This is a genomic window from Pseudomonas sp. AM4(2022) (genome assembly GCF_036346515.1).
In the GTDB taxonomy this organism is placed as follows: domain Bacteria; phylum Pseudomonadota; class Gammaproteobacteria; order Pseudomonadales; family Pseudomonadaceae; genus Aquipseudomonas; species Aquipseudomonas paracarnis.
The window spans coordinates 57013-283407 of record NZ_JAOTNW010000002.1; the positions used below are offsets into that span (position 1 = coordinate 57013).

At 60.5% G+C, this 226395-nt stretch carries 209 protein-coding genes, 1 other RNA gene and 3 pseudogenes (2 of these 213 cut by a window edge); 94 read left to right on the forward strand and 119 right to left on the reverse strand.

Going from position 1 to position 226395, the window contains the following annotated elements:
• Positions 1-497, reverse strand: the 5' portion of a protein-coding gene (locus ODQ19_RS02570; protein ID WP_034128983.1) for a fumarylacetoacetate hydrolase family protein. It extends 169 nt beyond the left edge of the window; 497 of the gene's 666 nt are visible here — the first part of the coding sequence; its start codon is at positions 495-497; the stop codon falls past the left edge of the window.
• 22 nt (positions 498-519) lie between these two features.
• A complete protein-coding gene (locus ODQ19_RS02575; protein ID WP_005792341.1) occupies positions 520-1914 on the reverse strand; it encodes an FAD-binding oxidoreductase in 1395 nt (464 codons plus the stop codon).
• A gap of 205 nt (positions 1915-2119) precedes the next feature.
• On the opposite strand from ODQ19_RS02575, the gene serA reads away from it, so the two are divergent.
• Positions 2120-3349, forward strand: coding sequence for a phosphoglycerate dehydrogenase (gene serA / locus ODQ19_RS02580; protein ID WP_003195214.1), 1230 nt, complete (start codon positions 2120-2122; stop codon positions 3347-3349).
• Positions 3350-3486: 137 nt separating this feature from the next.
• Here the strand turns inward: serA and ODQ19_RS02585 are convergent, their stop codons facing one another.
• Positions 3487-3927, reverse strand: coding sequence for a DUF4399 domain-containing protein (locus ODQ19_RS02585; protein WP_116666658.1), 441 nt, complete (start codon positions 3925-3927; stop codon positions 3487-3489).
• Positions 3928-4061: 134 nt separating this feature from the next.
• On the opposite strand from ODQ19_RS02585, the gene ODQ19_RS02590 reads away from it, so the two are divergent.
• Positions 4062-4535: a transporter substrate-binding domain-containing protein gene (locus ODQ19_RS02590; protein WP_330209271.1), complete on the forward strand. Its 474-nt coding sequence runs from the start codon at positions 4062-4064 to the stop codon at positions 4533-4535.
• A gap of 108 nt (positions 4536-4643) precedes the next feature.
• Here ODQ19_RS02590 and ODQ19_RS02595 read toward each other — a convergent pair whose 3' ends face one another.
• Entirely contained in the window at positions 4644-5126 is a 483-nt protein-coding gene (locus tag ODQ19_RS02595) for a DUF523 domain-containing protein (RefSeq protein WP_330209272.1), read from the reverse strand.
• Between the two features lie 2 nt (positions 5127-5128).
• The gene (locus ODQ19_RS02600; protein WP_003195222.1) at positions 5129-5761 is read right to left on the reverse strand and encodes a 2OG-Fe(II) oxygenase; all 633 of its coding nucleotides are present in this window, start codon (positions 5759-5761) and stop codon (positions 5129-5131) included.
• Positions 5762-5892: 131 nt separating this feature from the next.
• Here ODQ19_RS02600 and ODQ19_RS02605 point away from each other — a divergent pair, with 131 nt between their 5' ends.
• Complete coding sequence (locus tag ODQ19_RS02605) at positions 5893-6645, forward strand: DUF2059 domain-containing protein (RefSeq protein WP_003195224.1); 753 nt, start codon at positions 5893-5895, stop codon at positions 6643-6645.
• An 86-nt stretch (positions 6646-6731) separates the two neighbouring features.
• On the opposite strand, the gene ODQ19_RS02610 is transcribed toward ODQ19_RS02605, so the two are convergent.
• Positions 6732-7673 (reverse strand): alpha/beta hydrolase, encoded by a 942-nt coding sequence (locus ODQ19_RS02610; RefSeq protein WP_330209273.1) that lies wholly within the window; start codon positions 7671-7673, stop codon positions 6732-6734.
• 98 nt (positions 7674-7771) lie between these two features.
• Here ODQ19_RS02610 and ODQ19_RS02615 point away from each other — a divergent pair, with 98 nt between their 5' ends.
• Together ODQ19_RS02615 and ODQ19_RS02620 are read left to right on the forward strand one after the other, a co-directional pair.
• A complete protein-coding gene (locus ODQ19_RS02615; RefSeq protein WP_330209274.1) occupies positions 7772-8347 on the forward strand; it encodes a DUF6436 domain-containing protein in 576 nt (191 codons plus the stop codon).
• Between the two features lie 26 nt (positions 8348-8373).
• Positions 8374-10728, forward strand: a complete 2355-nt coding sequence (locus ODQ19_RS02620; RefSeq protein ID WP_330209275.1) for a penicillin acylase family protein — start codon at positions 8374-8376, stop codon at positions 10726-10728.
• A 119-nt stretch (positions 10729-10847) separates the two neighbouring features.
• Here ODQ19_RS02620 and ODQ19_RS02625 read toward each other — a convergent pair whose 3' ends face one another.
• Positions 10848-11813 carry a GlxA family transcriptional regulator gene (locus tag ODQ19_RS02625; RefSeq protein WP_330209276.1) on the reverse strand — a complete coding sequence of 322 codons (966 nt, stop codon included), beginning with the start codon at positions 11811-11813 and terminating at the stop codon, positions 10848-10850.
• Between the two features lie 266 nt (positions 11814-12079).
• Here ODQ19_RS02625 and ODQ19_RS02630 point away from each other — a divergent pair, with 266 nt between their 5' ends.
• Entirely contained in the window at positions 12080-12721 is a 642-nt protein-coding gene (locus ODQ19_RS02630; protein WP_116666649.1) for an HD domain-containing protein, read from the forward strand.
• Positions 12722-12849: 128 nt separating this feature from the next.
• Here the strand turns inward: ODQ19_RS02630 and ODQ19_RS02640 are convergent, their stop codons facing one another.
• From ODQ19_RS02640 to ODQ19_RS02670, 7 genes are all read right to left on the reverse strand, one after another.
• Entirely contained in the window at positions 12850-13734 is an 885-nt protein-coding gene (locus ODQ19_RS02640) for an ABC transporter permease subunit (RefSeq protein WP_003195236.1), read from the reverse strand.
• Positions 13731-14651, reverse strand: coding sequence for an ABC transporter permease subunit (locus tag ODQ19_RS02645; protein ID WP_003195238.1), 921 nt, complete (start codon positions 14649-14651; stop codon positions 13731-13733). Before ODQ19_RS02645 ends, ODQ19_RS02640 begins: the two co-directional genes overlap by 4 nt.
• The gene (locus ODQ19_RS02650; protein WP_003195240.1) at positions 14648-15790 is read right to left on the reverse strand and encodes an ABC transporter ATP-binding protein; all 1143 of its coding nucleotides are present in this window, start codon (positions 15788-15790) and stop codon (positions 14648-14650) included. The genes ODQ19_RS02645 and ODQ19_RS02650 overlap by 4 nt, the downstream gene beginning before the upstream one ends.
• 66 nt (positions 15791-15856) lie before the next feature.
• Positions 15857-16951, reverse strand: coding sequence for a polyamine ABC transporter substrate-binding protein (locus tag ODQ19_RS02655; RefSeq protein ID WP_032894637.1), 1095 nt, complete (start codon positions 16949-16951; stop codon positions 15857-15859).
• Positions 16952-17192: 241 nt separating this feature from the next.
• Entirely contained in the window at positions 17193-18287 is a 1095-nt protein-coding gene (locus ODQ19_RS02660; RefSeq protein WP_116666660.1) for a polyamine ABC transporter substrate-binding protein, read from the reverse strand.
• A 183-nt stretch (positions 18288-18470) separates the two neighbouring features.
• Positions 18471-19835, reverse strand: coding sequence for an aspartate aminotransferase family protein (locus tag ODQ19_RS02665; protein WP_014720386.1), 1365 nt, complete (start codon positions 19833-19835; stop codon positions 18471-18473).
• A 58-nt stretch (positions 19836-19893) separates the two neighbouring features.
• Positions 19894-21252 carry a glutamine synthetase family protein gene (locus tag ODQ19_RS02670; protein WP_003195249.1) on the reverse strand — a complete coding sequence of 453 codons (1359 nt, stop codon included), beginning with the start codon at positions 21250-21252 and terminating at the stop codon, positions 19894-19896.
• Positions 21253-21849: 597 nt separating this feature from the next.
• Here ODQ19_RS02670 and ODQ19_RS02675 point away from each other — a divergent pair.
• Complete coding sequence (locus ODQ19_RS02675; RefSeq protein ID WP_003195252.1) at positions 21850-23226, forward strand: glutamine synthetase family protein; 1377 nt, start codon at positions 21850-21852, stop codon at positions 23224-23226.
• A gap of 229 nt (positions 23227-23455) precedes the next feature.
• Complete coding sequence (locus tag ODQ19_RS02680; protein ID WP_073451845.1) at positions 23456-24085, forward strand: TetR/AcrR family transcriptional regulator; 630 nt, start codon at positions 23456-23458, stop codon at positions 24083-24085.
• A 120-nt stretch (positions 24086-24205) separates the two neighbouring features.
• Here ODQ19_RS02680 and ODQ19_RS02685 read toward each other — a convergent pair whose 3' ends face one another.
• The 8 genes from ODQ19_RS02685 to ODQ19_RS02720 all read right to left on the reverse strand — a co-directional run bounded on the left by ODQ19_RS02685 (position 24206) and on the right by ODQ19_RS02720 (position 31449).
• Entirely contained in the window at positions 24206-24421 is a 216-nt protein-coding gene (locus tag ODQ19_RS02685) for a TOBE domain-containing protein (protein ID WP_003176783.1), read from the reverse strand.
• Between the two features lie 19 nt (positions 24422-24440).
• On the reverse strand, positions 24441-25247 hold the full coding sequence (ssuB, locus tag ODQ19_RS02690; RefSeq protein ID WP_192002070.1) for an aliphatic sulfonates ABC transporter ATP-binding protein: 807 nt from the start codon (positions 25245-25247) through the stop codon (positions 24441-24443).
• Entirely contained in the window at positions 25244-26029 is a 786-nt protein-coding gene (gene ssuC, locus ODQ19_RS02695; RefSeq protein ID WP_330209277.1) for an aliphatic sulfonate ABC transporter permease SsuC, read from the reverse strand. Before ssuC ends, ssuB begins: the two co-directional genes overlap by 4 nt.
• 9 nt (positions 26030-26038) lie before the next feature.
• Positions 26039-27187: an FMNH2-dependent alkanesulfonate monooxygenase gene (ssuD, locus tag ODQ19_RS02700; protein WP_116666642.1), complete on the reverse strand. Its 1149-nt coding sequence runs from the start codon at positions 27185-27187 to the stop codon at positions 26039-26041.
• 26 nt (positions 27188-27213) lie between these two features.
• On the reverse strand, positions 27214-28182 hold the full coding sequence (locus ODQ19_RS02705) for a sulfonate ABC transporter substrate-binding protein (RefSeq protein WP_116666641.1): 969 nt from the start codon (positions 28180-28182) through the stop codon (positions 27214-27216).
• A 97-nt stretch (positions 28183-28279) separates the two neighbouring features.
• Positions 28280-28873, reverse strand: a complete 594-nt coding sequence (ssuE, locus tag ODQ19_RS02710; RefSeq protein WP_014720392.1) for an NADPH-dependent FMN reductase — start codon at positions 28871-28873, stop codon at positions 28280-28282.
• Between the two features lie 318 nt (positions 28874-29191).
• Entirely contained in the window at positions 29192-29830 is a 639-nt protein-coding gene (locus tag ODQ19_RS02715) for a peroxiredoxin (RefSeq protein ID WP_116666640.1), read from the reverse strand.
• Between the two features lie 275 nt (positions 29831-30105).
• Positions 30106-31449: an OprD family porin gene (locus ODQ19_RS02720; RefSeq protein WP_014720393.1), complete on the reverse strand. Its 1344-nt coding sequence runs from the start codon at positions 31447-31449 to the stop codon at positions 30106-30108.
• 370 nt (positions 31450-31819) lie between these two features.
• On the opposite strand from ODQ19_RS02720, the gene tauA reads away from it, so the two are divergent.
• Positions 31820-32806: a taurine ABC transporter substrate-binding protein gene (gene tauA / locus ODQ19_RS02725; RefSeq protein ID WP_330209278.1), complete on the forward strand. Its 987-nt coding sequence runs from the start codon at positions 31820-31822 to the stop codon at positions 32804-32806.
• Between the two features lie 133 nt (positions 32807-32939).
• Here tauA and argA read toward each other — a convergent pair whose 3' ends face one another.
• Together argA and argE are read right to left on the reverse strand one after the other, a co-directional pair.
• Positions 32940-34238: an amino-acid N-acetyltransferase gene (gene argA, locus ODQ19_RS02730; RefSeq protein WP_116666638.1), complete on the reverse strand. Its 1299-nt coding sequence runs from the start codon at positions 34236-34238 to the stop codon at positions 32940-32942.
• A gap of 133 nt (positions 34239-34371) precedes the next feature.
• Positions 34372-35520, reverse strand: a complete 1149-nt coding sequence (argE, locus tag ODQ19_RS02735) for an acetylornithine deacetylase (RefSeq protein WP_116666637.1) — start codon at positions 35518-35520, stop codon at positions 34372-34374.
• 158 nt (positions 35521-35678) lie between these two features.
• Between argE and ODQ19_RS02740 the strand changes: the two genes are divergently transcribed.
• Positions 35679-37046, forward strand: coding sequence for a CYTH domain-containing protein (locus tag ODQ19_RS02740; protein ID WP_330209279.1), 1368 nt, complete (start codon positions 35679-35681; stop codon positions 37044-37046).
• 128 nt (positions 37047-37174) lie between these two features.
• Here the strand turns inward: ODQ19_RS02740 and ODQ19_RS02750 are convergent, their stop codons facing one another.
• The gene (locus ODQ19_RS02750) at positions 37175-37645 is read right to left on the reverse strand and encodes an Lrp/AsnC family transcriptional regulator (protein WP_003195279.1); all 471 of its coding nucleotides are present in this window, start codon (positions 37643-37645) and stop codon (positions 37175-37177) included.
• A 127-nt stretch (positions 37646-37772) separates the two neighbouring features.
• Between ODQ19_RS02750 and ODQ19_RS02755 the strand changes: the two genes are divergently transcribed.
• The 6 genes from ODQ19_RS02755 to ODQ19_RS02780 all read left to right on the forward strand — a co-directional run bounded on the left by ODQ19_RS02755 (position 37773) and on the right by ODQ19_RS02780 (position 43030).
• Positions 37773-38111, forward strand: coding sequence for a hypothetical protein (locus ODQ19_RS02755; RefSeq protein ID WP_116666635.1), 339 nt, complete (start codon positions 37773-37775; stop codon positions 38109-38111).
• A gap of 82 nt (positions 38112-38193) precedes the next feature.
• Positions 38194-39888, forward strand: coding sequence for a GspE/PulE family protein (locus ODQ19_RS02760; RefSeq protein WP_330209280.1), 1695 nt, complete (start codon positions 38194-38196; stop codon positions 39886-39888).
• Positions 39889-39964: 76 nt separating this feature from the next.
• Positions 39965-40885: an SPFH domain-containing protein gene (locus tag ODQ19_RS02765; protein ID WP_003195285.1), complete on the forward strand. Its 921-nt coding sequence runs from the start codon at positions 39965-39967 to the stop codon at positions 40883-40885.
• Positions 40886-40895: 10 nt separating this feature from the next.
• A complete protein-coding gene (locus ODQ19_RS02770) occupies positions 40896-41342 on the forward strand; it encodes an NfeD family protein (RefSeq protein ID WP_330209281.1) in 447 nt (148 codons plus the stop codon).
• A gap of 68 nt (positions 41343-41410) precedes the next feature.
• Positions 41411-41725, forward strand: coding sequence for a DUF2388 domain-containing protein (locus ODQ19_RS02775; protein ID WP_003176799.1), 315 nt, complete (start codon positions 41411-41413; stop codon positions 41723-41725).
• A 162-nt stretch (positions 41726-41887) separates the two neighbouring features.
• Positions 41888-43030, forward strand: coding sequence for a DegT/DnrJ/EryC1/StrS family aminotransferase (locus ODQ19_RS02780; protein ID WP_116666631.1), 1143 nt, complete (start codon positions 41888-41890; stop codon positions 43028-43030).
• A 130-nt stretch (positions 43031-43160) separates the two neighbouring features.
• Here the strand turns inward: ODQ19_RS02780 and gcvH are convergent, their stop codons facing one another.
• The 9 genes from gcvH to ODQ19_RS02825 form a co-directional block, all read right to left on the reverse strand.
• On the reverse strand, positions 43161-43544 hold the full coding sequence (gene gcvH / locus ODQ19_RS02785; RefSeq protein WP_330209282.1) for a glycine cleavage system protein GcvH: 384 nt from the start codon (positions 43542-43544) through the stop codon (positions 43161-43163).
• A gap of 52 nt (positions 43545-43596) precedes the next feature.
• Positions 43597-44679, reverse strand: a complete 1083-nt coding sequence (gene gcvT / locus ODQ19_RS02790) for a glycine cleavage system aminomethyltransferase GcvT (protein ID WP_116666629.1) — start codon at positions 44677-44679, stop codon at positions 43597-43599.
• A gap of 156 nt (positions 44680-44835) precedes the next feature.
• Positions 44836-46452 carry an ABC transporter permease gene (locus ODQ19_RS02795; protein WP_116666628.1) on the reverse strand — a complete coding sequence of 539 codons (1617 nt, stop codon included), beginning with the start codon at positions 46450-46452 and terminating at the stop codon, positions 44836-44838.
• A gap of 150 nt (positions 46453-46602) precedes the next feature.
• Positions 46603-47607 carry an extracellular solute-binding protein gene (locus ODQ19_RS02800; protein ID WP_330209283.1) on the reverse strand — a complete coding sequence of 335 codons (1005 nt, stop codon included), beginning with the start codon at positions 47605-47607 and terminating at the stop codon, positions 46603-46605.
• Between the two features lie 220 nt (positions 47608-47827).
• Entirely contained in the window at positions 47828-49045 is a 1218-nt protein-coding gene (locus tag ODQ19_RS02805) for a 2-octaprenyl-3-methyl-6-methoxy-1,4-benzoquinol hydroxylase (protein ID WP_165861624.1), read from the reverse strand.
• 8 nt (positions 49046-49053) lie between these two features.
• Positions 49054-49539, reverse strand: coding sequence for a DUF4442 domain-containing protein (locus tag ODQ19_RS02810; RefSeq protein ID WP_116666625.1), 486 nt, complete (start codon positions 49537-49539; stop codon positions 49054-49056).
• A complete protein-coding gene (ubiH, locus tag ODQ19_RS02815) occupies positions 49532-50719 on the reverse strand; it encodes a 2-octaprenyl-6-methoxyphenyl hydroxylase (RefSeq protein ID WP_089041506.1) in 1188 nt (395 codons plus the stop codon). The genes ODQ19_RS02810 and ubiH overlap by 8 nt, the downstream gene beginning before the upstream one ends.
• A complete protein-coding gene (gene pepP, locus ODQ19_RS02820; RefSeq protein WP_330209284.1) occupies positions 50716-52038 on the reverse strand; it encodes a Xaa-Pro aminopeptidase in 1323 nt (440 codons plus the stop codon). The genes ubiH and pepP overlap by 4 nt, the downstream gene beginning before the upstream one ends.
• A gap of 20 nt (positions 52039-52058) precedes the next feature.
• Positions 52059-52616: a YecA/YgfB family protein gene (locus ODQ19_RS02825; RefSeq protein ID WP_056783168.1), complete on the reverse strand. Its 558-nt coding sequence runs from the start codon at positions 52614-52616 to the stop codon at positions 52059-52061.
• 138 nt (positions 52617-52754) lie between these two features.
• On the opposite strand from ODQ19_RS02825, the gene ODQ19_RS02830 reads away from it, so the two are divergent.
• The 4 genes from ODQ19_RS02830 to ODQ19_RS02845 all read left to right on the forward strand — a co-directional run bounded on the left by ODQ19_RS02830 (position 52755) and on the right by ODQ19_RS02845 (position 54177).
• Positions 52755-52964 carry a TIGR02449 family protein gene (locus tag ODQ19_RS02830; protein WP_003177365.1) on the forward strand — a complete coding sequence of 70 codons (210 nt, stop codon included), beginning with the start codon at positions 52755-52757 and terminating at the stop codon, positions 52962-52964.
• Positions 52961-53278 (forward strand): cell division protein ZapA, encoded by a 318-nt coding sequence (locus tag ODQ19_RS02835; RefSeq protein ID WP_014720410.1) that lies wholly within the window; start codon positions 52961-52963, stop codon positions 53276-53278. The genes ODQ19_RS02830 and ODQ19_RS02835 overlap by 4 nt, the downstream gene beginning before the upstream one ends.
• A gap of 30 nt (positions 53279-53308) precedes the next feature.
• A non-coding RNA gene (ssrS, locus tag ODQ19_RS02840) (6S RNA) lies at positions 53309-53487 on the forward strand.
• Positions 53488-53544: 57 nt separating this feature from the next.
• On the forward strand, positions 53545-54177 hold the full coding sequence (locus tag ODQ19_RS02845) for a 5-formyltetrahydrofolate cyclo-ligase (protein WP_330209285.1): 633 nt from the start codon (positions 53545-53547) through the stop codon (positions 54175-54177).
• Between the two features lie 9 nt (positions 54178-54186).
• On the opposite strand, the gene ODQ19_RS02850 is transcribed toward ODQ19_RS02845, so the two are convergent.
• Positions 54187-54336 (reverse strand): hypothetical protein, encoded by a 150-nt coding sequence (locus ODQ19_RS02850; RefSeq protein WP_165861623.1) that lies wholly within the window; start codon positions 54334-54336, stop codon positions 54187-54189.
• A 195-nt stretch (positions 54337-54531) separates the two neighbouring features.
• On the opposite strand from ODQ19_RS02850, the gene ODQ19_RS02855 reads away from it, so the two are divergent.
• Positions 54532-54981 carry an EVE domain-containing protein gene (locus ODQ19_RS02855; protein WP_330209286.1) on the forward strand — a complete coding sequence of 150 codons (450 nt, stop codon included), beginning with the start codon at positions 54532-54534 and terminating at the stop codon, positions 54979-54981.
• A 114-nt stretch (positions 54982-55095) separates the two neighbouring features.
• Here the strand turns inward: ODQ19_RS02855 and ODQ19_RS02860 are convergent, their stop codons facing one another.
• Positions 55096-55503: a flagellar basal body-associated protein FliL gene (locus tag ODQ19_RS02860; RefSeq protein ID WP_330209287.1), complete on the reverse strand. Its 408-nt coding sequence runs from the start codon at positions 55501-55503 to the stop codon at positions 55096-55098.
• A gap of 150 nt (positions 55504-55653) precedes the next feature.
• Here ODQ19_RS02860 and ODQ19_RS02865 point away from each other — a divergent pair, with 150 nt between their 5' ends.
• Both ODQ19_RS02865 and glpT read left to right on the forward strand, forming a co-directional pair.
• Positions 55654-56631 (forward strand): NADPH:quinone oxidoreductase family protein, encoded by a 978-nt coding sequence (locus ODQ19_RS02865; protein WP_116666618.1) that lies wholly within the window; start codon positions 55654-55656, stop codon positions 56629-56631.
• Between the two features lie 291 nt (positions 56632-56922).
• Complete coding sequence (gene glpT, locus ODQ19_RS02870; protein ID WP_014720415.1) at positions 56923-58260, forward strand: glycerol-3-phosphate transporter; 1338 nt, start codon at positions 56923-56925, stop codon at positions 58258-58260.
• On the opposite strand, the gene ODQ19_RS02875 is transcribed toward glpT, so the two are convergent.
• Positions 58257-58910 carry a gamma-glutamylcyclotransferase gene (locus ODQ19_RS02875; protein ID WP_014720416.1) on the reverse strand — a complete coding sequence of 218 codons (654 nt, stop codon included), beginning with the start codon at positions 58908-58910 and terminating at the stop codon, positions 58257-58259. The two genes, glpT and ODQ19_RS02875, sit on opposite strands and share 4 nt — an antisense overlap.
• A 27-nt stretch (positions 58911-58937) precedes the next feature.
• Positions 58938-61325: a TonB-dependent receptor plug domain-containing protein gene (locus ODQ19_RS02880; RefSeq protein ID WP_330209288.1), complete on the reverse strand. Its 2388-nt coding sequence runs from the start codon at positions 61323-61325 to the stop codon at positions 58938-58940.
• A gap of 326 nt (positions 61326-61651) precedes the next feature.
• Here ODQ19_RS02880 and ODQ19_RS02885 point away from each other — a divergent pair, with 326 nt between their 5' ends.
• A complete protein-coding gene (locus ODQ19_RS02885; RefSeq protein ID WP_330209289.1) occupies positions 61652-62134 on the forward strand; it encodes a sn-glycerol-3-phosphate transporter in 483 nt (160 codons plus the stop codon).
• 141 nt (positions 62135-62275) lie between these two features.
• Here ODQ19_RS02885 and ODQ19_RS02890 read toward each other — a convergent pair whose 3' ends face one another.
• From ODQ19_RS02890 to ODQ19_RS02915, 6 genes are all read right to left on the reverse strand, one after another.
• Positions 62276-63244, reverse strand: coding sequence for a CDP-6-deoxy-delta-3,4-glucoseen reductase (locus ODQ19_RS02890; RefSeq protein ID WP_005792404.1), 969 nt, complete (start codon positions 63242-63244; stop codon positions 62276-62278).
• Positions 63244-64710, reverse strand: coding sequence for a 4-hydroxy-3-polyprenylbenzoate decarboxylase (gene ubiD / locus ODQ19_RS02895; RefSeq protein WP_003195329.1), 1467 nt, complete (start codon positions 64708-64710; stop codon positions 63244-63246). Before ubiD ends, ODQ19_RS02890 begins: the two co-directional genes overlap by 1 nt.
• A gap of 59 nt (positions 64711-64769) precedes the next feature.
• Complete coding sequence (locus tag ODQ19_RS02900; RefSeq protein WP_330209290.1) at positions 64770-66752, reverse strand: acyltransferase family protein; 1983 nt, start codon at positions 66750-66752, stop codon at positions 64770-64772.
• 156 nt (positions 66753-66908) lie between these two features.
• Entirely contained in the window at positions 66909-68168 is a 1260-nt protein-coding gene (rho, locus tag ODQ19_RS02905) for a transcription termination factor Rho (protein ID WP_003176825.1), read from the reverse strand.
• Positions 68169-68403: 235 nt separating this feature from the next.
• Positions 68404-68733, reverse strand: a complete 330-nt coding sequence (gene trxA, locus ODQ19_RS02910; RefSeq protein ID WP_003195333.1) for a thioredoxin TrxA — start codon at positions 68731-68733, stop codon at positions 68404-68406.
• Positions 68734-68852: 119 nt separating this feature from the next.
• On the reverse strand, positions 68853-69548 hold the full coding sequence (locus tag ODQ19_RS02915; protein ID WP_330209291.1) for a FadR/GntR family transcriptional regulator: 696 nt from the start codon (positions 69546-69548) through the stop codon (positions 68853-68855).
• A 256-nt stretch (positions 69549-69804) separates the two neighbouring features.
• On the opposite strand from ODQ19_RS02915, the gene ODQ19_RS02920 reads away from it, so the two are divergent.
• Genes ODQ19_RS02920 through ODQ19_RS02935 form a run of 4 tightly spaced genes read left to right on the forward strand, consistent with a single transcriptional unit; the run spans position 69805 to position 72644 of the window.
• A complete protein-coding gene (locus tag ODQ19_RS02920; RefSeq protein ID WP_116666612.1) occupies positions 69805-70590 on the forward strand; it encodes a transporter substrate-binding domain-containing protein in 786 nt (261 codons plus the stop codon).
• Positions 70591-70604: 14 nt separating this feature from the next.
• Positions 70605-71273, forward strand: a complete 669-nt coding sequence (locus tag ODQ19_RS02925; protein ID WP_028618408.1) for an amino acid ABC transporter permease — start codon at positions 70605-70607, stop codon at positions 71271-71273.
• Complete coding sequence (locus ODQ19_RS02930; RefSeq protein WP_330209292.1) at positions 71270-71920, forward strand: amino acid ABC transporter permease; 651 nt, start codon at positions 71270-71272, stop codon at positions 71918-71920. Before ODQ19_RS02925 ends, ODQ19_RS02930 begins: the two co-directional genes overlap by 4 nt.
• A complete protein-coding gene (locus ODQ19_RS02935) occupies positions 71907-72644 on the forward strand; it encodes an amino acid ABC transporter ATP-binding protein (protein ID WP_330209293.1) in 738 nt (245 codons plus the stop codon). Before ODQ19_RS02930 ends, ODQ19_RS02935 begins: the two co-directional genes overlap by 14 nt.
• On the opposite strand, the gene ODQ19_RS02940 is transcribed toward ODQ19_RS02935, so the two are convergent.
• From ODQ19_RS02940 to ODQ19_RS02955, 4 genes are all read right to left on the reverse strand, one after another.
• Positions 72616-73149 carry a hypothetical protein gene (locus ODQ19_RS02940; protein ID WP_330209294.1) on the reverse strand — a complete coding sequence of 178 codons (534 nt, stop codon included), beginning with the start codon at positions 73147-73149 and terminating at the stop codon, positions 72616-72618. The two genes, ODQ19_RS02935 and ODQ19_RS02940, sit on opposite strands and share 29 nt — an antisense overlap.
• Entirely contained in the window at positions 73139-75613 is a 2475-nt protein-coding gene (locus tag ODQ19_RS02945) for a fimbria/pilus outer membrane usher protein (RefSeq protein WP_442962721.1), read from the reverse strand. Before ODQ19_RS02945 ends, ODQ19_RS02940 begins: the two co-directional genes overlap by 11 nt.
• A gap of 34 nt (positions 75614-75647) precedes the next feature.
• Positions 75648-76364 carry a fimbria/pilus chaperone family protein gene (locus tag ODQ19_RS02950; RefSeq protein ID WP_116666607.1) on the reverse strand — a complete coding sequence of 239 codons (717 nt, stop codon included), beginning with the start codon at positions 76362-76364 and terminating at the stop codon, positions 75648-75650.
• Positions 76365-76457: 93 nt separating this feature from the next.
• On the reverse strand, positions 76458-77120 hold the full coding sequence (locus ODQ19_RS02955) for a DUF1120 domain-containing protein (protein ID WP_330209296.1): 663 nt from the start codon (positions 77118-77120) through the stop codon (positions 76458-76460).
• Between the two features lie 448 nt (positions 77121-77568).
• Between ODQ19_RS02955 and ppx the strand changes: the two genes are divergently transcribed.
• The gene (gene ppx, locus ODQ19_RS02960) at positions 77569-79071 is read left to right on the forward strand and encodes an exopolyphosphatase (protein ID WP_330209297.1); all 1503 of its coding nucleotides are present in this window, start codon (positions 77569-77571) and stop codon (positions 79069-79071) included.
• A 126-nt stretch (positions 79072-79197) separates the two neighbouring features.
• On the opposite strand, the gene ppk1 is transcribed toward ppx, so the two are convergent.
• Together ppk1 and hemB are read right to left on the reverse strand one after the other, a co-directional pair.
• Positions 79198-81420: a polyphosphate kinase 1 gene (gene ppk1 / locus ODQ19_RS02965; protein WP_330209298.1), complete on the reverse strand. Its 2223-nt coding sequence runs from the start codon at positions 81418-81420 to the stop codon at positions 79198-79200.
• A gap of 18 nt (positions 81421-81438) precedes the next feature.
• Positions 81439-82452 (reverse strand): porphobilinogen synthase, encoded by a 1014-nt coding sequence (gene hemB, locus ODQ19_RS02970; protein ID WP_330209299.1) that lies wholly within the window; start codon positions 82450-82452, stop codon positions 81439-81441.
• Between the two features lie 208 nt (positions 82453-82660).
• Here hemB and ODQ19_RS02975 point away from each other — a divergent pair, with 208 nt between their 5' ends.
• Positions 82661-83296 carry a DedA family protein gene (locus ODQ19_RS02975; protein WP_032894585.1) on the forward strand — a complete coding sequence of 212 codons (636 nt, stop codon included), beginning with the start codon at positions 82661-82663 and terminating at the stop codon, positions 83294-83296.
• Here the strand turns inward: ODQ19_RS02975 and ODQ19_RS02980 are convergent.
• The gene (locus ODQ19_RS02980) at positions 83277-84512 is read right to left on the reverse strand and encodes a sterol desaturase family protein (RefSeq protein WP_330209300.1); all 1236 of its coding nucleotides are present in this window, start codon (positions 84510-84512) and stop codon (positions 83277-83279) included. The genes ODQ19_RS02975 and ODQ19_RS02980 overlap by 20 nt on opposite strands.
• 115 nt (positions 84513-84627) lie before the next feature.
• On the opposite strand from ODQ19_RS02980, the gene elbB reads away from it, so the two are divergent.
• A complete protein-coding gene (elbB, locus tag ODQ19_RS02985) occupies positions 84628-85293 on the forward strand; it encodes an isoprenoid biosynthesis glyoxalase ElbB (RefSeq protein WP_330209301.1) in 666 nt (221 codons plus the stop codon).
• A gap of 146 nt (positions 85294-85439) precedes the next feature.
• Here elbB and ODQ19_RS02990 read toward each other — a convergent pair whose 3' ends face one another.
• The 5 genes from ODQ19_RS02990 to ODQ19_RS03010 all read right to left on the reverse strand — a co-directional run bounded on the left by ODQ19_RS02990 (position 85440) and on the right by ODQ19_RS03010 (position 91271).
• Positions 85440-85895, reverse strand: a complete 456-nt coding sequence (locus tag ODQ19_RS02990) for a YaiI/YqxD family protein (protein ID WP_116666599.1) — start codon at positions 85893-85895, stop codon at positions 85440-85442.
• Position 85896: 1 nt separating this feature from the next.
• A complete protein-coding gene (locus ODQ19_RS02995) occupies positions 85897-87792 on the reverse strand; it encodes an FTR1 family protein (protein WP_330209302.1) in 1896 nt (631 codons plus the stop codon).
• A 200-nt stretch (positions 87793-87992) separates the two neighbouring features.
• Complete coding sequence (locus tag ODQ19_RS03000) at positions 87993-88625, reverse strand: LysE family transporter (RefSeq protein WP_330209303.1); 633 nt, start codon at positions 88623-88625, stop codon at positions 87993-87995.
• A gap of 169 nt (positions 88626-88794) precedes the next feature.
• Positions 88795-89361: a mechanosensitive ion channel family protein gene (locus ODQ19_RS03005; protein WP_003195372.1), complete on the reverse strand. Its 567-nt coding sequence runs from the start codon at positions 89359-89361 to the stop codon at positions 88795-88797.
• A complete protein-coding gene (locus ODQ19_RS03010) occupies positions 89361-91271 on the reverse strand; it encodes an ATP-binding cassette domain-containing protein (protein ID WP_330209304.1) in 1911 nt (636 codons plus the stop codon). Before ODQ19_RS03010 ends, ODQ19_RS03005 begins: the two co-directional genes overlap by 1 nt.
• Positions 91272-91321: 50 nt before the next feature.
• On the opposite strand from ODQ19_RS03010, the gene ODQ19_RS03015 reads away from it, so the two are divergent.
• Entirely contained in the window at positions 91322-91786 is a 465-nt protein-coding gene (locus ODQ19_RS03015; RefSeq protein WP_330209305.1) for a TIGR02444 family protein, read from the forward strand.
• A gap of 209 nt (positions 91787-91995) precedes the next feature.
• On the opposite strand, the pseudogene ODQ19_RS03020 reads toward ODQ19_RS03015, so the two are convergent.
• Positions 91996-92985 (reverse strand): annotated as a pseudogene (locus ODQ19_RS03020) (AlgP family protein); the annotation flags it as partial.
• Positions 92986-93177: 192 nt separating this feature from the next.
• Here ODQ19_RS03020 and ODQ19_RS03025 point away from each other — a divergent pair.
• On the forward strand, positions 93178-93855 hold the full coding sequence (locus ODQ19_RS03025; RefSeq protein WP_330209307.1) for an FKBP-type peptidyl-prolyl cis-trans isomerase: 678 nt from the start codon (positions 93178-93180) through the stop codon (positions 93853-93855).
• A 53-nt stretch (positions 93856-93908) separates the two neighbouring features.
• Here the strand turns inward: ODQ19_RS03025 and ODQ19_RS03030 are convergent, their stop codons facing one another.
• From ODQ19_RS03030 to ODQ19_RS03060, 7 genes are all read right to left on the reverse strand, one after another.
• Positions 93909-94367, reverse strand: a complete 459-nt coding sequence (locus tag ODQ19_RS03030) for an Rsd/AlgQ family anti-sigma factor (protein WP_034129039.1) — start codon at positions 94365-94367, stop codon at positions 93909-93911.
• Between the two features lie 209 nt (positions 94368-94576).
• Entirely contained in the window at positions 94577-95098 is a 522-nt protein-coding gene (locus ODQ19_RS03035) for a disulfide bond formation protein B (protein WP_116666592.1), read from the reverse strand.
• 236 nt (positions 95099-95334) lie between these two features.
• Positions 95335-96576 carry a heme biosynthesis protein HemY gene (locus ODQ19_RS03040; RefSeq protein WP_330209308.1) on the reverse strand — a complete coding sequence of 414 codons (1242 nt, stop codon included), beginning with the start codon at positions 96574-96576 and terminating at the stop codon, positions 95335-95337.
• A gap of 5 nt (positions 96577-96581) precedes the next feature.
• The gene (locus tag ODQ19_RS03045; RefSeq protein WP_330209309.1) at positions 96582-97697 is read right to left on the reverse strand and encodes a uroporphyrinogen-III C-methyltransferase; all 1116 of its coding nucleotides are present in this window, start codon (positions 97695-97697) and stop codon (positions 96582-96584) included.
• A gap of 18 nt (positions 97698-97715) precedes the next feature.
• Positions 97716-98474 carry a uroporphyrinogen-III synthase gene (locus ODQ19_RS03050; protein WP_330209310.1) on the reverse strand — a complete coding sequence of 253 codons (759 nt, stop codon included), beginning with the start codon at positions 98472-98474 and terminating at the stop codon, positions 97716-97718.
• Complete coding sequence (gene hemC, locus ODQ19_RS03055) at positions 98471-99412, reverse strand: hydroxymethylbilane synthase (protein WP_330209311.1); 942 nt, start codon at positions 99410-99412, stop codon at positions 98471-98473. The genes ODQ19_RS03050 and hemC overlap by 4 nt, the downstream gene beginning before the upstream one ends.
• A gap of 138 nt (positions 99413-99550) precedes the next feature.
• The gene (locus ODQ19_RS03060; protein ID WP_116666589.1) at positions 99551-100297 is read right to left on the reverse strand and encodes a LytR/AlgR family response regulator transcription factor; all 747 of its coding nucleotides are present in this window, start codon (positions 100295-100297) and stop codon (positions 99551-99553) included.
• A 501-nt stretch (positions 100298-100798) separates the two neighbouring features.
• Between ODQ19_RS03060 and argH the strand changes: the two genes are divergently transcribed.
• Positions 100799-102193 carry an argininosuccinate lyase gene (gene argH, locus ODQ19_RS03065; protein WP_020302866.1) on the forward strand — a complete coding sequence of 465 codons (1395 nt, stop codon included), beginning with the start codon at positions 100799-100801 and terminating at the stop codon, positions 102191-102193.
• Between the two features lie 96 nt (positions 102194-102289).
• On the opposite strand, the gene ODQ19_RS03070 is transcribed toward argH, so the two are convergent.
• Entirely contained in the window at positions 102290-102949 is a 660-nt protein-coding gene (locus tag ODQ19_RS03070) for a glutathione S-transferase family protein (RefSeq protein ID WP_330209312.1), read from the reverse strand.
• 125 nt (positions 102950-103074) lie between these two features.
• Here ODQ19_RS03070 and ODQ19_RS03075 point away from each other — a divergent pair, with 125 nt between their 5' ends.
• The 3 genes from ODQ19_RS03075 (at position 103075) to ODQ19_RS03085 (ending at position 106717) form a co-directional block, all read left to right on the forward strand.
• Positions 103075-103359 (forward strand): hypothetical protein, encoded by a 285-nt coding sequence (locus ODQ19_RS03075; RefSeq protein WP_014720450.1) that lies wholly within the window; start codon positions 103075-103077, stop codon positions 103357-103359.
• Between the two features lie 95 nt (positions 103360-103454).
• A complete protein-coding gene (locus tag ODQ19_RS03080) occupies positions 103455-103709 on the forward strand; it encodes a TIGR02647 family protein (RefSeq protein ID WP_014720451.1) in 255 nt (84 codons plus the stop codon).
• A 167-nt stretch (positions 103710-103876) separates the two neighbouring features.
• Complete coding sequence (locus ODQ19_RS03085) at positions 103877-106717, forward strand: class I adenylate cyclase (protein WP_330209433.1); 2841 nt, start codon at positions 103877-103879, stop codon at positions 106715-106717.
• On the opposite strand, the gene rnk is transcribed toward ODQ19_RS03085, so the two are convergent.
• From rnk to cyaY, 3 genes are all read right to left on the reverse strand, one after another.
• Entirely contained in the window at positions 106714-107127 is a 414-nt protein-coding gene (gene rnk / locus ODQ19_RS03090) for a nucleoside diphosphate kinase regulator (RefSeq protein WP_116666588.1), read from the reverse strand. The genes ODQ19_RS03085 and rnk overlap by 4 nt on opposite strands.
• A 131-nt stretch (positions 107128-107258) precedes the next feature.
• Complete coding sequence (locus tag ODQ19_RS03095; RefSeq protein WP_032897694.1) at positions 107259-107477, reverse strand: DUF1289 domain-containing protein; 219 nt, start codon at positions 107475-107477, stop codon at positions 107259-107261.
• Between the two features lie 2 nt (positions 107478-107479).
• The gene (gene cyaY / locus ODQ19_RS03100) at positions 107480-107812 is read right to left on the reverse strand and encodes an iron donor protein CyaY (RefSeq protein ID WP_017526850.1); all 333 of its coding nucleotides are present in this window, start codon (positions 107810-107812) and stop codon (positions 107480-107482) included.
• Positions 107813-108050: 238 nt separating this feature from the next.
• On the opposite strand from cyaY, the gene lptM reads away from it, so the two are divergent.
• From lptM to ODQ19_RS03130, 6 genes are read left to right on the forward strand one after another with little or no spacing between them, the layout of a single operon-like run.
• Positions 108051-108218 (forward strand): LPS translocon maturation chaperone LptM, encoded by a 168-nt coding sequence (gene lptM / locus ODQ19_RS03105; protein ID WP_003195417.1) that lies wholly within the window; start codon positions 108051-108053, stop codon positions 108216-108218.
• A gap of 14 nt (positions 108219-108232) precedes the next feature.
• On the forward strand, positions 108233-109480 hold the full coding sequence (lysA, locus tag ODQ19_RS03110) for a diaminopimelate decarboxylase (RefSeq protein ID WP_330209313.1): 1248 nt from the start codon (positions 108233-108235) through the stop codon (positions 109478-109480).
• Positions 109481-109483: 3 nt separating this feature from the next.
• On the forward strand, positions 109484-110314 hold the full coding sequence (gene dapF, locus ODQ19_RS03115; protein ID WP_330209314.1) for a diaminopimelate epimerase: 831 nt from the start codon (positions 109484-109486) through the stop codon (positions 110312-110314).
• 13 nt (positions 110315-110327) lie between these two features.
• The gene (locus ODQ19_RS03120) at positions 110328-111044 is read left to right on the forward strand and encodes a DUF484 family protein (protein ID WP_014720458.1); all 717 of its coding nucleotides are present in this window, start codon (positions 110328-110330) and stop codon (positions 111042-111044) included.
• A gap of 2 nt (positions 111045-111046) precedes the next feature.
• Positions 111047-111946, forward strand: a complete 900-nt coding sequence (gene xerC / locus ODQ19_RS03125; RefSeq protein WP_116666585.1) for a tyrosine recombinase XerC — start codon at positions 111047-111049, stop codon at positions 111944-111946.
• Positions 111943-112638, forward strand: coding sequence for an HAD family hydrolase (locus tag ODQ19_RS03130; protein ID WP_330209315.1), 696 nt, complete (start codon positions 111943-111945; stop codon positions 112636-112638). The genes xerC and ODQ19_RS03130 overlap by 4 nt, the downstream gene beginning before the upstream one ends.
• A 196-nt stretch (positions 112639-112834) precedes the next feature.
• On the opposite strand, the gene sutA is transcribed toward ODQ19_RS03130, so the two are convergent.
• The 4 genes from sutA to glnK all read right to left on the reverse strand — a co-directional run bounded on the left by sutA (position 112835) and on the right by glnK (position 115615).
• Positions 112835-113167 carry a transcriptional regulator SutA gene (gene sutA / locus ODQ19_RS03135; protein WP_330209316.1) on the reverse strand — a complete coding sequence of 111 codons (333 nt, stop codon included), beginning with the start codon at positions 113165-113167 and terminating at the stop codon, positions 112835-112837.
• A gap of 102 nt (positions 113168-113269) precedes the next feature.
• Positions 113270-113695 (reverse strand): secondary thiamine-phosphate synthase enzyme YjbQ, encoded by a 426-nt coding sequence (locus ODQ19_RS03140; protein ID WP_330209317.1) that lies wholly within the window; start codon positions 113693-113695, stop codon positions 113270-113272.
• Positions 113696-113904: 209 nt separating this feature from the next.
• Entirely contained in the window at positions 113905-115242 is a 1338-nt protein-coding gene (locus ODQ19_RS03145) for an ammonium transporter (RefSeq protein ID WP_020302863.1), read from the reverse strand.
• 34 nt (positions 115243-115276) lie between these two features.
• Positions 115277-115615, reverse strand: coding sequence for a P-II family nitrogen regulator (gene glnK, locus ODQ19_RS03150; RefSeq protein ID WP_002555808.1), 339 nt, complete (start codon positions 115613-115615; stop codon positions 115277-115279).
• Positions 115616-116038: 423 nt separating this feature from the next.
• On the opposite strand from glnK, the gene ODQ19_RS03155 reads away from it, so the two are divergent.
• Entirely contained in the window at positions 116039-116302 is a 264-nt protein-coding gene (locus ODQ19_RS03155) for an accessory factor UbiK family protein (protein WP_116668561.1), read from the forward strand.
• A gap of 155 nt (positions 116303-116457) precedes the next feature.
• Positions 116458-117954: a YifB family Mg chelatase-like AAA ATPase gene (locus ODQ19_RS03160; protein ID WP_116668560.1), complete on the forward strand. Its 1497-nt coding sequence runs from the start codon at positions 116458-116460 to the stop codon at positions 117952-117954.
• 6 nt (positions 117955-117960) lie between these two features.
• Here the strand turns inward: ODQ19_RS03160 and ODQ19_RS03165 are convergent, their stop codons facing one another.
• Entirely contained in the window at positions 117961-118536 is a 576-nt protein-coding gene (locus tag ODQ19_RS03165; RefSeq protein WP_330209318.1) for a TetR/AcrR family transcriptional regulator, read from the reverse strand.
• Between the two features lie 112 nt (positions 118537-118648).
• Between ODQ19_RS03165 and ODQ19_RS03170 the strand changes: the two genes are divergently transcribed.
• Positions 118649-119563: an ABC transporter six-transmembrane domain-containing protein gene (locus ODQ19_RS03170; RefSeq protein WP_178088137.1), complete on the forward strand. Its 915-nt coding sequence runs from the start codon at positions 118649-118651 to the stop codon at positions 119561-119563.
• A gap of 3 nt (positions 119564-119566) precedes the next feature.
• On the opposite strand, the gene ODQ19_RS28135 is transcribed toward ODQ19_RS03170, so the two are convergent.
• The 3 genes and pseudogenes from ODQ19_RS28135 to ODQ19_RS03180 form a co-directional block, all read right to left on the reverse strand.
• A complete protein-coding gene (locus ODQ19_RS28135) occupies positions 119567-120427 on the reverse strand; it encodes a methyl-accepting chemotaxis protein (protein ID WP_442962722.1) in 861 nt (286 codons plus the stop codon).
• Between the two features lie 42 nt (positions 120428-120469).
• Positions 120470-121543, reverse strand: a pseudogene (locus ODQ19_RS28140) (Cache 3/Cache 2 fusion domain-containing protein); the annotation flags it as partial.
• Between the two features lie 175 nt (positions 121544-121718).
• Positions 121719-122639 (reverse strand): LysR substrate-binding domain-containing protein, encoded by a 921-nt coding sequence (locus ODQ19_RS03180; protein WP_014720465.1) that lies wholly within the window; start codon positions 122637-122639, stop codon positions 121719-121721.
• 152 nt (positions 122640-122791) lie between these two features.
• Between ODQ19_RS03180 and ODQ19_RS03185 the strand changes: the two genes are divergently transcribed.
• On the forward strand, positions 122792-124195 hold the full coding sequence (locus tag ODQ19_RS03185) for a NorM family multidrug efflux MATE transporter (protein ID WP_034134054.1): 1404 nt from the start codon (positions 122792-122794) through the stop codon (positions 124193-124195).
• A gap of 126 nt (positions 124196-124321) precedes the next feature.
• On the opposite strand, the gene ODQ19_RS03190 is transcribed toward ODQ19_RS03185, so the two are convergent.
• A complete protein-coding gene (locus tag ODQ19_RS03190) occupies positions 124322-125986 on the reverse strand; it encodes a putative bifunctional diguanylate cyclase/phosphodiesterase (RefSeq protein ID WP_116668557.1) in 1665 nt (554 codons plus the stop codon).
• 266 nt (positions 125987-126252) lie between these two features.
• Between ODQ19_RS03190 and rep the strand changes: the two genes are divergently transcribed.
• Complete coding sequence (gene rep, locus ODQ19_RS03195) at positions 126253-128262, forward strand: DNA helicase Rep (RefSeq protein ID WP_003195444.1); 2010 nt, start codon at positions 126253-126255, stop codon at positions 128260-128262.
• Between the two features lie 58 nt (positions 128263-128320).
• Complete coding sequence (locus ODQ19_RS03200) at positions 128321-128893, forward strand: xanthine phosphoribosyltransferase (RefSeq protein ID WP_003195447.1); 573 nt, start codon at positions 128321-128323, stop codon at positions 128891-128893.
• A gap of 132 nt (positions 128894-129025) precedes the next feature.
• Here ODQ19_RS03200 and ODQ19_RS03205 read toward each other — a convergent pair whose 3' ends face one another.
• The 6 genes from ODQ19_RS03205 to dadA form a co-directional block, all read right to left on the reverse strand.
• Positions 129026-130948: an acetyl-CoA hydrolase/transferase C-terminal domain-containing protein gene (locus tag ODQ19_RS03205; protein WP_330209320.1), complete on the reverse strand. Its 1923-nt coding sequence runs from the start codon at positions 130946-130948 to the stop codon at positions 129026-129028.
• A gap of 138 nt (positions 130949-131086) precedes the next feature.
• The gene (locus tag ODQ19_RS03210) at positions 131087-131497 is read right to left on the reverse strand and encodes a c-type cytochrome (protein ID WP_034129081.1); all 411 of its coding nucleotides are present in this window, start codon (positions 131495-131497) and stop codon (positions 131087-131089) included.
• Positions 131498-131679: 182 nt separating this feature from the next.
• Positions 131680-132228, reverse strand: coding sequence for a cupin domain-containing protein (locus ODQ19_RS03215; RefSeq protein WP_014720470.1), 549 nt, complete (start codon positions 132226-132228; stop codon positions 131680-131682).
• 116 nt (positions 132229-132344) lie between these two features.
• The gene (alr, locus tag ODQ19_RS03220) at positions 132345-133418 is read right to left on the reverse strand and encodes an alanine racemase (protein ID WP_020302859.1); all 1074 of its coding nucleotides are present in this window, start codon (positions 133416-133418) and stop codon (positions 132345-132347) included.
• Positions 133419-133497: 79 nt separating this feature from the next.
• Complete coding sequence (locus ODQ19_RS03225) at positions 133498-133851, reverse strand: RidA family protein (RefSeq protein WP_014720472.1); 354 nt, start codon at positions 133849-133851, stop codon at positions 133498-133500.
• On the reverse strand, positions 133823-135124 hold the full coding sequence (gene dadA / locus ODQ19_RS03230; RefSeq protein ID WP_116668554.1) for a D-amino acid dehydrogenase: 1302 nt from the start codon (positions 135122-135124) through the stop codon (positions 133823-133825). Before dadA ends, ODQ19_RS03225 begins: the two co-directional genes overlap by 29 nt.
• Before the next feature lie 156 nt (positions 135125-135280).
• Between dadA and ODQ19_RS03235 the strand changes: the two genes are divergently transcribed.
• Complete coding sequence (locus ODQ19_RS03235) at positions 135281-135769, forward strand: Lrp/AsnC ligand binding domain-containing protein (RefSeq protein ID WP_003176896.1); 489 nt, start codon at positions 135281-135283, stop codon at positions 135767-135769.
• Positions 135770-135901: 132 nt separating this feature from the next.
• Here the strand turns inward: ODQ19_RS03235 and ODQ19_RS03240 are convergent, their stop codons facing one another.
• Complete coding sequence (locus ODQ19_RS03240) at positions 135902-136255, reverse strand: YkgJ family cysteine cluster protein (RefSeq protein WP_003195461.1); 354 nt, start codon at positions 136253-136255, stop codon at positions 135902-135904.
• A gap of 115 nt (positions 136256-136370) precedes the next feature.
• On the opposite strand from ODQ19_RS03240, the gene ODQ19_RS03245 reads away from it, so the two are divergent.
• The gene (locus ODQ19_RS03245) at positions 136371-137663 is read left to right on the forward strand and encodes an NAD(P)/FAD-dependent oxidoreductase (RefSeq protein ID WP_330209321.1); all 1293 of its coding nucleotides are present in this window, start codon (positions 136371-136373) and stop codon (positions 137661-137663) included.
• Here ODQ19_RS03245 and ODQ19_RS03250 read toward each other — a convergent pair whose 3' ends face one another.
• On the reverse strand, positions 137664-137888 hold the full coding sequence (locus ODQ19_RS03250; RefSeq protein WP_330209434.1) for a DUF1127 domain-containing protein: 225 nt from the start codon (positions 137886-137888) through the stop codon (positions 137664-137666). It lies immediately after the preceding gene.
• A 166-nt stretch (positions 137889-138054) separates the two neighbouring features.
• On the opposite strand from ODQ19_RS03250, the gene ODQ19_RS03255 reads away from it, so the two are divergent.
• Positions 138055-139479, forward strand: coding sequence for an aminotransferase-like domain-containing protein (locus tag ODQ19_RS03255; RefSeq protein WP_116668551.1), 1425 nt, complete (start codon positions 138055-138057; stop codon positions 139477-139479).
• A 61-nt stretch (positions 139480-139540) separates the two neighbouring features.
• Complete coding sequence (locus tag ODQ19_RS03260; RefSeq protein ID WP_330209322.1) at positions 139541-141109, forward strand: phospholipase D family protein; 1569 nt, start codon at positions 139541-139543, stop codon at positions 141107-141109.
• Between the two features lie 124 nt (positions 141110-141233).
• Here the strand turns inward: ODQ19_RS03260 and ODQ19_RS03265 are convergent, their stop codons facing one another.
• On the reverse strand, positions 141234-142376 hold the full coding sequence (locus ODQ19_RS03265) for an MFS transporter (protein ID WP_116668549.1): 1143 nt from the start codon (positions 142374-142376) through the stop codon (positions 141234-141236).
• A gap of 157 nt (positions 142377-142533) precedes the next feature.
• A complete protein-coding gene (locus ODQ19_RS03270) occupies positions 142534-144027 on the reverse strand; it encodes an aldehyde dehydrogenase (protein WP_330209323.1) in 1494 nt (497 codons plus the stop codon).
• A 230-nt stretch (positions 144028-144257) separates the two neighbouring features.
• Here ODQ19_RS03270 and ODQ19_RS03275 point away from each other — a divergent pair, with 230 nt between their 5' ends.
• The gene (locus ODQ19_RS03275) at positions 144258-144620 is read left to right on the forward strand and encodes a cupin domain-containing protein (protein WP_330209324.1); all 363 of its coding nucleotides are present in this window, start codon (positions 144258-144260) and stop codon (positions 144618-144620) included.
• 129 nt (positions 144621-144749) lie between these two features.
• On the opposite strand, the gene rpmG is transcribed toward ODQ19_RS03275, so the two are convergent.
• Complete coding sequence (rpmG, locus tag ODQ19_RS03280) at positions 144750-144905, reverse strand: 50S ribosomal protein L33 (protein ID WP_003176906.1); 156 nt, start codon at positions 144903-144905, stop codon at positions 144750-144752.
• Positions 144906-144916: 11 nt separating this feature from the next.
• Positions 144917-145150: a 50S ribosomal protein L28 gene (gene rpmB, locus ODQ19_RS03285; RefSeq protein WP_003176907.1), complete on the reverse strand. Its 234-nt coding sequence runs from the start codon at positions 145148-145150 to the stop codon at positions 144917-144919.
• Between the two features lie 457 nt (positions 145151-145607).
• Between rpmB and ODQ19_RS03290 the strand changes: the two genes are divergently transcribed.
• Positions 145608-147200 (forward strand): ABC transporter substrate-binding protein, encoded by a 1593-nt coding sequence (locus ODQ19_RS03290; RefSeq protein ID WP_003195476.1) that lies wholly within the window; start codon positions 145608-145610, stop codon positions 147198-147200.
• Positions 147201-147328: 128 nt separating this feature from the next.
• On the opposite strand, the gene radC is transcribed toward ODQ19_RS03290, so the two are convergent.
• Entirely contained in the window at positions 147329-148003 is a 675-nt protein-coding gene (gene radC, locus ODQ19_RS03300) for a RadC family protein (RefSeq protein WP_116668546.1), read from the reverse strand.
• A 142-nt stretch (positions 148004-148145) separates the two neighbouring features.
• Here radC and coaBC point away from each other — a divergent pair, with 142 nt between their 5' ends.
• The 4 genes and pseudogenes from coaBC to argB all read left to right on the forward strand — a co-directional run bounded on the left by coaBC (position 148146) and on the right by argB (position 152402).
• Complete coding sequence (gene coaBC / locus ODQ19_RS03305; RefSeq protein ID WP_003195481.1) at positions 148146-149354, forward strand: bifunctional phosphopantothenoylcysteine decarboxylase/phosphopantothenate--cysteine ligase CoaBC; 1209 nt, start codon at positions 148146-148148, stop codon at positions 149352-149354.
• A 5-nt stretch (positions 149355-149359) separates the two neighbouring features.
• Complete coding sequence (gene dut, locus ODQ19_RS03310) at positions 149360-149815, forward strand: dUTP diphosphatase (RefSeq protein ID WP_116668567.1); 456 nt, start codon at positions 149360-149362, stop codon at positions 149813-149815.
• Positions 149816-150069: 254 nt separating this feature from the next.
• A pseudogene (locus ODQ19_RS03315) lies at positions 150070-151476 on the forward strand (phosphomannomutase/phosphoglucomutase); the annotation flags it as partial.
• 20 nt (positions 151477-151496) lie between these two features.
• Complete coding sequence (gene argB, locus ODQ19_RS03320; RefSeq protein WP_032894535.1) at positions 151497-152402, forward strand: acetylglutamate kinase; 906 nt, start codon at positions 151497-151499, stop codon at positions 152400-152402.
• Positions 152403-152556: 154 nt separating this feature from the next.
• Here argB and pyrE read toward each other — a convergent pair whose 3' ends face one another.
• Positions 152557-153204 carry an orotate phosphoribosyltransferase gene (gene pyrE / locus ODQ19_RS03325; RefSeq protein WP_017735762.1) on the reverse strand — a complete coding sequence of 216 codons (648 nt, stop codon included), beginning with the start codon at positions 153202-153204 and terminating at the stop codon, positions 152557-152559.
• 82 nt (positions 153205-153286) lie between these two features.
• On the opposite strand from pyrE, the gene ODQ19_RS03330 reads away from it, so the two are divergent.
• Positions 153287-154066 carry an exodeoxyribonuclease III gene (locus ODQ19_RS03330; protein WP_003195493.1) on the forward strand — a complete coding sequence of 260 codons (780 nt, stop codon included), beginning with the start codon at positions 153287-153289 and terminating at the stop codon, positions 154064-154066.
• Between the two features lie 59 nt (positions 154067-154125).
• On the opposite strand, the gene ODQ19_RS03335 is transcribed toward ODQ19_RS03330, so the two are convergent.
• Both ODQ19_RS03335 and rph read right to left on the reverse strand, forming a co-directional pair.
• Positions 154126-154494 carry a DUF4870 domain-containing protein gene (locus tag ODQ19_RS03335; RefSeq protein ID WP_003195495.1) on the reverse strand — a complete coding sequence of 123 codons (369 nt, stop codon included), beginning with the start codon at positions 154492-154494 and terminating at the stop codon, positions 154126-154128.
• A gap of 22 nt (positions 154495-154516) precedes the next feature.
• A complete protein-coding gene (gene rph / locus ODQ19_RS03340) occupies positions 154517-155239 on the reverse strand; it encodes a ribonuclease PH (RefSeq protein ID WP_330209325.1) in 723 nt (240 codons plus the stop codon).
• 287 nt (positions 155240-155526) lie between these two features.
• Between rph and ODQ19_RS03345 the strand changes: the two genes are divergently transcribed.
• The 6 genes from ODQ19_RS03345 to ODQ19_RS03370 all read left to right on the forward strand — a co-directional run bounded on the left by ODQ19_RS03345 (position 155527) and on the right by ODQ19_RS03370 (position 160820).
• Complete coding sequence (locus ODQ19_RS03345; RefSeq protein ID WP_330209326.1) at positions 155527-156390, forward strand: YicC/YloC family endoribonuclease; 864 nt, start codon at positions 155527-155529, stop codon at positions 156388-156390.
• A 10-nt stretch (positions 156391-156400) separates the two neighbouring features.
• Complete coding sequence (gene gmk / locus ODQ19_RS03350; protein WP_330209327.1) at positions 156401-157021, forward strand: guanylate kinase; 621 nt, start codon at positions 156401-156403, stop codon at positions 157019-157021.
• 167 nt (positions 157022-157188) lie between these two features.
• On the forward strand, positions 157189-157452 hold the full coding sequence (gene rpoZ, locus ODQ19_RS03355) for a DNA-directed RNA polymerase subunit omega (protein WP_003195508.1): 264 nt from the start codon (positions 157189-157191) through the stop codon (positions 157450-157452).
• Positions 157453-157512: 60 nt separating this feature from the next.
• The gene (spoT, locus tag ODQ19_RS03360) at positions 157513-159618 is read left to right on the forward strand and encodes a bifunctional GTP diphosphokinase/guanosine-3',5'-bis pyrophosphate 3'-pyrophosphohydrolase (protein WP_003195510.1); all 2106 of its coding nucleotides are present in this window, start codon (positions 157513-157515) and stop codon (positions 159616-159618) included.
• A 24-nt stretch (positions 159619-159642) separates the two neighbouring features.
• On the forward strand, positions 159643-160023 hold the full coding sequence (locus ODQ19_RS03365; RefSeq protein WP_003176922.1) for a RidA family protein: 381 nt from the start codon (positions 159643-159645) through the stop codon (positions 160021-160023).
• 56 nt (positions 160024-160079) lie between these two features.
• Positions 160080-160820 carry a hypothetical protein gene (locus tag ODQ19_RS03370; RefSeq protein ID WP_330209328.1) on the forward strand — a complete coding sequence of 247 codons (741 nt, stop codon included), beginning with the start codon at positions 160080-160082 and terminating at the stop codon, positions 160818-160820.
• Positions 160821-160985: 165 nt separating this feature from the next.
• Here ODQ19_RS03370 and ODQ19_RS03375 read toward each other — a convergent pair whose 3' ends face one another.
• On the reverse strand, positions 160986-161837 hold the full coding sequence (locus ODQ19_RS03375; RefSeq protein ID WP_330209329.1) for an SDR family oxidoreductase: 852 nt from the start codon (positions 161835-161837) through the stop codon (positions 160986-160988).
• A gap of 187 nt (positions 161838-162024) precedes the next feature.
• Here ODQ19_RS03375 and exbB point away from each other — a divergent pair, with 187 nt between their 5' ends.
• From exbB to ODQ19_RS03405, 6 genes are all read left to right on the forward strand, one after another.
• Positions 162025-163008 (forward strand): tonB-system energizer ExbB, encoded by a 984-nt coding sequence (gene exbB / locus ODQ19_RS03380; RefSeq protein ID WP_330209330.1) that lies wholly within the window; start codon positions 162025-162027, stop codon positions 163006-163008.
• A 6-nt stretch (positions 163009-163014) separates the two neighbouring features.
• On the forward strand, positions 163015-163440 hold the full coding sequence (exbD, locus tag ODQ19_RS03385) for a TonB system transport protein ExbD (protein WP_003195519.1): 426 nt from the start codon (positions 163015-163017) through the stop codon (positions 163438-163440).
• Positions 163437-164183 (forward strand): energy transducer TonB family protein, encoded by a 747-nt coding sequence (locus ODQ19_RS03390; protein ID WP_003195521.1) that lies wholly within the window; start codon positions 163437-163439, stop codon positions 164181-164183. Before exbD ends, ODQ19_RS03390 begins: the two co-directional genes overlap by 4 nt.
• A gap of 156 nt (positions 164184-164339) precedes the next feature.
• Entirely contained in the window at positions 164340-165260 is a 921-nt protein-coding gene (locus ODQ19_RS03395) for a hydrogen peroxide-inducible genes activator (protein WP_003195523.1), read from the forward strand.
• 8 nt (positions 165261-165268) lie between these two features.
• On the forward strand, positions 165269-167344 hold the full coding sequence (recG, locus tag ODQ19_RS03400) for an ATP-dependent DNA helicase RecG (RefSeq protein WP_003195525.1): 2076 nt from the start codon (positions 165269-165271) through the stop codon (positions 167342-167344).
• Between the two features lie 212 nt (positions 167345-167556).
• A complete protein-coding gene (locus ODQ19_RS03405) occupies positions 167557-168957 on the forward strand; it encodes an aminoacyl-tRNA deacylase and HDOD domain-containing protein (RefSeq protein WP_330209331.1) in 1401 nt (466 codons plus the stop codon).
• Between the two features lie 227 nt (positions 168958-169184).
• On the opposite strand, the gene ODQ19_RS03415 is transcribed toward ODQ19_RS03405, so the two are convergent.
• From ODQ19_RS03415 to tagH, 13 genes are all read right to left on the reverse strand, one after another.
• On the reverse strand, positions 169185-169559 hold the full coding sequence (locus ODQ19_RS03415; RefSeq protein WP_003195530.1) for a hypothetical protein: 375 nt from the start codon (positions 169557-169559) through the stop codon (positions 169185-169187).
• A gap of 124 nt (positions 169560-169683) precedes the next feature.
• Positions 169684-170607 carry a type VI secretion system-associated lipoprotein TagQ gene (tagQ, locus tag ODQ19_RS03420; protein WP_330209332.1) on the reverse strand — a complete coding sequence of 308 codons (924 nt, stop codon included), beginning with the start codon at positions 170605-170607 and terminating at the stop codon, positions 169684-169686.
• Between the two features lie 84 nt (positions 170608-170691).
• Positions 170692-172404 (reverse strand): formylglycine-generating enzyme family protein, encoded by a 1713-nt coding sequence (locus ODQ19_RS03425; protein ID WP_330209333.1) that lies wholly within the window; start codon positions 172402-172404, stop codon positions 170692-170694.
• A complete protein-coding gene (locus tag ODQ19_RS03430; protein WP_330209334.1) occupies positions 172397-173581 on the reverse strand; it encodes an FtsX-like permease family protein in 1185 nt (394 codons plus the stop codon). Before ODQ19_RS03430 ends, ODQ19_RS03425 begins: the two co-directional genes overlap by 8 nt.
• A complete protein-coding gene (locus tag ODQ19_RS03435) occupies positions 173581-174285 on the reverse strand; it encodes an ABC transporter ATP-binding protein (RefSeq protein ID WP_330209335.1) in 705 nt (234 codons plus the stop codon). Before ODQ19_RS03435 ends, ODQ19_RS03430 begins: the two co-directional genes overlap by 1 nt.
• On the reverse strand, positions 174285-177263 hold the full coding sequence (locus ODQ19_RS03440; protein ID WP_330209336.1) for a serine/threonine-protein kinase: 2979 nt from the start codon (positions 177261-177263) through the stop codon (positions 174285-174287). Before ODQ19_RS03440 ends, ODQ19_RS03435 begins: the two co-directional genes overlap by 1 nt.
• Positions 177260-177979 carry a PP2C family protein-serine/threonine phosphatase gene (locus tag ODQ19_RS03445; RefSeq protein ID WP_003195541.1) on the reverse strand — a complete coding sequence of 240 codons (720 nt, stop codon included), beginning with the start codon at positions 177977-177979 and terminating at the stop codon, positions 177260-177262. Before ODQ19_RS03445 ends, ODQ19_RS03440 begins: the two co-directional genes overlap by 4 nt.
• Positions 177980-178633 (reverse strand): type VI secretion system-associated protein TagF, encoded by a 654-nt coding sequence (gene tagF, locus ODQ19_RS03450; protein ID WP_330209337.1) that lies wholly within the window; start codon positions 178631-178633, stop codon positions 177980-177982. It abuts the gene before it with no gap.
• Entirely contained in the window at positions 178630-182130 is a 3501-nt protein-coding gene (gene tssM / locus ODQ19_RS03455) for a type VI secretion system membrane subunit TssM (protein WP_034129106.1), read from the reverse strand. Before tssM ends, tagF begins: the two co-directional genes overlap by 4 nt.
• The gene (locus ODQ19_RS03460) at positions 182127-183416 is read right to left on the reverse strand and encodes a DotU family type VI secretion system protein (protein WP_330209338.1); all 1290 of its coding nucleotides are present in this window, start codon (positions 183414-183416) and stop codon (positions 182127-182129) included. The genes tssM and ODQ19_RS03460 overlap by 4 nt, the downstream gene beginning before the upstream one ends.
• Before the next feature lie 6 nt (positions 183417-183422).
• Entirely contained in the window at positions 183423-184757 is a 1335-nt protein-coding gene (gene tssK / locus ODQ19_RS03465) for a type VI secretion system baseplate subunit TssK (protein ID WP_330209339.1), read from the reverse strand.
• A gap of 18 nt (positions 184758-184775) precedes the next feature.
• Positions 184776-185285 carry a type VI secretion system lipoprotein TssJ gene (tssJ, locus tag ODQ19_RS03470; RefSeq protein WP_116668529.1) on the reverse strand — a complete coding sequence of 170 codons (510 nt, stop codon included), beginning with the start codon at positions 185283-185285 and terminating at the stop codon, positions 184776-184778.
• A 57-nt stretch (positions 185286-185342) separates the two neighbouring features.
• Positions 185343-186671 (reverse strand): type VI secretion system-associated FHA domain protein TagH, encoded by a 1329-nt coding sequence (gene tagH / locus ODQ19_RS03475; protein ID WP_330209340.1) that lies wholly within the window; start codon positions 186669-186671, stop codon positions 185343-185345.
• A 393-nt stretch (positions 186672-187064) separates the two neighbouring features.
• Between tagH and tssA the strand changes: the two genes are divergently transcribed.
• The 17 genes from tssA (at position 187065) to ODQ19_RS03560 (ending at position 211621) form a co-directional block, all read left to right on the forward strand.
• Positions 187065-188081 (forward strand): type VI secretion system protein TssA, encoded by a 1017-nt coding sequence (gene tssA, locus ODQ19_RS03480; RefSeq protein WP_330209341.1) that lies wholly within the window; start codon positions 187065-187067, stop codon positions 188079-188081.
• A gap of 54 nt (positions 188082-188135) precedes the next feature.
• Complete coding sequence (tssB, locus tag ODQ19_RS03485; protein ID WP_003195557.1) at positions 188136-188642, forward strand: type VI secretion system contractile sheath small subunit; 507 nt, start codon at positions 188136-188138, stop codon at positions 188640-188642.
• A 2-nt stretch (positions 188643-188644) separates the two neighbouring features.
• A complete protein-coding gene (gene tssC / locus ODQ19_RS03490; RefSeq protein WP_003195559.1) occupies positions 188645-190141 on the forward strand; it encodes a type VI secretion system contractile sheath large subunit in 1497 nt (498 codons plus the stop codon).
• A 155-nt stretch (positions 190142-190296) separates the two neighbouring features.
• Complete coding sequence (locus tag ODQ19_RS03495) at positions 190297-190785, forward strand: Hcp family type VI secretion system effector (protein WP_003195562.1); 489 nt, start codon at positions 190297-190299, stop codon at positions 190783-190785.
• A 72-nt stretch (positions 190786-190857) separates the two neighbouring features.
• Positions 190858-191373: a type VI secretion system baseplate subunit TssE gene (gene tssE / locus ODQ19_RS03500; protein WP_116668565.1), complete on the forward strand. Its 516-nt coding sequence runs from the start codon at positions 190858-190860 to the stop codon at positions 191371-191373.
• Positions 191370-193229, forward strand: a complete 1860-nt coding sequence (gene tssF, locus ODQ19_RS03505) for a type VI secretion system baseplate subunit TssF (protein WP_330209342.1) — start codon at positions 191370-191372, stop codon at positions 193227-193229. Before tssE ends, tssF begins: the two co-directional genes overlap by 4 nt.
• Entirely contained in the window at positions 193193-194236 is a 1044-nt protein-coding gene (tssG, locus tag ODQ19_RS03510; RefSeq protein ID WP_057975244.1) for a type VI secretion system baseplate subunit TssG, read from the forward strand. The genes tssF and tssG overlap by 37 nt, the downstream gene beginning before the upstream one ends.
• Positions 194229-196889, forward strand: a complete 2661-nt coding sequence (tssH, locus tag ODQ19_RS03515; protein WP_330209343.1) for a type VI secretion system ATPase TssH — start codon at positions 194229-194231, stop codon at positions 196887-196889. The genes tssG and tssH overlap by 8 nt, the downstream gene beginning before the upstream one ends.
• A gap of 159 nt (positions 196890-197048) precedes the next feature.
• Positions 197049-198995 carry a type VI secretion system Vgr family protein gene (locus ODQ19_RS03520; RefSeq protein WP_330209344.1) on the forward strand — a complete coding sequence of 649 codons (1947 nt, stop codon included), beginning with the start codon at positions 197049-197051 and terminating at the stop codon, positions 198993-198995.
• Positions 198996-199009: 14 nt separating this feature from the next.
• Entirely contained in the window at positions 199010-199444 is a 435-nt protein-coding gene (locus ODQ19_RS03525) for a DcrB-related protein (protein ID WP_032878688.1), read from the forward strand.
• Positions 199445-199458: 14 nt separating this feature from the next.
• A complete protein-coding gene (locus ODQ19_RS03530) occupies positions 199459-203823 on the forward strand; it encodes an RHS repeat-associated core domain-containing protein (RefSeq protein WP_330209345.1) in 4365 nt (1454 codons plus the stop codon).
• 1 nt (position 203824) lies between these two features.
• Positions 203825-204208, forward strand: coding sequence for a hypothetical protein (locus ODQ19_RS03535; RefSeq protein WP_137205442.1), 384 nt, complete (start codon positions 203825-203827; stop codon positions 204206-204208).
• Positions 204209-204235: 27 nt separating this feature from the next.
• Positions 204236-204955, forward strand: a complete 720-nt coding sequence (locus tag ODQ19_RS03540) for a hypothetical protein (protein WP_032900937.1) — start codon at positions 204236-204238, stop codon at positions 204953-204955.
• Positions 204956-204986: 31 nt separating this feature from the next.
• Positions 204987-209288 (forward strand): RHS repeat-associated core domain-containing protein, encoded by a 4302-nt coding sequence (locus ODQ19_RS03545; protein WP_330209346.1) that lies wholly within the window; start codon positions 204987-204989, stop codon positions 209286-209288.
• Between the two features lie 2 nt (positions 209289-209290).
• Positions 209291-209875, forward strand: coding sequence for an SMI1/KNR4 family protein (locus ODQ19_RS03550; protein ID WP_330209347.1), 585 nt, complete (start codon positions 209291-209293; stop codon positions 209873-209875).
• Positions 209876-210125: 250 nt separating this feature from the next.
• The gene (locus ODQ19_RS03555) at positions 210126-210713 is read left to right on the forward strand and encodes a hypothetical protein (protein WP_330209348.1); all 588 of its coding nucleotides are present in this window, start codon (positions 210126-210128) and stop codon (positions 210711-210713) included.
• Between the two features lie 146 nt (positions 210714-210859).
• Positions 210860-211621, forward strand: a complete 762-nt coding sequence (locus ODQ19_RS03560; RefSeq protein WP_330209349.1) for a pentapeptide repeat-containing protein — start codon at positions 210860-210862, stop codon at positions 211619-211621.
• 141 nt (positions 211622-211762) lie between these two features.
• Here the strand turns inward: ODQ19_RS03560 and ODQ19_RS03565 are convergent, their stop codons facing one another.
• From ODQ19_RS03565 to ODQ19_RS03580, 4 genes are all read right to left on the reverse strand, one after another.
• A complete protein-coding gene (locus ODQ19_RS03565; RefSeq protein WP_330209350.1) occupies positions 211763-212725 on the reverse strand; it encodes a type III secretion effector protein in 963 nt (320 codons plus the stop codon).
• Between the two features lie 275 nt (positions 212726-213000).
• Positions 213001-213276: an HU family DNA-binding protein gene (locus ODQ19_RS03570; protein ID WP_003195589.1), complete on the reverse strand. Its 276-nt coding sequence runs from the start codon at positions 213274-213276 to the stop codon at positions 213001-213003.
• Positions 213277-213466: 190 nt separating this feature from the next.
• Positions 213467-214615: an NAD(P)/FAD-dependent oxidoreductase gene (locus tag ODQ19_RS03575; RefSeq protein ID WP_116668515.1), complete on the reverse strand. Its 1149-nt coding sequence runs from the start codon at positions 214613-214615 to the stop codon at positions 213467-213469.
• A gap of 36 nt (positions 214616-214651) precedes the next feature.
• Entirely contained in the window at positions 214652-214819 is a 168-nt protein-coding gene (locus tag ODQ19_RS03580; protein WP_014720509.1) for a rubredoxin, read from the reverse strand.
• A 195-nt stretch (positions 214820-215014) separates the two neighbouring features.
• On the opposite strand from ODQ19_RS03580, the gene ODQ19_RS03585 reads away from it, so the two are divergent.
• Positions 215015-215578 carry a chorismate--pyruvate lyase family protein gene (locus ODQ19_RS03585; RefSeq protein ID WP_330209351.1) on the forward strand — a complete coding sequence of 188 codons (564 nt, stop codon included), beginning with the start codon at positions 215015-215017 and terminating at the stop codon, positions 215576-215578.
• Positions 215578-216468, forward strand: a complete 891-nt coding sequence (ubiA, locus tag ODQ19_RS03590; RefSeq protein WP_169912812.1) for a 4-hydroxybenzoate octaprenyltransferase — start codon at positions 215578-215580, stop codon at positions 216466-216468. The genes ODQ19_RS03585 and ubiA overlap by 1 nt, the downstream gene beginning before the upstream one ends.
• Before the next feature lie 120 nt (positions 216469-216588).
• Here the strand turns inward: ubiA and ODQ19_RS03595 are convergent, their stop codons facing one another.
• Complete coding sequence (locus ODQ19_RS03595) at positions 216589-216966, reverse strand: COG4315 family predicted lipoprotein (protein WP_330209352.1); 378 nt, start codon at positions 216964-216966, stop codon at positions 216589-216591.
• 152 nt (positions 216967-217118) lie between these two features.
• Between ODQ19_RS03595 and phoB the strand changes: the two genes are divergently transcribed.
• The 3 genes from phoB to ODQ19_RS03610 all read left to right on the forward strand — a co-directional run bounded on the left by phoB (position 217119) and on the right by ODQ19_RS03610 (position 220788).
• Complete coding sequence (phoB, locus tag ODQ19_RS03600; protein ID WP_003195617.1) at positions 217119-217808, forward strand: phosphate regulon transcriptional regulator PhoB; 690 nt, start codon at positions 217119-217121, stop codon at positions 217806-217808.
• A 95-nt stretch (positions 217809-217903) separates the two neighbouring features.
• Entirely contained in the window at positions 217904-219190 is a 1287-nt protein-coding gene (gene phoR, locus ODQ19_RS03605) for a phosphate regulon sensor histidine kinase PhoR (protein ID WP_330209435.1), read from the forward strand.
• Between the two features lie 257 nt (positions 219191-219447).
• Positions 219448-220788: a hemolysin family protein gene (locus tag ODQ19_RS03610; protein WP_003195620.1), complete on the forward strand. Its 1341-nt coding sequence runs from the start codon at positions 219448-219450 to the stop codon at positions 220786-220788.
• A gap of 62 nt (positions 220789-220850) precedes the next feature.
• On the opposite strand, the gene ODQ19_RS03615 is transcribed toward ODQ19_RS03610, so the two are convergent.
• The 7 genes from ODQ19_RS03615 to ODQ19_RS03645 all read right to left on the reverse strand — a co-directional run.
• On the reverse strand, positions 220851-221150 hold the full coding sequence (locus tag ODQ19_RS03615) for a helix-turn-helix domain-containing protein (protein WP_116668510.1): 300 nt from the start codon (positions 221148-221150) through the stop codon (positions 220851-220853).
• Positions 221151-221154: 4 nt separating this feature from the next.
• Positions 221155-221478 carry a type II toxin-antitoxin system RelE/ParE family toxin gene (locus ODQ19_RS03620; protein WP_330209353.1) on the reverse strand — a complete coding sequence of 108 codons (324 nt, stop codon included), beginning with the start codon at positions 221476-221478 and terminating at the stop codon, positions 221155-221157.
• Positions 221479-221664: 186 nt separating this feature from the next.
• Positions 221665-222564, reverse strand: coding sequence for a response regulator (locus ODQ19_RS03625; protein ID WP_116668509.1), 900 nt, complete (start codon positions 222562-222564; stop codon positions 221665-221667).
• 168 nt (positions 222565-222732) lie between these two features.
• Positions 222733-223494, reverse strand: a complete 762-nt coding sequence (phoU, locus tag ODQ19_RS03630; protein ID WP_003195624.1) for a phosphate signaling complex protein PhoU — start codon at positions 223492-223494, stop codon at positions 222733-222735.
• Between the two features lie 70 nt (positions 223495-223564).
• Entirely contained in the window at positions 223565-224398 is an 834-nt protein-coding gene (pstB, locus tag ODQ19_RS03635) for a phosphate ABC transporter ATP-binding protein PstB (protein ID WP_003195626.1), read from the reverse strand.
• Between the two features lie 137 nt (positions 224399-224535).
• Positions 224536-226206, reverse strand: coding sequence for a phosphate ABC transporter permease PstA (gene pstA / locus ODQ19_RS03640; protein ID WP_034129126.1), 1671 nt, complete (start codon positions 226204-226206; stop codon positions 224536-224538).
• A gap of 15 nt (positions 226207-226221) precedes the next feature.
• Positions 226222-226395: the 3' portion of an ABC transporter permease subunit gene (locus ODQ19_RS03645; RefSeq protein WP_330209436.1), read on the reverse strand. 1860 nt of this gene lie beyond the right edge of the window; 174 of the gene's 2034 nt are visible here — the last part of the coding sequence; its start codon lies off the right edge, out of view; the stop codon is at positions 226222-226224.

A 226395-nucleotide genomic window follows, 5' to 3' on the forward strand; every position in this document is an offset into this window, starting at 1 on the left:
ATCTGCGCGCTGTTGCCGTCCTGGCGCACTTCGCCGTTGATGCTCAGGCGAATGCCGATATCGGTCACGTCTGCAAAGGTACTGCTGACCACGAAGGGGGCAATCACCGCCGCGCCATCGAACGACTTGGCGATTTCCCACGGCAGGCCCTTGGCTTTGAGCTCGGCCTGTTTGTCGCGCAGGGTCAGGTCCAGGGCCGGGGCGAAGCCGGAGATGGCGTCCAGCACTTCTTCCCGGCTCGGCTTGGCGGACAAAGGCTTGCCGATCAACACGGCGATTTCCGCTTCGTAGTGCACCGAGCCACGCTCGGTCGGAATGGCAAAGCCGCCTTCCAACGGCACCACGCAGCTGCCCGGCTTGATGAACAGTAACGGCTCGGTGGGCACCGGGTTGTCCAGTTCCTTGGCGTGTTCGGCGTAGTTACGCCCGATGCACACCACTTTACCCACCGGGAAGTGGATGTTGGTGCCGTCGACATACTTGTGCTGGTAGCTCATGGAACGACTCCTTCAGGTGCGATTAAACAGCGAAGATCTTGCCGGGGTTCATGATCCCGTTAGGGTCGAACACCGCTTTGACGGCCTTCATGTATTCGATTTCAACCGGTGAACGGCTGTACGTCAGGTAATCGCGCTTGGTCATGCCCACGCCGTGCTCGGCGGAAATCGAGCCGTTGTACTTGGCGACGGTCTCGAATACCCACTTGTTCACGGTGGCGCACTTGGCAAAGAACTCGTCTTTGCTCAGGTTTTCCGGCTTGAGGATGTTCAGGTGCAGGTTGCCGTCACCGATATGGCCGAACCAGACAATTTCGAAGTCCGGGTAGTGTTCGCCGACAATCGCGTCAATTTCGCTCAGGAACGCCGGCACTTTCGAGACGGTCACCGAGATGTCGTTCTTGTACGGCGTCCAGTGGGAAATGGTTTCGGAGATGTACTCGCGCAGTTTCCACAGGTTGTGCAGCTGGGTTTCGCTCTGGCTCATCACGCCATCCAGCACCCAGCCCTGCTCCACGCAATGTTCGAACGTTTCCAGGGCGTGGTTGGCGACTTCTTCGGTGGTGGCTTCGAATTCCAGCAGAGCGTAGAACGGGCACTCGGTTTCGAACGGCGCCGGCACGTCGCCACGACCAAGGACTTTGGCCAGGGCCTTGTCGGAGAAGAATTCGAAGGCGGTCAGGTCCAGCTTGCTCTGGAAGGCATGCAGCACCGGCATGATCGAGTCGAAATCAGTCGTGCCGAGCACCATTGCCGTGAGGTTCTTTGGCGCACGGTCCAGGCGCATGGTGGCTTCGACCACAAAGCCCAGGGTGCCCTCGGCGCCGATAAACAGCTGGCGCATGTCGTAGCCGGTGGCGTTCTTGATCAGGTCGCGGTTCAGCTCCAGCACATCGCCTTTGCCGGTGACGACCTTCATGCCGGCCACCCAGTTGCGGGTCATACCGTAGCGAATTACTTTGATCCCGCCGGCATTGGTGCCGATATTGCCGCCAATCTGGCTGGAACCGGACGAGGCGAAGTCCACCGGATAATACAGGCCGTTTTCTTCAGCGACGTTCTGCAGTTGCTTGGTGACCACACCCGGCTGGCACACGGCGGTGCGGTCGGTGAGGTTCACGTCGAGGATCTGGTTCATATAGTCGAACGACACCACCACTTCGCCATTGGCGGCAACGGCAGCAGCCGACAGACCGGTGCGCCCGCCCGATGGCACCAGCGCCACCTTGTGCTCATTGGCCCAACGCACGATGGCCTGTACCTGCTCGGTGGTCTTGGGGAACACGATGGCGCTAGGTGCGGGTGCGAAGTGCTTGGTCCAATCCTTGCCGTAAGCCTCCAGGGAGTCGGCGTCGGTCAGCACTTTGCCGGGCTCAACCAGGGTCTTTAGCTCATCAATCAGGGCAGGATGGGTCATCGACAGAACTCTCGAACAATTCATGGTCATCCTGAGAACGCTTCACGTCGCAGGAATAGGTGTTTAGCGGGGTGCGTATGCTAGCATACCGCCCCCGCAGGACAGACCCAAAGGGCGTTTCTGCGGTGACGGCTTTCCTGCCGTCCGGGTCAGCTTGCGCTGCTCGACTCCCTGCCAATTTTCTCCGGGATACAGGTTTACGCAGATGAGCAAGACTTCTCTCGATAAGAGCAAGATCAAGTTCCTTCTTCTGGAAGGCGTCCACCCATCGGCTGTCGACGTTCTGAAAGCCGCCGGGTACACCAGCATTGAGTACATCACCAGTTCTCTGCCGGAAGCCCAGCTCAAGGAAAAGATCGCCGACGCGCACTTTATCGGCATTCGCTCCCGCACTCAGCTGACCGAAGAGATCTTCGACCACGCCAAGAAACTCGTGGCTGTCGGCTGTTTCTGCATCGGCACCAACCAGGTCGACCTCAATGCAGCGCGCGAGCGCGGCATCGCGGTGTTCAACGCACCGTACTCCAACACCCGTTCCGTTGCGGAGCTGGTGCTGGCCGAGGCCATCCTGCTGCTGCGCGGTATCCCTGAGAAGAACGCTTCCTGCCACCGTGGCGGCTGGATCAAGAGCGCGGCCAACTCCTTCGAAATCCGCGGCAAGAAGCTGGGCATCGTCGGCTACGGCTCGATCGGCACGCAACTGTCGGTGTTGGCTGAAGGCCTGGGCATGCAGGTGTTCTTCTACGACACCCTGACCAAGCTGCCGTTGGGCAACGCCACCCAAGTGGCCAGCCTGACCGAGCTGCTGGGCATGTCCGACATCGTCACCCTGCACGTTCCGGAAACGGCCGAGACTCAGTGGATGATCGGTGAGAAGGAAATCCGCGCGATCAAGAAAGGCGGGATCCTGATCAACGCCGCTCGCGGCACCGTGGTCGAGCTGGATGCCCTGGCCGACGCGATCAAGGACAAGCACCTGATCGGCGCTGCCATCGACGTGTTCCCGGTGGAGCCACGCTCCAACGATGACATCTTCGAAAGCCCGCTACGTGGCCTGGACAACGTGATCCTGACCCCGCACATCGGCGGTTCCACCGCTGAAGCCCAAGCCAACATCGGCCTGGAAGTCTCGGAAAAACTGGTCAAGTACAGCGACAACGGTACCTCGGTATCGTCGGTCAACTTCCCGGAAGTGGCCCTGCCGGCTCACCCGGGCAAGCACCGTCTGCTGCACATCCACCAGAACATCCCTGGCGTGATGATGGAGATCAACAAGGTCTTCGCGGAAAACGGCATCAACATCTCCGGTCAGTTCCTGCAGACCAACGAGAAGGTCGGCTACGTGGTGATCGACGTCGACGCCGAGTACTCGGACCTGGCGCAAGAGAAGCTGCAGCACATCAACGGCACTATTCGTAGCCGCGTGCTTTTCTAGTAGGCGCGAGCTTGCTCGCGAAGAACGTCAACGATGACGCGTTTAACCTGTTTAAACGCGGCGCCCTTGGGATTTTCGCGAGCAAGCTCGCTCCTACAAATAAAAAACGGGAGCCCCGCAAAGGGCTCCCGTTTTTTTTATTTGACGTTAACGGTGATCACTTTCGATGCAACAGTGGGTTCGAACTGGCGATGCACGTTGTCGCCGGCCACCAATTGCAGGGTGTGCTTGCCTGGCGTCAGGGTCAGCTCGGTTTCGGTCTGCGCTTTGCCGAAGTGAATCGAGGTAGGCGTGGCCGGGATCGCCTCATTGGCGTTGAGCGACTCCACCTTCTGGTCTACCAACAGGTGGTGGTGCCCGGCGTTAGGCACTTGCTTGTCGATCGGTTCCAGGTCCAGCTTCTTGACGCCGAATTTGACGGTGAAGGTTTTATCAACGGTGGCGCCATCTTTCGGCGAGACGATGAACACTTCGGCACCTGCAGGTGCAGGCGTACGAGGAAGGTCTGCGGCGCTGGCCAACATCGAGGTACCCAGCAAAAGGCTGGCAATCGTTGCACGGGACAAAAGGGCTTTCATTCGCTTCTCCAGTTTTTCGGTGAAATCTGTAGGGTTATGACAACTTCGCGATAAATTGCGGTCCAAGGCACCCGACACCATAGCAAAACGATGCTCAACGGCGCCTCGCCTGTACGAATTCTTTAGGAGTGACCATGCGCTTTTCGCCTGGCCTGTTGCTGTTGCTTCCTCTTCTGAGCCCCTTGGCTCATGCCGAACTGATTGACGACGTCAACGATCGCGGTGAACTGCGCATCGCACTGGAAGCCAACACCCCGCCGTACAATTTCAAAGAGGGCGACAAACTCGCCGGCTTTGAAGTGGAGCTGGGTGAACTGCTGGCCAAGGAAATGGAGGTGCGCTCCTCGTTTATCACCACCGATAACGCGGACCTGCTTTCCGGTGTGGAAACCGGCAAGTACGACGTGGCCATTAACCATATGGCTATGACTGCCGAGCTTGAGGATCGTTTCGATTTCAGTGAGCCTTATCACCAGAAGCCGGAATTGGCGATCCCGTTCCAGAAGGGCAACCCGGCGTTCAAGACCAGTTTGAACGGGGCATTGAAGCGGGTGAAAGACGATGGCCGGTTGAAGGCGCTGTCGAAAAAGTGGTTTGAAGCGCAGTAAATGTGGGAGCTGGCTTGCCTGCGATAGCGGTGTATCAGCACCTTATGTGTAACTGACAGACCGCTATCGCAGGCAAGCCAGCTCCCACATTTGATCTGTTTAAGCTTCTTAAAGCTGCGTGAGGGCCACCTCCGCCTCTGGCAACTGCAACTCACTGAACACCTGCACACCATGGCGCTTGAGCAACGCCGCGGTGACGCCTTCGCCACTGACCTTCACCCCACTGAAGGTGCCGTCATAGGTCAACAGGTTGCCGCAGGACGGGCTGTTGGCCTTGAGAATGGCGATGCGGATGTGGTGGCGTTGCACCAACGCCAAGGCTTGGCGGGCGCCGTCGAGGAAGGCGCCGCTGAAGTCTTCGCCCTCGGCGGTCAGTACCTGGGCACGGCCTTCCCACACGTCGATGCCCTGCCCGCCGGGGATCTCGGCCGACGGCCGCGGTGTGGGCAAGCCGCCCGCCACTTCCGGGCAGATCGCAACCACGCGGCCTTCAGCTTGCCACACCGCCAGTTGGTCGAATGGGCCGCTGGCCCCGCCGTCATAGCGCACCTTGTGCCCGAGCAGGCAGCGGCTGACCAGAATCTTTTCCATGCTCAAAACGGCTCGTTACCCCGCCGGCGAAACCAGCCCGTCAGGGACAGGCGTTCACGCGTAGCGGGCAGGACTTCGTGGGGCACCTCGCCCGACAGGAATACCACCAGGCAGCCCCCGGTGGGCACCACGTCGTATTCGACCCCGCCCTTGAGGTACATGCGCAGTTGGCCGCCATGCTCGGGCAGCCAGGCGTCGTTCAAGTAGATCACCGCCGAGACCATGCGCCGGTCGTCGTCGCGAAAACGGTCTACATGCTTGAGGTAAAACGCGCCAGGCGGGTACATCGCGAAGTGGCTTTCGAAATCTTCCAGGCCCAGGAACAGGCTGCGATTCATCGCCAGGCGCAGGCCGTCCATCACGCCCATGTAGGTGTCGCAGATAGGCGCGTCCCCCTCCTCCAGCCACTGGATATGGTCACCGCGAATGCCTTCGCGAATCTCCTGGGCCGGCCCACGCCCTACCGCTGCGGGCGCCAGTTCACCTTGCGCCGCACGTTTACGGCACTCAGCCGCCAGCTCCAGGGTCAGAGCCTGGGGCAGGAAGCCATTTTGCTGCGACCAGCCTTTTTCGGCCAGGTCGTCGACGATGCGTTGCAGCAGCGGGTGATCGAGGGGTATTTGCATGGCGCGCATAGTATCCATACGCCTGAAAATCCGACAGCGCCGTTGAGCGTCCGAATACACTTTAGTCAGGTGACTGATAGGACTTCTCGACAAATCCTACGCCCGACACGGACAATAGTGGCCGACTGACAGGAGTCCTTATGCGTCGTTTGTTTTTTTCTGTGTTGATGTTCTGCGTTTTGCCCGCCTGGGCAGACGGCCATGACCAGTTGTACAAGGTCGCCGGCTGGGCCGAACAACGTGCGCACTTCAATGACGCCCTCAGTGCCGCCCAGCAGCGCTACCGCAATAGCCTGCCGCCGGTGGTGTACCAGGCGCTGGTGGACAACAGCAATAAACGCTTTGCCGCCCAGGCCATGGACCAGCGTGCCGAGGCGCAATTGCGCAAGCACTTGCCCGACCCGAAACCTGCCCTGGCGTTTTTCCAGTCGCCCCTGGGCCGCAAGATCGTCGCCGCCGAGTTGCTGGCCACGCGCCGCGACCAACTGGCAAAAAACGCCCAGGGCCTGCCCAAACTCGAAGCCGATGCCACCCGCAGCCTGATCATCGGCCACCTGGCCCAGGCCCTGCCCGCCCGCGAGGCCGGTGCCGAGGTCAGCCTGGCGATTGCGGGTGTAGCGGCCGACAGCTTGAGCCAGATGATCCCTGGCTTGCTTGGCGGTGGCCAGGCTCAAGGCATGTTGAATGGGCAGCGCGAGCGGTTGATGCAGCAGATCGACAAGGATTTGAACAATACCTTGCTGTATGTCTATCGGGATTTGTCCGACCCTGAGCTGGAAGAGTTCGCCACCTTTGCCGAGTCGCCGGAGGGTAAGGCGTATTACCAGGCTGCCCTGGCGGCCATTCGCGCAGGGCTGGCTGTCGGCCAAAGCACCTCAAGCCTGACGCAGTAAACCCTGTGGGAGCTGGCTTGCCTGCGATTGCGATCTGTCAGTTACACCGCTATCGCAGGCAAGCCAGCTCCCACATTTGGACCGCGTTATTTCAGGTGATCCGTGAGGAAGTTAAAATATGCTTCGCGAATCTGCGGAATTTCATTGGCCAAGTGATGCCGACCCTGCTTGAGCATCAACACCTCAGGCCGGTCGAACTTACCCCGCAACACCTGCAAATTGTGCTGCCAGTCCACCGTCATATCTTCCTCACCCTGCACGATCACCGGGCGCCGGGGGCTGCGGGGTGCGGCTTCGATGTGTTTGATCCAGCGCGCCAGCGACCCCACCCAGGCGGTAGGCAGTTGGCGAGGCTGTAGCGGGTCGGCTTCCAGGAACGGCTTGAACGCAGGGTCGTTGGAGTTATCGCTGAAACGCCGGGCGATGCCTTTGACGAAGGGGCGCAGCAGGTAATAGCTGACCTGCGACCAACCCCAGGCACGCGGCCGCACCAACGGCGACAGCAGGAAGGTCTTGCCCTGGGCCGGGCTTTGGGCGCCGTGGTTGAGCAGGTGGTCCACCACGATGGCGCCGCCGGTGCTTTGCCCGAACAGGTGCCAGGGTTGCGGCAATTGCAGCGCCTTGGCCTCGACGAACAACGCCTGCACCACGCTCTGGTACACCGCAAAGTCATCGATGCTGGCGCGCACGCCGCTGGACAAGCCATGGCCCGGCAGGTCGCAGGCGATCACCACGAAGCCCTGGTCCAACGCCCAATCCACCACATGGCGATACAGCCCCATGTGATCGTAGAAACCGTGGAACAGGAACATCGTCGCCACCGGCGCTGGCGGCCACCAGACCTGGGCCACCACCTCAAATCCCTCCACCTGCAAGCGCCCCAGGCGGCTCACCGCCGGCACCTGGCGTGCGGCCAGGTCGAGCCCGTAGAAACGCTGGTAAACCCTCGCCTCGGCTGACAGCGGCTGCGCATCCACCAGGGGGCGCAAGCTTTCGCGCAGATGATCAGGGTCAAAGGTGACGGGCATAAAGGCTTCCAGACTTGCGGTGGAGATGAATATCGAGCTGCGATATTCATCTGTCAGGACAAGCATGGCAAGCTACGCGACCTGCGAGGATACATCCAATGCGACCGCCCTACCGTAACGCCCTGTTCGCCAGCCTGATCCTGGTTATCTGCGCCGGGGTGCTGTGGGCGGCCTATGACTGGTTCCAGGGCCGCTACCTGCGCGCCTTCAGCGAACACACCGCGGTATTTTCCGGCGATGTGCTGCAACTGCCCGCCGCCCTCAGTGGCCCTGGCCCGATTCGCCTGGTGCACTTCTGGGACCCGGCCTGCCCGTGCAATGTCGGTAACCAGCAACACCTGGGCGAGTTGATCGAGCAGTACGCGCCCCAAGGGGTGGAGTTCTATGCCCTGCAAAAACCCGGCAGCCACGGCCAGTTACCCGAGAACCTGCGCCACCTGAAAGTCCTCGATGCCCTGCCCGGCGCGGACCAGATCCCCGCCAGCCCGGCCGTGGGCATTTGGGATCGCACCGGCAAGCTGGCGTATTTCGGCCCCTACAGCGAAGGCCTGACGTGCAACGCCAGCAACAGTTTTATCGAGCCGATCCTCAAGGCCCTTGGAACCGGACGCGAAGTGAATGCCACTCACACCCTCGCGGTAGGCTGCTATTGTTCGTGGCCTAAGGATCTGTAGTCCGTCCACTTTGGTAAGGAATGTTCATGAAGCGCGTCCTGCAGGTTTTTGCGGTGCTGATTGTGCTGGTCGCCCTGGGCGCCGGTTGGTACGTCTACAGCAAACAACCCACGCGCCAGGGCACGGTGACGCTGGCGCACCTGCAAGGTTCGGTCACGGTGCGCTACGACGACCGTGGCGTACCGCATATCCGTGCCGAAAACGAAGCCGACCTGTACCGCGCCCTGGGCTATGTGCATGCCCAGGACCGGCTGTTCCAGATGGAGATCATGCGGCGCCTGGCCCGTGGCGAACTGGCCGAGGTACTCGGGCCCAAGCTGCTGGAGACCGATAAGCTGTTTCGCAGCCTGCGCATCCGCGAGCGTGCCCTGAGCTATGTAGAGCATATGGACCCTGGCTCAGCCTCGACCAAGGCCCTGCAAGCCTACCTGGACGGGGTCAACCAGTATCAGGACAGCCACGCCAGCCCCATGGAGTTCGATGTACTGGGCATCACCAAGCGCCCGTTTACCGCCGAAGACAGCATCAGCGTCGCCGGGTACATGGCCTACAGCTTTGCCGCAGCCTTTCGCACCGAGCCGGTGCTGACCTATGTGCGCGACCGGCTGGGCAGCGACTACTTGAACGTCTTCGATCTCGACTGGCAACCCAAGGGCGCCCTCAACCTGGCGACCAGCGATTGGCAGACCCTTGGCGCCATCGCCGCCCTGAGCGAACAGGCCCTGGCCGACAACGGCCTGCCGCAGTTCGAAGGCAGCAATGCCTGGGCCGTCAGCGGCAGCCACACTCAAAGTGGCAAGCCGTTGCTGGCGGGTGACCCGCATATCCGCTTCTCGGTGCCTTCGGTGTGGTACGAGGCGCAGCTGTCGGCACCAGGCTTTGAGTTGTACGGCTACCACAACGCGCTGGTACCGGTGGCGTTCCTGGGGCACAACCTGGACTTCGGCTGGAGCCTGACCATGTTCCAGAACGACGACCTCGACCTGGTCGCCGAGAAGGTCAACCCGGACAACCCCAACCAGGTCTGGTACCACGACCAATGGGTGGACATGAGCAGCAGCGAGCAGCAGATCCAGGTCAAGGGCCAGGCGCCGGTGACCCTCACCCTGCGCCGCTCGCCCCACGGCCCGATCATCAACGACGTGCTCGGTGAGAACGCCGGCAGCACACCGATTGCCATGTGGTGGGCGTTCCTGGACAGTGAAAACCCGATCCTGGAGGGTTTCTACCAGCTCAACCGTGCCGACACCCTGGCCAAGGCTCGTGCCGCGGCCGCCAAGGTCTCGGCGCCGGGCCTGAACATCGTGTGGGCCAATGCCAAGGGCGATATAGGCTGGTGGGCAGCGGCGCAATTGCCGATCCGCCCGGCTGGCGTCAACCCGGCGTTCATCCTCGACGGCAGTACCGCCCAGGCCGACAAGCTGGGTTTCTACCCTTTCAGTGCCAACCCCCAGGAAGAAAACCCGCCGCGCGGCTACGTGGTGTCCGCCAATGCCCAGCCGGCATCGCCCACCGGCATGCCAATTCCCGGTTATTACAACCTGGCTGACCGTGGCCAGCAGTTGAACGCGCAGTTGAGCGACACAAGCGTGAAGTGGGATGTGACCAACAGCCAGGCCCTGCAACTGGGTACCACCACCGCCTATGGCCCGCGCCTGCTGGCGCCGCTGTTGCCGGTGCTGCGCGAGGTGGTCAAGGACCCGGCGCAACTCAAACTGGTGGAACAGCTTGCCAGCTGGAAAGGTGACTACCCGCTGGACTCCACCAGTGCCACGCTGTTCAACCAGTTGCTGTTCAACCTCAGCGACGCGACCTTTCACCCCAAACTCGGCGATGCCTTGTTCAAGACCCTGCTCGGCACCCGCGTGATCGACGCCGCATTGCCACGCCTGGCCGCATCGGCAGACTCACCCTGGTGGAACGGCAATCGGGCCGACACCGTCAAGCTCGTCTGGGACAATAGCCTGGCCCACCTCAAGGCTACGTTCGGCGATGACCCGGCGCAGTGGCAGTGGGGCAAGGCGCACACCCTGACCCACGGCCACCCGCTGGGCCTGCAAAAACCGCTGGATAAAATCTTCAACGTCGGCCCGTTCCCGGCACCGGGCAGCCACGAAGTGCCGAACAACCAGACCGCCCCGATTGGCCCGGCACCTTGGCCGGTGACCTACGGCCCGTCGACACGGCGCCTGATCGACTTCGCCGACCCGACCCACGCCCTCACCATCAACCCGGTGGGGCAAAGCGGTGTGCCCTTTGATACGCACTATGGCGACCAGGCGCAGAGCTATATCGAGGGCGGGTACGAGCAGGCGCACTTCAGTGATGAGGAGGTGACGGCCAATACCCGCGGTACCTTGAAACTGCTGCCCGCCCGATGATCGTTCCCACGCTCCGCGTGGGAATGCAGCCATGGACGCTCCGCGTCCGCCCTCAGAAGCGGGACGCAGAGCGTCCCAAGAGGCGTTACCACGCAGAGCGTGGGAACGATCACGCACGCTCAAACCGGCGCCGCAAAGTTAAGCCTGAACTGTTGCGGCGTGACGCCCAGCCGGCGGTTGAACACACTGCGCATGTGCTGGGCGTCGCGAAAGCCGCATTGATAGGCCACGGTTTTAAGCGGTGCGTGGCTGCTTTCAAGCATCACCCGCGCCGCATCCACGCGCGCCCTCTCGACAAATTCCGCTGGCGTAATCCGCGCTTCACGGGCAAACACCCGGGAGAAATTGCGCGCACTCATATTGGCCGCCTTGGCCAGGTCGGCAATGGTCAAGTCTCCCGTCAGGTTGGCCAGCACGTACAGCTGCACCAGCGCCACCGCCGAGGTGGTTTCGGCATGGGGCGTGAGGAACGGGCTGAACTGCGATTGCCCGCCCGAGCGCTGGGTGAACACCACCAGGCGCTTGGCCACGCTCAGGGCCACTTCCGGACCGTGATCCTGGGCCAGCAAGTACAACGACAGGTCGATACCTGCCGTGACCCCGGCGGAGGTGTAGAGCTTGCCGTCCTGCACATAGAGGCGGTCGGCTTCGACCTGGGCCGAGGGGCACAGGCGCGCCAGGCTGGCGGCATCGTTCCAATGGGTAGTGACGGTCTTGCCGTCCAGCAGACCTGCACGGGCCAGCATGAAGGCGCCATTGCAGATCGAGCCAAAGCGCTGCGCCTTCGCGGCGGCCGCGCGCAGCCAGGCGTCAAACTCGGGGCCAAAGTCTTCGAAGGGTAACTGCGGGCCACCGGCGACCAGCAACAGGTCGTAGGGTTGCCGGGCTTCGCTGTAGTGCTTGTGGGCCTGCAATGACAAACCGTTGGAGGCCGCCATGACGCCGTGGCCGAAGCCGAGCACTTCCAGCCGATAGTGATCCTCGGGCGCCAGGAAGCTATTGGCCTCGCAGAACACATCCATCGGCCCGGTCACGTCCAGCGACTGGACACCGGGGAAGATCAGGATGGCGACGGTTTTGCCCATGGTCACAAACACCTCTCTCACTGAATGAGCGCAAATCCCCTGTGGGAGCGGGCTTGCTCGCGAAAGCGGTGGTCCAGCCGACACATGCATCAACTGACAGGCCACTTTCGCGAGCAAGCCCGCTCCCACATTTGATCTCCTTAGGCCTGAAAGGGCTACTCCACTTGGCGCGATGTGGCGGCACATTGGCCGGGATCGCCCCCCTGTGGCGATAGCCGCTTCAGGGTCATGGGACCAGACTGGAATCTTTCCAGAGGAGATCCACCATGAGCACCACCATAGCCGGTATCCAGATCCCTGACAGCGCCTTGGCCAGGGCCACCACCGAATACATCCGCGACGTCGAATCGGACCTGCTCTACCACCATTCGCGCCGGGTCTTCCTGTTCGGCGCCTTGAGCGGTGAGCGCAAGCAATTGGCCTACAACCCGGAGTTGCTCTACGTCGGCGCGATGTTCCATGACCTGGGCCTGGTGGAAGGCCACCGCAGTGACGACGAGCGTTTCGAAGTGGACGGCGCCAACGCCGCCGCTGCGTTCCTCAAACCTTATGGGTTAAGCGATGACGATATCGAACAAGTGTGGTTGTCCATCGCCCTGCACACCACGCCGGGCGTGCCGAAACACCTGCGCCCCACCGTAGCGCTGGTGACCGCCGGTGTGGAGATGGACGTGCTGGGCATGGACTACACCGCGTTCAGCAGCGCGCATCGCGAAGCGGTGGTGCACGCGCATCCACGGGGTGAAGGGTTCAAGGAGTGCATTATCTGCGCGTTCGCCGACGGCTTGCGCCATCGCCCGCAGACCACGTTTGGCAACGTGAAGACCGATGTGCTGGTGGACCAGGAGCCGGGGTTCAAACCGATGAATTTTGTGCAGGTGATCCGCACGTCGCCGTGGGCTGCCTAGCTAAGCCCCACTGTAGGAGCGAGCTTGCTCGCGAAGAACGTTAATGATGACGCTGGGTACCTGACACCCAGCGGCGCTCTCAGGTTTTTCGCGAGCAAGCTCGCTCCTACAGTGGATCGCGTCGGCAGTTAGACCGGCGCTGGCGCCCGGCGCTTGTCCGGCTGCTGCCAGCCATCCGCCGCGGCTTCTTCAATCGCTTGCTGAATAGCCTTCTTGCGATGCTCTTCGGCCCGACGGCTGAAGAACCACACCAGGAAGGTCACCAGCGAAACCGCCAACAGAATCAGGCTCGCCACGGCGTTGATCTCGGGTTTAACCCCCAGACGCACCGCCGAGAACACTTCCATCGGCAAGGTGGTGGAACCGGGGCCCGACACGAAGCTGGCCAGTACCAGGTCGTCCAGCGATAGCGCGAACGACATCATGCCGCCCGCCGCCAGCGACGGCGCAATCATTGGGATGGTGATCAGGAAGAACACCTTCCACGGCCGTGCGCCCAGGTCCATCGCCGCTTCTTCGATCGACAGGTCCAGCTCACGCAAGCGCGCCGACACCACCACCGCCACATACGCCGCACAGAAGGTGGTGTGGGCGATCCAGATGGTGACGATGCCACGTTCCTGGGGCCAGCCGATCATCTGCGCCATGGCCACGAACAGCAGCAACAACGACAGACCGGTGATCACTTCGGGCATCACCAACGGTGCCGTCACCAGGCCACCGAACAGCGTGCGGCCCTTGAACTGGCTGATGCGCGTCAGCACGAAGGCCGCCAGGGTACCCAACGCTACCGCCGCCACCGCCGTGTAGCAGGCGATTTCCAGGGAGCGGGCCACCGAGCCCATCAACTGGGTGTTGTCCAACAGGCCCACGTACCACTTGATCGACCAACCGCCCCACACTGTCACCAGCTTGGATTCGTTGAACGAGTAGATCACCAGGATCAACATTGGCAGGTAGATGAACAACAAGCCTGCGACCAGCATGAAGCTGGAGAAACGAAAGCGCTTCATATCTTGCCCTCCAGCTCTTTGGCTTGGCTGCGGTTGAACAGGATGATCGGCACGATCAGGATCGCCAGCATCACCACCGCCAGGGCAGACGCCACCGGCCAGTCACGGTTGTTGAAGAACTCTTGCCACAACACCTTACCGATCATCAGGGTTTCCGGGCCGCCGAGCAGTTCAGGAATCACGAACTCGCCCACCACCGGGATAAACACCAGCATGCAACCGGCGATGATGCCGTTCTTGGACAGCGGCACGGTGATTTTCCAGAAGCTGTTGAAGGTGCTCGACCCCAGGTCGGAGGCGGCTTCCAGCAGGCTCTGGTCGTGCTTCACCAGGTTGGCGTACAGCGGCAGGATCATGAACGGCAGGTACGAATAGACCACGCCGATGTACACCGCGATGTTGGTGTTGAGGATCTGCAGCGGCTCGTTGATCAAGCCCATGGACATCAGGAAGCCATTGAGCAGGCCGTTGTTGCTGAGGATGCCCATCCACGCATATACCCGGATCAGGATCGCGGTCCAGGTGGGCATCATGATCAGCAGCACCAGCACGGTCTGCATCTCTTTGCGCGCGGTGGCGATGGCGTAGGCCATCGGGTAGCCGATCAGCAGGCACAGCAGCGTGCTGAAAAACGCCATCTTCAGCGAGCCCAGGTAGGCGGCGATGTACAACTCGTCGCCCGCCAGCAAGCTGTAGTTGGCCAGGTTCAGCACCACCTCCAGCTTTTGCTCAACGTAGGTATAGATCTCGGTATAGGGCGGGATCGCCACATCGGCTTCGGCAAAGCTGATTTTCAGCACGATGAAAAACGGCAGTGCGAAAAACAGGAACAGCCAGAGGAAGGGAATCCCGATGACCACCTGCTTGCCATTGGGCACGATGCGATCCAAGCGCCGCTTGAATTTCTTCATGTTCATGAGCGAAGTACCACGCCGCTGTCGTCTTCCCACCACACATACACCTGGTCACCCCAGGTTGGGCGCTGGCCACGGCGTTCGGCGTTGGCGACGAAGGACTGCACCAGCTTGCCGCTCGGCAGCTCCACGTAGAACACCGAGTGGCCGCCCAGGTAAGCAATGTCGTGCACCTTGCCGCTGGACCAGTTGTGCTCGCAGGTTGGCATTTCGGTGGTCACCAGCAGCTTTTCCGGGCGGATGGCGTAGGTCACCGACTTGTCTTCCACCGAGGTGGCGATGCCGTAGCCCACGTAGATGTCGCGGTCCAGGTCCGGGCATTTGAGCACCGCGTGGCCTTCGGCGTCGTCCACCACCTGGGTGTCGAAGATGTTGACGTTGCCAATGAACTCGCACACCAGGCGGCTGGTAGGGGTTTCGTAGATGTCGATCGGGCTGCCGATCTGGGCGATCCAGCCCAGGTGCATGATCGCGATGCGTTCGGCCATGGTCATGGCCTCTTCCTGGTCGTGGGTCACCATCACGCAGGTCACCCCAACGCGCTCGATGATTTCCACCAACTCCAGTTGCATCTGCGAGCGCAGCTTCTTGTCCAGTGCGCCCATCGGCTCATCGAGCAGCAGCAGTTTCGGGCGCTTGGCCAAGGAGCGGGCCAAGGCCACGCGCTGGCGCTGGCCGCCGGACAATTGGTGCGGCTTGCGCTTGGCATATTGGCTCATCTGTACCAGCTTGAGCATCTCGGCCACGCGTGCGTCGACTTCAGCCTTGGGGATCTTGTCCTGTTGCAGGCCGAAGGCGATGTTCTGCGCCACGGTCATGTGCGGGAACAAGGCGTAGGACTGGAACATCATGTTGATCGGCCGCTCGTAGGGCGGCATGTCGGTGATGTCCACACCGTCGAGGTAGATGCGACCTTCGGTTGGGCGCTCGAAACCTGCAAGCATGCGCAGCAAGGTGGATTTGCCCGAACCCGAACCGCCGAGCAAGGCGAAGATCTCGCCCTTCTTGATTTCCAGGGACACATCGTCCACGGCAATCGTCTCGTCGAACTTCTTCGTGACCCGGTCGATTTTGACCAGCACCTTTTTCGGTGTCTGGTCGCCCTCGAGGGCTTTCTTATAGGCGCCGGAGGCAACTGCCATTTACGAAACTCCCAAAAAAAACTGTGCAGCCGGCCCAATGCGGGCCAGCCTTGGATAGTTTGAGCCTTACTTGCCCGTCTTGACCTTGGTCCAGCTACGGGTCATTAAACGCTGCACTTTCGGGGGTAGCTCAAAGTTGACGAATGTCCGCTCGAGAACCGCCTGCGGTGGGTAAACCGCTGCGTCGGTGCGTATCGATTGCTCCATCAGTTTGTCCGCCCCTGGGTTAGGGTTGGCGTAACCGACTTGATCGCTGACCTGAGCGATCACCTCAGGCTGCAGCAAATAGTTGATGAAGGCGTGGGCTTCCTTGACGTTGCTGGCATCCTTGGGAATCGCCAGCACGTCGAACCACAGGTTGCCGCCTTCTTTGGGAATCGTGTAGGCGATGTTCACGCCTTTGCCCGCCTCCGCCGCACGGGCCTTGGCCTGGAACACATCGCCGGAGAAACCGGCCGCCACGCAGATGTTGCCGTTGGCCAGGTCCGAGATGTATTTGGAGGAATGGAAGTAGGTCACGTAGGGCCGCACCTTCAGCAGTTTTTCCTCGGCTTTCTTGTAGTCGGCCGGGTTGGTGCTGTTGGGGTCCAGGCCCATGTAGTTGAGTACTGCGGGCAGCATTTCATCGGCCGAGTCCATGAACGACACGCCGCAAGTGGCCAACTTCTTCATGTTTTCCGGTTCGAACAACACGGCCCAGGAGTCGATCTTGTCGACACCCAGCACTTCTTTGACCTTGTCGACGTTGTAGCCAATGCCGTTGGTGCCCCACAGGTACGGCACCGCGTACTGGTTGCCCGGGTCGTTCTTTTCCAGGCGCTTGAGCAGCACCGGGTCGAGGTTGGCGTAGTGAGTCAGCAACGACTTGTCGAGCTTCTGGAACGCCCCAGCCTTGATCTGCTTGCCCAGGAAATGGTTGGACGGCACCACGACGTCGTAGCCGGTACGCCCGGCGAGCAACTTGCCTTCCAGGGTTTCGTTGGAGTCAAACACGTCATACACGGGCTTGATACCGCTGGCCTTTTCGAAGTTGGCCAGGGTGTCGGGGCCGATGTAGTCCGACCAGTTATAAATATGCACCGTCGGTGCGGCCTGTACGCTGGCAGCCAGCGTGATACCTGCACCCACCAGCATGGCTTTGCGAAATAAAGAAATTGGCAAGTGGAGGTCCTCTTGAATAGTTGGGGCCTTGAAGTTGTTGCCCGGCAACAAAACCGGCGCGCAACTTACCTTCGATAAACCGATCCGGCAAAACTTTCTGTCATTTATTTTCTGTACGGTTGCCGCTGTTTGTAGGAGCGAGCTTGCTCGCGAAGAACTCACAGGCAACGCGGGCGACCAGAGGCGCTGCGTTATCGTTGACGATTTTCGCGAGCAAGCTCGCTCCTACAGGTTTCTGGCGTTATTTACCGGACTTGATCTTGGTCCAGCTACGGGTCATTTCACGCTGAGTTGCCGCCGGCATGTCGGCAATGGCGTAGAGCTTGGATTGCACTTCGGCCGACGGATAAATACCCGGGTCGCTGGTGATGTCTTTATCGACCAGAGCGGTGGCTTTCTCGTTACCGTTCGGGAAACGCACACTGTTGGTGATCGCGGCCATGACGTCTGGCTTGAGCAGGTAGTTCATGAATGCGTAGGCAGCGTCGACGTTTTCGGCATCCTTGGGAATGGCGACCATGTCGAAGAAGCTGCCAGCACCTTCCTTGGGAATGTCGTAGGCGATCTTGACCTTGCCACCGGCTTCAGCCGCGCGGGTTTTGGCCTGTTCGATGTCACCCGAGTAGCCCACAGCCACGCAGATGTTGCCGTTGGCCAGGTCGGAGATGTATTTGGACGAGTGGAAGTAGCCGATCGAAGGACGGATTTTCATGAACAGGTCTTCGGCCTGTTTCAGATCAGCCTTCTTCGTGGTGTCGGTCGGCAGGCCCAGGTAATGCAGCGCTACCGGCAGCATTTCGGTTGGCGAATCGAGGAAGCTCACGCCGCAGCTTTTCAGCTTGGCGATGTTTTCCGGCTTCATCAGTACGTCCCATGAGTCGATCTTGTCCACGCCCAGTGCGGCCTTGACCTTCTCCGGGTTGTAGCCGATGCCCATCGAGCCCCACATGTACGGGAAGGCGTGCTTGTTGTCCGGGTCGCTGACCGATACGGCCTTGAGCAGGGATTTGTTCAGGTTGCCGTAGTTGGACAGCTTGGACTTGTCCAGCTCCTGGTAGACACCGGCCTTGATCTGCTTGGCGAGGAAGCTGTTCGACGGTACGACGATGTCGTAGCCGGACTTGCCTGCCAGCAACTTGGCTTCCAGGGTCTCGTTGCTGTCAAAAACGTCGTACACCACTTTGATGCCCGACTCTTTTTCAAAGTTGGCAATGGTGTCCGGTGCAATGTAGTCGGACCAGTTGTAGACGTGCAGCACTTTACTGTCTGCCTGGGCCGCGCCCGCCATTGCGCCCATCAGGGACAAGGCGAGGAGGGTCTTGCCAGCGTTCTTCAAACCTAATGCCTTCATTTGGTGATGCTCCAATTTTTTCTTTTTTGGGCCACAAGCGTTGTATGTTTTACGGCCCAACCGAAGGGCAACAAAACAGGGCGACAGTCTGGCAAGTTCAGGGGCCGGCTTTCAACCAAAGCCCCTGCATTTGTAACTGCCCAGCGCACCGCGCACTGAGCCTAGCACTTAGCCCTGCAAGGCAGCCAAAGTCAGGTCCAGGCAGTGACGGGCCTTGGTTACCAGCTCGTCGATTTCAGCCTTGCTGATGACCAGTGGCGGCGAAATGATCATGGTGTCGCCCACGGCGCGCATGATCAGGCCATTTTCAAAGCAGAAGGTTCGGCAGATCATGCCGGCGCCTTTGCCTTCGTGACGCTTGCGCGTCGCCTTGTCCTGCACCAGCTCGATCGCACCGAGCATACCGACGCCGCGGACCTCACCCACCAGCGGATGATCGCCCAGTTCCCTCAGACGTTTCTGCAAATACGGTGCCGTTTCGTCGTGCACACGGTTAACGATTTTTTCATCGCGCAGGATGCGGATGTTCTCCAGCGCCACAGCCGCGGCCACCGGGTGACCGGAGTAGGTAAAGCCGTGGTTGAAATCGCCCCCTTCGTTGAGCACCGCCACCACTTCGTCGCGCACGATCAGGCCGCCCATGGGCACGTAGCCCGAGGTCAGGCCCTTGGCGATGGTCATCATGTGCGGCTTGAGGTCGTAGAAATCGCTACCGAACCACTCACCGGTACGGCCGAAACCGCAGATTACTTCGTCGGCGACAAACAGGATGTCGTACTTGGCGAGGATTTCCTTGATGCGCGGCCAGTACGTGGCCGGCGGCACAATTACGCCACCGGCGCCCTGGATCGGCTCGGCAATAAAGGCGCCGACGTTGTCCACGCCCAGCTCCAGGATTTTCTCTTCCAACTGGTTGGCGGCCCACACACCGAATTCCTCGGGGCTCATGTCGCCGCCTTCGCCAAACCAGTACGGCTGCGCGATGTGGGTAATGCCCGGGATCGGCAAGTCGCCCTGCTCGTGCATATAGGTCATGCCGCCCAGGCTGGCGCCGGCCACGGTAGAGCCGTGGTAGCCATTCTTGCGGGCAATGATGGTTTTCTTGTTGGGCTGGCCCTTGATCGCCCAGTAGTGGCGGACCATGCGCAACATGGTGTCGTTGCCTTCGGAGCCCGAGCCGGTGAAGAACACGTGGTTCATGCCAGCCGGCGCGACATCGGAAATGACCTTGGCCAACTCCAATACCGGCGGGTGTGCGGTCTGGAAGAACAGGTTGTAGTACGGCAGTTCTTTCATCTGCTTGGCGGCGGCATCGGCCAGTTCATCGCGACCGTAACCGATCGCCACGCACCACAGGCCGGCCATACCGTCGAGGATCTTGTTGCCTTCGCTGTCCCACAGGTAAACACCGTGGGCTTTGGTGATGATCCTTGGACCTTTCTCTTTCAATTGCTTGAAGTCGCTGAACGGCGCCAGGTGGTGATCATTGCTCAAGGCTTGCCATTCACGGGTTTGCGGGTTGTTGCTGGACATACCAATCTCCTAGACTTTTCAGTGAAGGGCGCACCGTTTGAAGCGTACGCCCGGCGCATCAGACGGCGAAGAGCAGGAATTCCCGCTCCCACGAACTGATCACGCGCTTGAAGTTTTCATGCTCGGCCCGCTTGACCGCGACGTAGCCTGTGATGAATTTTTGCCCCAGGTATTTCTCGATGGTCTTGCTGTTTTCCATGCGTTCCAGGGCGTCTTCGATGGTCAACGGCAGGCGCAGGTTGCGCCGCTCGTAACCACGGCCCACCACCGGCGCGCTCGGGTTATGGCCTTCGACCATGCCGATGTAGCCGCACAACAGGCTGGCGGCAATCGCCAGGTACGGGTTGGCGTCGGCGCCCGGCAGGCGGTTTTCCACGCGGCGGTTCTGCGGGCCGGCATCCGGTACGCGCAGGCCGACGGTGCGGTTTTCTTCGCCCCATTCCACGTTCACCGGCGCCGAGGTATCGGGCAGGAAGCGGCGGAACGAGTTCACGTTGGGGGCGAATAAAGGCAGCAATTCAGGGATGAACTTCTGCAGGCCGCCAATGTGGTTGAGGAACAGCTGGCTCATGGTCCCGTCTTCATTGGAGAAGACGTTCTTGCCGGTGGCAATGTCGATGATGCTCTGGTGCAGGTGCATCGCGCTGCCGGGCTCGCCGGTCATGGGCTTGGCCATGAAGGTGGCGGCCACGTCGTGCTTGAGCGCGGCTTCACGCATGGTGCGCTTGAACACCAGGATCTGGTCGGCCAAGGACAGGGCATCGCCGTGACGGAAGTTGATTTCCATCTGCGCGGTGCCGTCCTCGTGGATCAGGGTGTCGAGGTCCAGCTCCTGGAGTTCGCACCAGTCGTAGACGTCTTCGAACAGCGGGTCGAATTCGTTGGCCGCTTCTATAGAGAAGGACTGGCGACCGGTTTCCGGGCGGCCGGAGCGGCCAATCGGCGGTTGCAGCGGGAAGTCCGGGTCTTCGCAGCGCTTGGTCAGGTAGAACTCCATCTCCGGCGCCACGATGGGCTGCCAGCCGCGGTCGGAGTAGAGTTTGAGGACTTTCTTGAGCACGTTGCGCGGCGACAGCTCGATCGGGTTGCCTTGCTTGTCGTAGGTGTCGTGGATCACCTGGGCGGTCGGCTCGATGGCCCAGGGCACCAGGAATACCGCATTCTGGTCGGGGCGGCAGATCATGTCGATGTCGGCCGGGTCGAGCAATTCGTAATAGATGTCGTCTTCGACATAGTCGCCGGTCACGGTCTGCAACAGAACGCTCTCGGGCAGGCGCATGCCTTTTTCGGCAATGAACTTGTTGGTCGGCGAGATCTTGCCCCGGGTGATGCCGGTGAGGTCGCCAATCATGCATTCGACTTCTGTGATCTTGTGGTCTTTCAACCAATCGGTGAGCTGGTCGAGGTTGTTACTCATAAATGCCTCTGGGCTGGGTTTCCTGGCATCCATTAAAGGCCAGGCGTTGGTTGACGCAGCATCCGCGTCGTTTTTTCATTCAGGGTAGGAGCTTACCTGCCATTTGCCCATGGGTTGCATTCCTCACGCCAAAGTTGTGCGCAATTATGATCGGCACGGCGGATGAGGGTCGCTCAGTGGCGTAGGAGATGGCAAAAAGGAGATCGGCCGGGCCGTCAAGAATATTGGCCGGTGCCTGGGCATTCACGCGGGGCGAACGAGCTGCGGACAAAGCCTGGCTGGAGCAGGCAGAGACGCCGATTGGCGGCAGGTGAAACATGAAGCACCCCGGTATTATTGCTGTTATGGGTTTGAATCGAGCTTAGCCTTGTTCATTTTTTTACACAACACCCCCGTAAAAAATCCTACACGGCCCGCTCAAGCCTGCAGGTCCCAAGCCCCTAAAACCCAAAAAACCGCCCCAAAACCCCGCAAAAAAGGCTCCATGGCGCTTTTTTAGGGCAAAAAATGCCTCGCTTGACTTCGGCAGGCCGTTCGGGTTGACTGAAACCAGAAAAGATCAATGATTGATATTTTTAACAACAAAGGTGTTGCATCATGTCGGTACCCCCGCGTGCCGTTCAGCTTAACGAAGCGAACGCGTTCCTTAAGGATCATCCTGAGGTTCTGTACGTAGACCTTCTAATTGCGGATATGAATGGTGTGGTGCGCGGTAAGCGCATCGAACGCACCAGCCTCCACAAGGTTTACGAGAAGGGCATTAACCTGCCTGCCTCTTTATTTGCCCTGGATATCAACGGCTCTACGGTGGAAAGCACCGGCCTGGGCCTGGACATCGGTGATGCTGACCGAATCTGTTATCCAATCCCCGACACCCTGTGCAATGAACCCTGGCAAAAGCGCCCTACCGCGCAACTGCTGATGACCATGCACGAACTTGAAGGTGAACCTTTCTTCGCCGATCCGCGCGAAGTGCTCCGCCAAGTTGTTACCAAGTTTGACGACCTCGGTCTGACCATCTGCGCCGCCTTCGAGCTTGAGTTCTACCTGATCGACCAGGAGAACGTGAACGGCCGCCCGCAACCGCCCCGCTCGCCGATCTCCGGCAAACGCCCGCACTCGACACAGGTCTACCTGATCGACGACCTCGACGAATACGTCGACTGCCTCCAGGACATTCTGGAAGGTGCCAAGGAGCAAGGTATTCCGGCGGACGCCATCGTCAAGGAAAGCGCCCCGGCGCAGTTCGAAGTGAACCTGCACCACGTCGCCGACCCGATCAAGGCGTGCGATTACGCGGTATTGCTCAAGCGCCTGATCAAGAACATCGCCTACGACCATGAGATGGACACCACCTTCATGGCCAAGCCTTACCCAGGCCAGGCAGGCAACGGGCTGCACGTACACATCTCCATTCTGGACAAGGACGGCAAGAACATCTTTGCCAGCGAGGATCCCGAGCAGAACGCCGCATTGCGTCACGCGATCGGCGGTGTGCTGGAGACCCTACCCGCCCAAATGGCGTTCCTGTGCCCCAACGTCAACTCCTACCGTCGTTTCGGCGCACAGTTCTACGTGCCGAACTCGCCGTGCTGGGGCCTGGATAACCGCACCGTGGCGATTCGCGTACCCACCGGCTCGTCCGATGCCGTGCGTATCGAACACCGTGTGGCTGGCGCCGATGCCAACCCTTACCTGCTGATGGCCTCGGTACTGGCGGGCGTACACCACGGCCTGACCAACAAGATCGAGCCGAACGCTCCGGTGGAAGGCAACAGCTACGAGCAGAACGAACAAAGCCTGCCGAACAACCTGCGCGATGCCTTGCGCGAGTTGGACGACAGCGAGGTGATGGCCAAGTACATCGATCCTAAATACATCGATATCTTCGTCGCCTGTAAGGAAAGTGAGCTGGAGGAGTTTGAACACTCCATCTCCGACCTTGAGTACAACTGGTACCTGCATACCGTATAAGCGGTTGCTGCAATAAAAGAACGCCGCTGATTTTGGTCAGTGGCGTTTTTTTATGGGTTTCTACCGGTAGACCGAGTTGGCCTCTTCGCGAGCAAGCCCGCTCCCACAGGGGTCGGGTTTCAACTTTGGAATGCAGTTAAATGTGGGAGCGGGCTTGCTCGCGAAGGCGGCTTGGCAGACAACCAGGACTCCTGCTCATACAATGCCCGCTGCCTTGTAGGAGACATCCATGACCACCCGCCCCGCCGCCCCTCGCAAACCCCGCGCCCGCAGCCAGGCCCGGATCGACGCGATCCTTGAAGCCGCCCGCACCTTGCTGGCCGCCGAGGGTGTGGCGAGCTTGTCGATCTACAGCGTGGCCGAACGGGCACAGATTCCACCGTCATCGGTGTACCACTTTTTCGCCAGTGTGCCGGCGTTGCTGGAGGCGTTGACCGCTGACGTTCACGCAGCCTTTCGCGCTGCCATCCAGGCGCCCATCGAGCATGAATCGCTCAAGCATTGGCGCGACCTGTCCTACATCGTTGAACAACGCATGCTCAGCATCTACAGCAACGATGCCGCGGCGCGCCAGTTGATCCTGGCCCAGCACGGGTTGACCGAAGTGACCCAGGCCGATCGCCAGCATGATCTGGAATTGGGCGACTTGATGCTGGCGGTGTTCAATCGCCACTTTGAAGTGCCAACGCTGCCGAGCGATGTGGATGTGTTTGCCCTGGCATTGGAGTTGAGCGACCGCGTGTACGCGCGCTCGGTGCATCAGCATGGGCTGATTACGCCGCGCATGGCGGAGGAAGGGATGCGGGTGTTTGATGCGTATGTGGGGCTTTATTTGCCGGCCTATCTGCCCAAGCGCTGAATGCTGTGTCGTCTGGGCCGGCCTCATCGCAGGCAAACCAGCTCCCACATTTGAATGCGTTCACACATCAAAATGTGGGAGCTGGCTTGCTTGCGATAGCAGTCTCAAGGGCGACGCCAATCACAACTTGGCAATCGACACCTCAGTGGATTTCACAAAGGCAATCACTTCACTGCCGATCACCAGCTCCAACTCCTTGACCGAACGGGTGGTGATCACCGAGGTGACAATGCCGGACGCGGTCTGCACGTCAATTTCCGACAGCACGTCGCCGACCACGATTTCCTTGATGGTGCCTTTGAACTGGTTACGCACGTTGATGGCTTTAATAGTCATGGTGTTTTTCCTGTGTGAGTTATTGAGCCCAACGCAATTGCGTCGGCAGCGGTGAAACAGGTTCGGGTTCCGGTGGGGAACCGGGTAGCGACAGCACGCGGTTGAGCACTTCGGCTTCCAGCGCGGCCAGGCGGTGTGAGCCACGGGCTCGTGGGCGTGGCAGGTCAATGTTCAGGTCGAGGCCAATTTCGCCGTTTTCAATCAGAATCACGCGGTCGGCAATCGCCACGGCTTCGCTGACGTCGTGGGTCACCAGCAACACCGTGAAACCGTGCTTACGCCACAGGTTCTCGATCAGTTGCTGCATCTCGATGCGGGTCAGGGCATCCAGTGCGCCCAGCGGCTCATCGAGCAGCAACAGGCGCGGCTGATGGATCAACGCCCGGGCGAGCGCCACGCGTTGTTTCTGACCGCCGGACAACGCCGCCGGCCATTCGTTGGCGCGCTCGGCCAGGCCAACCGCTTCCAGCGCTTCCAGCGCTTTGGGGCGCCAGTCGCCCTTGAGGCCAAGGCCGACGTTATCGATGATCTTTTTCCAGGGCAGCAAGCGCGCTTCCTGGAACATCAACCGCGTATCTTCAATCGCTTCGTGCAGTGGCGCGGAGCCGGCCAGCAGCTCGCCGCCACTGGCTTTGTCCAGCCCCGCCAACAGGCGCAGCAAGGTACTTTTGCCGCAACCACTGCGGCCGACCACAGCCACGAACTGCCCCGCGGGAATATGCAGGTCAATCTCTTTGAGCACTTCGCGGGTACCAAAGGCCTTGCGCAATTTGCGCACCGCCAGCGGGATGCCCTTCAACAGACGCGGAGGTTGTTGAGCCGTCATGCTGCACCTCCTTTGACTTGATACGCCGGGTGCCAGCGCAGCCACACACGTTCCAACCCACGGGCTGCCAGGTCGGCCAGTTTGCCGAGGATGGCGTACATGACGATGGCCAGCACCACCACGTCGGTTTGCAGGAATTCACGGGCATTCATCGCCAGGTAACCGATGCCGGAACTGGCCGAGATGGTTTCCGCCACGATCAGCGTCAGCCACATGAAGCCCAGGGCAAAGCGCACCCCCACCAGGATCGATGGCAGCGCGCCCGGCAGGATCACTTGCCAGAACAGGCTGAAACCGGACAAGCCATAGCTGCGCGACATTTCCACCAGTGCCGGGTCGACATTGCGGATGCCGTGGTAAGTGTTCAGGTAGATCGGGAACAAGGTACCCAGGGCCACCAGGAAAATCTTCGCGGTCTCATCGATACCGAACCACAGGATCACCAGCGGAATCAGCGCCAGGTGCGGCACGTTGCGGATCATCTGCACGGAGCTGTCGAGCAAGCGTTCGCCCCACTTCGACAGCCCGGTGATAAAGCCCAGGGCCAGACCGATGCTGCCACCGATCACAAAGCCCAGGCCGGCGCGCCAGCCGCTGATGGCCAGGTGCGTCCAGATTTCGCCGCTGACCACCAGGTTAACCCCGGCTTCGATCACTGCACTCGGCGCTGGCAGAATGCGCGTCGACAACCAACCCGCCGACACCGACAACTGCCACACCGCCAGCAATAAGACCGGCAGCACCCAGGGCGCCACGCGATGGCTGATTTTTTCTAAGTCCATAACGGCGCCTCAGCTCTGTGACGCAGCTTTGGGAAGGATGTCGTTGGCAACCATCTCGCCAAACGGGCTGACGTAGCCGGCGCTTTTGGGCAGCTCGGGACGTTCGATATCCAGGTGCGGGAACAACAGCTCGGCGACCCGATACGACTCTTCCAGGTGTGGATAACCGGAGAAGATAAAGGTATCGATACCCAAGTCCGCGTACTCCTTGACCCGCGCCGCAACCGTTGGGCCATCGCCCACCAGCGCCGTCCCTGCGCCGCCACGTACCAGGCCGACGCCGGCCCACAGATTGGGGCTGACTTCCAGGTTGTCACGGCTACCGCCATGCAAGGCTGCCATGCGTTGCTGGCCCACCGAATCGAAACGCGCCAAGGACGCCTGGGCGCGGGCGATAGTCTCGTCGTCCAGGTGGGAGATCAGTTTGTCGGCGGCTTTCCAGGCTTCGTCGTTGGTTTCGCGCACGATCACGTGCAAGCGAATGCCAAAGCGCACCGTGCGTCCCAGCTTTGCAGCCTTGGCGCGCACCTGCGCGATCTTTTCCGCAACAGCTGCCGGCGGCTCGCCCCAGGTCAGCACCATCTCCACCTGTTCGGCCGCCAGGTCCTGGGCGGCTTCGGAGGAACCACCGAAATACAGTGGCGGGCGTGGCTGCTGAATCGGCGGGTAGAGCAATTTGGCGCCTTTGACGCTGATGTGCTCGCCGTCGTAGTCCACGGTCTCGCCTTCCAGCACACGGCGCCAGATACGGGTGAACTCCACCGACGCCTGGTAGCGCTCTTCATGGCTTAAGAACAATCCATCGCCGGCCAGTTCTTCCGGATCGCCGCCGGTGACCAGGTTGAACAGCGCACGGCCACCAGACAGGCGATCCAGGGTCGCGGCCTGACGCGCGGCCACGGTCGGGGAGATGATCCCAGGGCGCAGAGCAACCAGGAATTTCAAGCGCTGGGTCACGGGGATCAGCGAGGCGGCCACCAACCACGAGTCTTCGCAGGAGCGTCCCGTAGGGATCAACACCCCGCCGAAACCCAGGCGGTCGGCAGCCTGGGCCACCTGTTGCAGGTAACCGTGGTCGACAGCGCGGGCGCCTGCGGCGGTGCCAAGGTAATGACCGTCGCCGTGGGTGGGCAGGAACCAGAAAATATTGAGGCTCATGGAGTTGTCTCCTGAATGAAGTCGGATTACGGCGCTTTGGCAACCGCGGCGGGTGGCGTCCAGATCACGTCCTTGATGCTCAAGGGCTTGGGGATCAATTTGAGTTGGTAGAAGCTGTCGGCGATTTTCTGCTGGGCGGCGACCACTTCCGGGGTCAGGAACAGCGCGCCGTAGCCCTGGCGTTTCACCGACGTGAGGGTGATATCTGCCGGCAGGCCGAGCAGTGGGGCGACCTGCTCAGTCACTTCCTGCGGGTTGGCCTTGGACCATTCGCCTACCGCACGCACCTCTTCCACCAACGCCTTGATCACTTGCGGGTGTTGTTCGGCGTAGGGCTTGGTGGCCAAGTAGAACTGATGGTTGTCGGCAATCCCGGTGCCGTCTCGCAGGGTGCGCGCTTGCAGTTGCTTCTCGGCGGCGGCCTGGTACGGGTCCCAGATCACCCAGGCGTCCACGCTGCCGCGTTCGAACGCGGCACGGGCATCGGCGGGCGGCAGGAACACGGTCTTCACGTCGGTGTAGTTGAGGCCGGCGTCTTCCAAGGCACGCACCAGCAGGTAGTGCACGTTGGAGCCTTTGTTGAGCACGACCTTTTTACCCTTGAGTTCGGCCACCGATTTGATCGGCGAGTCCTTGGGCACCAGGATCGCTTCGCTGGTAGGCGCGGGTGGCTCGTAGGCGACATAGAGCAGATCGGCGCCAGCCGCCTGGGCGAACACCGGTGGGGTTTCGCCGGTAACGCCGAAATCGATGGAGCCGACGTTCAGGCCCTCGAGCAATTGCGGGCCACCGGGGAACTCGGTCCACTGCACCTGCACGCCTTGAGCGGCCAGGCGTTTTTCCAGGGTGCCCTTGGCCTTGAGCAGCACCAGGGTGCCGTACTTCTGATAACCGATCCGCAAGGTCTCGGCGGCTTGGGCTTGAACGATGGCGCCGAAGGACACAGCCGCAGCAAAGAGTGCGACCAGACCACGACGCAAGATGACAGTGCGCATGGCGCTCTCTCCAACTGTGCGATTAGGGTTTTGGCTGCACCTGCTTGGCCGTTGTCGGCTGAGTAAGGTGAGTGTTTCCAGGTTTCTGGGGTGAGGCTCAAATGCTCCAGCGAGCACTCAACAAACGTTCATTCAATACGTCAGGGTCCAGCGGTTTTGGCCGGCGCGCCATGGCGCTGTAGAGCTGCTCCAGGGCTTCGTGCAGACGCTGTTCGAGTACCGGCACCAACTGCGCCTGGACACTGCCCTCGCCATAGGCGATCTGGCTGTCTTCGGCAAAAATACCGTGGAGCAATTCCTGGGCCTTGAGGGCCGACAGCACAGGCTTCAGGGCGTAGTCCACCGCCAGCATGTGGGCGATGCTGCCGCCGGTCGCCATTGGCAACACCACCTTATGGGCCAGGGCGCGTTCTGGCAGCAGGTCCAATACGGTTTTCAACGCCCCGGAAAACGACGCCTTGTACACCGGCGTGGCGATCACCAGGCCGTCGGCATTGGCGACTTGTTGCAGCAGGTCAATGACCTTGGGGCTGTCGAAGCGTGCGTGCAGCAAGTCTTCAGCCGGGAAGTCCCGTACCTGGTAACTCACCACTTCCACGCCCTGCTGTTGCAGCCACTGACGGGTTTTATCCAGCAAGACCCCGGAGCGGGAACGCTGGCTGGGACTGCCTCCAAGTGTTACGACCAGCATGCAGGAGATTCCTTGAGCAAGTGTCGGCGGTTCGCTGTACGGCGATGGCGCCAAGATGGGATAGACCTTATCAGCAGATTTATATATCTATAAATCTTATTTATTCATTTGTTTATTCCATAAATACATAAGCGTTTAACCAATCGCCAGGCGAAAAAAAAGGCCGTCGAAACGGCCTGAAAACCCCTGCTGTGTGAGACGGTTTGCAACTTGATGCCTTTGCTGTTCATGAAGCCGCCATCGCGGGCAAGCCCGGCTCCCACAGGGGAATGCGGTCAACTGTGGGAGCCGGGCTGGCCCGCGATGGCGATATCCGCCTTAACGATTGGGTTGTGGGGTAAGGCGCAGGTACGGCTTCACCGCGCGATAGCCCTTGGGAAAGCGTTTCTTGATCTCTTCCTCGTCCTTGAGCGATGGCACGATCACTACCTCATCCCCATCCTGCCAGTTGGCCGGCGTCGCCACCTTGTGGTTGTCGGTCAGTTGCAGAGAGTCGATCACCCGCAGGATTTCATGGAAATTACGCCCGGTGCTGGCCGGGTAGGTGATGGTCAGGCGGACCTTCTTGTTCGGGTCGATCACGAACAAGGAGCGCACTGTGAGGGTATCGCTGGCATTCGGGTGGATCAGGTCGTAGAGGTCCGAGACCTTGCGGTCTGCATCGGCCAGGATCGGGAAGTTGACCACTGTGTTCTGGGTTTCGTTGATGTCGTCGATCCACTTGTGGTGCGAGTCCACCGGGTCTACCGACAAGGCGATGGCCTTGACCCCACGCTTGGCGAATTCGTCCTTGAGCTTGGCGGTGAAGCCCAGTTCGGTGGTGCACACCGGCGTAAAGTCCGCCGGGTGGGAAAACAACACACCCCAGCTGTCGCCCAGCCATTCATGGAAACGAATCTTGCCGGCGCTGGAATCCTGTTCGAAGTCGGGGGCGATGTCGCCCAGTCTTAGGCTCATGGGTGTGGCTCCTGGTGAGTGCTTATGGAGCCCACTGTGCATGGATTTTTGATGATTTAAAAAGAATAAATATCGATTTATCTAGACGATAAAAGAATATTAAAAATCAGTTCATTGGACTTGGGAACGGCCTGAGGCCAACATCGCTTTCAAGGTTCGAGAAGGCCTTGAGACGCTGCAAAAAAGAGGGATTCGGGAAGGGCTTGCGGGGGTTGAGCCCGACTTGAACAGCAAGACACCTTGCCCGGCATTGCGCCGGGCAAGGTTTTACAGTCTTACAACAGCGGGATCGAGTAGCTGACGATCAAGCGGTTTTCGTCCTGGTTACGCGCGTTGGCGATGTCGCTGCGCCACATAGCGTTTTTCCACGCCACGCCGACGTTCTTCAGCGGACCTTCCGGTACGACGTAGGCAACAGTGATGTCACGTTCCCACTCGGACTGGCCGGTGAACTCGGTACGGTTGCTGGCAACGGTGTCGATATGATCACCCTTGAGGTAAACCACACCCGCGGTCAGGCCAGGTACGCCGACTTTGGCGAAGTCGTAGGAGTAGCGAGCTTGCCAGGTACGCTCGCCGGCACGGGCGAACTTCTGGATCTGCATGTCGGTGGTGATGTAAGCCGACGAGCCGTCACCCTGGTTCAGCCAAGGGAAGTCGCTGCTGCCGTTGCTGACCTGGTAACCGCCACCGAAGGTGTGACCGGCTACCGAGTACAGGAACAGGCCGCTGTACAGGTTGTTGTCGACTTTGCCACGGCCGGAGTTCACGCCGCTGTAGTTGCCCGTCGAGAAGTAAGCGGACTGATTGCCGTTGTTACCGTCGTCGGAGCTGTTGAAGTAACGCAGGTCAGACTTCAGCACGCCAGGACCGATGGCCCAGTTGTGGGTCAGACCCAGGAAGTGTTGCTTGTAGAAATCTTCCAGGTTGCCGTAGTAGTACTGGGCAGTCAGATCCTTGGTGATCTTGTAGTCGCCACCGGCGTAGTAGAACTTGTTGCTCGAACGCCAGTTCACACCACGGCTGTTGGCGCCGGAGATGGACAGGCTTTCGTTGTTGCTGGAGTTACGGCCCTTGGCTTTTTCGATCTGGCCGGCAACCAGGGTCAGGTCCTTGATGTCGCTGGAGGTGATCTGGCCACCCTGGAAGGTCTGCGGCAGCATACGGCCATCGTTGGTAACGATGACCGGCAGCTTGGGCTGCAAGGTACCCAGCTTCAGTTCGGTCTGGGAGATCTTGGCCTTGGCGGTCAGGCCCAGGCTCGAGTAGTTATCAACGGCTTCGCCATTGGACTTGCTCGGGAAGATAGTGCCGCCGTACGAGCTGGCAGTCGCACCGTTGGTGCCGCCGCCGGAATCCAGGCGAACACCCAACAGGCCGATAGCGTCGAGACCGAAGCCAACAGTGCCTTGGGTGTAACCGGAGATGAAACGCAGATCGAAGCCTTGGCCCCATTCTTCGTTCTTGCTCGGGTTGGCCGTGCCTTCGCGGTTATCGGTGTTGATGTAGAAGTTACGCAGGCCCAGTGTGGCCTTGCTGTCTTCGATGAAACCGGCAGCGCCTGCTTGCTGGGCGATTGCGCCCAACGTTACAGCCACAGCCAAGGTGGACTTCTTCATGTACCGCTCCTCTCATTTCTAATTTTTGTATTTCTTTGGTCTCGGGTCTGACGCCCTCGATCCACAGATGCGCGATTAGCGCCAGATAGTGACCACCAAGTCAATCGTAACCTTGTGTGTCTACTACCTTCGTCTAATCGCAGTTGATTTGGTCCCTGCAGGGTAATGAGTTTTTCATACACCCAAAAAGAATTATTTCATTCTTTTTCATACGATCCAGGAATAAGACTTTCCGTAAAGCTGGCCGGTTAGGATAGACGCGCCGCTCCATAAGCTAATTCCTAAAGGGTATTTACTGGTGCTTTTTTAGATCGATTAGTGTGGCCGTACGGTTGCATACGTCACTCACGATCAAAAAGGCGACGCCATCATGGCCAAACGCACATCCTCCCGTCAATTTGTTACAGTTTTTGTATCGCTGTTACTTTCTTTTGGTGTCAACGCCGCCGACCTGACGGTGGGCTACCAGACCGGCATCGATCCCAGCAAGGCTCCCCAGGCCGACGGCCTCTACGAAAAAGCCATCGGCGAAAAAATCGCATGGCGCCGCTTCAACAGCGGGCCAGAGGTGGTCACGGCCATCGCTTCAGGTGATGTACAAATCGGCAACCTCGGTTCCAGCCCGCTCGCGGCGGCGGCGTCGCGCAACCTGCCGATTGTGGCGTTTATCGTATCGGCACAGATCAACGCTTCTGAAGCCCTGGTGGTGCGCAACGGCAGTGGCATCGACACACCCCAAGACTTGATCGGTAAAACCATCGCCACACCGTTCGTCTCCACCTCCCATTACAGCCTGCTCGGCGCGCTGAAACACTGGGGGCTGAACACCCAGCAAGTCAAAGTGGTGAACCTGCAACCGGCCGAAATCGCCGCCGCCTGGAAGCGTGGCGATATTGATGGGGCTTTCGTGTGGTCACCGGCCTTGGGCGAAATACGCAAGACCGGAAAAACCCTGACAGACGCGGCGCAGGTGGGCCAATGGGGCGCGCCGACGTTTGAGGTGTGGGTGGCGCGCAAGGATTTTGCGGAAAAACACCCTGACGTCGTGGCCAAGTTCGCCAAAGTCACCCTGGATGCCTTTGCCGACTATGCCGCCCATAAGGACAGCTGGACGGTGGATTCGGAGCCGGTGCAGAAAATCGCCAAATTGACAGGTTCAAATGCCGACGACATTCCGGAACTGTTGGCCGGTACGACGTTTCCGGATGCGCAGGCACAGCAAACCGCTGCGCTGCTCAAGGGCGGCACGGCGAAGGCGATTGGGGAGACGGCGAAGTTCTTGAAGGAACAGGGGAAGGTGGAGACGGTGCTGCCGAATTATTCGGCCTATGTGACCGACAAATTCATCCCAGAATAAAAACGCGGTCCAGTGTGGGAGCGGGCTTGCTCGCGAATGCGGTGGTTCAATCATTGATGTATTGACTGACACTGCGCTTTCGCGAGCAAGCCCGCTCCCACATTTTGATCTGCAGCATTCTTAAGGGCCGGGGTTACAGGGCCTTTTCGAAGATCTTGGAGTTGCGCTGATAGTTGTACAGCGACGCCCGCGCCGACGGCAGGCGGTCCACGCTGCTGGGTACAAAGCCGCGTTCGCGGAACCAATGGGCCGTGCGCGTGGTGAGCACGAACAAGGTCTTCAACCCCTGCGCTCGTGCCCGGGTCTGGATGCGTTCGAGCAACACATCGCCTCGCGCGCCGTGGCGGTACTCAGGGTTCACCGCCAAGCACGCCAGCTCGCCCGCATCCGAATCCGCGATCTGATAGAGCGCTGCGCAGGCGATGATCATGCCTTCGCGCTCGACCACGCTGAACTGTTCGATCTCACGCTCCAGCACTTCCCGCGAACGGCGCACCAGGATGCCCTGCTCTTCCAGCGGGCTGATCAGGTCCAGCAAGCCGCCGACGTCTTCAATCGCCGCTTCGCGCACCAGTTCGAATTGTTCCTGGGCCACCAGCGTACCGCCACCATCGCGGGTGAACAGTTCGGTGAGCAAGGCGCCATCTTCGGCGTAGCTGACGATATGGCTGCGCCCTACTCCACCCCGACAGGCTTCGGCAGCGGCATCGAGCAGTTCGGCTTGATAGTTGCTGCCCAGGCGTTGCAAGTGCGCAGGCACTTGTTGTGGTCGCAACTCACGCACCAGGTGGCCGTTCTCATCGATCAGACCGGGATCGGCGCCGAACAGCAGCAATTTGTCGGCGCCCAGGTCGATGGCGGCGCGGGTGGCGACGTCTTCGCAGGCCAGGTTGAAGATCTCGCCGGTGGGCGAATAACCCAGGGGCGAGAGCAGCACGATAGAGCGTTCATCCAGCAGGCGGTTGATGCCCTTGCGGTCGACCCGGCGCACTTCACCGGTGTGGTGGTAGTCCACGCCTTCAAGCACGCCGATTGGCCGTGCGGTGACCAGGTTGCCGCTGGCCACGCGCAGGCGCGAGCCCTGCATCGGCGATGACGCCATGTCCATGGACAAGCGCGCCTCGATGGCAATACGCAGATGGCCCACCGCGTCGATCACACACTCCAGCGTCGCGGCATCGGTGATGCGCAAGCCTTCGTGGTAAGCCGGGGTAAGGCCGCGTGCTTCAAGGCGGGTTTCGATTTGCGGGCGCGAGCCATGCACCAGCACCAGGCGCACACCCAGGCTGTGAAGCAGCACCAGGTCGTGGACGATATTGCCGAAGTTGGGGTGGTCCACACCATCGCCCGGCAGCATGACCACAAAAGTGCAGTCGCGGTGGGCGTTGATGTAGGGCGAAGCGTGACGAAGCCAGTTGACGTATTCGGGCATAACACCTGGGCCTGTAATAAAAAGCAGCCAAATAAAGGATCAATCGTGAAAGCGCACAGCGGCTGATGGTTATCGTCGGAACAGGCTTGGCGACACGCTCACTCTCCTTATGTACGAATGGGCAGGGGTTAATTTATGCAGGTTTCAGACAGTAGTGTTCGATCAGTTCCCGCAATAGACGCACTGTAGGCGTCAAGCGTGACATTTCAAGGTATTCGCCAGGCTGGTGGGCGCAGGCAATGTCGCCAGGGCCGAGCACCAGGGTTTCGCAACCAAGGCGCTGAAGATAAGGCGCTTCAGTGCCGAACGCTACTGCTTCGGCACGATGACCGGTCAAACGTTCCGCCACCCGCACCAACTCGGCGTCTTCGGGCTGCTCAAAGGGGGGCACTTCGGGGAACAACGGCGCGTAGTCGATCTTGACCTTATGCCGCTCGGCCAGGGGTTCGAGCTTCTGGCGGATCGCGGCGCGCAGTACCTCGGGGTCCATGCCCGGCAGGGGTCGCAGGTCGAACTCCAGCGAGCACTGGCCGCAGATGCGGTTGGGGTTGTCGCCGCCGTGAATGCAGCCGAAGTTCATCGTCGGTTGCGGCACGCTGAATTGCGCGTTGCGGTACTCGCGCTGCCAGGCCAGGCGCAGGCCGCGCAACTCGCCAATAGCGTCATGCATAGCTTCCAGGGCGCTGTGGCCCAGGCTTGGGTCCGACGAGTGGCCGCTGCGCCCGAGGATGTCGATGCGCTCCATCATCACGCCTTTGTGCAAGCGGATAGGCTTGAGCCCGGTCGGCTCGCCGATCACCGCCGCACGACCCAGCGGCCGCCCCGCCTCGGCCAGCGCACGGGCACCGGACATGGAGCTTTCCTCGTCACAGGTGGCAAGAATCAACAGCGGTTGCTTGAAGGGTTGGTCGAGCAGCGGCAACACCGCTTCGATGACCAGGGCGAAAAAACCCTTCATGTCACAGCTGCCCAGCCCTACCCAGCGGCCATCGACTTCCGTCAGCTTGAGCGGGTCGGTGTTCCACAGCGCCGCGTCATACGGCACGGTATCGCTATGCCCCGCCAACACCAAGCCACCGGGGCCGCTGCCAAAACTGGCCAAAAGGTTGAACTTGCCGGGGCTGACTTGTTGGATATCGATAGCAAAGCCCAGGTCGCCCAGCCAAGCCGCGAGCAGGTCGATCACCGGACGGTTGCTCTGGTCGAGAGACGCCTGGGTGCAGCTCACCGACGGCGCGGCGATCAAGGCGGCGAACTGCTCTTTCATGGACGGTAACGGCATGCGCGGTCTCCCAACTTCCCGGATGAACCTCACTATAGAGGCATCTGCGCAACACAATAAACCGTTGCGGCACGTTGCCGGGCTCAGTCCTGTACACTGCACGACCTTGGCAGCCACACTTTTCCCCGGCTGCGCTCCCGATCCTGGATTTTCCGGCCATGCAGAAAGAAACCGAAATCAAGCTACGCGTCAGCCGCGAAACACTCGTTGCGCTGCGTGAGCACCCGTTACTGAAAAAACGCAACAAAAGTGGCTGGGAACGCCGTGAGTTGATGAACCAGTACTTCGACACCCCCGAGCGTGACCTGGCCCAGGCCAAGGTTGCCCTGCGCCTGCGCAAGGACGGTGACGACATCATCCAGACCCTCAAGACCCGCGGCCAAAGCGTCGCCGGCTTGTCGGAACGCAACGAATACAACTGGGACCTGCCCAAAGCCAAGCTCGACGTGAAGAAACTCGATGGCGAGTGCTGGCCCGAGCAACTGTCCGAGCTGGACAAAAAGACCCTCAAGCCGATCTTCACCACCGACTTCGTGCGTGAACGCGCCGAAATCGCCTGGGGCCGTGGCAAGGCCAAGGTGGTGATCGAAGCCGCCCTGGACCTGGGCCATGTGGTGGTCGGTAAGCAGAAAGAAGAAATCTGCGAGCTGGAACTGGAACTGCGCGAAGGCGAACCGGCGGCCCTGCTGGAGTTGGCTGCCGAACTGGCCGCGACCCTGGCCCTGATGCCGTGCGACATCAGCAAGGCCGAGCGCGGCTATCGCCTGTATGACGCCAGCAGCTACTCCCTGAGCCTGCCGGCGCCACAGATCCATGCCGAAATGCCATTGGACGACGCCTTCGCCGCGATCCTGTGGCACCTGCTGGGCAGCAGCCAGCGCCTGGCTGAGCAATACCGCTTCAATGGCCACTGGCGCCTGCTGCAGGACTGGGTCGAGAACCTAGGTGAATTGCGCGCCCTGATCGGCAGCCTCGGCCAGGCCGCGCCACGCCAATCCACCAGCGAACTGCGCAGCGCCCTGGATGCGTTGCTGGAAGACTGGCGCCCGCTGGTCCAGGCCGGTGACGACGATGAAGACATTCGCAAAGCCGCGCCGGAACAGTTCATCGAAGAGCTGCAAGACGTGCGCTGGGGCCTGTTCTCACTCAACCTCTCGCGCTGGCTGCTGGCCCGCACCTGGACGGCCGAGCGTAACGTGCGCGGCAACCGCCAGGGCGCTGCGCAAATCACCAACTGGCTGCCACGCCTGTTGGCCGACGACGCCGTCGCCCTGCAACTGCAGCGCTACCAGCAACAGCCGGAAGACCTGGCCGAGCAACTGCCGCGCATCGAACGCATCCAGGCCTGGCTGCACCATGCGCGTCATGTGGTAGACATTCCTGAGCTGGACCGTTTGTACGGCGAGCTGAACAAGCTGGCACACCTGGCCAACCAGCCGATTACCGATGAATCGCTGGATGCGCGTATGCATCAGGCGATTGCGGTGTATCAGAATCGTGCCTGGAAGACCCTTCTGCGCCTGTAGGGCCAGTTACCCTGTAGGAGCGAGCTTGCTCGCGAAAAACCCGAGGGCGATGTGGGGAGCCAGGCTTCCCGCGTCATCGTTAACGATCTTCGCGAGCAAGCTCGCTCCTACAGTCAATGGCATGCCTGTCAGCGCAATACTGGCAGGCTGGTGGTGGACTTGATTTCCGACAGCGCCACAATCGAGTTGACCTCCTGGATGCCCGGCACCATCGACAACTTCTCGAAGAAAAACCGCTCGTACGCCTCGATATCCGAGGTGACGATACGCAGCAGAAAATCCACCGCCCCCATCAGCACATAGCACTCCAACACTTCCGGGAACCCGCGAATGGCCTCGGTGAACTCAGTGAAATTGGAGCGACCGTGGGCGTTGAGTTTGACCTCGGCGAAAATCTGCGTGTTGAGCCCGATTTTCTTGCGGTCCAGCAGGGTGACCTGGCCGCGGATCACACCCTCCTCCTTGAGCCGCTGAATACGCCGCCAGCACGGCGACTGCGACAGGCCGACCTGCTCGGCAATCTGTGCACTGGAGAGCGAAGCATCCTCTTGCAGCAGGGCCAGGATGCGGCGATCGTAGGCGTCCAACTCACTGTGCATAAACGTACCCACAAATAGGCTGATCTTGAATTGTATGAGTCTATTTAACGCAAAACAGGCTCATCTTAGATAAGAAATCTCCCGAGGCGAATGTAAAAATTTCTCCAGTCGAAATTGGAGAGCCAGCATGCATGCCGTTGAAACCGCCTACCCTGCCACCCGCGTCGATGCGTGGGCCGCCAATAGCAGCCACTGCCAGGCGCACTATTGCATCGTCGCCGAGGCTGAACCGGACGTGCTGTGCCGTGTGCTCAACTACTTCGCGCTGCAATTGCTCACACCCTGCCAGGTCAGCGTGAACCGGGAAGCCGACCTGCTGCGCATCGATATCGTGATGGCCGGCCTGAGCTGGCACCGCGCCCAGGTGATCGGTGAAAAGATTCGAAACCTGATCAGCGTCTGCACCCTGGAGCTGTGGTCGGCTGATTCCGAGCGGCCTCAAACGTTGGCGGCGATGGCCCAGTAAAAACCCGCAATACACCTGCCAGCAGGATCTTCAGCGGCTGACTAGCCTGGGATTACCCCCCAAGCCGCCCAGGAAAACCTGCATGTCTGTCGCCACTCACGATCACCCCTTGGAACTGCAGCAATTGTTGCCGGCGTTGGTCGAGCAAGGGTTGATCACGGCGCAGGCGGCGCAAAAGGTAGCGCCAGCGTCCGGCAGCCAGCATCCCTTGGAGTGCATCGCAGCCCAGGGCCCTTGTCTGGAGACATTGATTCAATGGCTGGCCCGGCAGGTCGGCCAGCCTTACCTGCACATCGACCCGTTGAAGATCGATGTGGCAGCCGTGGTGCCCTTGATGTCCCACGCCTTTGCCCAGCGCCACGGCATTCTTGCAGTCGCCGTGGATGCCCACAGCGTGACGGTCGCCAGTGCCCAACCCCATGTCACCACCTGGGAAGCCGGGCTGGCCCAGGTACTCAAACGCACGATCAAGCGCGTGGTTGCCAACCCTCAGGATATTCAGCGCTGTATCAACGAGTTTTACCGCTTGGCCAAGTCCGTCAGCGGTGCGGATCAAAAGATGACGGCGCCTGGCAATGTCGACTTGCTCAGCCTCGGCGCCAGCGACAAGGAGCCGGATGCCAACGACGCGCATATCGTCAACATCGTCGACTGGCTGCTGCAGTACGCCTTTGGCCAACGAGCCAGCGATATCCATATCGAGCCCTGCCGCGACCAGGGTCGGGTGCGCTTTCGCATTGATGGGCTGCTGCATGACGTCTATCAATTTCCCCCGCAGGTCACCATGGCCGTGGTCAGCCGCCTGAAAAGCCTGGGCCGAATGAACGTGGCCGAAAAACGCAAACCCCAGGATGGCCGCGTCAAGACCCGGAACCCTGCGGGTGTCGAAGTGGAGTTGCGGCTTTCGACCCTACCCACGGCATTCGGCGAAAAACTGGTGATGCGAATTTTCGACCCACAGGTGCTGCTCAAGGATTTTGACCAGTTGGGTTTGTCCAACGCCGACCAGCAACGCTGGCACGCCATGACGCAACGCACCCACGGCATCATCCTCGTCACCGGCCCGACCGGCTCAGGCAAGACCAGCACCCTCTACACCACCCTCAGGCAACTGGCGACCCGCGAGGTCAACCTGTGCACGGTGGAAGACCCGATTGAAATGGTCGAGCCGGCCTTCAACCAGATGCAGGTCCAGCACAACATCGACCTCACGTTCGCCAGCGGCATCCGCGCCCTGCTGCGCCAGGACCCGGACATCATCATGATCGGAGAAATCCGCGACCAGGAAACCGCAGAGATGGCTATCCAGGCCGCACTGACCGGGCACCTGGTGCTCTCGACCCTGCACACCAACGATGCACCCAGTGCCATCAGCCGCCTGCAGGAGCTGGGCATTGCTCACTATTTGATCAAGGCCACGCTCATAGGCGTGATGGCGCAGCGCCTGGTGCGGGTTCTGTGCAGCCACTGCAAGCGCCCGGTGGGCCAGGAGGACGCTGGCGGCTGCGAAGCCGTCGGCTGTGCGCAATGCCGTGACAGCGGTTATCGAGGCCGGGCCGGGCTGTATGAAATCATGCTCATGGACCCGGCACTCCAGGCGCTGGTCACTCCAGGCGCGGACGTACAAGCCTTGCGCCGTGGGGCACTGGCGCAGGGCATGAGCAGCCTGCGCATGGCCGGCATCGAGAAAGTGAAAGCCGGCCTGACCACGATGACGGAGGTATTGCGGGTCACGCCAGGGGATTCAGAAACAAATCCTTTGTTTGTTGGGCCATGAAACCGTCCTTATCCGTGACCAGACCGTTACAATCGGCCTAATGTCATTCACTGACACCTTCAGATAGGGAATCGCTATGCAGATCGGAACCGTACTGCTTCTTTTCGTGGGTTTGGCCATCGCCATCCTGTTCATGGGGTTTAAAGTGGTGCCCCAGGGTTACCAGTGGACCGTGGAGCGTTTCGGCCGCTACACCAACACCTTAAAACCCGGCCTGAATATCATCATCCCGGTCATGGACCGCATCGGTCGCAAGATCAACGTGATGGAAAGCGTGCTGGATATCCCGCCTCAAGAAGTCATCACCGCCGACAATGCCACCGTGCAGATCGATGCGGTGTGCTTCTTCCAGGTGGTCAACACCGCCCAGGCCGCCTATGAGGTCAACAACCTCGAACATGCTATCCGCAACCTGCTGCAGACCAATATCCGTACCGTACTCGGCTCCATGGAGCTGGACGCCATGCTGAGCCAGCGTGACGGCATCAACGAAAAACTCCTGCGCACCGTGGATGAAGCCACTGCGCCATGGGGCATCAAGATCACTCGTATCGAGATCAAGGACATCAGCCCGCCCGCCGACCTGATGGCCGCCATGTCCGGCCAAATGAAAGCCGAACGGATCAAGCGTGCACAGATCCTCGAAGCCGAAGGCCTGCGGGCGTCGGCGATCCTGACAGCGGAAGGCAAAAAGCAGGCACAAATCCTTGAAGCCGAAGGCAGCCGCCAGGCAGCGTTCCTGGAATCCGAGGCCCGCGAGCGCCAGGCCGAAGCCGAAGCGCGGGCGACACAAGTGGTGTCCGAAGCCATTGCGTCGGGCAACGTGCAGGCGGTGAACTACTTCGTCGCGCAAAAATACATCGACGCCCTGGGCAAGCTGGCGTCGGCCAACAACAGCAAGGTCATCCTGATGCCGCTGGAAGCCAGCCAGGTGATTGGCGCCGTGGGCGGTATCGGCGAAATCGTCAAGGCAACCTTCGGCAACCAGAAAGGCTGAGGCCAACACCATGTGGGACTTTTTGCTGCATTTGTCGTTCTGGGACTGGTTAGCACTGGGCACCGTGCTGTTGATTCTCGAGGTGTTCGGTGCCGGAGGCTACCTGCTCTGGATGGGCATCGCCGCCGCAGCCGTGGGCGTGATCAAGTTCCTGCTCCCTCCGCTGGGGCTGGAATGGCAACTGCTGCTGTTTGCGGTGTTGTCGATACTGACCGCCGTGTACTGGTGGAAACGCCAACGCAGCAGTGCCAAGGCCAGCGACCAACCGGGGTTGAACGAGCGCGGTTCAGAGTTGGTCGGGCGCACTTTCGTGGTGCATCAAGCCATTGTGGATGGCCGCGGCAAGGTCAAAGTCGGCGATGGCGTGTGGATGGTCACCGGTGCAGACGCGCCCGTGGGCGCTCAAGTCCGCGTGGTTGGGCAGGATGGGGTGATTTTAAAGGTTGAAACTGTTTAGTCAGTGATGGAACTGGATCGGCTTAACTACAATCAAAACGTACAGATAACCCACCGGAGTCACCCATCATGCGTCTCAAATATGCTGTCGCAACCCTCGCTGTGCTTTCTCTACCTGTCGGCTCAGCCATGGCCGATAGCTTCTGGCGTAATGTCATCTCGTCGGGCGCCACCACTGGCTCGACTTACCTGACGTTCAAGGACCACAAGCTGGTGGTCGCCGCCCAGGACGACGCAGGCAGCTTCGTCGCCAGCGACGGCGGCATTCGCGGCCCGTACCTGGAAGCGGCCATGCAGAAGGTCCGCGCCGATAACCCTGGCCTCCAAGCCACCGACATGGAATTGGCTAACGCCATCCTGGCGAAGAATGCGGTAACCGAGTAACAACTGCCCTCATAAAAAATGCCGCTTTCAAGCGGCATTTTTTTGCCTGCGGCATGACGAATCGTTCATGGATGACAGGCTATATTCAGTCTCAGCGTGCAACCATGCCCTACTGACTCGTCTATTTTTCATTGCCTACCTGAAACGGATGCCTTCTTCGTCATGAGCCAACAGCCCTTCCTGCCGTTTTCCAAACCGACCATTGATGAAGCCACCATTTCGGCGGTCGGCGATGTTCTGCGTTCTGGCTGGATCACCAGCGGGCCAAAGGTGCAGGCGTTCGAAGCACAGCTGTCGGAGTATTTTGGCGGCCGTCCGGTGCGCACCTTCAACTCGGGCACCTGCACCATGGAGATCGCCTTGCGCATCGCCGGAATCGGGCCTGGGGATGAAGTCATCACCACTCCAATCTCCTGGGTTGCCACGGCCAACGTGATTCTCGAAGTGGGCGCCACTCCCGTCTTCGCCGACATCGACCCGGTGACGCGCAATATCGACCTGGCCCAGGTGGAAGCCGCCATTACTCCGCGCACCAAGGCGATCATCCCGGTCTACCTGGCCGGCTTGCCCCTGGATATGCCGATGCTCTACGCGCTGGCCAACAAGTACAACCTACGCATCGTCGAAGATGCTGCCCAGGCCCTGGGTTCCAGCTGGGATGGAGAACGCATCGGCGCAACCGGCGACTTCGTGTCCTTCAGCTTCCAGGCGAACAAGAACATCACGTCGTCCGAAGGCGGCTGCCTGGTGTTGAATAATGCCGAGGAGGCCCGTCTGGCAGAGAAGTACCGCCTGCAGGGCGTCACCCGCAGCGGCTTCGATGGCCTGGATGTGGATGTGCTGGGTGGCAAGTTCAACATGACCGACATTGCCGCCGCCATCGGCCTGGGGCAATTTGCGCACATCGAGAAGATCACCGCCCATCGTCAGAACCTGGCACGGCACTACTTCAAATGCTTGGGCAGCGATTTCGAAGCGCAGTACGGCGCACAACTGCCGCCGGCCGACTTCGAAAACAGCAACTGGCACCTGTTCCAACTGGTGTTGCCGGAGCGCCAGGATGGCCTGCCGGCCCGTGCGACGTTCATGGAGCAGATGCAGGCCCACGGCGTGGGTATCGGCTATCACTACCCGCCTATCCACCTGCTGAGCCTGTATCGGGCACAGGGTTTCAAGGAAGGCATGTTCCCGGTGGCCGAACGTGTTGGGCGTTTGATCGTGTCATTGCCGATGTTCACGGCGATGACAGAGGCGGATGTGGAGCGGGCTGTAGCAGCGGTTAAAGCTGTATTGAAAAGAGACTGATCACAACAAATCAACTGTGGGAGCTGGCTTGCCTGCGATGCTGGCACCTCGGTGTATCGGTGATACCCGGGTGATCCAATCGCAGGCAAGCCAGCTCCCACATTGATTTGTATCGTTGCAACTATGGTGTTTATTCGCCGATGGCGGCTTTGTAGCCGTCGGCATCCAGCAGCTTGTCCAGCTCGGCCTTGTCGCTTGGCTTGAGCTTGAAGATCCAGGCGCCGTACGGGTCAGAGTTCAACAGCTCAGGACTGCCACTCAAGTCCTCGTTGACGGCAAGCACTTCGCCCGCAATCGGCGAGTAGATGTCCGAAGCGGCCTTGACCGACTCCACCACACCCGCCTGGTCTTGAGCGGCAAACACCTTGCCCACTTCGGTCAGCTCAACAAACACCACATCACCCAAAGCTTCCTGTGCATGGTCGGAGATCCCGACGGTCACGGTGCCGTCAGCTTCCAGACGTGCCCATTCGTGACTTTCGGCAAAACGCAGGTCGGCAGGGATATTGCTCATAGTCTGTGTCCTCAAGATGAAATGTCAGCGGCCTTTGGCCTGCCGGAATTGGTTAGATCAAGGTTTTGCCATGACGCACGAAGGTCGGCTTGACCACTCGAACCGGATACCACTTGCCGCGGATTTCCACTTCGGCCCGGTCGGCAGTCGCCGTCGGCACACGCGCCAGCGCAATGGATTTGCTTAGCGTAGGCGAGAAACTACCACTGGTGATCTCTCCTTCGCCAACATTGGCGATACGAACCACCTGGTGAGCACGCAGCACACCACGCTCTTCAAGGACGAGCCCGACCAGTTTGAACTGCACGCCGGCTGCTTTTTCTGCTTCCAGCGCAGCGCGGCCAATGAAGTTACGCTCGACAGGTTCCCAGGCGATGCTCCAGGCCATGTTGGCCGCCAGGGGCGAGACAGCCTGGTGAATATCCTGGCCATACAGGTTCATGCCGGCCTCCAGGCGCAAGGTGTCGCGCGCACCGAGACCGATGGGGGAAATGCCGGCGCCCACCAGATCATTGAAAAAACCTGGTGCCTGATCGGCCGGCAGCACGATTTCGAGGCCGTCTTCGCCGGTATAGCCGGTGCGGGCGATAAACCAGTCGCCGTCAGCCTGGCCTTCGAACGGTTTGAGCTGATGGATCAGGGCGCCACGGGACTGGGTCACCAGTTCGGCGATTTTATGCCGGGCGTGGGGGCCTTGGATGGCGAGCATGGCCAACTCTGACCGCTCATGCAGTTGCACTGAGTAGCTGCCCAGTTGTGCCTGCATCCAGGCCATGTCCTGATCGCGGGTGGCGGCGTTGACCACCAGGCGGTAACCGGTTTCGGTGCGGTAGACGATCATGTCGTCCACCACCCCGCCCTGCTCGTTGAGCATGGCGCTGTACAACGCTCGGCCACAGCCGTGCAGTCGGTCGACATCATTGGCCAGCAGGTACTGGAGCCATTCCTTGGCCTGGGGGCCGGTGACATCGACTACGGTCATATGAGATACATCGAAGACCCCGCAGTCGCGTCGCACCTGGTGGTGCTCTTCAACTTGCGAGCCGTAATGCAAAGGCATATCCCAACCGCCAAAATCGACCATTTTCGCGCCGAGGGCGAGATGCAGGTCATACAGAGGCGTACGCTGTCCCATGGGTTTCTCCTTCCGGGCTTGGCGAAGGCGCGCAGAGCTGCCACTTGCGCCGAACACCTTGTATTACAAGGCCCGCAGCCACATACAGCAGGTCGATCCGAAAGACGGAGCGCACCGAATGCCGCGCATTGTAGCCTCAAGCCGTAGGACTGGCACCTAACCGATTTGCCGAGCCGAGCGACGAATCAGCCCGATCACCGGCAACAAGCCAACCAGCACGAGGGTCAGCGCCGGCAAAGACGCCCGCGCCCATTCGCCTTCACTGGTCATTTCAAAGATGCGGACCGCCAGGGTGTCCCAGCCAAACGGGCGCATCAGCAAGGTGGCGGGCATTTCCTTGAGCACATCCACAAACACCAGCAGCGCTGCGCTCAACGTGCCCGGCAGCAACAATGGCAGATACACTTTGCAAAACAGTCGTGGGCCGCTCACCCCAAGGCTGCGTGCCGCTTCGGGCAATGACGGACGGATGCGCGCCAGGCTGTTTTCCAGCGGCCCGTAGGCCACCGCCAGGAACCGCACCAGGTACGCCAGCACCAATGCCGACAGGCTGCCCAGCAGCAAAGGCTTGCCCGCCCCGCCCAGCCAGCCGGAGAGCGGCACCACCAGCTCGCGGTCCAGGTAACTGAACGCCAACATGATCGACACCGCCAGCACCGAGCCTGGCAACGCATAACCAACATTGGCCAGGCTGATACCGGAGCGAATCGCCCGGGTCGGCGCCAGACGATTGGCAAAGGCCAGTATCAGCGCCACGCTGACCGTGATCAGGGCTGCGATCCCGCCCAGGTAAAGGGTATGCACGATCAGCCCGGTGTAACGCTCATCCAGGTCAAAGCGGCCACGCTGCCAGAACCACGCCACCAGCTGCAGCATCGGAATCACGAACGCACAGGCGAAGACCAGACTGCACCAGGCGCTGGCCGCCACGGCTTTGAGCCCGCGCAAGTGGTACAACGCCTTGCCCCGCGGGCGCTCATTGCTCGGTCGGCTGGCCCCGCGCGCGCGTCGCTCGCCATACAGCACCAACATCACTACCAGCAGCAACAGGCTGGCCAGTTGCGCGGCACTGGACAGACTGAAAAAGCCGTACCAGGTTTTATAGATAGCGGTGGTGAAGGTGTCGAAATTGAACACCGAGACCGCGCCAAAATCCGCCAGCGTCTCCATCAGCGCCAAGGCCACACCGGCACCAATCGCTGGCCGCGCCATTGGCAATGCCACGCGCCAGAACGCTTGCCATGGCGATTGCCCCAGCACCCGCGCCGCTTCCATCAAGCCTTTGCCCTGGGCCAGAAACGCGCTGCGTGCCAACAGATAGACATAGGGATAGAACACCAGCACCAACACGATGACCACGCCGCTGGTAGAGCGTACCCGCGGCAAGCGCAACCCGGTGCCGAACCACTCGCGCAGCAGGGTTTGCACCGGCCCGGCAAAATCCAGCAGGCCCACGAACACGAAGGCCAGCACATAGGCAGGGATTGCAAAGGGCAACATCAGTGCCCAATCGAGCCAGCGCCGCCCGGGGAACTCGCACAGGCTGGTCAGCCAGGCCAGGCTAACGCCCAGCAGCGTCACGCCCAGGCCGACACCGAGCACCAGGGTCAAGGTGTTGCCCAGCAAGCGGGGCATCTGAGTGTCCCAGAGGTGCGACCAGATCTGTGGGTCGATGCTTTGCCAGGACAGCAGCAGCACGCTCAGCGGCAACAGCACCAGGGCGGCGACGCTGAAAACCGGCAGGTACCAGCGACGTTGGGCGGGGTGGGCCAAGGAAAAGCTCTCAGAAAAATAAAAATGTTGAAGCGGCCACTAACCAATGTGGGAGCTGGCTTGCCTGCGATACAAGCACCTCGGTGTATCAGTGATACCGAAGTGATGCAATCGCGGGCAAGCCAGCTCCCACAGTTGAGCGGCGCAGCTTCAGTTCCAGCCAGCGCGATCCATCAGGCGGATCGCTTCGGCCTGGCGCTTGCCTGCCACTTCCACTGGCAGGGTATCGGCCACGAACTTGCCCCAGGTCGCCACTTCCGCCGATGGCGGTACCGCTGGGTTGGCCGGGAATTCCTGGTTGACGTCGGCGAAGATCTTCTGCGCCTCAGGCGTGGTCATCCACTCCACCAGCGCCTTGGCCGCTTCCGGGTGCGGTGCGTGCTGGGTCAGGCCGATGCCGGAGAGGTTCACATGCACGCCGCGATCGCCCTGGTTCGGCCAGAACAACTTCACCGCCAGGTTTGGCTTCTGCTTGTGCAGGCGACCGTAGTAATAGGTGTTGACGATACCCACGTCGCATTGCCCGGCGTTGATGGCCTCCAGCACGGCGATGTCATCAGAGAACACGTCGGTGGACAGGTTATTCACCCAACCCTTGATGATTTCTTCGGTCTTGGCCGCGCCATGGGTCTCGATCAACGTGGCGGTCAGCGACTGGTTGTAGACTTTTTTCGCCGTGCGCAGGCACAGGCGGCCTTCCCACTGCTTGTCGGCCAGGGCTTCGTAGGTCGTCAGGTCGCCCGGTTTTACCCGGTCGGTGGAATAGGCGATCGTTCGCGCACGCAGGCTCAAACCGGTCCAAGCGTGGGCCGATGAGCGATATTGCAGAGGAATGTTCTTGTCGATGACAGGAGAGGTGAACGGTTGCAGGATGCCCATCTGCTCGGCCTGCCAGAGGTTGCCGGCGTCAACGGTCAGCAACAGGTCGGCGGTAGCGTTCTCGCCCTCGGCCTTGATGCGTTGCATCAACGGGGCTTCCTTGTCGGTGATGAACTTGACCTGTACGCCGGTCTTTTTGGTGTAGGCATCGAATACGGGCTTGATCAGCTCGTCGATACGCGAGGAGTAGACCACGACTTCGTCGGCCGCCTGCACGGTGGTGCTGCCGATCAGGGTGAGTGCCAGGGCAGTCAGGAGGCGCTTGGGTGCCAACATGGGTGCGGTCTCTCATTTGCAAATGGAGGGCAAATGATAAGGACTCACATTTGGTAACGCTTGGTGGAGGCGTTACCAGATGTTGCAGGTGCTTTTATTCGCCTTTGTGGGAGCGGGCTTGCTCGCGAATGCAGTGGGTCAGTCAGTAGTTCTATCACTGACACGCCGCTTTCGCGAGCAAGCCCGCTCCCACACAAGCCCGAACGGACGCATTTCAGCGTCAGGGTTTGGCGAGTTCGGGGAGATCGCCAGTCAATCCCAGTGCCTGGCGCACAAACACGGCTTTGGCTTCGGGCATCTGGTCGACGATTTTCAAACCCGCATTACGCAACCAGCGCAGCGGCAGTTGATCGGCCTGGAACAAGCGCTCAAAGCCTTCCATCGCCGCCATCAGCGCCAGGTTATGGGGCATGCGGCGCCGCTCGTAACGGCTCAGCACTTTCACATCGGCCAGGCGCTCGCCCCGCTCGGTCGCTGCCAGCAGCACTTCGGCCAGCACGGCTGCATCGAGGAAGCCCAGGTTCACGCCCTGCCCCGCCAACGGGTGAATGACGTGGGCAGCGTCGCCGATCAATGCCAGGCCTTCGGCCACATAGCGTTTGGCATGGCGCTGGCGCAACGGTACGCACACACGCGGGTCGGCACTAACCACAGTGCCCAAGCGCCCCTCGAAGGCACGCTCCAGCTCACGGCAGAAGCCTTCATCATCCAGCGCCATCAAGCGCTCGGATTCAGCGGGCGTGGTCGACCAGACAATCGAACACCAGTCTTCCTGCCCATCGCGTACCAGCGGCAGGAACGCCAGCGGGCCGGTGTCGGTGAAGCGTTGCCACGCGGTGCGCTGGTGCGGCTGGCTGCTGCGCACGCTGGTGACGATGGCGTTATGCAGGTAATCCCATTCGCGGGTAGGTGTACCGGTCAGGCGGCGTACGGCGGAGTTGGCACCGTCGGCGGCCACCACCAGCGGCGCGCGCAGCTTGCGGCCGTCGGCCAGGGTCAGTAACCAGTCATCGCCGGAACGGCGCATCTGTTCCAGGCGCGCGCTGGCCAGCAGGCCGAGGTCGCAGTCATGCAGGCGATCGAGCAAGGCATCCTGCACCACGCGGTTCTCGACGATATGCCCAAGCACCTCGGCATGCACGCTGGCCGCCGAGAAGTGGATCTGCCCGGTGCCGCTGCCGTCCCATACCTGCATTTCGCCGTAGGGGCTGGCACGCCGCTCTACGACGCCGTCCCACACGCCCAGGCGCTCAAGAATCCGCTGGCTGGCCGCCGACAACGCGCTTACCCGCGGTTCAAACGCCGCAGCCGGTTCAAATGGCTTGACGCTCAACGGGCTGCCGTCGAGCAGCAGTACTTGCAAGCCACTGCCCTGCAACGCCAGCGCCAGGGCACTTCCGACCATTCCGGCCCCGACAATCAGCACATCTGCGCGCATGTCCATATTCAAGCCTGTCTCGCTGGCGGCTTGCGCCGCACATAAAGGGTTTTGTCGACCCGCGCCACCAGAGTGCCGGAGCCGTCATGAATCTCGACGTTGAGGTGGGGCAGATATTTCTCGCCACCTTCAGTCTGGCGCCGGATTTCATCGAGCAAAGCGTCGTCGATGGAGAATTCGGCATACACCGGGCCTTTGCCCGGCGAGATGAAGTCAATACTCGCAGCCTTGTCCCACACGATGTAGTCGCGGCCCAGGTTCTCCATCAACAGCAACATGTAGAACGGATCGACCATCGAATACAGGCTGCCGCCAAATTGCGTACCGACGTAATTGCGGTTGTACCAACCCAGACCCATGCGCACCTTGGCATGCCGAAAATCGGCACTCAATGCCTGCACCCGCACCCCGGCGCCGAGGTACGGCGGGTACAGAGTGAGGAACCAGCGCAACAGCCGTGCCTTGCCCACGCGCTGGGTTAGCCACTTACGCATCGGAACGCGTACCCAGGCCCATGGCCTGACGGGCGAACCAGCGTTTGGCCGGTGGTAACAGGTCGAGGCCGAGCAAGCCCATATTGCGGCCCAGCGCCACCAACGGTTGGGCACTGCCAAACAGGCGCGTGACCTGGTCGGAGAAGCCTACGGTGAGTTGCTGGTCCAGGCGCTGGCGCTCGCGATAGCCTTGCAAGGTCGCCAGGTCACCCGGCACAGCAGGCCCGGCCAACAAGGCTTCGGCCAAGGCATTGGCATCGCGCAGGGACAGGTTGAACCCCTGTCCGGCAATCGGGTGCAGGCTGTGGGCGGCATTGCCGAGGACCGCCAGGTGCGAGCGCACTTGCTCTTCGGCTTCCACCAGGGTCAACGGGTACAGGTGACGGGCCCCCACTTGCTTGAGGGTGCCCAGGCGATACCCGAATACACCCTGCAGTTCGCTCAGGAAGCTACGCTCGTCGAGGCTGGCCAGGCGCTGGGCGTCCATGCCGATGCGGGTCCAGACCAGCGCGCAACGGTTGTCCGGCAGCGGCAGCAAGGCCATGGGGCCTTCATCGGTAAAGCGCTCGAACGCCTCGCCATTGTGCGCTTCGCTCGGCGTGATGTTGGCGATCAGCGCACTCTGGTTGTAGGGCCGGGTTTTCACGCCAATGCCCAGTTGCTCACGCAAGCCGGAACGGCCGCCATCGGCCAGTACCGCAAGGTCGCATTCCAGCACGGTTTCATCGTTGAGGGTCAGGCGATAGCCATCGGGCAGCGGCTCCATGCGCGTGACTTCCGCCGGGCAACGCCAGCTCACCACGTCCTTGTCCAAGCCTTGCCAAAGGCATTGGCCGAGCCAGGCGTTTTCCACCACATAACCCAGGGCTGGCACGCCCTCCTCCATCGCGGACAAACGCGCGGTGGAGAAACGCCCACGGTCCGATACATGGATCTGCTTGATCGGCTCAGCGCGTCGGGAAATGGCTTGCCACAGGCCCAGCCGCTGGTAAATCTGGCGCGCGCCAAACGACAGCGCAGAAGAGCGCGCATCGTAGCTCGGCTGGTAGCTGTCGCCCGGTGCAAAGGGTTCGATCAGCACGATCTTCCAGCCCCGTGCCTTGGCCCCGGCTTGCAATGCCAGGGCCAGGCTGGCGCCCACCAGGCCACCGCCGATAATCGCCAGGTTGACCCGGCTCATCGGGCAGCCGCCATCAACGCTTCGATCTCGGCAACGGTCTTGGGCACGCCGCCGGTCAGGATTTCACAGCCTTGCTTGGTCACTACCACGTCGTCCTCGATGCGCACGCCAATGCCACGCCATTTCTTTGCCACAGTCTGGTTGTCCGGGGAAATATAGATACCCGGCTCCACGGTCAAGGCCATGCCCACTTCCAGCACGCGCCACTCACCGCCCACTTTGTACTCGCCCACATCATGCACATCCATGCCCAGCCAGTGGCCGGCACGGTGCATGTAGAAGGCGCGGTAGGCTTCGTTGGCGATCAACTCGTCAACGTCACCTTGCAACAACCCCAGCCTCACCAGGCCGGCGGTGATGACCTGCACGGTCGCCTCGTGGGCCTGGTTCCAATGTTTGTTCGGTGCGATCTGCTTGAAGGCGGCTTCCTGGGAGGCCAGCACAATCTCGTAGATCGCCTTCTGCTCGGGCGAAAACGTGCCGTTGACCGGCCAGGTACGGGTGATGTCGCTGGCGTAGCAATCGATCTCACACCCGGCGTCGATCAGCACCAGGTCGCCGTCCTTGAGCACTGCGTCATTCTGCTGGTAATGCAGGATGCAGCTGTTGCGCCCGGCGGCGACGATGGAGCCATAGGCCGGCATTTTCGCACCGCCCTTGCGAAACTCGTAATCCAGCTCGGCTTCCAGGCTGAACTCATGCAGGCCGGCACGGCTGGCCTGCATCGCCCGCACATGGGCCGCACAGGAAATTCGCGCCGCCTCGCGCATCACCCTCACTTCTGCCGCCGATTTATACAGGCGCATATCGTGGAGCAAATGATCCAGGGCAACGAATTCGTTCGGCGGCTGGGCGCCCAGGTGTGCTTTGGAACGGATCACGTTGATCCACTCCATCACATGCCGGTCGAACTCGGCATTGCTGCCCATGGCCGAGTACACGCGGTCGCGGCCTTCGATGAGGCCGGGCAGGATGTCGTCGATATCGGTAATGGGAAAGGCGTCATCCGCGCCAAAGTCGCGAATCGCGCCTTCGGTGCCGGCACGCAGGCCGTCCCACAATTCGCGCTCGGCATTGCGCTCGCGGCAGAACAGCACGTACTCGCCGTGCTGGCGACCGGGCATCAGCACGATCACCGCTTCGGGTTCGGGGAAACCGCTCAGGTACTGGAAATCGCTGTCCTGGCGGTAAACATGCTCGACATCGCGGTTGCGGATGGCCACGGCGGCGGCCGGCAGGATCGCGATGCTGTTGGGTTCCATCTGCGCCATGAGCGCCTTGCGACGCCGGGTGTATTCCGCTTTAGGGATATGGATCATGGGCAGATGGGTGTCCTTTCTCAGTGCAACGACGGCTTGGGAGCAGCGGGTTCAGCGGACTTGCGGGTCTCGGTGAACAGCAGCAGCGGCGCGACGCGCAGGTATTCCATGACTTCCATGTAGTCGCCTTCACCGTCTTCGGATTCTTCCAGGGCATCTTGCACCTGGGAGATGGCCGCCAGGTCCTGCAGCACTTCCTTGGCGTCGGTGCTCAGCTCCAGGCCGCCGGCATTCACGCCGAAACCGTGGAGGAAACCCTGGCACCATTGACCCAGCGCGGCAGCGCGGTCAGCCAGCGGGGCGTCGTCGGTGGGCAGCAGCAGGACCACGGTGACGTCATCACCGGTCAGTTCGCCCTTGACCATTTCTTGCAGGCCGATCAATGCGTTGCGCACATTGTCGGTGGGTTCGGTTTCCAGCAGCTCGGCCACATCGGCCAGCCAGTTGTCGGCATCAAAGCCGACACCGGTGCAACTGCGGCCCAACAGCACGCCGTGCAGTTCAGCAGGCGAGCATGGATGGCCGCTGGTGCTCAGCAGTTTGGAAAAAGCATCGTACGGGGAGTTCTGAATGGGCATGGTGAGCTAGGCGCCAGACGGCGCAATGTCTAGAATGGAGCGCTGTATCCTAGCACCGGCAGACGCACCAAGACTATCGAGGGCGTCAGATCGTTTATCCTGCAGTTGCCATTCATCAGACAAATCCAGTGGAACCCAATGGAAGACACCGACCTGCAAGCGCTGATGGCCAGACTCGAACTGCTAATTGATCGGGTCGAGCAACTTAAGAGTCAAAACGGACTCCTATTAGCTCAGGAAAAGACCTGGCGCGAGGAACGCGCTCACCTCATTGAAAAAAACGAAATCGCCCGGCGTAAGGTCGAATCGATGATTTCGCGCCTGAAGGCCCTGGAGCAAGACTCATGAGTTCAAGCAATAGCGTTACCGTGCAGATCCTCGACAAAGAATATTCGATCATCTGCCCCCAGGAAGAACGCAGCAACCTGGTGAGCGCTGCCCGCTACCTGGACGGCAAGATGCGCGAAATCCGCAGCAGCGGCAAAGTGATCGGCGCCGACCGCATCGCCGTGATGGCCGCGCTGAATATCACCCATGACCTGCTGCATAAGCAGGAGCGCCCTGACGTACAGGCCAGCGGCTCGACGCGCGAGCAGGTGCGTGACTTGCTCGACCGCGTGGATCTGGTGCTTTCCACCGATTCAGACACACCCAAGGGCTGATTGCCGAGCGGGTTTAAGGTATACTCGCCCCACTCCCTGGCGTGTTTGCCAGTCGGCGATGTCCCTGAGCCGATTCGCACTACCCTGGAAGTTGCACGTTGGGCTGGTGTGCATGTCCGCTAGACGGAAAGCCTTAAAGCCTACTGCTTCTTCCACCTTGAACTTTCGGGTTCAAGGGCTAAGTCGACAGCGGCTCTGTCGGGGAGCCTGAATTCCCAAACTCAATGCCAGTCCCCGGACTGGCATTGTTTTATGAGCCGAAAATCATGACCGAACCTGCGCCGCTTTCCCGTCCGCAACTTCGACGCATGTTGCGCAAGGCCCGCCGCGCCCTCACGCCAAGCGAGCAGCGCCAGGCCGCTCAGGGTCTGTACCGGCAACTGGCACAGCACCCGCTGTTTCGCCGGGCCAGACATATCTCTTTGTATCTGCCCACGGACGGTGAAATCGATCCGCGCCTGCTGCTGCGTGCGGCCCAGCGTCGAGGCAAAGCCACTTATCTGCCGGTGCTCAGCGCCTGGCCGCGCACCAAGATGGTGTTCCAGCGCGTACGCCCTGGGGATAAGTTGCTGCCAAACCGCTTTCGCATCCTTGAACCACGGGTAAATGCCCATCACCAACGCCAAGTCTGGGCGCTGGACTTGGTGTTGTTGCCGTTGGTGGGGTTCGATGATGTGGGTGGGCGCCTGGGCATGGGCGGCGGGTTCTACGACCGCAGCTTGGCCTATCTTGCCCGCCGCCAGAGCTGGCGCAAGCCAACACTGCTGGGGCTGGCCCATGAATGCCAGAAAGTCGAACGCCTGGCGCAGGCAAGCTGGGATGTGCCGTTGGCGGGGACGGTGACTGATAAGCAGTGGTATGTCGCACAAACGCCGCTGGAAACAGCGGCGCCTTGGTGAATGCTTGAGTTAACGCTTGAACGGTTGTGACTGCTGCTGAGCCAGTTCAACCGGTGCATCGGTCTTGTTCGACCACAGGCTCTGGGCATAACCGGTGGTCACGACGCCCAGACCAAACAAAATAACCAAAATCCATAGTAAATCCGGCTTACGTTGCATCGATTGCCCCCCTTTCAGGCACCTCGTACACGATGACAACAACGTTCCAAAGTAGTCCGTTGCAGCTGCTTCAAGCTTAAAAGCGCGCATTCTGCGGTAACGTGAACCAACACGCAAACCTTGACGCCAACCGACTGTCGGTTTGTCATGCAATTGCCCGACAACTTACCCAATGCCTTTTTCAGGAGCCCAACAATGGCCTACTGGCTGATGAAATCCGAGCCTGACGAATTGTCCATAAAGGACTTGGAAAAGCTCGGCGAAGCCCGCTGGGATGGGGTGCGCAACTATCAGGCGCGCAACTTTCTGCGCGCCATGGCGGTGGGCGATGAGTTTTTCTTCTACCACTCCAGTTGCCCGGAGCCTGGGATTGCCGGCATCGGCAAAATCATCCGGGCCGCCTATCCGGACCCTACTGCGCTGGAACCAGAAAGCCACTATTTCGACGCCAAGGCCACCCCGGAGAAAAACCCGTGGAGCGCGATCGATGTCGCCCCTGTGCAAACCTTCCCCAAGGTGCTGGGGCTCGGCTATCTAAAGCAGCAAACTGCACTGGCCGAAATGCCGCTGGTGCAAAAGGGCAGCCGGCTTTCAGTCATGGCAGTCACACCGGAGCAGTGGGCAGCGGTCATTCAGTTGCTTTAACTGGCACTGGTTTCTTGCGGTGCCTGTCAGGGCCTCTTCGCGGGCAAGCCCGCTCCCACAGGGGCTCGCATTCCAATGTGGGAGCGGGCTTGCCCGCGGTAGTCGCGCAGCGACTTACTGGATGATCAGGTTGTTGAACAGCAGGTCTTCTACCACCGGCTTGCCGGTTTCATCGTTCATCACTTGCTGCGTTTGCTTCAACGCCTCTTGGCGCAGCTTTTCCTTGCCCTCGACACTGCTCATGGTCTCGTTGCTCTGCTGGGTAAACAGCGCGACCAGTTGGTTGCGAATCAACGGGTCGTTGGCCTTGACCAACTTCGCCGCCTCATCACCGGTCACGCGCAGGGCGATGTCGGCCTTGTAGACCTTGAGCTTGGCCGTGCCATCCAGGCCGTAGTTGCCCACAAACGGCGGGGTCAGGCTGATATAGCTGACTTTCGGCGCCTCGCCTTCCTTGGCTTCTTCGGCCTGGACGGCCATCGGTAACGTCAGGGCCAGCATCAACAGGATCCACGCTTTCACAGTTCATTCCTCGAATTCGTTTGCCCGGTAGCATAACGCTAGCAAGGCTGAGCACAAGCTTATGGGGGCTTATCAGGCGTGGGTATGCTCGTTGACCCACGGGCGCACCCTCCTACACTTATCGGCCACGATGCCAAAAGGAATAGTCCGATGAAAGCTGTGCTGTGCAAAGCCTTCGGCCCCGCCGAAACCTTGGTGCTGGAAGAGATCGCCAGCCCCGCGATCAAGAAGAACGAAATCCTGTTGGACGTGCACGCGGCCGGGGTGAATTTCCCGGATACGCTGATCATCGAAGGCAAATACCAGTTCAAGCCGCCCTTTCCGTTCTCACCCGGTGGCGAAGCGGCAGGCGTGGTCAGTGAAGTGGGTGAGAAAGTCAGCCATCTGAAAGTCGGTGACCGTGTGATGGCGTTGACCGGCTGGGGCAGCTTTGCCGAGCAGGTCGCGGTGCCCGGCTATAACGTGCTGCCGATCCCGCCGAGCATGGACTTCAACACCGCCGCCGCCTTCAGCATGACCTACGGCACCTCCATGCACGCGCTGAAACAACGCGCCAACCTGCAACCTGGCGAGACCTTGCTGGTGCTTGGTGCGTCCGGCGGCGTGGGCCTGGCCGCCGTGGAGATCGGCAAGGCCATGGGCGCCCGGGTGATTGCCGCCGCCAGCAGCGCCGACAAGCTCGCAGTGGCCAAGGCGGCCGGCGCCGATGAGCTGATCAACTACAGCGAAGCCAGCCTCAAGGATGAGGTCAAGCGCCTGACCGATGGCAATGGCGCTGACGTGATTTACGACCCGGTGGGTGGCGACCTGTTTGACCAGGCCGTCCGCGCCATCGCCTGGAACGGCCGCCTGTTGGTGGTGGGGTTTGCCAGCGGGCGCATTCCCGAATTGCCGGTGAACCTGGCATTGCTCAAGGGCGCCGCCGTGGTCGGCGTGTTCTGGGGCTCGTTTGCCCAGCGCCAGCCGCAGGATAACGCAGCGAATTTCCAGCAGTTGTTCACCTGGTATGGCGAGGGCAAGCTCAAGCCATTGGTGTCGCAGGTGTATCCGCTGGAACAGGCTGCCCAAGCGATCAATGATCTGGGGCAGCGCAAGGCAGTGGGTAAAATAGTTGTCCAAACCCGATAACACACCTGAAATGCAATCCATGTGGGAGCTGGCTTGCCTGCGATAGCGGTGGGTCAGCTGCTACAGATGAACCTGAAAAACCGCCATCGCAGGCAAGCCAGCTCCCACAGTAGTTACTCAGTGGTCTTAGGACCTAATCACGACCATCACTTATCTATTAGCGACATGTTCGTAAAAGAACATGCACTTGCTCGCGTTTCCTGTGTTTGCGGATAAGAGGCGATGCTATTTTCGGTAACGAAACTGTAACATTCGCATCCGCAGTCAAAACAAGAAATTTGGAGCTCTTGAATGTTTGCTTTCTTTCGTCCTGCCGCACACCAGGCGCCCCTGCCTGAAGAAAAAATAGACAGTACCTACCGACGGCTGCGCTGGCAGATCTTCGCGGGTATTTTCTTTGGTTACGCTGGCTACTACCTGCTGCGTAAAAACTTCTCCCTGGCCATGCCCTACCTGATCGACGAGGGTTACACCCGCGGTGAACTGGGCCTGGCGATGTCGGCGATCGCAATCGCCTATGGTTTGTCCAAATTCCTGATGGGCTTGGTGTCCGACCGCTCCAACCCGCGCTACTTCCTGCCCTTCGGCCTGCTGGTTTCGGCAGGGGTGATGTTCATTTTCGGTTTCGCGCCTTGGGCAACGTCCAGCGTGACCATGATGTTCATTTTGCTGTTCATCAACGGCTGGGCCCAGGGCATGGGCTGGCCGCCGAGTGGGCGGACCATGGTGCACTGGTGGTCGCAGAAAGAACGCGGCGGCGTGGTGTCCGTGTGGAACGTGGCGCACAACGTCGGCGGCGGCCTGATCGGCCCGCTGTTCCTGCTGGGCATGGCATGGTTCAACGACTGGCATGCCGCGTTCTACGTGCCGGCCACCGTGGCCCTGGCGGTGGCGGCGTTTGCCTTCATCACCATGCGCGACACCCCGCAATCGGTGGGCCTGCCGCCTATCGAGCAGTACAAGAACGACTACCCGGAAGGTTACGACGCCAGCCACGAAGACGAATTCAGCGCCAAGGAAATCTTCGTCAAGTACGTGTTGCGCAACAAAATGCTCTGGTACATCGCCTTCGCCAACGTGTTTGTGTACCTGTTGCGCTACGGCGTACTGGACTGGGCGCCGACCTATTTGAAAGAAGCCAAACACTTCACGGTCGACAAGTCGTCCTGGGCGTATTTCTTCTACGAGTGGGCAGGCATCCCGGGCACGCTGCTGTGCGGCTGGATGTCGGACAAGATCTTCCGTGGCAATCGCGGCCTGACCGGCATCGTGTTCATGGCGCTGGTCACCGTGGCGACCCTGGTTTACTGGCTCAACCCGCCGGGCAACCCGATGATCGACATGATTGCGCTGTTCTCAATCGGCTTCCTGATCTACGGCCCGGTGATGCTGATCGGCCTGCAGGCACTGGAACTGGCTCCGAAGAAAGCCGCCGGCACCGCAGCGGGCTTCACCGGTTTGTTCGGTTACCTGGGCGGTTCGGTAGCGGCAAGTGCCGCCATGGGCTACACGGTTGACCATTTCGGCTGGGACGGCGGCTTTGTACTGCTGATCAGCGCCTGCGTACTGGCCATCGCGTTCCTGATCCCTACGCTGTGGCACACCAACAGTGTCAGCTCGGCGCGTTAACCGCCCAGGCAATCCTTGGCACAACGCTTGAGCCGCGCCTCCAGGTTTTTATCTGGCATGGCGTGGCTACGCAGGGCGTTCACGGTCTGCTCGACATAATCGCGAGTCGTGCCGTAACGCCCGCAAGCGCTTTGCAGTACATGATTAAGCACGATATCGGGCAAGTTGCCGGCATAGCTGGGCAAGTGCCGCTCCAGAACAAACCCCAACGCCTGCACGGTGCTGCCATCTTCCAATCGGCAACTGAGCCAGTGCGGCCGGTACGAGGGGTAAGGCATCTCGCGTTGCCACAGGGCATACAGCGAGGCCTCCAACTGATCTTCCGGCAAACGGTAGGCGAACCCGCTGCAGGAACCACCGCGATCCAGCCCGAACACCAAGCCCGGCAACTCCGGCGTCCCCCGATGCTCGTGTGACCACAAATACAGGCCACGGTGATAACCGTGAACCCGTGCACGCACCCGCTCGGTCGACGAGCATTCAGGGCGCCAGATCAGCGAACCATACGCAAACAGCCACACCGGCCCACCCTTGTGCCGAGCCATGGTGGCTTGCATCGAGCTCATCAATTGTTCGTGAGTGAGTTGCGGCCCCAGATCGAGCCGCGGAGGGTAAGCCAATTGCAGAAGATCGGTTTCAATGGCGGTCATGGCGAAAAGCGGTGCGCCTCCTGTGTGTTACCAGTTGTAAGCGACTTTACCGTAATAGAACGCGCCGCTGTAACCGTACGGCGAAAAAGTGCTGTAGGCGAGGTTGCCGCCGCTGCTGGCGAAGGCGTTAACCTTCTCCGGGTACTTATCGGTGACGTTGTCGCCGCCCAGAGTGAAGGTCCAGTTCTTCAACTTGTAATCCGCCGACAGGTCCAGCACCCAGGCGGCCTTGAAGGTCTGGTCGTTGACCTTGTCCGTCTGATAACTGGTGAACTCACCATAGCGCACCAGGTTAGTGTGCAGCGCCCAATTACCGAAGGTGAAGTCGTTGCCCAGGCTCAGCTTGTGCTGGGGCGTGGTATCGCCCAGCAAGCCGATACGCTCGCGGCGGTCCACTCGCACCAGGTTGGCCCCCAGGCTATCGAGAATCGCGGGGTTGGCTTTCACGTCGGTGACTTTGGTGTGGTTGTAGTTGTAGCCCACGGTACTGTTCCAGCGAATGCCGTTATCGAGCTGGTAGCGATAGTTGGCTACCAGATCGACGCCATCGGTGCTGGTGTCCGTGGCGTTGGTGAAGTACCGGGCCGTGGTGTAGTTGATATTGCCGACGCCATTGGCTTGCAGGTAAGCCACCGTGGCCGGGTTGAGATTGAGGTTAGACGACAGGCTGATGCGGTCGCGGATGTCGATGCGGTACACATCGAGCGTGACGGTCAGATCATCGGCCGGCTCCAGCACCAGGCCGAGGCTGTAGTTGCGCGACTTTTCGGCCTTGAGGTCTTCGGCACCCAGCAGGCGCGCGACCTGACTGTTGGCCGGGAAGGTGCCGGCTTCCTGGATGGTACTGCCGATCAACTGCGATGAGGTGTAGGCAAAATTCTGCTGGGCCAGGGACGGCGCACGGAAACCGTTGGAGATGCTGCCGCGCAAGGCCACCTGGGGGGTGAAGTCGTAGCGGGCCGACAGCGAGCCGCTGACGTTGGAGCCAAAGTCACTGTAATCCTCATGGCGCACGGCGGCCGAGGCGCTGAGTTTTTCGGTGAAGTTGGTTTCCAGGTCCAGGTACTGTGCCCAGTTATGCCGCGTGCTGGTGCCGGCATCGGCATCGCGGAAACCGCCCAGGCCGGAGCTGCCGGTCTGGTAATAGGACGCTGGCTCGCCCGCCTCGATTTCATAGCCCTGATGCAGGTATTCACCGCCGAACGCCACGGAGACCGGATACGGCAGAAAACCCACATCGAACTCACGGGACAGGTCCAGGCTGACTTGCTTCTGATCGTTGCTCAGGGTGCCGTTGTTGAATTTACGCGGCGTTGCCAGGCCCAGTGAGGTGTTGATGGTTTCAGTCCCCAGTTCGTACTGGTTCTTGCCGTAGTTGGCCGACAGGTCGTAATGCCAGTCGTAGGCCAGCAGGCCGCGCAAGCCCACCACCAGAGAAGTGTCTTCCAGGTTGCCTTTGATCAGTGGCAGGTAGCCGTTAGGGTTGAGCGCCTTGATGTTGTTGGACGCGTTGCTTGCCCGGTAGAAGGCTGCCGTTTCACCGCGCCGCTTGCTGTAGCCACCGAAGGTGTAGAACTCGGCGGCATCGTTGAAGGCATACTCCGAGTTGAACTGGAATTTGCCTTCATTGGTGGCTGGCTCACCTTGGCGGAACACACGCTGGCCGTAAGTAGTAGAGCCGATGCTGCCGGGGCGGTAGTCGTTGCCGGCGCGGTTGGTGTAATCGTTGTCGGCGCCTTCAGCAGACAGGTTGATAAAGCCATTGTCGCCCAATGCCAGGCCCGTATTACCGCTGACATTACGCTGGATGCCGTCACCCTTTTTGTACTCGCCAAACTTGCTGGAAACCGAGCCGCCATGGTCGGCGTGCTTGAGGATCACGTTGATCACCCCGGCGATCGCATCGGAGCCGTAACGGGCAGAAGCGCCGTCGCGCAGCACCTCGATATGGTCCACCGCCGACAGCGGAATGGCATTCAAGTCTGCCGGGGCCGAACCGCGCCCAACCGCACCGCCCAGGTTGACGAAGGCACTGGTATGGCGACGCTTGCCGTTGACCAGTACCAACACCTGGTCCGGCGACAAGCCGCGCAACTGCGCCGGACGCACGAGCTCGGCGCCGTCCACCAGGCTTGGTCGGGGGAAGTTGATCGACGGAATCAGCCGCGCTAATACGGCACCCAGCTCATCGGAGCCGGTGCTGCGCAGGGTTTCACCGGAGATTACGTCGATTGGCGACAGCGATGCACTGGCAGTGCGCTCTTGGGCGCGGGTGCCGGTGACGATTACGGTGTCGAGTTTAGGTGCATCAACCGCAGTAGTTTCGTCTGCCAGAACTGGATTGAATCCCACAACGGTCAGCAAATTTGCCGACAAAATCGCCGTGTATAGCGCGTGTTTCCTGTAGCTCCCCATACCGCTCCCCTTTGAATCAAAAATAGAACTGCAATGCGCGAAGTTCGTACGATCGATCCGGCTGGCGGGCGGTGGCGGTCAGTATCTGGTTATGGTCGGTGAAGTCGGTAGTCCGTTGCGATATAGCTTAAAGATATTCATGAAGCAGAATAAATACCTTAAAAGAATAAGCAAAAGCATAAGCACGCTCGCCCATTCGTCAGGATCCACGTGGCTAATCCCGGTACTTTCAGCCCCGGTTCAGCCTGGGCGCGTGCCAAGCCGTCAAACTGGCGCGCCTGTAACGACCCACTTAGCCGTTCATCAAATCGACTACCGAGGTCGCCATGAAAAAATTCCGAATGCCTGGCCTGTTATTGCTTGCCCAGGCCACCACTGCACTGGCTAGCGAAACGCCAACGGCGACTGACGACAAAGGCTTCTGGTACGCCCAGACCAGCGTCTACACCCGGCACTTTGCACCCGACCCGCAACACAACAACAAACAGGACCTGATCGGTCTGGAGCGCAATGAGGCGTCGGGCCTGGTGTATGGCGGGGTCACCTTTCGCAACTCGTTTCGCCAACGCTCGTACTATGCCTATGCGGGCAAGCGCTACGACATGGCCGACTACCCGGTGTATGCGAAGTTGACTGGTGGACTGATCCAGGGCTATCGCGGCGAGTATCGCGACAAGATCCCGTTGAATCGTTTTGGCGTAGCGCCAGTGATCATTCCGTCTGTGGGTACCCACTACGGACCGGTCGCGGCGGAGCTGGTGTTGCTGGGGTTCAATGCAGCAATGGTGACGACGGGGTTACGATTCTGAGCGAACACCACCCATGTGGGAGCGGGCTTGCTCGCGAATACGGTGGGTCAGCCAACTCATCCGGTGACTGGTACAACGCATTCGCGAGCAAGCCCGCTCCCACAGTTTGATGGATGTTTAACCGAGAGTTTTTTACTCCGCTCAGGGCCGTGGGGCGTAGGCAAACACGTCGGCGCGCATACGGTGCGCATCCATACCGGCGTCGACCAATGCATCCAGGGTGCCATAAATCATCGCCGGTGAGCCGCTGGCGTAGACATGTACCGTGTTGAGGTCGGCAATGTCTTCGCACACCACCTCATGCAGCAAACCGCAGCGCCCCTCCCAACCACACAGGTCGCTGACCACTTTGTGCAGGAACAGATTGGGCAATTGCAGCCACTGATCCCAGTGCTCGATCTGGTAGAAATCTTCCGGGCGCCGTACGCCCCAGTACAGGTGCACCGGGTGCTTGAAGCCCGAAGCGCGACAGTGCTCGATCAGACTGTGCATCTGCGCCATACCGGTACCGGCGGCCATCAACACCAGCGGCCCGTCTGGCAACTCGGCCAGGTGGGTGTCACCGAACGGCAGTTCCACACGGGCCATCTGGTTGCGCTGCAATTGTTCGATAAGGTTACGCGCACTGTCCTCGCGCACCAGCACATGCAGCTCCAACTCACGCCCGGCATGGGGTGCAGAAGCCAGGGAGAACGCCGACTTCTCGCCGTTCTCCCGTTCGAGCATCAAGTATTGCCCGGCGTGGTAACGCACCGCCTTACCGGCCGGAGCGCGCAGGCGCACACGCCAGACATCGCCACCGACTTCCACGCACTCGATCAATTGGCATGACAATTTGCGCAACGGCAACTCTCCCGGCGCCAGTACGCCATCCCACAACACAATGCAGTCTTCCAGCGGCTCGGCGATGCAAGTGTAGAACTCGCCATGGTCGCGCACTTCACCGGCCTGGCTTACCCGCCCCTCCACCAGCAACGCCGCACACACATGGCACACGCCATTGCGGCAGGCCTGGGGGCATTCGTACCCCAGGCGGCGTGCACCTTCGAGGATTCGTTCGCCAGGGACCAGCTCCAGTACAGCGCCGGAAGGTTGCAGGGTTACACGCATCAATCTATTCCCAATTCTTTCCAGATCGCATCGACACGCGCGGTGACGGCTTCATCCTTGACGATCACCCGGCCCCACTCGCGAGTGGTTTCACCCGGCCATTTGTGGGTGGCATCCAGGCCCATTTTCGAACCCAGGCCCGATACCGGCGAGGCAAAGTCGAGGTAGTCGATCGGCGTGTTATCGATCATCACGGTATCGCGCTTGGGGTCCATGCGCGTGGTGATGGCCCAGATCACGTCGTTCCAGTCCCGGGCATTGATGTCGTCGTCGGTGACAATAACGAACTTGGTGTACATGAACTGTCGCAAAAACGACCATACGCCGAGCATTACCCGCTTGGCATGCCCCGGATACGACTTCTTCATGGTCACGATGGCCATGCGGTACGAACAGCCCTCGGGCGGCAGGTAGAAGTCGGTGATTTCCGGGAATTGCTTTTGCAGGATCGGCACGAACACTTCGTTGAGCGCCACGCCGAGGATGGCGGGCTCATCGGGCGGACGACCCGTGTAGGTGCTGTGGTAGATCGGCTTGACCCGATGGGTGATGCGCTCGACGGTGAACACCGGGAAGCTGTCGACTTCGTTGTAGTAACCGGTGTGGTCGCCGTACGGGCCTTCATCGGCCATTTCACCTGGGTGAATCACGCCTTCAAGAATAATTTCGGCGGTGGCCGGCACTTGCAGGTCGTTACCGCGGCACTTCACCAGCTCCGTGCGATTACCGCGCAACAAGCCGGCGAAGGCGTACTCGGAGAGGCTGTCAGGTACGGGCGTGACTGCGCCGAGAATGGTCGCCGGGTCGGCACCCAGGGCCACGGACACCGGGAACGGCTTGCCGGGATGCTTTTCGCACCACTCACGGAAGTCGAGGGCTCCGCCACGGTGGCTGAGCCAGCGCATGATCACTTTGTTACGGCCAATGACTTGCTGACGGTAGATACCGAGGTTCTGGCGATCCTTGTTCGGGCCCTTGGTGACAGTCAGGCCCCAGGTGATCAACGGGCCAACGTCGCCAGGCCAGCAGGTTTGCACCGGAAGCATGGCCAGGTCGACATCATCGCCTTCAATGACCACTTCCTGGCACACCGCGTCCTTGACCACCTTGGGGGCCATGGCGATGATCTTGCGGAAGATCGGCAGTTTGGACCAGGCGTCCTTCAAGCCCTTGGGCGGCTCGGGCTCCTTGAGAAAGGCCAGCAGCTTGCCGATCTCGCGCAGTTCGCTGACAGACTCGGCGCCCATGCCAAAGGCCACGCGCTCGGGAGTGCCGAACAGGTTGCCCAGCACCGGGATATCAAAGCCGGTCGGGTTTTCGAACAACAGCGCCGGGCCCTTGTTGCGCAAGGTGCGGTCGCAAATCTCAGTCATTTCCAGCACCGGAGAAATCGGCATCTGGATACGTTTCAACTCTCCGCGCTGCTCAAGTTGCTGCACGAAATCCCGAAGATCCTTGAATTTCATTAACCATGCCACCCGTAAAATAGGCGTACATCCTACCTGCTCTGAGGGCGGCTGGCAGCTTAATTGGCCGTCAATCCGCGTGATTGCAACGAACTGAACAACGGCTCCAGGAAGGCTTCGATGTGTCGCGCGCCGACGTCTGAAAGATGGTTATCGTCGGTATACAGCGCGCGGCCATTGAGTTCGACCCGGCACAGCCCATCGGCGCCGCACAGTAATGGCGCGGGGTCCAGCACCGCGACACCGCTGTCGGCAGCCGCCAATTCATCAAACAAGTGCGTGATAAAAGCCTGGCGCTTCACATGCTCGGCCAAGGCCAGCCCTTCACCGTCCACGGGCCGGTTCATCATGGCCAGGCGGCTGAGACGGTAAGGCACGATGATTTCCTGCAGCGGCACTTCCTTGACCAGCCAGACCTTGTGGCCGGCAGCGCGCAAACCCTGGATGCGCTCGCGCAGGCCCTGGGCAAAGCGTTGTTCGGCGACGGCGCGCACATACTGGCCGGTGCCGGGGTCTTTGAGCGCATGCTCCTTGTCACCGGACATTTGCCCATACACATACAGGCTCCAGCGGGCGGCCAACACCACATCGCTGAATGTCTGCTCAGCCATGGCCTTCTCGACGCGACGGTTGAAATGCGCGCAGCGGGCAATATTCTCCAGGCCATCGAGGGGAATACAGCCGGCAAAACTGGCTTCGACCAGGCTGATATCGTGACGATCAGCGCCCTCTTTGAGTGCCGGTATCAGCGCGGTAGCGTGACTGTCACCCCATACCAACGCTGAAACCGATTGGTCTTTGGGGCCGAAATGGCAGAACAAGCGTTCATCGGGCGTATCTTTGTCGGCCATGCACGCCAGCAGGTCAGGGCTCCACTTCTTGGCCTGGGCAAAACGCAACGCCTGTTCGGACAAGCGCGAAGGCACGCCGTCAGCTTCGCGTATCGCAAGGCCAGTGAAGCCCAGCCCCAGAATGCCGACCATGGCTGACGCCAGAATCGCCTTACGCGAAGCCAGCAAACGTTTTTCCCGGAACGGCGTTTCCACGAAACGCCAGGACAGATAGCCCAGCACCAGCGAAAGCAGCATCAGCCCCGCCAGTTCCAGCGCGCTCAAGCCATCCACCGCGGCGTAGTTGGCGTACACGAATACCGGCCAGTGCCAGAGGTACCAGGAATAAGAGATCAGCCCGATACCCACCATGATCCGCGTGCCCAACAGGCGAGCGACCCAAGTCTGTTGCTGGCCGTTGGCCCAGATCAACCCGACCACACCCAGCACAGGCAACAACGCAGTCGCGCCTGGGAACGGCGTTTTCGCGTCGTAACCCAATACAGCGATGAGGATCAATGCCAGGGAAGCCAGGCTGATTCCTTGCGCCAAGGCCGGCGAGGCGCGCCATTCACGCTTGGGCTGCACCGCCAGCATCGCACCGGCCAGTAGCTCCCAGGCCCGCAGATGCAACAGGAAGAAAGCTTTCTGTGGCTCATGCTGAACCGCCCAGACGCTCATGCCAAACGACGCCAGCAGCACCGCGAACAATGCCAGGCGCCAGTGCTTCAAACGGCTGGAAAGCAAGGTCAGCAGCAATGGGAAGAAAATATAGAACTGCTCTTCTACCGCCAATGACCAGGTATGCAGCAAGGGCTTGATGTCCGATGAGGCATCGAAATAGCCGTGCTGGCGCGAGAACAACAGATTCGAGGTAAAGGTCACCTGATAATGCGCAGACCGCCCCAACTCTTCATAGTCCTTGGGCGCCAACAGAAACCAACCCACTGCCAGTGTCGCCGCGATCATCACAAACAGCGCGGGCAAGATACGCCGGGCGCGGCGAGCCCAGAAGTCGATGAAGCTGAAGCGTCCGGCTTGACGCTCACGCCAGATAATTGACGTAATCAGGAAGCCCGAGATGACGAAAAAGACGTCGACGCCAACAAAACCGCCAGTAATGCCAGGGACACCAAAGTGGAACAACACGACTGCAAGGACGGCGATGGCACGCAGGCCATCGATGTCTCTGCGGTAAGCAAGGGTGGTCATAAGAATGTGGTCAGTCTGCGACGAAAGGGATGAGCGAAGTCACGCGTCAATTTTTGTTACTTAACGGATACTTATGCCACAAAAATCGCAGAATCTCGACGCAAAAAAAATGGCGCCCCATTAAGGACGCCATTTTTTTGGACCTGAAACGCTGTATTACTTGCGTTTCATCGACAGGAAGAACTCGTCGTTGGTCTTGGTGGTTTTCAGCTTGTCGATCAGAAACTCGATGGCAGCGACTTCGTCCATCGGGTGCAACAGCTTGCGCAGGATCCACATACGCTGCAGTTCGTCGTCTGCCGTCAGCAACTCTTCGCGGCGGGTGCCGGAGCGGTTGATGTTGATCGCAGGGAACACACGCTTTTCAGCGATGCGACGGTCCAAAGGCAGTTCCATGTTGCCGGTACCCTTGAACTCTTCGTAGATCACTTCGTCCATCTTCGAGCCGGTTTCAACCAGCGCGGTGGCGATAATGGTCAGCGAGCCGCCTTCTTCGATGTTGCGCGCGGCGCCGAAGAAACGCTTCGGTTTCTCCAGGGCGTGGGCATCGACACCACCGGTCAGCACCTTGCCGGAGCTCGGGATCACAGTGTTGTAGGCACGGGCCAGACGGGTGATGGAGTCGAGCAGGATCACCACGTCTTTCTTGTGCTCGACCAGGCGCTTGGCCTTTTCGATCACCATTTCGGCAACCTGCACGTGGCGGGTTGGCGGCTCATCGAACGTCGAGGCAACCACTTCGCCGCGCACGGTGCGCTGCATCTCGGTCACTTCTTCCGGACGCTCATCGATCAACAGCACAATCAGATGAACTTCAGGGTTGTTACGCGCAATGTTCGCGGCGATGTTCTGCAGCATGATGGTCTTACCGGCTTTCGGCGGTGCGACGATCAGGCCACGCTGGCCTTTGCCGATCGGAGCGCAGAGGTCGATCACACGGCCGGTCAAGTCTTCGGTGGAGCCGTTACCGGCTTCCATCTTCATGCGCACGGTCGGGAACAGCGGGGTCAGGTTCTCGAAGAGAATCTTGTTTTTCGCGTTCTCGGGGCGATCGAAGTTGATCGTGTCGACCTTGAGCAGGGCGAAGTAACGCTCGCCTTCCTTCGGAGGGCGGATCTTGCCAACGATGGTGTCACCGGTGCGCAAGTTGAAGCGACGGATCTGGCTCGGCGAGACGTAGATATCATCTGGGCCGGCGAGATAGGACGCGTCTGCAGAGCGGAGGAAGCCGAAGCCGTCCTGGAGAATCTCCAGCACGCCATCACCGGAGATTTCCTCGCCGCTTTTCGCGTGCTTCTTGAGCAGGGAGAAAATCACGTCCTGCTTGCGCGAACGGGCCATATTTTCTATGCCCATTTCTTCGGCCAGTTGGAGCAGGTCGGTAATCGGCTTTTGCTTGAGTTCAGTCAGATTCATATAGGAATGACGTAATCATTTATGGAGGGGGGGAAATTAAGCTTTTGGCTTAATGAGGCCGCGCCGCAGAGAAGGCGACAGGATCGCGTACTAATCGAAAAGGAATGCGTCGGCGACGGCTTGCAGGGGGCAGTGGAGAAACCACTGCGGGGCCGAATGTACCACCTGGATTTCGGAGCGTCTAGCCCTGTTTCACGAAAAAGCCCCGCAATTTGCGGGGCTTTTTTGACGACGCTTAGATGCTCGCGTCGAGGAAAGCTTGCAGCTGGGACTTCGACAGCGCGCCCACTTTAGTCGCTTCGACGTTGCCGTTCTTGAACAGCATCAGGGTCGGGATACCACGCACACCATGCTTGGCCGGGGTCTCCTGGTTCTCGTCGATGTTCAGCTTGGCAATGGTCAGCTTGCCTGCATAGGTGGTTGCAATGTCGTCCAGGACCGGAGCGATCATTTTGCAAGGGCCGCACCATTCAGCCCAGTAGTCAACCAGCACCGGGCCGTCAGCCTTGAGGACTTCGGCTTCAAAGGTCGCGTCGGTGACGTGCTTGATAAGATCGCTGCTCATGGATGTCTCCGGATTGTAAGCAAAAAAAACGTTGCCCATCATAGCCGCCCTTCCCCTGTTCAGGAAGCCGCGTCTGATTGAGTCTTGCTATGAAGTTGAATGAGTGTGGATATGACTCGTCACGGCGTAGCGGGCGTCACGAACGCAATGCCCGTGCGCAACGCTGCATTACGTATATGTTCCTGCATGCTTTTCTGCGCCGCCGTACTGTTGCGGCGGGCCAGGGCGCGCAGGATTCTACGATGTTCCTGCCAGGTTTCCATGGCCCGTTCCGGCCGGATGAACGGTAGCTTCTGACTTTCCAGAAACACTTCGGCGCTGGCGCTGAGGATGCTCACCATGGCCTGGTTACCGCTGGCCAGCAGAATACGCTGGTGAAATTCGAAGTCCAGGCGGGCGGCCGCTTCGAAGTCGCCCGCCTTGAGCACTTTGCGCATGGCTTGGACGTTGTCTTGCAGGCTGTCCAGTGCATCAAGGGTCAGTGTCACTGCTGCCAACCCGGCCGCAAACCCCTCCAAGGCGTAGCGCAGCTGGAAGATATCCGGCGGCGTGGCCTGCGCCGCGAAGGGCCAGGCGAACCCCGGTGCCTCTTGCACGTCCTGCACGAACACGCCCTTGCCCGGCTGCACGCTGACCACGCCCAAGGCGCTAAGGGACGACAGCGCCTCACGCAACGACGCCCGGCTCACCCCCAATTGCAGAGCCAGGTCGCGCTGGGACGGTAACGCATCGCCCGGCCCGAAGCCTTGCTCCTTGATCAGTTTGCGGATGGCCTGCAAGGCCGCTTCCGGTACGGCTTGGGCAATGGAATTCATAAAAAGCTCAGGGTTCCCAATAGCGTGTGTGACCCGTTGTAAAACTATTCACGGCCGGCTGCAAGCCACGCCCCAAAGGGGCTCGCAGCTTTTTGCCGACGCTCGAAAAGAGTGCGAAAAACCTGACCACTGTTCAGACCAGTAAGACCACTGCACCTCAACAAACATCAGCCTTACAGACGATCCGAAGGGGGCTGGCATGGGCTGTGCACTGGGCAACCTCAGAAAATTCCTTCGCCTTTTTCGGAGAGTTGCCATGACCAAGCGCTACAGCGCCCTGCTCACTGCCCTGTTTGCCAGCCTGATGCTGAGCCAGGCACCCGCCCAGGCGAATGGTCTGGATGACATCGTCGCCCGTGGCACCCTGAAGGTTGCCGTCCCCCAGGACTTCCCGCCGTTTGGTTCGGTCGGCCCTGACATGCAACCCCGGGGCCTGGACATCGACACCGCCAAGCTGCTGGCCGACCAACTCAAGGTCAAGCTGGAACTGACGCCGGTGAACAGCACCAATCGCATCCCGTTCCTCACCACTGGCAAAGTCGACCTGGTTATTTCCAGCCTGGGCAAGAATCCCGAGCGGGCAAAGGTCATCGACTTCTCCAACGCCTACGCGCCGTTCTACCTTGCCGTGTTTGGGCCGCCTGATGCCGCCATCGCCAGCCTCGACGACCTCAAAGGCAAGACCATCAGCGTGACCCGTGGCGCCATCGAAGACATCGAGCTGACCGCGGTAGCGCCCAAAGAAGCCACGATCAAGCGTTTTGAAGACAACAACTCCACCATCGCTGCCTACCTGGCCGGCCAGGTCGACCTGATCGCCAGCGGCAACGTGGTCATGGTGGCCATCAGCGAACGCAACCCCAAACGCGTACCGGCGCTGAAGGTGAAGCTCAAGGACTCGCCGGTGTACGTGGGCGTGAACAAGAACGAGCCGGCGCTGCTGGAAAAGGTCAACCAGATCCTGGTGGCGGCCAAGGCGGACGGACGGCTGGAAAAGAACGCGATGCAGTGGCTCAAAGAACCGCTGCCTGCCGACCTCTGACGCGGAGCTCAAAGATGGCCTATCAATTCGACTTTGTGCCGGTGCTGGCCAATACCGACCTGCTCCTGCGTGGCGCGCTGTTCACCCTTGAGCTGACGGCCATTGGCGCCATCCTCGGCGTGGCCCTGGGCACTGTCGGCGCCGTGGTACGGGCGTGGAAGATCCAACCGTTTGCGTGGATCTTTGGGGTGTATGTCGAGTTGATCCGCAACACACCGTTCCTGGTGCAACTGTTCTTTATCTTCTTCGGCCTGCCGTCCCTCGGGTTGAAAATTACCGAGTGGCAAGCCGCCGTGCTGGCGATGGTGATCAACCTGGGGGCCTACTCCACCGAGATCATCCGTGCCGGCATCCAGGCCATCCCACGGGGGCAACTGGAGGCGGCCGCGGCACTGGCAATGACGCGCTTTGAAGCGTTTCGCCATGTGGTGCTGCTGCCGGCCCTGGGCAAGGTGTGGCCAGCCCTGAGCAGCCAGATCATCATCGTGATGCTCGGTTCGGCGGTGTGTTCGCAGATCGCGACTGAAGAATTGAGCTTTGCTGCCAACTTTATCCAGTCGCGTAATTTCCGGGCCTTTGAAACCTATGCCCTGACCACCCTGGTGTACCTGTGCATGGCGCTGATGATTCGCCAACTGCTCAACTGGATCGGCCGGCGGTTTGTGATGAGGAACAGTCGATGAGTGAGTTCACCTTCTGGGACATCGTGCGCAACCTGCTCACTGGCCTGCAGTGGACCCTGCTGCTGTCACTGGTAGCATTTGTGGGCGGTGGCCTGATCGGCCTGCTGCTGATGACGATGCGCGTCAGCCGCAAAGCTTTCCCACGCAATATTGCCCGCACCTATATCGAACTGTTCCAGGGCACGCCCTTGCTGATGCAGTTGTTCCTGGTGTTTTTCGGCGTTGCCCTGCTGGGCGTGGACATATCGCCCTGGCTGGCCGCGGCAATCGCATTGACCCTGTTCACCAGCGCTTATCTGGCCGAGATCTGGCGCGGTTGCGTGGACTCCATCGCCCATGGCCAATGGGAAGCCTCGGCCAGTCTGGCCCTGAACCCTTTTGAGCAACTGCGTTTTGTGATCCTGCCCCAAGCTCTGCGCATTGCCGTCGCGCCAACGGTGGGTTTCTCGGTGCAGGTGGTCAAAGGCACCGCCGTGACCTCGATCATCGGCTTCACCGAACTGACCAAGACGGGCGGCATGCTCGCCAACGCCACTTTTGAGCCCTTCATGGTCTACGGCCTGGTGGCCCTCGGTTACTTTTTGCTCTGTTACCCCTTGTCCCTCAGTGCGCGCTACCTGGAAAGGAGACTGCATGCCTCTGCTTAGAATTTCTGCCCTGCATAAGTATTACGGCGATCACCACGTACTCAAGGGCATCGACCTGACGGTGGACGAAGGCCAGGTGGTGGCGATCATCGGCCGCAGCGGCTCGGGCAAGTCCACCTTGCTGCGCACCCTCAACGGCCTGGAGTCGATCAATGACGGTGTGATCGAAGTCGATGGCGAATACCTTGATGCCGCCCGCGCCGACCTGCGCAGCCTGAGGCAGAAAGTCGGCATGGTGTTCCAGCAATTCAATCTGTTCCCGCACCTGAGCGTCGGCGAAAACGTGATGCTGGCACCGCAAGTGGTGCAAAAAGTGCCCAAGGCCAAAGCGGCACAGTTGGCCAGGCAAATGCTCGAACGCGTTGGGCTGGGCGAGAAGTTCGACGCCTTCCCCGATCGGCTGTCCGGTGGTCAGCAGCAACGAGTCGCCATTGCCCGCGCGCTGGCCATGTCACCCAAGGTGCTGTTGTGCGATGAGATTACCTCGGCCCTGGACCCGGAGTTGGTCAACGAGGTGCTCAGCGTGGTGCGTCAACTGGCCAAGGACGGTATGACCTTGATCATGGTGACGCACGAAATGCGCTTCGCCCGGGAAGTCGGCGACAAGCTGGTGTTCATGCACCAGGGCAAGGTGCATGAAGTCGGCGACCCGAAGGTGCTGTTCGCCAGTCCGCAAACCCCCGAGCTCGCCAACTTCATCGGCTCAGTGGAACAGCCGGACTGACCAGCTCGAAGCTGCCCTGCCCGTCCAGTACCGTCTGATTGCGTACCTGCAGGGCGGCTGGGGACAGGTCGGTGTCGATGTCGACCTGGGCAGTCAATTGCTTTCCAGCCGTTTGCGCCACCAGGACCTGGCCCGGTAACAACTGCCCGCTGGCACTCTCACCGGGCACGTGTGACAGCGCCCACCCAACGGCACGCCCGTCCACTTGGGCATGCCTGAGAGTCAGGCGAAAACGCCCCTCACGCCCAAAACGAAAGCCCTGGCCATCCGCTGCTCCGGTAAATCGTAATGCCATTGCCGAAGGCTCTGCGCAAAGTACGCTCAGGTGCACCGTGCGCGTACCCAGCACGACTGAGGGGCTTTCGTCCAATGCCTCCTGGCGAATAACGCCATAGTCGATACGCGGCTGGCTTATAGACAGCCGGCAGTTTTCAGCGCGCACGCCCTCAGCCAGCAATACGCCGCAGAGCAGTACGAACCCCATGCTTTTCAGCTTAGCGATCATGGCACACCGCCGATGTTGTCTCATAGAACTTGTCATTGTCGGGTTGAGTCTCGGCGGTAAGGCTTAGCAGGCAGGAGGAAGAGTCCGGCAATGAAACACGCAGGGTTTGCGAGTCGTTGAGGTCGTTCAGGAAAATCATGCCCTCACCCACCACACTGGTCAGGAAACGATTGTCCTTGCCGAACACCGAGGCGCCCTGAGGCAACGGCCGCCCTTGCTGATCGTGGACGGTGAGCAGCACACGGCGCACTTTGACCACATCGAATGCCACGGTATTGAAAGACCCCCGGCCGGCGGCGAGCACATGGGTACCGTTTTTCAGGTCAACACGCTTTGGCAGAGACTGAGTCTGCACTTCGATGCGACTGTTGGTGTACGCGGGCAAGCCAGGTATAACGGCCTGCCCGCTGAAATCGGTCCACACTGGGCCTTGCGGGGTGTCGATTCTTGCAGCGCCGATATCCCCTACCGAGGCAATACCAAACGTGTCCTGCACGGCATACGGCGAAAAGGTTACTCCGCCTCCGTGCGCCACCACGCCGCCTTGCAACTGCCCCGTGTAGTTGGTGCTCAGCGGATCGCGACTAATCCCCAGGCCGATCCGGGTATAACGAGGCATCAGATCCACCTGGCCACGTACCGATTGCTCGCGGGCACTGAGGTCGCGCTCGATACCCACCTCGTAATTCACATACTCATTGACCCGCTCACTCAACGCCGTACCGGCACGAGACTGATCCCCGCGACGACGGATATAGCTGTTCACGCGACGATCACCGCCCAGGGGCACGCTGACCTGCAGGCGCACGGACAACTCATTGTCCCGGGCCGTTTCGCGCCGGCTGCCGACACCGTTGGCGTCGCGGCGCGAATGAGTACCGCCCACCTGCGAGTCGGCGACCAACGCGACATCGACACGATTGAACGATTTATTCCATGACGCAAACACGTGCTCAGCCGTTTGCCCGTCGACTTGAGAACTGCGTGTATAGCCCAGGGAAAATGCGCCCAGCGTGGTGTCGACCCAGCTAACGCCCGCCGTGTACTGATTCTTGAAGCGCGAGTCCAGCACGTCGGCCTTGATCGGCCGGCCCGCTTCAAGTACCTCGCGATACCCTCGGGTCTGCGTGGTTGCGCTGAGGTTAAGATCTATATCGGCGTACACAGGACTGCTGACGGACACGCTGCTGCGTGACCCGGATACGGCATTACGACTATCCCGAGACACGTTATGGCGTGCGCCTACAGAAACCCGCTGGAAAAACACGCTGCTCAGGGTACCGCCTGCCGACCAGTATTCATCGGCGTTCAACAAGCCAAAGCCGGCCGAGGAGTCACGGCCCAGGCCCCACGTGCCGCTGGCCATGGCGACTACCGGCGACGGGGCTTCCTCATGCTCGTTCTCACGCACCTTGCCAAGGGAGAAATAATAGCCCGGTACCGCTGGCGCAGCCCCTGCGAAAGAGGCCGCCGGCACCACGAAACTGCGCCTGGCGCCCCGCACATCGATGACGCTGACCTCCAGGTCGCTGGTGCCGTTGAGCAACGACAAGCCCGTCAGCCGGAAGGGGCCTTCGGGCACCAGCGTGCTGTGAATCAACGCGCCTGACTGGCGCACTTCAATCCGCGACTGGCTCTGGGCCAACCCCTCTACCACCGCATTGTTGCTGCCCGCCGCTGCGCGCGATTGGCCATCGGGGGAAAACTGCACTCCAGACAGCTGGATGCCGCTGAACAGCGGGTTATTGCTGGAGAGCTGACCCACTTGAAAAGTCGATTGCAACGCGGCGATATCCCGCTGGGCATAGGCATAAAGGTGCTCGGTACGGGCCGTCCCATTGTCAGAGACATAGAATTGGCGACTGCGAACAATCCAATCACCCAGGTTGAAACCCGCCTCGGTATTGGCCGAAACGAACCGGCTGGGCCCACTGCTCGAATGGCTGTCAAAACCCTGCACGTCATAGTTGAACAGCGCCGCCGCGCCACCCCGGGCGAACTCCCCGGCCTCCCATTGCGGCTCACGCAGGGCCCCGGTCGGCACCACCAGCGCTACCTCATCGCTGCCGGGCCGCAGCCGCACCATCGTCGTCGGGAAAACCCCGAGGAAGTCGTGGCAGGCCTGATCCTTGGTGGCAGCTTCGCCAACGATGCCAGCGGGTTTCACCAACCCGGCTTTTTCCAGCAGTCCAGGGGTAAAACACAATTGTCCTTGCGAGTCGAACCTCGCATCCACAAGCCCGAGCGGGTTTCCGTTGACCCGCAACCCCACCACATGAACACCTTCGCGAAAACGCGCGGCTGTGCGGAAGTAATCAGAGACTTTCGGGTCAATGCCGTGCGTGGTCAATGCCGCAACGTCGAAGCCTTCGCCCAACTCCATAGCAGGAACAGCGCCAGGCAAGCTCCACAATGTCGCAACGCCCATGAGCAGCGAGGGTCGACGGGACCAAAACGAGGTCATTAATGGTTTACGCGACAGGTTTGTCATGGGTCGATCAACCTCTATCGGTATTGATCGAGGCCCGATAGCTGCCCGCCGAAAAGCCGTAGACCGTGGCTGGCTGCATCTCAACTGCAGTCATACCCTCCAATAGCCCTTCAACCGTCAATGCCAGCGTTTCACCTGGCAAAACGTATGCACGCGGCAAAGTAGCTGGGGTTCCTTGCGGAAGTATCTGCACCTGCGGCGCCAGGCGCACCACGTATGCACTGTCGTTGTGAACCATGAGACGCTCTCCCACACGCCTCCACTCCAGCAGTTCCCATGGAGAATGATGCTCAGGCAGGCCGCGTGGGTGCAGGATCAGCGGCAAACTCTGCCGAAGGGTGATACCAATGGTCGCAGCGCCAGCCGCACGCGCCTGGGGGATACCCTCGAAAGTCACGCGTTTCAACCGCTGGGTCTTCAATGGTTCCTTCAAGGTGCTGATGAAACGGACCAACTGGGTTTCACCCGCCTCTACTCGCGTAATAGGAGGTGTCACAATCAATAGCGGCTCCACATCCTCGGGCATGTTGTGCACGACGGAATGAAGCAGCGCGGGCGCCGCATCAGTATTTTTGATATTCATCGTGGCCTCCCCTTGTTCTTCGTAGAGCAAGACCACAGTTGTTTCCGGCAACATTCCATCCGCCGCCGCAATGGGGATAAAACACAGCCCCACACTTGCACAAAATACGAAAACACAATTTTTTACTGAAAGGCCATTCACTCAGTTTCCCCCAAACTTGAAGCTGACTATTTTGTAGCCAGAAAAAACAGCCGATAAGAAACGGACACTTTCTAACCAGCTGTATTTTATTTCTTAGAGTTCGATGTAGCTCAATTCAAGGGTTGCGCGCCCATCAAGGGTAATCTCACGGCCCAAGTCCAATTCCGTGCTTTTGTTAATAACCGGCCTCACCGCGATAGTGCCGATCAGTTGAGTAATGGAGGCCGGCGTGTTGGACGTGCTGCTGCGCCACGAATGCAGACTAGGCGATTGGGCGACTTTACCGTCACCGCTCTGCCAGGCACCTGACCCGACACGCATGATGGGATACAGGGTTGTGGTCGGCGACCGAAGGTTTTTGAGAGTGATCGCAAATCCACCGGTTTTACGACCGGATACAGCGCCCAAGCCATAGTTGTGTGCCTCGGTGTAGCCTGCTCCAAGCACATTGAGAATGCCCGGCACCTTACTGCCGGACTGCAGGTCAACAAACTTTAGCCCGAAACGGGCGGCCGTGGTTCCGCAACTGACGGTCAGGGGCGTGGTCTTTTCCGCCAGCGGAGTGAACGCTGTAGGAGACAGCTGCCCAGAAGGAATGTCGCCATAGTTGATAATACCGCCACCGGTCATACTGAGGTTGCACGCGGCGGGCTTGATGGTACCCCTGACGATCAATTCGGCACTGGTGGATGCATGGGCGTTGAGAGCGGCAGCGAGATAAGCAATACCAAGAGTCAAACCAACAATTTTTTTCATATTCAACCTGTCACTGAAATTTATCAGGCATGTTTATTTCGGCCTTGAAGATACAAGGCCATAAATAAATAACACCACGGCAAAATTGCCGAGTGACAGTCTGTCGCGCTGGCACTTCACTGAAGAATAAGACGACACTCCAATTATCGTGGGATCGATAAAAACAAACTGTGGGCCAAGCCTCTCCAAGCAGTAGTCTTAAACAAAAAAACAAGTAGAACATCGAAGCTTAGTTTGTAGGCGAAATCATAATCGGCGATAAAACAGTCCTAAGTTAGAAATCCCTATAGCCCTCACGTATACGCCAACAGAAGCCCGGAACGGCAACCTACCTTTCCGTCAGGGATTGCTTACAGACAACCTCAGAGAGCTTCCCGAAGCACAACGCGTTGGCGTCAGCGGTCGATCGTGGCACGATGGCAAGGTTATCGACCGAGATCCCCAAACCATGCCGCAATCCCAAGCCAAGAATCTGTCCTTGATCGCTGCCATCGACCTGGGCTCCAACAGCTTTCATATGGTCGTGGCCAAGGCCCAGAACGGTGAGATCCGCATCCTTGAGCGGCTCGGCGAGAAAGTGCAACTGGCCGCCGGGATCGACGACGAGCGCAAGCTCAATGAAGAATCCATGCAGCGCGGCCTCGATTGCCTCAAGCGTTTTGCGCAACTGATCAACGGCATGCCCACTGGCGCGGTACGTATCGTTGGCACCAACGCCTTGCGCGAGGCCCGCAACCGCAACGAATTCATCCATCGCGCCGAGGAAATCCTCGGGCATCCGGTGGAAGTCATCTCGGGACGTGAAGAGGCTCGCCTGATCTACCTCGGCGTGTCACACACTCTGGCCGATACGCCCGGCAAACGCCTGGTGGCGGACATTGGCGGCGGTAGCACCGAGTTCATCATCGGCCAGCGTTTCGAACCGCTGCTGCGTGAAAGCCTGCAGATGGGGTGCGTGAGTTTCACCCAGCGTTATTTCAAGGATGGCAAGATCACCCCGGCGCGCTATGCCCAGGCCTACACCGCAGCGCGTCTGGAAATCATGAGCATCGAACACGCCTTGCACCGCCTGACCTGGGATGAAGCCATCGGCTCGTCCGGCACCATCCGTGCCATCGGCCTGGCCTTGAAAGCCGGTGGCCATGGCACCGGCGAGGTGAACGCCGAGGGCTTGGCGTGGCTCAAGCGCAAGTTGTTCAAGCTGGGGGATGCAGAGAAAATCGACTTCGACGGCATCAAGCCCGACCGCCGCGCGATTTTCCCTGCGGGCCTGGCCATTCTCGAAGCCATCTTCGACGCCCTCGAACTGCAACGCATGGACCATTGTGACGGCGCCCTGCGCGAAGGCGTGCTCTACGACCTGCTGGGCCGGCACCACCACGAAGACGTGCGCGAGCGCACCCTCAGCTCGCTGATGGAGCGTTATCACGTTGACCTGGAACAAGCCGCACGCGTGGAGCGCAAAGCCTTGCACGCGTTCGACCAGGTGGCCGAGGACTGGGACCTGGAAGATGGAGTCTGGCGCGAGCTATTGGGCTGGGCAGCCAAGGTGCACGAAGTGGGCCTGGACATCGCCCACTACCATTACCACAAGCACGGCGCCTACCTGATCGAACACTCGGACCTGGCCGGTTTCTCCCGGGAAGACCAACAGATGCTCGCGCTGCTGGTGCGCGGCCATCGCCGTAATATTCCCAAGGACAAGTTTGCCGAATTCGGTAAAGACGGCATCAAGCTGATCCGCCTGTGCGCGCTACTGCGCTTTGCGATCCTGTTCCACCACATCCGTGGCACCCAGGAAATGCCGCAGGTCAAACTGCATGCCGATGGCGACAGCCTGGAAGTGATGTTCCCCAAAGGCTGGCTGGATGAAAACCAGCTGACCCAGGCTGACTTCGCCCAGGAAGCGGAATGGCTGACGCGGGTGGGGTTCAGCCTGAACCTGCGCTAAAGCACACTGCAAAACAAATGTGGGAGCGGGCTTGCCCGCGATGACGGCGTGTCAGCCGATGCATCTTTGGCTGACCTACCGCTATCGCGGGCAAGCCCGCCCCCACTTTTTGAACTGAGTTGGGTTTTAGTTCACCGCAAGAATCGGGCTACCCAACTTCTCCAGCAACGTCGCCTGCGCGCTGCGCGGGTTCTGGTTGCCGGTCGGGGTGTTGCGTACATAACGCCCGTCCGATTGCAGGCTCCAGCTGTGGGTGTTGTCGGTCAGGTAGCTTTCCAGTTCCTTCTTGACCCGCATGATCAGCTTCTTACCTTCCACCGGGAAGCAGGTCTCCACGCGCTTGTCGAGGTTGCGCTCCATCCAGTCGGCACTGGAGAGGAACATCTGCTCTTCGCCGCCGTTAAGGAAGTAGAACACACGGGTGTGCTCCAGGAAGCGGCCGATGATCGAGCGCACGTGGATGTTATGCGACACGCCCACAATGCCGGGGCGCAGGCAGCACATGCCACGCACCACCAGGTCGATGCGCACACCGGACTGGCTGGCCTTGTACAGCGCGCGGATGATCTTCGGATCGGTCAGCGAGTTGAACTTGGCGATGATGTGCGCCGGTTTGCCGTCGAGGGCAAACTGGGTCTCGCGGGCAATCATGTCGAGCATGCCCTTCTTGAGCGTGAATGGCGCGTGCAGCAGTTTCTTCATGCGCAGGGTCTTGCCCATGCCGATCAACTGGCTGAACAACTTGCCGACGTCTTCGCACAGCGCGTCGTCGGACGTCAGCAAGCTGTAGTCGGTGTAGAGCTTGGCGTTGCCGGCGTGATAGTTGCCGGTACCCAAGTGGGCGTAGCGCACGATCTCACCGGCTTCACGGCGCAGGATCAGCATCATCTTGGCGTGGGTCTTGAAGCCGACCACGCCGTAGATCACCACCGCACCGGCCGCTTGCAGACGGCTGGCCAGTTGCAGGTTGGACTCTTCGTCGAAACGCGCACGCAGCTCGATCACCGCGGTGACTTCCTTGCCGTTACGCGCCGCATCGACCAGCGCATCGACGATTTCCGAGTTGGCACCGCTGCGGTACAGGGTCTGGCGCACGGCCAGGACATGCGGGTCCTTGGCGGCCTGGCGCAACAGGTCGACCACCGGGGTGAACGACTCGAAGGGGTGCAGCAGCAGGATGTCCTGCTTACTCACCACGCTGAAGATGTTCTCGCTGTTTTGCAAAAGTTTCGGGATCTGCGGGGTGAACGGCTTGTATTGCAGCTCCGGGTGGCTGTCCAAGCCGGTGATGCTGAACAGGCGCGTCAGGTTCACAGGGCCGTTGACCTGGTACAGCTCGGATTCGGCCAGGTTGAACTGCTTGAGCAGGTAGTCCGACAGATGTTTCGGGCAGGTGTCCGCCACTTCCAGGCGCACCGCATCGCCATAGCGCCGTGAGAACAGTTCACCGCGCAGGGCACGCGCCAGGTCTTCAACGTCTTCGGAGTCCAGCGCCAGGTCGGCGTTACGGGTCAGGCGGAACTGGTAGCAGCCCTTGACCTTCATGCCCTGGAACAAGTCATCGGCGTGCGCGTGAATCATCGACGACAGGAATACATAGTTGTCGCCAGCGCCCCCTACCTCTTCCGGTACCTTGATGATCCGTGGCAACAGACGCGGCGCCGGGATGATCGCCAGGCCCGAATCGCGGCCGAAAGCGTCGATACCTTCGAGTTCGACGATGAAGTTGAGGCTCTTGTTCACCAGCAAGGGGAACGGGTGCGTCGGGTCGAGGCCGATAGGCGTGATGATCGGCGAAATTTCGTCCCGGAAGTAACGGCGCACCCAGGTCTTGATCTTGGCGGTCCAGTGACGACGACGAATGAAGCGCACCTGGTGCTTTTCCAGCTCCGGCAGCAGGATGTCGTTGAGGATCGCGTACTGGCGGTCCACATGGCCATGCACCAGCTCACTGATGCGCGCCAGGGCCTGGTGCGGTTGCAAGCCGTCGGCGCCGGCTTGTTCACGGGCAAAGGTGATCTGCTTCTTGAGGCCGGCAACACGGATCTCGAAGAACTCGTCCAGGTTACTGGAGAAGATCAGCAGGAATTTCAGCCGCTCCAGCAAGGGGTAGGACTCATCCAGCGCCTGCTCGAGCACGCGGATGTTGAATTGCAGTTGTGACAACTCGCGGTGGATGTACAGGCTGCTGTCATCCAGGTTGGTGACCACGGCCACCGGCGCCGGCGCAGGTGCTTCGGCCACCACCGCAGGCGGTGCGGGCTCCAGCTCCGGCGGGGTCTGGGCGACTTGTTCAACCACCGGGTGAGCGTCTTTTACGGCAACTTCTGAGAGTCCTTCGGTATTCATCGAGTGTTCCTGTGAGGGCTATTGTTGCTCTCTAAGCAATTGGGCGGCGCGGGCGGCGAAGTAGGTCAGAATGCCATCAGCGCCGGCACGTTTAAAGGCAGTCAGGGATTCGAGGATCACCCCTTCACTCAACCAACCATTCTGGATTGCCGCCATGTGCATGGCGTATTCACCGCTGACCTGATAGACAAAGGTCGGCACTTTGAATTCCTCTTTGACCCGGTAAAGAATGTCCAGGTAGGGCATCCCCGGCTTGACCATCACCATATCGGCGCCTTCGGCCAGGTCGGCGGCCACTTCGTGCAGGGCTTCCTGGCTGTTGGCCGGGTCCATCTGATACGAGGCCTTGTTGGCCTTGCCCAGGTTCAGCGCCGAGCCTACCGCATCGCGGAATGGGCCGTAGTAGGCGCTGGCGTATTTGGCCGAGTAGGCCATGATTCGCACATTGACGTGACCGGCCAGCTCAAGGGCTTCGCGAATCGCCTGGACGCGCCCGTCCATCATGTCCGACGGTGCAACCACCTGGGCGCCCGCAGCCGCGTGGGACAACGCCTGCTTGACCAGTGCATCGACGGTGATGTCGTTCTGAACATAACCGTCTTCGTCAAGAATGCCATCCTGGCCGTGGGTGGTGAAAGGATCCAGAGCCACGTCGGTGATCACGCCCAGCTCCGGGAAACGCTCGCGCAGGGCACGGGTGGCACGCTGAGCAATCCCCTGGGGGTTCCAGGCTTCGGCGGCGTCCAGGGACTTGAGTTCGGCCGGGGTCACCGGGAACAGCGCCAGCGCCGGGATGCCCAATTCGACCCACTTCGCCGCCTCTTCAAGCAACAGGTCAATGGTCAGACGCTCCACACCCGGCATCGACGCCACCGCTTCCCGGCGATTTTCACCGTCGAGCACGAAAACCGGCAGGATCAGATCATTCGTGGTCAGTAGATTTTCACGTACCAGACGACGAGAAAAATCATCACGACGATTGCGACGCAGACGGGTGGCAGGGAACAGGCGATTGGCAGGGGTAAAGCTCACGACAGACTCCTGAGCCCGTGTTTACGGGCGAGCGTTGCAGTTATAAGCGGCCATTATGACGAATGAATGACAGTTGTGCTTATCGACGCGACCTGTAGTCCCATTCGTCATTTGCGTAGGAATTGTTCACTTCGTGACACATCTCGATACTTTCATGAATCTTCGTGAAGGCGTAGGCTGCGCGTTCATTTCGCCAGCACCCTAGACCATGCTTCAACAATTTCTGCATGACTTCGGCTACTTTGCCCTCTTTCTCGGCACGTTCTTCGAAGGCGAGACCATCCTTGTACTCGCAGGCTTCCTGGCGTTCCGTGGCTACATGGATATCAACCTGGTGGTGGTCGTTGCCTTTTTTGGCAGCTACGCCGGCGACCAGCTCTGGTACTACATGGGGCGCAAACACGGCCGCAAGTTGCTGGCGCGCAAGCCGCGCTGGCAATTGATGGGCGACAAGGCGCTGGAACATATCCGCAAGCATCCGGATATCTGGGTATTGAGTTTCCGCTTCGTCTACGGCTTGCGCACGGTGATGCCCGTAGCGATTGGCCTGTCCGGCTACCCACCGTTGCGCTACCTGGTCCTCAACGGTATTGGCGCGGCGATCTGGGCCGCGGCACTGGGGGCGGCGGCCTATCACTTCGGCGCGGTACTGGAAGGGATGCTCGGCAGCGTCAAGAAATACGAGTTGTGGGTATTGGGCGCCTTGCTGGTGCTGGGCTTTGGCCTGTGGCTGCGCCGTCGCTTCAAGAATGCCCGCATCGCCCGCCAAGCCTGTGCCGAGGCCAAGGCTCGGCTGGCTAACGAGCCAGCCCCGGTCGAAACGCCTAAGACGCCAACCGAGTAAGCCGGCTTCTGCAACAGTAAAGGCCGATGATACTGAGCAGGCTGTAGCTCGCCAGGCCCAGCCAGCCCAAGTTGCTGGCGGGCCACAACCCCGCCAGCGGCGCCAGCCATACCAAGGGAACATTCAGCGCCAGGCGTGCCAGCTCGGCCTTCAGTGCCCATGGGCGATTCTCCAGCGCCACCCCCAGGGTAAACAGTCCCAGCGCCATCACGCCCCAACCGAGGGCCAGCGCCGACGTGGGCAACCCCTCACCGAAATTCATCAGATAGCTGCCAAAGCCTACATAGGCCGCAAACTGCAAGGCGATGTAGACCTGTTGGCGCACGTCCAGCGGCACCTCGAACTTGCGGAACTGGCTCAGGTCCGGCTTGGCCATCGGGTACTTGGCCTTGACGTCCGCCGGCCGCCAACCGGTGCGCATGAACCAGATGCGCAGCTTGTCCCACCAACGCTCAGTACGCCGGGCGTCGCTCCAGAGCTGCGCATAAAACTGCAGGTTGGCCCACAGCGGGTTCCAACTGGCCAGGGGTGTGGTCACGCCGAAAATCACCGGCTCGTTATCGTCTTCCTCCTGGAAGGTGCCGAACAGCCGGTCCCAAATAATGAACACCCCGCCGTAGTTGCGATCCATGTAGAGAGCGTTCTGTGCATGGTGGGCCCGATGATTGGACGGTGTGACGAAAAACCACTCGACCCAGCCGAGCTTGGGAACGTGGCGTGTATGAACCCAGAATTGATACAGCAGGTTGAGCGACGCCACGCTGATAAACACCACCAGTGGTACGCCGGCCACCGCCAGCGGCAGGTAGAAAATCCAACTCAACAGGAAGCCAGTGCTGGTCTGGCGCAAGGCGGTGCTGAGGTTGTAGTCCTCGCTCTGGTGATGCACCGAATGCGCGGCCCACAGGATGTTGCGCTCATGGCCCATGCGGTGCAGCCAGTAATAGCAGAAGTCATAGAACACAAAGGCAAACACCCAGGTCCAGGCACTCTGGGCCGGCAACTCGAACAGGGCCAGGTGCTTGATGGCGAACGCGTAGGTCAGCAGGCCCACGCCCTTGGTGAGCAAGCCGGTGGTGGTGGACAGCACACCGGTGCTGAGGCTGTTGATGGCATCCGCCACTCGGTAGTTGCGCGCGCCGCGCCAACGGTCGGCCAGCAACTCCACCACAATCAGGGCGATAAAAAACGGTACTGCGTAAGGCACAAAGTCCATGGGCTAGTCCGGTCTATTTTTGTTACATCAAGATTAGGTGCAGCGACGTGAGATCCCATTGGCAACAGGTTACAAATTAGTAGACATTTAACGCCATGAATCAGGAGAAATGCCCATGAGCAAAAAGATTGCAGTGATCCTTTCCGGCTGTGGCGTGTACGACGGCGCAGAGATCCATGAAAGCGTAATCACCCTGCTGCGCCTGGACCAGCGCGGCGCTCAAGTGGAATGCTTTGCACCCGACGTTGCGCAGTTGCATGTGATCAACCACCTCACGGGCGAAGAAATGCCCGAGTCGCGCAATGTGCTGGTCGAATCCGCGCGCATCGCCCGCGGCGCCGTGAAGGATATTGGCGAAGCCAACGTCGCAGACTTTGACGCGCTGATCGTGCCGGGCGGTTTTGGCGCAGCCAAGAACCTGTCGAACTTTGCCGTGGAAGGCGCAGGCTGCAGCATCAACCCGCAGGTACTGGCGCTGGCTGAAGCCTTTGCCGAAGCGGGCAAGCCGGTGGGGTTGATCTGCATTTCGCCGGCCCTGGCCGCCAAAATCTACGGCCCTGGCGTGACCTGCACCATCGGCAACGATGCCGACACCGCCGCAGCCCTGGACAAGATGGGCGCTACCCACGTCGAATGCACGGTAGAGGACATCGTCGAGGACCAGGCGCGTAAGCTCGTGAGTACGCCGGCCTACATGCTGGGCAAGAACATCAGCGAGGTGGCGTCAGGCATCAACAAGCTGGTGGATCGGGTATTGGAATTGACCCACGAGAACGACTGACGGAAATGCGCCTGTGGCGAGGGAGCTTGCTCCCGCTGGGTGGCGAAGCCGCCCCGTCTAAGCTGACGCGGTGATTCAGATAAAACACTGACGACGGCTTTAGGGCTGCTACGCAGCCCAGCGGGAGCAAGCTCCCTCGCCACAGGTCAGGCTGGCTTCATCAAGCGGGTAAGGATTCGGTCCAGCGCATTGGCAAACGCCTGCTTGTCCTTTTCGCCGTGGGGCGGTGGGCCGCCGCCCATCTGGCCTTGCTCGCGCAGGTCGGTAAACAGGTTACGCACCGCCAACCGCTCGCTCATGTTCGCCGGGCTGAATTCCTTGCCACGCGGGTCAAGGGCCGTCACGCCCTTCTTCACCAGTCGGTCGGCCAAGGGCACGTCGCTGCAAATCACCAGTTCGCCGGGCACCGCGTGCTCCACCAGGTAATCATCAGCGGCATCCGGCCCGCTGGGCACCACGATCAACTTCACACAGGCAAAGCTGGGTTTGATCTGGCTTTGCCCTGCCACCAGCACCACCTCAAACTGGCGCTTGAGGGCGAACTTCACCACTTGGTCCTTGGCCGCCCGAGGGCAGGCGTCGGCGTCGATCCACACGCGCATGCTACGCCGCCGCCCGGCGCTTTTCGGTCAGGCGGCTCCGGCCATACAACAGCACAATCGCCAGGATCGCCACGGCCTGTGCCCCCAACGAGTACGCATCGGCGTGGATGCCCAGCCAGTCGAAGTCAAAGAACGCCACCGGCCGCGTGCCGAAGATGCCTGCTTCCTGCAAGGCTTTCACACCGTGCCCGGCGAACACCACCGACAGCGCACACAGCAACGCGGCGTTGATGCCGAAGAACAGCGCCAGGGGCAACTTCGCCGAACCGCGCAGGATCACCCAGGCCAGGCCCACCAGCAGCACCAGCGCGGTGGCACCACCGGCCAGCACCGCGTTGTGCCCGGCAGGGCCGGCCTGCAGCCACAGGGTTTCGTAGAACAGGATCACTTCAAACAGTTCGCGATACACCGAGAAGAACGCCAGCACGGCAAAACCGAAACGCCCACCACCGCCCACCAGGCTGCTCTTGATGTAGTCCTGCCAGGCCGCCGCGTGACGCCGGTCGTGCATCCACACGCCGAGCCACAGCACCATCACACTGGCGAACAGCGCCGTGCAGCCTTCGAGCAATTCGCGCTGGGCACCGCTGACATCAATGACATAGGCCGCCAGGGCCCACGTAGCCAAGCCCGCCAACAGCGCCAGGCCCCAGCCGACGTTGACGCTGCGCACCGCCGATTGCTGGCCGGTGTTACGCAGAAAGGCGAGGATCGCTGCCAGCACCAGAATCGCTTCCAGGCCTTCGCGCAACAGGATCAGCAGGCCAGAGATATAGCTCAACGACCAGCTCAGGCCATCGCCGCCCAGCAAGCCAGCCGATTCAGTGAGTTTGCCTTTGGCCGCGTCCAAACGTTGCTGCACCTGCTCGATAGGCAAGCCGTCCTGCAACGATTGCCGATAGGCCATCAGGGCTTTCTCGGTGTCTTTGCGCACATTGGCATCGACGTTATCCAGGGAGCTTTCCACCAGCTCGAAGCCTTCCAGGTAGGCAGCGACAGACAGATCGTAAGCTTGCTCGTGGTCGCCGTTGCGGAAGGCCGCGAGGCTCTTGTCCAGGGTGGCGGCGGTGTAGTCGAGCAACTGCGCGGGGCCACGCTGAACCTGCGGCGGCTGGGCACGTTGGGCGCGGAATGTCGCCGCTGCGCCAGGGCCGTCAGCGGCGAGCACTTCATTGGGGGTCTGGCGGGCCAGGTCGGCGAGGTTAAACGTCTGCTCGCCTTTGGCGGCGGCCGGGTCGGCCGTGAAACCGGCGATATAGGTTGCCAGGTCCCAGCGCTGGCGGTCGTCCAGTTGGTCAGCGAACGACGGCATGTCCGTGCCTTCCACGCCCAGGCCGAGGGTGTTATAGATCGCGTAGAGGCTCAGGCGATCCAGGCGCGTGGCATCACGCAGGTTAGCGGGTGGCGGGGTCATGCCCATGCCTGCGGGGCCATCGCCGGCACCTGCTGTACCGTGGCACACCGAACAATGCTGGGCGTAGAGCGGCGCGCCGCGCGTCGGGTCCGGCGTGATGGCCGGGGCCTGGCTGACTTCATACGCCACGGCCAGCTTGGCACCCAATTGACGGGCCTGGCGGGCAACGCTCGCACCGTCCTGGTGGGCAGTGACCGCGGCCAGCAGTTCATCAACACCCTTTATCAGCTCGGCGCGCTCGGGCTTGACTGGCAAATCAGCCACCAGCCCCTGCAACACCCCGAGAAATTCCACTTGTTCACGGTATTCCGAGTCATCCACCACCTTGCCCGCCTCCACCGTCGGTGGGTAGTCGGCACCAATGTAGTCGAGCAGATGCAGGGCTTGTGGAGCGCCCTCGGCGGTCGCGGCCGACAGATTGAAGCTGCACGACAGCAACGCCGGCAACAGCAGCCAGGCGAAAAAGCGGAAAGGGGCGGTCATGAATGAATCTCAAGTGGAAATACGAAGTAACACTATTGTTGAGCTTTAATGGATTCGACTCAAGGTGTTATTTCATATCCATAAAACCAATGTGGGAGCGGACTTGCTCGCGAAGGCGGTGGTTCAGTCACTATCTTCTTTGACTGATACACCGCCTTCGCGAGCAAGCCCGCTCCCACATTTTTGAGCCAGTCGCTTGGTCAGGCCGTGGCGCGATGCAGGCTCGCGAGGAAACCGGCAGCGCCGACAAACAAGCCAGCAAAGGTGCGGTTTACGCGTTTCTGTTGTTTGGGCGTACGCAATAGGCGCAAGACTTTCGACGCCAACCCTGTGTAGCCCGCCATCACGATCATATCGACGCTGATCATGGTCGCACCGAGGATCAGGTACTGGACCAACAACGGCGCCTGCGGGTTCACGAACTGCGGCAGCACCGCCAGCATGAATACCAGCGCCTTGGGGTTGCTGGCGTTGACCAGAAAGCCGCGGAACATCATCGCCATCGGTTTGCCGATCGGGCGCACGGCGGCGTCATCGGTCATGTCCATGGGCAGGGCACGCCATTGTTTGATGGCCAGATACACGAGGTAGGCCACGCCAAACCATTTGATCGCATAGAACGCAGTAGACGAGGCCGCCAGAATGGCCCCCAAACCACCGGCAACCACGGCAATCTGCATCGCCAGGCCCAATTGCAGGCCAATGGCGTTCCAGTAGCCACGCAAAAAACCGTACTGCAGGCCGCTGGACATCGAGGCGATGGCACCGGCGCCAGGAGAAAGGGAGATGATCCAACTGGCCAGGAAAAAGGCCAGCCATGTATCGAGAGCCATTGCACACCTCGTAAGGGAGTTAGCGGTTGTGCCTTAAGCTAACTCCAGCGACCAAAGGCTGGCTATAGATTTCTGTAGGAGCGAGCTTGCTCGCGAAAGATGCACAGGCGATGCGGGCTGACTGCAAGCGCTGCGTTATCGTTTACGGTCTTCGCGAGCAAGCTCGCGCCTACAGGATGTTGGTGCCAGAGCCGGGCCAACGGCGCACCGAACGCTGGAAGAACAGACTATTGGGCACCTGCACCATCGCGCTGTTGGTCCCGGCTTCCTCGACTTCGATCAGCGTGGTGTAGAGCAAGTTGATCGCCACGACCCGGCCCTTCACGCCCGGCTTGTCGACGGTGTCCACCAGCTCGACGATATCACCCAGGCGAAACGGCCCGACAGTAAAGATCAGGATCGCGCACAGCAGGTTGGACAGCACCGACCACATGGCAAAGAACGCCACAGCCGCCACCGCGACAAAGCCCGACAGGGCCGTCCACAGCACCGTGGCAGACACACCCAGGCGACCCAGCACGAAGATCAGCGCACTGCCCATGATCAGCCAGCGCAAGCCGCCACGCAGAGGCATCAGCAATTGCGGCGGGAACGGGTAGCGCTCACCCAGGCGCGTAAGGCCCTTGGCGACAAAGCGCTGGGCCAGGTAGCCGGCCAGCAGGATCAGCAGGATTTGCACGCCAATCCAGATGGGCTCGATCCATTGCACCGGGACTGGCAATTGCAACGCTTCCATCAGGACAGCGCCTCCAGCTCCGCTTGCAGGGTTTCGAGCAATTCGAGGGCCTCCATCCAGGTTTCCTCCAACTGCGCCTCGCGTACCTTGAGCTTGGCCTGTTCGGCCAGCAAGTCACGCAGCTCGTCCTTGCGCGCCGCCTCGTACACGGCGCTGTCGCCCAGGCTGGCTTCGATCTTGGCCAGGCGCTCATGCACCTTGCCCAGTTCGGCTTCCAGCTTGTCGGCTTCACGCTTGTGCGGCGCCAACTGCTGGCGCAGCGCGGCGGCGGCCTGGCGCTGAGCTTTCTTGTCGGTCTTGTCCGGGTTGACCGGCGTGTTGCTGGCCGGCGCGTTGCGCAGGCGGTATTCCGTCAGCCAGCGCGCGTAGTCGTCCAGGTCGCCGTCGAACTCTTCGACCTTGCCGTCGGCCACCAGCAGGAAGTTGTCGGTGGTGCTCTTGAGCAGGTGACGGTCGTGAGACACCACCAATACCGCACCGCTGAACTCCTGCAGGGCCATGGTCAGCGCCAGGCGCATTTCCAGGTCCAGGTGGTTGGTTGGTTCATCGAGCAGCAACAGGTTCGGGCGATCCCATGCGATCAGGGCCAGGGCCAGTCGGGCTTTTTCGCCACCGGAGAAATTCAGCACAGGTTCGTCGATACGCGCGCCACGGAAGTCGAAACCGCCAAGGAAGTCGCGCAGGGTCTGCTCGCGCTCGGTCGGCGCCAGGCGTTGCAGGTGCAACAGCGGGCTGGCCTTGGCGTCCAGCGAGTCCAGTTGGTGCTGGGCGAAGTAACCCACCACCGTGTTCTCGCCACGGGTCAGACGGCCGGCCAGCGGCTCAAGCTCACCCGAAAGGTTCTTGATCAGTGTGGACTTGCCTGCGCCGTTCGGGCCGAGCAAACCGATGCGTGCGCCCGGCGTGAGCTGCAGCTTGACCTTCTCCAGGATGGTTTTGTCGCCATAGCCAAGGCGAGCGTCCGAGAGGTCCAACAGCGGGCTGGAGATCTTCACCGACTCACGGAAGACAAAGTCGAACGGCGAATCGACATGGGCCGCCGACAATTCCTCCATGCGTTCCAGGGCCTTGATCCGGCTCTGGGCCTGGCGGGCCTTGGTGGCCTGGGCCTTGAACCTTGCGATGTAGCTTTCCATGTGCGCACGTTGCGCCTGTTGCTTTTCAAAGGCCTGTTGCTGCTGGGCCAGGCGTTCGGCACGCGCGCGTTCGAACGCGGTATAGCCGCCACGGTAAAGGGTGATTTTCTTCTGTTCGACATGGGCGATGTTATCGACCACGGCGTCGAGGAAATCCCGGTCGTGGGAAATCAGCAGCAAAGTGCCTTGGTAGCTCTTGAGGAAGTCTTCCAGCCACAGGATCGCATCGAGGTCCAAGTGGTTGGTCGGCTCGTCGAGCAGTAGCAGGTCCGAGGGGCACATCAGCGCTTGGGCCAGGTTCAGGCGCATGCGCCAGCCACCGGAGAAGTCGGCGACCGGACGGTCCATCTGTTCGTTGGTAAAACCAAGGCCGGCAAGCATCTTGCGAGCACGGGCGTCGGCGGTATAGCCGTCGGCGCTGTCCAGCTCCGAATGCAGGCGCGCCTGGGCGGCACCGTCCTGGGCTTTTTCGGCCTCAGCCAGGTCGTGTTGCACCTGGCGCAGGCGCAGGTCGCCATCGAGCACGTAGTCGATGGCGATACGGTCCAGGGTGTCGATCTCCTGACGCATATGGGCAATGCGCCAGTCGGCCGGCAGCAGGCAGTCCCCGGAATCCGGGGTCAGCTCCCCCAGCAACAGGGCGAACAACGTGGATTTGCCGGCGCCGTTGGCACCGATCAGGCCGGCTTTGTGACCGGCGTGCAGGGTCAGCTCGGCGTCTTCAAGAAGACGTTGCGGGCCACGCTGTAATGTTAGGCTTTGAAGTCGGATCATAATGGCGGCGGAGTCTACCAGCTTCGTTGGCCGCTGGCTTGGGTGTGAATATGTGCGCTGACCTGTGGAGCTTTGCCCTTTCGACCTATGCCCGCCCGGGCGTGGAGGCCGCCTGCCTGCGCGTGCAAGAACATGGGGCAGACGTGTGCCTGTTGTTGTGTGGTGCGTGGCTGGAAAAACGAGGTGTGGCGTACAAGCCCGAACGCGCTCAGGCATTGCAACAGATCGCTCATCCGTGGCAGGTGCAGGTTGTCGAACCGCTACGCCAAATGCGCGTGCAATGGCGCGCCTTGGTCCAGCAGGATGCGCAGTTGGCATCACTACGAGAGCAGGTCAAGACACTGGAGCTGGAGGCCGAAAGAACGCTGCTGGCGCGCTTGGAAGCGCTGGCGCAGGCATGGCCGATCAATGAGGTGGTGGGTCAGCAAGACTGGCTTGAAGGCCTGGCGACCGAAGCCGCCAACCTTGACCACGACGCGCTGCTGCAATTGCGCGTCATGGCCACCAACACTTAGGAAGCGCTGGTTGGGGTGGTGCTTGGCGCTACCGGTGCAGGGGTGCTGCTGGCCGATGCAGTTGGAGCGGTGGCTGCTGCCGGAGTGGCAGCGGGTGCTGCTGGAGTAGCTGGCTTTGCGGGCGCTGGCTTTGCGGCTGGTTTGGCTGCAGCAGGTTTAGCGGCTGGCTTAGCGGCTGGTTTGGCAGCAGCCGGTTTAACGGCTGGCTTTGCGGCCGGTTTGGCAGCTGCGGTTTTAGCGACTGGCTTGGCAGCTGGTTTGGCGGCAGCAGTTTTAACAACTGGCTTGGCAGCTGGTTTGGCAGCTGGTTTGGCAGCAGCAGTTTTAGCAGCTGGCTTAGCGGCTGGTTTGGCAGCTGCGGTTTTAGCAGCTGGCTTCGCTGCCGGCTTGGCAGCAGCAGTTTTAGCAGTTGGCTTCGCGGCTGGTTTGGCAGCAGCAGTTTTAGCAACTGGCTTCGCGGCTGGTTTGGCAGCAGCAGTTTTAGCAACTGGCTTCGCGGCTGGTTTGGCAGCAGCAGTTTTAGCAGTTGGCTTAGCGGCTGGTTTGGCAGCAGCAGTTTTAGCAACTGGCTTCGCGGCTGGTTTGGCAGCAGCAGTTTTAGCAGTTGGCTTAGCGGCTGGTTTGGCAGCAGCAGTTTTAGCAACTGGCTTCGCGGCTGGTTTGGCAGCTGCGGTTTTAGCAACCGGCTTGGCAGCTGGTTTGGCAGCAGCAGTTTTAGCAGTTGGCTTAGCGGCTGGTTTGGCGGCTGGTTTGGAAGCAGCGGTTTTAGCGACTGGCTTAGCGGCAACTTTCGCAGGCGTACGAGCACCCAGTGCTTTAGCTACGGCTTCCTTCACACGGCCAACGCCTTGGGCCAGTTTCAGGCTTTCTTGAGCGTCTTTTTTGAGTTGGGAAATGTAGCTGCGGGTTTCGGCTTGGCGATCCTTGAGAGCATCCAGCAGCTCTTCAAGTTCTTTGACCGCGCCTTTGGCTTTGGCTTGCGCCTTGGACTTGCCGGCAGTGGCGGCATCTTGCAGTTTGGTGCGGGACTTGTGCAGCTTTTCTTGCGCTTTACCGCGTTGCTTTTCCAGTTTGGCGAGCAGTTTTTCTGCATCAGCCAAGGCTTGGGAGCACGCGCTTTCCAGATGTTCGAGCAGGCTGCCCGAAAGTTGTTGGAGCAAGTGCAACGGGGTATTTACAGGCTTCTGTTTGGCCGACATGGTTTACCTCCTGGCTGACGTGGGTGCGGCTCATACTAGCCCTCTGCTCTTACCGCCGCTAGGGCATGTTGACAGTATCCTTTGCCTTGCGTTGCACCGTGCGAAAATTCTTATCGATATAACGGAAAACCACGCCACTTTTTACGCACTCGCACTGGCATAATCCGTCGCACTTTCGCCGGGAGCATGCCCATGTCGCGTTACCTTTTTCTAGTGTTCGGCTTGGCGATTTGCGTGGCCGATGCAAGCGAGCAACCCTCGTCAAACACCACCGCCGTAGCCCCGCACGATCTTGCCTATAGCCTGGGCGCAAGCCTTGGCGAACGGTTGCGCCAGGAAGTCCCCGACCTGCAGATACAGGCCCTGCTCGACGGACTCAAGCAAGCCTACCAAGGCAAGCCACTGGCGCTGGATAACGCGCGCATCGAACAGGTCCTCGCGCAGCACGAAGCACAGAGCGCCGCCGACGCCCAACGACCTCAAAGCGAAAAAGCACTCGCTGCCGAGCAGCAATTTCTCTCAAGGGAAAAAGCCGCCGCTGGCGTTCGTCAGTTGGCCGATGGGATCCTGCTCACCGAGCTGGCACCGGGCACTGGCAACAAGCCGTTGGCCAGCGATGAAGTGCAGGTGAAATACGTAGGCCGACTGCCTGACGGAACTGTCTTCGACAAAAGTACGCAACCGCAATGGTTTCGCCTGAACAGCGTGATCAGCGGTTGGAGCAGTGCATTGCAACAGATGCCGGTGGGTGCGAAATGGCGCCTGGTGATTCCTTCAGCCCAGGCCTATGGCGCAGACGGTGCAGGTGAGTTGATCCCACCCTATACGCCGCTGGTGTTCGAAATTGAACTGCTCGGCACTCGCCACTGACCCATAAAAAACGGTGCGACATGCGCACCGTTTTTTTATCTCGCCGCCAAGGATCAGGCCTGGACAGCAGCCTTTTGTTTGTGGGCCGTGTGCAACACTTCGATCAGGCAATCTTCCAATTCGAAACGCTCATGGAGCAGACCGCCGAGCTCCTTGAATTTTTCAGCAACACACTTGCCTTCATCACACAGATCATTAAAGGCCAGCAGCTTCTCGGTGATCACATCAATGCGCGGGTAAAGGGTTTCGGCCAATTCCAATCCGCGTTTGTCATTGAAGGCTTTCGCTTCGCCGGTCAGCTGCTCATAAACCTCAAAATGACCCGCAGACACGTAATCCACCAAAGACCCGCAGAATTCTTGCAGAGGCTTTTGCTTCTCAGCCAATGCATCGGGATGGGCACCAAGAGTGTCATAGGCCTGAATCAGTTCGTGACGCTCCAGCAGCCATCTATCGATCAGCTTGTGCACACCACCCCAGCGTTCCTGAGCATTCTGACAACTTTCCAACATGATGATCTCTCTTCCCTATTGGGGCGCCGCAGCTCTGTACCTGCGCGACACTTCAAGGATGAAGCGGCAGACGGACAAGGCCGCGTCTGACAAGCGGTTTGGATAACGCGTGCGGGCCAGATTATGCCCGCATGACTATGGCTTCAAGGTACGCAGGAGAGAATGTTCATACAAGTGTTTAATCCGCGCCTACAACCTGAGTCTCGTTTTCAAGGCGTTGCGAGGCGCAAATGCCTGCCGAACAACAACCGTGACACCTGCATGAACCCCAAAATCAGCATCGCCACAAAAAACAGCAGGCTCCACTCAGGCAGGCTCAAGTCAAACAGCGTCCAGTTGATTTCAACGCAATCGACCGTACCATTGAACACCGAGCGCATTGCCTGCCAGACAGACAGGTTTTCAAGCATGTGCTGCAGGCTGGGCCAGCAATCCCCCACCTGGCTTGCCGGCCTGTTCTGCAACAGGACTTGCCGGCCTGCGGTGATGGCACCCAGCAACGCACAGCCCATGCTCGCCAACCCATAAAGGCAAAGGCCGGAACGCCCAGGTTTGTGAAGCGCGGCAATCAGGTTGATCAATGCAAAAGAGGCGAGGAACAGGCGTTGTACCTGGCATAGAAAACAAGGTCGTAGCAGCGCACCGTATTGAAGGTAGTAAGACGCGCCCAACGTCAGCGCACCCGCCATGAACGCCAGGAAAAACAAAGAGCGTAAAGGGGCCAGAGACATTGTTTATCCGCACTGCAAGAGATAGGTCGCTACGGTAGAGGAAAGGCCCGACCCCTTTCAATACGCCCTAGAGAGGACATTTCCTCGAAAACATAAGGACATCCCGCCACGGGCCCGAGGAAAATCAGCCACAACAAGTAGGAATTAGTAACAAAGCCAGTTAAGCCGAGGGGTTGCAGGGTTTGAAGGATTGGGTGTCAGATCGGTCCTAGCCAACCCATCCACCCTTTCCTACTTCAAACTCGCGCAGGCACTGGCAGCGGCGAGGACAGCAGACGATTGTCGAGCAACCCCAAGCCTTCCTGAAACAGCTGGTTGCTGCGCTCGGTATCGCCCAATTGGGCCAGCAGGCGAGCCAATTCGGCGCAGGCTTCGGGATTGCGCTGTACTTGCAGGCTGCTTTCCAGATAATCCCGCGCCTTGCCCCACAGACTGTTTTGCAGGCACAGACGACCCAGCGTCAGCAGCAGGCTGGCATCGCCTGGATGGTCCTTGAGCCAGCCTTCGGCAAACTTCAGTTGCCGCGCAGGATCACTGCCGCGCAGCAGGCCATACAACCGGATCAGGTGACTGTCATAACCGCGTTTAAGGGCACCACGCAGCACTTCTTCGGCCTTGGCATCCGCGCCCAATCGACGCAGTTGGTCGGCATACGCCAATACCAGTTGTGGCTGTTGGCGCTGGGCTGCGGTCAGTTGCTCCCACGCGCGCTCCAGAGACTGCAACCCTGCTTCGCCTTGCTCTTCACGCTGGGCCGCCAGGCTCAGGTTCTCGCCCCAGGCGCGACGTTCCAGCTCGGCCAGCTCGCTGGCGGGCAAGACTTTGTCCTTGCGCAACTCGGGCAGCAGGCGAATCACTGACGACCAATCGCCACGCTGCTGATGCAGACGTTGTAACTGTCGCAGCACTTGCGCGTTATGCGGGTGACGCTCATGCATCGCCTGAAGAGTGACCAGTGCACCTTCCGTATCGCCACGGTCCATCTGCAACTGCGCATGGCTCAGTGCAATGGCCAGTTCTGCCTGGGGCTGGCGCTCCAGGGCGCGCTCCAGCAAACCGTCGGATTCCTCATAACGGCCCTGTTCATTGGCCGCACGGGCGGCACCGATGTAATACAGCAGGGGTTGGCGCTCTGCTTCGGCAGCGCGGTGCAGGTGGCGCTCGGCGCTGGCCCAGCGGCCCTCGGCGAGGTCCATCTGGCCTTGCTCGATAGCGATCTGCACACGACGGCTGCGGTTGCGTCGTGACCAAGGGTTGACCACGCCACCGGATGTGGTGACCAGGCTCCACAACACGCGGATCAGGTAAATCGCCAAGCCAATGGCGAACACCGCCACTAATGTCGCCCACAGGCTTGATTCGTAATGCAGCAGGTGAGGATAGGTAATCAACACGTAGCCGGTGTGCTTCGAAATGCCCACACCCAGCGCCAGGGCGACCGCAATTGCGAGCACCAGGATCACATAGAAACGCTTCATCAGCTCTACTCCTGGGTCGCCGGATTGCCAGCCGAGGCCTTGGCTTCGTCGGCAGACTGATGACGACGTTCAAGGTACGCCTGCACAGCGGCCAGGCTCGCAGCCAGGTCAGGCGTGACCACCGACACCGCCTTGGGCTCAAGCTCGGCAATACGCGCCAGCATCGCCTTGCTCTGCGGGTTGTCCTGGTTGAAGTTGTCCTGCAATACGCTGCGCGCTTCTCCCAACGAGCGGCTGTACACCGCCGCCTCGCCGTTAAGCGCAGCCCATTGGGCTTGCTCCAGCGCCAGGCTCAAGGCCAGCCGCACTTGGTTCAGGCCTTGGCCTGCCAACAATGGGCGGATGTTGTCGTCTGGGTTGAAGTCGATGCGGAAGTAACGGGAAATCTGCTCCCACCACTGGCTCAACTGGTTCTGCGTATCGCTGGTGGGACGCCCCTGGGAAGCAGGCTCCGTGAGCTGATACTCCGGGGCAATCGCCGCCAGTTGCACCACCTGGTCACGCAAGGCAGCCAATTGCAGGTACAGGCCGGTACGGTCCGGTTGCTCAGTGCTGCGTAGCGCGGCCAGGCTCTTGGCCAGTTGCTCGCGTGCGGCGAAAGCCCCTGGGTCGCTCTGTTCGCGAAGAATCTCGTCGGCACCCTGGACCAGCGACTGGGCGCTGTTGATGTCTTGCAAGGCGGACAAACGCAAGCTGGCCAGACGGATCAGATGCTCGGCCTCGGCCAGGCGCCAGTCCTTGCGGCTGGCACCCAACACGGTTTCCAGACGCTGGTTGAGGCGCTGCTGATCACCCTGCAACTGAGTGACCAGACGGCGACGCTCTTCCAGCTCATCCGCACCCGGCAACTGCGCCAGGCGGGCGGCCAGCTGTTGCTGGCCTTGCTTGAGGCTCTGGGACTGGTCATCCAGGGTCTGCACCTGGCCCAGTTGGTGCTGGCTGCTGGCTTGCAGGGCACGGACCTGCCAGATCCCCCAGCCGCCGGCGGCTACGCCCGCAGCGCCCAACAGCAAGGCGACAATGGCCAAGCCATTGCCACGGCGTGGCGCGCTGACCGGTGTCTCGACCGGCGCATCAAGCGCGGGCTGAGCTTCATCTTTAGGCAAGGCTGTTTCGCTCACGTATCCGTCCTTTGCGTATCAGAGAGTGGGAACGGGATAGCTCCCTAACGCCACTAACAAAGCCGCGGCACTCGCACCGCGACAATCCACAACTTTTTCTGCACCCGCGGCCCGCGCCATTTCATATACACGCGGGCTGGGCACGAACAACGGCAGCTGTGCCACCTCTGGCCAATCGGGGCCGGCTAACGCGTGCAGGTGTAAAAAACCCTGCCCACTGCTGACCACCAGGCCGTTCAAGCGTTCCAACTGGATGCGTTGCATCAACGCGCCCTTCTCATACACCGGAAGAAAACGCCGATACAATTCCAGGTAATCGACACTAGCACCTTGCTCGTGTAAACGCTCTGCCAGCAACTCGCGCCCGCCCTCGCCGCGCAGGATCAACACCCGTGCGCCCGACAGTGCAATAGCCTCGCGCAAGGCGGGCAGTTCAAGCAAGGCCTCGCTGTCATCGCCCGTGGCGGGATAGTGAACGTTGAGGCCATGATCGGCCAGTATCTGGGCCGTGGCCGCGCCGACACTGAACCAGGGCATTGGCGGCACACTGTCCCCCAACCGCTGCAACGCCAGGCGCGCAGCCGGCTTGCTCACCACGATGACAGCGCAATAGCGCGGCAGCGCGCCGAACACCGCGTGTTGTTCAGCGGTCACCGGCAACGCTTCAGTCTCCAGCAAAGGCAGGCAGCTGCTGTGAATACCGCTCTGGGCTAATAACGCCGCCAGGGCCGTCGACTCCTCGGCAGGCCGCGTCAGCAGCACTCGCCAGTCGGTCACTGCGGGCCGGCCTCGCCATAGACTTTTTGCAAAATGGCACCCGCGCCTTTTTCCAGCAACGCTTCGGCGACCTGAATCCCCAAGGCCGTGGCATCACGTTGCGGCCCACGTACCTCGGCGGTCAGCAGGTTACCGCCGTCCGGATCACCGACCAAGCCACGCAGCCACAGGTTCTCACCCTCGAGTACGGCATAGCAGGCGATGGGCACTTGGCAGCCACCGTTAAGGTGTTTGTTCAAGGCACGCTCGGCGGTGACGCGCACTTCGGTGTCTGCGTGATCGAGAGGTTTTAGCAGCGCGTGAATTTCGCTGTCGGCGGTGCGGCATTCAATGCCGACTGCGCCCTGCCCGCCAGCCGGCAGACTGTCGTCGACGCTGATGGCCGAGGTGATACGGTCTTCAAAGCCCAGGCGGATCAGGCCGGCAGCAGCGAGGATGATCGCGTCGTATTCGCCGGCGTCGAGCTTGGCCAGGCGCGTATTGACGTTGCCACGCAAAAAGCGGATCTGCAGGTCGGGACGTCGCGTCAGCAACTGGGCCTGGCGGCGCAGGCTGGAGGTGCCGACGATACTGCCCAGCGGCAATTCGTCCAGGGACGCGAAGGTGTTGGAAACAAAGGCGTCGCGCGGGTCTTCGCGCTCGCAGATACAAAAAAGGCCCAGGCCTTCAGGGAAGTCCATGGGCACGTCTTTCATCGAATGCACGGCGATGTCGGCTTCGTTGTCCAGCAGCGCGGTTTCCAGTTCCTTGACGAACAGGCCCTTGCCGCCGATTTTCGACAGTGGCGAGTCCAGCAGCTTGTCGCCGCGACTGACCATGGGCACCAGGGATACCTTGAGGCCGGGATGGGCCTGCTCAAGGCGTGCTTTGACGTATTCGGCCTGCCACAAGGCCAGGGCGCTTTTACGGGTGGCGATGCGGATTTCGCGAGAGGACATGGATCAATCCGTACTAAATAGATACGGCGGATAATAACAGCTCAGGCAAATACGCTTTGATTTGAATCAGCAAGTGCGGGGCCTCCCTGGCCACGTCGCACCGGGATAAGGAATGCAGACCACGCCGCAGCCCTTGGGCTAAAGCTGCTGCATCATCTTGCGCACGCCAGCGACATGGCGTCGGCTGACGATCAACGCATCGCCATTGAGCCCCTTCAGGAATAGCTGAAAATGCCCCAGGGGCGTGCGCTGCAAGCGCTCGATGCGTTCACGGGCGACCAGCGCGTTGCGATGAATGCGCACGAAACGATCGCCAAACTCATCTTCAAGGGCCTTGAGCGGCTCATCGAGCAACACTTCACCGGTCTCGTGGCGCAAGGTCACGTACTTGTGATCGGCAATAAAGTAGACCACCTGGCCGAGTGGGATCAGTTCGATGCCCTTGCGGGTACGCGCGCTGATATGGCTGCGTGGCCCGTTACCACTTTGCGCAGCCGGTTGCGTCAAGGCAGCCAGTTGGGCGCGGCTGGGACGCTCGGCTTTTTTCAAGGCTTTGAGCAAGGCTTCGGCAGTGGCCGGCTTGACGAGAAAACTGACACCGCTGTCTTCCAGCGCCTGTGCAGAAAACTCATCCTGCGCCGCACACAACACCACGGCGGGCGGTGATTCGCGTTCGCTCAAGCGGGCGGCGACCTGCAGGCCATCAAAGCCCGGCATGCGGATATCGAGCAGCACGACGTCCGGCTTGTGGCTGTCGATCAGCGTCAACGCCTCCTCGCCGCTGGTGGCACTCGGTTCAAGGACTGTATAACCCTCGAGTTCACTGACCAAACGGCTCAGTCGCTCGCGGGCTTGGGGTTCGTCATCAACGATCAGGACATTCATATTGCGCTGGATTCCTGCGTGAGTCTCGCACAAGGATAGCGTAGACAGGTGCGGTGACTGACGTCACAGCGATCCACGCTAAGACTAGCGCGAGCGGCAAAAAGTGCCCTGAGAATGGCACCCAAATTTACCCGGACCTGTTCAATAGCGCCCAAGACCCGCTGCCTTCGGGCATCGTCGTAGGGTTCACTGATAAACAATCCGAATACCCCCCTGTTTAATGGATAGTCTGGTTATGACCGCATCACCCGACTTTGGTGCATTCACACACTATCAGTCCAACTGTAGACGCTCACTGAGGCGACATTGCTCAATCGTCAAATATCGTTTCAATAAGTACCTGCCCCCAGTCTCGTCCCGGATGCGGTCGGCGGCAAGGCACTTAGCCATCTCTTACACAAATAAAATTGCCGGCCACCCGCAGCACCGCCTCCACGGGCAACCCTGTTATGATCGCCGGCACACCTTCATGCCTCTTTTAAGCAGATCACGAGCGAATCCATGAGCACCGACAAGACCAACCAGTCCTGGGGCGGCCGCTTCAGTGAACCCGTCGACGCCTTCGTCGCGCGCTTCACCGCCTCCGTCACCTTCGATCAACGCCTGTACCGCCACGACATCATGGGCTCCATCGCCCACGCCACGATGCTGGCCAAGGTCGGCGTGCTGACCGACGCCGAGCGTGACAGCATCATCGACGGCCTGACCACCATCCGCGGTGAGATCGAGGCAGGGACGTTCGACTGGCGCGTCGACCTGGAAGACGTGCACATGAACATCGAGGCACGCCTCACCGACCGCATCGGCGTGACCGGCAAAAAACTGCACACCGGCCGTAGCCGTAACGACCAGGTCGCCACCGATATCCGCCTGTGGCTGCGCGATGAGATCGACCTGATCCTGGGCGAAATCACCCGTCTGCAAAAAGGCTTGCTGGAGCAGGCCGAGCGTGAATCGGACACCATCATGCCCGGCTTCACTCATCTGCAGACCGCACAGCCCGTGACCTTCGGCCACCACCTGCTGGCCTGGTTCGAAATGCTCAGCCGCGACTACGAGCGCCTGGTCGATTGCCGCAAGCGTGCCAACCGCATGCCGCTGGGCAGCGCTGCACTGGCCGGCACCACATACCCGATCGACCGTGAGTACACCGCGCAACTGCTGGGCTTTGACGCCGTGGGCGGCAACTCCCTGGACGGCGTGTCGGACCGGGACTTCGCCATCGAGTTCTGCGCCGCCGCCAGCATCGCGATGATGCACCTGTCGCGCTTCTCTGAAGAGCTGGTGCTATGGACCAGCGCCCAATTCCAGTTCATCGACCTGCCGGACCGCTTCTGCACCGGCAGCTCGATCATGCCGCAAAAGAAAAACCCCGACGTGCCAGAGTTGGTGCGTGGCAAGAGCGGCCGTGTATTTGGCGCACTGATGGGCCTGTTGACCCTGATGAAAGGCCAACCACTGGCCTACAACAAGGACAACCAGGAAGACAAGGAACCGCTGTTCGACGCAGCGGACACCCTGCGCGACTCGTTGCGTGCCTTTGCCGACATGATTCCGGCGATCAAGCCCAAGCACGCGATCATGCGTGAAGCGGCGCTGCGCGGGTTCTCTACCGCGACCGACCTGGCGGACTACCTGGTGCGCCGTGGCCTGCCGTTCCGTGACTGCCACGAAATTGTCGGCCACGCCGTGAAGTACGGTGTGGACACCGGCAAGGACCTGGCGGAAATGAGCCTGGAAGAACTGCGCCAGTTCAGCGACCAGATCGAGCAGGATGTGTTTGCCGTGCTGACCCTGGAAGGCTCCGTGAATGCCCGTAACCATGTGGGCGGCACTGCGCCGGCACAGGTCAAGGCGGCGGTCGTGCGCGGCCAGCAATTGCTCGCCAGCCGCTAAAACTGTGGGAGGGGGCTTGCTCCCGAAGGCGGTGTATCAGTCAAGAAAATCTTAGCTGACCCACCGCCTTCGGGAGCAAGCCCCCTCCCACATTGGTTATTTCTTGGCCGCAATCATCGCCATGAATGCCGGCATCGCCGCCTGCCTATCCGCCTCTACCTTCTGCGCGTTGGGCATCTCATTCAGGCGCACCAACAAGGCCTTCGCCTTCGGCAACTGCTCCAGCAGGTCCAACCCAAACAGCTTCTCGCCCACACCGCAGGCAAGGTTCAAGCTGTACATGAAATACAGGTCCGCTAGGGTGAAGCTCTCCCCTGCCACATAAGGCGCGAACTTACCGTGCCGCCCTAACGTACCGATCCCAAGCAACAGCTCGGCCCTGGATTTTTCCTTGATCGCCTCCGGAACCGACATGCCGAAAAAAGCCTCGGCGAAACACGCCCGTGCAGGCAGTTCGATGTACAGCTCGATCTCACGGCACAACGCCAACGCCTGAGCCCGCGCAAACGGGTCGGCGGGCAGTAGCGCCGGGCCTTCCTGGGTCTGTTCGAGGTATTCGAGGATGACGCTGGTTTCGTTGATGAACCCCTGCTTCACACCCAGCACCGGCACTTTGCCGCGGGGGCTTACCGCCAAGGCTTCGGGAGTTTGCCCGGCATAAAAAGGCACCTCTTCGAAGGGCAGTCCTTTCTCCAACAGCGCCAGCTTGACCATGTTGTAGTAGTTGCTGACCGAAAATCCGTAAAGCTTGAGCATCGCAAAGCCTCCAGGCCGGGTGTGGGGTTGGCTGCAAGAGTTATAGATCCTCGAGGGCACCCTGACCAGCAGCATCACCCACCTGAATGGGGGTAGACTGACGCCCTTTCCTTGAGGAGCCTGCCATGAGCGAGCCGACCGATATCGACAACGACGAAGAAGAATTTACCGAGACCACGCTGATCGAAGCCATCGAGAACCAGATCGAGAGCGATAACCCGCCAGCGGCCAAGGCTACGTTCAACAAACTGACCCTGGTGGGTTACGAGCGCGAAGATATCCTGAATCTGATGGCTCACGTGCTGGCGTTCGAGATCGACGCCATGCTCGAAGATGACCGCGCCTTCAATACCGAGTGGTATGAAACGGCACTGCGGGCACTGCCCGAGCTGCCACCGGAAAAGGAATAACCCCGGCACACAGCAACACGCTGGACAGTTCGGCAAAGTGCGTTCACCTTATGGCCTGCTAGCCTCTAATAAATTTTAGAAAGTCTGGAGTCCTTATGTCGTATACCCCTGAGTTGGTTGCCGAACTGGAAATCCTTGTACTCTTCCCCTTGGACAGCACCAAGGAAGGCTTGAAAGTCCATCAGACTGCCGCCCCTACTGCCATCGCCGCTGCCAAGCGCCTCCATGCCAAAGGGCTGATCGACCAACCGGACGGGGGCTACCTGACGAGCCTTGGCCGGGACGCTGCCGAGCAAGCCCAAACCCTGCTGACCATCCTGACTACTGCCAACACCAAAGAAGCCGCCTGATACTTGATACCGCCCATGGAGTCCGCCGCCTGCGGATTCCGCGGGTGTTGCTGCGCGGCATACGAAATTCTGACGCCAAAAAGCCACTTCCCTCTAAAACTCCTACGCTACTGTCTGTAAACTCCTGCATGGCCGCCCGCGTCGGGCTGCGAGCCACCGAGTTCGACATGACCCGCACCCATGAAATCCGCCCCGATCTGGACGAAGGCATCGACCGTAAGGTGCTGACCCAACTGCGCGCGCGTTTCATGACCCTTAATCAAGGCCGCATGGCCCGGGCCGTCGAGGGGCTGACGCCACGCCAGCAAAGCGTGCTGGCTTTGTTGCCGCTGTTTTTCCACGTCAATCATCCGCTGTTGCCGGGCTATGTCTCCAGTAACACACCAGCCGGCCTGTCGAATTTCGAACCGGACACCCAGGCCCTGGCCGATGCCCAGCGCCTGACCCGTTCGTTCTCCTATAAACCGCGCCACGGCAACCCGCCTACGCCGATCCACGGCTTGTTCCTGATGGGCAGCCTTGGCACGCTGGCGCAGGCCGATCAAAGCGATATGGACGTGTGGGTGTGCCACGCTCCCGACCTGAGCAAGACCGAGCTGGACGAGCTACGCAAAAAGTGCCAACTGCTGGAAACCTGGGCCTTGGGCATGGGCGCCGAGGCGCATTTCTTCCTGATCGACCCGACGCGCTTTGTGTTGGGTGATCGCGATACGCCACTGAGTTCCGACGACTGCGGCACCACCCAGCACTACCTGCTGTTGGATGAGTTCTATCGCACCGCGATCTGGCTGGCCGGGCGCACGCCCATTTGGTGGTTGGTGCCGGTCTACGAAGAAAACCGCTACGCCGAGTTTACTCACGCCCTGGTTTCCAAGCGCTTTATCCGCGCCGATGAAACCCTCGACCTCGGCCATCTGGCTCATATACCTGCGGGGGAGTTTATTGGTGCCGGGCTGTGGCAACTGTTCAAGGGCATCGAGTCGCCCTACAAGTCGGTGCTCAAGCTGCTGCTGACCGAGGTCTACGCCAGCGAACACCCGAACGTGCACTGCCTGAGCCTGCGCTTCAAACAGGCGGTGTTCAGCCATCAGGTAGACTTGGATGAGCTGGACCCGTACATCATGGTCTACCGCCGTATCGAGGAATACCTCAAGGCCCGCAACGAGCTGGAGCGCCTGGAACTGGTGCGGCGCAGTCTGTACCTGAAGGTCAACCGCAAGCTCAGCGCCGGCCAGCGCACCGCCGGTTGGCAACGGCAGCTGCTGGAACGCCTGGCGCATGAGTGGGGTTGGGATACGCGCCAACTGGCCCTGCTGGACAGCCGCAGCCAATGGAAAGTGCGCCAGGTCGCCTCCGAGCGCCGCGCTTTAGTCAATGAGTTGAACTACAGCTACCGCTTCCTCACCCAGTTCACCCGCAGCGAACACACCGCCAGCGCGGTCAATAAGCGCGAACTCAATGTACTGGGCCGCCGCTTGTACGCGGCGTTCGAGCGCAAGGCCGGCAAGGTCGAGTTCATCAACCCCGGCATCGCCCCGGACTTGGCCGAAGACACCTTGACCCTGGTGCAGTCGCCCAACCGCAAGGAGCCGGGCCAGCACCATTGGGGCCTGTATAACGGCAACCTTACTGCTCTGGAGTGGGAACACTTCGCGCCGATCAAACGCAGCCGCGACCTGCTGGAAATGCTCACCTGGTGCCATCGCAACGGCGTGATCGACAGCAGCACCCGTCTGGCGCTGCACCCCGGCACCAGCGACATGACCGAGTTCGAGCTGTTCAACCTGTTGGGCAGCCTGCAACAGACCATCGCCCTGCCCCTGGCCAGTGTCGATGAGAGCCGCTTGCTACGCCCGGCAGTGCCGGAAGAGGTGCTGCTGCTGATCAACGTTGGGGTTGACCCACTCAAGCATCATCGCGACCTGAATATCCTGATGACCACAGAGCGCACCGACTCCCTGAGCTATGCCGGCGTGCGCGACAACCTGGTGCTGACCCTGGACCAGGTCACGCTCAACAGCTGGAACGAAGTGATGGTCAGCCGCTATGACGGCCCCCACGCCCTGCTCGACTGCCTGCGCGACTACCTCAATCAACTGCCATCGAACCATCTGCCACGCCTTCGAGTGCGTTGTTTTTGCCACAACCGGGCACAGTTCATTGCCCAACGTGTAGAAGAGGTATTCGACACCGCGCAGCATCTGCTGCTCGGCCAGGGCAATCATCGCTACCTGCTCCAGGTGCAGCAGCATTATCACGTTATGGAACTGGTACCGGGCCAGGCCACCCATGTGTCACTGCCGACCCAGGACACGCTGATCGCCTACCTCAGCGAGGAGCTGGCCAGCTACAGCCCGTGGCACCTGGACGCCATGGCCCTGGAAGACCACGACCTGGCGCTGCTGCTGCCCATGGGCCAAGCGGAGTGTGTGCAGGTGTTCTACCGCGTCAATGAAGGCTTCGCCGACGTCTACGTGCTCGACGAATTCAACGCGCTTTGGCAGCAGCACTTGCCGTTTCATGATGAGCAAAGCCTGTTGGCACCGCTGCAGCGCTTTTTGCAATCGATCCTGTACCGCCGCGAAGCGCTATCGTCCCTGGACGCCCAGCAACCCGCGGGCGAGGTACAGATCCTGTACTACCAACTGTTGCCATCGGGCAGCGGCCGTGCGCGGGGCGTTGAGCCAAGGCCGGCCCCGCAAGACCCTGCCAATAAGGCGTTTTATGACGTGCAGGCCATTATCGGCAAAGGCGCGCCAGGCCAAGTGGGGATCACCCTGTACTGCAATCAGCGGGAGTTTTCCGAACTGGAATTTGGCGACCAGCTGTTTGCAGTGGTCGCCCGGGAGATCGTCGGGCAACGTCGGGAAACCGAGCGTTACCGCTGCTATATCACTGATCTGGATCTGTCGGGACTGCTCGGTGATGTGCAAAGCCCAAGCAATCTGTACCTGCGCTATAAAGCCGAACTGGAACAGTCACTCAATGCGGCCTTGAATCAGGTTTAGAGCGGGAAGGCGCCACCATCTTTGGGCTGGCCTTCGACGCTGAGCAATTCCAGCTTCAGGGTCTTGCCGCCTGGCGCCGGCCAGTCGATGTGCTGGCCCACTTGCAGGCCGAGCAATGCGCTGCCCACGGGTGCCATGATCGAGATCTTGCCTTCGTCGGCGTTCGCGTCCTTGGGGTAGACCAGCGTCAGGTGATAGTCCTTGCCGCTGCTTTGCTCACGGCAATGCACGCTGGAGTTCATGGTCACGACACCCGCAGGCACTTCATCGTGACCAACCACGTCTTCGGCGCGGTCGAGTTCGGCTTGCAACGCTTCGACGCCGGGAAACTCGTCGCCCAAGCGGTCGATCAGTTGCTCCAGACGCTGCACGTCAAGACGGGTAAGAATGATGGACGGTGCGGTGGTCATGATTCAGGCAGACTCCTTTTTTCTGCACAAAAAAGCAAAACCCCGCCAGAAAAAGGCGGGGTTCTCACGGACCTCGATGAATGGAGGTGTATCCGGACACTACCACAGCGACACAAATAAACAAGACGCCGTCAGGTGCTCGCCTTGCGCTGCTCGGCCTCGGCGCAGATCACCCGGCGCCGCGCATCGTCGGCAGAGCGCCATTCCCGGATGTCTTCCACGTGGCGGAAGCAGCCCAGGCAGACTTTCTGCTCGTCCAGGCGACACAAACTGATACAAGGTGACGGCACTGCCGGGCTGACGTTGCTGAACAGCGGCTTGGGCGGGCGTACGGTTGCAGGCTCACTCACCATCAGATCTCGTCGAAATCCAGCTCAACGCCGGTATATTCCTGGACCAGGCGCGTGAGCATCTCACCCAGCAACTCTTCACTCTTGTCGCACTGCCATTTGCCGCTTTCTTCGTCGTAGTCGAAGTGAACGCCACCGGAACGCGCCGCCAGCCACAGCTGACGCAGTGGCTCCTGGCGACTGAAGATCAATTGCTGGCCGCTCTCGAACTTGACGGTCAGCACACCGGCCGAGTTTTCCAGGTCCACGTCCAGGTCGCTGTCGTCGAAAATATCTTCCAGCTTCTCCTGGGTGGCATCCACCAGGTCGTGAAAACGGGCTTCGGTCAAACTCATTGTGGCAACCTCAAAAGTGTCTGGTTTTGCTCAAGCGCCGCACGATACGGGCGAGCTTCGCCGATTGCAAAGGATACTGATTTGATCACGGATGACGGTACGAAATATCCCCAGGCATCGTAGCCTGCTTCCCTACTGTCTCGGCAAACCCCCGCCGGACGGGTGTTGCGGCGCATAGGCAAGCTGGCGGGTGGTCGGTATACTCGGGCGCAATTAATGCATATTCAAGGATTTCGCCATGAAGCGCCTGATCTCTTCCCTTGCTGCGCTCGTCGCGGTCGCTTGCCTCGTTAGTGCCTGTGGCCAGAAAGGCCCGTTGTACCTGCCGGATGACAGCAAAGATCCAAACGAACAGGCGCAATCGTCGCAAAAGCCGTCAAAAGCCCATAAGCACGACACCTACTAAGTTAAGGGAAACTTATGGACGCTTTTAACTACCGGGACGGCGAGCTGTTCGCGGAAGGCGTGGCCTTGTCCGCGATTGCCCAGCGCTTCGGCACCCCAACCTATGTGTACTCGCGTGCGCATATCGAAGCCCAATACCGCTCGTTCACCGACGCGCTCGACGGCGTGCCGCACTTGGTGTGCTACGCAGTCAAGGCCAACTCCAACCTGGGTGTACTCAACGTCCTGGCGCGTCTTGGCGCTGGTTTTGACATCGTGTCCCGTGGCGAGCTGGAACGCGTACTGGCCGCCGGTGGCCAGGCGGACAAAATCGTCTTCTCCGGCGTCGGCAAGAGCCGCGAAGACATGCGCCGCGCCCTGGAAGTCGGCGTGCATTGCTTCAACGTCGAATCCACCGACGAGCTGGAGCGCCTGCAAGTGGTCGCGGCCGAAATGGGCGTGCGTGCGCCGATCTCCCTGCGCGTCAACCCGGACGTCGACGCCGGCACCCACCCGTACATCTCCACCGGTCTCAAAGAGAACAAGTTCGGCATTGCCATCGCCGACGCCGAGGACGTGTACATCCGCGCCGCCCAACTGCCGAACCTGGAAGTGCTGGGTGTCGACTGCCATATTGGCTCGCAACTGACCACCCTGCCACCGTTCCTGGATGCCCTCGACCGCCTGCTGGCCTTGATCGACCGCCTGAGCGAGTGCGGCATCTACCTGCACCACATCGACCTCGGTGGTGGCGTGGGCGTGCGTTATCGCGATGAAGAGCCGCCGCTGATTGCCGACTATATCCAGGCCGTGCGCGAACGCATCGAAGGCCGCGACCTGACGCTGATGTTCGAGCCGGGCCGCTATATCGTCGCCAACGCTGGCGTGCTGCTGACCCAGGTCGAGTACCTCAAGCATACCGAGCACAAGGATTTCGCCATCGTCGATGCGGCGATGAACGACCTGATCCGCCCGGCGCTGTACCAGGCCTGGATGGATGTCACCGCCGTGACGCCGCGCACAAGCGAAGCCCGCGCCTATGACATCGTCGGGCCCATCTGCGAGACCGGCGACTTCCTGGCCAAGGATCGTGAGCTGGCGCTTGAGGAAGGTGATCTGCTGGCCGTGCATTCGGCCGGTGCTTACGGGTTTGTCATGAGTTCCAACTACAACACCCGCGGGCGTACCGCCGAGGTGCTGGTGGACGGTGATCAAGCATTTGAAGTGCGTCGCCGCGAGACGGTAGCCGAGTTGTATGCTGGCGAAAGCCTGCTGCCGGAGTAAGCCATGCTGCTGCGTTTTACCAAGATGCACGGGCTGGGTAATGATTTCATGGTCCTCGACCTGGTCAGCCAGCACGCGCACATCCTGCCCAAGCACGCCAAACAGTGGGGCGATCGCCACACCGGAATCGGTTTCGACCAGTTGCTGCTGGTCGAGGCGCCGAGCAACCCGGAGGTGGATTTCCGCTACCGGATCTTCAACTCCGACGGTTCCGAAGTGGAACAGTGCGGCAACGGCGCGCGCTGCTTTGCGCGCTTTGTGCTCGACAAACGCCTGACTGCCAAACGCCAGATTCGCGTCGAAACCAAAGGCGGCGTGATCGAACTGGACATCCGCAACGATGGCCAGATCAGCGTCAACATGGGCGCGCCGCGCCAGGTGCCGGCGGATATTCCGTTCCAGGCTACCGAGCAGGCCCTCAGTTACCCGCTGGACGTGGATGGCAAATCCGTGGAGATCGCCGCCGTGTCCATGGGTAACCCCCATGCAGTGCTGCGGGTCACCGATATCAATAACGCCCCCGTGCACGAACTGGGGCCGAAGATCGAACATCACCCGCGCTTTCCGGCAAGGGCCAATGTGGGCTTCCTGCAGGTGATCGACCGTAACCGTGCGCAATTGCGCGTATGGGAACGCGGCGTCGGCGAAACCCAGGCTTGCGGCACCGGTGCTTGCGCCGCTGCCGTGGCCGCGATCAGCCAGGGGTGGATGGATTCGCCACTGTTGATCGACCTGCCCGGCGGACGTTTGTCCATCGAATGGGCAGGCCCTGGCCACCCGGTGATGATGACCGGGCCGGCCACGCGTGTATACGAAGGACAGGTCCGTCTATGAGTGAGCCAAGCTAATGACCGATAAGCCTCAAGTACCCGCACACGCTACCCCGAGTGAAAGCCTGGAGGCCGCTGCTGTCGCGGCGTACCTTGAGGCTAATCCGGACTTCTTCGTCGAGCACGAAGAACTGCTGCCAGCCCTGCGCATCCCCCACCAGCGCGGCGATACCGTGTCGCTGGTGGAGCGGCAGATGAAGATCCTGCGCGAGCGCAATATTGAAATGCGCCACCGGCTCTCTCATCTGATGGACGTGGCCCGCGACAACGACCGCTTGTTCGACAAGACCCGCCGCCTGATTCTGACCCTGATGGATGCCACCAGCCTGGAAGAAACGGTGATCGCCGTGGAAGACAGCCTGCGTGAGGATTTCCAGGTGCCCTTCGTCAGCCTGATCCTGTTCAGCGACAACCCGATGCCGGTGGGCCGCTGGGTCACAGGTGGCGAAGCGCAGACGGCCATCGGCGGCCTGCTGTCCGAAGGCAAAACTGTCAGCGGCACCTTGCGCGAGCATGAGCTGGACTTCCTGTTTGGCGCCGAACAGCGCAAGCAGATCGGCTCTACGGCCGTTATCGCCCTCAGCCATCAAGGCTTGCACGGGGTACTGGCCATCGCCAGCCGCGACCCGGCGCACTACAAAAGCTCGGTGGGCACGCTGTTCCTGACCTATATCGCCGAAGTGCTGGGCCGCGTGCTGCCACGCCACACCACCACCTTGCGCGCGGTGCGCTGATCATGGAGCGGCAACTGGACGCTTACTGCGCTCACCTGCGCAATGAGCGCCAGGTGTCGTCTCACACGCTGGAAGCTTATCGGCGGGATTTGAACAAGGTCCTGGCCTATTGTGAAAAACAGCACGTCAGCAGTTGGACAGCCCTGGATATCCAGGCCCTGCGCAGCCTGATCGCCCGATTGCACCAGCAGGGCCAATCTTCCCGCAGCCTGTCTCGCCTGCTGTCGGCGGTGCGCGGCCTCTATCACTACCTCAATCGCGAGGGCCTGTGCGACCACGACCCGGCCAATGGCCTGTCACCGCCCAAAGGCGAACGGCGCCTGCCCAAGACCCTGGACACCGACCGCGCCCTGCAATTGCTCGACGGTGCCGTCGAGGATGACTTCCTGGCCCATCGCGACCAGGCCATCCTCGAGCTGTTCTATTCCTCGGGCCTGCGCCTGTCGGAGCTGACGGGCCTGAACCTCGATCAGTTGGACCTCGCCGATGGCCTGGTGCAAGTGCTCGGCAAAGGCAGCAAGACGCGCGTACTGCCCGTGGGCAGGAAAGCCCGCGAAGCCTTGCAGCTATGGCTGCCGCTACGCCTCTTGACCAACCCGGCAGACGACGCCGTGTTTGTCAGCCAGCAAGGCCGGCGCCTGGGGCCACGGGCGATTCAGCTGCGGGTCAAGGCTGCCGGCGAGCGCGAGCTGGGGCAGAATCTGCACCCGCACATGTTGCGTCATTCCTTTGCCAGCCACCTGCTCGAATCCTCCCAGGACCTGCGCGCCGTGCAGGAGCTGCTCGGGCACTCGGATATCAAGACCACGCAAATCTACACCCACCTCGACTTCCAGCACCTGGCAACGGTGTACGACAGCGCCCATCCACGGGCCAAACGCATCAAGGGCGGCGACTCATGAGTATCAAGCTGATCACCTTCGACCTGGACGACACCCTCTGGGACAACGTACCCGTCATCATCAGCGCCGAAGCCTCAATGCGCGAATGGCTGGCAGCCAACGCCGCCAAGGTGGGCGATCTGCCCCTGGATCATTTCGCCAGCCTGCGCCAGCAGGTGCTGCAGCGTCATCCAGAACTCAAACACCGTATCAGCCTGCTGCGTCATCGCGTGTTGATGCATGCATTCGAGGAGGCCGGTTATCCCCAGCCTGAGGCCACAGAGATGGCGGATGTCTGCTTCGAAGCGTTCATCCAGGCACGCCACCAACTCACGGTGTTCCCGGAAGCCGAGCCGATGCTCAAGGCGCTGCGCCAGCACTTCCTGCTCGGCGTGATCACTAATGGCAATGCCGATGTGCAGCGTGTGGGCCTGGCGGACTACTTTCACTTTGCCCTGCGCGCTGAAGATATCGGCATCGCCAAGCCGGATGCACGGCTGTTTCATGAAGCACTGCAACGTGGCGGTGTGGACGCCAGCGCGGCGGTGCATGTGGGCGATCATCCTGGGGATGACATCGCCGGCGCGCAGCAGGCGGGACTGCGGGCGGTGTGGTTCAACCCCACGGGCAAGGCCTGGGAGGGTGAAAAGCGCCCGGATGCGCAGATTCGCAGCCTGACAGAGTTGCCGGTGTTACTGCACAGCTGGCAGTAACACCGGAGGTCAAAAAAATGTGGGAGCGGGCTTGCTCGCGAATGCAGTGGGTCAGTGATGAATCTATCAACTGACACTGCGCATTCGCGAGCAAGCCCGCTCCCACATTTGATTTGTGTTGACCTGAAAGATTAATTCCAGGCATGAAAAAGCCCGCAGCGACGGCGGGCTTTTTCTTACAAGCAGGAGGCAGACCTCAGATAGGTCGGCTGCCGTACTTGTTATCCGGCTTCTTCGGTGGATCAGCCACCACGTTGGCCTCGACTTCCTGCACTTTGCCGCCTTTAGCGAGGAACTCTTCCATCGCACGGGCCAGGGCATCGCGCTCTTTGTTCTTGGCTTCAACGCTCGGCAATTCGTCTACCGAAACAGCCGCCTTGGCTTTGCCTTTGGCTTTGGGAGCCGCGTCATCGCCCACACTGTCATCGGCGTCGTCAGCAACGTCTTCGGCCGCTACTTCAAGGCCTTCTTCGGTGTCGTCTTCATCGCCTACTTCGAGGTCGTCGTTATCCAGATCATCGTCGCTCATGTTCTACCTCATGACTTGCGAAAAGCAGATTAGTTATAGCCCAGCTTCACCCTCTGTCGAGGTCGCCGGAAAAAAATCAACATCCACCGGGTTTCCAGTGGCTTATGCCTCTTCACCGTACAAGGTGGCGAGGACTTTACGAGCACCGCCATGATCACGGTGCTCGCCCAGATAAACACCTTGCCAGGTCCCTATCGCCAAGCGGCCGGCCTTGACCGGCAAACTCAACTGGCAGCCCAGCAGACTGGCCTTGAAGTGCGCCGGCAGATCATCCGGACCTTCGTCGTTATGTTCAAACCCTGCGCGACCCTGTGGCACCAGCAGGTTGAAAAAACGCTCGAAGTCACGGCGAACCGCCGGGTCGGCATTCTCGTTGACGGTCAACGAGGCCGAGGTGTGCTGCAGCCACAGATGCAACAGGCCCACACGGCACGCCTTCAACTCAGGCAAGCCGGCAAGCAACTCGTCCGTTACCAAGTGAAAGCCCCGGGGCTTGGCCCGCAGGGTAATCAGGGTCTGTTGCCACATACAGTTCTCCGCCCATCGGCGCGCATTCTAGCGCGCTCTGGGAAAAAACAAAGTGCCGAATACGCCTTCATGCCTGTAAGACATTTGCACTCTGAAAAGTGCCGTGTGGATCCCATCACAAAGTTGATAAAAAACCCATACACCTTTAGCCAAAGACAAACACCAGACAAAAAAATGCCCGGCAAGCCGGGCATGTTTTTTTCGCGTAGTTACAAGTTGTAGCCGCGCTCGTTGTGTTGCGCCAGGTCGAGGCCAACCGCCTCTTCTTCCTCGGTGACACGCAGGCCCATGACCATGTCGAGCACCTTGAGGATGACGTAGGTCACGATCGCCGTGTAGATCACGGTGAAGCCCACGCCTTTGCACTGGATCCAGACTTGGGCCGCGATGTCGGTCACGGTGCCGAAGCCGCCCAGCGCCGGGGCAGCGAACACACCGGTAAGGATCGCACCGACGATGCCGCCGATACCGTGCACGCCGAAAGCGTCCAGGGAGTCGTCATAACCCAGCTTGCGCTTGAGGCTGGTAGCACAGAAGAAGCACACCACTCCGGCGACCAGACCAATCACCAGGGCGCCCATCGGGCCCACGGTGCCCGCCGCTGGCGTCACGGCGACGAGGCCGGCGACCACGCCCGAGGCGATACCCAGTGCGCTGGGCTTGCCGTGGGTGATCCACTCGGCAAACATCCAGCCCAGGGCCGCAGCTGCGGTGGCGATCTGAGTCACCAGCATCGCCATGCCCGCGGTGCCATTGGCCGCCGCGGCGGAACCGGCGTTGAAGCCAAACCAACCGATCCACAGCATAGCCGCGCCCACCAGGGTATAGCCCAGGTTATGCGGGGCCATCGGGGTGGTCGGGAAGCCTTTGCGCTTGCCGAGCACGATGCACGCCACCAGGCCAGCCACACCCGCGTTGATGTGCACAACGGTGCCGCCAGCGAAGTCCAGCACGCCCCAGTCCCACATCAGGCCGCCGTTGCCGCTCCAGACCATGTGCGCAATCGGCGCATAGACCAGGGTGAACCAGATAGCCATGAAGATCAGCATCGCGGAGAACTTCATACGCTCAGCAAAAGCACCAACAATCAGCGCCGGAGTAATGATGGCAAAGGTCATCTGGAAGGTGATGAACACGGCTTCCGGAAACAGCGCCGCCGGCCCGGTGATGCTGGCCGGGGTGACACCCGCCAGGAACGCCTTGCCCATGCCGCCGAAGAAGGAATTGAAGTTGACCACGCCTTGCTCCATACCGGTGGTATCGAACGCGATGCTGTAGCCGTAGACGACCCAGAGGATGCTGATCAGGCCAGTGATGGCGAAGCACTGCATCATCACCGACAGAATGTTCTTGGAGCGGACCATGCCGCCGTAGAACAGCGCCAGGCCAGGGATGGTCATGAACAGCACCAGCGCGGTGGCAGTGAGCATCCAGGCGGTGTCGCCCGAATTGAGGACTGGAGCAGCCACTTCATCTGCCGCCATGGCCAGGCTTGGCATTACGATGGACAGCAGGGCTCCGAGCCCTGCGAATTTACGCAGAGTCATATTGTTTTCTCCTGGGGCGTTGGGGTTTGGCGGCTTAGATTGCGTCGGTATCGGTTTCGCCGGTACGGATGCGAATAGCCTGTTCCAGATTGACCACGAAGATCTTGCCGTCACCGATCTTGCCGGTGTTGGCCGCCTTGGTTATCGCCTCGATAACCCGGTCAAGATCCTTGTCGTCAATGGCGACATCGATCTTCACCTTCGGCAGGAAATCGACCACGTATTCCGCGCCGCGATACAGCTCGGTATGACCCTTCTGCCGACCGAAGCCCTTGACCTCAGTAACGGTAATGCCCTGCACGCCGATCTCGGACAGTGACTCGCGAACATCGTCCAACTTGAACGGCTTGATGATGGCAGTGACTAGCTTCATGAAAACTCTCTCCCGAATTTGGTGGACTTGCCCCAGGAAAACAAACCCGTCTCAAGTCTAAGCGCAGTGCCTGGCTTTGTAACGCATCGTCGCCTCGGCATTTGCCGTCGCGACGCCAGCGAACCACTGGTGACGAGCCCTGTACCCCGGATCCGTCGGCGCACTGCATTCGTCACAGCGACTGCATCAGTGCATGGGTCATGATCGTCTAAGCAGAAACCTTGCCAGCTCCGTAAAAACCACTGAAATCAATCCATTGCCCGCTTGTGCCCACCTAGGGGGCGCCTGCGCGGCAGCATTGCGCATCAAAACAGTGCGCGGCCGCCCGCCCCAATGCGCGAAAACCGTGCGCAGCAGAGCGTGAAAATGACTATAGACGCTGCGTGATACACTGGCGCCCAACTGTTTTCCGGAATATGTCCAATGCTCGCGCCCAAAGACTTCCTCGACGCCCTGAGCGGCCACGCCTCTCGCCTGTTCAGCGGCGACACCCCGCTGCCCCGCAATGAAATCGAAAGCCAGTTCAAGGCTTTGCTACAGAGTGGTTTCAGCAAGCTCGACCTAGTCAGCCGGGAAGAGTTTGACAGCCAGATGGTGGTGCTGGCCCGCACACGTGCGCGGCTGGAGAGCCTGGAGGCGAAGGTGGCTGACCTTGAAGCACGGTTGGCGCCATCCTCTGCTGAATAAACACGGTTAGTGTGGGAGCTGGCTTGCCTGCTCCCACATTTGTTTTGCGTTGCCGCCCGGATACGTTCTGTAAAACCTCGCCCGTCCCGCTCCATCCCGCCTCGTCTACCCTTGAAAAAACCGCAGGAAGCGGCCCTCCCATTCAAGGAACGAGCATGTCCCTCGCCATCGTCCACAGCCGCGCCCAGGTCGGTGTAGAAGCCCCAGCCGTCACTGTCGAAGTGCATATGGCCAATGGCCTGCCGTCTCTCACCTTGGTGGGTTTGCCCGAAACCGCAGTGAAGGAAAGCAAGGACCGCGTGCGCAGTGCCATCCTCAACTCGGCGCTGCAATATCCGGCCCGGCGCATCACGCTCAATCTCGCGCCTGCCGACCTGCCCAAGGACGGCGGGCGTTTTGATCTGGCGATTGCCCTGGGCATCCTGGCGGCCAGTGTGCAGGTGCCGGCCTTGATGCTCGATGACGTGGAATGCCTTGGGGAACTGGCGTTGTCCGGCGAGGTACGCGCGGTGAAGGGGGTATTGCCGGCCGCGCTGGCGGCGCGCAAGGCCGGGCGCACCGTGATAGTGCCACGCGCCAACGCCGAGGAGGCGTGCCTGGCGTCGGGGCTGAAGGTGATTGCGGTGGACCACTTGCTGCAAGTAGTGGCGCACCTGAATGGGCACGTACCGATTGAGCCCTACAGGTCCGACGGCTTGCTGTACCTGAACAAGCCTTACCCGGACCTGAGTGAAGTACAGGGCCAACTCGCGGCCAAGCGAGCATTGCTGATCGCGGCGGCGGGCGCGCATAACCTGTTGTTCAGCGGGCCACCGGGCACCGGCAAGACTTTATTGGCCAGCCGGCTGCCGGGCTTGCTGCCGCCGTTGAGCGAGCAGGAAGCACTGGAAGTGGCCGCTATCCAATCCGTAGTCAGCCTGGCCCCTCTGAGTCATTGGCCTAACCGCCCGTTCCGTCAGCCACACCACTCGGCATCCGGGCCGGCGCTGGTGGGTGGCGGCTCGAAGCCACAACCGGGGGAAATCACCCTGGCCCATCACGGGGTGTTGTTCCTGGATGAACTGCCAGAGTTTGACCGCAAGGTACTGGAGGTGCTGCGCGAGCCATTGGAGTCGGGGCATATCGTGATCTCCCGCGCCCGAGACCGGGTGAGTTTCCCGGCGCGCTTTCAACTGGTCGCGGCGATGAACCCCTGCCCTTGCGGCTACATGGGCGAACCCAGTGGGCGTTGTCGGTGTACGCCGGAACAAATTCAACGCTATCGCAACAAGCTCTCCGGGCCGCTGCTGGACCGGATTGATTTGCACCTGACAGTCGCGCGGGAGGTCACTGCGTTGAGCCCCGCCCAACAAGTCGGTGACACCACCGCGCAAGCGTCCGCTCAGGTGGCGCAAGCCCGTGAACGCCAGCACCAGCGCCAGGGTTGTGCCAATGCGTTCCTTGATCTGCCACGGCTGCGCGAGCACTGCCAGTTGGCCAAAGCCGATGAAAGCTGGCTGGAAAACGCGTGTGAGCGGCTGACATTATCACTGCGCGCAGCCCATCGATTGCTCAAGGTGGCTCGCACCCTGGCGGACCTTGAGCAAGTGGAAGGCATCGCCCGCCATCATTTGGCGGAGGCCTTGCAGTACCGACCAGCCGCAAATGGCTAGCACTTGTCAGGCAAAATCCAGCAGCAGCCTCGCCACTTCCAACACTTCTTGCAGCACCGCTTCTGCGGACTCTGCGGAAGGCTTGAGCATCAGGTCATCGGCATAGCCCATCGCCAGGGCGAAGATCTGCCGTGCAGCGCGTTGAGACGACTCGCAGCGAAAGACGCCATCGGCAACGCCCCGCTCGATCACCTCGGCAAGCATGCTTTGCCATTGGGCGTTGATCACCAGATAAGCCTGAGCCATTTGCGCGTCGTGCATGGCCTCGTCCCAGGCGTCAAGCCACAGCGCCCAGCCGGCATCAGCGGTGCTGGGCAGGCAGTCGCGCAAAAAACCCACGAGCGCCTCCAGCGGTGGCGCATCGGCCAACGGCTCGCGCACTTCATCCAGTTGCTCATTGGCAAAGCGTACGAAGGCTTCACGGCGCAGTTCATTCCAGTCGCTGAAGTAGTGATAGACATGACTGCGCGACAAGCCGGCATGTTCGGCGAGGTCACGGGTGGATACATCGGCGAAACCCTTGCTGCGAAACAGCTCCAGGGCGGCGGCGATGATCTGGTCTTTACGGTCGGTACGCGACATGGGCAATTCCTTCGAGCACAAGCAGATAAGCGGCGCTTGCTTTTTGAGCGATCGCTCAAGGATACTTGAGCAGTCGCTCAATAATAGCGCCTATTACTCCTCTGGTGCACCCATGACATCCGTCACCCCACAAATTCTGATCGAAGAAAGCAAGAAAATCGGCCAGCAGTCTGCCAGCCAAACCCTCAAGGCTATTGCCAAAGCCTATCCCGGCAAGCTGTCTTGCACCTTGTCGCTGGTGGCGCTGGAGAACGCGCTGTTGTTGGCTTACCCACTGTTTGCCGGGTTCGCGGTGGACTCGATTATCCGCGGCGATGCCACCAGTGCGTTGTTCTATGCCGCCGTGGTCATGGCGTTCTGGGTGGTCGGGGCGGCACGGCGAGCGCTGGATACCCGCACGTTCACGCGCATTTACGCCGACCTTGCGGTGCCGGTCATCCTCAACCAGCGCCAACAGAACCACAGCACCTCGAAATCGGCGGCACGGGTGGTGCTGGCACGGGAATTTGTCGACTTCTTTGAAAAGCACGTGCCAATCATCGCCACTGCGTTGGTATCGATCGTGGGCGCTGCAGTAATGCTGATCGTGATTGAGCCGTGGGTAGGCATGGCCTGCCTGGCCGCGCTGCTGCTGTGCATCACCTTGTTGCCACGCTTTGCACAGCGCAATCAGGAACTACACGAGCGCCTGAATAACCGCCTGGAGAAAGAAATTGGTCTGGTCGAAAAAGTCGGCGCGCCGACCCTGCGACGTCACTACCAGGTGCTGTCACGCCTGCGCATCTGGCTTTCAGACCGTGAGGCTGCGGCGTACCTGTTTCTCGGTACGCTTGCAGCTTTGCTGTTTGTGGTCGCGATCAGCCAGTTGGCCTTGTCCCCAGCGGTCAAGGCCGGCCACATCTACGCGGTGATGACTTACCTGTGGACCTTTGTGACCAGCATGGACGAAGCGCCAGGTATGGTCGACCAACTGGCGCGGCTCAAGGACATTGGCAAGCGCGTAGACCCAGGGCTTGGGGAGCCCTGAGCCTCAACGAAACCGATCCACCTCATGGCGCAAGCCTGCCGCCAAGGTCTCCAGTTCCTTGGCGGTAACCGCCAGGTTGGACACCACTTCACGCTGCTCGCTGTTGGCCAGCGCAATGCTCTGTAGGTTGCTGCTGAGCAAGGTCGCGGTGCTGCTCTGCTCCTGGGTAGCGGTGGTGATCGCAGCGAATTGCTGGCCGGCCGAGCGGCTTTGCTCGTCGATACGCGCCAGGGCCGAGGCCACGTCGGCGTTGCGCGACAGGCCTTCCTGCATCAGCGCATTGCCGTGTTCCATGGTGCTGATGGCGTTGCCGGTTTCCTGCTGGATGCTCTGGATCATGCCGGAGATTTCATCGGTGGCCTGGCGGGTGCGCGAAGCCAGGTTGCGCACTTCGTCGGCGACCACGGCAAAACCACGGCCTTGCTCACCAGCGCGGGCGGCTTCGATGGCAGCGTTGAGCGCCAGCAGGTTGGTCTGTTCGGCGATGGCGGTAATCACACCGACGATCCCCCCGATTTCCTGGGAGCGCTGGCCCAGGGTGTTGATCACTGCCGCGGTGCTGTTCAGCGCAGTGGCGATATGTTCCAGGGACGATGACGCTTCTTGCATCGAGGTGCGGCCGATACGAGTTTGTTGAGCATTCTCTTGAGCCAGGCGCTCGGTGTTGCCCATGTTGTCGGCAATGTTCAGCGAGGTAGCGCTGAACTCTTCCACCGCGCCGGCCATGCTGGTGATCTCGCCGGACTGCTGCTCCATGCCTTCATAGGCCCCACCGGACAAGCCCGACAGCACCTGTGCGCGGCTGTTGACCTGTTCAGCGGCGGTACGGATATGCGACACCATGGTCGACAGCGCTTCACCCATCTGGTTGAAACTGCGCGCCAACTGGCCGATCTCATCATGGCTGGACACGTTGAGGCGCGCACTCAAATCGCCCGCGCCCAGGGCCTGGGCCTGGCGCACTAGTTCGCTCAATGGCGCCAGCTTGCTGCGCAACAGCCACACCGTGGCGCCCACTGCCAGCAACATCGCCAGCACGCTGCCGATCACCAGGCGGATGCCGACTTCCCAGGTCACTGCGCGAATCTCAGCCTTGGGCATGCTCGCTACCACCGCCCAAGGGCCGCCTTCGAACGGCACCGAGACGCTATAGAAATCTTCGTTCTTGTCGCTCCAGAAGCGGCCTGCACCCGGTTTTTTCGCCAGGTCGAGCATCACCGCAATCGCCTGATCCGGCGCTTGCACGCCAGCCGGCGGCACCAGCCAGTGCTTTTGCTCATCCAGCAGCGCGAGGGAGCCGGTCTGGCCGATGCGGAAGCGCTTGAGGTTTTCAAACTGGGCGTTCTGGGCATCGGTGTAATCGAAACCGATGAACAGCACGGCGATGACCTGCCCACTGCTGTCACGTACGGGGCTGTATTGGGTCATGTAGGAGCGGTCGAACAACACGGCACGGCCGATGTAGGTCTGGCCGCTCACAACGCGCTGGTAGGCCGCGCCCTGACGGTCGAGCACGGTGCCAATGGCGCGATTGCCATCCTGCTTGGTCAGGGAGGTGCTGACGCGGATAAAGTCGTCGCCGCTGCGCACGAATACCGTGGCCACGCCGCCGGACATCTGCTTGAACTCATCCACCTCTTCGAAGTTGTTGTTCAGCACCTCGTTGCCCAGGTAGAGGCTTGGCGTCTGCACGCCGGCCACGGCCACGGGCTGGTCCGCACGCACACTCAAGCCGGCGCCGAAGCGCTTTTCAAACAGCCCGCTCAAACGCTGGGTGCTTTCGCGCAAGGTGCTGTGGAAGGTGTTGAGTTGGTCGGCGAGCAGACGCGCCTCGCTGGCCAGGTGTTCCTCGCGGGTGGCGAGGTTGGCGGAGTCGAGGGTACGCAGGGCAAAGACCGTACTGCCGCTGATCACGACAGCCAGAATCACGGCGAGTGCAAGGCCTAACTGGGAGGCAATCCGGGCACGGGGTTGAGACATGACAGCTCCTGGCCGAGGCCAGGATCATCCTGATCTCATAGCGCTGCTCGGCAAATTATCGAGTGGGAAACGGTAGTGCACGATGGTTCCAACATCTTTCTTCGGCGGCATTTAGCAATACTTGAGCGAAACACAGGGGTATCCCGCAAACGATTGCACCAACGGCCCGCCCCCGTTAATCGAGGCGTTCGACTTGGGGCAATTCCATCGCCTTGACTTCACCCTGAAGAAATTCCGCCAGCCGTCGCAAACGTTCGCCACCCGGGCGGGTTTTCGGCCACACCAGGTAGTAGCTTTCCCCACTGGCGACCGCCGTAGGCCACGGCAGGCTCAAGCGTCCCTGTGCCACGTCTTCGGCCACCATCAGCAAGTCACCCATGGACACGCCATAGCCTCGGGCGGCGGCGATCATGCCCAGCTCGAGCGTGTCGAACACCTGCCCACCCTTGAGTGAAACGTGAGACGACAGCCCCATGCGCTGCAGCCAGTAACGCCAGTCGCGGCGGTCCGGGGTCGGGTGCAGCAGTTCGGCGGTTGCCAGCCGCGTCACGTCCCAGGGACCGTCGTCCAACAGATTGGGGGCTCCCACAGGGATCAGCATTTCCGCAAACAGATAACTGGCCTCCCAGTCCGCCGGAAAGTGCCCGTTGCTGAGCAACACCGCACAGTCGAACGGTTCTTGATTGAAGTCCACTTCATCGATGCTCATCCACGCACTGGTGAGTTGCACCTCATTGCCTGGCTGCAATGCGCGGAAGCGACTCAACCGCGCCAGCAGCCAGCGCATGGTCAAGGTGGACGGCGCCTTCATACGCAGGATGTCATCTTCGGCATTCAAGGTATGGCAAGCACGCTCCAGGGCAGCGAAGCCTTCCCGTACGCCAGGCAGCAACAAACGCGCCGCTTCCGTGAGCTGCAATGTGCGACCGCTGCGCTGGAACAATCGGCAGGCGAAATAATCTTCGAGCGTACGGATATGCCGGCTGATCGCACTTTGGGTAATCGACAATTCCTCAGCCGCGCGGGTAAACGAGTGGTGGCGGGAGGCGGCTTCAAATGCCCGCAAGGCATAAAGAGGAGGAAGACGACGAGACATGCTGAAAGCTCCGACTGCGCAATCTGGAAACCCTACCAGAATCACTCATGCATGAGTTTTAATCATGCCAATGATCGCTTTTATCCTTTTGTGCAATGCGCTGAATGCGCCGAGAATCAACCCTTCCCCACCTTCCTGACCATTCGAGTGTGATGATCATGCAACATCCGGCACGTACCGAACTCTGGGCCATTCTGCGGCTATCGGGGCCGTTGATTGCCTCACAGTTGGCGCACATGCTGATGGTGCTGACCGACACCCTGATGATGGCGCGCCTGAGCCCCGAGGCCTTGGCGGGCGGCGGCCTGGGCGCGGCGAGCTATTCGTTCGTGGCGATTTTCTGCATCGGCGTGATCGCAGCCGTGGGCACCTTGGTCGCCATTCGCCATGGCGCGGGCGATATCGACGGCGCCACCCGCCTGACCCAGGCCGGGCTGTGGCTGGCGTGGTTGATGGCGCTGGCGGCGGCGTTGCTGTTATGGAACTTGAAGCCGGTACTGCTGATGTTCGGCCAGACCGAAACCAACGTGCAAGCAGCCGGGCAATTCCTGACGATCCTGCCCTTTGCCCTGCCCGGCTACCTGAGCTTCATGGCCCTGCGCGGCTTTACCAGCGCCATCGGCAAGGCCACTCCGGTGATGGTGATCAGCCTGTGCGGTACCGTGGTCAACTACCTGCTCAACCATGCGTTGATCGAAGGCATGTTCGGCCTACCGAAACTGGGCCTGATGGGCATCGGCCTGGTGACCGCCATCGTCGCCAATGGCATGGCGTTGGCATTGATGTGGTACATCCGCAGCAACCGCGCCTACGCCGCCTACCCGCTGGGCACCGGCCTGCTGCGCCTGAATACCCACTACCTGCGCGAGCTGTGGCGCCTGGGCCTGCCGATTGGCGGCACCTATGCGGTAGAGGTCGGGCTGTTTGCCTTTGCGGCGTTGTGCATGGGCACCATGGGCAGCACGCAGTTGGCGGCGCACCAGATCGCCCTGCAGATTGTCTCGGTGGCCTTCATGGTGCCGGCGGGGATGTCCTACGCGGTGACCATGCGCATCGGCCAGCATTACGGCGCCGGGCAGTTGCTGCAGGCACGCCTGGCCGGGCGGGTCGGCATAGGATTCGGGGCCATGGTGATGCTGGGGTTTGCGGCGGTACTGTGGCTGTTTTCCGACCCACTAATAGGATTGTTCCTAGACCATGACGACCCGGCGTTCCATGACGTCATCGTCCTGGCGGTGAGCCTGCTGGCCGTCGCCGCCTGGTTTGAATTGTTCGACGGTGTGCAGACCATCGCCATGGGGTGTATCCGTGGCTTGAAGGACGCCAAGACCACCTTCCTGGTGGGGCTGGGTTGCTATTGGCTGATTGGCGCACCGTCGGCCTGGTTGATGGCGTTCACCCTGGGCTGGGGGCCAACAGGCGTCTGGTGGGGACTGGCACTGGGCCTGGCGTGCGCGGCGGTGAGCCTGACCTGGGCATTTGAGGCGAAGATGAAGCGGATGATTCGGCAGGAGCCGGATGCTGATGTCGGACTCCGAGCGGCCCTGCCTGACTAGCGAGTGCACGCGGCCCATGTGGGAGCTGGCTTGCCTGCGATGACGGTCGCTCAGTTAAAAATTATTAGCCCGGCACACCGCTATCGCAGGCAAGCCAGCTCCCACACTTGACCGGGTTTACAAAGCTCAACCCAACAGCGCCTGCTGGCTTTGCCCAAACATCAGGTATTCCACCAACTCCGGCAACGGCAACGGCTTGCTGATCAGGTAACCCTGGACCTGGTCGCACCCAAACAAGCGCAAAAGCTCAAGCTGTTCAGGGGTTTCCACGCCTTCGGCGACCACTTCCAGGTTGAGGTTGTGGGCCAGGTTGATCATGGCGTGCACCAGCTTGCGGTTTTCTTCGCGCTCTTCCATGCCGCCGACAAAACTCTTGTCGATCTTCAACAAGGCAATCGGCAGGCTGTTGAGGTGCACAAACGACGAAAAACCGGTGCCAAAATCATCCAGGGAAAACCGCACACCCAGCCGGCCAAGGGCGTCCATGGTCTGCTTGACCAGGTCGCTGCGGCGCATCACGGCGGTTTCGGTCAATTCGAACTCCAGCCATTGCGCTTCCACGCCGCGCTCGGCAATCAGGCGGCTGAGGGTAGACAGCAACTGACTGTCCTGGAACTGGCGAAACGACAGGTTGACCGCCATGTGCAGTGGCGGCAGGCCGCGTTCGCGCAGGTCTTGCATGTCGCGCAGGGCTCGGGAGATCACCCAGTAGCCCAATGGCACGATCAGGCCACTCTGTTCGGCCAGCGGCACGAATTCGCTGGGCGGCAACAAGCCGCGCTCACCGTGGCGCCAGCGCACCAGGGCTTCGAGGCCAACGATATGGCCGTCGTCCAGGTCCAGGCGCGGCTGGTAATGCAACTCCAACTCATCGCGGCGCAAGGCCCGGCGCAGTTCACTTTCCAGGTCGGCCAGGCTGCGGGCGTTGCGGTTGATGCGTTCATTGAAGATATGGAAGGTGCAACCCTGGGTACTTTTGGCCTGCTGCATGGCGATATGGGCGTGCCACATCAACGGGTCGGCACCGGCGCGGGCGCGTGCATGAGCCATGCCCAGGCTGCAACCGATCAACAGGCTTTCGCCATCCACCCAGTAGGGCTCGGCCATCACTTCGGTGATGCGCTCAGCCATCCACTCGGCGCGCTGGGGCGCCCGGCGGGTATCGATCAACAAGGCAAACTCATCGCTGCCCAGGCGCGCCAGTTGGTCCCCGGCTTCGAGCTGGCTCTTGAGCCGCGATACCACTTGCAGGATCAAACGGTCGCCCGCCTGATGGCCGAGGGCATCGTTGGCGTGACGAAAGTTGTCCAGGTCCAGGTGACCGAGGGCCAGGCCGCGGCCGTCGTTGTCCGCCAAGCGCGCGGCCAGCAAGGTCTGGAAGCCCTGACGGTTGGCAATACCGGTGAGCGGGTCCTGCTCGGCCAGGCGCTGCAAGGTATTCTCCAGCACGCCGCGCTCGCGCACATGGCGCAGGCAGCGGCGCAATGTGTCGGCGTCCAATGCCTCCAGCACCAACCAATCGCTGACACCCAGCGGCGACACCAGTGGCTCCTGCTCCAGCAGCAATACACACGGCAGGCTGCACCGGCCGGGGCCGGGCTGCAGGCTGGGCGTGGTCAATAACACAGCACCCTGGTCGTCATCGAACAGGCGGCTTACCGAGTCCCAGTTGGGCGCACTGATCAGCACAGCCCCTTCGCCCATCGGCGCCAGGCACTCGCGCAACAACGCTGCCCACTCGGGCTCATCGGCCAGCAGCAGCAAACGCAAGGGTTCGACAGGCGTAGACACGCTAACTCCCTAGACTCTGCAAAATTTCATTAGCGGTGCCATTATGACGTGCGGCCTGACAATGACAAAGGATGACAAATGATAGGTGTTATCAAATACGCAGACTGTAAATAATAGTCTCGGATATTCCTCCACATCCTGCGGCAAAGTAGCAAAACCGGCAAATTTAGATCGAGTGGTACGTCACACCGTCGTTCTATGGCAGCAGAATCTTTCCAGCCTGTTAAAATGCCCGCCCTTTTGAACAACGACCCCTAAAATTCCGTATGTCCCGACTCAATCCCCGGCAGCAAGAAGCCGTGAACTACGTCGGCGGCCCTCTATTGGTGCTCGCCGGTGCAGGCTCCGGCAAGACCAGCGTGATCACGCGCAAGATCGCGCACTTGATCCAGAACTGCGGCATCCGCGCCCAGTACATCGTCGCCATGACTTTCACCAACAAGGCGGCGCGGGAAATGAAAGAGCGGGTCGGCACCCTGCTCAAGGGTGGCGAAGGCCGTGGCCTTACCGTGTGTACCTTCCACAACCTGGGCCTGAACATCATCCGCAAGGAGCATGTGCGGCTGGGCTACAAGCCGGGCTTCTCGATCTTCGACGAGACCGACGTCAAAGCCCTGATGACCGACATCATGCAAAAGGAATACGCGGGCGACGACGGCGTCGACGAGATCAAGAACATGATCGGCGCCTGGAAAAACGACCTGATCCTGCCCGCCGAAGCCCTGGAAGCTGCCCGCAACCCCAAGGAGCAGACCGCCGCCATCGTCTACACCCACTACCAGCGCACGCTCAAGGCGTTCAACGCCGTGGACTTCGACGACCTGATCCTGCTGCCGGTCAAGCTGTTCCAGGAGCACAAGGACATCCTGGAGAAGTGGCAAAACAAGGTTCGCTACCTGCTGGTGGACGAATACCAGGACACCAACGCCAGCCAATACCTGCTGGTGAAGTTGCTGATCGGCACGCGCAACCAGTTCACCGTAGTGGGCGACGACGACCAGTCGATCTACGCCTGGCGCGGCGCCCGCCCGGAAAACCTGATGCTGCTCAAGGAAGACTACCCCTCCTTGAAAGTGGTGATGCTGGAGCAGAACTACCGCTCCACCAGCCGCATCCTGCGTTGCGCCAACGTGCTGATCTCCAACAACCCCCACGAGTTTGAAAAACAACTGTGGAGCGAGATGGGCCATGGCGACGAGATCCGTGTGATCCGCTGCCGCAACGAAGACGCCGAAGCCGAGCGCGTCGCCGTGGAAATCCTCAGCCTGCACTTGCGCACCGACCGGCCCTACAGCGACTTTGCGATCCTGTATCGCGGCAACTACCAGGCCAAGCTGATCGAGCTGAAATTGCAGCATCACCAAGTGCCGTATCGCCTGTCGGGCGGCAACAGCTTTTTCGGACGCCAGGAAGTCAAAGACCTGATGGCCTACTTCCGACTGATCGTGAACCCGGACGACGACAACGCCTTCCTGCGCGTTATCAACGTGCCACGCCGGGAAATCGGCTCCACCACCCTGGAAAAGCTCGGTAACTACGCCACCGAACGCAAGATCTCGATGTACGCTGCCACCGACGAAATCGGCCTGGGCGAACACCTGGACACGCGCTTCACCGATCGCCTGTCACGCTTCAAGCGCTTCATGGACAAGGTGCGCGAGCAGTGCGCCGGCGAAGACCCAATCAGCGCCTTGCGCAGCATGGTCATGGACATCGACTATGAAAACTGGCTGCGCACCAACAGTTCCAGCGACAAGGCCGCGGATTACCGCATGGGCAACGTCTGGTTCCTGATTGAAGCGCTGAAGAACACCCTGGAAAAAGACGAAGACGGCGAGATGACCGTCGAGGACGCCATCGGCAAGCTGGTGTTGCGCGACATGCTCGAGCGCCAGCAAGAAGAGGAAGACGGCGCTGAAGGCGTGCAGATGATGACCTTGCATGCGTCCAAGGGACTGGAATTTCCCTACGTGTTCATCATGGGCATGGAAGAGGAAATCCTCCCGCACCGCTCCAGCATCGAAGCCGACACCATCGAGGAAGAACGCCGCCTGGCCTACGTGGGCATTACCCGCGCACGTCAGACCCTGGCCTTCACCTTTGCCGCCAAGCGCAAGCAATACGGTGAAATCATAGATTGTGCCCCCAGCCGGTTCCTGGATGAACTGCCGCCAGATGACCTGGCCTGGGAAGGCAATGACGACACCCCCACCGAGGTGAAGGCCGTTCGCGGCAACACCGCGTTGGCGGATATACGCGCGATGTTAAAGCGCTAGAATCGACTACTTTTTAATCTACTTTCGGCGCACAACGCGCCATTAGAGGAAGCTTTCCGTGGAAGCACTGCACAAGAAAATTCGCGAAGAAGGCATCGTGCTTTCCGATCAGGTCCTCAAGGTTGACGCCTTTTTGAACCACCAGATCGACCCGGCACTGATGAAACTGATCGGCGACGAGTTCGCCGCACTGTTCAAAGATTCGGGCATCACCAAGATCGTCACCATCGAAGCTTCGGGCATTGCCCCGGCCATCATGACCGGGCTGAACCTGGGTGTGCCGGTGATCTTTGCGCGCAAGCAGCAGTCGTTGACCCTCACGGAAAACCTGTTGTCGGCCACGGTGTATTCCTTCACCAAGAAAACCGAAAGCACCGTGGCGATCTCTCCGCGCCACCTGACCAGCAGCGACCGCGTGCTGGTGATCGATGACTTTTTGGCCAACGGTAAGGCGTCCCAGGCGCTGATCTCGATCATCAAGCAGGCCGGCGCGACCGTAGCCGGCTTGGGCATTGTGATCGAGAAGTCGTTCCAGGGTGGGCGTGCAGAACTGGATGCGCAGGGTTATCGGGTTGAGTCGCTGGCGCGGGTGAAGTCGCTGGCCGGTGGTGTCGTGACCTTTATCGAATAACGTCTGCCTGAACATGGGTAAACATGTGGGAGCGGGCTTGCTCGCGAATGCGCAGTGTCAGTTGATACATCCATCACTGACCCACCGCCTTCGCGAGCAAGCCCGCTCCCACACTTGGTTGTGCGCTGGGTTTTAATCCGCGGTGGCCTGCAGGCCGGCAAGCAGCAAGCGTTGATACAGGTCTTCCTTGATGCCCTCCGGCTTATCCAAGCGCATGCGCTGCAAATGCTTGGCAAATGCCTCCGGCTCCGGCGCGTCGAGTGCCGCCTTGCCCAACTCCAGAATCTCCGTGAGCTTGAATTTGCTCTTGAGCCAGTTCAGCGCTCGTAGCAAATCCCGCTCTTCGTCCGTGAAGTCGCTGCCCAGGGGGTATTCCGGGAACAGGCGACCATGCCTGGCCTGAATCGCCTGAAGCCGCTCTGGCGTGTTGTCGGCGAAACGCGGATCCAGCTGAAAATCCTTGGGCAATTTGCCGGCCTTTTGCGCCTGCTCAATCAAGTCGTGCTGGAACCTTGAGTCAGTGATGTTCAGCAACGCCTCGATCACCTTGGCATCCGTTTGACCACGCAAGTCGGCAATGCCGTATTCGGTAATGACGATATCGCGCAGGTGCCGGGGAATGGTGCAGTGGCCATACTCCCAGACGATATTGGAACTGACCTCCCCAGCCGACTCACGCCAGCTGCGCAAAATCAGGATTGAGCGTGCGCCTTCCAGTGCATGCCCCTGGGCTACGAAATTGTATTGCCCACCCACACCGCTGAGCACGCGACCGTCTTCCAACTGATCGGCCACGCCCGCGCCGAGCAAGGTGACCATGATGGCGCTGTTGATAAACCGCGCATCCAGGCGCTGCAAGCGCTTGAGTTCTTCCTGGCCGTACAGCTCGTTGATGTAGCTGATGCGGGTCATGTTGAATGCCTGGCGCTTGGCGTGGGTCATTTCCTGCAGGCGCTGGTAAAAACTGCGCGGCCCCAGGAAGAAACCGCCATGGATCGACACGCCATCGGGTTGCGCGGCGTCGTCCAGGGTGCCCGCGTTGGCCTGCGTCTGGGTCGCCACATCCGGGTAGACCTTGCGCCGCACGATCCCGGCATCGGCCAGTACCAGCAGGCCGTTGACGAACATCTCGCTGCAACCATAAAGGCCACGGGCAAACGGCTCGACGCCGCCTTCGCGGCTGATCAACGGCGCCCACTGGTACACATCCAAGTCGGTGAGCAACAGGCGATAGGCTTCGTTGTCGGCCTGGCGCGCCAGCAAGGCAGCCGTCAGGGCATCGCCCATGGAGCCGATGCCGATCTGCAACGTACCGCCGTCACGCACCAGGGTGCTGGCATGCAGGCCGATAAAATGGTCCTGAAAGCCCACCGGCATATTCGGGGTGGAGAACAACGTGGTGCTGTCTTTTTCATCCAGCAGGTAGTCGAACTCATCCATGCCCAACTCGGCATCGCCAGGCATGTAGGGCAAATCGCTATGGACCTGGCCGACGACCAGGATGGTCTCCCCGGCCGCGCGCCGCTTGGCGATCATGGGCAGCAGATCGAGGGTGATATCCGGGTTGCAGCTCAGGCTCAGGCGGTCGGGATGCTCGCTGCTACTGGCAACCAATTGCGCCACCAGGTTCAGGCCGGCGGCATTGATGTCGCGGGCCGCATGGCTGTAGTTGCTGCTGACGTAATCCTGCTGCGCCGCTGCGCTGTGAAGCAGGCTGCCCGGCTGCATGAAGAATTGCTGCACACGGATATTCTTCGGCAGGCTGCCCTTGTGCAGGTCCGCGAGGAAATCCAGCTCGGGGTAGTCGCCAAACACGCGTTCGATGAAGGGTTCGAGAAAGCGCTTTTGAAGACCATCACCCTGCGTAGGCCGACCCAGGCTCAGCGCGGTATAAAGCGTCAGCGCCCGTTCGGGCAACTGTGCGATGCGCCGGTACAGCGCGTTGACGAACAGGTTGGGCTTGCCCAGCCCCAGCGGCATGCCCATGTGGATATGCGCCGGCAGGCGCTCCAGTACGTCGTCAACTGCTTGCTCGATTGAACACAACTGCACCATCCGACTGCTCCCGAACATTCCATGAATTAGGGGTTGGACCGAGCTTGCCGGGTCTTTGCTGCAATGAACAGCCTGAATACTGAATCTCGGGCACAAAAAAGCCGCTCGTAAGCGGCATTTTTGACGAAGATCGACCGATTACAGCCCGGACATCTTCTTGATCGCACCCTTGAGGTCGTCGTCCGAGCAATCAGCGCAGGTGCCTTTGGGTGGCATGGCGTTGATACCGGTGATGGCCTTGGCCAGGATGCCATCGAGGCCACCTTGATGGTCGGCGCGTTCTTTCCATGCGGCGGTGTCGCCAATTTTTGGCGCACCCAAAAGGCCGCTGCCGTGGCACGCGTTACAGTGCTTGGCGATAATCTCATCGGGGGTTTTCGCGCCGCCGCCGCCGGCTGCCACGGCAACTTCCATGCCCTTGCATTCCTGGCCCTGGACGCAAACCTGGCCTACAGGCTCCAGGCGCTTGGCAATGTCATCATTGGTCGCAGCTTGAGCGCTGACAGCCCATAGGGCCAGTACGGTTGCTGGTGCAGCCAGCATTTTCATAATTAGGTTCACGCGTTCACCCTCAATGGTGGCTATTCACGCCTGCGGCCACGGTTTCGCAGGCGGCGAAAGTATAACGGTTAGCCCGCCTGGCCGAAACAACCCTATTAAATAAAGGGAGATTAGGCCTCGCGGTGTACAGCTGCGGGAACCTCTGCAACGCTGGCAGGGCGCCTCTATTCTTAAAAGTTCGCGGGTGTGGCTGCGCTGATTAGTCGCGCCGGCACGTCGAACGGATTGCGAAAACGATGAGGCCTGGTGCTTTCAAAGTAGTAGCTATCGCCCGCTTCGAGCACAAAAGTTTCAAGGCCGACCACCAATTCCAGGCGCCCTTCCACGAGAATCCCGGTTTCCTCGCCTTCATGAGTGAGCATTTCTTCGCCCGTGTCGGCACCCGGAGGGTAGATTTCATTGAGAAATGCGATGGCCCGGCTTGGGCGCGCCCGGCCCACCAGTTTCATGGTGACAGCACCGTCAGAGATGTCGATCAGCTCATTGGCTTTATAGACGATCTGCGTCGGTATTTCCTGGAGGACTTCTTCGGAGAAGAACTCGACCATGGACATGGGGATACCGCCCAACACCTTACGCAGGGAGCTGATCGAGGGGCTGACGCTGTTTTTCTCGATCATCGAAATGGTGCTGTTGGTGACGCCCGCACGCTTGGCGAGCTCACGCTGGGAAAGACCTTTGAGTTTACGGATGGATTGCAGTCGTTCGCCGACGTCCAATGCAGGAGCCTCCTAGGATTCAGGCTTTGTTGTAATTGAGCGTTATCATGGCGACAGCGTTCAGTATTTACAACACTTGGGCCTAAATCCCGGCCTGCTCGGTTCGTTGCCGGCGGCTAAGCGCCGCTATAGAGCCTTGGCACTCGGCGCAGATTGCAGAAAATCTGATAGGGAATGGTCTCGGCGGCCACAGCAACATCACTGGCGAGGATGTGCTTGCCCCACAGCTCCACAGTGGAACCAAGGCCCGCCTGGGGCAAGTCGGTGAGGTCGACACACAGCATGTCCATGGAAACGCGCCCCAGCAGCCGGCTGCGCTGGCCAGCGACCAGCACCGGTGTGCCGGTGGGCGCATGGCGCGGGTAACCGTCGGCATAGCCCATGGCAACCACGCCGATGCGCATCGGCTTGGGCGTGACGAACCTGGCGCCATAGCCCACCGGCTCACCGGCCGGCAATTCACGCACGCAGATCACTTTGGACTCCAGGGTCATCACCGGCTGCAAGCGCGCCGCAATGGCCTGGTCTTCGCCAAAGGGCGTTGCGCCGTAAAGCATGATACCGGGGCGCACCCAATCGCTGGACACGCTCGGCCAGCCCAATACAGATGGTGAGTTGCGCAGGCTGACCTCAGCCGCCAACCCCTGGCGCGCCGCCTCAAACACCGTTACCTGTTCGTTGCTGCTGACGCAATCGAGCTCATCGGCGCGGGCAAAATGGCTCATCAACACGATCTTCGCCACTTTGCCGCTGGCCAGCAGGCGCTGATACGCCTCCTGGTAATCCTTGGGGTGCAGGCCCACACGGTGCATGCCCGAGTCCAGCTTCAGCCACACTGTCAGCGGCTTGCTCAAACGAGCTTGCTCGATGGCTTCCAACTGCCACAAAGAATGCACCACGCACCACAAATCCTGCTCGATGATCAGCGGCAACTCGTCGGCTTCGAAAAAACCTTCCAGCAGCAACACCGGCGCACGAATGCCGGCGGCGCGCAGTTCCAGCGCTTCCTCGATGCACGCCACAGCAAACCCGTCGGCTTGCGCCTCCAGTGCCTGGGCCACAGGCACCGCACCATGGCCGTAGGCATCGGCCTTGATCACGGCAAGGGCCTTGGCCCCGGTGACTTCTCGGGCCAATTGGTAGTTATGGCGCAGGGCTTGGAGGTCGATCAGGGCACGGGCTGGACGCATGGCGGCAGGCTTCTAGGCAGCAAAGTCAATAAAAAACCGGTGCCGACCAACAACGTCGGCACCGGGAGAGGGATGGTTGTTAAGGCAGCGCAGCCACGACAGACAGCTCTACCAGAATTTCGGGCTCGCACAGCTTGGCTTGCACCGTGGCGCGGGCCGGGGCGACGCCTTTAGGCAGCCACTTGTCCCACACCGCGTTCATGCCGGCGAAGTCGGCGTCGATGTCTTTCAGGTAGATCGTCACCGACAGCAACCTGGACTTGTCGGTACCGGCCAAGTCCAGCAAGCGCTCGATATTGACCAGGGTTTCACGGGTCTGCTGCTCAATCCCGGCGCTCATGTCGTCGCCGACCTGCCCTGCCAGGTACACGGTACCGCTGTGGACAACGATCTGGCTCATGCGCTCATTGGTGAGCTGGCGCTGGATTGACATGTTGTGCGGACTCCTGGTGGTTGCCATAACGGGAAATATCGAGACCTGCGGCGCTGATCTGCGGCGTTTTTTTCGCCATCAGGTCGGCCAGCAAGCGACCGGAACCACAGGCCATGGTCCAACCGAGGGTACCGTGGCCTGTGTTCAGGAACAGGTTCTTGAACGGCGTGGCCCCCACAATCGGTGTGCCGTCTGGGGTGGTGGGCCGCAGGCCGGTCCAGAAACTGGCTTGGGCAAGATCGCCGCCCTGAGGATAAAGGTCGTTGACGATCATCTCCAGGGTTTCACGTCGCCGCGGGTTCAGCGACAGGTCAAAACCGGCTATTTCAGCCATGCCACCGACGCGAATGCGGTTGTCGAAACGGGTGATCGCGACTTTGTAGGTCTCATCAAGAATGGTCGAGGTCGGCGCCATTGCCGGGTTAGTGATCGGCACAGTCAGCGAATAACCTTTGAGCGGGTACACCGGCGCCTTGATCCCCAATGGCTTGAGCAGCTTGGGCGAGTAACTGCCGAGGGCCAGTACATAGCGGTCGGCGGTTTCCAGCTTGCCGTCGATCAGCACACCGTTGATACGGTCGCCTGCGTAGTCCAGGCGCTGGATGTCTTGTTCGAAGCGGAATTCCACGCCCAATTGTTTGCACATTTCGGCCAGGCGCGTGGTGAACATCTGGCAATCGCCCGTCTGGTCGTTGGGCAGGCGCAGGGCACCGGCGAGGATATTCGTGACGCTGGCCAGGGCCGGTTCAACCCGGGCAATGCCGGCGCGGTCGAGTAATTCGAACGGCACGCCGGACTCTTTCAGCACGGCGATGTCCTTGGCGGCGCCATCGAGCTGGGCCTGGGTGCGGAACAGTTGGGTAGTCCCGAGGCTGCGGCCTTCGTAGGCAATGCCGGTCTCGGCGCGCAATTCGTCGAGGCAGTCGCGGCTGTATTCGGACAGGCGCACCATGCGCTCCTTGTTCACCGCATAGCGGCTGGCCGTGCAGTTGCGCAGCATCTGCGCCATCCACAGGTATTGGTCGATATCGGCAGTGGCCTTGATCGCCAGCGGCGCGTGGCGCTGAAGCAGCCATTTGATGGCCTTGAGTGGCACACCTGGCGCGGCCCATGGCGAGGCGTAGCCAGGGGACACCTGACCGGCGTTGGCGAAACTGGTTTCCATGGCAGCGGCAGGCTGACGATCAACCACCACAACGTCGAAGCCGGCCCGCGCCAAATAGTAGGCACTGGTCACCCCAATGACGCCGCTACCCAAGACCAGAACGCGCATTTTTATATCCTCATCGCGGGCTTGGCCGCTGACGTGTGTTATTCGAGCAATGATGGGCGCAGTGTAAAAAACAATCGGCAGTGCATTTCACTATATAAATGCCTATATTTGGCGACAATTCTTGGCAAAAACCCTTTTGACAGAGGCGTATCCCCTATGCGTACCAACACCCAGACCAAGCGGGAGCTGGACAAGATCGACCGCAATATCCTGCGCATCCTGCAAACCGACGGGCGCATCTCGTTCACGGAGCTGGGGGAAAAGGTCGGGCTGTCCACCACGCCCTGCACCGAGCGAGTGCGGCGCCTGGAGCGCGAAGGGATCATCATGGGTTACAACGCACGGCTCAATCCCCAGCATTTGAAGGGAAGTTTGCTGGTATTTGTCGAGATCAGCCTGGATTACAAGTCGGGTGACACCTTTGAAGAATTTCGCCGGGCCGTGCTGAAACTGCCCCATGTGCTGGAATGCCACCTGGTGTCGGGTGATTTCGACTACCTGGTGAAAGCACGGATCTCGGAGATGGCTTCGTACCGCAAATTGCTGGGCGATATCCTGCTCAAACTCCCCCATGTGCGCGAATCCAAGAGCTATATCGTGATGGAAGAGGTGAAAGAGAGCCTGAACCTGCCGATCCCTGACTGACCCACTGACACAACACGGTCAACTGTGGGAGCTGGCTTGCCTGCGATAGCGTCGGTTCAGAGGCATAGACGTTAGCTGACCCACCGCTATCGCAGGCAAGCCAGCTCCCACAGTTTTAACCGAGTACATCCGCTAGACCAACACCTGCCGGGTACTCGCCATGTACTCATGAATCTGCTTTTCAACCCGCGGATGAATCAGCTCCACCGGCCGCCGGCCATTGGGGCACGGCAAGGTCTTGGTGGTGCCGAACAGGCGACAGATCAGCGGCCGCTCGTCATACACCGTGCAACCCTTGGGGCCCAGGTGCACGCAGTTCAGCTCGTCCATCGCCGCCTCTTGCTCGGCGGCGGTCTTGCGCGGCAGGCGCGACATTTCCTCGGGCGAGGTGGTCACCGGCCCACAGCAGTCGTGGCAACCGGGGACGCACTCGAACGAAGGAATCTGGCGACGCAGCGCGCTGATTTTCTGACTGTTGCAACTCATCGAAACCCATACCGAACGGCGAATAGACGTGGATTCTGACGCAAAACGCCCCGCGCAGACAGCGTCGTGCGACCACTGTATCCTGCGTCAAATTTTCCAGACAGGGAGGTTCCCCATGACCGCCAGCGCCCGGCACACCGCTTCCTACTACGCCGCCAGCAGCGTGCCGCAACCGGATTACCCGATGCTGACGGGCCAGGTGAACGCCGATGTGTGTGTGATCGGCGGGGGGTTCTCCGGGCTCAACACCGCCCTGGAATTGGCCGAGCGCGGCTTTCGCGTGGTGTTGCTGGAGGCGCGCAAGATCGGTTGGGGCGCCAGCGGGCGCAATGGCGGCCAGTTGATTCGCGGTGTCGGCCACGGGCTGGATCAGTTCACCCAGGTGATCGGCAGCGACGGCGTGCGCCAGATGAAGCTGATGGGCCTGGAAGCCGTGGAGATCGTTCGCGAGCGTGTGGAGCGCTTCCAGATCCCCTGTGACCTGACCTGGGGCTACTGCGACCTGGCCAACAAACCCCGCGACCTGCAGGGCCTGGCCGAGGATGCCGAAGAGCTCCACAGCCTGGGTTACCGCCACGAAGTGCGCCTGCTGCAAGCCAGCGAGATGGGGACCGTAATCGGCTCTGATCGCTATGTAGGCGGCATGATCGATATGGGTTCCGGCCACCTGCACCCGCTGAACCTGGCACTGGGTGAGGCCGCCGCTGCCCAGCAGTTGGGCGTGGCGCTGTACGAGCAATCCCAAGTGACCCGCATCGACTATGGCCCTGAGGTCAAGGTGCATACCGCCCAAGGCACTGTGCGCGCCAAGACCCTGGTACTGGCCTGCAACGCCTACCTGAACGGGCTCAACCCGCAACTGAGCGGCAAGGTGTTGCCCGCCGGCAGCTACATCATTGCCACCGAGCCCTTGAGCGAGGCGCAAGCCACCAGCCTGTTACCGCAGAACATGGCCGTGTGTGACCAGCGCGTGACGGTGGATTACTTCCGCCTGTCCGCCGACCGTCGCCTGTTGTTCGGCGGCGCTTGCCACTACTCCGGTCGAGACCCCAAGGATATCGGCGCCTACATGCGGCCGAAGATGCTGCAGGTATTCCCCCAATTGGCTGACGTGAAAATCGACTACCAATGGGGCGGCATGATCGGCATCGGCGCCAACCGCCTGCCGCAGATTGGCCGCCTGGCCGATCAACCCAACGTGTATTACGCCCAGGCCTATGCCGGCCATGGCCTCAACGCCACGCACCTGGCGGGTAAGCTGTTGGCCGAAGCCATCAGCGGCCAGCAACAGGGGCGCTTCGATCTGTTCGCCCAAGTGCCACACATCACGTTCCCCGGCGGCAAACACCTGCGTTCGCCGTTGCTGGCCCTGGGAATGCTCTGGCACCGCCTCAAAGAACTGCTCTGATCAATCGCGCCAGAAGGGTTTCAAACCCTCATGGCGCGCCTGCTCGGCGGTCAACCCGATGTCGCGTAACTGCTCGCGGCTCAGGTCCAGCAGGGCCTTGCGCGTATGACGACGGCGCCAGAACAGACTCCAGCGGCCAGGCGCAGGGGCAGTGAGCGCCTGCTCCTGCCCTGCTTCCAGTTCCTGACTGCGTAACGCCAGCCGTACATCGCTCATGCCGCTCATTTGACTGCCCCTCATTGGCCTGTTGCCTTGAGTGATCAGCATGCGCGGGCGGCCAAAAGCATTACAGATTCAGTCAACTTTTATTAAATCCATACAGATACTGCCTCTGCGGGGCTGAATCCTGTATTTTCCCCCTATCTGTACTGGTCCCTCGGGAGCGACCACCATGACCCTTTACCTCAACCTCGCCGAATTGCTCGGCACCCGCATTGAACAGGGCTTCTATCGTCCGGGCGATCGACTGCCCTCGGTGCGGGCCTTGAGTGTGGAACATGGGGTAAGCCTGAGCACCGTGCAGCAGGCGTATCGGTTGCTCGAAGACAACGGCCTGGCGATGCCCAAGCCCAAGTCGGGCTATTTTGTTCCGGTGGGCCGTGAACTGCCGGCACTCCCCGAGATAGGCCGCCCGGCCCAACGGCCAGTGGAAATCTCCCAGTGGGACCTGGTGCTGGAACTGATTCGTGCGGTGCCGCGCAAAGACGTGATACAGATGGGCCGGGGTATGCCGGATGTATTGTCGCCCACCTTGAAGCCGCTGCTGCGTAGCCTCGCCCGTGTCAGCCGGCGCCAAGACCTGCCGGGGCTGTATTACGACAATATCCTTGGCTGTATGGAGTTGCGTGAGCAAATCGCCCGGCTGTCATTGGACTCCGGTTGCCAACTGAGCGCCGAAGACATCGTGATCACCACCGGTTGCCACGAAGCCCTCTCCGCCAGCATTCACGCCATTTGTGAGCCCGGCGATATCGTCGCGGTGGATTCGCCCAGCTTCCACGGCGCCATGCAGACCCTCAAGGGCCTGGGCATGAAAGCCCTGGAAATCCCCACCGACCCGCTCACCGGCATCAGCCTGGAGGCCTTGGAACTGGCGCTGGAACAGTGGCCGATCAAAGTTATCCAACTCACCCCAAACTGCAACAACCCCTTGGGCTATATCATGCCGGAAGCCCGTAAGCGCGCCTTGCTGACTCTGGCCCAACGCTTTGACGTGGCGATTATCGAAGACGATGTGTATGGCGAACTGGCCTACAGCTACCCACGCCCGCGCACCATCAAATCCTTCGATGAAGACGGCCGCGTGCTGCTGTGCAGCTCGTTCTCCAAGACGCTGGCGCCCGGCCTGCGCATTGGTTGGGTCGCACCGGGACGCTATCTGGAGCGGGTGCTGCACATGAAATACATCAGCACCGGTTCTACGGCTACACAGCCGCAGATTGCCATTGCCGAATTCCTCAAAGGCGGTCATTTCGAGCCTCATTTACGTAGGATGCGCACCCAATACCAACGTAATCGCGACTTGATGCTTGATTGGGTCAGCCGCTACTTCCCCGCTGGCACGCGCGCCAGCCGGCCCCAGGGCAGCTTTATGCTATGGATCGAGCTGCCGGAGGGCTTCGACACCTTGAAGCTCAACCGCGTGCTGGTGGAACAAGGCGTACAGGTGGCGGTAGGCAGTATCTTCTCCGCCTCCGGCAAGTACCGTAACTGCTTGCGCATGAACTACGCTGCCAAGCCAACGCCGCAGATTGAAGAGGCCGTGCGCAAGGTGGGTGCCGCCGCACGCAAAATGCTGGCCGAAACGGCGGACTGACCTTTCCCGAGTAATTGCCGTCATATGCCACAACCGCCCTGACCTGGAAGCAGTTTCCTTGATGATTCGACGGCTTTTACCGTTTTGCCTGCTGGGCGCCCTGGCCCTGGGCGGCTGCGCCACGGTCGATACACCGCGCATCCCCAGCGATGCCCTGCCGGCGAAGGACTCCTCGTTCGGTCGCTCGATCCAGGCCCAGGCCGCCCCCTACCAAGGGCGCTCGGGCTTCCGGTTGCTGCCCAACAGCAGTGAAGCCTTCATGGCGCGCGCCGAGTTGATCCGCAACGCCCAGACCAGCCTCGACTTGCAGTACTACATCGTGCACGACGGCATCAGCACACGCATGCTTGTGGACGAACTGCTCAAGGCCGCCGACCGCGGGGTGCGCGTACGCATTCTGCTGGACGACACCACTAGCGATGGCCTCGACCAGATCATCGCCACCCTCGCCGCCCATCCCAAGGTGCAGATACGCCTGTTCAACCCGCTGCACCTGGGCCGTAGCACCGGCATCACGCGCGCCATGGGCCGTGTATTCAACCTGTCACTGCAACACCGGCGCATGCATAACAAGCTGTGGCTGGCCGATAACAGCGTGGCCATCGTTGGCGGGCGCAATCTGGGCGACGAGTATTTCGACGCCGAACCGAACCTGAATTTCACCGATATCGACATGCTCAGCGTCGGGCCGGTGGCCGAGCAATTGGGTCACAGCTTCGACCAGTACTGGAACAGTGCCCTGAGCAAGCCTATCGATGACTTCGTCTCGAACAAACCCTCCAAGGTCGACCTCGCGGTCGCCCGCGGGCGCCTTGAAGCCTCACTGGCTCAGTCCCGCCAGCAGAACCACGCGCTGTATAACCGCCTGCGCACTTACCAGACCCAACCTCGCATGGACATCTGGCGCCGCGAGTTGATCTGGGCCTGGAACCAGGCGCTGTGGGACGCACCGAGCAAGGTACTGGCCAAGGCCGACCCCGACCCGCGACTGTTGCTGACCACTCAGCTGGCGCCAGAGCTGGCGGGGGTCAGCCATGAGTTGATCATGATTTCGGCTTACTTCGTGCCGGGCCAACCCGGGCTGGTCTACCTCACAGGGCGTGCCGATGCGGGTGTTTCGGTGCGCCTGCTGACCAACGCCCTCGAAGCCACCGACGTACCGGCCGTGCACGGTGGTTACGCGCCGTATCGCAAAGCGTTGCTGGAGCACGGGGTGAAGCTCTATGAGCTGCGCAGGCAACCCGGCGACCCCAGCGCAAGCAGCGGCCCGCACCTGTTTCGGCATGGCAGCTTGCGCGGCTCGGACTCCAGCCTGCACAGCAAGGCGATGATCTTCGACCGAGAAAAGTCGTTTATCGGCTCATTCAATTTCGACCCGCGCTCAGTGCTGTGGAACACCGAAGTCGGCGTACTGGTGGACAGCCCCGAGCTGGCTGAACACGTGCGCAACCTGGCGCTGGAAGGGATGGCGCCAGCGTTGAGCTATGAGGCCAAACTGCAGGACGGCCAGGTGGTGTGGGTGACAGAAGACAACGGCCAGATACACACTCTGACCCGCGAACCCGGCAGCTGGTGGCGGCGGTTCAATGCCTGGTTCGCCACTCGCGTTGGCCTGGAACGCATGCTCTAAAACCCCTGTAGGAGCTAGCTTGCTCGCGAAAAACGTCAACGATAACGCAGCGCATCTGGTTTAACGCGGCGCCCTCCGGTTTTTCGCGAGCAAGCTCGCTCCTACAATTGGTTGCATTTCGAGGTCAGGCCGGCTGCGTAGCGCCGAAAGCCCCCTGGCGCAGTAACAACACCACCAACCCCAGCGCCCCCGCCGCCATAAGCAGCGCCAGCGCATGCCCACTGATCCACTGGCTGCCCGCCCCCGCCACCAGCGGCCCGATCAGGCAGCCAATGCCCCACAACTGCGCCACGTGAGCGTTGGCACGCACCAACGCATCGTCGCGGTAGCGCTCGCCAATCAAAATCAGCGACAAGGTAAACAAACCGCCGGCACTGGCGCCGAACAGCACCCACACCGGCCAGATCAGCAAGGTGTGCATCAATAACGGCACCGCGAGGCTCGACGCCAGCAACAGCAGCGCACAGGCCAGGAACAGGGTACGTCGTGGCAGGTAGTCGGCCAGCGCGCCAATGGGCAATTGCAGCAACGCATCGCCCACCACCACCGTGCTGACCATCGCCAAGGCAATCTCGGCGGTAAAACCCTGTTGCAGGCAGTACACCGGCAACAACGTCAGAATCATCGCTTCGAAGGCAGCGAACAACGCCACGGCCCAGGCAATCGCCGGCAGGCCCAGGCAAAAGCGCCACAGGTCGCCAAACGTCACGCTGAACGAATCCGCTGTCGGCGCCCCGGTACGTCCCAGCAACAGCAACGGCGCCACCACCAAAAGGCCCGCGCCGACCCAAAAGCCGTAGTCATGGTCGGTGCCAATCAGGCCTAGCAGCAACGGCCCCGACAGCTGGCTCAAGGCATAGCTACAGCCGTAGAGCGCCACCAGCCGGCCACGCCACTGCTCGACCACCAGTTGGTTGATCCAGCTTTCGCCAAGGATGAATACGATGGTCAGGATCACCCCGATCATCAGCCTGAGCACCAGCCACACCGGGTAGCTGGGCAGGATCGCCAGCAAGCCGATGGACACCGCACCGGCCCACAGGCACAGGCGCATCAGGTTGGCAGTGCCGAGCCAGGACGCCATACGGCTGGAGACCTTGGCCCCCAGCAGCACGCCGAACGCCGGCATCGCCGCCATCACGCCAATGGCGAAACTGCCATAACCCCAGCCTTCAAGACGCAGGGATACCAACGGCATGCTGACACCCAGGGCCAGGCCAACACTGAGTACCGAGGCCAGCACGGCGAAATAAGTCGCCCAACGCATTGCCACGCTCCTGTGGATTATTGGTTCGCAGAACGAACTGTAGGAGCGAGCTTGCTCGCGAAAAACGTTAACGATGACGCGTTCATGCTGGATAAACGCGGCGCCTTCAGGTTCTTCGCGAGCAAGCTCGCTCCTACAGGGGGATCAGCAGTGTTGCTTAGAGCTTGATCCAGGTCGCCTTCAGCTCGGTGTACTTATCGAATGCATGCAGCGACTTGTCGCGGCCATTACCCGACTGCTTGAAACCACCGAACGGTGCGGTCATGTCACCGCCGTCGTACTGGTTAACCCACACGCTACCGGCCCGCAGAGCCTTGGCCGTCAGGTGTGCCTTGGAGATATCCGCCGTCCACACCGCCGCAGCCAGGCCGTATTGGGTGTCGTTGGCGATGGCGATGGCCTCTTCGGCGCTGTCGAAGGTGATTACCGACAGGACCGGGCCAAAGATCTCTTCCTGGGCGATCTTCATGGCATTGGTCACGCCGTCGAAAATCGTCGGCTCGACGTAGGTGCCGCCAGACGCTTCCAGGGTGCGCTTGCCACCCGCGACCAGCTTGGCGCCATCGGCGTGGCCAGCTTCAATGTACGAAAGCACGGTGTTCATCTGCTGCGTATCCACCAATGCACCCACAGTGGTGGCTGGGTCCAGCGGGTTGCCTGGCTTCCAGCCCTTGAGGGCCTCGATCACCAGCGGCAGGAAGGTGTCTTTGATCGAACGCTCGACCAGCAGGCGCGAGCCGGCAGTGCAGACTTCGCCCTGGTTGAAGGCAATGGCACTGGCGGCGGATTCGGCGGCCGCTTGCAGGTTCGGCGCATCGGCAAACACGATGTTCGGGCTCTTGCCACCGGCTTCCAGCCAGACACGCTTCATGTTCGATTCGCCGGAGCGGATCAACAGTTGCTTGGCGATCTTGGTCGAGCCCGTGAACACCAGGGTATCGACGTCCATGTGCACCGCCAGCGCATTACCCACGGTGTGGCCATAGCCAGGCAGCACGTTGAACACGCCTTTTGGAATACCAGCCTCTACGGCCAGCGCGGCGATGCGGATGGCGGTGAGCGGGGATTTTTCGGACGGCTTAAGGATGACAGAGTTACCGGTGGACAGCGCCGGGCCGAGTTTCCAGCAGGCCATCATCAGCGGGAAGTTCCACGGCACGATGGCGCCAACGACACCCACGGGCTCGCGGGTCACCAGGCCCAGTTGATCGTGGGGCGTGGCGGCGACTTCGTCGTAGATCTTGTCGATCGCCTCGCCGCTCCAGCTCAGGGCTTGGGCCGCGCCGGGGACATCGATGTTCAGGGAATCGCTGATCGGCTTGCCCATGTCCAGGGTTTCGAGCAGCGCCAGCTCTTGGGCGTTAGCCTTGAGCAGCGCCGCGAAACGGATCATGACGGACTTGCGCTTGGCCGGCGCCAGGCGCGACCACACGCCGGAATTGAAGGTGGCACGCGCATTTTCCACGGCGCGCTGGGCATCGCTGGCATCACAGCTGGCGACAGTGGCCAGCAAGCGCCCATCCACCGGGCTGATGCATTCGAAGGTGTCACCAGAAACGGCGGCGGTATATTCGCCATTGATATAGGCGCGGCCTTCGATCTTCAGAGCCTTGGCGCGTTGTTCCCAGTCGGCACGGGTCAGGGTGGTCATGCGAGTGTCCTCCTCTTATTGAATACAAGGGCCTGGGAGGTTTATCCCGGCGCCATCACGAATGCTTGCCCGACCAGCCTGCTGTTCGGCTCAAGGCAGCTGCCACCCTAAACCAGCGGCTGGGGATGTTTCAATATATTTGACATAACGGTGGCAAACGCCCTTGCGATGTTCATTTTAATAAACATAGACTTTGGGCTCTCCAACCGCAGGCCAGACGGGAAATGCACATGAGCATCCAGGACATCGTCGATTTCAGCCAAGCCAACACCGCCCCCGAACGCTACCGCCCTGCCACCGAGAAAATCCTCAAGGGCGATCCCGAGCAGACACTCTACAACCACTACAACAGCCCATGCGGCCAGATGAACGCCGGCGTCTGGGAAGGTGAAGTGGGCCAGTGGAAGGTCAACTACACCGAGCATGAGTACTGCGAGATCGTGCAAGGCGTGTCGGTGTTGCGTGATGCCGAGGGGAATGCCAAGACCCTGCGGGCCGGCGACCGCTTTGTGATCCCTGCCGGTTTCAGCGGTACCTGGGAAGTGCTGGAAGCGTGCCGCAAGATCTACGTGGTGTTTGAAGAGAAAGCCTGATCATTGATTGATCGACAACGGGACGCTGAGCGTCCGAGACGGCATTCCCACGCAGAGCGTGGGAACGATCAGGCAAAAAAAAGCCCGCATCGTGAGATACGGGCTTTTTTTCACAAGGAGGAAAATCAATTACTTGATTTTGCCTTCTTTGTAGATCACGTGCTTGCGAACGCGCGGGTCGAACATTTTCTTTTCGAGCTTGTCCGGGGTAGTACGCTTGTTCTTGTCGGTAGTGTAGAAGTGACCAGTACCGGCGCTAGAGATCATTCGAATCAATTCACGCATGATAGAGCTCCTTAGATCTTGCCAGCGGCGCGGATTTCGGCCAGCACGACAGTGATGCCACGCTTGTCGATAATACGCATGCCTTTAGCAGATACACGCAGGCGAACAAAACGTTTCTCTTCTTCAACCCAGAAGCGGTGATGCTGCAGGTTCGGCAGGAAACGACGACGGGTTTTGTTATTTGCGTGGGAAATGTTATTCCCAGTCACCGGACCCTTACCGGTAACTTGACAGACTCTCGACATGCCTCAGCCCTCTAAAACCACATGCCCAACCCGGCATGGGTTGGCCGCTTAATCTCTCAGTCATTTGGCGCCAGGCGCCGCGTTTCTTTAGGGTCTTACCGGCTACACCTACAGTGAAGGAACCGGGCCCCTAGAAAAGAGCGCTGCTTTATACCAGAAAGACCCCAGTGCAACAACAACCTGTGTATTTTTAGCAGCGATAATCTTGGCCACAAGTGCCTGAACCGCTGCCAGGAGGGGCCGCTGTAACAGCCGACCGCTCGTCGCACAGAATGATTTACAACGCCTGCGGTCACAGGGAAGTGCACGGCGAAACACGCTGAGGCGCCATCAAAACAGCATTTGGGCCAAAAGCACAGGCAAAAATGGGCTAGTCATTTATCAATCAGACCTCTACGGTAGGCTTTTTCCAGACTGCACTCGCAGATGGGCCTTCGATCTGCACAGGAAACCGAATATGCGCCTCGCTGCCCTACCGCTATTGCTTGCCCCTCTCTTTATTGCGCCGATGGCCGTTGCGGCCACCAACTTGAGCGTATGCACCGAGGCCAGCCCCGAAGGGTTCGATGTGGTGCAGTACAACTCACTGACCACCACCAACGCCTCGGCCGACGTGCTGATGAACCGTTTGGTGGAATTCGACGCGGCCAGTGGCAAGTTGGTACCGAGCCTTGCAGACAGCTGGGAAGTGTCGCCCGATGGGCTCACGTACACCTTCAAACTGCACCCCGATGTGAAATTCCATCGCACCAGCTATTTCAGCCCAAGCCGCACCCTGACCGCCGAAGACGTACGCTTCAGCTTCGAGCGCATGCTCGACCCGGCCAACCCGTGGCACAAGATCGCCCAGAGCGGCTTTCCTCACGCCCAATCCCTGCAATTGCCCACACTGGTCAAGAAAATCGACGCCCTTGACCCACTGACCGTGCGCTTCACCCTCGACCATGCCGATTCCACCTTCCTACCCGCACTGAGCATGGGCTTTGCCTCGATCTATCCGGCTGAATATGCCGATAAATTGCTCAAGGCAGGCACACCCGAAAAGCTCAACAGCCAGCCCATCGGCACCGGCCCGTTTGTGTTCGTGCGCTTCCAGAAAGATGCCGTGGTGCGTTACAAGGCCAACCCGGACTACTTCGCCGGCAAACCGGCGGTGGATAACCTGATTTTTGCCATCACCCCGGATGCCAACGTACGCCTGCAGAAGCTGCACCGCGATGAATGCCAGATCGCCCTGTCACCCAAGCCCCTGGATGTGGGCGAGGCCGAAAAGGACCCGGCACTGAAGGTGGAAAAAACCGCCGCCTTCATGACCGCATTCGTCGCCATCAACAGCCAGCACCCGCCGCTGGACAAGCCCGAAGTACGCCAGGCGATTAACCTGGCCTTTGATAAGGGCAGCTACCTCAAGGCCGTGTTCGAAGGCACCGCCGAAGCGGCCAACGGTGTCTACCCGCCGAACACCTGGAGCTATGCCAAAGAGTTGCCAGGCTACCCGCAGGACCTCGCCAAAGCCAAGGCGCTGCTGGGCCGCGCCGGGCTCAAGGACGGCTTCAAGACCACGATATGGACCCGCCCGACCGGCAGCCTGCTGAACCCCAACCCGAACCTCGGCGCCCAGTTGTTGCAGGCCGACTTGGCCAAGGTTGGCATCCAGGCCGAGATTCGCGTGATCGAATGGGGCGAGTTGATCCGCCGCGCCAAGGCCGGCGAGCACGACTTGCTGTTCATGGGCTGGGCCGGGGACAACGGCGACCCGGATAACTTCCTGACGCCGCAGTTCTCCTGCGCCGCGGTGAAGTCCGGCACCAACTTTGCCCGCTATTGCGACCCCACCCTGGATAAGTTGATCAGTGCAGGCAAGACCACCAGCGAGCAAGGTGTGCGCAGCAAGCTGTATCAGCAGGCCCAGGCGCAGATCCAGCAACAGGCGCTGTGGCTGCCACTGGCGCATCCGACGGCGTTTGCCTTGACCCGCAAGAACATCGAGGGGTACCAGGTAAGCCCGTTCGGGCGCCAGGACTATTCGAAGGTCAGCCTCAAGCCCTAAGGCACACGCCCCCACCTGTAGGAGCGAGCTTGCTCGCGAAAATCGTCAACGATGACGCGGACAACCTGATGCCCTGCGGGGCTCTCAGGTTTTTCGCGAGCAAGCTCGCTCCTACAGAAGCAGGGCCATTACAGCCAACCGTATTCAGCCATCGACAGCGGGTCACCATCGCCCACGATGATGTGGTCCAGCACCCGCACATCCACCACGTCCAGCGCCTTTTGCAGCAGCTTGGTCAATTTTCGATCAGCCGCACTGGGCTCCGCGCTCCCCGACGGATGGTTATGACACAGGATCAACGCTGCCGCGTTGTACGCCAAGGCGCGCTTGACCACCTGTCGCGGATAGACAATCGCAGCGTCGATGGTGCCCTGGGACATGATCTCGAACCCCAGCACCCGATGCTTGGAATCCAGGAACAGGCAACCGAAGATCTCATGGGGCTCATGGCGCAGCATTGCCTTGAGGTACTCGCGCACGGCCAGCGGGCTTTCCAGCACCGAGTCAGCCCGCAAGCGCTCAGCCAGGTGGCGCCGGGACATTTCCAGCACCGCCTGCAGTTGGGCGAACTTCGCCGGCCCCAGCCCCAGATGCTGGCTGAACAGCGTCTGGCTGGCCTCCAGTAACGGGCGCAGGCCACCGAATTGCGCCAACAGATGGCGCGCCAGATCCACCGCACTTCGGCCGGCAACCCCCGTACGCAGGAAAATCGCCAACAACTCGGCATCGGACAGGCTAGCTGCGCCGCCTTCCAATAACTTCTCCCGCGGACGTTCCGCCACGGGCCAATCACGAATACTCATCCCACCTCCCTGTATCTGCTCCGCTGTTGCCCGGCGGGCGCTGTGTTATCGTAGGGCCCTCTTTTTTGCCTGCGATTTCACCTGGGGAGGGGTCATCGCAGGCGTCACTGAACTGGCATCACTGAACTGGAAAGGCAAACCAATGCAGCGTCTGTATCGGAAACGCATCGTTCTCGGCGTCGGCGGCGGCATTGCCGCCTACAAGAGCGCAGAGTTGGTTCGCAGGCTCCTGGACCAGGGCGCCGAAGTGCGCGTGGTCATGACCCGTGGCGGCAGTGAGTTCATCACCCCGCTGACCATGCAGGCCCTGTCCGGCCACCCGGTTCACCTCGACCTGCTGGACCCGGCAGCAGAAGCCGCCATGGGCCATATCGAACTGGCCAAATGGGCCGACCTGGTGCTGATCGCCCCGGCCACCGCCGACCTGATCGCCCGCTTGGCCCAGGGCATTGCCGATGACCTGCTCACCACCCTGGTATTGGCCACCGACGCCACCGTCGCTATCGCACCGGCCATGAACCAGGCCATGTGGCGCGACCCGGCCACCCAGGCCAATACCCAACTCCTGCAAACCCGCGGCCTCAAGGTGTTCGGCCCGGCGTCCGGCAGCCAAGCCTGCGGCGACGTGGGCCTGGGCCGCATGCTTGAAGCCACGGACCTCGCGCAATGCGCCGCCGAGTGCTTCCAGCACCTGGCCCTGACCGGCAAGCACGTGCTGATCACCGCTGGCCCAACCCAGGAAAACATCGACCCGGTGCGCTACATCACCAACCATAGCTCAGGAAAAATGGGCTTTGCGTTGGCAGAAGCCGCGGTCGAGGCAGGCGCACGGGTCACACTGATCACAGGTCCTGTGCATCTGCCCACCCCTGATCGCGTCACGCGGATCGACGTAGTCAGCGCCCGGGACATGTTGGCGGCCTGCGAAGCCGCCATTCCCTGCGACCTGTTTATCGCCTCGGCAGCGGTTGCGGATTACCGCCCGGAGGTCGTGGCCCCGCAGAAGCTGAAGAAAGACCCTACGAGCGGCGACGGCCTGCTCCTGCAAATGGTGCGTAACCCGGACATCCTGGCCACCATCGCTACCCGTCCGGACCGTCCGTTCAGCGTCGGCTTCGCTGCCGAGACCGAGCACCTGCTGGACTACGCCGCACGCAAACTGAAAGACAAAAACCTCGACCTGATCGTTGCCAATGATGTCGCCAACCCGAGCATCGGCTTCAACAGCGAGGAAAATGCGTGCAGCGTGATCGACCGCGAACTGCACGCCACCCTTTTCGCACAGACCAGCAAGGGCAAGATTGCCCGCCAACTGATCTCTTTTATCGCCCAACGGCTGAACCAGGTTTAATGTCCATGCACGCTTTGCAAGCCAAGATCCTCGACCCACGCCTCGGCAACGAATTCCCTCTGCCGACCTACGCCACACCGGGCTCCGCCGGCCTGGACCTGCGCGCCATGCTCAAGGAGGACACCCTCCTTGAGCCGGGCCAGACCATCCTGATCCCCACTGGCCTGTCGATCTATGTCGGCGATCCTGGCTTGGCGGCGCTGATCCTGCCGCGCTCCGGCCTGGGTCACAAACATGGCATCGTGCTCGGCAACCTGGTCGGCCTGATCGACTCCGACTACCAGGGCGAGTTGATGGTGTCGTGCTGGAACCGTGGCCAGACTGCTTTCAACATCGCCGTCGGCGAGCGCATCGCCCAACTGGTACTGGTGCCGGTGGTGCAGGCGCATTTCGAATTGGTGCAGGAATTCGACGAAACCCAACGCGGCGCAGGTGGTTTTGGGCATTCCGGCAGTCACTGACTAAGCTGAACGTGGCCGGATGCAATCGTCCGGCCACGCGCCACCGCCCGGCTTTTCAGGATGAAGAATGCGCGGAAATAATCATCGAGATTTCTCTAATGAAATCAAAGGACTACGTAAAAATAATGCTAGCGCCAAAGCGCCGATGGCATTTTTACACCACGAACTCTCTGCCGAAAACGCCGTCATACCCTTCAGTTTGAGCCTGCCGGCCAGCCACATCAGGCCTGCCTTGCCCCCTTTCAGATGGAGTTTCCCCCGCGATGAGTACCGCAGCCCGCGTAGCCCCGACCTTTCCCGACAGCATTTTTCGCGCCTATGACATCCGTGGTGTGGTCCCCAAGACCCTGACCGCCGAAACCGCCTACTGGATCGGCCGCGCCATCGGCTCCCAGAGCCTGGCCCAGGGCGAACCCAACGTCTCGGTAGGCCGTGACGGCCGCTTGTCTGGCCCGGAGCTGGTCGAGCAACTGATCCAGGGCCTGGCTGACAGCGGCTGCCACGTCAGCGACGTCGGCCTGGTGCCAACCCCCGCGCTGTACTACGCCGCCAACGTACTGGCCGGCAAATCCGGGGTCATGCTCACCGGCAGCCACAACCCGTCGGACTACAACGGCTTCAAGATCGTCATCGCTGGCGACACCCTGGCCAATGAACAGATCCAGGCCCTGCACACCCGCCTGAAGACCAACGACTTGACCCGCGGCACCGGCAGCATCACCAAGGTCGATATCCTCCAGCGCTACTCCGATGAAATCACCCGTGACGTTAAGCTCGCCCGCCGCTTGAAAGTCGTGGTGGACTGCGGCAACGGCGCAGCGGGCGTGATTGCCCCGCAACTGCTCGAAGCCCTGAACTGCGAAGTAATCCCCCTGTTCTGCGAAGTGGACGGCAACTTCCCCAACCATCACCCGGATCCAGGCAAGCCGGAAAACCTGGTGGACCTGATTGCCAAGGTCAAGGAAGTAGGCGCCGACGTGGGCCTGGCCTTCGATGGCGACGGCGACCGTGTGGGCGTTGTGACCGAAACCGGTGAGATCGTGTTCCCGGACCGCCTGTTGATGCTGTTTGCCCGCGACGTGGTTGCGCGCAATGCCAACGCCGAGATCATCTTCGACGTGAAATGCACTCGTCGCCTGACGCCATTGATCAAGGAATATGGTGGTCGCCCGCTAATGTGGAAGACTGGTCACTCGTTGATCAAAAAGAAAATGAAGGAAACCGGCGCGCTGTTGGCCGGCGAAATGAGCGGCCACGTGTTCTTCAAGGAGCGCTGGTTCGGGTTTGACGATGGCATTTACAGCGCCGCTCGCCTGCTGGAGATCCTCAGCAAGGAGAAATCCACGGCCGAAGAGCTGTTTCAGACCTTCCCGAATGATATTTCTACGCCAGAGATCAATATCCATGTGACCGAGGAGAGCAAATTCAGCATCATTGACGCATTGCACGATGCGCAATGGGGTGAAGGCGCCAACCTGACCACCATTGATGGTGTGCGAGTCGATTACGCCAAAGGCTGGGGCCTGGTTCGCGCGTCCAACACCACACCGGTGCTGGTCCTGCGTTTCGAGGCGGATACCGAGGCTGAGTTGCAGCGCATCAAGGACGTGTTCCACGCCCAGTTGAAACGTGTTGCCCCTGATCTCCAATTACCGTTCTGATTTTTTGCCCGGAGCCCTGAATGACCCTCGAACGCGAAGCCGCTGCCAACACCGCCAAGGTCCTGTCCGAAGCGTTGCCTTATATTCGACGCTACGTCGGCAAGACGCTGGTGATCAAGTACGGCGGCAATGCCATGGAAAGCGATGAGCTGAAAACCGGCTTTGCCCGCGACATCGTGCTGATGAAGGCCGTGGGGATCAACCCGGTGGTCGTCCACGGCGGCGGCCCGCAAATCGGCGACCTGCTCAAGCGGTTGTCGATCGAGAGTCACTTCATCGATGGCATGCGTGTCACTGACGCGCAAACCATGGACGTGGTGGAAATGGTCCTCGGCGGCCAAGTCAACAAAGACATCGTCAACCTGATCAACCGCCACGGCGGCAGCGCCATCGGCCTGACCGGCAAGGATGCCGAGCTGATCCGTGCGAAAAAGCTCACCGTTACCCGCAAGACACCTGAGATGACCCAGCCGGAAATCATCGATATCGGCCAGGTGGGTGAAGTGGTGGGCGTGAACACCGACCTGCTCAACCTGCTGGTCAAGGGTGACTTCATCCCGGTGATCGCGCCAATCGGCGTGGGCGCCAATGGTGAGTCGTACAACATCAACGCCGACCTGGTGGCGGGCAAAGTGGCGGAAGCGTTGAAGGCTGAAAAGCTGATGTTGCTGACCAACATCGCCGGCCTGATGGACAAGGAAGGCAAGGTACTGACCGGCTTGACCACCCAACAGGTGGATGACCTGATCGCCGACGGCACCATCTACGGCGGCATGCTGCCGAAAATCCGCTGCGCGCTGGAAGCGGTACAAGGCGGCGTCGGCAGCTCGCTGATCATTGATGGCCGCGTGCCGAATGCGGTACTGCTGGAAATTTTCACGGATACCGGTATGGGCACGCTGATCAGTAACCGCAAGCGTCCTTAATATACAAACGAGCCCCACCTCCTGTAGGAGCGAGCTTGCTCGCGAAGAACGTTAACGATGACGCGTTTATTCTGGATAAACGCGGCGCCTTCAAGTTTTTCGCGAGCAAGCTCGCTCCTACAGAGGGTGGGGCTTTTTGATGTATGCCAATTATTTATTGAACGCCAAACTGCTCGCGGTACGCCTTCACCGCCGGCAAATGCTGCTTGAGCTGCGGGTCATCTTCCAGGAACTGCAACACCTGGTTCAACGACACAATGCTCACCACCGGAATGCCGAAATCGCGCTCCACTTCCTGGATCGCCGACAACTCACCGTTGCCGCGCTCCTGGCGGTTCAGGGCGATCAGCACGCCGGCAGCCTTGGCGCCGTCCTGGGAAGCGATGATCTGCATCACTTCACGGATAGCAGTACCTGCGGTGATCACGTCATCGATGATCAGCACATCGCCGGTCAATGGCGCGCCGACCAGGCTGCCGCCTTCACCATGGGCCTTGGCTTCCTTACGGTTGAAACACCACGGCAAGTCCTGCCCGTGATGCTCCGCCAGGGCGACCGCCGTCGCCGCAGCCAGGGGAATACCCTTGTAGGCCGGGCCAAAGAGTACGTCGAAGGAAATACCGCTCTCAACGATGGCTGCCGCATAGAAACGGCCCAGCTGAGCCAGGGCCGAACCTGAGTTGAACAGGCCCGCATTGAAGAAGTACGGGCTGGTGCGCCCGGACTTGAGAGTGAACTCACCGAAGCGTAAAACGCCGCGATCGATGGCAAAACGAATGAAATCGCGCTGATACGCCTGCATGAAAAAAGCCTCAGATACCACGGATTTAGCTAATTGGGTGGACGGCGTGTATCATACACGCACGCGATTTTTGGGGCCATTTATGCGGATCATCAGTGTGAACGTTAATGGTATTCAGGCTGCAGTCGAGCGTGGTTTGCTCAGTTGGCTGCAAGCACAGAATGCCGACGTCATCTGCCTGCAGGACACCCGTGCCTCCGCCTTTGAACTGGACGACCCAGCCTTCCAACTGGATGGCTACTTCCTTTATGCCTGCGATGCCGAAGTGCCCACCCAAGGTGGCGTGGCTTTGTACTCGCGGTTGCAACCCAAGGCGGTCATCAGCGGCCTCGGCTTCGAGACAGCCGACCGCTACGGGCGTTACCTGCAAGCCGATTTCGACAAGGTCAGCATCGCGACCTTGCTGCTTCCTTCCGGGCAGAACGGCGATGAAGACTTGAACCAGAAATTCAAGCTAATGGACGATTTCGCCCGTTACTTGGATAAACAGCGACGCAAACGTCGCGAGTACATTTATTGTGGCTCGCTGTACGTGGCGCAACAAAAGCTGGATATCAAGAACTGGCGCGACAGCCAGCAATCCCCAGGTTTCCTGGCGCCGGAACGCGCCTGGATGGACGAGATTGTCGGCAACATGGGCTATGTCGATGCCCTGCGCGAAGTCAGCCGCGAAGGCGACCAGTACAGCTGGTGGCCAGATAACGAACAGGCTGAGATGCTCAACCTGGGCTGGCGTTTCGACTACCAGCTGCTGACCCCAGGTCTGCGCCGGTTCGTACGCAGTGCACGCCTGCCGCGCCAGCCGCGCTTCTCGCAGCACGCGCCGCTGATCGTGGACTACGACTGGACATTGACCATCTGAGGTCGTTTTCCAGCCACAAAAAAACCGACAGTGATGTCGGTTTTTTTGTGGCCACTCGGTTACTTGACCAGGCGCCAGGTCCACGGATACCGATAGGCAATGCCTTTGTTGGCCTTGATACCGGCGATGATCGTCAGTATCAACGCCCCGATCACCAACACGGTCATCAGCAAGAATCCGACCACCACGAAGCCCAACAACAGGCACACCAGCCAGGCGATCGCCACGGTGATCTGGAAATTCAGCGCCTCCTTGCCCTGGTCATCGATGAGCGGGTCCATGTCCTTCTTGAACTGCCACAGGATCAACGGCCCCAGCAAGCTTCCAAAGGGAAATACCAACCCCAGGAATGCCGCAAAATGACACAACATTGCCCACTGGCGTACTTCCTTGGACGGTGCCGGAACCGGCAACTGGCTGTCATTCATGGCGTTTCTCCTTGGGGCCGGCTCAGTCAGCCAGCGCGGCGTTCTGCAATTCAAAGATTTCGGTCATGCCTTTCTGGGCCAAGGCCAGCATGGCGTTCAGCTCAGCCGGCTGGAATGGCGCGCCTTCGGCAGTGCCCTGCACTTCGATGAAACCACCGGTGCTGGTCATGACCACGTTGAGGTCGGTCTCGGCGGCCGAGTCTTCCAGGTAGTCCAGGTCCAGCACAGGCTCGCCCTGGTACATGCCAACCGACACAGCGGCGATCATCTGCTTGAGCGGGTCACCCGCTTTCAGGCCGCCACGCTTCTTGATCACTTTCAAAGCGTCAACCAGGGCCACCATGGCGCCGGTAATGGATGCCGTGCGGGTACCGCCGTCAGCCTGGATCACGTCGCAGTCGACGTAGAGCGTGACGTCACCCAGCTTGGACATATCCAGGGAGGCACGCAGGGAGCGGCCGATCAGGCGCTGGATTTCCAGGGTACGCCCGCCTTGCTTGCCACGACTGGCTTCACGCTGGTTACGCTCGCCAGTGGCGCGCGGCAGCATGCCGTATTCAGCGGTCAACCAACCCTGGCCCTGGCCTTTGAGGAAGCGCGGCACGCCGTTTTCGACGCTGACAGTGCAGATGACCTTGGTATCGCCAAACTCGACCAGTACGGATCCCTCGGCGTGTTTGGTGTAGTTGCGGGTGATGCGGATCGAGCGGAGCTGATCGGCAGCGCGACCACTTGGACGTTTCATAGGGGATACCTGTACTGAGGACGAAAAACTGCCGAGCATTATAGAGCCGCAAGCCGGTTCGGGGCACTTCTAAAAAATCCGGTTACCAATGCCCGAGTTTGGGCGCCCCCCTCCCACTGCGCTACAATCCTGCGCCTCCAGACTGTAGGAGCGAGCTTGCTCGCGAAAAACGCCAACAATTACGGGGGCTTTCTGATTCAGCGCGGCGCCCTTGCGTTCTTCTCGAGCAAGCTCGCTCCTACAGGTCGGCCTGGCCAATTTCTATTTATCCAACGCGAGGTACCTCCATGGTCCACAGCATGACCGCCTTCGCCCGTGTCGAAAAAGCCGGGGCCCAAGGCACCCTCAGCTGGGAGCTGCGCTCGGTCAACAGCCGTTACCTGGAGCCGCACCTGCGCCTGCCAGAGTCATTCCGCGACCTCGAAGGTGCTGTGCGTGAAGCGCTGCGCCAGGGCATCTCCCGCGGCAAGCTGGAATGCACCCTGCGCTTTACCGAAGAAACCACCGGCAAGCCGCTGCAGGTCGACCGCGACCGCGCCGCCCAACTGGTGGCCGCTGCCGAAACCATCGCCGGCCTGATCAAACAGCCGGCCGCATTGAACCCTCTGGAAGTATTGGCCTGGCCCGGCGTGCTGGTGGCCGACGCGGCTGACCCACAGGCCCTGAATGCCGAAGCCCTCGCCCTGTTCAACCAAGGCCTGAAGGAACTCAAGGCCGGCCGTGAACGCGAAGGCGCCGAACTGGCGCGGCTGATCAGCGAGCGGCTGACGTCGATCGAAGCCGACGTAGTGACCCTGCGTGAGCTGGTACCGCAGATGCTCGCCACCCAGCGCCAGAAGATCCTCGACCGTTTCACCGACATGAAGGCCGACCTCGACCCGACGCGCCTGGAACAGGAAATGGTCCTGCTCGCGCAGAAGAGCGACGTGGCCGAAGAACTCGACCGCCTGAGTACCCATATCCTTGAAGTGCGCCGCGTGCTCAAGTCGGGCGGTGCCGCCGGTCGGCGCCTGGACTTCCTGATGCAGGAACTCAACCGCGAAGCCAATACACTGGGCTCCAAGGCGTTCGACCCGCGCAGCACCACGGCGGCGGTCAACCTCAAAGTGTTGATCGAGCAAATGCGCGAACAAGTACAGAATATTGAGTAAGGCAACCTCCATGACCCACAGCACCGGCACCCTTTACATCATTTCCGCCCCTTCGGGCGCGGGCAAGAGCAGCTTGGTCAAGGCCTTGACCGACGCCGACGAGCAGATCCGCATTTCGGTCTCGCACACCACCCGCGCCATGCGCCCGGGCGAAGTGGACGGCGTGCACTATCACTTCGTCGAGCGTACCGAGTTCGTCAAGATGATCGAACACGGGGACTTCCTGGAGCGCGCCGAAGTGTTCGGCAACCTCTACGGCACCTCGCAGAGCCACCTGCAGCAGACCCTGGACGAAGGCCACGACCTGATCCTGGAAATCGACTGGCAGGGCGCCGAGCAAGTGCGCCAGCTGATGCCCAAGGCGCGCTCCATCTTCATCCTGCCGCCATCGCTCCAAGCCCTGCACCAACGCCTGACCAGCCGCGGCCAGGACAGCGATGAGATCATCGAGGGCCGTATGCGTGAGGCCGTCAGCGAGATGAGCCACTACGTCGACTACGACTACCTGATCATCAATGACGACTTTACCCACGCCCTGGATGATTTGAAGGCGATTTTCCGCGCCAATCAACTGCAGCAAAAGCGCCAACAGCAGCGTTTCGGCAAATTACTCGCCGAATTGCTCGGCTGATTGACTCTTCCCAAAACAGCTGCAAGGGCCTTACATTGGCACTTGTAGCGGTTTTGCGAAGGCCTGCGAAAAATCAGCGCTTCCCTAAACGCTGGTGTTTTTTTAAACTGCTTAGTCCGCTCGCCCAACCGGGCAGCGCGCATCTTGCATTCGCTCCGAGGAATACCATGGCCCGCGTAACCGTTGAAGACTGCCTAGAACACGTGGATAACCGCTTTGAGCTGGTCATGCTCTCTACCAAGCGTGCCCGTCAACTGGCCACTGGCGGCAAAGAGCCCCTGGTCCAGTGGGAAAACGACAAGCCTACCGTTGTAGCCCTGCGTGAAATCGCTGAAGGCCTGATGAGCTACGAGTTCATCGCCAACGCCGAAATCGTTGAAGACGAACCGCTGTTTGCAGCGTTCGAAGGCGAGTCCAACGAGGACGTCTAAGCCTATGCCTGGTCGACGTAGCACGGCGCGGGGTCACAGCCATCGGCAGGAGTTCACACTTTGCCGAGCATAGACGCCCTCGCCGATCGCTTATCGGCCTACCTCGGCGCAGACCAGGTCAACCTGGTTCGCCGAGCGTATTTCTACGCCGAACAAGCCCACGACGGCCAGCGCCGCCGTAGCGGTGAGGCGTATGTCACCCATCCTCTTGCGGTGGCCAATATTCTTGCCGACATGCACATGGACCATCAGAGCCTGATGGCCGCGATGCTGCATGACGTGATCGAAGACACCGGCATTGCCAAGGAAGCGCTCAGTGCGCAATTTGGCGAAACCGTGGCCGAACTGGTCGACGGGGTCAGCAAACTGACCCAGATGAACTTCGAGACCAAGGCCGAAGCCCAGGCGGAAAACTTCCAGAAGATGGCCATGGCCATGGCCCGAGACATTCGGGTGATCCTGGTCAAGCTGGCCGACCGGCTGCACAACATGCGCACGCTGGAAGTGCTGTCCGGCGAAAAGCGCCGACGCATCGCCAAGGAAACCCTGGAAATCTATGCCCCCATCGCCAACCGGCTGGGCATGCACGCCATTCGTATCGAATTCGAAGACCTGGGCTTTAAAGCCATGCACCCCATGCGTTCGGCGCGCATTTACCAGGCGGTCAAGCGCGCACGGGGCAACCGCAAGGAAATCGTCAACAAGATCGAAGAGTCCCTGAGCCATTGCCTGGCGATCGACGAGATCGAGGGCGAGGTCAGCGGCCGGCAGAAGCACATCTACGGCATCTACAAGAAGATGCGCGGCAAGCGCCGGGCCTTCAACGAGATCATGGACGTCTATGCGTTCCGGATCATCGTCGACAAAGTCGATACCTGCTACCGCGTACTAGGCGCTGTACATAATTTGTACAAGCCCCTGCCGGGCCGCTTCAAGGACTACATCGCAATTCCCAAGGCCAACGGCTACCAGTCGCTGCATACCACCCTGTTTGGCATGCACGGCGTGCCGATCGAGATCCAGATCCGCACCCGCGAAATGGAAGAGATGGCCAACAACGGCATCGCCGCCCATTGGCTGTACAAATCCAGCGGCGACGAGCAGCCCAAAGGCACCCATGCCCGCGCGCGCCAATGGGTCAAGGGCGTGCTGGAAATGCAGCAACGTGCCGGCAACTCCCTGGAATTTATCGAAAGCGTGAAGATCGACCTGTTCCCGGACGAGGTCTACGTGTTCACGCCCAAAGGCCGGATCATGGAGCTGCCCAAAGGCTCAACGGCGGTCGACTTTGCCTACGCGGTGCACACCGATGTCGGCAACAGCTGCATCGCCTGTCGGATCAACCGGCGCCTGGCCCCGCTGTCGGAGCCGCTGCAAAGCGGTTCCACGGTGGAGATCGTCAGTGCACCGGGCGCTCGCCCGAACCCGGCCTGGCTCAACTTTGTGGTCACCGGCAAGGCACGTACGCATATTCGCCACGCGCTGAAATTGCAGCGCCGCTCCGAGTCCATCAGCCTGGGCGAACGCCTGCTGAACAAGGTACTCAACGGCTTCGACAGCGCCCTGGACAAGATCCCGCAAGAGCGCGTGCAAGCGATGCTCCACGAGTATCGCCAGGAAACCATCGAAGACCTGTTGGAAGACATCGGCCTGGGCAACCGCATGGCCTACGTGGTTGCGCGCCGCCTGCTGGGCGAAGGCGAACAGCTGCCGAGCCCGGAAGGCCCGCTGGCGATTCGCGGCACCGAGGGTCTGGTGCTCAGCTACGCCAAATGTTGCACGCCGATCCCGGGCGATCCGATTGTCGGCCACTTGTCCGCAGGCAAAGGCATGGTGGTGCACCTGGACAACTGCCGCAACATCACCGAAATCCGCCACAACCCGGAAAAATGCATCCAGCTCTCGTGGGCCAAGGATGTCACCGGCGAATTCAACGTCGAGCTGCGGGTGGAGCTGGAACATCAGCGCGGCCTGATCGCCCTGTTGGCCAGCAGCGTCAACGCCGCCGACGGCAATATCGAGAAAATCAGCATGGACGAACGCGATGGTCGCATCAGCGTGGTCCAACTGGTGGTCAGCGTGCACGACCGCGTGCACCTGGCCCGCGTGATCAAAAAGTTGCGCGCCTTGACCGGTGTGATCCGCATCACCCGCATGCGTGCATAACCGATCCATTACAAGGAGTCATTCATGACCAAGACAGTTATCACCAGCGATAAAGCTCCAGCCGCCATCGGCACTTATTCCCAGGCGATCAAGGCGGGCAATACCGTCTACATGTCCGGCCAGATCCCACTGGACCCAAAGACCATGGAATTGGTTGAAGGCTTCGAAGCCCAGACCGTACAGGTCTTTGAAAACCTCAAGTCCGTGGCTGAAGCTGCCGGTGGTTCGTTCAAGGACATCGTCAAGCTGAACATCTTCCTCACCGACCTCAGCCACTTCGCCAAGGTCAACGAGATCATGGGCAAGTACTTCGAGCAACCTTACCCAGCCCGCGCCGCCATCGGCGTTGCCGCCCTGCCAAAGGGTGCACAGGTTGAGATGGACGCCATTCTGGTCATCGAGTAAAACACCCGGCGCAGCCCCAACAGGCTGCGCCGACTTCGTTTCAGAAGGATTTCGTAATGCGCAAAGCGCTTGTAGCCTCCTCGTTGCTCGCCCTGTTGCTCGGCGGCTGTGCCAGCAACCCCGCCGACCTGGATGTGAGCGGTACCTGGATCAACCAGGCCGCCATCGACGCGGCGGCCAAGGGCGGCCCTTTGCGTGAAGCCCTGCAGTCCTATGGGCCCAACCTTGAGTGGGAGGTCAACACCAAGGCCTTGCAGGCGCGCTACTACAACGGTTTTGAAGTGGCGGAAGGCAAGTTGTCGGCTGAAAAGCCCGGCGCGTGGAACGTGGATTTCTATGGCAGCTCTGCCACCGAGCTTAAGCGCAAAGGCAAGCAACTGCTGCAAGTGGCCAACGACAACGAGCCCGAGCAGCTGTTTGCCCGCGCCAAAGACCCGGCCCCAGAAGGCGCGCCACTGGGCGCCAACTTCGAACGCGCGTTGTACGCGGCCTATATGGGCGGCGACTGGAAGATCAGCGACGGCACCGGCAGCGGTGCCACGGTGCAATTCCAGGCAGACGGCAAGGTCGCCGGCCTGCCGGGGGTTGATCGCTATTCACTCTGCCTGGCAGGCGATTGCGCTTCCATGAGCGGCGGCTATGACAGCATCTGGCTGCAACTGAACGGCCAGGGCAACCCTTGGATCTTCGCGCGCAAAGGTGAGCAACTGGAGATCTTCCAGGCGATCAATACCGCGCAGGCCGATGAAGTGCCCCAGTTCACGCCTGGCCCTCGCCAATGGTTGCTTGAAAAGTAATAACACCCTCACCCAAATCCAAATGTGGGAACTGGCTTGCTGTGGCGAGCAAGCTTGCTTGCGCTGGGGTGCGAAGCGCCCCCAAACAACCGGAGACTGCTGCGCAGTCAGCGGGAGCAAGCTCCCTCGCCACAGCAAGCCAGCTCCCACATTTTTTGCCGCGCTTCAGCCCTTCAGGATCGCCGCATAGCCTTCCCGGTAGGTCGGGTATGTCGGCACCCAGCCAAGCGCCTTGATACGTGCATTACTGCACTGCTTGCTCCCCGCACGCCGCACACTGGCGTCCTCGGCCCATTCGGTCACACCCAGGTACTCGCGCAACCAGGCCACGACCTCGGCCAGCGGTGCCGGCGCATCGTCAACGCCGATATAGACCTTTTCCAGCGAACCGCCCTTTTCCACATGCCGCAGCAAAAAGGCGAGCAGGCCCGCGGCGTCGTCAGCGTGGATACGGTTGCCATACAACGGGGGATCAACCGCTACGCGATAGCCTTGACGCACCTGGGTCAGCAGCCATTCACGGCCAGGGCCGTAGATGCCGGTCAAGCGCACGATGGTCGCTGGAATACCGCTATTGAGCGCCACTTGCTCAGCTTCCAGCATTACCTGCCCGGAATAGCCCTTCGCTTGCGTCTCGGACGTTTCGTCGACCCACTCGCCGTTCTGCTGCCCATACACACTGCTGCTGGAAACAAACAGCAAATGCTTGGGCGTCTGGCCGTAGTCGTCCAGCCACTCCAACACATGCAGCAACCCTTGCACGTAGGCGGCGCGATAGCCGGCTTCGTCGTGGTCAGTGGCAGCGGCGCAGTACACCAGATAATCCACCCCGCCGATGGGCCAGGTGTCAGGGCAATCCTTTTTAAACAGGTCGCCGGCGATGCCGATCACCCCGTCGGGCAAGCGCGAAATATCGCGGCGCAGGCCGTGAACCTCCCATTCCGAGGCCAGCAATTGGCTAGCCAGCCGACTACCCACATCACCGCAACCGGCAATCACAACAGAAGGCACAGACATCACAAAACTCCATTCTTAAAGGCGCAGATTAGCCGCCAGAGATGACCAACGGCCAGAAAAAGCACAAATAAAGTTACTGTATTACTTCTGTTAACAAGAATTACTTGCAATAATAACCGCCCATTTGTCCTCGACCCCAAGGGTCTGGAAGGACGATCACCCATTTTTTCTCTCAGGTCCGGCCAGCATGACACGTCATACAAAACCCGCTTCGCCAACCAAGCTTCACAGTCCCTCCCGCGCCTGGCGTGCGATTGCTGCGATGCTGTTCAGCGTACTGCTGGCACCGACCGCCGCCTTCGCTGACGCCACTGCCCCCGCCGCTCCGGCCGCTGCCGAGCAAAATGCCACTACCCCGGCGGCGCCTGCAGTCGCGCCAGTGGCCACCGACCCGGCCCAGGCCGCCGGCGCGGCCGCACCTGCCGACGAAACCGGCGTGGTGCTTGAAGAAGACAACACCCTGGGCATGGCCCACGACCTGTCACCATGGGGCATGTACCAGAATGCCGACGTGGTAGTGAAGGCTGTGATGATCGGCCTGGCCATTGCCTCGATCATCACCTGGACCATCTGGATTGCCAAAGGCTTCGAGCTGTTGGGCGCCAAGCGTCGTCTGCGCGCTGAAATCGTCCACCTGAAAAAAGCCACCACCCTCAAGGAAGCGAGCGAAACCGCGACCAAGAAGGGCACCCTGGCTAACCTGCTGGTGCACGACGCACTCGAAGAAATGCGCCTGTCGGCCAACACCCGCGAAAAAGAAGGCATCAAGGAGCGTGTCAGCTTCCGCTTGGAGCGCCTGGTTGCCGCCTGCGGCCGTAACATGAGCAGCGGCACCGGCGTACTCGCCACCATCGGTTCCACTGCGCCCTTCGTCGGCCTGTTCGGTACCGTGTGGGGCATCATGAACAGCTTCATCGGTATCGCCAAAACCCAGACCACCAACCTCGCCGTCGTTGCCCCCGGCATCGCCGAAGCCCTGCTGGCTACTGCCTTGGGCCTGGTTGCCGCGATTCCTGCGGTGGTGATCTACAACGTCTTCGCCCGTTCGATTGCCGGCTACAAGGCCCAGGTGTCGGACGCGTCGGCAGAAGTCCTGCTGCTGGTCAGCCGTGACCTCGATCACCTGCCTACCGAGCGCAGCTCGCAACCGCACATGGTGAAAGTGGGGTAATCGGCCATGGGCCTGCATTTGAATCAAGGCGACGACGAACTCGTCGAGAACCACGAAATCAACGTCACGCCGTTTATCGACGTGATGCTGGTGCTGTTGATCATCTTCATGGTGGCGGCACCGCTGGCGACCGTGGACATCAAAGTGGACCTGCCTGCGTCCAGCGCCAAGCCGGCGCCGCGGCCAGAGAAGCCGATCTTCCTCAGCGTCAAGGCGGACCAACGCCTGTTCCTGGGTGAAGAAGAAGTCAAGGCTGAAACCCTGGGGCCGGTGCTCGACGCCAAGACCCAAGGCAAGAAAGACACGACGATCTTCTTCCAGGCCGACAAAGGCGTGGACTATGGCGACCTGATGAGCGTGATGGATGCCCTGCGGGCCGCCGGCTACCTCAAGGTAGGCCTGGTCGGACTTGAGACGGCAGCCAAGAAATGATCACGACGCGCCACAAACTGACGCGTTATGGCACCAGCCTCGCCGTCGTGCTGGGCGTGCATGCCGTCGCGATCATCATCGCGCTCCAATGGTCCGCGCCGCAGGCGATCCAGCTGCCACCCGCCGCCATGGTCATCGACCTGGCGCCGCTGCCAGCACCGCCGCCGCCTCCAGCACCGCCCAAGGTCGTTGCGCCGCCGCCGCCACCGGTCGAAGAGCTGCCCCTGCCGAAGCTGGCCGAGGCGCCCAAGCCAACGATCCAGGTGCCCAAGCCGGTCAAGCCCAAGCCTAAGCCACAACCTCCAAAGCCGGTGGAGAAGAAGCCCGAGCCGCCCAAGGAGAAACCTTCCGAGGAGCCACCGAGCGAAACGCCGCCGAGCAACGCACCTGCGCAGAAGTCCGCCCAGCCTACACCGGGCCCGTCGGCACAGCAGCTGGCCGCCCAGGCATCCTGGCAAAGCACGTTGCTGGCGCATCTGCAGAAGTACAAGAAGTACCCGCCCGGCGCCCAACGCAGTGGCAAGGAAGGTATGAACCGCTTGCGCTTCGTGGTCGATGGCGAAGGCAATGTGCTGTCCTACGAACTGGAAGGCCGCTCCGGCAACGCCGACCTGGACCGTGCAACCCTTGAGATGATCCGCAAGGCTCAGCCGCTGCCCAAGCCTCCGGCAGACCTGTTGAAAAACGGCAGCGTCGAACTGGTCGCGCCGTTCGTCTACAACATCGACAAGCGTCGCCGCTGACAGAGCACTGTGGGAGGGACTTGCTCCCTCCCACATTCGCTTTATTACCTCAGTAAAATTCCGACACTCCCCACTCAATCCCCAGCAAAGTTCTGATAACGTGCGTCTATCGATTGCAGCCGGTATGCTTGGCCCGCAACCTCATGGACGCCCGCTATGACTCTCACAGAATTACGCTACATCGTGACCCTCGCCCAAGAACAGCACTTCGGCCATGCAGCCGAGCGTTGCCACGTCAGCCAGCCGACGCTGTCGGTGGGTGTGAAAAAGCTTGAAGACGAACTCGGTGTGCTGATTTTCGAGCGCAGCAAGAGTGCCGTTCGCCTCACCCCGGTAGGCGAAGGCATCGTTGCCCAGGCCCAGAAGGTCCTGGAACAGGCGCAAAGCATTCGCGAATTGGCCCAGGCCGGCAAGAACCAGCTGACCGCGCCGCTCAAGGTCGGCGCGATCTATACGGTCGGCCCCTACCTGTTCCCGCACTTGATCCCGCAACTGCATCGTGTCGCGCCGCAGATGCCGCTGTATATCGAAGAAAACTTCACCCATGTGCTGCGCGATAAACTGCGCAACGGCGAGCTGGACGCGATCATCATCGCCCTGCCCTTCAACGAAGCGGACGTGCTGACCCTGCCGCTCTACGACGAGCCGTTCTACGTGCTGATGCCGGCCTCCCACCCGTGGACCAAGAAGGACACCATCGACGCCGGCCTGCTCAATGACAAGAGCCTGCTGCTGCTCGGTGAAGGCCACTGCTTCCGCGACCAAGTGCTGGAAGCCTGCCCGACCCTGACCAAGGGCAACGACGGCGCCAAGCACACCACGGTGGAATCCAGCTCCCTGGAAACCATTCGCCATATGGTCGCTTCCGGCCTGGGTATCTCGATCCTGCCGCTGTCTGCGGTAGACAGCCATCACTACGCCCAGGGCGTGATCGAAGTGCGCCCACTCACGCCGCCGGTGCCGTTCCGTACCGTGGCGATTGCCTGGCGCGCCAGCTTCCCGCGCCCCAAAGCGATTGAGATTCTCGCGGACTCGATCCGTCTGTGTTCGGTGGCCAAGCCGCCCGTTGCGAGCTAAGCCACGGTATGACTGAGCTGTCGCAGGTGTCGGTGACGGCACTCAAGGGTGTCGGTGAGGCCATGGCCGAGAAACTGGCCAAGGTCGGCCTGGAGAACCTTCAGGACGTGCTGTTCCACCTGCCCCTGCGCTACCAGGACCGCACCCGCGTGGTGCCCATCGGCCATTTGCGCCCTGGGCAGGACGCGGTCATCGAAGGCACCGTAAGCGGCGCCGACGTGGTGATGGGCAAGCGCCGCAGCCTGGTGGTGCGCCTGCAGGACGGCACCGGCGGCTTGAGCCTGCGCTTCTACCACTTCAGCAACGCACAGAAGGAAGGCCTCAAGCGTGGCACCCGCGTGCGCTGCTACGGCGAGGCACGTCCTGGCGCATCGGGCCTGGAAATCTACCACCCGGAATACCGCGCCATTACCGGCGATGAGCCGCCACCGGTGGACACCACGCTCACGCCGATCTACCCGCTGACCGAGGGTTTGACCCAGCAACGCCTGCGTCAGTTGTGCATGCAAACCCTGACCATGCTCGGCCCGCAAAGCCTGCCCGATTGGCTACCCCTGGAGCTGGCCCGCGATTATCAGCTGGCGCCCCTGGCCGATGCGATTCGGTATTTGCATCACCCGCCCGCCGATGCCGATGTGGACGAACTCGCCCTCGGTCACCACTGGGCCCAACATCGCCTGGCCTTTGAAGAACTGCTCACGCACCAGCTGTCCCAGCAACGCCTGCGCGAAAGCATGCGTTCCCTGCGCGCCCCGGCGATGCCCAAGGCCACGCGGCTGCCTGCGCAATACCTGGCCAACCTCGGCTTTGCACCCACCGGCGCGCAACAGCGGGTGGGCAATGAAATCGCCTACGACCTCAGCCAGCAAGAGCCGATGCTGCGGCTCATCCAGGGTGACGTAGGCGCCGGCAAGACCGTGGTCGCTGCCCTCGCCGCCCTGCAAGCCCTGGAAGCTGGCTATCAGGTGGCGCTGATGGCACCGACGGAAATCCTCGCCGAACAACACTTCATCACCTTCAAGCGCTGGCTCGAACCCCTGGGCCTGGAGGTGGCGTGGCTGGCTGGCAAGCTCAAAGGCAAGAACCGCGTGGCCGCCCTGGAGCAGATCGCCGCCGGCGCACCGATGGTGGTGGGCACCCATGCGCTGTTCCAGGACGAAGTGCAGTTCAAGAACCTCGCGCTGGTGATCATTGACGAACAGCACCGCTTCGGCGTGCAACAACGCCTGGCCCTGCGCCAGAAAGGCGTGGGCGGGCGCATGAACCCGCACCAGTTGATCATGACCGCCACGCCGATCCCACGCACCCTGGCCATGAGCGCCTACGCCGACCTCGACACCTCGATCCTCGACGAACTACCGCCAGGGCGTACCCCGGTCAACACCGTGCTGGTCACCGACACCCGGCGCGTCGAAGTGATCGAGCGCGTGCGCGGCGCCTGCGCCGAAGGCCGCCAGGCGTACTGGGTGTGCACCCTGATCGAAGAGTCCGAAGAACTGACCTGCCAGGCCGCCGAAACCACCTATGAAGACCTCACCAGCGCCTTGGGTGAGCTCAAGGTGGGGTTGATTCATGGCCGAATGAAACCGGCGGAAAAAGCCGCAGTGATGGCCGAGTTCAAGGCCGGCAACCTGCAATTGCTGGTGGCTACCACCGTGATTGAAGTGGGCGTGGACGTCCCCAACGCCAGCCTGATGATCATCGAAAACCCCGAACGCCTGGGCCTGGCGCAACTGCACCAGCTGCGCGGGCGGGTTGGCCGGGGCAGTGCCGCCAGCCACTGCGTGCTGCTCTATCACCCGCCGCTGTCGCAGATCGGTCGCCAGCGACTGGGCATCATGCGCGAAACCAACGACGGTTTTGTTATCGCCGAAAAAGACCTCGAACTGCGCGGCCCCGGTGAAATGCTCGGCACGCGCCAGACCGGCCTGCTGCAATTCAAGGTCGCCGACCTGATGCGCGATGCCGACCTGCTGCCCGCCGTGCGCGATGCTGCGCAAGCCTTGCTCGAACGTTGGCCCGATCACGTCAGCCCCTTGCTCAACCGCTGGCTGCGCCACGGCCAGCAATACGGTCAAGTCTGACCCCTATCCTGTAGGAGCGAGCTTGCTCGCGAAGAACGCCAACGATAACGCGGACATTCTGGGTGATCGCGCCGTCAGGAAGCTCTTCGCGAGCAAGCTCGCTCCTACAGGGGATCGGCACACAGCCAACCTCGTCACAAAGAACACTTATCCGACCAACACCCGTATCAAGCTGGTTATACTCCAATGAATGTAAGAAATTGGATCAGGCCATGTCAGAAGTTGCCCTCGCCACAGCCCCACTGACCGCCCCGCCGGTCATTCGGGCGCTGCTCGCAAAGCTCGCCATCCCCTACACGGAAGTCATCGAACAGCCTGGCCTGAACCCTTCACAAAAGGTCCAGGCGGTGTTGCTTGAAGATGCGGTTGGCGCGCTCATGGTGCTGTTCCCCCAAAGCCAGTTGCTGGACCTCAACCGCCTCGCCGAACTCACCGGTCGCCGCCTCACGGCCGTAGCCCCCGAGCGCGTCGAGCGCATGCTGGGCAAGCATGACCTGAGCCTGCTGCCGGGCTTGCCGCCCCTGACCAGTTCGCCGTGCCTGTACGAAGGCCGCTTGCTCAATGAGCCGAGCCTGCTGGTGCATTCGGGCGAAGCCGGGCTGTTGCTGGAAATCCCCACCGACGCCTTCAAGAGCCTGCTCACCAAGGCCAGCGCCGCGCAGTTCGGTGAACCCTTGAGCAACATCCGCCCGAACCTCGACCGCCCCAATGATGACCGTGAGGAAATCACCCAGGCGATGCAAGCCTTCACCGCGCGTCGTATTCAGCAGCGCCTGGAAGCGACCATAGAGATTCCACCGCTGGCCGACACCGCGCAGAAGATCATCAAGCTGCGCGTCGATCCCAACGCCACCATCGACGACATTACTGGCGTGGTGGAAACCGACCCGGCCCTTGCCGCCCAGGTCGTAAGCTGGGCCGCGTCGCCCTACTACGCCTCGCCGGGCAAGATCCGCTCAGTCGAAGACGCCATCGTGCGCGTGCTGGGCTTTGATCTGGTGATCAACCTGGCGCTGGGCCTGGCCCTGGGCAAAACCCTGAGCCTGCCCAAGGACCGCCCGCACCTGTCCACGCCTTACTGGCACCAGTCGATCTACACCGCCGCCGTGATTGAGGGCCTGACCCGCGCCATGCCCCGCGCCCAGCGCCCGGAAGCCGGCCTGACCTACCTGGCAGGTTTGCTGCACAACTTCGGCTACCTGCTACTAGCCCACGTGTTTCCGCCACACTTTTCGCTGATCTGCCGGCACCTGGAGGTCAACCCGCACCTGTGCCACAGCTACGTCGAGCAACACTTGCTGGGCATCAGCCGCGAACAGATCGGCGCCTGGCTGATGCGCTACTGGGACATGCCGGACGAACTGTGCACCGCCCTGCGCTTCCAGCACGACCCGACGTATGACGGGCAATACGCCGAGTACCCGAACCTGGTGTGCCTGGCGGTGCGCCTGTTGCGCAGCCGGGGGATTGGCTCCGGGCCGGATGAATCCATTCCGGATGCATTGCTTGAGCGTCTGGGCCTGAGCCGCGAGAAGGCGGAGGATGTGGTGGGTAAAGTGCTGGATGCCGAAGTGCTGTTGCGCGAGCTGGCGTCCCAGTTCAGCCAGGGGTAAATCTGCCGCCTGTTACACCGCTATCGCAGGCAAGCCAGCTCCCACAGTTGACCGTATTTCAAAGTTCTGTGGGAGCTGGCTTGCCTGCGATGAATCCAACGCGGTGTCCCTGCCCCCCTTCAGTGTAGGAGCGAGCTTGCTCGCGAAAAACCTGAGAACACCGCGGGGCGCCAGGCACCCCGCGTCATCGTTGACGGTTTTCGCGAGCAAGCTCGCTCCTACAGGTGTTACTTCTTTTTCTTCGGCTTCAAATACTTGGTCAGCCCCTGAAACCAGATCACCAGCGCCGGGTTGCCCTTGATCTGGATGGACTTGTCCTGAATCCCCGTCATGAACGCCAGTTGCTTGTTCTTCGCCTGCATCGTGGCGAAGCCGTAGGCGGCATCCTTGAAGGCAATCGCAAAGGCCGGCGCCGGATGGACACCTGAGCGGCTGGTGATGCGCTGGTCTTTGACGATGAAATGACGGGCAACCTTGCCGTCGAGGGTCTGCAGCTGGAAGGCCAGGTCTTTGTCACCCAGTTGCTGCTGGAAGGCGGGGTTGGTGCGGCTGGCTTTGCCCATCATCAGGCCCAGCACCCACAGGAGAAGACGAAATTTCATGCACACGGCCTCGGTGTATTTATTGGAGTGGCCGCAGCAGTGTAACGATTTGCAAAAAGAACGCCACCGATCTCGCGCTTTAGGCGCAGATCGGTTGGCGTTTAACGCTTATAGCAACAAGTACTTAAAAGTTAGGGCATGGCACTGGCGCCCAATCGGCCAGGTTTGGATTGCGGCAGGTTGCTTCGATCTGGGTCTTGCCCGCGCTGGCGACCTGCTTGCTTTCAGCTTGCTTGGCCTGCACGGTCTGGATGCTACGTTCGGTGGTTACCGCTTCTTTCGGCACTGTCGGCAGCACCGGCTTCTTGGCCGGCTTGACGGCTTTCTTGCCCTTGGCCGGAGCGGCCACTGGCGTGGTATCGGCGGTGGCCACGGTCACCACATCGCTGCGCTGTACGCCGACCTGTTGCAGATCTTTCTCATAGGCCTGGGTGTAGTTGTTCAGGTCTTCGCTGGCTTTGCCGTTGACCGTCACGATCAGGTCATTGGACTCCTTCAGGCCCGCGACGATTTCCGCCAGGCGCTTGCGGCCTTCGGTGTCGTTGACGGTCTTGGCCTTGCGATCAGCCACCAGCTTGGTGAAGGCGCTCTGGTAGCACTGCTGCGAGGCCTTGGCATAGGCGGTGCTGCGGTCGATGTCCGAGGCGCTTTTGTTGAAGTCGGTGGAGTAGGACGCGATGCGCTGGTTGTCATCGGTGATCTGCTTCTGGCGCTCGGTGTAGTACCCCGCCGCGCCGCCAGCCAGGGCGCCGCCTGCGGCACCGATTGCGGCATTGCGGCCACGGCTGTCCTTGTCGCCGGTCAGGGCGCCCAGCAGGGCACCGCCAGCCGCGCCGAGGGCTGCACCGGTGACGACCGACTTGGTCATGTCCGAATCGGTGGCGCGCAGGTGCTGCACCGGCTCGTAGCAGTTGGGGTAGTACTCGACCTTGGTGCTCGACGCTACCTTGGATGCAGGCGACGTAGCGCAACCAGTCAACACGGTGCTGAAACCAGCTGCGATCAGCAGCAGGTGACGCTTGGAAACCGCCTTACGGGAAAAAAGCATAGATGTGATCTCTGTTAAGTTTGACTTGCCCAGCACGGCCCACCGCCGCCTGAGTCCCTTCCAAGCTCGCTAGACAGCCAACGATCAAGACCGCTGACCGCTCGCTGCGAGCAATTCCTTCAAGATCGTTGCCGGGTCGGCCCGCTGTTGCTTGCGGTAGTTGCCGACATGGCGAACGAACAGTGTCGCGCGCGTCACCAGGCTCTTGCCGAGCACTGGCTTGCGATCCAACTCTTCCTTGATCCGTTGAAACTGCGCCTGGATCACCGCATCGGTGTAGCGCGTGCCGGTGGCCAGGTTGTCGATGTAAATCGCCACCGCGCCGTCCAACGCGCTGCGTCCATTGGTGATGGCCATGTCGAACAGCTGCGTGCTGGCCTCGTCCTTGCTGTCCACCGCCTGCTGGCGACTCTTGCGCAGGTTGGCCAGGCGGATGTTGTAGTTGCTGATGGTCTCGGCCACCAACGCCGCCGACTGGATCAAATTGCCCGCCGCTTCTTCGCGTTGCTGGGCGATCAGCGACACGTTGCGCTTGAGCTCTTCGTTGACCAGGCCCAGCTCGGCTTGTAGCTTGGGATCGACACTGGCGGCGATGATGCTGTCCAGGCGCTTGGTCGGGTCCTGGGCGTCGTCGATGGCATCGGTCAGCGCGGCCAGGCGGCCTTCCTTCTGCCACTGGGCGAACAGTTCCTTGTAGCGTGAGCGCGGCGCCGACAACGCGCCAATCGCCACGCGAAAACCGGTGGTCTCGTTGCTTTGCTCGGTGCCATCAGCGGCAAACAGCGGGTATTCGCGGCGCATGCCGGTGAACAGCGTGCCCTCGCCTTCCAGGTAGTTGCCGCCCTTGACCACAAAGCCGCCGTAGGTGCCCTGGCGGCGGCCGGCGTGTACCAGTTGGAAGGATTCCTGGACCATTTCCGCGGCGTTGCCGATCACGTCGAACATGCCGATGGGGTTAGGCAATTTGGTGCCGATGGGCATCAACCGCGCCGCCTGGCCGGTGCCGCCGGCCACTTGATTGAACACCGCGTAATCGGCCAGCGGGCCATCGCTTTCACTGCCCTCGGCGCGCCGTGGATACAGGCGGCCTTCCAGGTCCTGGCGGCTCACCGCCTGGCCGCCGCGTGCGGCGTACTCCCACTCCACTTCGGTGGGCAGGCGCACAAAGCCCAGGCCACCGTCTTCGGCCGACGCACCGCGCCCGCTCACCGGCAACAGTTCGCGGTGGTATTTCATCAGCCAGGCGCTGTACACCGCCGAGAAACGCTCGGCTTCAAAGCGCGACAGTTTCACCTTGGGCAAACGCCCGGCCATGCCGGTGGGCGCGTCACACGCCGGCGCCGGTTCTCCGCTGGCCAGGGACTGCGCCTGGGCCATCACCTGGGCGTATTGGCGAGCAGTCACTTCGTATTTGCCAATGAAGTACAGCATGGGCTTGAGCGGGGTCTTGGCGTCGGTCTTCGGCATCTGCGGCGCGATGACTTTGCTCCAGTCCTTGGGCAAGTCCTTGAGGGTGAACTGGCCGTTGATGAAGTCGCGGCGGTAGCCGGAAATAAACGACTGCTGATAACCCGCCTCGCCTTCGGCAAAGGGGTAGCCCAGGTTGATTTCACGGTCATCCAGGGTGCCCTGGGCCAGTATGTAGGCGTAGCGGAACACCATGTTGCCTTCGCAGGGTAGCGGCAGGCTCACGTCGTCCGGCAACGGCTTGGGGTTGTCGAGCTTGTCACTTGCCTCATCGGCCCAGGCCAGCGAGGCCAGGCTCAGCGCCACGCAGGCGCCCAGTAATTTATACATCTCTGATTCCTTCAGAAGCCTGGATACGTGCCACCCGCCAACCGCCACAGGCGGCCGCCACGGCACTGACGCCGAGCACCGCCACCAGGGCCAGGCCGTAATGGCGCGCCAACAGGTGGCTGGCGTACTCGCCCGGCACCTGCACAAAAAGCTTGTTCAACGCGGCCTCGGCCAGGGCATACAGCCCAACGCTGAGCACAGCGGCAAAACCCGCGCTGTATAGCGCTTGTAGCAGCACAAACAGCAACAACGCGGCGGTGGAAAATCCCAGCAGGCGCAACACCGAAAGCTCCCGATGCTTGCGCGCCACCGCCGCCAGGGTGCCCGCGAAGATCGCCGCAAACGCCCCGGCCAACGCCAGCCCGGCGATGATCCAGAACACAATCGACAGGTTGCGGCTCAACGATTGCACTTGAGCGATGGTGTGCGCCTGGGTTGAAACCAACAGGTTCTGCCCGGCGAAATACACCCGCAACGGTTCCACATCACTGAGGCTGCGCGCATACAGGCGAAACGCCGGGTAGATACGCTGTTCACTCACGCTCGCCGCTTCACCGGCCCAACCCAACGCCGGCACCGCACGGCCGTCGCGGTAATCTTCTGCCGCCTCCAGCAACGCCAGATCGGCAAACAGACCCTCGCGAGCGAAGGCCTCCAGCGGCAACACCGCCAGCACCTGCAACCGCGTGCGCTGGGCCTCGACGCGCCCCGCCACTTGCCGCGCAAAACTGGTTTCCAGCCAGTCACCGGGCCTTGCCGCGAGCTTTTCGGCGGCGGTATGGCTGAGTACGATCTGGTCCAGGCCGTGGGGCATCGGCAAGCCTTCCAACAGCGGGTCGCCTGCGGCAGTCGGCAGCATTTCCAGGGTCAAGGTGCCCACCTGCGCCGTGGCCGCAATCTGCCGTGTGCGCGGCAACGCAAACGCCACATCGCTGCGCTCACCCAGTTGCGCGATAAACGCCGAGCTGAATCGACCACCGCCCAACGGGATGATTTCACGGCTGGCGGGGTCGGTCTCCAAGCGTTCGGTCAAACTGCTAACCAGTCCAAATTTCAGCCCGAATAACACCAGCAATGGCGCAATAACCGCCACCAATGCCAGCACCGAACAGGCCGACAGCCAACCATCGTTGCGGTAGTCCTGCCACGCAAGCGAGGCAACCAGGCCGATGCGCATCAGCACGCCTCCCCGAGGGTTGCGGTGACGCCGCCGTCTGGATCGCGCTGGCAACTGATACGCCGCACCTGCAAGCCACTGGCGCGGGCCAGCGGTTCGTCATGGGTGGCGATCACACAGGCCGTACGGTGTTCGCGGGCCTGGGCCAGCAGCGCCTGCATCACGCGCTCGGCGTTGAGTGGGTCCAGGGACGCCGTCGGCTCATCGGCCAGCACCAGTTGCGGTCCATGAGCCAGAGCCCGCGCGCAGCTGACCCGCTGGCGTTGGCCCACCGACAGCGCCGCCGGGCGCTTGGTCAACTGATCGCTGATCTGCAACTGCTCAGCCAGGCGCGCCACGCGGCCGTCGTCCTGCAAGCCCAGCAGTTGGCGCGACAGCGCGATATTGCCGCGCACATCCAGAAACCCCAGCAACCCCCCGGTCTGCGGCACATAGCCCAAGTGCTGGCTGCGCAACGCGGCCAGCGCCGATTGTCGATCTGCACGCCACAGCGCGCCGATATCGTGTTGGTTGAATGCAAACTGCCCCACCTGATCCGGCGCCAACACCAGCGCCAGCACGTCGAGCAAGGTGCTCTTGCCGCAACCGCTGGGGCCGACAATTGCCAGTTGTTCACCCGCGCCCAGATGCAACGCCGGGATCACCAGGCTGTAGCGCTGGCTACCGACGCCCCGGCTCTTGTGCACCGCGCTCAGGCTCAGCATTACGGCAGCGTCGACAGTGGCACGCGGTACAACGCATCGCCCGGTTCGGCATCGCCGAAACGGACCCAGTTGGCCACGTCGTTATGGAAGGTTTCATACAGGCGGATTTTCGAATCCAGCTCGTCGATAAAGTCTTCCTGCTCGGCCACGCTCAATGACAACCACAGGTCCTGGGTCATGTTCAGCGACTTGCTGCGGTACGGCAGGCCTTCGAGGTATTCACCGAGCAGGCCGCCGTCAGCCAGGTTGCCGCCCTTGCGCAGGGCCTGCGGGTCGCGGCTCATATAGGCCGAGGCGCTGGCGATTTCCTGGAAGAAGTCCTTGGGCGAGCTTTGGGTTTTGCGCGCCGCATCCACGATCAACTTCAGCGATTGTTGCAGGTCGTTGAGTTGCAGCTTGGTCAGCATCACGCACACCTGGAACGCTGGCAGCGCCGGGTTGGTCAGGTCGCGGTCCGCCGTCCAGGCGCTGACTAATTGCGGTGCCTGGCTCGCAGTTTTGCGCCCGAGGAAGTCCATGTGCATGGCATAGCCGACGGCGGCGGACTTGTCCGCCAGGCTCGGCGCGGCACTGAGCAACGGCACGGGCTGCGGCGTGTTGCTGCGCACCTGATGCACCAGGTTGGCGAACACCGTGCCGATCTCATCGACGCGCTCACCCAGCTTGCGCACATCGCCCCCTGGCACCGGCGTGTACAGGTCGCCGATCTGCGGGTTGGCGTCGGCGGTGAGGACGCGATACTGGCTCTCGGCGCCGGCATGGGTTTTCTTGCCGGCGTCGGTGCGCAGGTGCAGCGCGTAGATCTTGATCTGCTTGCCCAGCGCCGCCTGGCGCACTTCGGCTTCGTTCATCTGGGTGGCGGCGAACGGGTCGTTCTTGCGCAGCGCGCCGGCATCGGAGACCAGCAGGATGATGCGCCCGCCGTAGCCGGACCAATCCATGCCGTCCACTGCCTGCATCACCCCGGCAAACGCATCTTCGTTGAACGAGTGGCTGGACACCGTCGACGCTTTGACCTGGCGCGCCATATCCAGAAAGCGCTGCGGGTCGCGGCCTTGGTCGAGGCTGATCAGGGTCTTGGCGACATACTCAAGGCCCGGGGTTTTCTGGATACTGCTGCGAAAGCCGACCATGCCGAAACTGACGCTGTCCAACTCGCCACGCTCGGCAATGCGGGTTTGCAGCTCATGCACCACGTCGCGAATCTGGTCGATATAGGGCTGCATCGACACGGTGGTGTCCACCACCAGCACCACGGCCGTACGGAAGGCGTCGGCATTGGCGCTGAGCGTCGGGCTAGCGGGTTTGGCAGCGGCGCGGCTGCCTGGGTCGATGGAGGCCACGTTGAGCAACTGCACCGGCTGGCCGTTGTCGTCGAAGCTTTCTTTGGAGTCGAAAATCGGCAACAGGTAGAACTGGTTTTGCGGCACCGCGCTGGCGGTGGGTTCCAGGGCCAGGACTTGCTGGTTGTCTTCACGGTTGCTCTGCGCCTTGGCCAACACGCTTCTCGCGGCGGCAGGGTCGGCCAGCAGTTTTTCCACCTCACCGGGCTGGCGCAGGAACATCACGGGGGCCCGGCCTGAGCGCTCGGTGAACTTGAGCACCAGGCTTTGTTTCCAGTCGCTGACCTGGGAGGCTGGCAGCCAACCGTCGCTGCGACCATCAGTGGCAGCGCCGACGCGCACCCACGGGCTGCCATCGACCTCCTTGCGCTGGTACACGTAGAGCACGGAAAACGCCGGCAGCGTTTTACCCGGCGTGCTCCCTGCGTCCGCTGAAAGCTGGGCGCCGGGTTTGCTGAGTACACGCTGGAACAAGGTTTTCTTGCCTGCCATCAGCAACGGGCGTTGACCACCATCCACTTCAGCGACAGCCACGGGCGGCGTCACCTTTGGCACCACGGCGGCTGGCGGCTTGGCCGGTTCATCGCCGCCGCTCAACCACCAGTAGCTGGCGCCACCAATGGCCAACGCGACGGCGACCGCCACGGCGGCCAAGGCCAATACCGGACCACGGCGCTGCTCGGACGGGGCATTGTGCTGCGTCGGCGTGACCACCGGTTGGCGCACTATTGGCTGCGGTTGCGGTTTATCAGTCGGAATGTCGATGGTGACAGGAGTCATGCCCGCCAGATCAAAGCTCAATGGAATCGGCAGCGGCCGTACCAGCGTGGCGTCCGATTCATCCGCCGGCAGTTGATCCAGCGCCAACAACAACGCTGCCGCATCCGGATAACGCTGCGCCGGGTCCTTGGCCAACAACTTGCGCAGCACACCCTGGTAACGCCCGTGATGCACAGGCAATTCCGGCAACGGCTCAGTCAGGTGCGCCAGCGCAGTGGAAAGCGCATCGGTGCCGCTGTAAGGCAGCTTGCCGACGAGGATTTCATACAGCACCACACCGAGTGCGTAGAGATCGGCGCGGCCATCGATCTCCTGGCCCCGCGCCTGCTCGGGGCTCATGTAGCTGGGTGTACCCACGGCAAACCCGGCCTGGGTGAATTGGGTGCGGTCGTCCAGCGACTTGGCGATACCAAAGTCGGACAGTACTGCCGTGCCATCGGCCCGAAACAGAATGTTCGCCGGCTTGACGTCGCGGTGCACCAGCCCTTGGGCATGGGCATAGCCCAGGGCCGAGGCAATCTGGCGGATCAGCGTCACGCCCTGCTCCGGGGTCAGCCCAGCAGCAATGCGCTCCTTGAGCGTGCCGTTGGGCAGGTATTCCATGGCCATGTAATACAGCTCACCGACGTTGCCGATGTCATGGATGGTCACCGTGTGCGGGTGCGACAAGCGCGCCAGGGTCTTGCCCTCGCGCAGGAAGCGTTCGCAGAAACTCGGGTCGGCCGCCAGCGCTGCCGCCATCACCTTCAGCGCCACTTTGCGCTCCAGCGAACGCTGGGTCGCCAGGTACACGTTGGCCATGGCACCTTCGCCAATCTCGCCTTCAATGTCATAACCCGGGATGACGATGTTCATGACGAGACCTTCACGACGAGGGTGGTGATGTTGTCCGGTGCGCCGCGATTGAGGCCCAGGTGCACCAGGCTGCGCACGATTTCATCCGGCGCGTCATGGCTGAGCACCTCGCGAATTTCGTGGTCTTCGACGGTTTTGTTGAGGCCATCGCTGCACAGCAAATAGCTGTCGCCGGGAGCGATCAACAGGTCCACTGAGGCGACATCCAACTGGGCCTCCACGCCAATGGCGCGGGTGACGATATTGGAGCGCGGATGTGTGCGGGCGTCGGCTTCGCTGAGCAGGCCGCTGTCTTGCAGGTCTTGCACGTAGCTGTGGTCGCGGGAAATGCTTTCCAGCACGCCGTCGCGCAAGCGGTACAGGCGGCTGTCGCCGGCCCACAGGCACACCCCGCGCAAGCCGCGCGCGGCGAACACCACCACGGTGCTGCCCATCATGGTCACGCCACGGTTGGCGGTTTCTTCGCGCACGGCCGCGTTGATGCGCAGCAGGTCATTACGCAGCGCCGCCGAGTATTCGTCCAGAGAGCGGCCCAGTGGTACATGGCGCAGGCTGTCGACGATCAAGCTGCTGACATAGTCCCCTGCCGCGTGCCCGCCCATGCCATCGGCCACCACCCACAGGCGGTTCTCCGGCAGATCCAGAAAGGCATCTTCGTTGACTTGGCGAACCATGCCCACATGGCTTTTGCTCGCGGATTCGTACGTCACGCCCATCTACACCACACCTTCTTGTCCGAGCAAAAACTGCGCAAAATCGCTGGCGGCAGGTAGGCCCTGGCACCGTAATAAACCGGGGGAGATACGCTGCGAACCTCGCCCCCACCACAGGCTTGCGCCCTCGCACGCCTGTTCGGCCAGCGCGGTCATACGCTGGTGCGGCACGGTGGCTGCTACCCTTTGCAGGCCGGCGAAACGGCTGTCCACCGCCCGCGGCTCGCTGGCCGGCACGCCCAACTCGTCGAGCCCGGCGTTGAAGCTTTCGAAGGTCGCGCCGCTGTCGAGGGTGCTGAGCAACAAGGTTTCAGCCTGCTCGAACCAGACGTCCGAACCGCCCACCAGCGACGCCGGGTTGGTGTCGTGATCCAGCAAGGTCACCACCGCCAGCGGAAAGTACCGCCCGACCCGGTCAATGCTCGGCATCACCACGCCCGCCGCCGCATCCGGCCCGCACACGCCCGGCGCCAGCACAAAGCGCCACAACGGGCTGACCAGGTACGCATTCAGCCAGTCGGCGCCGAGGCTGTTCTGGCTGGCAAGCAAACCCGCCGCCAGCCAGCTGTCCCACGGGCCGATAAAGCTCTGGGGCAAGGCGCGGCTGACAAAGTCGCCGCGGCTGGCCAACTTGCCGTAAAAACCCAGAGCCGTCATAGCCGCTCCGGCAGGCTGAAGCCACTGAGCACGCGGCTCTTGAACGGGTTGAACGCACTGTTGGCGCGCAACTCGTAGGCGATGCTCGCGCCATCGACCCGCAGGCGCAGGTTGAAACGGTCCGGCGAGTTGCCTGCGGTGAGGTCTGATTGCTCCAGCAGACGGAACCAGGCCCACGGGCCGTCCAGCGTGATACCGGAGCGACCACTGGCCGACGGCGGCATGATGGAAATACGCACCACGCCGATGCTGCCGGGGTTCGGCCATTGCATCGCTACCGGGCGGCTCGGGCCGTGGTCGTAGCTCAATTGCTGGCCGTCCAGGTCAAGCAGGAACTGGGTGATGGTGGGGTCCATCGACACCGGCTTGAGCTCGAAACGCACGATGGGCTGGGTGCCACCGGAGCGGAAGAACGCGTCCCGAATCGTCGCCGCACGCTGGAAGGTTTGCAGCACGCCCGGGGCAATCCCCAGCTTCTGTGCCGCACCCGGTTGCCAGCGCCAGGTCTGTGCCGACGTGTCCACATAGGGCTGCAGGTATTTGCGGAAGTAGTTGTCCATCACCCCGCCCACGCCGAAGAACTGGCCGAAGTCATCCAGGGTGGCGTCCCGCGCACTGCCCGGCGACATCGGGTAGCGCCCGGCCAACGACTGGCGATACACGTTGACCACTTCACTGACCCAGGCCGCGTTAAGCTGGTTACGCACCCCGCCCATCATGCTGTTGGTGGTGGAATTGACCACCGACTTGACCATGCCCTGCACCAGGGGTGGCTGGCGCTCGGCGTTCAGGCTGACCCGCGTGGCTGCAGCCGCCGCCTGGTTCTTGGCCTCGCCGAGCAAGGCATCGCCGCTGGCACCGACCATGGCGCTGACCTGCACATACAGTGCATTCATGTCCGACAGCAGGCCGTCGATGGCCGCCGGTTCGCCTTCGTTTTTGCTGACGATGCTGTTGAGTTCGGCAAAGTGCGCGGTCACCGGATCATCCGCCGGTGCCGGGGCATTCGCCGTCGGTTGCGCCTCGCCCAGCAAGCTGCCGAGGCGCTCCTTGAGCTTGTCCACGCCGCCTTCCACTGGCACGCCTTTGGCGGCCAATTGGCGTTCTTCGGCTTGCAGGTCGGTTTCCCTGGCGACCGCCACCAACAGCTTTTTCAGCGGCGAGGTGGGGCCGGAAATCACCCGCAGCACATCGGCGGCCTGGGCCACGCTGGTGATCGGCACAAAGTCGATGTCGGCGAGCAACGCGTCCCACTGGCGCTGGTAATCCTGGAAGTACAAGCGGCGCACGTCGGCGGCCAGGCTCACCACGTTCTGCTGGTCGGCCTGTTCATGGCCCAGCACCCATTGCTCTTCGGCCAGGGTGCCGGTCTGGTTCAGGCTGCTGAGCAAGAACGCCTGGCGATAGCCCTTGGCGGTAAAGAAACCACTCAACGGCTCACCCAACGGCTTACCGCTCTTGCGGCTGAACACCAGTGCGGCATCGCGACCGGCGGCCTCGTTGAGACGAAAGTCCGGGATACCTTCGGGCAGTTTCTGGCGCTTGACGCGGTCGTACACGCGCTGGGCTACCGGCAATTGCTGCAACTGCCGACGCAAATCGTCGATCAGCCGTGGGTCCAGGCGTGCGCTCGGCGGGTGGCGTTCGAACAGCGCCTGCAAGTGCCCGGCCAGGGCCTGACGCTGGTCGGCCGGCAGGTCGCGGGGCAGGTTGCGGTCCCAGTCCAGGGCGATCCAGGCCTTGATGAAGTCCGGGTCGTAATGCTCGGTGTCGGCGAGCATCAGGTAAGCCTTGAGGCCCTCGTAGAGAAAGTCCGAGTTGCCGCCGCCGTGCAGTTGCTCTTCGATACGCGTCACCAGGCGTGGCGCGAACACGGCGATCAACAGTTTGCGGTACACGCTGGCGGACTCGGCTTCGAGCATATCGCCCTGATACAGCCCCAGCCCTTCAGACCAGCTCGGCGAATCCCCCGCCAGGTTCTTCACCGCGTTGAGCAACGGCAGCACGGCGAGCACTTCCCGTTGTGCCGGGCTCAGGTTCTGTACGGTCTGGCCCAGGGGCGCGACCTTCTGATCGACCTGGGCGATATACGCCTGGTTGGCGCGATAGCTCACCCACCACAGGCTGCTGACCACCACCACCAGCGCGACGGTGGCCGCCAGTACGCCACGGGCGATCCACTTGCGGCGCCGCTCTACTTTCGGGTTCACCCCCACCAGGCCGCGCTCGGCAAAGGCCACGGCGGTGAAGAGTTTCTCGATGAAGTAACTGCGCCCGGTGCCGCTCTGGCGCGCCAGGTGCTGGCGGTCCAGGTTCATGCTCTGGGCCATGGCACCGATCAGGCGGTCAATCGGGCTGCCTTCCTGGGTGCCGCTGGTGAAGTACACGCCACGCAGCAACACGCGCTCTTCAAAGGCATTGGGTTTGAACACGCCTTCGAGGAAGCTTTGCAGGCAATCTTTCAACGCGCCGAACTGCTGCGGGAAGCCGTAGATCAGGTCGCGTCGTGCCGGGTCACGCTCCTGTTGCAGACGCTCGACCAGGCGTTCGTTAAGACGCTGCTCCAGGCCCGCGAATTCGCTTTGCAGGTGCGCCAGCGGGCTGTCGCTGTTTTTACCGTCGTCCAGGGCAAAGGTCATGCCCCACACCTGGGCGCGCTCTTCCTTGCTCAGGTTGTCGAAGAACTCCATGAAGCCCGGCACCAGGTCGAGCTTGGTGAGCATCAGGTAGATGGGGAAACGCACGCCCAGCTGCGTATACAGCTCCTGGATGCGCAGGCGAATCGCGGCGGCATGGGCGGCGCGCTCGGCATCGGTGCCCAGCAGCAGATCCGAGAGGCTGATGGCGATAAACGCCCCGTCAATAGGCCGGCGCGAACGCTGCTTTTTCAGCAAGTCGAGAAAGCCCAGCCAGGCGGCTTTGTCCACCGTGGAGTTGCTGTCCTGGGTGGTATAGCGGCCAGCGGTGTCGAGCAATACGGCCTGGTCGGTAAACCACCAGTCGCAGTTACGCGTACCACCCACGCCCCGCACCGCACCGGCGCCCAATTGCGCCGCCAGCGGGAAATGCAGCCCGGAATTGACCAGCGCGGTCGTCTTGCCCGAGCCCGGCGGGCCGATGATCACGTACCACGGCAACTCGTAGAGGTTGCGGCGCTCATCGCCGCCCAGCTTGGCTTTTTTCAGCAGTGCCAGGGCTTCGTCCATGCGCTGGCGCAACGTGGACAGCTCTTCGGCGGTCGCGACGCTGTTGGGGTCGACCGGGGTTTCTGCGGCCAGGCTGCGCATCACTTCGGCGGCCTGGCGACGGGCCTGGATGATGCGGAACACGCGGTAGGCCACCCACAGCGCAAATACCAGCACGATCAGCGCCCAACGGCGCCCTTCGGGCACCAGCACGTCCAGCAGTGGGCCAACAAACCAGATGATCAAGCTCAGGGCAATCAGGCCCAGCACGGGGATCACCCAGCGAATCATGAAACTGAAAAACGCCTTCACTCGACGCCCTCCGCCAATACGGTGATTTCAACCCGACGATTGCGGGCACGGCCTTCGGCAGTACTGTTGCTGGCCAACGGCTCGGTGTCGCTGCGGCCTTCGGCACTGAAGCGCTGAGCCTGGCCAGTCTTGGCCGCGAGAATCTCCAGCACCGACTTGGCCCGGGCTTCGGACAACGCCCAGTTGGACGGGAAGCGCAACGTGGCAATCGGGCGGTTGTCGCTGTGCCCGGTGACACGCACCTGGCCCTTGACCTTGCGGATGGCGTCAGCGATGCGCAGCATCAGCGGCTGGTAGTCATCGACGATGCTGGAGCTGGCCGAGGCGAACAGCTCATCGCCACGAATGGTCACAACAGAGCGGTCAACCTTGTCTTCCACCGCCACGCGGCCGGCCTTGATGTCGTCGGCCAGGAACCCGGCCAGGCGCGGGCGCTCAATCACTTTGGGCTGCGCCACCGGACGGTCGATGGCCTGCACCGGGATCTCGCCCAAGGCATGAATATTCTTGAACACCGGTTCGGCGTCCGAGGCCAGCTTCATGCGCAGGCCGAACAGCAACGCCAACAGCAGCGCCAAGCCAATCGCCACGGCAATCCATGGCGGCATGAATTGCGCCAGGCGATCACGGGCCACGGTCACACCGCGCCAGTGCGGCGACAGCTCACGCTCGTGCTCGCCACGGGCGCTGCGTATCGCTGCGGCGGTGCGTTCGCGCAAGGCTTCCAACTGGCTGCGCCCGTCGGTCATCACGCGGTAACGCCCTTCAAAACCCAGGCACATGCACAGGTACAACAGCTCCAGCAGGTACAGGCGTTCCCGTGGGCTTTGCAGACAGTGGTCAAGCAACTGGAAAACCTTTTCGCCACCCCAGGCTTCGTTGTGCACGGTGATCAGCAGGCTCTGCTTACCCCAGTCACTGGTGCTGCCCCACGGCGTGCTCAGCACCGCTTCATCCAAGGCGGTGCACAGCGCGTAACGGGCCAACAGCACTTCATTGCGTGCCACACCGGCGGCTTCGGCGCGTTCTTCGAACTGGCGCAGGTACGCCAGCAACTGCGCACGCAGGCTGGCCGGCGCGGGATGGGCGATGGTGTTGCGCAGCCGCGTCAACAACGCCAGCAACGGGCCGGCGGCGCTTTCCAGCGGGTTGAGGCCCTGGCTCTTGCCGGTGAGGATCGGCGCAGCCGGCATCGACAGCGGCGCAGGTTCGGCACGCGCGGGTGCAGGCTCTCGGCCACCCGGGCGCGGCATGAACTGGGTGCGGTCATCATCATTGGGATGCATCGCCAATTATCCTCGGATCGCCCAGAAGGCTAGGTTCAAGCCCGGGAACTGCCCGGCGATATGGAAGGCGAAACCGCCGGAATTATTCAGCTGCTGCCAGTGCTCGCTGCCACGGTCCAGCTCGTAGTAGGTGCTGCCTGCGTGGTAGGGCAACTGGCGTGGCGCCACCGGCAACGGCAGCAGGCCGATGCCCGGCAGTTGCAGGTTGACCATGTCGCGGATGTGTTCCACCGAGCCGACCTTGCTCTGCTGGCCGAAACGCGCACGCAGGGTTTCGCCGGGCACGTCGGCGCGTACTACGAGGATGAAACTGGCGTTGTCGAGCAGGGTCTTGTCGGCCAGCATCGCCACATGGATGCCGTAGGCTTTCTCCACAATCGGAATGGGCGTGGCTTTGCTGTCGATCAGCATCGACAGCGCTTCACGCAGGGCCGCCATCACCGGCATGAAGCTCAGGGCCAGGTCGTCGTGCTGGTACTGCGGGTATTCCTGGGGGCGACGGCTGGAGGTTGAGAAGGTGGAAAACTCACCGGCCAGGCTGACCAGTTCGCTGAAAAAGCGCTCCGGGTGCAACGGGCTCAACTGGCTGAAGTGCTGGATCAGTGGCTGGGCGCGGTTGACCAGTTGCAGCAGCATGAAGTCGGCGATCTCGGAGGCACCACCGGCACCCGAGGCCACCACGCGACCGCCCAGGGCTTCGCCACGCTGGTGCAACAGGCCCAGCAGTTCGCTGCGAAAGGCCGTCAGCGGCTTGCTCGCGGCCACGTCCAGCACTGGCGGGATGTAGGTCTCGTCGAGCACCAACGCGCGGTCGGCGCGCTTTTCCTTGATGCGTACCAGGCCGATGGCGGCGTAGTCGCTGATGCCGTCCTGCGCCGTAAGCAGGCGCAATGCCCGCGACCCCACCGCCACCGGTGCACGGTTTTCGAACGGGGCGTTGTCGTCGCGCACTTCCCGCACCTGGCTCACGTAGCGCGCCGCTTCCAGGGCTTCACCCTCGTCCACCGTGTCACGGGCGCCGGCGCGCTTGAGCGGCAGGGCCAGGTACACCAGGCCGTCGCGCAGGTTGTCGTCGATGTTCAACGGACTCGGCGCCAGGTCGTCCTGGGGAATATTGAACGGCGTGCCATCGGGCAACAGGCCGCGGGCCGACACGATCGCCAGTTTGCCCTGGGCCAGCAGGCCCTGGTCGATCAGCAGCTCGGAGAACCCCCAGGCTCCCGCCGACAACGGACGGCTGCGGGCATCGATCAGGTTTTCCAGGTAACGGTCATGCTGCTGGAAGTGCTGCGTTCCGATGAACATGCCTTCCGACCAGACCACGCGATTGTTCCAGGACATGGGGGCTCCGATTGCTTGTTATTGGGCTGGGCTGGATGGGGAAGCCACGACGTCGGCGCGCACAGCATGCACGTCGAGGCTGATCTGGTATTCGCTGTATTGGCGCGGGGGCACGTTGATGACCGTGCGCCATTGCGCACGGTCCAACTCGCGGTAGCCCACCAGCAAGCCGATCTGGCGCGTGGACGGGTCGAGATCGCGCTGCAGGCTCAGTTGTTGGCCGGGCTGCACCACCACTTCGTCCTGGTCCAGCAGGTCGAGGCCGAGGGTCGATTGCGCACGGTCAGCCAGGGCGAAGTAATCGGAGCGTGAAAAGGTCGCGGCGTTTTTCAATTCGAAAATGCGCACCCGCACCGGCGCTGCCTGGCCGTTGGCACCGGGATTAAGCCCGGCAATCGCGTGAAAATGCAGCTCAACGGCGGCCGTGTCAGCTTCGGCCTCGGCAGCCGCCTGGGGTTTGGCAGTGTCGTTGGCACACGCCGTCAGCAGCAGCGCGGTGGCGGCTGCGAGTAAAAACCTGGGAATCATCCTGCGTCCTCAATGACGTATTTAGCTATCCGTTTTATCCATTAGTGCGAGGCGTTTTCAGCGTCGCTGTCGTGCACTGTGTTCTTCGTAGGCCCGGCTGAATTCGCGACCGAACAGGTCCTGGAAATCGTCCTGGGCCTCGCGGGAAATGTTGCTGTAGAGCTCGGTGAACTGCTGCCAGTACTGGGCCTGGCGCGAACCGTTGAACAGACTGGAGAGGCCGCCGGGCTTGCCCATGCGCTCCTCCAATTGCGCCGGTTCAAAGCGCGCGAGCAGGTGCTTGATCGCCGCTTCCACGCCAGCCATTACGGCCAACTGGTGGGCGCGCAGGTCGTCGAAACTGTCACGTACGGCAAGGTCCGGCGCCATGAACGCCTGGTTGCCATGACGCAGCAACAGCAGTAACGCTTCATCGGCATTCGGGGCGAATTTCAATGGGTTGTTTTCGGCGGGGCGGATCATAGTCTGCTGCATGCGGAACTCGCCCTTGAGGCTGGCACGGGCGCGCAGTACGTCGATCAGGCCCTCGACCATCAGCCGGTAGCTGCGGCCGATGCTTTCCATCTGCGCGCAGGCGTCGGCTTTGTCCAGGCGTAACTGGTCCAGGCCCGCACCGCGCAGGAAGGCTTGCAGGAGATCCGGTGGCGGCTCGGCATCGGCCACGGGGAGCGCAACAGGCTCGACCACGGGTGGCGGCGGGATGATCGGTGCTGGGGCGGGCGCAGCATTGACAACGGGCGCGGGCGCGTCGCTGAACAGGTCCCAGTCTTCGGGAATCACCGAGCCTTGCACCGACGGCTTTTCGGGCGCCGGTACGGCCACTGGAGCCGGAGGACGAAAATCGTGTTGCTCGGACGGCACATGGTCCGCCACGGTGGGCGGCGGCACGGCGGTGGGGCTGAGGAAGTCGAACAGGTCTGGCAAAGTTTCCATGGACGAGGCGCCCTGGAACTGCAGCGCGATCATCGGCGTGGGCGCAGGTTGGCTCGCCACGGCGCCCATCAACGCTTCAAAGCTGTTGGGTGAGTCACCGGCAAATGGCTGGCTGTCGATGGCCTGCACGTTGAAGTCGATGCGCGCCTGGATCTCGTAATCGCCGATACGGATCAACTCGCCATCTTGCAACGGCTCGCTGTTACCCCGACGCATACGAATACCTGCCTTGACCAACTCCACACCATTGGTGCTGTTATCGGTCAAGTAATAACGGCCATCTTTGTATTGAATAACGCAATGTTGCGAAGAGACGAGACGCTCAGGATCGGGCAATACCCAGTCATTGTCAGAACTGCGGCCAATAGCCATCACGCCCTGATCCATGGACTTTTCGGGGCATTGCCCAGGGGTGATCTTGTGATAACTAGTGATAGTCAAACACAGCGACATCTTGCCTCCTTGCTGATACATCGCGCGCAGCCTACCCAGGAGGCAGCGCCGCCCTGGAGAGTCCCGTCCTGTCGTACAAACGACCGCCAAAATCTGCTTTTGCCAGCATGATCGCTGATCTTAACTGGCTTCCATGACAAAAATCCGCTCTGGGCGCGCCTTTCGACTCGCCAGTCGCGCAGGTTGTTAAACACCGCACATCTGTCACAGAGGGCGAATAGCTTACCTTGACAAGCCATAAGTACTACACCAAAAATGCACAACTTCTTGAACATCAGTGATGGCGCAGTAGTGGCACTCTGATTGTATGACCAAGAAAACATGCACAGTTCATTACGCAACTAGTGCATGCATTGCCCGCTGTCCAGCGGGCCGATAAGGAGATCGAATTCAGTGGATGTGCCGTTGCTGCTCACCGCCGTTTCCGCGACGTCGCCCTGTGGCGAGGACATGGAATATGACGCGCAATTTCTGCAGTTGGAACGTGATGCCAAGGGCCAACCCGAACGCAGCATGGGCGACTCGATCCTGCCCGCTGAGCCGCCCGAGTGGCGCAGCATCCAGCAGCAAAGCCTGGACTTGTTTCAGCGCAGCAAAGACCTGCGCATCACCCATTTTCTGCTGCAAAGCACCCTCGCCCTCCAGGGTGTGGCCGGGCTGGCCGAAGTCCTCACGCTGATCGACGCCTTGCTGCGCCAATACTGGGCCGAGCTGCACCCGCGCCTGGATGCCGACGATGACAACGACCCTACCGTGCGCATCAACGCCCTTACCGGCCTGACCTGCGAGACCAATATTCGTCTGCTGCGCGAAAGCATCCTGACGCGCTCGCGCACCTTCGGGCCCGTGACCCTGCGCGCAGCGCTCAACGCCAGCGGCCTGCAGAGTTTTGCCGATGAGCAGTTGGGCAACCAGCAACTCAACGCCGCGTTCCTGGACAGCGACCCCGAACAGCTGCAAGCCACCCGTGAGGCCTTGAGCGCGGCGCGTGCGGCGTGCGAGGCCATTGAGCAACAGGTCAATGACCAAGTCGGTTCCGCTCAGGGCGTGGACCTCAGCGCCTTGAAGCAGCCGCTCAAACAGGCCCTGCAACTGCTCAATCAAGCGGTGCCAGGCACCGACAGCAGCAGCGATCCCGAGGCCGTCAGTGAAGACAATGCCCCCTCGGTCGACGCCGCCGCGCCCGCAGCCCCTCGCCCGACTGGCGACATCGCCACACGCGACGATGTGCTGCGCAGCCTCGACAAAATCCTCGCGTACTACACCCGCCACGAGCCTTCGAGCCCGCTGCCGGTGTTGTTGAACCGAGCCAAGAATCTGGTACATGCCGACTTTGCGGCCATCGTGCGCAATCTGATTCCCGATGGCATGTCCCAATTTGAAAACCTGCGCGGCCCCGAAAGCGAGTAAGCCGCCGGACCGTGCAGTAACAACACCGTCGCTCAAGCGACCAGGAGCAGCAACGTGGCGAAGCAAAGTTCTCAGAAATTCATCGCGCGCAACCGTGCGCCTCGAGTGCAGATCGAGTACGACGTCGAGCTTTACGGCGCCGAGAAAAAGGTCCAGCTGCCCTTCGTAATGGGCGTGATGGCCGACCTCGCCGGCAAGCCTGCCGAGCCGCTGGCACCCGTGGCCGACCGCAAGTTCCTTGAAGTGGATGTCGACAACTTCGACTCACGCCTCAAGGCCATGCAGCCACGCGTCGCGTTCCACGTACCCAATGAGCTGACAGGCGAAGGCAACCTGAGCCTGGACATCACCTTCGAAAGCATGGACGACTTCAGCCCGGCCGCCGTGGCCCGTAAGGTGGACTCCCTGAACCAGCTGCTCGAAGCCCGCACCCAATTGGCCAACCTGCTGACCTACATGGACGGCAAGACTGGCGCTGAAGAAATCATCATGAAGGCGATCAAGGACCCGGCATTGCTTCAGGCACTTGCCAGCGCGCCCAAGCCTGCAGGGGAGCAGTAATCATGACGGACAATACCGCCCGCGAAGGCAGCCAGATCCTGGGTACCACCGAAGAAGCCAGCGAGTTCGCGAACCTGCTGCTGCAAGAATTCAAACCCAAGACCGAGCGTGCCCGCGAAGCCGTTGAAACCGCGGTGCGCACCCTGGCTGAACAGGCCCTGGCGCAAACCGACCTGGTGTCCAACGACGCGATCAAGTCGATCGAATCGATCATCGCCGCCATCGACGCCAAGCTCACCGCCCAGGTCAACCAGATCATCCACCACCAGGATTTCCAACAACTGGAAAGCGCCTGGCGTGGCCTGCATTACCTGGTCAATAACACCGAGAGCGATGAGCAACTGAAGATTCGCGTGCTCAACATCTCCAAGCCAGACCTGCACAAGACCCTGAAGAAATTCAAGGGCACCGCGTGGGACCAGAGCCCGATCTTCAAGAAGATGTACGAAGAAGAATACGGCCAGTTCGGTGGCGAACCTTACGGCTGCCTGGTGGGTGACTACTACTTCGACCAGTCGCCGCCCGACGTGGAACTGCTGGGCGAACTGTCGAAAGTCTGCGCCGCCATGCACTCGCCTTTCATCGCTGCGGCCTCGCCGACCGTGATGGGCATGGGCTCGTGGCAGGAACTGTCGAACCCACGCGACCTGACCAAGATCTTCACCACCCCGGAATACGCCGGCTGGCGCTCGCTGCGTGAATCGGAAGACTCGCGCTACATCGGCCTGACCATGCCGCGCTTCCTGGCACGCCTGCCGTACGGCGCCAAGACCGACCCGGTGGAAGCGTTCGCCTTCGAAGAAAACACCGACGGCGCCGACAGCTCCAAGTACACCTGGGCCAACGCCGCCTACGCCATGGCAGTGAACATCAACCGTTCGTTCAAGCACTACGGCTGGTGCTCGCGCATCCGTGGCATCGAGTCTGGCGGTGAGGTGGAAAACCTGCCGGCCCACACGTTCCCTACCGATGACGGTGGCGTGGACATGAAGTGCCCGACCGAAATCGCCATCAGTGACCGCCGTGAAGCGGAACTGGCGAAGAACGGTTTCATGCCGCTGCTGCACAAGAAAAACACCGACTTCGCCGCGTTCATTGGCGCCCAGTCGCTGCAGAAACCTGCCGAATACGACGACCCGGACGCCACCGCCAACGCCAACCTGGCCGCGCGCCTGCCGTACCTGTTCGCCACGTGCCGTTTCGCTCACTACTTGAAATGCATCGTGCGCGACAAGGTTGGCTCCTTCAAAGAGAAGGACGAAATGCAGCGCTGGTTGCAGGACTGGATCCTCAACTACGTCGACGGCGACCCGGCACACTCCACCGAAACCACCAAAGCCCAGCACCCGTTGGCGGCGGCCGAAGTGATCGTGGAAGAAGTCGAAGGTAACCCGGGGTATTACAACTCCAAGTTCTACCTGCGCCCGCACTATCAGCTTGAAGGGCTGACGGTGTCGTTGCGCCTGGTATCGAAACTGCCTTCGGCAAAAAGCGCATAAGTAACGGTTGAGCTAGCTCGTTCCCACGCTCCGCGTGGGAATGCCGCCCGGGACGCTCTGCGTCCCGGTGACGCGTAGCGTCACAGGATGCGTTACCACGCAGAGCGTGGGAACGATCACCCAATCAAGTGGCCTGAGCCACACAGGGAGAAAACATGGCTGTTGATATTTTCATCAAGATCGGCGACATCAAGGGCGAGTCCATGGACAAGGCCCACAAGGACGAAATCGATGTGTTGAACTGGAGCTGGGGCATGTCCCAGTCCGGCAACATGCACGTCGGCGGTGGCGGTGGCGCGGGCAAGGTGAATATCCAGGACCTGTCGCTGACCAAATACGTCGACAAGGCTTCACCCAACCTGATGATGCACTGCGCCAGCGGCAAGCACATCGACAAGGTCAAGCTGACCGTGCGCAAGGCCGGTGGCGAGAGCCAGGTCGAGTACATGGTGATCAACCTGGAAGAAGTGCTGGTCACCTCCTTGAGCACCGGCGGTTCGGGCAGCGATGATCGCCTGACCGAAAACGTCACCCTGAACTTCGCCCAAGTGATGGTCGACTACCAGCCGCAGAAAGCCGACGGCACCAAAGATGGCGGCGCCATCAAGTTTGGCTGGAACATCCGCTCCAACACCAAACGCTGATAGCCCTTGTGGCCGTGGCCCGGTGCCACGGCCATTGTGTCCCTCTCGCAACCCGTCCGTGGAGCTGCTTTGGTGGTAACTGAAATCGCTTCCCGCGACCGTCTGCAACCGTCCCTGCTGGACCGGTTGACCGACGACGACCCGACCAACCCCAAGGAAAGCGCCGACAAACGCGTGCTGTCCCTGACCCAATTGAAGGCCTCGGTGCTGCGTGACCTGGCGTGGTTGCTTAACACCACCTCGTTACTCGATACCGATGCCACGCTGCACACCCAGGCCGGCACTTCGGTGGTCAATTACGGCCTGCCGGCTCTGGCGGGCAACAGCGCTTCGAGCGTCGATATCAAAGCCCTGGAAGCCTTGATTTACCAAGCCATCGCCACTTTCGAGCCGCGTATTTTGCGCCACACATTGCGGGTCAAGGCGCGCATGGGCCATGGCGAGATGAATCACAACGCCCTGAGTTTCGAGATTGAAGGCGACCTGTGGGCACAGCCGGTGCCGTTGCGTTTGCTGTTGCAGACCGACGTGGACTTGGAGTCCGGCCATGTGCGCGTGCTGAATGCCGACCAGCGGAGACGCCCATGAACCCGCGCCTGCTGGAGCTGTACAACCAGGAACTGCACCACGTGCGCGAAAGCGCCGCCGAGTTCGCCAAGGAATACCCCAAAATCGCCAGTCGGCTGACCCTGTCCGGCATGGACTGCGCCGACCCGTACGTCGAACGTTTGCTTGAAGGCTTCGCCTATCTCACGGCCCGCGTGCAGCTCAAGCTCGACGCCGAGTACCCAACCTTCACCCATAACTTGCTGGAAATCGCCTACCCGCACTACTTGGCACCGACGCCGTCGATGACCGTGGTGCAACTGCAGACCGACCCCGATGAAGGCTCCCTGGCCGGCGGTTTCCCGCTGCCCCGGGACACGGTGCTGCGTGCCGCCCTGGGCCGTGAAACCCAGACCTGCTGCGAGTACCGTACCGCGCACCCGGTGACGCTGTGGCCGTTGCAGGTCAGCAACGCCGAATATTTCGGCAACCCCGCCGCCGTGCTCGGACGCCTCGCCGCCAGCGAACCGAAAGCCAAGGCCGGCCTGCGCCTGACCCTGCGCACCGGTGCCGAGTTGCCGTTCAACAGCCTCGACCTGGATACCTTGCCGCTGTACCTGAGCGGCGCTGATGAACAACCGTTTCGCCTCTACGAACAGCTGCTGGGCAATGCCTGCGCGGTGTTTGCGCGCCAGCCCGGTGGCGATTGGGTCGAGCGCCTGCCCCAGGACGCGTTGCGCTCGCGGGGTTTCGACGATGCCGATGCGGCCATGCCGGTGGTGGCGCGGGCGTTCCAGGGCTATCGCCTATTGCAGGAATACTTCGCCCTGCCCCATCGCTTCCTGTTCGTTGAGTTCGCCGAGTTGAGCCGCGCGGTCAAGCGGTGTGACGGCCAGGAGCTGGAACTGATCGTGTTGTTCGACCGCCACGAACCGAGCCTGGAAGGCAGTGTCGGCGCGGCGCAGTTCTTGCCGTTCTGCACGCCCGCCATCAACCTGTTCCCCAAGCGTGTGGACCGCATCCACTTGTCCGACCGGGTCAATGAACACCATGTGATCGCCGACCGTACGCGGCCGATGGATTTCGAGATTCACTCCTTGAGCGGCATTACCGGCCATGGCACTGGACCGGAGCAGCCGTTCTTGCCGTTCTATGCGGTGCGCGATCCGTCGCGCTATGGCCGCGACCAGGCGTATTACAGCGTGCGCCGTGAGCCACGGGTGTTGTCCAGCGACCAACGCCGCAATGGCCCGCGCTCCACGTATGTAGGCAGTGAAACCTTCGTCAGCCTAGTGGACAGCCGCCAGGCGCCGTATCGCCATGACCTGCGCCAACTGGGCGTGACGGCGCTGTGCACCAACCGCGACCTGCCGCTGTTCATGAGCGTGGGCAACGGCAAGACCGACTTCACCCTGGCCGACAGTGCGCCGGTACTGGCCGTGCGGTGCGTCGCCGGGCCAAGCCGCCCGCGTGCCAGCCACGCACATGACGCCAAGGCCTGGCGCCTGATCAGCCAGTTGTCGCTCAACTATCTCTCCTTGAGCGAACAGGGCCAGGGCGCCGGCGCCTTGCGCGAACTGCTGCGCCTGTACGGCGACAGCAATGACGCCGCCCTGCAATTGCAGATCGAAGGTCTGCGCGAAGTCAGCAGTAAGGCGGTGACTCGACGCCTGCCGATGCCTGGCCCGATTGTGTTTGGCCGCGGCCTGGAAATCACCTTGGAGTTCGATGAAAACGCGTTTCGCGGCACCGGCGTGTTCCTGCTCGGTGCAGTGTTGGAGCGCTTCCTGGCACGCTACGTGTCGATCAACAGCTTTACCGAGACGGTGATCCGTACCACCGAACGCGGCGAGATCATGCGATGGAAAGCCAAGCCCGGACGGCGTCCGACCCTGTGAGAACCCTGGACGCGATGCACCAGGAGCCCTGGGAATATGACTTCTTCCAGGCATTGCGGCGCATCGAGTGCGAAACGCCCGAGCTGCCACGCCTGGGCCATTCCCTGCGCCTGGCCGATGACCCGCTGCGCCTGGGGCAGCAGGCCGATTGCACCTTCGCACCCGCCACCCTTGCCTCAGTCGACCCCGGTGGCGACGGCAAGCCGGCGCGGTTGGAGCAGTTCTTCTTCGGCCTCGGCGGCCCCAATGGCCCGCTGCCGCTGCACATCACCGAGTACGTACGCGAGCGCCAACGCAATAACGCCGACAGCACCAGCAAGCAGTTCCTGGATGTGTTCCACCATCGCCTGCTGACCCTGTTCTATCGGGCCTGGGCCGAGGCGCGGCCAACGGTCAGCCACGACCGCCCGGACGATGACTACTGGTCCGCCCGCCTCGCCGCCCTGAGTGGCCGCGGGATGCCGAGCCTGCTCAATCAAGGGCTCATCCCCGATACCGCAAAGCTGCATTACAGCGGCCATCTGTCGGCGCAAACCCGCTACCCGGATGGCTTGAAAGCGATCCTCGGCGAGTATTTCGGCCTGCCGGTAGAGATCGAAGAATACGTCGGCCAATGGCTGGAACTGCCCGAACGCAGCCGTGTGGGCGTCAGCGCCAACCAGTTGGGCGTGGACTTCTGCCTGGGCAGCCACGTGTGGGACCGCCAGCACAAATTCCGCATCCGCCTGGGCCCGCTCACGCTGGATGACTACATGGGCATGCTGCCCGGCCAACAGCCGTTCAACGAGCTGGTGGCGTGGGTGGCCGAGTACCTGGGCCATGAATTGGACTGGGACTTGAACCTGGTTTTGCAACAACCCGAAGTTCCGGCGCTGCAACTCAACGGCCAGTTCCGCCTGGGCTTCAATACCTGGCTCGGCCAACCTGCGCATGACGCCAACGACCTAATCCTGGCCCGGCATTACGCCGACCACGCCACTACCTCAAGGAATCCAGAGCATGGGTGAAATCAGTCGCGCCGCACTGTTCGGCAAACTCAACAGCGTGGCCTACAAGGCCATCGAAGCCGCCACCGTGTTCTGCAAGTTGCGGGGCAATCCGTATGTGGAGCTGGCCCACTGGTTTCACCAGTTGCTGCAACTGCAGGACTCGGACCTGCACCGCATCATCCGCCAGTTCAATGTAGAGCCGGCGCGCCTGGCCCGTGACCTTACCGAAGCCCTGGACCGCCTGCCGCGCGGCTCCACGTCGATCACCGACCTGTCCTCCCATGTGGAAGAGGCCGTAGAACGCGGCTGGGTGTATGGCAGCCTGATGTTCGGCGAAAGCCAGGTGCGCACCGGTTATCTGGTGCTGGGCATCTTGAAGACGCCGAGCCTGCGCCATGCGTTGCTGGGTTTGTCCGGCGAGTTCGACAAGATCAAGGCCGAGGCCTTGAGCGAACGTTTTGATGAATACGTCGGTGACTCGCCGGAAAACGCCTTGAGCGCCAGCGACGGCTTCAATGCCGGTGTGCCAGGCGAGGCCAGCGGCGCCATGGCGCCCAGCGCGATGGGCAAGCAGGAAGCACTCAAGCGTTTCACTGTGGACCTGACCGAACAGGCCCGCAGCGGCAAGCTCGACCCAATCGTGGGCCGTGACGAGGAGATCCGCCAACTGGTGGACATCCTCATGCGTCGGCGCCAGAACAACCCGATCCTCACCGGTGAAGCCGGGGTGGGCAAGACCGCCGTGGTCGAAGGTTTCGCCCTGCGCATCGTCGCCGGTGACGTGCCGCCTGCGCTCAAGGATGTGGAGCTGCGCAGCCTTGACGTGGGCCTGTTGCAAGCCGGCGCCAGCATGAAAGGCGAGTTCGAACAGCGCCTGCGCCAGGTTATCGAAGACGTGCAGGCCTCGCCCAAGCCGATCATCCTGTTTATCGACGAAGCCCATACCCTGGTGGGTGCCGGTGGCGCCGCCGGCACCGGTGACGCGGCCAACCTGCTCAAGCCTGCCCTGGCCCGTGGCACCTTGCGTACCGTGGCCGCCACCACCTGGGCCGAGTACAAAAAGCACATCGAAAAAGACCCGGCCCTGACCCGCCGCTTCCAGGTGGTGCAGGTTGCCGAGCCGTCGGAAGACAAGGCGCTGCTAATGATGCGCGGCGTGGCGTCCACCATGGAAAAACACCACCAGGTGCAGATCCTCGACGAAGCCCTGGAGGCCTCGGTGAAGCTCTCCCACCGCTATATTCCGGCGCGCCAGTTGCCGGACAAGTCCGTGAGCCTGCTGGACACCGCCTGCGCCCGCGTCGCTATCAGCCTGCACGCGGTACCAGCAGAAGTGGACGACAGCCGTCGCCGTATCGAGGCCCTGGAAACCGAGTTGCAAATCATCGCCCGTGAGCATGCGATCGGCATTGCCATTGGTGCGCGTCAAACCAATAGCGAAGCGCTGCTGACCGCCGAGCGTGAGCGTCTGGCCACGCTGGAAAGCCGCTGGGCTGAAGAAAAAGCCTTGGTAGATGAATTGCTGGCTACCCGTGCAACCCTGCGCGAAAAAGCCGGTGTGGTGGACAGCGGCAACGATGCGTTGCGTGCTCAATTGGTCGACCTGCAACAACGCCTCACCGCGCTGCAAGGCGAAACCCCGTTGATCCTCCCGACCGTGGATTACCAGGCCGTGGCCTCGGTGGTCGCTGACTGGACCGGCATCCCGGTGGGCCGCATGGCGCGCAATGAGCTGGAGACTGTGCTCAATCTCGACCAACACTTGAAGAAACGCATCATCGGCCAGGACCATGCCCTGCAAATGATCGCCAAGCGCATCCAGACCTCCCGCGCCGGCCTCGACAACCCGAGCAAGCCGATTGGCGTGTTCATGCTGGCCGGCACCTCGGGTGTGGGCAAGACCGAAACTGCCCTGGCCCTGGCCGAAGCCATGTACGGCGGTGAGCAGAACGTCATCACCATCAACATGAGCGAGTTCCAGGAAGCCCACACCGTGTCCACCCTCAAGGGCGCGCCACCGGGCTATATCGGCTACGGCGAAGGCGGTGTGCTGACCGAAGCGGTACGGCGCAAACCCTACAGCGTGGTGCTGCTCGATGAGGTGGAGAAAGCTCACCCGGACGTGCACGAGATTTTCTTCCAAGTGTTCGACAAGGGCGTGATGGAAGACGGCGAAGGCCGGGTGATCGACTTCAAGAACACGCTGATCCTGCTGACCACCAATGCCGGTACCGAACTGATCTCCCACGTCTGCAAAGACCCGGCGAACATCCCCGAGCCCGAGGAAATCGCCAAGGCCTTGCGCCAGCCACTGCTGGAGATTTTTCCGCCGGCACTGCTCGGGCGCCTGGTGACCATTCCGTACTACCCGCTGAGCGACGAGATGCTCAAGGCGATCACGCGCCTGCAACTGAACCGCATCAAGAAACGTGTGGAGAACACCCATAAAGTCGCGTTCGAGTATGACGACGCAGTGGTCGACCTGATCGTCTCGCGCTGCACCGAGACTGAAAGCGGCGGGCGCATGATCGATACCATCCTCACCAACAGCCTGCTGCCGGACATGAGCCGCGAATTCCTCACGCGCATGTTGGAAGGCAAGGCACTGGCGGGAGTGCGGATCAGTAGTCGGGATAATGAACTGCACTACGACTTCAGCGACACGGTTTGATCTGACGGAATGCGATCAAAACTGTGGGAGCGGGCTTGCTCGCGAATGCGGTGTATCAGTTGATACACCCGGTGACTGACCCACCGCTTTCGCGAGCAAGCCCGCTCCCACATTTTTGATTCGGTTTCTTCAGTTATTAAGGTATTTACGGGACTACCGATGCTATTCAACCAAGCCTCACGCCTGGCCAAGATCACCAGCCCCCTCGGGCCGGATGTGCTGCTGCTCAACGAAATGGGCGGCGGTGAAGAGCTGGGTCGGCTGTTCAACTACGAGCTGCAACTGACGTCCCTGGACGCCAACATCGACCTGAACCAGTTGCTGGGCAAACCGATGAGCGTGGGCCTGCAACTGGCGGACGGTGGCGAGCGGTACTTTCACGGCATCGTCGCCCGTTGCAGCCAGAACATCGACCAGGGCCAGTTCGCCAGCTACCAGGTCACTCTTCGCCCTTGGCTGTGGCTGCTCAGCCGCACGTCCGACTGCCGGATTTTCCAGAACCTGAGCATCCCGCAGATCATCAAGCAGGTGTTCCGCGACCTGGGTTTCTCCGACTTCGAAGACGCCCTGAGCCGGCCATATCGCGAGTGGGAGTACTGCGTGCAGTACCGCGAGACCAGCTTCGATTTCGTCAGCCGGCTGATGGAACAGGAAGGCATCTACTACTTCTTCCGCCATGAACAGGACCGCCATGTGCTGGTGCTGGCCGACGCCTATGGCGCTCACACCAACGTGCCTGGCTATGCGTCGATCCCCTACTACCCCAAGGACGAGCAGCAGCGCGAACGCGACCATATGCACAATTGGCACCTGGCGCAGGAGGTGCAGCCGGGCTCGCTGGAGCTGAACGACTACGACTTCCAGCGCCCCAGCGCGAGCATCGACGTGCGCTCGGCCATGCCGCGCCCGCACACCGCCGGCGACTACCCCCTGTACGACTACCCCGGCACCTACGTGCAAAGCGCCGACGGCGAACACTATGCGCGCACCCGCATCGAAGCCCTGCAAACCCTGCATGAACAGATCGAGTTCAGCGGCAATGCGCGTGGCCTGGGCTCGGGCCATCTGTTCAGCCTCACCGGCTTCAGCCGCCAGGACCAGAACCGCGAATACCTGATCGTCGGTTGCCGTTACTTCATCGTGCAAGAAAGCCTGGAAAGCGGTGGCGGTTCAGGCTCGGCGCAGTTCGAAAGCAGCCTGACCTGCATCGACGCCCAACAAAGTTTCCGCCCGCTGGCCAATACTCACCGCCCCATCGTCAAAGGCCCGCAGACCGCCTTGGTGGTAGGCCCCAAGGGCGAGGAAATCTGGACCGACCAGTACGGCCGCGTGAAGGTGCATTTCTATTGGGACCGCCACGACCAATCCAACGAAAACAGCTCGTGCTGGATTCGTGTGTCGCAATCCTGGGCCGGCAAGAACTGGGGCTCGATGCAGATTCCACGCATCGGCCAGGAAGTGATTGTCAGCTTCCTTGAAGGCGACCCGGACCGACCGATCATCACCGGGCGGGTGTACAACGCTGAGCAGACGGTGCCCTACGACTTGCCGGAGAACGCTACCCAGAGCGGCATGAAAAGCCGCTCCAGCAAAGGCGGCACGCCGGCCAACTTCAATGAAATCCGCATGGAGGACAAGAAGGGGCTGGAGCAGTTGTATATCCATGCCGAGCGTAACCAAGACATCGTGGTAGAGGTGGATGAAAGCCACTCGGTGGGGCATGACCGCAACAAGAGTATTGGGCATAACGAGACGGTGACCATCGGCAGCAACCGCCTGCGGGTTGTGCGCAATAACGACACGGTGATCGTGGGCGCAGCCAAGTCCGACAGCGCCGCCACGAGTTACACCATCGAGGCCGGCGAGAGTATTCGCCTGGTGTGCGGCGACAGCGTGATTGAGCTCAAGGCTGGCGGCGACATCAACCTGACCTGTGGCTCGTTCAACCTGTTTTCCACCGGCAGCAGCAAGATCCAGACAAAGGGAAAACTGGACATCAACCTGGGCAGCGACAAAGGCACCTCGCCCGGTGCCCAGGGCGTGCAAAGCACGATCAAGTCCGCCGTCGAATCAAAATTCCCCGGCAAGCCCGGCGCTGGTCAATAACGAGATTTCTTCACATGAATTACCTGATCAACGAAGCCCAATTTACCCTGCCCGATGCCGAAGTACAGGACACCTCGATCAATATCCTCAAGTTCGCCAAGCTGGGCACCACCCTGGTGGTAAGCCGCAGCCCGTTGGCGGACGGCGAAAGCCTGCAAAGCAATTTCGAGGGCCAGCTGAAAAAGCTCGAGCAGCAGGTCAAGGATCTGCGCTATTCCCCCGCACAAGCGGTCAAGGTCGGACCGACGCAGGACATCGACGCCTTTGAAGTACAGAACCGTTTCAACAAAGGCAGCGACAACATTTACCAATATCAGCTGGCAATGCAGATACCCGGCACCCGCCAACTGATTGCGCTGAGCTACGTCAAGACCCAGCCCCTGGGCCCTGCGGAGGCAGCTCATTGGGCGACACTCAAAAACACGCTCAATTTTACTGCTACGCCCTGAGTCGAGCCTGAGCGATGAGTGACGATCTTTGGGCTGCCCGCGAAGGCGACGCACTGCTGCACACCTCGGTGATGGCCGACATTCTCGGCGGTGTGCTGGAAGTAGCCGCCTATGCGGCAATCACTACTGTGGGCTGCCTGGCCGTTGCCGGAGCGGTTTTCCTCGCGACCGGTGCAACCATTGCCACAGGCGGTGTGGCACTGGTGTTGGTGGTCGGCGCGGTCGTCGGCATTACCGCGGGCCTCACGGGGGCGGACCTGAAGATATCCAGTTGGTGCGAGTCCGCCGCCAACTGGGTGTTCCCGCCGGTGATCGATGCGTTCATCACCAGCGGCTCGCACAATGTGTTCATCAATGGCAAAAAGGCTGCCCGCGCTGCCGGCAAGATGACCGCTGTGCCGGTCGCGCCCAGCGAGCCGCCAGCGCCAAGCTTTCTGGATATGGCCGGGGAGTTTTTCTCACAGATGTGGCGCCCGACCGTCGCCTCGCCCGCCCCCGGCACCGAGCCGTGCCCGCTGGACACCGTGGCGTGCAACAAGCACCCGCCCATGCCGCTGCAGTTTATTGCCGAGGGTTCCAGCTCGGTGTTCATCAACGGGCAGCCTGCCGCGCGCAGCGGGGATCGTAGTACCTGTGACGCCAAGATTGGGACCGCCAAGGGCCTGATTTCGCCGGATGTGCGCATTGGTGGTGAGACCATTGTGGTGCAGGAGATTCGTAGCGGGAAAACGCCAGGGGTGGGGCTGGCGATTGCCGTGGTGATGGCGTTGCGGGGCAACTTGAAATGTTTCTGGACCAAGCTGCCGTGCATGATCGGAGGTGCGTTGGTGGGTGGCGCGATCTCTTACGGGACCGCCAAGGTCACCTCGGCACTCAAGAGCGCCATGAATGGCTCGCCCAATCCGGTGCACAGCGCGACGGGGGCCAAGGTACTGGGCGAAGAGGAGGAGTTGGACTTTGTTCTGCCCGGTCTGCTCCCTATCGATTGGCAACGTTTCTACAACAGTCTCGATACACGTCGCGATGGCCTCTTCGGCGCAGGCTGGAGCGTCGACTATGAGGTGTCCGTCGAAATAGATGCCGATGAAAACCTTTTCTATATCGATGAGCAGGGACGGCGCCTGGAGATCGGTTATATCCCGTTGTCCGGTGGCGCGTTCGATCCCGGCGAAGGCCTCGCGGTGAGACGCAGCGGTGATGGCGCAGTATTGATCGAGAGCATCGACGGTCTGTATCGGCTGTTCGAAATCGACCCGCAGAACAACTCACGGATGCGCTTGCACCTGCTGGGTGATCGCAATGAAGGGCGGATCTTCCTTGATTACGATGCCCAAGGACGGCTGTGCCGCCTACGCGACACGCATGACTTGATGCACGTCGACCTGAGCTACACCGCAGAGCATCCTGGGCGTGTAAGCCATATCGAGCGCCGTTACCTGCGCCAGGACCATTTCGATGGGCGCTGCGACGTGCTCGTCAGTTATCGCTATGACAGCAACGGCGATCTTGCCGAAGTATTGGACGCTCAGGGCACGACCCTTCGCAGCTTTGCCTACGACAGCGGCAGGCGCATGACCGAGCACCGATTGCCGAGTGGCATGCGCTGCTTCTACCAATGGGCTCAAGTACCTGGACCAGACGGCCAGGAATGGCGCGTCAGTCGGCACTGGACAGATGCGGGCGATGAATACAGCTTCGAATACGACCTCGATGCCGGCATTACCCGTGTGACCGACGGGCTGATGCGGATCAGCACACGGCATTGGAACCCGCAGTACCAGATCACTCGCTACGTCGATAACCTGGGCCATACGTGGCAGTTTGAGTGGAGCGAAGATCGCCAACTGCTCGGTGCGATTGACCCGCAAAACGGCCAGTGGCGTTTCAACTATGACGCGTGCGGCAACCTGAGCGCTGTCATCGATCCACTGTCCAGAACCAGCAGCACGCAGTGGCTGGCGCATTGGGCATTGCCCGAGGTGGAAACCGACACTGCGGGCCACAGCTGGCATTACCGCTACGACCAGCGTGGTAACTGCATCGAGGAAATCAACCCCCTGGGCAACCGTACGCGCTATGTCTATGACGGTTTCGGCCAGCCTGTACGCATCATCGATGCGATGGAAAAAACCAGAACATTGCATTGGAACGAGTGGAGCCAACTGGTCGAAGAAGTGGACTGCTCGGGTTATCCCACTCGCTATGAGTACGACGCGTTCGGCAATCAAGTGACGCAAATTAATGCTGAAGGGGAGTCCGTGCGCTATCGGTACAACCCCCGGGGACTACTTCTGGAGTGCCTGCTGCCGGATGGTCGCATAGAGCAATTTCAACGTAGCGCCAATGGATATCTGTCGGCCTATATCGACCCCGCCGGCAGCTCCACGCGCTACGCCTACACCCTGCGCGGTCAGGTCAAACAACGTTGGGATGCGTATAACCGCACGGTCATGTTCGATCATGATGCCTATGGCCGATTGCTGAAACTGACCAATGAGAATGGCGAAAGCTACCACTTCGAATGGGACGCGGCTAACCGGTTGGTCCAACAACAAGACCTTGACCTGAGTCGACGCTGCTATACCTATGACCCATTGGCTGAGGTTGTGGCCTTGGACTATCTGCCGGGGATCGAAGGCGAACCGGTGGCTCCAATCAGGCACCAATTCCAGCGCGACCCACTAGGACGCCTGACCAGTAAAACCACCGCCGACGGAACCACAGTTTTTGAGCATGATCTGCGTGACCAATTGGTCGGAATAACCTTCACGGCCCTTGACGGTTGCCAGCAGGTACTCAGTTTCAGCTATGACCCGCTAGGGCAACTGCTTGAGGAGCAAAGCTCTGCAGGTTCTGTGCAGCATCGTTACGACGAGTTAGGAAACTTGACCCAAACTGGATTGCCTGATGGACGGTGGTTGAACAGACTTTACTACGGCAGTGGCCATCTTCATCAGTTGAATCTTGACGGCCACGTCATTAGCGATTTCGAGCGTGATCGCTTGCATCGCGAAGTGCAGCGTACTCAGGGCCAAGTCAAAACGAATACGGCCTATGATCGAAGTGGCAGGGTACGTTCACGCCAGCGCCGCAGCATTGATCAGCCTTGGCAGTTGCCACCATTGGTCGAGACCGACTACAGCTATGACCCATGCGACAACCTGATCGGACGCCGCCGTACCGATCGACAACTCGACTATCAGGAACATATGGGTTACGACAGTACCGGTCGTGTGCTGGTCAGCTATCGTCAGAGTCATCGCGAAACCTATGCTTACGACGCAGCCGCCAACTTGCTCGACGCTCCGCTGCAGAGTGGATTGGTAAGGTATAACCGGCTTCTCACTTATCAAGACAAGCGCTATCGATACGATGCTTTTGGTCGCATGATCGAAAAGCGTAGCGCCATGCATGGTTTACAGCGCTTTGCCTACGATGCCGAACATCGACTGATCGAAGTCCGTAACCAGAAAGGCGAGCGGGAGACGCTGGTGCGGATGGTGTATGACCCACTGGGCCGGCGTATTGGCAAAACAGAACATGATCAGCGTGGGTTTCGCTTGGGAGAAACCCGCTTCGACTGGGATGGCTTGCGGTTGCTGAAGGAGTATCGAAACGGGCAGGCCAGCCTTTATCTCTATGAAGATGACGGTTACGAGCCTATCGCACGGGTGGATGGCACTGGCCAGCATCAACATGTGCGGTACTACCATAACGACCTGAACGGCATGCCTGAACAGCTAACGCAAACCAACGGTCATATCGTGTGGCAGGCGCATTTTCGAGTGTGGGGCAATACCTCAGAAGAGTGGCACGAAGCTTCTTTTTTGGAAGAGCAAAACGTACGGTTCCAAGGGCAATATCTGGATCGGGAAGTCGGACTGCACTTCAACACGTTCAGGTTTTATGATCCCGATGTTGGACGATTCATAACGCCGGATCCGATTGGACTGGCGGGCGGATTGAACCTTTATCAATATGCTCAAAACCCCTCGGGCTGGATTGACCCCAAAGGATTGGCGTGCGGCGCTTACAAAGGGAAGCTGAACCAAAAAGCCTCGAAAATGCCCACGTTGACCAAAGGCTCCAAGGAGTGGAAACAGGCCGTCCTGGATAACCGGGCAGCCATGGCTAACGGTGAAAAATTTCAGGTCAAGGTAAAATCAAGCTCGGACGCCAAAGCGTTTTTGAAAGAATCACAAGGTAATATGAACCGCTATAAGGCCCATACTCAGAGTGCGCGCGCCGACGGCGTAGCGAAGTACCCTAAGGGCTATGAGCAACATATGGCTCCAGAAGGCGGCTTTGGGGATACACCGCACATCAAGTGGTACAACAATGGAGGGGATGGTCATATATTTTATGACGTCCCGAATTGATATGAAAAATGAATATCGATTTGAAACACTCAAAAAAATCGGGTTAGGCCCGAATGAAAACATTGAGCAGATTTCTTCAATGATGCTCAAAACTGTCCTGTCGGGTAATTTCACTCATGTGCTTGACTCATTGACCAAGCTGCGACCTTTTTTAACCTCAGACTGTTACTACGTTGCCAACAAACTTTTTATTACCAAAGGCAAGAAAAAAATCTTCAAAGGTGAACTTTGCAAATCAGAAAAAACCGATCTATTGAGTTTCCTGGATAATGCCGAGACCTCAGGCGATCTTCGTGAGCTTTTGATTGCGCCAGTAGAGTCGTACCCAAACGGCAACATAATTTATATTACCGAAGATGCAATTTACTTATACACAACAGAATGAGTTTGAAAAGACGAGAATGGAAGACATTTGAAAGTGCTGATCACCCCCAACATTGAATTGATAGAAACCTCGCAACTCTATTATGAAGATGCGTCTGTCAGATGGGTTTTCGACACCAATTCTTCCGTGGTCCGCCTCGACACATCACGCAAACCGCATACGAACTCCGAGCATTGGATTTCAGAGAATTCCGACCTCTTTTCATTCTCTGAAAACGGCGACCTGGCTTGCCTGGAGCTCTCCGTACCAGGAGAAAATCATCTGGCTACTTTCAGGATCGATAAAACAATAACCGGCCGCATCAAACTTCATAAGCCGGTCTTTAACGTTCTGCCGACCATGCTCAGACTATTTGATCCTCTTGGCCGACAGTTGTCTTGCTTCATGCGCCCTCCCACTAAAAAAGAAGCGCTCACCCGAGTCAACCTTGGAAAGGACTTCACGATACTCCTGGCGGAGGATCAGTATTTCGGTTTTGAGCTGTTCAACCCTCTGGATTATTTGGTAGGCCAGAATGATGCTCCGTTGGATCCTGACAACCGGGCGGGCAGCGATGAATATCGACTGTTTGCCGCACTGCTTGACATCATGTCGGACAACACTGTCGAAGCACTCGATAACGACATGGCTGCCGTGGCCAATGAACTTAAAACAAACATATTGCCGCATATCCCATCAATCAAAAGCGCCTCCAGAAAAAACACAGTCCAGTCCTCACTGGAAGACTTCATCGACTATTACGCATGAACCCAATAGCCGCTCAGCTCGAGCCTGAGCAATGAGTGAGGATCTTTGGGCTGCCCGCGAAGGCGACGCACTGCTGCACACCTCGGTGATGGCCGACATTCTCGGCGGTGTGCTGGAAGTGGCCGCCTATGCGGCGATCACTACTGTGGGCTGCCTGGCCGTTGCCGGGGCGGTGTTCCTTGCGACTGGTGCAACCATCGCCACCGGCGGTGTTGCATTGGTGTTGGTGGTCGGCGCGGTCGTCGGTATTACCGCTGGCCTCACGGGGGCGGACTTGAAGATATCCAGTTGGTGCGAGTCCGCCGCCAACTGGGTGTTCCCGCCGGTGATCGATGCATTCATCACCAGCGGCTCGCACAACGTGTTTATCAATGGCAAAAAAGCTGCCCGTGCAGCCGGCAAGATGACCGCCGTGCCGGTCGCGCCCAGCGAGCCGCCGGCCCCCAGCTTCCTGGACATGGCAGGTGAGTTTTTCTCGCAGATGTGGCGCCCGACCGTCGCCTCGCCCGCCCCCGGCACCGAGCCGTGCCCGCTGGACACCGTGGCGTGCAACAAGCACCCACCCATGCCCCTGCAGTTTATTGCCGAGGGTTCCAGCTCGGTGTTCATCAACGGGCAGCCTGCCGCGCGCAGCGGGGATCGCAGTACCTGCGACGCGAAGATTGGGACGGCTGAGGGCCTGATTTCGCCGGATGTGCGCATTGGTGGTGAGACCATTGTGGTGCAGGAGATTCGTAGCGGGAAAACGCCAGGGGTGGGGCTGGCGATTGCCGTGGTGATGGCGTTGCGGGGCAACTTGAAATGTTTCTGGACCAAGCTGCCGTGCATGATCGGAGGGGCGTTGGTGGGTGGCGCGATCTCTTACGGGACCGCCAAGGTCACCTCAGCCCTCAAGAGCGCCATGAATGGCTCGCCTAATCCGGTGCACAGCGCGACGGGGGCCAAGGTTCTGGGCGAAGAGGAGGAGTTGGACTTTGTTCTGCCCGGTCTGCTCCCTATCGATTGGCAACGTTTCTACAACAGTCTCGATACACGTCGCGATGGCCTCTTCGGCGCAGGCTGGAGCGTCGACTATGAGGTGTCGGTCGAAATAGATGCCGACGAAAACCTGTTCTATATCGATGAGCAGGGACGCCGCCTGGAGATCGGTTACATCCCGTTGTCCGGTGGGGCGTTCGATCCGGGCGAAGGCCTCGCGGTGAGACGCAGCGGTGATGGCGCAGTATTGATCGAGAGCATCGACGGCCTGTATCGGCTGTTCGAAATCGACCCGCAGAACAACTCACGGATGCGCTTGCACCTACTGGGTGATCGCAATGAAGGGCGGATCTTCCTTGATTACGATGCCCAAGGAAGGCTGTGCCGCCTACGCGACACGCATGACTTGATGCACGTCGACCTGAGCTACACCGCAGAGCATCCTCGGCGTGTAAGCCATATCGAGCGCCGTTACCTGCGCCAGGACCATTTCGATGGGCGCTGCGACGTGCTCGTCAGTTATCGCTATGACAGCAACGGCGATCTTGCCGAAGTATTGGACGCCCAGGGCACGACCCTTCGCAGCTTTGCCTACGACAGCGGCAGGCGCATGACCGAGCACCGATTGCCGAGTGGCATGCGCTGCTTCTACCAATGGGCTCAAGTACTTGGACCAGACGGCCAGGAATGGCGCGTCAGTCGGCACTGGACAGATGCGGGCGATGAATACTCCTTCGACTACGACCTGAATGCGGGCATTACACGCGTCACCGATGGGTTGATGCGCGTCAGCACTCGGCATTGGAATCCGCAGTTCCAGATCACTCGCTACGTCGATAACCTCGGCCATACGTGGCAGTTCGAGTGGAGCGAAGATCGCCAACTGCTCGGTGCGATTGACCCAAAGAACGGCAGATGGCGCTTCTGTTACGACGACTCCGGCAACCTGAGTACAGTGGCCGATCCGCGGGGCAGGACCCGTGGCACACAATGGCTTGCGCATTGGGCATTGCCTCAGATTGAAACCGACCCTGCGGGCAATAGTTGGCATTACCGCTACGACCAACGGGGCAACTGCATTGAGGAAGTCGATCCACTGGGCAACCGCACGCGCTATGTCTATGACGGCTTCGGACAGCCGGTGCGCATCATCGATGCGACGGAAAAAACCAGAACATTGCATTGGAACGAGTGGAGCCAACTGGTCGAAGAAGTCGATTGCTCCGGTTATCCGACGCGTTATCAATATGACGCGTTTGGCAATCTGGTGGTGCAAACCAATGCCGAAGGTGAATCGGTGCGTTACCGATACGGCCCTCAGGCGCTGCTTCTGGAATGTCAGCTTCCGGACGGCCGCGTCGAACAATTCCAACGCAGCGCAAGTGGTTATCTGACTGCCCACGTAGACCCTGCTGGTAGCACCACACGCTATGCCTATGACATTCGCGGTCTGGTCAAACAACGCTGGGACGCGCATAACCGTTCGGTCATGTTCGATCATGATGCCTACGGACGTCTGAGCAAGCTGACCAACGAGAACGGTGAGAGTTATCGCTTTGAGTGGGACGCAGCCGACCGCATGGTGCAGCAGCAAGACCTGGATAAAAGCCGGCGCTGCTACACCTATGATCCGCTGGATGATGTCGTCGCCGTTGACTACCTGCCGGGGACGGAAGGTGAGCCGGTAGCGCCGCTGTCACATCGGTTTCAGCGAGATCCCGTGGGACGCCTGGTCAGCAAAATAACTGCGGACGGTACCACCAGCTACGAGCACGACCTCAACGACCAACTGGTCGGTGTTGCTTTCAGGGCGCCTGATGGTAGTGAGCAATCACTTGGCTTCAGCTATGACGCCATGGGGCAGCTCCTTGAGGAGAAAAGCTCGGCAGGATCTGTGCAGCATCGTTACGACGAACTGGGGAATCTGATTCAAACCGGCTTGCCTGATGGTCGATGGCTGAACCGCCTGTATTACGGCAGTGGCCACCTGCATCAGTTGAATCTCGATGGAAAGGTTATCAGCGACTTCGAGCGTGATCGCTTGCATCGCGAAGTGCAGCGTACCCAGGGTCAACTCAAGACGAGTACCGCCTATGATCGAAGTGGAAGGGTCCGCTCGCGCCAGCGTCGCAGCATCGATCAGCCGTGGCAGCTGCCACCACTGGTAGAGACTGACTATAGCTACGATCCCAGCGACAACCTGATCGGACGCCGCCGTGTTGACCGCCAGCACGATCGTCAAGAGTATCTGGGCTACGACAGTTCCGGACGCATCCTCGTCAGCCAACGGGGTGGACGGAGCGAGACCTATGCCTATGATGCTGCGGCCAACCTGCTGGACGGACCACAACAAAGCGGTCTGGTACGACATAACCGCCTGCTGACATTTCAGGACAAACGTTATACGTACGACGCTCTTGGACGAATGATTGAAAAGCGTAGCGCTGCTCGCGGCTTACAGCGTTTTGCCTACGACGCAGAAAGCCGACTGGTCGAAGTGCACAATGCAAACGGCAGTGTAGTCAGAATGACATACGACCCGTTGGGCCGTCGCATCAAAAAAACCGAGCATGACAACGATGGCTATCGATTGGGCGTGACGCGATTTACCTGGGATGGATTGAGGCTGTTGCAGGAGCACAAACATAGCCAGACCAGCCTGTATGTCTATGAGGAAGAAGGAAGCGAGCCTTTAGCCCGCGTGGACGGTGTCAGCCCGTCGCAAAAAATTCGCTATTACCACAACGACCTCAATGGTTTACCCGAATGTCTGAAAGAAGCAGACGGACGTGACACTTGGCGTGCGACATATACGGTATGGGGCAACACGGTGGAGGAGGTGCGCGAGCCTTACTATATTGAAGAGCAAAACCTGCGGTTCCAAGGACAGTATCTGGACCGGGAGACCGGGCTGCATTTCAATACGTTCAGGTTTTATGATCCCGATATAGGACGATTTACGACTCCCGACCCGATTGGTCTGTTGGGTGGGCAGAATCTATACGTCTATGCGCCCAACCCTATTGCTTGGATAGACCCTGAGGGTCTTAAATGTCACCTGCGACCTTATTTCAAAGCATACGCCCGAATGAAAAAATTCAGAGGGCGCCTGAAAATGGAAGTGCATCATCGAATTCCTCAGATGTACATCGGCGTTAAAAAATTGTTCCCAGAATCCATGCGAACTTCGTTGTCAAACCTGCAAGGGTTGCCAAGAAACGTTCACAGAAAAATAGTGAGTCCAATGTGGGCAAGCTTCAGGAAAAATAACCCTAAGCCAACCCGTGCCCAAATCGTGAAAAAAGCGATGGAAATCGACAAAGTCATCGCCGAACATATTAACAAGGTCAATTAACCATGAAAGACATAGTCTCAAGCATTGAAAACCTCTCAACTGACCCTGAAAAGATTAAGCTATTTAGATCATATGGCACTATGGTTGTTCTGAAAAACATGGGAAAAGTCACCGGGGGGCTTGACAAGGAGTACATGGCGTTCCTGATGGAGACCAACGGGGCGTCTATTCTTGATTACTGTTTTTTAGGTTTCAAAAACCGCGAGCTGGGCTTGAACCTTTATGAAAATATTATGGATTTCTGGCAAGCAGACAATTCATTAGCCATGAAATTTTGGGCATTCGCGGGCACCAGTGCCGGAGATGCTTTCGGCTATCTGGATTTGAAAAATAAAAAAGGCTCCCACTTCATCGCTTACTACACCCCCGACCAACCCGAGCAAGTCACCGTCATCTCTTCGTGCTTTGAGCTTTTTATGAGGAAGTTCATAACTGAAATTCAGATACTCATTCAAGCTAATGATGATTCGTTTTGGATAGAAGACAACACATGGATGACATCTCTGGAAGGCTCATCAGTTGACGATGTTGAGCTGCAAGACTTTCTTGCAACGAACGGAAGCGCCTACTACAAACTTATCGGGTAATTGCGGCAAACAAAAAGACGGCTTTATTTAATAAATACCTGTCAAGTGAATACCAAAGATCAAATAAATCCGCCCCCGTTAACCGACATAACGGTCCGCACCCCGAGGGAATGCATGCAGAGATTTATAAACGACTGCAAAATGCGAGCCGAAAAGGGCCGGATCAATTCAAGGCCGAGCTCGCAGAGCTTAGGAAGGAGGCACTGGACCCTACCTCCACGCTTAATAAGATTTTGAGGAAAGTAGACTTATGAATTACTTCAAACTTAATCCAAACGTTACCAGTAAAAAGTGGGAAGGTTATGTAAACCTGGGAGGGCTCTTTTATAAAGGAGAGGAAGTAGACGATGTCGAGCTGTCTAATAGTAGAACGCCTTGTGCCTTCGAACCCCTGCACTACGAGATTCTCGTAGATGGAAAAACAGCTCCGGTCAACACCATCGGGGCTGACTTTTTTGTATTCGACGAAGCTCTCCAAGGATTGGATAACTTGCTGACGGAGCATGTGCAATTTTTGCCCATCAGCCACGAAAAACAAAACGTGCGTTATCGTCTTCTTCATGCTTACAAACATGTCGATTGCGTCGATTGGGCGCTGTCAGAATACGAGGCGTGGCCCGAATCACATGTGGTCAAAGAGTGGCAAAATCCAAGAGGTCGTTTCTTTTTCAACCCAACGTTAAGCAGAGAAAAAATTCCAAAAAACACAGAGGTTTTTCGCTTAGATGGCTGGGGCGGAGCTTTCAACATCGTCATTTGCGAAGCGTATAAAGATAAGTTACTGAGCCTTGACCTTGATCATTCTTTTTTGGAATTTCACTCTATTGCTCTTGTGTAACGCAGTCTTATTCATGAGGCAGGTTATTTAAATGAACGCCCATCAAATGAATAATGTCCCTCCCCTTTGCAAAAGACTGATTGGAAAAGAGGCACGCATCAGCGGCGTTATGGGGACTGGGGCAATGGTTATGAAGGAATATTATGGTGAATGACAAAATGCCATCATTCGTACTGTCAGGCATACAGCAGGACGGGCTTGTGTTACCTAAAAAAACGCGTTTTGAAAAAGAACGTATTATCGATTGTAAATTAAAAGATGCGAAGCTCTCCGATCCGATTTTCGATCAATGTATATTGGAGAGCTGCAGCTTTGAGAAAAGTGATTTTTCCGGTTCAAGATTTTTCAATAAGACCTTATTAGCCCATTGTCACTTCAAGACGGTTGACTTTCAGGCTTCAGGCTTCAGCAACAGCAAATTCGAGAACTGTACTTTCATAAGGTGCAACTTTCGAGAAGCGTCTTTGAAAGATTGCGAATTCAGCAACTGCATATTTACCCAGTGCAAGATCATTGACAACTCGTTCAATGCCAGCAAAATAAACAACCTCAAGTTTTCGGGAAAACTACAAGAAGTAAGTTTTATATCCGAACCACCCAACACCCCCCTTCTTATTGACTTTGAACTGTGCAAACTGGATTGGGTAACGTTTATAGACTGTGATCTTGAGCAGATCATTCCCCCCGCAGATCCCCAGCACATTTTTTTCAAAGACGTGTCTGTTCGCGCCCGCAAAGCGCTCGCATTGATTATCTCTGAGCCAGAAAACCCGATCAATAAGTTATTGAAACGCCGCCTGCAAAAATTCACAACGCAACGAGGCGCGCTCTTCAATATCAAGAATCTTGAAGAGTACGAAGGGCCGGAATTCACCAAACAATTTATTGCGCTTCTTCAGAATACTTAAGGCAGCCCTGTATCAAAAAATCGTGATGACCGCCGCTGAGCAAATTAGTTACAGGGTGCAAGAAGAGGACAGATTATTTAAATCAAAGACGATCAAATGAATTGAATAAATCTGTCCCCTGCCCCCCTTACCTTTAAAAACCTAGTCAGCGTCTACTTCAATCTGTTTAGCCGCAACCAGTTTTTTGATCATCTTGTTCATATACGCATAGCGCTTTTCTATATTTTCCATACGCGATGTGTCAGTCGGTGCCTCCGATGACTCAGGCGCCACATACGGTGTGTAGACAAGCCCGTAGCGCTTAGCAATATCTGGCATGTGCCCTTCTATCGCACCCATTCTCTTCTCAAGGTTAGTCAGGCGCCCTTGCGTATCCGTTGGCGCGTTGGGGCTAACTCCTACAGCGGCCGCGTCTGGGCCTTCGTTGATCAAAATGATGGTGTTGGTCAATGTCTCGGTATTTAATTCAGCGCCCGTGAGGCGCGCCTGCATTTTTTGCTCTGGCGACGCAGCAGGGTCTACGGTGCCCTTAGTGCCGTCTGGCTTATTTACTTCTGCGCCAGGCATTTTAGAATGAGTGTCGATTCTCTCTTGGAGGACGCTCGACGCCATTTGCTGCCCCACAGTGAAGGGGCTATTGACCAAGTTGTTAGTGCCCGCAGTTAAAAAAGCATTACGCACAGTCGTGGCCGCTGAAGGAGAAACCGGCGGAAAGGCATTACTTTGCTGCAAGCTGGCAATGTTATTTCCAATATTAAGTGCCCCCCCTGGGCCGTTCGATCCGCCCGCTGGCTTTGGAGTAGGTCCCTTCGGCTTGGCAGGTTTTGGCTTGCTGGGCGCGGGAGTCTTAGGTTTTGGAGGCTTGAGTTTGACGCCGACTTTTGGCGGATTAAATCTTACCGCAGCACGCTTATTTCGATTCACGAGCTCTTCAGGGCTTGCTTGCGGGTATTGAGCGCGCATACTCCCTTGGCTGTCATACAGTTTATCGTTTGAACTACCTGCTGCTGTGTGCGCATTACTCGAAGCCGAGGGAGCATTCGCCTCCACTTTTTTCTCTTGGGTTAATAGGGTCGATGGAACAAAAGGCTGATCAATTTTCATATATACACCTCTAAAATTAGTTAGAGCCGCTCCCTGCTGTCTCGCGTTATATGTGTCTTCTCGTACAGATGGAGTTCCACAGTGAAGTAAAAAACACAAACCATAAAACAGTGATTCAAATAGTCGCTACTGTATTGATTAATACCTAAGCAAGGGGCAACTACTGTTATTCCACCGGAAACGCTTCTAACGCCCAACAAAAATGGGCACCCGACCCCGTCGGCGTGCCCATCTTCTTTACCGCCCCGCCTCCCTTCGAGACGGTACCGCTTAACTTACGGGTTAACGCTGTCTTTGAGCGACTTGCCCGGCTTGAACGCTACGGTGTTGCTCGCCTTGATTTTCACTGGCTCACCGGTTTGCGGGTTTTTGCCGGTGCGGGCGCCGCGGTGGCGTTGCAGGAAGGTGCCGAAGCCGACCAGGGTGACGCTGTCCTTGCGGTGCAGGGCGCCGGTGATTTCTTCAAGGACGGCGTTGAGGACGCGGTTGGCCTGTTCTTTGGTGAGATCGGCTTTTTCAGCGATGGCGGCTGCGAGATCTGGTTTACGCATATGTGAAGCCTCTTTGACGGTTTTTTGTTGTTATGTCCGTGCTGCTCTCTGGTGGAGCAGCGCCAAGGCGCCGCAGGCTCTACTCTGCGGCAGACGGGAGTGAGGATGGCATGCCCTCGGGCGCCGCGCCAGTCTCGCGGCGGCCTTTCTCGGGGTATGAACGTGATGTTTGCGACAGAACGGGTGGTATTTACGCCAGTAACGGCGGAAGTTCTTTGTTCAGCGCCAGTTTTTCCATGACAGCGCTGCCGGTCAGTGCATAACCCAGCAGGTGGCCGCTGGCATCGCGGCACAGGGCCTTGATGTCGGCACCCTGCCCTTCGACGCTCCACACACCTTCGGTGCCTCGCGGCGCAGGTGATACCACCAGCGGGCAGACCGGGGTTTTCACCGTGATCGGCATAGGCCCATAGCTCACCGCCGTGGCATTGCCGGCCAAGGTTTGCGCCAGGGCACGGGCGCAGCTCATCAATGGCATCACGTACAACAGGTTCAGGCCATCGACCTCGGCGCAGTCGCCCAAGGCGTAGATGTTGGCGTGGGAGGTCTTGAGATGGCGGTCCACCATGATCCCGCGGTTGATTTGCAGGCCGGCCGCTGCGGCCAGGTCTACACGCGGGCGCAGGCCAATGGCGGACACCACCAGGTCACAGTGGATCACCTCACCGTCCGACAGGTGCGCTTCAAGGCCATCAGCCGTGCGTTGCAGGCGATTGAGCACCGGGCCCAGGTGGAAACGCGCGCCGATGCCTTCCAGCCCGGCTTGCACCGCTGCGGCTGCCGCCGGGTGCAGCAGGGTCGGCATGACTTGCTCACAAGGTGCGACCAGATCGATTTCATAGCCGCCCAGGATCAGATCATTGGCAAACTCACAGCCGATCAGGCCAGCGCCAAGCAGCAGCACCCGCCGTTTGCCGGCAGCGGCAGCGCGAAAGCGCGCATAGTCTTCCAGGTCGTTGATCGGGAAAATCAGCTCAGCCGCATCGCCTTCGACCGGTACACGCACGGTTTCTGCGCCCCAGGCCAGGACCAGGTCGCGATAGGTCACCGCTTCCTCGCCGATCCACAGGCGCTTGTGGCCTGGGTCGATGCCGCTGATACGGGTATGGGTGCGCACCTGGGCCTTGAGTTGCTCGGCCATGGCGCCGGGTTCGGCCATGCTCAGGCCATCGGCTTCCTTGTTCTTGCCAAAGCCGGTGGAGAGCATGGGCTTGGAGTAGGAGCGTCCGTCATCGGCAGTGATCAGCAGCAACGGGGTCTCGCTGTCGAGCTTGCGAAACTCCCGGGCGACGTTGTAACCGGCCAATCCTGTGCCGATGATCACGACAGGTGCGTTCATTCCTTTCTCCTTGTAGTACGTTTCTTAAATTCGGGATTACGCGATTTCGATCATTTCGAAGTCCGACTTACCCACGCCGCAATCCGGGCACAGCCAGTCTTCCGGGACGTCTTGCCACAGAGTGCCTGGTGCAATGCCGTCATCCGGCCAACCGTCCGCTTCGTTGTAAATAAGGCCACAGACGATACATTGCCACTTCTTCATTACGTGCTTCCTCAGGTTCAGGCGTGTTGGCCGGCGGTCGGTGGATCCAGCGTTGCCGCGCGGCTCAGGGCGTTTTGTACTGATCGGGGCCGGCAGATGCAAGCATGTTCGACGCAAACGGCCTGTTTGGCACGGTAAAATATCAGGACGTCATGGTAAGCTCGCCGCCTCTTTTGCTGCCAATACTGACTCACCGTGCCGCACTCAATCGCCCTCCCCGATGCTTGCCAATGGCTGACCCAGAGCCTTCTGAGCCCCTTGCCCAAGCCCTTGACCCTTAACTGGCTGTTTGACGAAGGCTCGCTGACGCGACGCCTGACGTGGCTGTCCAACGAGGGTTTCAGCGTGACGCCGCTGTTCGAAGGCTGGCAACCGTTGCGCGACGATGAATGCGCCGCCCTGGACCTGCCGCCGGCTAGTATCGGTTGGGTACGCGAGGTGTATTTGCGCGGGCACGGCCAGCCTTGGGTGTTCGCCCGCAGCGTGGCGGCCCGCAGTGCCTTGCAGGGCGATGGGCTGCACATGGACGAGCTGGGCAGCCGTTCGCTGGGCGAGTTGCTGTTCTGCGACCGCGCCTTTACCCGTCAGGCCATTGAAGTGTGTCACTACCCTCGTGCCTGGCTGCCGACAGCGGACCAGGCCGATAATCTGTGGGCGCGCCGCTCGCGCTTCGACCGCGGGGCGCTGAGCGTGCTGGTGGCGGAAGTCTTCCTGCCGAGTTTCTGGCACGCGCTGCATGATCATCCGGAGAACTGCTGATGTACCAACGTCTGCTCAAGTCCTTGAACCGCCTGAACCCCAGGGCCTGGGATTTCATTCAGTTGACGCGCATGGACAAGCCCATCGGCATCTACCTGCTGCTGTGGCCGACACTGTGGGCGCTGTGGATCGCCGGCAAGGGTTCGCCGTCGCTGACCAATATCGTGATTTTCGTGCTGGGCGTGGTGCTCACCCGGGCCGGCGGCTGCGTGATCAATGACTGGGCCGACCGCAAGGTCGATGGCCATGTGAAACGCACCGAGCAACGCCCGCTGGTGAGCGGCAAGATCAGTTCGAAAGAAGCGCTGGTTTTTTTTGCTGTGCTGATGGGCATCAGTTTCCTGCTGGTGCTGCTGACCAACGCCAGCACCATCCTGCTCTCCCTGGGCGGCCTGGCGCTGGCGGCAAGTTACCCATTCATGAAGCGCTACACCTATTACCCCCAAGTGGTGCTGGGCGCGGCGTTTTCCTGGGGCATGCCGATGGCGTTTACCGCCGAGACCGGCCATTTGCCTGCCACGGCGTGGCTGCTGTACATCGCCAACCTGTTGTGGACGGTGGGCTACGACACCTATTACGCCATGACCGACCGCGATGACGACTTGAAGATCGGGGTGAAATCCACCGCCATTCTATTTGGCGATGCCGACCGCGTGATCATCCTCACGTTGCAAGGCCTGGCGCTGGCGTGTCTGTTGCTGGCCGGCGCGCGGTTCGAGCTGGGCGGGTGGTTCCACCTGGGGCTGCTGGCGGCAGCGGGCTGTTTTGCCTGGGAGTTCTGGTACACACGGGACAGGGACCGCATGAAGTGCTTCAAGGCGTTCTTGCACAACCACTGGGCAGGGTTGGCGATTTTTGTCGGGATTGTGGTGGATTACGCGGTTCGCTGAAGATTTTGTGGTGACTGTTGGGACGCCATCGCGGGCAAGCCCGCTCCCACATTTGACTGTATTCGCACATCAGAATGTGGGAGCGGGCTTGCTCGCGAAAGTCTCACAGCCTCCGCGTTGTCAGGGTTTGATGATGTGCCAGACGCTACCCTTGCCATCACCCGTCTTGTCACCGGCTTTCTTGTCGTCCTTGTAGGTGTAGACAGGCTTGCCTTTGTAGGCCCACTGGCTGGTCTGGTCGTCGCGGGTGATCACCGTCCAATCGCCGGTCTTGGTGTCGGTGGATTCTGCTTTCAGCGGTGGCCAGTTGGTCGCGCACTGGTCCTTGCACGCTGATTTGCCATCAGCGTCCTTGTCGAAGGTGTAGAGCGTCATGCCCTTGTGATCCACCAATATCCCGTCTTGGGTCATCGCCGGCTCTGCCGCAAACGCCAGGCCTGGCAGCGTCAACACCGCAGATACCAGCAGGGCTTTCCAGGAAACAGTGCTGTAAGTCATCGGAACCTTCCTTTTGTGGTTGTCAGGATTCGGACCCAAAGGGTAGTCCAGAGTGCCGTTAATTGCCCAAGCGACTAAATTACTGTCACACGACTGCAATAATTCCGTTATCTAATGCGGCGCAAGACAGTTAAATGACAAGAGGATTGAGCATGGTTGGCAGGAGCATTCTGATCGTTGACGACGAAGCGCCCATTCGCGAAATGATCGCCGTCGCGTTGGAAATGGCCGGCTATGACTGCCTGGAGGCGGAGAACTCCCAGCAGGCCCACGCCATTATCGTCGACCGCAAGCCGGACCTGATCCTGCTCGACTGGATGCTGCCCGGCACCTCGGGCATCGAGTTGGCCCGCCGTCTCAAGCGTGACGAGTTGACCGGGGATATCCCGATCATCATGCTCACCGCCAAGGGCGAAGAGGACAACAAGATCCAGGGCCTGGAAGTCGGCGCCGATGACTACATCACCAAGCCGTTTTCCCCACGGGAACTGGTGGCGCGCCTCAAAGCCGTGCTGCGCCGCGCCGGCCCGACCGATGGCGAAGCGCCTATCGAAGTCGACGGCTTGATCCTGGACCCGATCAGCCACCGCGTGACCATCGACGGCAAGCCTGCCGAGATGGGACCGACCGAATACCGCCTGCTGCAGTTCTTCATGACCCACCAGGAGCGTGCCTACACCCGTGGCCAACTGCTCGACCAGGTGTGGGGCGGCAACGTCTATGTGGAAGAGCGCACGGTGGATGTGCATATCCGCCGCCTGCGCAAAGCCTTGGGCGATGCGTACGAGAATCTGGTACAAACCGTGCGCGGTACCGGCTATCGGTTTTCTACCAAAGGCTGAGCCAGCCGTTTCGTGACTTAATCGCCTGACTTAAACAGCTGACAAGGACGCATGTTCAAGTGAACCAAAACTGGCATGGCACCCTGATCCGCCACATGCTCTTGCTGGTCACCGGCTGCCTGTTGGTGGGGCTGGTCAGCGGCTACTACGGCTGGAGCCTGGCCGTGGGCATTGCCTTGTACCTGGGCTGGACCCTCAAGCAGTTGCTGCGCCTGCATGAATGGCTGCGCCAGCACAAACCCGATGAAGCACCCCCCGATGGCTACGGCCTGTGGGGCGAGGTGTTCGACAGCATCTACCACCTGCAACGCCGCGACCAACGGGTACGCGGGCGCCTGCAAGCGGTGATCGACCGGGTGCAGGAGTCCACCGCCGCGCTCAAGGACGCGGTGATCATGCTAGACAGCGACGGCAACCTGGAGTGGTGGAACCGTGCCGCCGAGACCCTGCTGGGCCTCAAGACGCCCCAGGACAGCGGCCAGCCGGTGACCAACCTGGTGCGTCACCCGCGCTTCAAGGAGTACTTCGAGCAGGACAACTACGAAGAAGCCCTGGAAATCCCCTCGCCCACCAACGACCGCGTGCGCATCCAGCTGTACCTGACCCGCTACGGCAACAACGAGCACTTGATGCTGGTGCGCGATGTGACACGCATCCATCAGCTGGAACAGATGCGCAAAGACTTCGTCGCCAACGTCTCCCACGAGCTGCGCACGCCGTTGACGGTGATCTGCGGCTACCTGGAGACGTTGCTGGACAATGTCGACGAGATCAACCCGCGCTGGAGCCGCGCCCTGCAGCAGATGCAGCAGCAAGGCTCACGCATGCAAACCCTGCTTAACGACCTGCTGTTGCTGGCCAAGCTTGAAGCCACGGACTACCCCTCGGACAACCACCCCGTGGCGGTGCAGAGCCTGTTGCAGACGATCAAGAACGATGCCCAGGCGCTCTCGGGCGAACGCGGGCAGCAGATCACGCTGGAGGCCGACCCAACCGTATTGCTCAAGGGCAGCGAAGGCGAATTGCGCAGCGCCTTCTCCAACCTGGTGTTCAACGCGGTGAAGTACACCCAGGACAAGGGCAATATCCGCATTCGCTGGTGGGCCGACGAGCACGGCGCGCACCTGAGTGTGCAGGATTCGGGTATCGGTATCGACGCCAAGCACCTGCCGCGCCTGACCGAGCGCTTCTACCGTGTCGACTCCAGCCGCAACTCCAACACCGGCGGCACCGGGCTGGGCCTGGCCATCGTCAAGCATGTGCTGCTGCGCCATCGGGCCCGTTTGGAAATCAGCAGCGTGCTGGGACATGGCAGTACCTTTACCTGCCATTTTCCGCCGGCGCAGGTGACCCGTGAGCGAGCGGTCGAGGCCGATAATTAAGTTGAAGTGAGCACGGCCTAATGTGGGAGCTGGCTTGCCTGCGATGGCGGCGGGTCAGCCAAATCATCGGTAGCAGGCAGGCCGCCATCGCAGGCAAGCCAGCTCCCACACGGGCTCTGCGACACGACTTTGCAGCCCCGCCCGGCAGCGGGCACTAGGCAAGCGCCCCGTCAGCCGCTACATTGGCCGACTTGTGCCTGCCTTTCAGGCCCACCTGTCACCCCTTATTGAACACACGGAACCTGCAAAACCCCATCATGGACCCTTCCCCTGGCATCACCCTCGCGACACTCTTCGCCGATTTCGGCATGATTCTTTTTGCACTGATCCTGGTACTGCTCAACGGTTTCTTCGTTGCGGCGGAATTTGCCATGGTCAAATTGCGCGCCACCCGCGTCGAGGCCATCGCCCATAAGAACGGCTGGCGCGGGCAGATCCTGCGTACCGTGCACAGCCAGCTCGACGCCTACCTGTCGGCTTGCCAGCTGGGTATCACCCTGGCGTCCCTGGGCCTGGGCTGGGTCGGTGAACCGGCCTTTGCGCATATTCTCGAGCCGATGCTGGGCGCGGTCGGCGTGCAGTCGCCGGAAGTGATCAAGGGCGTGTCGTTCTTTGCCGCCTTCTTCGTGATTTCCTACCTGCACATCGTGGTCGGTGAACTGGCCCCCAAATCCTGGGCGATTCGCAAACCCGAGCTGCTGTCGCTGTGGACGGCCGTGCCGCTGTACCTGTTCTACTGGGCGATGTACCCGGCCATCTACCTGCTCAACGCCAGTGCGAACGCCATTCTGCGCATCGCTGGCCAAGGCGAGCCTGGCCCCCACCATGAGCACCATTACAGCCGCGAAGAACTCAAGCTGATCCTGCACTCCAGCCGAGGCCAGGACCCCAGCGACCAAGGCATGCGCGTACTGGCCTCCGCCGTGGAAATGGGCGAGCTGGAAGTAGTGGACTGGGCCAACTCCCGGGAAGACCTGGTGACCCTGGACTTCAACGCCCCGCTCAAGGAAATACTCGCGCTGTTCCGCCGCCACAAATTCAGCCGGTACCCAGTGTATGACGCGGTGCGCAACGAGTTTGTCGGCTTGCTGCACATCAAGGATTTGCTGCTGGAACTGGCGGCCCTGGACCATATCCCCGAATCGTTCAACCTGGCCGAATTGACCCGCCCGCTGGAACGCGTATCGCGGCATATGCCGCTGTCGCAACTGCTGGAGCAGTTCCGCAAAGGCGGCGCGCACTTCGCCCTGGTGGAAGAGGCCGACGGCAAGATCATCGGCTACCTGACCATGGAAGACGTGCTGGAAGTATTGGTAGGCGATATCCAGGACGAACACCGCAAGGCCGAGCGCGGCATCCTCGCCTACCAGCCCGGCAAACTGTTGGTGCGTGGCGACACGCCGTTGTTCAAGGTGGAACGCCTGTTGGGCGTCGACCTGGACCACATCGAAGCCGAAACCCTGGCCGGCCTGATCTACGACACGCTCAAGCGCGTGCCGGAAGAAGAGGAAGTGCTGGAAGTGGAAGGCTTGCGGATCATCATCAAGAAGATGAAAGGGCCGAAGATAGTACTGGCCAAGGTCTTGCTGCTGGACTGACTTTCGATTGCCCAATGCAAAATAGGGCAATATCCCGAGCGTCGTGACGACCTAAACGATCGTCACGCAGGCAGCGCGTTGAAACAGATATCCACATTCATCCGCGCCGCGGCCGACAGATTGACTAGCGCATCAAGAGAACACTTGTCGATCTTGCCGTTGAGTACGTCGTTCAAGCGAGGCTGGCTGATACCCAGCCTTAGTGCCGCATCCTTCTGGGACAGCTCCCAGCTACGAATGGTGTTGCACAACTCCAACAGCAGCTTTGAGCGTAGGCGCATATTGGCGGCTTGCGCTGGCGTGTCCTCCAGAGCATCCCACACAGAGTTGAAACGTTCGGTATGCAACTTTTGATTTGTCATGGGCTTAACCTAACTCCTGCAATCTGGCACGCGCCAATTCGATATCCCGCCCTTCGGTTTTCCGTGTGGTCTTGCGCAACGCGTGCAGCACATAGACAGCTTCCGGCCGATTGACCACGTAGAACACTCGAAACGCTCCCGACTCTTCAGTGATCCGAATCTCATTGACGACCCTTCCGATCGTTTTCATCGGCTTGCAATCGAAGGGCTGCTCACCCTGTTGCAACAGATCCAACTGAAAACCGGCTGCCCTTCGGGCGTCGAGAGGAAAATCCTTGAGATCCTTGAGCGAGCTTCCTAGAAACACCACATCCTTGTGCCTTGGCATTGATTTCTCCTTTCCTGGAAAGAAAAAGCGTAATCGACGACTCAACCAAAGGCGGTGCAGCTTTGTTTCAAGGCATAGCAAAGGCTCGACAACACTGAAGCGTTATCGAGAGCCTATATCGGAACAGATATAAATCAAGCCATCCAGCAGGAATCAGACAACCGGTCGGTTGCTTGATTCAGGCCATCAGGCACCCGGCACAAAATGCTTCTGCGCCGTGCCACGGGCGATCAGGCGGGAAATGTAGTCCAGCTTCTGCGCATCCTGGTCGATAAAGCGGAAGGTCAGCTGCAACCAGTCGCTGTCGGGCTTGGGCTCGTAGGCGACGATGGCGTGCAGGTAGCCGTTGAGCCGTGCGACTTCGGCGTTGTCGCCCTGTTCAAGGTCGAGCACGGCGCTTTCCAGCACCTGAGGCAGGACCTCGCCACGCTTTACCACCAGCAACGCTTCCTTGATGCTCAGGGCCTTGATCACGCATTGCTGGGTGCCGCTTGCGAGGCGCAACTGGCCCTGACCGCGACTGCCAGCCGGCGCCGCTGCTGCGGGGGCCTTGACTGGCGGGGTGTTGAGCAGGCCTTTGCTGGGCGCCGCCACCGACGCTGGCTTGACCGCTTCGGGTTTGCCGCCGGTCAGGGCGCTCAAGGAGTCGTTGCCAAAGGCTGAGTTCATCTTGGTCGGCGCGCTGGCAATCAGCGCATCGAGGCGACCGATCTTGTGCAGGGCCTGCTTGACCTTGTTCAGCAACTGCTCGTTGGTGAATGGCTTGCTGACGTAGCCGGAAACGCCCGCCTGGATCGCCTGCACAACGTTTTCCTTGTCGCCACGGCTGGTCACCATGACGAACGGCATGGCCTTCAGGTGCGCTTGCTCGCGGCACCAGGTCAACAGCTCAATGCCGGACATTTCCGGCATTTCCCAGTCACACAGCACCAAGTCGAAGGTTTCGCGCATGAGGATGGATTGCGCCTTTTTGCCGTTCACCGCGTCTTCGATCTTGATTCCGGGGAAGTAATTGCGCAGGCACTTCTTCACCAGGTCGCGAATAAACGAGGCGTCATCCACCACCAACACACTGACTTTACTCATCGACCCTTCATCCTATAAAAACGTCGGCATGCAAAACGCCTGACTGATGGCATTTTGCCAAAACTCGCGGGTCACAGAAGGACTTTATGGCGCCTGCTGTGCAAAAAATTCAGATGCCACAAACGAAAACGCCCGGCCAGAGGCCGGGCGTGAATTTCTCGGGCAACCTTACTTATCGTCAGATTCGCCCGAAACATTAGGGATTAGATCAGCAGTGCCTTCAACTTCGGCCTTCATGCGCTTGAGGCCCATGTGCCGCACGTCGGTGCCGCGCACCAGATAAATCACCAACTCCGAGATATTGCGCGCATGGTCGCCGATACGCTCCAGGGAACGCAGCACCCAGATAATGTTCAAGACCCGCGAGATCGAGCGCGGGTCTTCCATCATGTAGGTGGCCAACTCGCGTAGCGCAGTCTTGTATTCGCGGTCGATGATCTTGTCGTACTGCGCCACCGATAACGCCAGTTCGGCGTCAAAGCGGGCGAAGGCGTCGAGGGCATCGCGCACCATGTTGCGTACCTGATCGCCGATATGACGCACTTCCACGTAGCCACGCGGGGCTTCACCCTCTTCGCACAGCTGGATGGCGCGGCGGGCAATCTTGGTGGCTTCGTCACCGATGCGCTCCAGGTCGATCACCGACTTGGAAATGCTGATGATCAAACGCAGGTCCGAGGCCGCCGGCTGGCGACGGGCAAGAATACGCAGGCACTCTTCGTCGATATTGCGTTCCATCTGATTGATCTGCTCATCAATCTCGCGCACCTGCTGGGCCAGGCCCGAGTCGGCCTCGATCAGCGCGGTGACCGCATCGTTGACTTGCTTCTCCACCAGCCCGCCCATCGCCAGGAGGTGGCTGCGCACTTCCTCAAGCTCGGCATTGAACTGCGCGGAGATGTGGTGGGTAAGGCCTTCTTTGCTAATCATGTTGGCGTCCTTGGAGCGTCCGGTAAGGTGCGGAGAACCGCAGCGTCAGTGCAATCAGAACCACAGCTTCCTAGCCGTAGCGACCGGTGATGTAGTCTTCGGTCTGCTTCTTCGCCGGATTGGTGAACAGGGTGTCGGTATCGCCAAACTCCACCAGCTTGCCCATGTACATGAACGCGGTGTAGTCGGAAACCCGTGCCGCCTGTTGCATGTTGTGGGTCACGATGACGATGGTGAACTTGGACTTGAGCTCGTAGATCAGCTCTTCGACTTTCAAGGTGGAGATCGGGTCGAGGGCCGAGCACGGTTCGTCGAGCAGCAACACTTCCGGCTCTACGGCGATGGTACGGGCGATCACCAGGCGCTGCTGCTGGCCGCCGGACAAGCCGAGTGCCGATTCGTGCAGGCGGTCCTTGACCTCGTCCCACAATGCCGCGCCCTTGAGCGCCCACTCAACCGCTTCGTCGAGGATGCGTTTCTTGTTAATGCCCTGGATACGCAGGCCGTAGACCACGTTTTCGTAGATGGTCTTGGGGAACGGGTTGGGCTTCTGGAACACCATGCCCACGCGGCGACGCAACTCGGCAACGTCTTCGCCCTTGCGGTAGATATTGGTGCCGTAGAGGTTGATCGCGCCTTCCACACGGCAACCGTCCACCAGGTCATTCATGCGGTTGAAGGTACGCAGCAACGTGGACTTGCCGCAGCCCGACGGGCCGATGAAGGCGGTCACGCGTTGCTTGGGGATGTTCATGCTGACATCGAACAGCGCCTGCTTGTCGCCGTAGTACAGGCTCAGGCCAGGGACTTCGATGGCCACGGTTTCCTGGGCCAGGCTCAGGCTCTGCTTGTCGCGACCCAGGGCAGACATGTTGATGCCGTGGGATTGGGTTTCGTGTTGCATGGGATGCTCCCTGTGCTACCAATTTGTGTGGGAGCGGGCTTGCTCGCGAAGGCGTCGTATCAGTCGCCAGGTGTGTTGAATGACACACCGCTTTCGCGAGCAAGCCCGCTCCCACATTTAATTCGCGTTCACTTCAATTAACTGTCCAACGCCTTGTACTTCTCGCGCAGGTGGTTACGAATCCACACCGCCGACAGGTTGAGCGTGGCGATCACCAGTACCAGCAGCAAGGCGGTGGCGTACACCAACGGCCGTGCGGCTTCGACGTTGGGGCTCTGGAAGCCGACGTCATAAATATGGAAGCCCAGGTGCATGATCTTCTGGTCCAGGTGCAGGTACGGGTAGTTGCCATCCAGCGGCAGCGACGGAGCCAGCTTCACCACACCCACCAGCATCAGCGGTGCCACCTCACCGGCGGCACGCGCCACGGCGAGGATCATGCCGGTCATCATTGCCGGGCTGGCCATCGGCAGTACGATCTTCCACAGCGTTTCCGCCTTGGTCGCGCCGAGTGCCAGGGAGCCTTCACGCACGGTGCGGGGAATGCGCGCCAAGCCCTCTTCGGTGGCCACGATCACCACCGGCACCGCCAGCAGCGCCAGGGTCAGCGAGGCCCAGAGCAGCCCCGGCGTACCGAAGGTCGGCGCCGGCAGGGCTTCAGCGAAGAACAGACGGTCGACCGAGCCCCCCAATACATACACGAAGAAACCCAGGCCGAACACGCCGTAGACGATAGCCGGTACACCGGCCAGGTTGTTCACGGCGATGCGGATGATGCGCGTCAATGTGTTCTGCTTGGCGTATTCACGCAGGTACACCGCGGCCAGTACGCCAAACGGGGTCACGATCATTGCCATGATCAAGGTCATCATCACGGTGCCGAAGATGGCCGGGAAGATCCCGCCTTCGGTGTTGGCTTCCCGTGGGTCATCGCTGAGGAATTCCCAGACCTTGCTGAAGTAGAAACCGATCTTGGTCATCGTGCCCATGGCGTTCGGCTGGTAGGCGTGCACCACTTTGCCGATGCCGATTTCCACTTCCTTGCCGTTGCCGTCACGCGCCGTCAGAGCGTCGCGGTTGAACTGTGCATGCAGGTCGGCCAGGCGCGCTTCGATGTCCTGGTAGCGGGCGTTCAGCTCGGCGCGGTCGGCGTCCATGTCAGCCTGGGCGGCGGCGTCGAGCTTGCCTTCCAATTCCAGCTTGCGACCGTGCAGGCGGATGCGCTCCAGCCCTGCGTTGATCGCGCCAATATCGGTTTTTTCCAGGCTCTTGAGCTGAGCGGCCAGCTTGTTCACGCGGTCCACTCGGGCTTGCAGCTCCGGCCACGCAGCCTCGCCTTCGGCAATCACCTTGCCGTCCTGCTTGACGTTGACCAGGGTGCCGTAGAAGTTGCCCCACTCACGACGCTCGATGGCCATCAGGTTCGCAGGCTTGGTCTGGTCCTTCAGCCACTCACCGACAATCCAGGTGAAGTCGTTGCCGTTCAGGTCGCGGTTGCCAACCTTGATCAGCTCGCGGGTCATGAATTCCGGGCCTTGGTCCGGTACCGGCAGGCCTGCGCTTTTCAGGCGCTCACGCGGCACTTCTTCTTTCTGCACCACTTCGCCGATGACGATGTGGTTGGCCTGGCCTGGCACGTTGTAGTTGGCCTGGATCAGGTCGGCCGGCCAGAAATGGCCCAGGCCCCGCACCGCAATCACCGCCAGCAAACCAATGGTCATGATGACCGCGATGGACACCGCGCCACCGCTGATCCAGACGCCTGGGGCGCCGCTCTTGAACCATCCATTCAGGGAGTTCTGTTTCACAGACTTCTACCTTTCTTAAAGCGACGAGTATTTCTTGCGCAGACGCTGACGAATCAGCTCGGCGAGGGTGTTCATGATGAAGGTGAACAACAGCAGCACCAGCGCCGAGAGGAACAGCACGCGGTAATGACTGCCGCCCACTTCCGACTCGGGCATCTCCACTGCAACGTTGGCCGCCAGGGTGCGCAG

What these genes read in the sequence shown, in the direction of transcription:
- ODQ19_RS02575 (WP_005792341.1), bottom strand. Translation starts at nt 1,914, where the DNA reads ATGACCCATCCTGCCCTGATTGATGAGCTAAAGACCCTGGTTGAGCCC.
- serA (WP_003195214.1), top strand. Translation starts at nt 2,120, where the DNA reads ATGAGCAAGACTTCTCTCGATAAGAGCAAGATCAAGTTCCTTCTTCTG.
- ODQ19_RS02585 (WP_116666658.1), bottom strand. Translation starts at nt 3,927, where the DNA reads ATGAAAGCCCTTTTGTCCCGTGCAACGATTGCCAGCCTTTTGCTGGGT.
- ODQ19_RS02590 (WP_330209271.1), top strand. Translation starts at nt 4,062, where the DNA reads ATGCGCTTTTCGCCTGGCCTGTTGCTGTTGCTTCCTCTTCTGAGCCCC.
- ODQ19_RS02595 (WP_330209272.1), bottom strand. Translation starts at nt 5,126, where the DNA reads ATGGAAAAGATTCTGGTCAGCCGCTGCCTGCTCGGGCACAAGGTGCGC.
- ODQ19_RS02600 (WP_003195222.1), bottom strand. Translation starts at nt 5,761, where the DNA reads ATGCGCGCCATGCAAATACCCCTCGATCACCCGCTGCTGCAACGCATC.
- ODQ19_RS02605 (WP_003195224.1), top strand. Translation starts at nt 5,893, where the DNA reads ATGCGTCGTTTGTTTTTTTCTGTGTTGATGTTCTGCGTTTTGCCCGCC.
- ODQ19_RS02610 (WP_330209273.1), bottom strand. Translation starts at nt 7,673, where the DNA reads ATGCCCGTCACCTTTGACCCTGATCATCTGCGCGAAAGCTTGCGCCCC.
- ODQ19_RS02615 (WP_330209274.1), top strand. Translation starts at nt 7,772, where the DNA reads ATGCGACCGCCCTACCGTAACGCCCTGTTCGCCAGCCTGATCCTGGTT.
- ODQ19_RS02620 (WP_330209275.1), top strand. Translation starts at nt 8,374, where the DNA reads ATGAAGCGCGTCCTGCAGGTTTTTGCGGTGCTGATTGTGCTGGTCGCC.
- ODQ19_RS02625 (WP_330209276.1), bottom strand. Translation starts at nt 11,813, where the DNA reads ATGGGCAAAACCGTCGCCATCCTGATCTTCCCCGGTGTCCAGTCGCTG.
- ODQ19_RS02630 (WP_116666649.1), top strand. Translation starts at nt 12,080, where the DNA reads ATGAGCACCACCATAGCCGGTATCCAGATCCCTGACAGCGCCTTGGCC.
- ODQ19_RS02640 (WP_003195236.1), bottom strand. Translation starts at nt 13,734, where the DNA reads ATGAAGCGCTTTCGTTTCTCCAGCTTCATGCTGGTCGCAGGCTTGTTG.
- ODQ19_RS02645 (WP_003195238.1), bottom strand. Translation starts at nt 14,651, where the DNA reads ATGAACATGAAGAAATTCAAGCGGCGCTTGGATCGCATCGTGCCCAAT.
- ODQ19_RS02650 (WP_003195240.1), bottom strand. Translation starts at nt 15,790, where the DNA reads ATGGCAGTTGCCTCCGGCGCCTATAAGAAAGCCCTCGAGGGCGACCAG.
- ODQ19_RS02665 (WP_014720386.1), bottom strand. Translation starts at nt 19,835, where the DNA reads ATGTCCAGCAACAACCCGCAAACCCGTGAATGGCAAGCCTTGAGCAAT.
- ODQ19_RS02670 (WP_003195249.1), bottom strand. Translation starts at nt 21,252, where the DNA reads ATGAGTAACAACCTCGACCAGCTCACCGATTGGTTGAAAGACCACAAG.
- ODQ19_RS02675 (WP_003195252.1), top strand. Translation starts at nt 21,850, where the DNA reads ATGTCGGTACCCCCGCGTGCCGTTCAGCTTAACGAAGCGAACGCGTTC.
- ODQ19_RS02680 (WP_073451845.1), top strand. Translation starts at nt 23,456, where the DNA reads ATGACCACCCGCCCCGCCGCCCCTCGCAAACCCCGCGCCCGCAGCCAG.
- ODQ19_RS02685 (WP_003176783.1), bottom strand. Translation starts at nt 24,421, where the DNA reads ATGACTATTAAAGCCATCAACGTGCGTAACCAGTTCAAAGGCACCATC.
- ssuB (WP_192002070.1), bottom strand. Translation starts at nt 25,247, where the DNA reads ATGACGGCTCAACAACCTCCGCGTCTGTTGAAGGGCATCCCGCTGGCG.
- ssuC (WP_330209277.1), bottom strand. Translation starts at nt 26,029, where the DNA reads ATGGACTTAGAAAAAATCAGCCATCGCGTGGCGCCCTGGGTGCTGCCG.
- ssuD (WP_116666642.1), bottom strand. Translation starts at nt 27,187, where the DNA reads ATGAGCCTCAATATTTTCTGGTTCCTGCCCACCCACGGCGACGGTCAT.
- ODQ19_RS02705 (WP_116666641.1), bottom strand. Translation starts at nt 28,182, where the DNA reads ATGCGCACTGTCATCTTGCGTCGTGGTCTGGTCGCACTCTTTGCTGCG.
- ssuE (WP_014720392.1), bottom strand. Translation starts at nt 28,873, where the DNA reads ATGCTGGTCGTAACACTTGGAGGCAGTCCCAGCCAGCGTTCCCGCTCC.
- ODQ19_RS02715 (WP_116666640.1), bottom strand. Translation starts at nt 29,830, where the DNA reads ATGAGCCTAAGACTGGGCGACATCGCCCCCGACTTCGAACAGGATTCC.
- ODQ19_RS02720 (WP_014720393.1), bottom strand. Translation starts at nt 31,449, where the DNA reads ATGAAGAAGTCCACCTTGGCTGTGGCTGTAACGTTGGGCGCAATCGCC.
- tauA (WP_330209278.1), top strand. Translation starts at nt 31,820, where the DNA reads ATGGCCAAACGCACATCCTCCCGTCAATTTGTTACAGTTTTTGTATCG.
- argA (WP_116666638.1), bottom strand. Translation starts at nt 34,238, where the DNA reads ATGCCCGAATACGTCAACTGGCTTCGTCACGCTTCGCCCTACATCAAC.
- argE (WP_116666637.1), bottom strand. Translation starts at nt 35,520, where the DNA reads ATGCCGTTACCGTCCATGAAAGAGCAGTTCGCCGCCTTGATCGCCGCG.
- ODQ19_RS02740 (WP_330209279.1), top strand. Translation starts at nt 35,679, where the DNA reads ATGCAGAAAGAAACCGAAATCAAGCTACGCGTCAGCCGCGAAACACTC.
- ODQ19_RS02750 (WP_003195279.1), bottom strand. Translation starts at nt 37,645, where the DNA reads ATGCACAGTGAGTTGGACGCCTACGATCGCCGCATCCTGGCCCTGCTG.
- ODQ19_RS02755 (WP_116666635.1), top strand. Translation starts at nt 37,773, where the DNA reads ATGCATGCCGTTGAAACCGCCTACCCTGCCACCCGCGTCGATGCGTGG.
- ODQ19_RS02760 (WP_330209280.1), top strand. Translation starts at nt 38,194, where the DNA reads ATGTCTGTCGCCACTCACGATCACCCCTTGGAACTGCAGCAATTGTTG.
- ODQ19_RS02765 (WP_003195285.1), top strand. Translation starts at nt 39,965, where the DNA reads ATGCAGATCGGAACCGTACTGCTTCTTTTCGTGGGTTTGGCCATCGCC.
- ODQ19_RS02770 (WP_330209281.1), top strand. Translation starts at nt 40,896, where the DNA reads ATGTGGGACTTTTTGCTGCATTTGTCGTTCTGGGACTGGTTAGCACTG.
- ODQ19_RS02775 (WP_003176799.1), top strand. Translation starts at nt 41,411, where the DNA reads ATGCGTCTCAAATATGCTGTCGCAACCCTCGCTGTGCTTTCTCTACCT.
- ODQ19_RS02780 (WP_116666631.1), top strand. Translation starts at nt 41,888, where the DNA reads ATGAGCCAACAGCCCTTCCTGCCGTTTTCCAAACCGACCATTGATGAA.
- gcvH (WP_330209282.1), bottom strand. Translation starts at nt 43,544, where the DNA reads ATGAGCAATATCCCTGCCGACCTGCGTTTTGCCGAAAGTCACGAATGG.
- gcvT (WP_116666629.1), bottom strand. Translation starts at nt 44,679, where the DNA reads ATGGGACAGCGTACGCCTCTGTATGACCTGCATCTCGCCCTCGGCGCG.
- ODQ19_RS02800 (WP_330209283.1), bottom strand. Translation starts at nt 47,607, where the DNA reads ATGTTGGCACCCAAGCGCCTCCTGACTGCCCTGGCACTCACCCTGATC.
- ODQ19_RS02805 (WP_165861624.1), bottom strand. Translation starts at nt 49,045, where the DNA reads ATGCGCGCAGATGTGCTGATTGTCGGGGCCGGAATGGTCGGAAGTGCC.
- ODQ19_RS02810 (WP_116666625.1), bottom strand. Translation starts at nt 49,539, where the DNA reads ATGCGTAAGTGGCTAACCCAGCGCGTGGGCAAGGCACGGCTGTTGCGC.
- ubiH (WP_089041506.1), bottom strand. Translation starts at nt 50,719, where the DNA reads ATGAGCCGGGTCAACCTGGCGATTATCGGCGGTGGCCTGGTGGGCGCC.
- pepP (WP_330209284.1), bottom strand. Translation starts at nt 52,038, where the DNA reads ATGATCCATATCCCTAAAGCGGAATACACCCGGCGTCGCAAGGCGCTC.
- ODQ19_RS02825 (WP_056783168.1), bottom strand. Translation starts at nt 52,616, where the DNA reads ATGCCCATTCAGAACTCCCCGTACGATGCTTTTTCCAAACTGCTGAGC.
- ODQ19_RS02830 (WP_003177365.1), top strand. Translation starts at nt 52,755, where the DNA reads ATGGAAGACACCGACCTGCAAGCGCTGATGGCCAGACTCGAACTGCTA.
- ODQ19_RS02835 (WP_014720410.1), top strand. Translation starts at nt 52,961, where the DNA reads ATGAGTTCAAGCAATAGCGTTACCGTGCAGATCCTCGACAAAGAATAT.
- ODQ19_RS02845 (WP_330209285.1), top strand. Translation starts at nt 53,545, where the DNA reads ATGACCGAACCTGCGCCGCTTTCCCGTCCGCAACTTCGACGCATGTTG.
- ODQ19_RS02850 (WP_165861623.1), bottom strand. Translation starts at nt 54,336, where the DNA reads ATGCAACGTAAGCCGGATTTACTATGGATTTTGGTTATTTTGTTTGGT.
- ODQ19_RS02855 (WP_330209286.1), top strand. Translation starts at nt 54,532, where the DNA reads ATGGCCTACTGGCTGATGAAATCCGAGCCTGACGAATTGTCCATAAAG.
- ODQ19_RS02865 (WP_116666618.1), top strand. Translation starts at nt 55,654, where the DNA reads ATGAAAGCTGTGCTGTGCAAAGCCTTCGGCCCCGCCGAAACCTTGGTG.
- glpT (WP_014720415.1), top strand. Translation starts at nt 56,923, where the DNA reads ATGTTTGCTTTCTTTCGTCCTGCCGCACACCAGGCGCCCCTGCCTGAA.
- ODQ19_RS02875 (WP_014720416.1), bottom strand. Translation starts at nt 58,910, where the DNA reads ATGACCGCCATTGAAACCGATCTTCTGCAATTGGCTTACCCTCCGCGG.
- ODQ19_RS02880 (WP_330209288.1), bottom strand. Translation starts at nt 61,325, where the DNA reads ATGGGGAGCTACAGGAAACACGCGCTATACACGGCGATTTTGTCGGCA.
- ODQ19_RS02885 (WP_330209289.1), top strand. Translation starts at nt 61,652, where the DNA reads ATGAAAAAATTCCGAATGCCTGGCCTGTTATTGCTTGCCCAGGCCACC.
- ODQ19_RS02890 (WP_005792404.1), bottom strand. Translation starts at nt 63,244, where the DNA reads ATGCGTGTAACCCTGCAACCTTCCGGCGCTGTACTGGAGCTGGTCCCT.
- ubiD (WP_003195329.1), bottom strand. Translation starts at nt 64,710, where the DNA reads ATGAAATTCAAGGATCTTCGGGATTTCGTGCAGCAACTTGAGCAGCGC.
- ODQ19_RS02900 (WP_330209290.1), bottom strand. Translation starts at nt 66,752, where the DNA reads ATGACCACCCTTGCTTACCGCAGAGACATCGATGGCCTGCGTGCCATC.
- rho (WP_003176825.1), bottom strand. Translation starts at nt 68,168, where the DNA reads ATGAATCTGACTGAACTCAAGCAAAAGCCGATTACCGACCTGCTCCAA.
- trxA (WP_003195333.1), bottom strand. Translation starts at nt 68,733, where the DNA reads ATGAGCAGCGATCTTATCAAGCACGTCACCGACGCGACCTTTGAAGCC.
- ODQ19_RS02915 (WP_330209291.1), bottom strand. Translation starts at nt 69,548, where the DNA reads ATGAATTCCATTGCCCAAGCCGTACCGGAAGCGGCCTTGCAGGCCATC.
- ODQ19_RS02920 (WP_116666612.1), top strand. Translation starts at nt 69,805, where the DNA reads ATGACCAAGCGCTACAGCGCCCTGCTCACTGCCCTGTTTGCCAGCCTG.
- ODQ19_RS02925 (WP_028618408.1), top strand. Translation starts at nt 70,605, where the DNA reads ATGGCCTATCAATTCGACTTTGTGCCGGTGCTGGCCAATACCGACCTG.
- ODQ19_RS02930 (WP_330209292.1), top strand. Translation starts at nt 71,270, where the DNA reads ATGAGTGAGTTCACCTTCTGGGACATCGTGCGCAACCTGCTCACTGGC.
- ODQ19_RS02935 (WP_330209293.1), top strand. Translation starts at nt 71,907, where the DNA reads ATGCCTCTGCTTAGAATTTCTGCCCTGCATAAGTATTACGGCGATCAC.
- ODQ19_RS02940 (WP_330209294.1), bottom strand. Translation starts at nt 73,149, where the DNA reads ATGATCGCTAAGCTGAAAAGCATGGGGTTCGTACTGCTCTGCGGCGTA.
- ODQ19_RS02945 (WP_442962721.1), bottom strand. Translation starts at nt 75,613, where the DNA reads ATGACCTCGTTTTGGTCCCGTCGACCCTCGCTGCTCATGGGCGTTGCG.
- ODQ19_RS02955 (WP_330209296.1), bottom strand. Translation starts at nt 77,120, where the DNA reads ATGAAAAAAATTGTTGGTTTGACTCTTGGTATTGCTTATCTCGCTGCC.
- ppx (WP_330209297.1), top strand. Translation starts at nt 77,569, where the DNA reads ATGCCGCAATCCCAAGCCAAGAATCTGTCCTTGATCGCTGCCATCGAC.
- ppk1 (WP_330209298.1), bottom strand. Translation starts at nt 81,420, where the DNA reads ATGAATACCGAAGGACTCTCAGAAGTTGCCGTAAAAGACGCTCACCCG.
- ODQ19_RS02975 (WP_032894585.1), top strand. Translation starts at nt 82,661, where the DNA reads ATGCTTCAACAATTTCTGCATGACTTCGGCTACTTTGCCCTCTTTCTC.
- ODQ19_RS02980 (WP_330209300.1), bottom strand. Translation starts at nt 84,512, where the DNA reads ATGGACTTTGTGCCTTACGCAGTACCGTTTTTTATCGCCCTGATTGTG.
- elbB (WP_330209301.1), top strand. Translation starts at nt 84,628, where the DNA reads ATGAGCAAAAAGATTGCAGTGATCCTTTCCGGCTGTGGCGTGTACGAC.
- ODQ19_RS02990 (WP_116666599.1), bottom strand. Translation starts at nt 85,895, where the DNA reads ATGCGCGTGTGGATCGACGCCGACGCCTGCCCTCGGGCGGCCAAGGAC.
- ODQ19_RS02995 (WP_330209302.1), bottom strand. Translation starts at nt 87,792, where the DNA reads ATGACCGCCCCTTTCCGCTTTTTCGCCTGGCTGCTGTTGCCGGCGTTG.
- ODQ19_RS03000 (WP_330209303.1), bottom strand. Translation starts at nt 88,625, where the DNA reads ATGGCTCTCGATACATGGCTGGCCTTTTTCCTGGCCAGTTGGATCATC.
- ODQ19_RS03005 (WP_003195372.1), bottom strand. Translation starts at nt 89,361, where the DNA reads ATGGAAGCGTTGCAATTGCCAGTCCCGGTGCAATGGATCGAGCCCATC.
- ODQ19_RS03010 (WP_330209304.1), bottom strand. Translation starts at nt 91,271, where the DNA reads ATGATCCGACTTCAAAGCCTAACATTACAGCGTGGCCCGCAACGTCTT.
- ODQ19_RS03015 (WP_330209305.1), top strand. Translation starts at nt 91,322, where the DNA reads ATGTGCGCTGACCTGTGGAGCTTTGCCCTTTCGACCTATGCCCGCCCG.
- ODQ19_RS03025 (WP_330209307.1), top strand. Translation starts at nt 93,178, where the DNA reads ATGTCGCGTTACCTTTTTCTAGTGTTCGGCTTGGCGATTTGCGTGGCC.
- ODQ19_RS03030 (WP_034129039.1), bottom strand. Translation starts at nt 94,367, where the DNA reads ATGTTGGAAAGTTGTCAGAATGCTCAGGAACGCTGGGGTGGTGTGCAC.
- ODQ19_RS03035 (WP_116666592.1), bottom strand. Translation starts at nt 95,098, where the DNA reads ATGTCTCTGGCCCCTTTACGCTCTTTGTTTTTCCTGGCGTTCATGGCG.
- ODQ19_RS03040 (WP_330209308.1), bottom strand. Translation starts at nt 96,576, where the DNA reads ATGAAGCGTTTCTATGTGATCCTGGTGCTCGCAATTGCGGTCGCCCTG.
- hemC (WP_330209311.1), bottom strand. Translation starts at nt 99,412, where the DNA reads ATGTCCTCTCGCGAAATCCGCATCGCCACCCGTAAAAGCGCCCTGGCC.
- ODQ19_RS03060 (WP_116666589.1), bottom strand. Translation starts at nt 100,297, where the DNA reads ATGAATGTCCTGATCGTTGATGACGAACCCCAAGCCCGCGAGCGACTG.
- argH (WP_020302866.1), top strand. Translation starts at nt 100,799, where the DNA reads ATGAGCACCGACAAGACCAACCAGTCCTGGGGCGGCCGCTTCAGTGAA.
- ODQ19_RS03070 (WP_330209312.1), bottom strand. Translation starts at nt 102,949, where the DNA reads ATGCTCAAGCTTTACGGATTTTCGGTCAGCAACTACTACAACATGGTC.
- ODQ19_RS03075 (WP_014720450.1), top strand. Translation starts at nt 103,075, where the DNA reads ATGAGCGAGCCGACCGATATCGACAACGACGAAGAAGAATTTACCGAG.
- ODQ19_RS03080 (WP_014720451.1), top strand. Translation starts at nt 103,455, where the DNA reads ATGTCGTATACCCCTGAGTTGGTTGCCGAACTGGAAATCCTTGTACTC.
- ODQ19_RS03085 (WP_330209433.1), top strand. Translation starts at nt 103,877, where the DNA reads ATGACCCGCACCCATGAAATCCGCCCCGATCTGGACGAAGGCATCGAC.
- rnk (WP_116666588.1), bottom strand. Translation starts at nt 107,127, where the DNA reads ATGACCACCGCACCGTCCATCATTCTTACCCGTCTTGACGTGCAGCGT.
- cyaY (WP_017526850.1), bottom strand. Translation starts at nt 107,812, where the DNA reads ATGAGTTTGACCGAAGCCCGTTTTCACGACCTGGTGGATGCCACCCAG.
- lptM (WP_003195417.1), top strand. Translation starts at nt 108,051, where the DNA reads ATGAAGCGCCTGATCTCTTCCCTTGCTGCGCTCGTCGCGGTCGCTTGC.
- lysA (WP_330209313.1), top strand. Translation starts at nt 108,233, where the DNA reads ATGGACGCTTTTAACTACCGGGACGGCGAGCTGTTCGCGGAAGGCGTG.
- dapF (WP_330209314.1), top strand. Translation starts at nt 109,484, where the DNA reads ATGCTGCTGCGTTTTACCAAGATGCACGGGCTGGGTAATGATTTCATG.
- ODQ19_RS03120 (WP_014720458.1), top strand. Translation starts at nt 110,328, where the DNA reads ATGACCGATAAGCCTCAAGTACCCGCACACGCTACCCCGAGTGAAAGC.
- xerC (WP_116666585.1), top strand. Translation starts at nt 111,047, where the DNA reads ATGGAGCGGCAACTGGACGCTTACTGCGCTCACCTGCGCAATGAGCGC.
- ODQ19_RS03130 (WP_330209315.1), top strand. Translation starts at nt 111,943, where the DNA reads ATGAGTATCAAGCTGATCACCTTCGACCTGGACGACACCCTCTGGGAC.
- sutA (WP_330209316.1), bottom strand. Translation starts at nt 113,167, where the DNA reads ATGAGCGACGATGATCTGGATAACGACGACCTCGAAGTAGGCGATGAA.
- ODQ19_RS03140 (WP_330209317.1), bottom strand. Translation starts at nt 113,695, where the DNA reads ATGTGGCAACAGACCCTGATTACCCTGCGGGCCAAGCCCCGGGGCTTT.
- ODQ19_RS03145 (WP_020302863.1), bottom strand. Translation starts at nt 115,242, where the DNA reads ATGACTCTGCGTAAATTCGCAGGGCTCGGAGCCCTGCTGTCCATCGTA.
- glnK (WP_002555808.1), bottom strand. Translation starts at nt 115,615, where the DNA reads ATGAAGCTAGTCACTGCCATCATCAAGCCGTTCAAGTTGGACGATGTT.
- ODQ19_RS03155 (WP_116668561.1), top strand. Translation starts at nt 116,039, where the DNA reads ATGCTCGCGCCCAAAGACTTCCTCGACGCCCTGAGCGGCCACGCCTCT.
- ODQ19_RS03160 (WP_116668560.1), top strand. Translation starts at nt 116,458, where the DNA reads ATGTCCCTCGCCATCGTCCACAGCCGCGCCCAGGTCGGTGTAGAAGCC.
- ODQ19_RS03165 (WP_330209318.1), bottom strand. Translation starts at nt 118,536, where the DNA reads ATGTCGCGTACCGACCGTAAAGACCAGATCATCGCCGCCGCCCTGGAG.
- ODQ19_RS03170 (WP_178088137.1), top strand. Translation starts at nt 118,649, where the DNA reads ATGACATCCGTCACCCCACAAATTCTGATCGAAGAAAGCAAGAAAATC.
- ODQ19_RS28135 (WP_442962722.1), bottom strand. Translation starts at nt 120,427, where the DNA reads ATGGGTGAAGCGCTGTCGACCATGGTGTCGCATATCCGTACCGCCGCT.
- ODQ19_RS03180 (WP_014720465.1), bottom strand. Translation starts at nt 122,639, where the DNA reads ATGTCTCGTCGTCTTCCTCCTCTTTATGCCTTGCGGGCATTTGAAGCC.
- ODQ19_RS03185 (WP_034134054.1), top strand. Translation starts at nt 122,792, where the DNA reads ATGATCATGCAACATCCGGCACGTACCGAACTCTGGGCCATTCTGCGG.
- rep (WP_003195444.1), top strand. Translation starts at nt 126,253, where the DNA reads ATGTCCCGACTCAATCCCCGGCAGCAAGAAGCCGTGAACTACGTCGGC.
- ODQ19_RS03205 (WP_330209320.1), bottom strand. Translation starts at nt 130,948, where the DNA reads ATGGTGCAGTTGTGTTCAATCGAGCAAGCAGTTGACGACGTACTGGAG.
- ODQ19_RS03210 (WP_034129081.1), bottom strand. Translation starts at nt 131,497, where the DNA reads ATGAAAATGCTGGCTGCACCAGCAACCGTACTGGCCCTATGGGCTGTC.
- alr (WP_020302859.1), bottom strand. Translation starts at nt 133,418, where the DNA reads ATGCGTCCAGCCCGTGCCCTGATCGACCTCCAAGCCCTGCGCCATAAC.
- ODQ19_RS03225 (WP_014720472.1), bottom strand. Translation starts at nt 133,851, where the DNA reads ATGTCAATCCAGCGCCAGCTCACCAATGAGCGCATGAGCCAGATCGTT.
- dadA (WP_116668554.1), bottom strand. Translation starts at nt 135,124, where the DNA reads ATGCGCGTTCTGGTCTTGGGTAGCGGCGTCATTGGGGTGACCAGTGCC.
- ODQ19_RS03235 (WP_003176896.1), top strand. Translation starts at nt 135,281, where the DNA reads ATGCGTACCAACACCCAGACCAAGCGGGAGCTGGACAAGATCGACCGC.
- ODQ19_RS03240 (WP_003195461.1), bottom strand. Translation starts at nt 136,255, where the DNA reads ATGAGTTGCAACAGTCAGAAAATCAGCGCGCTGCGTCGCCAGATTCCT.
- ODQ19_RS03245 (WP_330209321.1), top strand. Translation starts at nt 136,371, where the DNA reads ATGACCGCCAGCGCCCGGCACACCGCTTCCTACTACGCCGCCAGCAGC.
- ODQ19_RS03250 (WP_330209434.1), bottom strand. Translation starts at nt 137,888, where the DNA reads ATGAGCGGCATGAGCGATGTACGGCTGGCGTTACGCAGTCAGGAACTG.
- ODQ19_RS03255 (WP_116668551.1), top strand. Translation starts at nt 138,055, where the DNA reads ATGACCCTTTACCTCAACCTCGCCGAATTGCTCGGCACCCGCATTGAA.
- ODQ19_RS03260 (WP_330209322.1), top strand. Translation starts at nt 139,541, where the DNA reads ATGATTCGACGGCTTTTACCGTTTTGCCTGCTGGGCGCCCTGGCCCTG.
- ODQ19_RS03265 (WP_116668549.1), bottom strand. Translation starts at nt 142,376, where the DNA reads ATGCGTTGGGCGACTTATTTCGCCGTGCTGGCCTCGGTACTCAGTGTT.
- ODQ19_RS03270 (WP_330209323.1), bottom strand. Translation starts at nt 144,027, where the DNA reads ATGACCACCCTGACCCGTGCCGACTGGGAACAACGCGCCAAGGCTCTG.
- ODQ19_RS03275 (WP_330209324.1), top strand. Translation starts at nt 144,258, where the DNA reads ATGAGCATCCAGGACATCGTCGATTTCAGCCAAGCCAACACCGCCCCC.
- rpmG (WP_003176906.1), bottom strand. Translation starts at nt 144,905, where the DNA reads ATGCGTGAATTGATTCGAATGATCTCTAGCGCCGGTACTGGTCACTTC.
- rpmB (WP_003176907.1), bottom strand. Translation starts at nt 145,150, where the DNA reads ATGTCGAGAGTCTGTCAAGTTACCGGTAAGGGTCCGGTGACTGGGAAT.
- ODQ19_RS03290 (WP_003195476.1), top strand. Translation starts at nt 145,608, where the DNA reads ATGCGCCTCGCTGCCCTACCGCTATTGCTTGCCCCTCTCTTTATTGCG.
- radC (WP_116668546.1), bottom strand. Translation starts at nt 148,003, where the DNA reads ATGAGTATTCGTGATTGGCCCGTGGCGGAACGTCCGCGGGAGAAGTTA.
- coaBC (WP_003195481.1), top strand. Translation starts at nt 148,146, where the DNA reads ATGCAGCGTCTGTATCGGAAACGCATCGTTCTCGGCGTCGGCGGCGGC.
- dut (WP_116668567.1), top strand. Translation starts at nt 149,360, where the DNA reads ATGCACGCTTTGCAAGCCAAGATCCTCGACCCACGCCTCGGCAACGAA.
- argB (WP_032894535.1), top strand. Translation starts at nt 151,497, where the DNA reads ATGACCCTCGAACGCGAAGCCGCTGCCAACACCGCCAAGGTCCTGTCC.
- pyrE (WP_017735762.1), bottom strand. Translation starts at nt 153,204, where the DNA reads ATGCAGGCGTATCAGCGCGATTTCATTCGTTTTGCCATCGATCGCGGC.
- ODQ19_RS03330 (WP_003195493.1), top strand. Translation starts at nt 153,287, where the DNA reads ATGCGGATCATCAGTGTGAACGTTAATGGTATTCAGGCTGCAGTCGAG.
- ODQ19_RS03335 (WP_003195495.1), bottom strand. Translation starts at nt 154,494, where the DNA reads ATGAATGACAGCCAGTTGCCGGTTCCGGCACCGTCCAAGGAAGTACGC.
- rph (WP_330209325.1), bottom strand. Translation starts at nt 155,239, where the DNA reads ATGAAACGTCCAAGTGGTCGCGCTGCCGATCAGCTCCGCTCGATCCGC.
- ODQ19_RS03345 (WP_330209326.1), top strand. Translation starts at nt 155,527, where the DNA reads ATGGTCCACAGCATGACCGCCTTCGCCCGTGTCGAAAAAGCCGGGGCC.
- gmk (WP_330209327.1), top strand. Translation starts at nt 156,401, where the DNA reads ATGACCCACAGCACCGGCACCCTTTACATCATTTCCGCCCCTTCGGGC.
- rpoZ (WP_003195508.1), top strand. Translation starts at nt 157,189, where the DNA reads ATGGCCCGCGTAACCGTTGAAGACTGCCTAGAACACGTGGATAACCGC.
- ODQ19_RS03365 (WP_003176922.1), top strand. Translation starts at nt 159,643, where the DNA reads ATGACCAAGACAGTTATCACCAGCGATAAAGCTCCAGCCGCCATCGGC.
- ODQ19_RS03370 (WP_330209328.1), top strand. Translation starts at nt 160,080, where the DNA reads ATGCGCAAAGCGCTTGTAGCCTCCTCGTTGCTCGCCCTGTTGCTCGGC.
- ODQ19_RS03375 (WP_330209329.1), bottom strand. Translation starts at nt 161,837, where the DNA reads ATGTCTGTGCCTTCTGTTGTGATTGCCGGTTGCGGTGATGTGGGTAGT.
- exbB (WP_330209330.1), top strand. Translation starts at nt 162,025, where the DNA reads ATGACACGTCATACAAAACCCGCTTCGCCAACCAAGCTTCACAGTCCC.
- exbD (WP_003195519.1), top strand. Translation starts at nt 163,015, where the DNA reads ATGGGCCTGCATTTGAATCAAGGCGACGACGAACTCGTCGAGAACCAC.
- ODQ19_RS03390 (WP_003195521.1), top strand. Translation starts at nt 163,437, where the DNA reads ATGATCACGACGCGCCACAAACTGACGCGTTATGGCACCAGCCTCGCC.
- ODQ19_RS03395 (WP_003195523.1), top strand. Translation starts at nt 164,340, where the DNA reads ATGACTCTCACAGAATTACGCTACATCGTGACCCTCGCCCAAGAACAG.
- recG (WP_003195525.1), top strand. Translation starts at nt 165,269, where the DNA reads ATGACTGAGCTGTCGCAGGTGTCGGTGACGGCACTCAAGGGTGTCGGT.
- ODQ19_RS03405 (WP_330209331.1), top strand. Translation starts at nt 167,557, where the DNA reads ATGTCAGAAGTTGCCCTCGCCACAGCCCCACTGACCGCCCCGCCGGTC.
- ODQ19_RS03415 (WP_003195530.1), bottom strand. Translation starts at nt 169,559, where the DNA reads ATGAAATTTCGTCTTCTCCTGTGGGTGCTGGGCCTGATGATGGGCAAA.
- tagQ (WP_330209332.1), bottom strand. Translation starts at nt 170,607, where the DNA reads ATGCTTTTTTCCCGTAAGGCGGTTTCCAAGCGTCACCTGCTGCTGATC.
- ODQ19_RS03425 (WP_330209333.1), bottom strand. Translation starts at nt 172,404, where the DNA reads ATGTATAAATTACTGGGCGCCTGCGTGGCGCTGAGCCTGGCCTCGCTG.
- ODQ19_RS03430 (WP_330209334.1), bottom strand. Translation starts at nt 173,581, where the DNA reads ATGCGCATCGGCCTGGTTGCCTCGCTTGCGTGGCAGGACTACCGCAAC.
- ODQ19_RS03435 (WP_330209335.1), bottom strand. Translation starts at nt 174,285, where the DNA reads ATGCTGAGCCTGAGCGCGGTGCACAAGAGCCGGGGCGTCGGTAGCCAG.
- ODQ19_RS03440 (WP_330209336.1), bottom strand. Translation starts at nt 177,263, where the DNA reads ATGAACATCGTCATCCCGGGTTATGACATTGAAGGCGAGATTGGCGAA.
- ODQ19_RS03445 (WP_003195541.1), bottom strand. Translation starts at nt 177,979, where the DNA reads ATGGGCGTGACGTACGAATCCGCGAGCAAAAGCCATGTGGGCATGGTT.
- tagF (WP_330209337.1), bottom strand. Translation starts at nt 178,633, where the DNA reads ATGACGGCTCTGGGTTTTTACGGCAAGTTGGCCAGCCGCGGCGACTTT.
- ODQ19_RS03460 (WP_330209338.1), bottom strand. Translation starts at nt 183,416, where the DNA reads ATGCATCCCAATGATGATGACCGCACCCAGTTCATGCCGCGCCCGGGT.
- tssK (WP_330209339.1), bottom strand. Translation starts at nt 184,757, where the DNA reads ATGTCCTGGAACAATCGCGTGGTCTGGTCGGAAGGCATGTTCATCGGA.
- tssJ (WP_116668529.1), bottom strand. Translation starts at nt 185,285, where the DNA reads ATGATTCCCAGGTTTTTACTCGCAGCCGCCACCGCGCTGCTGCTGACG.
- tagH (WP_330209340.1), bottom strand. Translation starts at nt 186,671, where the DNA reads ATGTCGCTGTGTTTGACTATCACTAGTTATCACAAGATCACCCCTGGG.
- tssC (WP_003195559.1), top strand. Translation starts at nt 188,645, where the DNA reads ATGACGGACAATACCGCCCGCGAAGGCAGCCAGATCCTGGGTACCACC.
- ODQ19_RS03495 (WP_003195562.1), top strand. Translation starts at nt 190,297, where the DNA reads ATGGCTGTTGATATTTTCATCAAGATCGGCGACATCAAGGGCGAGTCC.
- tssF (WP_330209342.1), top strand. Translation starts at nt 191,370, where the DNA reads ATGAACCCGCGCCTGCTGGAGCTGTACAACCAGGAACTGCACCACGTG.
- tssG (WP_057975244.1), top strand. Translation starts at nt 193,193, where the DNA reads ATGGAAAGCCAAGCCCGGACGGCGTCCGACCCTGTGAGAACCCTGGAC.
- tssH (WP_330209343.1), top strand. Translation starts at nt 194,229, where the DNA reads ATGGGTGAAATCAGTCGCGCCGCACTGTTCGGCAAACTCAACAGCGTG.
- ODQ19_RS03520 (WP_330209344.1), top strand. Translation starts at nt 197,049, where the DNA reads ATGCTATTCAACCAAGCCTCACGCCTGGCCAAGATCACCAGCCCCCTC.
- ODQ19_RS03525 (WP_032878688.1), top strand. Translation starts at nt 199,010, where the DNA reads ATGAATTACCTGATCAACGAAGCCCAATTTACCCTGCCCGATGCCGAA.
- ODQ19_RS03530 (WP_330209345.1), top strand. Translation starts at nt 199,459, where the DNA reads ATGAGTGACGATCTTTGGGCTGCCCGCGAAGGCGACGCACTGCTGCAC.
- ODQ19_RS03535 (WP_137205442.1), top strand. Translation starts at nt 203,825, where the DNA reads ATGAAAAATGAATATCGATTTGAAACACTCAAAAAAATCGGGTTAGGC.
- ODQ19_RS03545 (WP_330209346.1), top strand. Translation starts at nt 204,987, where the DNA reads ATGAGTGAGGATCTTTGGGCTGCCCGCGAAGGCGACGCACTGCTGCAC.
- ODQ19_RS03550 (WP_330209347.1), top strand. Translation starts at nt 209,291, where the DNA reads ATGAAAGACATAGTCTCAAGCATTGAAAACCTCTCAACTGACCCTGAA.
- ODQ19_RS03555 (WP_330209348.1), top strand. Translation starts at nt 210,126, where the DNA reads ATGAATTACTTCAAACTTAATCCAAACGTTACCAGTAAAAAGTGGGAA.
- ODQ19_RS03565 (WP_330209350.1), bottom strand. Translation starts at nt 212,725, where the DNA reads ATGAAAATTGATCAGCCTTTTGTTCCATCGACCCTATTAACCCAAGAG.
- ODQ19_RS03570 (WP_003195589.1), bottom strand. Translation starts at nt 213,276, where the DNA reads ATGCGTAAACCAGATCTCGCAGCCGCCATCGCTGAAAAAGCCGATCTC.
- ODQ19_RS03575 (WP_116668515.1), bottom strand. Translation starts at nt 214,615, where the DNA reads ATGAACGCACCTGTCGTGATCATCGGCACAGGATTGGCCGGTTACAAC.
- ODQ19_RS03580 (WP_014720509.1), bottom strand. Translation starts at nt 214,819, where the DNA reads ATGAAGAAGTGGCAATGTATCGTCTGTGGCCTTATTTACAACGAAGCG.
- ubiA (WP_169912812.1), top strand. Translation starts at nt 215,578, where the DNA reads ATGTACCAACGTCTGCTCAAGTCCTTGAACCGCCTGAACCCCAGGGCC.
- ODQ19_RS03595 (WP_330209352.1), bottom strand. Translation starts at nt 216,966, where the DNA reads ATGACTTACAGCACTGTTTCCTGGAAAGCCCTGCTGGTATCTGCGGTG.
- phoB (WP_003195617.1), top strand. Translation starts at nt 217,119, where the DNA reads ATGGTTGGCAGGAGCATTCTGATCGTTGACGACGAAGCGCCCATTCGC.
- phoR (WP_330209435.1), top strand. Translation starts at nt 217,904, where the DNA reads ATGCTCTTGCTGGTCACCGGCTGCCTGTTGGTGGGGCTGGTCAGCGGC.
- ODQ19_RS03610 (WP_003195620.1), top strand. Translation starts at nt 219,448, where the DNA reads ATGGACCCTTCCCCTGGCATCACCCTCGCGACACTCTTCGCCGATTTC.
- ODQ19_RS03615 (WP_116668510.1), bottom strand. Translation starts at nt 221,150, where the DNA reads ATGACAAATCAAAAGTTGCATACCGAACGTTTCAACTCTGTGTGGGAT.
- ODQ19_RS03620 (WP_330209353.1), bottom strand. Translation starts at nt 221,478, where the DNA reads ATGCCAAGGCACAAGGATGTGGTGTTTCTAGGAAGCTCGCTCAAGGAT.
- ODQ19_RS03625 (WP_116668509.1), bottom strand. Translation starts at nt 222,564, where the DNA reads ATGAGTAAAGTCAGTGTGTTGGTGGTGGATGACGCCTCGTTTATTCGC.
- phoU (WP_003195624.1), bottom strand. Translation starts at nt 223,494, where the DNA reads ATGATTAGCAAAGAAGGCCTTACCCACCACATCTCCGCGCAGTTCAAT.
- pstB (WP_003195626.1), bottom strand. Translation starts at nt 224,398, where the DNA reads ATGCAACACGAAACCCAATCCCACGGCATCAACATGTCTGCCCTGGGT.